The organism is Barnesiella intestinihominis YIT 11860 (assembly GCF_000296465.1).
GTDB lineage: Bacteria > Bacteroidota > Bacteroidia > Bacteroidales > Barnesiellaceae > Barnesiella > Barnesiella intestinihominis.
This window is the reverse complement of record NZ_JH815203.1, coordinates 1033124-1217791: the sequence shown is the minus strand read 5'-3', so window position 1 is coordinate 1217791 and position 184668 is coordinate 1033124. Positions and strand designations below refer to the sequence as shown.

Annotated in this window: 113 protein-coding genes, 2 tRNA genes, 2 rRNA genes, 2 pseudogenes and 2 riboswitches (1 of these 121 running past the window's edge); of the genes and pseudogenes, 76 read left to right on the top strand and 43 right to left on the bottom strand. The window is 44.1% G+C overall.

Annotated features, from left to right (window positions below; translation table 11 throughout):
• The 4 genes from HMPREF9448_RS04745 to HMPREF9448_RS04730 all read left to right on the top strand — a co-directional run.
• Positions 1 to 1290 (top strand): 23S ribosomal RNA (locus tag HMPREF9448_RS04745); the annotation flags it as partial.
• Positions 1291 to 1363: 73 nt separating this feature from the next.
• A 5S ribosomal RNA gene (gene rrf / locus HMPREF9448_RS04740) occupies positions 1364 to 1472 on the top strand.
• Positions 1473 to 1620: 148 nt separating this feature from the next.
• Entirely contained in the window at positions 1621 to 2310 is a 690-nt protein-coding gene (locus HMPREF9448_RS04735) for an HAD family hydrolase (protein ID WP_008861458.1), read from the top strand.
• A gap of 350 nt (positions 2311 to 2660) precedes the next feature.
• Positions 2661 to 2745 (top strand) — tRNA-Ser (locus tag HMPREF9448_RS04730).
• A gap of 277 nt (positions 2746 to 3022) precedes the next feature.
• On the opposite strand, the gene HMPREF9448_RS04725 is transcribed toward HMPREF9448_RS04730, so the two are convergent.
• Positions 3023 to 3892 (bottom strand): AraC family transcriptional regulator, encoded by an 870-nt coding sequence (locus tag HMPREF9448_RS04725; protein WP_008861457.1) that lies wholly within the window; start codon positions 3890 to 3892, stop codon positions 3023 to 3025.
• Positions 3893 to 4153: 261 nt separating this feature from the next.
• On the opposite strand from HMPREF9448_RS04725, the gene HMPREF9448_RS04720 reads away from it, so the two are divergent.
• The 6 genes from HMPREF9448_RS04720 to HMPREF9448_RS04695 all read left to right on the top strand — a co-directional run bounded on the left by HMPREF9448_RS04720 (position 4154) and on the right by HMPREF9448_RS04695 (position 15381).
• Positions 4154 to 5179 (top strand): glycoside hydrolase family 130 protein, encoded by a 1026-nt coding sequence (locus tag HMPREF9448_RS04720; RefSeq protein ID WP_008861456.1) that lies wholly within the window; start codon positions 4154 to 4156, stop codon positions 5177 to 5179.
• Positions 5180 to 5187: 8 nt separating this feature from the next.
• The gene (locus tag HMPREF9448_RS04715; RefSeq protein WP_008861455.1) at positions 5188 to 6828 is read left to right on the top strand and encodes a sodium:solute symporter; all 1641 of its coding nucleotides are present in this window, start codon (positions 5188 to 5190) and stop codon (positions 6826 to 6828) included.
• 32 nt (positions 6829 to 6860) lie between these two features.
• Complete coding sequence (locus HMPREF9448_RS04710; RefSeq protein ID WP_008861454.1) at positions 6861 to 8177, top strand: hypothetical protein; 1317 nt, start codon at positions 6861 to 6863, stop codon at positions 8175 to 8177.
• A gap of 395 nt (positions 8178 to 8572) precedes the next feature.
• Positions 8573 to 11713, top strand: a complete 3141-nt coding sequence (locus tag HMPREF9448_RS04705; protein ID WP_040295884.1) for a SusC/RagA family TonB-linked outer membrane protein — start codon at positions 8573 to 8575, stop codon at positions 11711 to 11713.
• Positions 11714 to 11725: 12 nt separating this feature from the next.
• A complete protein-coding gene (locus HMPREF9448_RS04700) occupies positions 11726 to 13333 on the top strand; it encodes a RagB/SusD family nutrient uptake outer membrane protein (protein ID WP_008861452.1) in 1608 nt (535 codons plus the stop codon).
• A gap of 56 nt (positions 13334 to 13389) precedes the next feature.
• Complete coding sequence (locus HMPREF9448_RS04695; protein ID WP_008861451.1) at positions 13390 to 15381, top strand: glycoside hydrolase; 1992 nt, start codon at positions 13390 to 13392, stop codon at positions 15379 to 15381.
• A gap of 135 nt (positions 15382 to 15516) precedes the next feature.
• Here the strand turns inward: HMPREF9448_RS04695 and HMPREF9448_RS04690 are convergent, their stop codons facing one another.
• From HMPREF9448_RS04690 to HMPREF9448_RS04660, 7 genes are all read right to left on the bottom strand, one after another.
• Complete coding sequence (locus tag HMPREF9448_RS04690; RefSeq protein ID WP_008861450.1) at positions 15517 to 16503, bottom strand: methylcobamide--CoM methyltransferase; 987 nt, start codon at positions 16501 to 16503, stop codon at positions 15517 to 15519.
• Positions 16478 to 17179, bottom strand: a complete 702-nt coding sequence (locus HMPREF9448_RS04685) for a vitamin B12 dependent-methionine synthase activation domain-containing protein (protein WP_008861449.1) — start codon at positions 17177 to 17179, stop codon at positions 16478 to 16480. The genes HMPREF9448_RS04690 and HMPREF9448_RS04685 overlap by 26 nt, the downstream gene beginning before the upstream one ends.
• A 5-nt stretch (positions 17180 to 17184) precedes the next feature.
• Entirely contained in the window at positions 17185 to 17823 is a 639-nt protein-coding gene (locus HMPREF9448_RS04680; RefSeq protein ID WP_008861448.1) for a corrinoid protein, read from the bottom strand.
• 13 nt (positions 17824 to 17836) lie between these two features.
• Positions 17837 to 20527 carry a hypothetical protein gene (locus HMPREF9448_RS04675; protein ID WP_008861447.1) on the bottom strand — a complete coding sequence of 897 codons (2691 nt, stop codon included), beginning with the start codon at positions 20525 to 20527 and terminating at the stop codon, positions 17837 to 17839.
• 137 nt (positions 20528 to 20664) lie between these two features.
• A complete protein-coding gene (locus HMPREF9448_RS04670) occupies positions 20665 to 21711 on the bottom strand; it encodes a uroporphyrinogen decarboxylase family protein (RefSeq protein WP_008861446.1) in 1047 nt (348 codons plus the stop codon).
• A 15-nt stretch (positions 21712 to 21726) separates the two neighbouring features.
• Positions 21727 to 22728: a uroporphyrinogen decarboxylase family protein gene (locus tag HMPREF9448_RS04665; RefSeq protein ID WP_008861445.1), complete on the bottom strand. Its 1002-nt coding sequence runs from the start codon at positions 22726 to 22728 to the stop codon at positions 21727 to 21729.
• 14 nt (positions 22729 to 22742) lie between these two features.
• Positions 22743 to 24911, bottom strand: coding sequence for a secretion protein (locus HMPREF9448_RS04660; protein ID WP_008861444.1), 2169 nt, complete (start codon positions 24909 to 24911; stop codon positions 22743 to 22745).
• A gap of 464 nt (positions 24912 to 25375) precedes the next feature.
• Between HMPREF9448_RS04660 and HMPREF9448_RS04655 the strand changes: the two genes are divergently transcribed.
• The 13 genes from HMPREF9448_RS04655 to HMPREF9448_RS04600 all read left to right on the top strand — a co-directional run bounded on the left by HMPREF9448_RS04655 (position 25376) and on the right by HMPREF9448_RS04600 (position 42227).
• The gene (locus tag HMPREF9448_RS04655) at positions 25376 to 30631 is read left to right on the top strand and encodes a choice-of-anchor J domain-containing protein (RefSeq protein ID WP_008861443.1); all 5256 of its coding nucleotides are present in this window, start codon (positions 25376 to 25378) and stop codon (positions 30629 to 30631) included.
• A gap of 139 nt (positions 30632 to 30770) precedes the next feature.
• Complete coding sequence (locus HMPREF9448_RS04650) at positions 30771 to 31925, top strand: sensor histidine kinase (RefSeq protein WP_008861442.1); 1155 nt, start codon at positions 30771 to 30773, stop codon at positions 31923 to 31925.
• Between the two features lie 159 nt (positions 31926 to 32084).
• Positions 32085 to 32672, top strand: a complete 588-nt coding sequence (locus tag HMPREF9448_RS04645) for a YceD family protein (RefSeq protein WP_040295882.1) — start codon at positions 32085 to 32087, stop codon at positions 32670 to 32672.
• Between the two features lie 12 nt (positions 32673 to 32684).
• A complete protein-coding gene (rpmF, locus tag HMPREF9448_RS14375; RefSeq protein WP_008861440.1) occupies positions 32685 to 32870 on the top strand; it encodes a 50S ribosomal protein L32 in 186 nt (61 codons plus the stop codon).
• Between the two features lie 74 nt (positions 32871 to 32944).
• Positions 32945 to 33937, top strand: coding sequence for a beta-ketoacyl-ACP synthase III (locus HMPREF9448_RS04640; protein ID WP_008861439.1), 993 nt, complete (start codon positions 32945 to 32947; stop codon positions 33935 to 33937).
• 157 nt (positions 33938 to 34094) lie between these two features.
• Positions 34095 to 34979 carry a GTPase Era gene (gene era / locus HMPREF9448_RS04635; protein ID WP_008861438.1) on the top strand — a complete coding sequence of 295 codons (885 nt, stop codon included), beginning with the start codon at positions 34095 to 34097 and terminating at the stop codon, positions 34977 to 34979.
• 48 nt (positions 34980 to 35027) lie between these two features.
• Positions 35028 to 36341 (top strand): ribosome biogenesis GTPase Der, encoded by a 1314-nt coding sequence (der, locus tag HMPREF9448_RS04630; protein WP_008861437.1) that lies wholly within the window; start codon positions 35028 to 35030, stop codon positions 36339 to 36341.
• A gap of 132 nt (positions 36342 to 36473) precedes the next feature.
• Positions 36474 to 37649, top strand: a complete 1176-nt coding sequence (locus HMPREF9448_RS04625) for a hypothetical protein (RefSeq protein ID WP_008861436.1) — start codon at positions 36474 to 36476, stop codon at positions 37647 to 37649.
• Positions 37643 to 38257, top strand: coding sequence for a M15 family metallopeptidase (locus HMPREF9448_RS04620; protein ID WP_008861435.1), 615 nt, complete (start codon positions 37643 to 37645; stop codon positions 38255 to 38257). Before HMPREF9448_RS04625 ends, HMPREF9448_RS04620 begins: the two co-directional genes overlap by 7 nt.
• On the top strand, positions 38257 to 39162 hold the full coding sequence (locus HMPREF9448_RS04615; RefSeq protein ID WP_008861434.1) for a S66 peptidase family protein: 906 nt from the start codon (positions 38257 to 38259) through the stop codon (positions 39160 to 39162). Before HMPREF9448_RS04620 ends, HMPREF9448_RS04615 begins: the two co-directional genes overlap by 1 nt.
• A 46-nt stretch (positions 39163 to 39208) precedes the next feature.
• Positions 39209 to 40198: a M28 family peptidase gene (locus HMPREF9448_RS04610; RefSeq protein WP_008861433.1), complete on the top strand. Its 990-nt coding sequence runs from the start codon at positions 39209 to 39211 to the stop codon at positions 40196 to 40198.
• Between the two features lie 16 nt (positions 40199 to 40214).
• Positions 40215 to 40640, top strand: a complete 426-nt coding sequence (locus tag HMPREF9448_RS04605) for a SufE family protein (RefSeq protein ID WP_008861432.1) — start codon at positions 40215 to 40217, stop codon at positions 40638 to 40640.
• A gap of 27 nt (positions 40641 to 40667) precedes the next feature.
• Positions 40668 to 42227, top strand: a complete 1560-nt coding sequence (locus tag HMPREF9448_RS04600) for a peptide MFS transporter (protein ID WP_008861431.1) — start codon at positions 40668 to 40670, stop codon at positions 42225 to 42227.
• Positions 42228 to 42399: 172 nt separating this feature from the next.
• Here the strand turns inward: HMPREF9448_RS04600 and HMPREF9448_RS04595 are convergent, their stop codons facing one another.
• The 3 genes from HMPREF9448_RS04595 to HMPREF9448_RS04585 all read right to left on the bottom strand — a co-directional run bounded on the left by HMPREF9448_RS04595 (position 42400) and on the right by HMPREF9448_RS04585 (position 45723).
• Positions 42400 to 42996, bottom strand: a complete 597-nt coding sequence (locus tag HMPREF9448_RS04595) for a ribonuclease HII (protein WP_040295880.1) — start codon at positions 42994 to 42996, stop codon at positions 42400 to 42402.
• A 1-nt stretch (position 42997) separates the two neighbouring features.
• A complete protein-coding gene (locus HMPREF9448_RS04590; protein ID WP_008861429.1) occupies positions 42998 to 44065 on the bottom strand; it encodes a DUF4831 family protein in 1068 nt (355 codons plus the stop codon).
• 128 nt (positions 44066 to 44193) lie between these two features.
• Positions 44194 to 45723 (bottom strand): bifunctional ADP-dependent NAD(P)H-hydrate dehydratase/NAD(P)H-hydrate epimerase, encoded by a 1530-nt coding sequence (locus HMPREF9448_RS04585; protein ID WP_008861428.1) that lies wholly within the window; start codon positions 45721 to 45723, stop codon positions 44194 to 44196.
• A 242-nt stretch (positions 45724 to 45965) separates the two neighbouring features.
• On the opposite strand from HMPREF9448_RS04585, the gene hpt reads away from it, so the two are divergent.
• Together hpt and HMPREF9448_RS04575 are read left to right on the top strand one after the other, a co-directional pair.
• Positions 45966 to 46505 (top strand): hypoxanthine phosphoribosyltransferase, encoded by a 540-nt coding sequence (gene hpt / locus HMPREF9448_RS04580; protein ID WP_008861427.1) that lies wholly within the window; start codon positions 45966 to 45968, stop codon positions 46503 to 46505.
• Between the two features lie 35 nt (positions 46506 to 46540).
• Positions 46541 to 47113: an adenylate kinase gene (locus HMPREF9448_RS04575; RefSeq protein ID WP_008861426.1), complete on the top strand. Its 573-nt coding sequence runs from the start codon at positions 46541 to 46543 to the stop codon at positions 47111 to 47113.
• Between the two features lie 567 nt (positions 47114 to 47680).
• Here HMPREF9448_RS04575 and HMPREF9448_RS04570 read toward each other — a convergent pair.
• On the bottom strand, positions 47681 to 49717 hold the full coding sequence (locus HMPREF9448_RS04570) for a leucine-rich repeat domain-containing protein (RefSeq protein WP_008861425.1): 2037 nt from the start codon (positions 49715 to 49717) through the stop codon (positions 47681 to 47683).
• Between the two features lie 312 nt (positions 49718 to 50029).
• Here HMPREF9448_RS04570 and obgE point away from each other — a divergent pair, with 312 nt between their 5' ends.
• Together obgE and pgeF are read left to right on the top strand one after the other, a co-directional pair.
• On the top strand, positions 50030 to 51163 hold the full coding sequence (gene obgE, locus HMPREF9448_RS04565) for a GTPase ObgE (protein ID WP_008861424.1): 1134 nt from the start codon (positions 50030 to 50032) through the stop codon (positions 51161 to 51163).
• Positions 51163 to 51969, top strand: a complete 807-nt coding sequence (gene pgeF / locus HMPREF9448_RS04560) for a peptidoglycan editing factor PgeF (protein ID WP_008861423.1) — start codon at positions 51163 to 51165, stop codon at positions 51967 to 51969. The genes obgE and pgeF overlap by 1 nt, the downstream gene beginning before the upstream one ends.
• Before the next feature lie 105 nt (positions 51970 to 52074).
• On the opposite strand, the gene HMPREF9448_RS14135 is transcribed toward pgeF, so the two are convergent.
• Positions 52075 to 53799, bottom strand: coding sequence for a DNA/RNA non-specific endonuclease (locus HMPREF9448_RS14135; protein WP_008861422.1), 1725 nt, complete (start codon positions 53797 to 53799; stop codon positions 52075 to 52077).
• Positions 53800 to 53974: 175 nt separating this feature from the next.
• Positions 53975 to 54862 carry an AraC family transcriptional regulator gene (locus tag HMPREF9448_RS04550; RefSeq protein WP_040295978.1) on the bottom strand — a complete coding sequence of 296 codons (888 nt, stop codon included), beginning with the start codon at positions 54860 to 54862 and terminating at the stop codon, positions 53975 to 53977.
• A 133-nt stretch (positions 54863 to 54995) separates the two neighbouring features.
• Here HMPREF9448_RS04550 and HMPREF9448_RS04545 point away from each other — a divergent pair, with 133 nt between their 5' ends.
• The 4 genes from HMPREF9448_RS04545 to rhaD are packed head-to-tail and all read left to right on the top strand — an operon-like array spanning position 54996 to position 59612.
• Positions 54996 to 56477, top strand: a complete 1482-nt coding sequence (locus HMPREF9448_RS04545; RefSeq protein WP_008861420.1) for a rhamnulokinase — start codon at positions 54996 to 54998, stop codon at positions 56475 to 56477.
• A gap of 17 nt (positions 56478 to 56494) precedes the next feature.
• Entirely contained in the window at positions 56495 to 57754 is a 1260-nt protein-coding gene (locus HMPREF9448_RS04540; RefSeq protein WP_008861419.1) for an L-rhamnose isomerase, read from the top strand.
• Positions 57755 to 57760: 6 nt separating this feature from the next.
• On the top strand, positions 57761 to 58798 hold the full coding sequence (gene rhaT / locus HMPREF9448_RS04535; protein ID WP_008861418.1) for an L-rhamnose/proton symporter RhaT: 1038 nt from the start codon (positions 57761 to 57763) through the stop codon (positions 58796 to 58798).
• Positions 58799 to 58811: 13 nt separating this feature from the next.
• Entirely contained in the window at positions 58812 to 59612 is an 801-nt protein-coding gene (gene rhaD / locus HMPREF9448_RS04530; protein WP_008861417.1) for a rhamnulose-1-phosphate aldolase, read from the top strand.
• A 512-nt stretch (positions 59613 to 60124) separates the two neighbouring features.
• Here the strand turns inward: rhaD and HMPREF9448_RS04525 are convergent.
• Positions 60125 to 60601, bottom strand: coding sequence for a DUF3575 domain-containing protein (locus tag HMPREF9448_RS04525; protein ID WP_008861416.1), 477 nt, complete (start codon positions 60599 to 60601; stop codon positions 60125 to 60127).
• Between the two features lie 343 nt (positions 60602 to 60944).
• On the opposite strand from HMPREF9448_RS04525, the gene HMPREF9448_RS14990 reads away from it, so the two are divergent.
• The 6 genes from HMPREF9448_RS14990 (at position 60945) to HMPREF9448_RS04500 (ending at position 79952) form a co-directional block, all read left to right on the top strand.
• Complete coding sequence (locus HMPREF9448_RS14990; RefSeq protein WP_083855842.1) at positions 60945 to 61061, top strand: DUF3575 domain-containing protein; 117 nt, start codon at positions 60945 to 60947, stop codon at positions 61059 to 61061.
• A 5-nt stretch (positions 61062 to 61066) separates the two neighbouring features.
• On the top strand, positions 61067 to 62398 hold the full coding sequence (locus HMPREF9448_RS04520; RefSeq protein ID WP_051008890.1) for a hypothetical protein: 1332 nt from the start codon (positions 61067 to 61069) through the stop codon (positions 62396 to 62398).
• Between the two features lie 25 nt (positions 62399 to 62423).
• A complete protein-coding gene (locus tag HMPREF9448_RS04515; protein ID WP_008861414.1) occupies positions 62424 to 64160 on the top strand; it encodes a hypothetical protein in 1737 nt (578 codons plus the stop codon).
• 99 nt (positions 64161 to 64259) lie between these two features.
• Positions 64260 to 65222: a FimB/Mfa2 family fimbrial subunit gene (locus HMPREF9448_RS04510; RefSeq protein WP_008861413.1), complete on the top strand. Its 963-nt coding sequence runs from the start codon at positions 64260 to 64262 to the stop codon at positions 65220 to 65222.
• Positions 65223 to 65277: 55 nt separating this feature from the next.
• A complete protein-coding gene (locus HMPREF9448_RS04505; protein WP_157260336.1) occupies positions 65278 to 66255 on the top strand; it encodes a hypothetical protein in 978 nt (325 codons plus the stop codon).
• Positions 66256 to 66272: 17 nt separating this feature from the next.
• Positions 66273 to 79952 carry a choice-of-anchor Q domain-containing protein gene (locus HMPREF9448_RS04500; protein ID WP_008861411.1) on the top strand — a complete coding sequence of 4560 codons (13680 nt, stop codon included), beginning with the start codon at positions 66273 to 66275 and terminating at the stop codon, positions 79950 to 79952.
• 154 nt (positions 79953 to 80106) lie between these two features.
• Here the strand turns inward: HMPREF9448_RS04500 and HMPREF9448_RS04495 are convergent, their stop codons facing one another.
• A complete protein-coding gene (locus tag HMPREF9448_RS04495; protein WP_040295879.1) occupies positions 80107 to 80871 on the bottom strand; it encodes a DeoR/GlpR family DNA-binding transcription regulator in 765 nt (254 codons plus the stop codon).
• A 229-nt stretch (positions 80872 to 81100) separates the two neighbouring features.
• On the opposite strand from HMPREF9448_RS04495, the gene HMPREF9448_RS04490 reads away from it, so the two are divergent.
• From HMPREF9448_RS04490 to HMPREF9448_RS04445, 10 genes are all read left to right on the top strand, one after another.
• Positions 81101 to 82669, top strand: coding sequence for a glycerol-3-phosphate dehydrogenase/oxidase (locus tag HMPREF9448_RS04490; RefSeq protein ID WP_008861409.1), 1569 nt, complete (start codon positions 81101 to 81103; stop codon positions 82667 to 82669).
• A gap of 22 nt (positions 82670 to 82691) precedes the next feature.
• A complete protein-coding gene (gene glpT, locus HMPREF9448_RS04485; RefSeq protein WP_008861408.1) occupies positions 82692 to 84017 on the top strand; it encodes a glycerol-3-phosphate transporter in 1326 nt (441 codons plus the stop codon).
• 98 nt (positions 84018 to 84115) lie between these two features.
• Positions 84116 to 87373, top strand: a complete 3258-nt coding sequence (locus HMPREF9448_RS04480; protein ID WP_008861407.1) for a SusC/RagA family TonB-linked outer membrane protein — start codon at positions 84116 to 84118, stop codon at positions 87371 to 87373.
• Between the two features lie 20 nt (positions 87374 to 87393).
• Positions 87394 to 89145 (top strand): RagB/SusD family nutrient uptake outer membrane protein, encoded by a 1752-nt coding sequence (locus HMPREF9448_RS04475; RefSeq protein ID WP_008861406.1) that lies wholly within the window; start codon positions 87394 to 87396, stop codon positions 89143 to 89145.
• A gap of 88 nt (positions 89146 to 89233) precedes the next feature.
• Positions 89234 to 91018 carry a T9SS type A sorting domain-containing protein gene (locus HMPREF9448_RS04470; protein WP_008861405.1) on the top strand — a complete coding sequence of 595 codons (1785 nt, stop codon included), beginning with the start codon at positions 89234 to 89236 and terminating at the stop codon, positions 91016 to 91018.
• 110 nt (positions 91019 to 91128) lie between these two features.
• Positions 91129 to 93606: a phosphodiester glycosidase family protein gene (locus tag HMPREF9448_RS04465; RefSeq protein WP_008861404.1), complete on the top strand. Its 2478-nt coding sequence runs from the start codon at positions 91129 to 91131 to the stop codon at positions 93604 to 93606.
• Positions 93591 to 96182 (top strand): endonuclease/exonuclease/phosphatase family protein, encoded by a 2592-nt coding sequence (locus HMPREF9448_RS14130; protein ID WP_008861403.1) that lies wholly within the window; start codon positions 93591 to 93593, stop codon positions 96180 to 96182. The genes HMPREF9448_RS04465 and HMPREF9448_RS14130 overlap by 16 nt, the downstream gene beginning before the upstream one ends.
• 12 nt (positions 96183 to 96194) lie before the next feature.
• Complete coding sequence (locus HMPREF9448_RS04455) at positions 96195 to 97199, top strand: phosphodiester glycosidase family protein (protein ID WP_008861402.1); 1005 nt, start codon at positions 96195 to 96197, stop codon at positions 97197 to 97199.
• Between the two features lie 143 nt (positions 97200 to 97342).
• Positions 97343 to 98056 carry a YjjG family noncanonical pyrimidine nucleotidase gene (locus HMPREF9448_RS04450; protein WP_008861401.1) on the top strand — a complete coding sequence of 238 codons (714 nt, stop codon included), beginning with the start codon at positions 97343 to 97345 and terminating at the stop codon, positions 98054 to 98056.
• A gap of 22 nt (positions 98057 to 98078) precedes the next feature.
• Positions 98079 to 99818: a hypothetical protein gene (locus HMPREF9448_RS04445; RefSeq protein WP_195342710.1), complete on the top strand. Its 1740-nt coding sequence runs from the start codon at positions 98079 to 98081 to the stop codon at positions 99816 to 99818.
• Between the two features lie 7 nt (positions 99819 to 99825).
• Here HMPREF9448_RS04445 and HMPREF9448_RS04440 read toward each other — a convergent pair whose 3' ends face one another.
• From HMPREF9448_RS04440 to HMPREF9448_RS04420, 5 genes are read right to left on the bottom strand one after another with little or no spacing between them, the layout of a single operon-like run.
• The gene (locus HMPREF9448_RS04440) at positions 99826 to 100446 is read right to left on the bottom strand and encodes a sugar O-acetyltransferase (RefSeq protein WP_008861399.1); all 621 of its coding nucleotides are present in this window, start codon (positions 100444 to 100446) and stop codon (positions 99826 to 99828) included.
• Positions 100447 to 100452: 6 nt separating this feature from the next.
• Positions 100453 to 101055: an IMPACT family protein gene (locus HMPREF9448_RS04435; protein WP_008861398.1), complete on the bottom strand. Its 603-nt coding sequence runs from the start codon at positions 101053 to 101055 to the stop codon at positions 100453 to 100455.
• 58 nt (positions 101056 to 101113) lie between these two features.
• The gene (cydB, locus tag HMPREF9448_RS04430; protein ID WP_008861397.1) at positions 101114 to 102265 is read right to left on the bottom strand and encodes a cytochrome d ubiquinol oxidase subunit II; all 1152 of its coding nucleotides are present in this window, start codon (positions 102263 to 102265) and stop codon (positions 101114 to 101116) included.
• A 6-nt stretch (positions 102266 to 102271) separates the two neighbouring features.
• On the bottom strand, positions 102272 to 103825 hold the full coding sequence (locus tag HMPREF9448_RS04425; RefSeq protein WP_008861396.1) for a cytochrome ubiquinol oxidase subunit I: 1554 nt from the start codon (positions 103823 to 103825) through the stop codon (positions 102272 to 102274).
• Between the two features lie 6 nt (positions 103826 to 103831).
• Positions 103832 to 104092 carry a DUF4492 domain-containing protein gene (locus HMPREF9448_RS04420; protein WP_008861395.1) on the bottom strand — a complete coding sequence of 87 codons (261 nt, stop codon included), beginning with the start codon at positions 104090 to 104092 and terminating at the stop codon, positions 103832 to 103834.
• 176 nt (positions 104093 to 104268) lie between these two features.
• Positions 104269 to 104467: riboswitch (cobalamin riboswitch) on the top strand.
• A gap of 106 nt (positions 104468 to 104573) precedes the next feature.
• Here HMPREF9448_RS04420 and HMPREF9448_RS04415 point away from each other — a divergent pair.
• The 7 genes from HMPREF9448_RS04415 to HMPREF9448_RS04385 all read left to right on the top strand — a co-directional run bounded on the left by HMPREF9448_RS04415 (position 104574) and on the right by HMPREF9448_RS04385 (position 117082).
• On the top strand, positions 104574 to 106574 hold the full coding sequence (locus HMPREF9448_RS04415) for a TonB-dependent receptor plug domain-containing protein (protein WP_008861394.1): 2001 nt from the start codon (positions 104574 to 104576) through the stop codon (positions 106572 to 106574).
• Positions 106574 to 107743 (top strand): YncE family protein, encoded by a 1170-nt coding sequence (locus tag HMPREF9448_RS04410; RefSeq protein ID WP_008861393.1) that lies wholly within the window; start codon positions 106574 to 106576, stop codon positions 107741 to 107743. The genes HMPREF9448_RS04415 and HMPREF9448_RS04410 overlap by 1 nt, the downstream gene beginning before the upstream one ends.
• A gap of 6 nt (positions 107744 to 107749) precedes the next feature.
• Positions 107750 to 108967, top strand: coding sequence for a hypothetical protein (locus tag HMPREF9448_RS04405; RefSeq protein WP_008861392.1), 1218 nt, complete (start codon positions 107750 to 107752; stop codon positions 108965 to 108967).
• Between the two features lie 38 nt (positions 108968 to 109005).
• A riboswitch (cobalamin riboswitch) is annotated at positions 109006 to 109206 on the top strand.
• 140 nt (positions 109207 to 109346) lie between these two features.
• Entirely contained in the window at positions 109347 to 113102 is a 3756-nt protein-coding gene (locus HMPREF9448_RS04400; RefSeq protein WP_008861391.1) for a leucine-rich repeat protein, read from the top strand.
• A 78-nt stretch (positions 113103 to 113180) separates the two neighbouring features.
• Positions 113181 to 115364, top strand: coding sequence for a DUF5074 domain-containing protein (locus HMPREF9448_RS14125; RefSeq protein WP_008861390.1), 2184 nt, complete (start codon positions 113181 to 113183; stop codon positions 115362 to 115364).
• A 28-nt stretch (positions 115365 to 115392) separates the two neighbouring features.
• A complete protein-coding gene (locus HMPREF9448_RS14120; RefSeq protein ID WP_008861389.1) occupies positions 115393 to 116361 on the top strand; it encodes a DUF4465 domain-containing protein in 969 nt (322 codons plus the stop codon).
• Between the two features lie 196 nt (positions 116362 to 116557).
• Positions 116558 to 117082, top strand: a complete 525-nt coding sequence (locus tag HMPREF9448_RS04385; protein ID WP_008861388.1) for a ferritin — start codon at positions 116558 to 116560, stop codon at positions 117080 to 117082.
• A 107-nt stretch (positions 117083 to 117189) separates the two neighbouring features.
• On the opposite strand, the gene HMPREF9448_RS04380 is transcribed toward HMPREF9448_RS04385, so the two are convergent.
• On the bottom strand, positions 117190 to 117834 hold the full coding sequence (locus HMPREF9448_RS04380) for a TetR/AcrR family transcriptional regulator (protein WP_008861387.1): 645 nt from the start codon (positions 117832 to 117834) through the stop codon (positions 117190 to 117192).
• A gap of 12 nt (positions 117835 to 117846) precedes the next feature.
• The gene (locus HMPREF9448_RS04375; protein ID WP_008861386.1) at positions 117847 to 122043 is read right to left on the bottom strand and encodes an acyl-CoA dehydratase activase-related protein; all 4197 of its coding nucleotides are present in this window, start codon (positions 122041 to 122043) and stop codon (positions 117847 to 117849) included.
• Between the two features lie 271 nt (positions 122044 to 122314).
• On the opposite strand from HMPREF9448_RS04375, the gene HMPREF9448_RS04370 reads away from it, so the two are divergent.
• From HMPREF9448_RS04370 to HMPREF9448_RS04340, 7 genes are all read left to right on the top strand, one after another.
• Positions 122315 to 122995 (top strand): zinc metallopeptidase, encoded by a 681-nt coding sequence (locus HMPREF9448_RS04370; RefSeq protein ID WP_008861385.1) that lies wholly within the window; start codon positions 122315 to 122317, stop codon positions 122993 to 122995.
• Between the two features lie 231 nt (positions 122996 to 123226).
• On the top strand, positions 123227 to 123775 hold the full coding sequence (locus HMPREF9448_RS04365) for a DUF3575 domain-containing protein (RefSeq protein WP_008861384.1): 549 nt from the start codon (positions 123227 to 123229) through the stop codon (positions 123773 to 123775).
• A gap of 19 nt (positions 123776 to 123794) precedes the next feature.
• Positions 123795 to 125822, top strand: a complete 2028-nt coding sequence (locus HMPREF9448_RS04360; RefSeq protein WP_008861383.1) for a carboxypeptidase-like regulatory domain-containing protein — start codon at positions 123795 to 123797, stop codon at positions 125820 to 125822.
• A gap of 3 nt (positions 125823 to 125825) precedes the next feature.
• Positions 125826 to 129200 carry a hypothetical protein gene (locus HMPREF9448_RS04355; RefSeq protein WP_040295877.1) on the top strand — a complete coding sequence of 1125 codons (3375 nt, stop codon included), beginning with the start codon at positions 125826 to 125828 and terminating at the stop codon, positions 129198 to 129200.
• Between the two features lie 419 nt (positions 129201 to 129619).
• Positions 129620 to 130978: a histidine--tRNA ligase gene (hisS, locus tag HMPREF9448_RS04350; protein ID WP_040295967.1), complete on the top strand. Its 1359-nt coding sequence runs from the start codon at positions 129620 to 129622 to the stop codon at positions 130976 to 130978.
• A 42-nt stretch (positions 130979 to 131020) separates the two neighbouring features.
• A complete protein-coding gene (locus tag HMPREF9448_RS04345; protein ID WP_008861380.1) occupies positions 131021 to 133744 on the top strand; it encodes a calcium-translocating P-type ATPase, PMCA-type in 2724 nt (907 codons plus the stop codon).
• 102 nt (positions 133745 to 133846) lie between these two features.
• Positions 133847 to 133920: transfer RNA gene (locus tag HMPREF9448_RS04340), tRNA-Met, on the top strand.
• A 633-nt stretch (positions 133921 to 134553) separates the two neighbouring features.
• Here the strand turns inward: HMPREF9448_RS04340 and HMPREF9448_RS04335 are convergent.
• Positions 134554 to 135216: a lipocalin-like domain-containing protein gene (locus tag HMPREF9448_RS04335; protein ID WP_008861379.1), complete on the bottom strand. Its 663-nt coding sequence runs from the start codon at positions 135214 to 135216 to the stop codon at positions 134554 to 134556.
• Positions 135217 to 135417: 201 nt separating this feature from the next.
• On the opposite strand from HMPREF9448_RS04335, the gene HMPREF9448_RS04330 reads away from it, so the two are divergent.
• Positions 135418 to 136200, top strand: a complete 783-nt coding sequence (locus HMPREF9448_RS04330; RefSeq protein ID WP_008861378.1) for an META domain-containing protein — start codon at positions 135418 to 135420, stop codon at positions 136198 to 136200.
• Between the two features lie 61 nt (positions 136201 to 136261).
• On the opposite strand, the gene HMPREF9448_RS04325 is transcribed toward HMPREF9448_RS04330, so the two are convergent.
• On the bottom strand, positions 136262 to 136672 hold the full coding sequence (locus HMPREF9448_RS04325) for a cupin domain-containing protein (protein WP_008861377.1): 411 nt from the start codon (positions 136670 to 136672) through the stop codon (positions 136262 to 136264).
• Between the two features lie 399 nt (positions 136673 to 137071).
• Here HMPREF9448_RS04325 and HMPREF9448_RS04320 point away from each other — a divergent pair, with 399 nt between their 5' ends.
• Both HMPREF9448_RS04320 and HMPREF9448_RS04315 read left to right on the top strand, forming a co-directional pair.
• A complete protein-coding gene (locus HMPREF9448_RS04320; protein WP_008861376.1) occupies positions 137072 to 139918 on the top strand; it encodes a TonB-dependent receptor in 2847 nt (948 codons plus the stop codon).
• 36 nt (positions 139919 to 139954) lie between these two features.
• The gene (locus HMPREF9448_RS04315) at positions 139955 to 141394 is read left to right on the top strand and encodes a hypothetical protein (RefSeq protein WP_008861375.1); all 1440 of its coding nucleotides are present in this window, start codon (positions 139955 to 139957) and stop codon (positions 141392 to 141394) included.
• A gap of 84 nt (positions 141395 to 141478) precedes the next feature.
• Here HMPREF9448_RS04315 and HMPREF9448_RS04310 read toward each other — a convergent pair whose 3' ends face one another.
• Complete coding sequence (locus tag HMPREF9448_RS04310) at positions 141479 to 142270, bottom strand: DeoR/GlpR family DNA-binding transcription regulator (protein ID WP_008861374.1); 792 nt, start codon at positions 142268 to 142270, stop codon at positions 141479 to 141481.
• Between the two features lie 377 nt (positions 142271 to 142647).
• Between HMPREF9448_RS04310 and HMPREF9448_RS04305 the strand changes: the two genes are divergently transcribed.
• From HMPREF9448_RS04305 to HMPREF9448_RS04250, 12 genes are all read left to right on the top strand, one after another.
• The gene (locus HMPREF9448_RS04305) at positions 142648 to 143787 is read left to right on the top strand and encodes an SIS domain-containing protein (RefSeq protein ID WP_008861372.1); all 1140 of its coding nucleotides are present in this window, start codon (positions 142648 to 142650) and stop codon (positions 143785 to 143787) included.
• A gap of 10 nt (positions 143788 to 143797) precedes the next feature.
• The gene (locus HMPREF9448_RS04300; RefSeq protein ID WP_008861371.1) at positions 143798 to 145039 is read left to right on the top strand and encodes a class II D-tagatose-bisphosphate aldolase non-catalytic subunit; all 1242 of its coding nucleotides are present in this window, start codon (positions 143798 to 143800) and stop codon (positions 145037 to 145039) included.
• Positions 145036 to 145989, top strand: a complete 954-nt coding sequence (locus HMPREF9448_RS04295) for a carbohydrate kinase family protein (RefSeq protein ID WP_008861370.1) — start codon at positions 145036 to 145038, stop codon at positions 145987 to 145989. The genes HMPREF9448_RS04300 and HMPREF9448_RS04295 overlap by 4 nt, the downstream gene beginning before the upstream one ends.
• A gap of 6 nt (positions 145990 to 145995) precedes the next feature.
• Positions 145996 to 146823: a class II fructose-bisphosphate aldolase gene (locus HMPREF9448_RS04290; RefSeq protein WP_008861369.1), complete on the top strand. Its 828-nt coding sequence runs from the start codon at positions 145996 to 145998 to the stop codon at positions 146821 to 146823.
• A 33-nt stretch (positions 146824 to 146856) separates the two neighbouring features.
• On the top strand, positions 146857 to 147921 hold the full coding sequence (locus HMPREF9448_RS04285) for an amidohydrolase family protein (RefSeq protein ID WP_008861368.1): 1065 nt from the start codon (positions 146857 to 146859) through the stop codon (positions 147919 to 147921).
• Between the two features lie 16 nt (positions 147922 to 147937).
• Positions 147938 to 149986, top strand: coding sequence for a glycoside hydrolase family 36 protein (locus HMPREF9448_RS04280; RefSeq protein WP_008861367.1), 2049 nt, complete (start codon positions 147938 to 147940; stop codon positions 149984 to 149986).
• 51 nt (positions 149987 to 150037) lie between these two features.
• Complete coding sequence (locus HMPREF9448_RS04275; RefSeq protein ID WP_008861366.1) at positions 150038 to 153253, top strand: SusC/RagA family TonB-linked outer membrane protein; 3216 nt, start codon at positions 150038 to 150040, stop codon at positions 153251 to 153253.
• A 26-nt stretch (positions 153254 to 153279) separates the two neighbouring features.
• The gene (locus HMPREF9448_RS04270; RefSeq protein WP_008861365.1) at positions 153280 to 154809 is read left to right on the top strand and encodes a RagB/SusD family nutrient uptake outer membrane protein; all 1530 of its coding nucleotides are present in this window, start codon (positions 153280 to 153282) and stop codon (positions 154807 to 154809) included.
• A 76-nt stretch (positions 154810 to 154885) separates the two neighbouring features.
• Positions 154886 to 156331 (top strand): DUF4832 domain-containing protein, encoded by a 1446-nt coding sequence (locus tag HMPREF9448_RS04265; RefSeq protein ID WP_008861364.1) that lies wholly within the window; start codon positions 154886 to 154888, stop codon positions 156329 to 156331.
• Between the two features lie 50 nt (positions 156332 to 156381).
• Positions 156382 to 158193, top strand: a complete 1812-nt coding sequence (locus tag HMPREF9448_RS04260; RefSeq protein WP_040295876.1) for a hypothetical protein — start codon at positions 156382 to 156384, stop codon at positions 158191 to 158193.
• A gap of 78 nt (positions 158194 to 158271) precedes the next feature.
• Positions 158272 to 159564 (top strand): DUF4832 domain-containing protein, encoded by a 1293-nt coding sequence (locus HMPREF9448_RS04255; RefSeq protein ID WP_008861362.1) that lies wholly within the window; start codon positions 158272 to 158274, stop codon positions 159562 to 159564.
• An 82-nt stretch (positions 159565 to 159646) separates the two neighbouring features.
• A complete protein-coding gene (locus tag HMPREF9448_RS04250) occupies positions 159647 to 163135 on the top strand; it encodes a fibronectin type III domain-containing protein (RefSeq protein ID WP_008861361.1) in 3489 nt (1162 codons plus the stop codon).
• Between the two features lie 141 nt (positions 163136 to 163276).
• On the opposite strand, the gene HMPREF9448_RS04245 is transcribed toward HMPREF9448_RS04250, so the two are convergent.
• The 17 genes and pseudogenes from HMPREF9448_RS04245 to HMPREF9448_RS04170 form a co-directional block, all read right to left on the bottom strand.
• Positions 163277 to 164110: a CotH kinase family protein gene (locus HMPREF9448_RS04245; RefSeq protein ID WP_008861360.1), complete on the bottom strand. Its 834-nt coding sequence runs from the start codon at positions 164108 to 164110 to the stop codon at positions 163277 to 163279.
• Between the two features lie 3 nt (positions 164111 to 164113).
• Positions 164114 to 164737, bottom strand: coding sequence for a CotH kinase family protein (locus HMPREF9448_RS04240; protein WP_008861359.1), 624 nt, complete (start codon positions 164735 to 164737; stop codon positions 164114 to 164116).
• Positions 164734 to 165225 carry a T9SS type A sorting domain-containing protein gene (locus HMPREF9448_RS04235; protein ID WP_008861358.1) on the bottom strand — a complete coding sequence of 164 codons (492 nt, stop codon included), beginning with the start codon at positions 165223 to 165225 and terminating at the stop codon, positions 164734 to 164736. The genes HMPREF9448_RS04240 and HMPREF9448_RS04235 overlap by 4 nt, the downstream gene beginning before the upstream one ends.
• 354 nt (positions 165226 to 165579) lie before the next feature.
• The gene (locus HMPREF9448_RS04230; RefSeq protein ID WP_008861357.1) at positions 165580 to 166242 is read right to left on the bottom strand and encodes a GDSL-type esterase/lipase family protein; all 663 of its coding nucleotides are present in this window, start codon (positions 166240 to 166242) and stop codon (positions 165580 to 165582) included.
• A 13-nt stretch (positions 166243 to 166255) separates the two neighbouring features.
• Positions 166256 to 167083, bottom strand: a complete 828-nt coding sequence (gene murQ / locus HMPREF9448_RS04225; RefSeq protein WP_008861356.1) for an N-acetylmuramic acid 6-phosphate etherase — start codon at positions 167081 to 167083, stop codon at positions 166256 to 166258.
• An 11-nt stretch (positions 167084 to 167094) separates the two neighbouring features.
• Positions 167095 to 167931 carry a BadF/BadG/BcrA/BcrD ATPase family protein gene (locus HMPREF9448_RS04220; RefSeq protein ID WP_008861355.1) on the bottom strand — a complete coding sequence of 279 codons (837 nt, stop codon included), beginning with the start codon at positions 167929 to 167931 and terminating at the stop codon, positions 167095 to 167097.
• Positions 167928 to 169100: an acyltransferase family protein gene (locus tag HMPREF9448_RS04215; RefSeq protein WP_008861354.1), complete on the bottom strand. Its 1173-nt coding sequence runs from the start codon at positions 169098 to 169100 to the stop codon at positions 167928 to 167930. Before HMPREF9448_RS04215 ends, HMPREF9448_RS04220 begins: the two co-directional genes overlap by 4 nt.
• On the bottom strand, positions 169084 to 171903 hold the full coding sequence (locus HMPREF9448_RS04210; RefSeq protein WP_008861353.1) for an FAD-binding and (Fe-S)-binding domain-containing protein: 2820 nt from the start codon (positions 171901 to 171903) through the stop codon (positions 169084 to 169086). The genes HMPREF9448_RS04215 and HMPREF9448_RS04210 overlap by 17 nt, the downstream gene beginning before the upstream one ends.
• A 25-nt stretch (positions 171904 to 171928) precedes the next feature.
• A complete protein-coding gene (locus HMPREF9448_RS04205) occupies positions 171929 to 173161 on the bottom strand; it encodes an exo-beta-N-acetylmuramidase NamZ family protein (RefSeq protein ID WP_008861352.1) in 1233 nt (410 codons plus the stop codon).
• A 17-nt stretch (positions 173162 to 173178) separates the two neighbouring features.
• Positions 173179 to 173973: pseudogene (locus tag HMPREF9448_RS14945) on the bottom strand (MFS transporter); the annotation flags it as partial.
• 567 nt (positions 173974 to 174540) lie between these two features.
• Positions 174541 to 175044 (bottom strand): annotated as a pseudogene (locus tag HMPREF9448_RS15030) (MFS transporter); the annotation flags it as partial.
• Positions 175045 to 175055: 11 nt separating this feature from the next.
• The gene (locus tag HMPREF9448_RS04195; protein WP_008861350.1) at positions 175056 to 176360 is read right to left on the bottom strand and encodes a SpoIID/LytB domain-containing protein; all 1305 of its coding nucleotides are present in this window, start codon (positions 176358 to 176360) and stop codon (positions 175056 to 175058) included.
• A 6-nt stretch (positions 176361 to 176366) separates the two neighbouring features.
• Positions 176367 to 177296: a DUF4922 domain-containing protein gene (locus tag HMPREF9448_RS04190; protein WP_040295962.1), complete on the bottom strand. Its 930-nt coding sequence runs from the start codon at positions 177294 to 177296 to the stop codon at positions 176367 to 176369.
• A 5-nt stretch (positions 177297 to 177301) separates the two neighbouring features.
• Positions 177302 to 178759, bottom strand: coding sequence for a glycosyltransferase family 2 protein (locus tag HMPREF9448_RS04185; RefSeq protein WP_008861348.1), 1458 nt, complete (start codon positions 178757 to 178759; stop codon positions 177302 to 177304).
• Positions 178760 to 178767: 8 nt separating this feature from the next.
• Positions 178768 to 180636 (bottom strand): outer membrane protein assembly factor BamB family protein, encoded by a 1869-nt coding sequence (locus HMPREF9448_RS04180; protein ID WP_008861347.1) that lies wholly within the window; start codon positions 180634 to 180636, stop codon positions 178768 to 178770.
• A 3-nt stretch (positions 180637 to 180639) separates the two neighbouring features.
• Positions 180640 to 183624: a golvesin C-terminal-like domain-containing protein gene (locus tag HMPREF9448_RS04175; protein WP_008861346.1), complete on the bottom strand. Its 2985-nt coding sequence runs from the start codon at positions 183622 to 183624 to the stop codon at positions 180640 to 180642.
• A gap of 273 nt (positions 183625 to 183897) precedes the next feature.
• Positions 183898 to 184668 carry the 3' portion of a hypothetical protein gene (locus HMPREF9448_RS04170; RefSeq protein ID WP_008861345.1) on the bottom strand. 69 nt of this gene lie beyond the right edge of the window, so 771 of the gene's 840 nt are visible here — the last part of the coding sequence; the start codon falls outside the window, past its right edge; it ends in the stop codon at positions 183898 to 183900.

Below are 184668 nucleotides of genomic sequence, written 5' to 3'. Positions count from 1 at the left end.
CAGGCTCCCAAGAAAATCCGCTAAGCATATTCTATATCCACCCGTACCCCAAACGGACACACGTAGTCGGGTAGAATATACCAAGGCGCTCGAAAGACTCACGGTTAAGGAACTAGGCAAATTGACCCTGTAACCTCGGGAAAAAGGGTCCCCAGTAAGATGGGGCGCAGAGAATAGGTCCAGGCAACTGTTTAACAAAAACACAGGGCTGTGCAAAATTTGAAGATGAAGTATACAGCCTGACACCTGCCCGGTGCCGGAAGGTTAAGAGGAGAGCTTATCGCAAGAGAAGGCTTGAATTGAAGCCCCGGTAAACGGCGGCCGTAACTATAACGGTCCTAAGGTAGCGAAATTCCTTGTCGGGTAAGTTCCGACCTGCACGAATGGTGTAATGATCTGGACACTGTCTCAACCGTGACTTCGGTGAAATTGTAGTATCGGTGAAGATGCCGATTACCCGCAACGGGACGAAAAGACCCCGTGAACCTTTACTGCAACTTAGCATTGCGTTTGGGCATTTGATGTGTAGGATAGTCCGGAGGCTACGAGTCGGCGACGCCAGTCGTCGAGGAGCCGCTGTTGAAATACGGACCTTCGAATGTTTGAGCGCTAACTCGCTGTAGCGAGGACACTGTTTGGTGGGTAGTTTGACTGGGGTGGTCGCCTCCAAAAGCGTAACGGAGGCTTCTAAAGGTACCCTCAGACCGATTGGTAACCGGTCGGAGAGTGTAATGGCACAAGGGTGCTTGACTGAGAGACCCACAAGTCGATCAGGTAGGAAACTAGAGCATAGTGATCCGGTGGTTCCGCATGGAAGGGCCATCGCTCAAAGGATAAAAGGTACTCCGGGGATAACAGGCTGATCCCTCCCAAGAGCTCATATCGACGGAGTGGTTTGGCACCTCGATGTCGGCTCGTCACATCCTGGGGCTGGAGAAGGTCCCAAGGGTTGGGCTGTTCGCCCATTAAAGTGGCACGCGAGCTGGGTTCAGAACGTCGTGAGACAGTTCGGTCTCTATCTGTTGTGGGCGCAGGAAATTTGCGGAGATCCGACACTAGTACGAGAGGACCGTGTTGGACAGACCCCTGGTGCATCGGTTGTTCCGCCAGGAGCACAGCCGAGTAGCTAAGTCTGGAAGGGATAAGCGCTGAAAGCATCTAAGTGCGAAGCCCACTCCAAGATAAGATTTCCATATAGGGACGTCAAAGACGATGACGTAGATAGGCCGCAGGTGTACAGGCAGCAATGTCACAGCCGAGCGGTACTAATAGCCCGAAACTTTCGGAAGTGCGAGACGTCGAGGGTAGATAAGGGAGGCAGAGATTGCGAAAGACTCTTTTTTTTCGTCAAGGATCGAGACATTCAGGCGGTTACAGCGCGGGGGATCCACCTCTACCCATTCCGAACAGAGAAGTTAAGCCCCGCCACGCCGATGGTACTGCGCAAGTGGGAGAGTAGGTAGCCGCCAACTTATAGGAGAGAGAGCCGGAGAGGGAGAACCCCTTCGGCTTTCTCTCTTTTTGTATATAGGACTCACAACCCCAGTCCTATCCAAAAGTCGGAGGGGCAGATGAAACGGTGGGAAAATTATCCGATTATTACGATTAAGAAAATGACCTATGAAAAAAACGATCGAATACATAGCTTTCGATGCCGACGACACGCTTTGGGAGAATGAATTGTATTTTCAAGAATTTGAAAAGGAATTTTGTAATCTCCTCAGTCCCTATCAGATGTCGTCATCTATATCGGAAGATTTATTTAAAGTGGAAATGAAAAATCTCCATATGTATGGCTATGGATTGAAAAGCATGATGCTTAGTATGATTGAGACAATTTGTAAAGTGACGGAAGGAGAAGGAAATATCGGTCTTGTAAACAAAATCATTGAATTAGGTCAAGAGCTTTTGCAAAGGCCGGTTACATTGCTGAATGGAGTAAAAGAGGTTTTATCGGCATTTCAAGGGAAATATAAATTGGTGTTAGCGACTAAGGGAGACCTGTTTGACCAACAAAGAAAAATTGCAAATTCCGGGTTGCAAGAATATTTTACCCATATAGAAATAATGAGCGATAAGAAAAAGGCAGACTATAAAAAGCTACTTGGTAAATTGGAATGTTCCCCTGAGAAATTTCTCATGATAGGAAATTCAATAAAATCCGATATCATTCCTGTATTGGAACTCGGAGGTTATGCCGCTCATGTACCCCATCATGTCACTTGGGCATACGAGCAATATGAGGGAAAGGTAGAATACAGGAACTTTATCCAATTAAATCATATCGAAGATATAACAAATTACCTTTGATGGTGATTTCGATTGAACCTTATTCTTGTACCAAAGCCTTTTTGAAGATAGCTTCGACTTCGTTGGGATAGATACCGCCCTCGTGCTCCTTTTCGTCTGCGATGTAAAACGTAGGAACGTAATAGTAATTGTTGGTATTTTCTAATCACTTCGTCTCTGTGTGCCACCTTCTCTATCGTACTAGATGAGCAGAGAAGGGTGACACATTTATTGAAATAGGAGCTATTTTGAGTATTTATGAGAGAAGTGTACTGTTAAGAGTGAGGTGTCGATAGAAAAAATATGAAATCTTTTTTATTTTTCGAATATAAGTCGTATCTTTGCACCGCTCAAATAGAGAAGTCGACTATGGAGAGATGGCAGAGTGGTCGATTGCGGCGGTCTTGAAAACCGTTGAACTGAGAGGTTCCGGGGGTTCGAATCCCTCTCTCTCCGCTAAATACTAAAATAAGTAGAAAGTCTCACAAGTCTAATATTTGTGAGACTTTTTTATTGCCTTTTGATCTATCTTATATCTTTCTTCAAGTGGAGATTATTCGTATATAGACATTAAATATTTTAATGAATGTTTGTGCTAGCCTTTCGGAAATAATATTTAATGCCGTGAATATCTCACTATTCTGATTCTCTTTTTATACTTATCTTTTTTAGAATTCATAAGTTGTGTATTTGTATAGACTTTTTTGATTAAGAATGTTATAGATCGATGTTATTAATATTTAATCATAATCTTTTGTATCGATTCCCTGTATTCCGAGGGCGTTTTTCCTTTATTTTTTTTAAAGATACGGTTGAAGTTTGAGATGTTGTTGAACCCGCATAGGAATGCGATTTCGCTAATGGAATTTGTCGTCTCGAATAACATTTTTGTGGCATTACTGATTCGTATGTCATTAATGTAATCTACAATATTTCGATTTGTCCTTTTCTTGAAAAAGTGGCTTAGAGCGGAATCACTCATAGAGACTAATTGGGCTATATCGCATAATTTGATGGGATTCATGTAGTTGTTGTTTATGTACTCGTTGATTTTCGCGATTCGCCGGCTTTTTGAATCTCTGAGTATGCTATCGTTGTCGAAGGTTCCACTGGCTAAAATTCTTTGGCGCGGATTGGTCGATAGGTCATAGAGTAGGGCAAAGAATTCGAGACAAACGTTGAATCCCGTCATTTGAGTCATGGCGATTATTCTTTTGACAATATCGGAATTTTTGTTTTCTGTGAATTGGATTCCTCTTTTCGATTTTTCCAACATATCTTTTATCGAGGAGAACATGCGTTTTTGAAGAATGGGGAATGTTAGGAGCTGTTCGTGAAATTGTATAGTGATGACATGGTTGCTCTCGACATTGTTGCCTTCCCATTTGTGTGGAACATTGGGACCAGTCAGTACTAAATCGACCTCTTCGAAAGGTTCGATGGAATCTCCTACAATGCGGCGTCCAAAATCCCATAGGACTAAGTTTAGTTCGAAATCGGAATGGAAATGTATGGGATAATCAAAATCGGCTTTTGGGTGATTGAGTATAATGAAGAGATCGTCTTCATTAATCGGGGTGATTTCGTGTTGTATATTTTTCATAATCGGAGCAATTTAATATATAGTACAAATATATAAAATAATTTGGGTGTTGTCAATAATATATATGATTATTATTTATAGTTTAATTTTGTAATTATTTGATTTATAGAAATATATTGTTTTATATAATAGTATTTTGATGTATTATGATAAAAAATTGCATAATATTATTCAATATAATATAGGTATTTGACTAAAATGTATTAAGTGTGATGTGAAATTTCGCTTAATTTTGTCGATGAAATAAATATATAAAATATTATGAAATTAAAGAAATACGAGGGTAATCCGATATTGTCGCCTAATCCTGAGAATTATTGGGAAAGTTTAGTTGTGTGTAATCCGGGGGTAATATATGATAATGGCGTTTTTCACATGCTTTATAGGGCGGCCGGAAATGATATAGAACATCTTGTATATATAGGCAAGGCAGAAAGTACAGACGGTATCCATTTTAAGCGTGTTTCGAAAGAGCCGGTTTTTTCACCGGGTAAAGATTCGTTTGATGCTGGTTCAAACGAGGATCCACGTATCGTGAAAATGGGGAGTGAGTTTTTCGTAACATATGCTTTTCGCCCGTATTTTGCTAGTCAATATTGGAAGAATGATTATGATCAGGTGGAAGCGCCGGAACATGATCCGAATGCTCCGAAGTGTTTGAGGGAGAATATCAGTAATACGGCGCTCGCCGTATCGCGAGATATGCTCCATTTTAAGAAAGTGGGGCGTTTGACAGAGCCTTCGTTGGATGATCGTGATGTGATTTTGTTCCCGGAGAAAATAAACGGGAAATATTGGATGCTTCATCGCCCGAAAGATTATGTGAATGCAAACGGTAATTATGGAACAGATTATCCTTCTATCTGGATAAAGAGTTCAGACGATTTGATGATGTGGAATACCGAGAGTAAATTATTGATGAAGGGTGAAGAGGATTGGGAGGTTAAAATCGGGGGGAATACTCCTCCTATTAAGACTGACGACGGGTGGTTTTTGCTTTATCATGGAGTAGATGCGAACTTTACCTATCGCGTTGGCGCCGCTCTTCTCGATTTGAATGATCCGACAAGGGTATTGTATAGAACAAAAGATTTTATTCTTGAACCGGAAACGTATGAAGAGACGCAGGGTTTATATCGTTGGGGGGTAGTTTTTCCGACAGGGGCCGTAGTTAAGGATAATATTTTGTATGTCTATTATGGTGCTTCTGATCAATGGGTGAACTTGGCTACGTGTGATTTTCAAGAATTGATCGATTTCGTGAAATCGAATAGCAGAAAAAAATAAGATACCCCATGGAACTGAATATATCAAATATCGATATAGTTGTCATACTTCTTTTTGTAGTGGGAATCATTTGGTGGGCTCTTAAAAACAGGAAGAATGAAAATGCCAGTGAGTATTTTTTAGCCGGAAAATCTCAAAATTGGTTTGTTGTTGGGTCCTCTTTGTTTGCCGCTAGTGTGAGCAGCTCGACACTTATGGGGCACTCTGGCGAGGGTTTTATAAGTGGTATTGCGGTATTTAATTATAATGTCGGGGCTATATTCGTAATAATTTTTGTGTCGTTATTCTTCCTTCCGTTTTATATTAAATCGGGTATATATACGATACCCGAGTATTTGGGAAGGCGTTTTGATAATCGTTCACGGAAGTATTTTTCGTTCATCACTATTATCGGCAATGTGTTTTTGGATGCCGGAGCTGCTTTGTATACAGGGGCTTTGATTCTGAAAATTATTTTTCCCGAGATAGATATGATGTGGATTATTATAGGAATGGCTTTGATGGCGGGTACTTATACAATTATAGGGGGATTGTCTTCTGCCATCAATGCCGATATGATACAATCCATAATATTGATTGCAGGGTCGGTGTTGCTGTCGATATTTTGTTTTAATTCGGTCGGAGGCTGGGAAAATTTTGTAGAACATTTCCATGATGGAGTTTGGTTAAATTTGATTCGTCCGAATTCGGATACTACGGTTCCCTGGTTTTCCATTTTTTTGTCTATTCCTATTTTGGGATTTTATTTTTGGGGAAATAATCAAGTCATAGTACAGCGAGTTATGTCGGCCAAGACTGTAAATGAGGGTCGATTGGGCTTTTTATTCGTGGCTTTTTTGTACGTGTTTACTTTGTTTATTTTCATAGCTCCGGGAATGGTGGGCAGAATGATCGATCTGTTCGGTGTGGGTGATACGTTGCCCAATGAAATTATAGATGGAAATACATTGCGGGCTCAATATGGAATCGATACGAATGAAGTATATCCTCGATTGATTTTGAAGTTGTTGCCTGTCGGTTTGATTGGTGTGATGATTGCCTGTATGGTTTCTGCTCTGACATCGACTCTGAGTGCGACATTAAGCTCTGTATCTACTTTGTTTACAATGGACTTTTATAAGTCGTGGAGGCCGGAATCCAGCCCCCGGCATTTGGTGCGCGTAGGTCAGTGGACTTCTTTTATTACTTTGGTCGTAGCTGTATTGTGGGCCCCGTTGATCGGTAAGTTTGCATCGTTAGTCGCCTATTATCAAGAGTTCTCTTCTTATCTGGCTCCTCCAATTGTCGGGACGTTTTTAGTCGGCCTGTTTTGGAAGGGTTCTACTCGCAACGGTGCATTTGCCGGTTTAATGTCGGGATTGGCTATGTCGGCATTAATCATGACTTATAAATTCGGATTCGGAGGCGTCGTACCGTTTCACTTTTTGTTGTGGGTTCCCATTTTGTTGATTTTGAGTGTCCTTGTGAATATTATCGTGAGCAAGTGCGATAGGAATAAAGAGACCGATGTCGAAACTTATACATGGAATAAATCCGTTTGGCAAGACGATACGAGGGAATTGAAAACAGTTCCCTGGTATAAAAATTTTAGATACATCAGTATTGCTTTGATTATAATTGCATTATTAGAGTATTGGTGGTTTTTCTAAGAAAAATTATTAACCCGTAAAAATAAATTATCATGAAAAAAATTTTCAATTTAGTTGCTGTGGGAATGGTATTAGCATCAGTGAATGTTAATGCGCAGACCTATGTGAATGAAATGACACAGGCCGATGTGGAGCGTGATTGTTATATCGAAGGTGGTAGTGCTTTGTTCAATGATGCAGCGGATGCCTATTATGGAGATGGTAGTTATGTACAAAAGTCATCGGCTTCTACTCCTACTGCATTTATATTTAATAGAGACATTTGGGGAAATAAAAATTTAACCGGATTCATAGTTAATGTGCTGGTCCCCAATGATCGTATGGATTTCGACCAGTTTATTAAAATCGAGTATTCAACCGATGAGCTGAATTATCAAGAGGTCCCCGACATGAAGGTTGAAAAATCTTATGATGCAGTTTTAGGAAATAACTATTGGATCGATGTTTGGTATCAAGGTGCTTTGCCTGAGGGAGTAAAAGAGATTAAAGTGACGATGGTTGCCAATGAAGAAGTGGCTAACTGGATTCCGTGCTATCGTCGTACAGAAATTTTTTATGAAGGCGGAGACTCGTATGAATATGTCAAACCTCCTTATTTAATGATTGTGCCGACCGAGTTTTCTGTCGACTTTGAAACCGAGAATTATAGCATCGATATGGCGGGTTCCCAAAATGCATCTTCTACGATCGAAGTGGTAGATAATCCTAAAAAAGATGCGGTCAATGGTAGCGACAAGGTGTTGAAGATTGTACAAGACCCAACCGACCCGAATTGGGGGTGGGACAACGCCGATTGGTTTGGTGTAGCCATCGGTTTGTTGTCTGGCGAAGAAGAGCAATTGACCGAGATTACCGAGACCGACGGTCGTTATTTGCATTTCAGTATTTTGAGAAATGAGAATTCTGTATTCGGAATGGAAACTTGGGGTGGTACATGTTCATATAAGAATCAAGAAATTCCATTTACCGGATCGGAAAATTGGCAGGAAGTAGTGATCGATTTAGAAGAATATATTGGGTCTACTTTCAAGCAATTCTATTTCTCTCCGAATGAAAAATTCGGAACCGACAATGTTGCGGTAGCAGAAACTACATACCTCGATAATATCTATATCTCCGATGTCGCTACATCTTCTGGCATAGCCGACAATGTCGTTTCGACATCGAAAGTCTGGGGTGGTAAAGGTGCGCTCTATGTGGAAGGCGAAGCCGGTGAAATGAGTGTATATTCGGTTTCTGGAATGGAAATAGGGAAATATGCGTTGAATGGGTTTTTGCAAATAGATATCGAACGGGGTATTTATTTGGTAAAGATCGGCGATACTACGTCTAAAATTGTAGTCTATTGATGAATTTTGAAAGGTGTACCAAAAAATTCTTTTTGGTACACCTTTCCTTTAAGATAATATAAAAATCGGCGGTAGTTTTTGGCTTGGAGGGAGTTATAGGCTATTTTATTTTTATGGAATGAGAATAAATGGTACTATGTGATAGATACTGTTTGTTTGGATAATATCTGTATATTCGACATTACTTGTAGTCGATGTTTTAAAACCATGCAAATTAGAGGATAATGTCGATGAATTTTCTTGGAGAGGCTGGCAGATATACTGTTTTGTAGCTTGTAAAGTCGGTGATACAGTCTTGAAGAATTTGGCATATTAAAGTTATTATATTGTTTTCGGGTGTGGGATATTAAAGAATTCAAGATGCCTTTATCCCCATATAAATTTAAAATCAAGGAATGATGAAATTATGGCAATTTTTATCTGTTATTTTGATATTGTCGATATCTCCTTTGGAAATATCGGGTCAAAATAATAGTGGTATTGTTTCCGGTAGTGTTTTTAATTCAGGACAAGAACCACTCGTGGGAGTGAGCGTCTTTGTCAAAGGAACAAATATAGGAACGATGACCGATGCAGATGGACGTTTTTCTGTAAAGGCAGAGGACGGACAAAGTCTGGAATTTCGTTATATCGGTTATGACACCAAAGTGGTGACCGTGAATGGTAAAACGATGTCGGTTACGATGTCGGAAAATCAAGTTATCTTAGATGATGTTGTAGTTATCGGGTACGGTACACAGAAAAAAAGCGATTTAACCGGTTCTCTCTCTTCTGTAAAGGGAGAAGATATCGTAAAAACAGGCGACACGAATATTACCCAGTCTCTACAAGGTAAAGCTCCGGGAGTTTATGTCACGTCCAATTCTGGAACTCCGGGGGCAGGAGCTACGATTCGTATTCGTGGTTATGGTTCTATTTCAACCGATTTAACCCCGTTGTATGTCGTGGACGGGCAACCTATGGAAGAGAGCAGTGTGAATACTATTAATCCTATCGATATTGAAAATGTTGAGGTATTGAAAGATGCTTCGGCCACTGCCATTTATGGTTCTCGTGGAGCCAATGGCGTTATTTTAATTACTACGAAGAAAGGTAAATCCGGTAAAACCAGTATCACGTTTGATGCGTCATTCGGTTGGTCAAATGCAATTAATCGAGTGCATATGATGAATAGCGATCAGTTGTATGGCTTTTTGGAAGAGGCGTATGAAAATGACGGAATGCGGATGCCTAGAAATATTACCCGACTTTATCATCTCGATGGAGAAGGCTTGGGCCCTGTCGACGAATATGGCGAGCCGACGGATATAAATGTCTATGATACCGATTGGTGGAATGAAACCACTCAAACAGCGTTTAAACACAGCTATAACTTATCGGTCAGTGGCGGTACGGATAAATTGACCAGCCATTTCAGCATAGGTTATTTGAATCAAGAGGGTATTGTAATGACATCGGATTATGAGCGTATTACATTGCGTGTGAACAACGAATACAAGTTTAATAAATGGATAACGATCGGTCAGACCTTAGGTGCAGCCTATGTCAAAAGTCATGATTTGAACACTCCGATTAATGAAATATTGTTACCGGATCCGTTTTCACCGATTTATGCCAAAAATGCAGATAAGCAGGATCCTAATTATGAATTTAATAAATATATGGGATCTCAATACAGCTATTATTCGAATCCTGTTGCAAAATTGAACCGACAGAAAAAGGAACATTTGAATCGTAATATCGACGGTACGGCCTACTTAAATATCAATTTGGGATTAAAGGGTCTGGACTTTAAGACTATGTTGGGTTTTGAGTTACCGGAATATACCTATACCGAGTTTAACCCGTTTTTTGATTTGAGGCCGAATGATACTCCATATAATATGTGTACGAATGTGGAGAGTAAATTTTTGTTGGAAAACAGTGTCGCCAATACGAGTTCTACGGAACTGAATTATACATTTCAAAATACGTTGAGTTATAATAATCAATTTGGGAAACATTCTATTTCGGCGGTGGCAGGTTTCACGTGGGAAGCCTATACCGGTCGTTCTTTTACGGCAGAGCGGTTGAATACGCCGAGTAATTCCGATGCTTTCCAAATCGTGGGAGCCGGGACGAAAGAGGGAACTTCTACGGGTAGCCGTTATGAAAACTATTTGATTTCTTATCTTGGGCGTATAAATTACAACTATGCAGACCGCTATTTGGCGACTGTCAGTGTCAGAGCCGACGGTTCCTCGAAATTTGCACCGGGCAACCGTTGGGGGACATTTCCGTCTTTTTCTTTGGGTTGGCGTATAGATCAGGAGGAGTTTTATAAAGATTGGAATCAGAATGTATTGAGTGCGGTTAAACTGCGTGGTGGTTGGGGACAAATCGGGAATCAAAACATTCCTTCGTTCGCTTATGCCGATGTCGTTTCTACTTATGATACATGGGTGTATGGGTTTAACAGCGGTTTGAATCTGTTGAAGGCTTATGCCTCTACATCTAAGGGAAATAAAGATATTAAGTGGGAAACAGTGGAGCAAGGTAATATAGGAGTCGACTTGGGTTTCTTTAAAAACTCATTGACGTTGTCGGCAGATGCTTACATTAAGACGACACGGGATATGTTAATGCAGAATCCGTTACCGGGAATGGCCGGTTATCCTACAACCCCGTGGGTGAATGCCGGTTCCGTAGAAAACCGGGGTTTGGAATTTTTGATCGGGTATCAAGGGAAGGTCGGCGACTTCCGTTATTCTGTGAGCGCAAACTTTACTTTCCAAAAAAATAAATTGGTTGAAACCGGAACGAACGATCCGATTTGGGGTACTGTCTCGAAGAACGAAATCGGAGAAGAATTCGGACGCTTTTATGGATATGTTTATGATGGCATTTTCCAGTCGAAAGAAGAGGTTCTCGCCCATGTAGGAGCCGATGGGAAGACTTTGCTTCAACCTCTTGCAGAACCCGGCGATGCTCGTTTCAGGAATCTTAATGGCGATAATACGCTGGATAGCAATGACCGGGATTATATAGGAAACCCCAACCCCGATGTGATTTATGGAGGAAATATCGAATTGGGATATAAAGGAATCGATTTTGCTCTTTATTTTCAAGGTGTTGCCGGTAATGATATTTGGGTAGGGACAAAAGCTCTTCTCAGGCAGACGAGTATAACGAATTTATTAGCCGAAACTTACACAGATGCGTGGCGGAATCCCGGTGATAAAACCGATGTATTCGGAATTACCAGAAAAGATGATAATGATAATTATAGAAATTCGTCATGGTATGTGCAGAACGGTAGCTTCTGTAAAATAAAAACTGTACAGATTGGCTATACATTCCCGAAGAAAATAGTCGAAGCTACGAAGGTGTTTAGTTCTTTGCGATTATATGTGAGCGGAGAAAATCTGTTTACATTTACAAAATTCAAATATATGGACCCGGAAGTCCCAAATGGCAATGCTTTGAATATGGGTATAGAGAATTTGGGGTATCCTAATCCTCGCACATTTACAGTAGGGGTCAATGTTCAATTTTAAACGATTACAGTTATGAAACTAAGGTGGAGAATACTATATATATTGTTAGGCTCGTTGTTCCTTCTTCCTTCATGTACAGATGAGGATTTGGATACGACTATGTACGGAGGTCGAGAAGACACGGAATTTTACAATAATCTCGAAGAGATCAATCAAGCATTGACGGCCTGCTATTTCTATATGAAGGATAGTTGGAACGATATGAGCTTGGAGTTGATGTTTATCAACGATTGTGCATCCGATGATTGCGAGAAGGGTGGCAGTGGCCTTACCGATAAGAGGAATATTTATCAGTTGGAAACATTCAATATATTTACGACGAACAGTAAAGTGAGCCAGTTTTGGAACATGGCGTATAGAGCTATTTACCAAATAAATACATTGTTGGACAAGAGCGAAATATTTCGTTTGGAGAATACTGATTTAACGGAAGACGATAAGACATTGCTTACGCGTTATGAAAATGAGGCTCGTTGGTTACGAGGCGTGTGGTATTTTAATCTGGCTTATTTGTGGGGTGATGTTCCTTTGTTTTTGCATGCCGAACAGCCTGCGGATATATATAAACCCCGGACACCGGTAGCCCAGATTTGGGAACAGGTTATAGCCGATTTTACTGCGGCTACGGCTTTGCCGAAACGGAGCGAGTATTCCGAGGAAGACACCGGGCGCGTTACGAGCGGCGCGGCTTATGCCATGTTGGGTAGGACATACTGGTATAATCGTGATTTTGAGAATGTTTATAAAATGCTCTATGTCCTGGTTGAAGGCGAGCAAAAAGGAGAATATGAATTGGATCCAGATTTTGCGACTCAATGGTTGAACCCAAATTCCAATTTGAGAGAGTCGATTTTTGAGATACAATATGTCACCAATGGAAAGAATTGGGATGAATCGACGGGGTGGAACGGAGTTTGGTTTATTCCCAGTAGCGATGGCGGTTATGGGTTTCATTTACCGACTCAACATTTGTTGGATGCTTTTGACCCGGAGGATCCGCGAATTACTTGGACATTTGTTCGTCAAGGCGACCAATTCGTCGGGAATGATTTTGTGACAGGAGATGCGAATTATCCCAGTCGTTTCTTTGACCGTAAACATTTTGTCCCCATGAGCGAGACTTTAAATGCGGCGTCTCCGGTCTATCCACAAGATGTAGAAATGACAGTTTATGTCATTCGTTATGCCGATGTTTTGTTGATGTATGCCGAGGCTTGTTTGGAAAAAGGTGATATCGTGGGTGCTAGAAAGTATTTGAATCAAGTGAGAAAACGAGCTCGCGAATCCAGTCCGTTGGATGCGAAACGAGTCATTCAAAAGTATGTGCCCGACACAAAGCCGACATCGTTACCGGACATAACTTCCGATAATGTGGCGGAAGTGCGATTGGCTATTTGGAACGAGCGTCGCTTTGAGTTCGCTTGTGAGGGAATCCGCCGTATGGATTTGATGCAACAGGAACGTTATGGAGAAATTATGACGGCTGTATATAGTAACGGCTATGCGACAGAAGATGTCGATAAGGGACGTTATTATACAAAGGAAAGAGAACTTTTCCCCATTCCTCAAAATGATATAGATTTAAGCCGAGGTGCATTGGTTCAAAATCCCGGATATTAAATCGTCTTTTTTAGGTGTAGTAAATATTTGATAATTAAGAAAGTAGATAATTGTATATGAAAAGATTGATATATTTGATTTTACTCTTGTTCGGATTGTCCGGTTGCAAGACAGAACAACAGGAGGTTCAGAATCCGATAGTTGTGGATACCGATTTTGTGTTGCAGGAAAACTATTATGGAGGGGCGATGCAATGGGAACCCAATGACCGGGATTCGATGACGGAGGCGCAGTGGGATCGTTTGTTTAGACGAGTCGAATTTATGAAACTGGGGTATATTCGTTGTTGCATAATGCCCTATTTCTACTGTTTCGGTTATGACGGGAACGACCCTATATTGCTTTGGGACATGGATTCGACGAAAGTCGATGCCCGTTGGTATGCTAATTCTCGTCGATTCATGAACGACTTGTATCGTCAGCTTCAATTTTGTAAGGATAACGACATCGATGTGTTGCTTGGAGAGTGGTGGAAGCCGATGAATCCGAATTGGAAACAGGCTGTCCCCGTCGATATGCCTAAGTATACGATAGAATTGGACGATTCCCGATATGCCGTTCAAGTAGCTGAATTGGTTGAATATTTGGTTAAAGAGAAGGGCATGACTTGTATCAAGCAATTTAACTTGGGGAATGAAGTAAATTTGGTGGCCAATGATCCTCGAACCGGTTATTCATGGGAAAAATGGAAAAAAGCCATTCTTAATCTACGCTCGGAACTGGATAAACGGGGATTGAATAATATTGAGATCGTGGGTCCGGACGGAGGTTATTGGGGGACTGATGTTTGGTTCAATAAGACATTGACCGAATTGGATAGTGTGGTTCCTGTCATCGATTATCATTGGTATATCAATAAAGATTGGACTTTTACGAATCGTGTGGAAGATGAGACACGAATGTTTCGTTTCTTTACACAAATGCAGGACAGCAGCAAAGTGAATATTTGGGGCGAAATGGGTATTCGTGACGGACATAATGAGGTGCTTGACCAGCATACGTTGATTCACCAGTGGTGGTATGGAACGTTCGTTGCCGATGCCTTGATTCAGACTTTGCGTTCCGGCTGGTCGGCTGCTGCGGCATGGGGTATGGATGATGCCATGCATTATAAGGACGACCTCGATGAACAGAAACGTTGGGGATTTTGGAATTCGATCGCAGAACAGAAAAATAAACCGGAAGAAGCGAATATACGTCTGTGGTTTTATACGTGGTCGTTGATGTCGCGTAATATCCCGAAAGGGTCGAAAATTTTGTATTCCAATTCTTATAGGACTCAGAATTTGAATGGTGTGGCCGCATTGACTCCGACAGGAGATTTGACATTTGCGATTACAAATACAGCCGATTTTGCGCAGCGTGTAACCGTACAGATTCCTACTGTCGTGAACGATCCGATAATCAATAAATATGTGTATTTCGAGGACGATTATCCGGTCGATACAGCAGGCTTTCCGGTTGTGAAAGAAGTCTTGAAAGATGTCAATCTTCAAAAGGGGATAGTTATCGATTTCCCCGCGAAAGGTTTTGTTTTGTTGACTACGATTGGAGGTAGCAAACCGGAAATTGTGAAAAATGATAAATATATGATGGATCCGATGGAAGGTGTCCAACGTATGTATGATCATTCCAATAATTTGGGATTAAACGGTTTCCCTAAATTCTATGACGAATGTAACACTGCTGCTCCCGATTTCCAGTTCTTCAAAGTTTTGGAAGATTGCGGGACTATTCACCCGTCGACCAATGAAGAACATGCTTATATAACTTATAAGTTCGACGGGTTTAATTATTTTGAAATCAAGGTGTCGGGAGTGGAAACCATAACCGACCGTTTCAAAGTGTACGTCTCGCCGGATAATTGCGAGTGGAGGGAGGTCGAATTGTCGTTTACCGAACCCGAAATGTCTGTTTGGCGTTTTGTCCATTCGACCATAACACCGAAAACAGAACTCGATAATTGCAATTATTTAAAGATTGAAATGCTGCCGAACGGTTATTTCTCCAATACTCGTATTCGTGAAGTGAAAATAGAAAAACGGTGAAATGTTAGTACGGGGAATATAAAGAGGGCATACTCATTGTGAGTATGCCCTCTTTCTGTTATTACAATCGCTTTGTTATAATGAAAAGGTTCGGTCTTTCATCGGATACAAAGTAAAAAGTACAGACGTTTACTTTTAATGTCGGTTACGAAAAATCTCGACAGCTTGATAAAATGCATTTATGTTTTCGAGGGAGACACCCGGAGGAACATCGCAACCCGTTGAGATAATAAAGTTGTCGAAATCGGTAGTAACATGCAGCAGTCTCTCCGTTTCGTCGTAGACTTGTTTCGGAGATGACGATTTGAAAATACCGACTGGATCAAGATTCCCCATAACAATGCGATCGGACGGTACTTGTTGAAGGGCGGAGACGATGTCGCATTGATTACCGAAGTGGAGAGCCCTTGCTCCTGAGTCGATCATGGATTGCGTACAGTGCCCTGTGTTTCCGCAGTTGTGCAATACGAAAAGGAAGTTTTCATCTTGTACGGCCTCGACGATCGGTTTTATATAATTAGTCGAGAATATTGTGGCATCGTCGTTGCTGAGTAACCCGGCGGCAGGCTCGGCCATGATGATACCATCGACTCCTGTTTCTTTCAGAGCTCGAATGTATTTGAGAATAAATTCTGAACATTTTGAGAGTAGTATTTTTGCTAAATCGGGTTCGACGTAAATAGCCATCATCATTTCTGACATATCGTAAAGTCGACCTGCCAAAGAATAAGGTCCGATACAACCTGCAAAGACCGGGCGGTCATTGATTCGTTCTGCCGCAAGTCTGTTTGCTTTCAGATATTCGGGAATACGGGCGGTATCGGTATCGGGAATGCGGAGATTTTCCACTTCGTTCCTGTCGTGAAGCAACCTTTCGGCAACACTGGGAACATCGTTTTCGGAGAAATGAAGTTTTGCCCCGAAAGCTTCGGCTTCGACGGTAAGGTCCATGATGACTGTCGCCGCATCGGAAGGAGTATTTTCTGACAAGGCGATAATGGCGTCGGCATGTGTCTGGCCGTCGGTAACGGCGGCTTTTACAGTTTTCTCGATGAGCTCGATTCCCGGGTGTGTCATAATGGGTATAGCATATCGTTTATTCCGATTGAGATTGAGTTTCATGATTAAATGATTTTTTAATTCGTTTCTTATAACAGTTGTCCAGTTCGCAGAATTGACAACCGTATTTGCGGGTATCGACATGAAGTCCAGAGCCTATCACTCCGCTGATAGATTTTATAGGATACATCAGGGCACTGCTATTGAGAGTGATTCCGCACACATTATCGGGTAAGAGTGAGAAGAGTAATTTCTGTTCATTCACATGCCACCCGCAATAACCCGGACTAAAACGGTTAGTATGGGGTATTCCCGGCAATTCTGTTTCCACGAACTTTTCCATAATGTCTCCTGTCGCTTCGGCAATGCAACTACCGAGGATATCCCAAATGAATAGTAGCAATGCATCGTCTGCATTCGATAGTTTATTGTGAAAATCTTGATATTCCATACCGGCAGTCGCAGCGAAAAAAACGAATCTTTCGGAGTTTTTCAACAGTGTGGCGATAGTCTGGTTAACGTGAAATATTTTTTGATTACAACATATACAATCCTTGTTTACATACCCGTCGAACATTCGAAAGTAAAAACGAAGTCTTACTATGTTGTTTGCAACGAGGAACAGGTTGTCGACTAAATCCCGAACATTTTTGTCGGGAGATACTGCTCCATACCCCATTTCTATATATACGGTTTCTTTTGTCAAGTTTAGTTCTTCGAACCGCAGTGAATGTTCCATTTCTCTTATTTGTTCAATAATTTTCGGGCGAGAGTTACAGCGGCATTGGCATTGTCGCTATATCCGTCGGCTCCGATTTCTTCGGCAAATTTCTCACTGAGTGGAGCGCCTCCAATCATGATTTTGACATCGTTTCTGATTCCGGCTTTTTCAAAAGCTTTGATAACTTCTTTCATATAAACCATTGTGGTAGTCAGAAGTGCCGACATACAGACAATGTTCGCTTTGTGTTCTTTGGCGGCTTCGACGAATTTTTCATCGGAAACATCGACACCGAGATTAATTACTTCGAACCCACAGCCTTCCAACATAGAGCTTACGAGGTTTTTCCCGATGTCATGCAGATCGCCTTTAACCGTTCCAATGACAACTTTCCCGAGAGAGATTGTATTTTTGTCATTTTCCATGTAAGGTTTAAGAAGTTCCAAAGCTCCTTTCATAGCCCGGGCACTCATCAACAGGTTGGGAACATAGGCTTTTCCGGCTTCGAATTGAGTCCCGATTTCTTCCATTCCTTTAATCAAATAATCGCTGATCAATGTTTGCGGGTCGATATTTTCTTGAAGCGCTTCTTGGGTTGTACTAACTGCCAGTTCGAGATTCCCTTTTACGATTGCATTATGTAAATCTGAAAGTTTTGCCATTTTCGCTGGATTATTAGAAGTTGATTATTTTATAAGAAGTATTGCCTATTTTAATGAGATGTACTCCATTCTCTGCCGGAATGGAGTAACTTCCGTTTACGTTTTCTGCAAAGTGCAGTAATTTACCGTCGACAGAGAAAAGATAGACAGGCATGTTTTTAACGCCTTCAATATAAATATATCCGTTTTCGGCGGTTACCGAGATGTCGTTGTTTGTTACATATTCGATTCCCGAAACTTCTTCGGCGCTAAATATAAAATTGTCGAAGAAAGAAGTGTCGAGAACGTTCAGCCGGTCTGAATAATTTAAATTGGGATAGATGTCGATGCTTGTAATGATTTGACCGACATGATTCGACAAGTTCAGGCCGTACCTAAACCATTCTCTTTTCTCGTTACAGGAAAAGTGCCCGACGGCTTTTTCTCCCGAAAGGAAATTGACGACTATCTTGATTTCGGATTGTCCTGTCGGGCGGTAATATGAGAAGAACAGGTTGTGGTTACTTTCGGGAACTTGTACAAATGGATATAAATTTAATTGTGCGGACAAGTCTTGATCGGCATCGTTTGTTAATATATTTATTTGACAGGCTTTATCGCTGGGATTGTTTTCTTGTATTTTGGGATTCGAAGCAATGGAAGACATTATGGAGGAATTGGCCGGAATAACTTTTACAAAAGAATTCAAATATTCGAAGTCGATGTCCAGAATTTGTCGGTATTGTTGGTCGTTGTTTGTTGTAATTTCTTGTAAATCGATAGGGGAATTTTCTGTATTGGATAGAAAGATGTTGTCAAAAATCAAAGATTCGGTGTCGAGAGTGGAAGTCGTCGCTGAATCTCTATAAGGATATATGATGATGTAATCCAGTGTTTTACCGATTAGAGGCGTTAGGTTCAGTTGTAATTCCCTCCATTCTCTGTGAGGAATTTCGAATTCGTAACCCAATAGCCTGTCTTCATTTTGAACATGTAAGGCAATGGCGATTTTTGCCGGTCTACTCCTGTACAACTGAATATTGAGCAGTGGAAAATCTTCACTGATTAGGATTTTATTGAGCGGAAATATAGTACTGAAACAATCTCGGGGATTGTATTCGTCGTTAATTAGAATTTCGGAGTATCCGGCATTGTCGCTGGTATTAGGGTCTCGTTTGCGGGGATTAGAACCTATGTAGGTTCTAATCCCTTTGTTATAGTCGCCGAGAAGCATATACCCGTCTTGCGATTCAAAGTCGATGGTTAGAGTAGACTGTGTGTCGGACGTATTTGTCTCTAACGGTTCCAAGGTAGTGATGAATATACCTTCTTCCATAGGAACTTCCACCGTGATTCCGGTAGAAAGATTTTGATCGGTTATTTTTTCATACGGAAGAGACAACGCAGCGCCATCTCCGCAGCTGTTGCGGTTGAACCGATAAATGTAAAGAGGTTTGGTACAATCGACCTTAAAGGTAATGGATTGTGTTTTGCTTTGAGCATCCATACGTCGATTGACTGCGACAAACGAGTAATCTTCGGAGCCGATACGGGCTCCGAGTATACGAATATCTTTGCGCCCTTCCAGTTCGGTCATTTTGAGAATTTTTGCTCCACGGGGAAAGTAACGGCACATCAGTTGCCATGTGTAGTACCAGGGACGTAAAGTCATACCGCCATAAGTTCCGGCATTGTTCCACATGCCGGCATTTTTATTCTGTTCCAGCCCGTCGAGAGCCCAAGCCAATCCCGATGCCATGCCCGAACGGGCAAGTTGTATGCCGTAGTCCCAAAAACCTAATGCATATTCGTAGGTGTCGATTCGACAATGAGCCGGAGCATCGGCAACAGGCCAGTCGATAAAAGGGACTCCGATGGGAGCCATTTCCGACACATGGACGGGTTTGTTGGAATTGTCGTATTTATAGACATTTGCGAGATAGTTTGCAAAAGTCGTTTCAATGGTGCGATTATATAATTGGTTGTAAGTATCGTCGGGCGTATCGTTCAGGTAGTTATGGAAATCATAGGCTGACAGTTGATCTGCGTTGTATTGTGCAGGTTTCCATATCCAGTCGTTCCATGAATCGGCTCCCGACAGAAAATTTGTGGGTAAGCCACGTTTCTCCAATTCGGCGTAAAGTTTTTTTATCATGGTACTCCAATCTTCGTAAGAGATACCTACTCCCAAAGGCTCGTTCGAGGGCGCATAACTGGTAATGATTTTGTCGTAACCTTTTGTTCTAAAAAGATACTCGATGAGGTCGGCTTGCAGTTGTGCGCATTCGTCGGTCGTGTAAAATTGTTTATAATCCTCTCCGTTATATCCGACACCCCAGAAACCACTCATAACTTTAATGTCGTGTTCCTTATAAAGGTCCATAATTTTGAAATAGGCCTGCATGTATTTGCTATCCCAATTATAAGTTCCGATGGGCAGATTATTCCCATCATCGTCTTTGTTGAACCAATCGCGGATTACCGGTAAGCGGACTAACGAAGGTTTGATGGCAAGGATCCGTTCTGTCGCGGTTTTCCATAAATCATCGGACCACGGCTTAAAGGTGTTACCGTCGCTTTCGCGGGCGAATCCCCATTGATTGTACCCGAAACCTTCCCACGGTGTTTGTAATTCTTCCTCAACAGTTGATTCGAATGCTTGTAAATTCGCAGGGACAATCAATGTTGCAATTACAAGGGTAAGTAAAATAAATTTTCGTTTCATGTTATCAAAAGTGTTATAATTTAGAAAACGCGTGCTTCAAATATTTGCGTGACTTATCTTGTTGTGATGAATTCAAATTTTGAGTCGGAGGAACTGGGATAATGGCTCCCAACCGCGATATAGATAAATCCTTTTTGTTATTTTTCTTTTCTTCGAATTTGTTTGACGGCATCGATCATTCCTCTGAATCCATCGACAGAGACATAAGAAGCGATGGAATTACCCGAACCTAATCCGTAACCCTTGCAAATGCGCCGGTATTCTGTGCCTTTTCTCAATACTTCGTCATATACGGATTGATAGGTTCCCAACGAAAGCAGATTTACATCGAAGCCTCCAAAAAGTCCTATTTGACCGTTATATCGTTTTATCCATTCGTCGAAAGGAGCGATCAGGTCTTCGTTGCTATGCTTTGCGTCAATTCCCAAAGTTATGATGTCGGGCATTATTTCGAATATGTTACCGCAACTATGCAGAAGAAATTTTTTTTCTGCATGATGTACCAAGTCTATTATACGCTTGGTTTGAGGAAGTATGTGGTTAATGATGGTTGTCGGTTCGAGCATGGTCGATGTGCGGTGTCCCAAGTCGTCGCCCATACGGAAAAAAATGAAGATGTCGCTGTATTCTTGTATCATTTTGGACCATAATTCGACGTATAAGTCACCGATACGAATAAAAAGGTCGCGGAACAAGTCGGGATCTATGTATTGCATGATACACAGATTCTCGTAACCTACCAAATCTTGGGCGGATTCGAAAATGCCATACCCGCATCCTCCATATGCTTTCATTCCTGTTGGCAAGACTTTTCTGATAGCGTCGAGTTTGGGTTTGTTCGCTTCCCAAAACAAATGGGGTATTTCGTCGAAGGGATAGCGCTCAAAATCTGATCGGGTTTGAATGGGGCCTAATTTTCCTCCCATAATTGCACCGTGCTCCGGGAAAACGTCGCAGATTGGAGCTTCGAAGTCAAAGGCATCGTAGGTATTATTTTTCCAAAACTCCGTTACTTTTTTGAAAAAGTATTCTGGTTCTGTTTCTCGGTAACCGATAAGTTCTTCTCCTGTAAATTTCTCTATAAATTCAATATCGATGTGATGTTCATATAGAGGGAGATACTTTGGCTTTTTGTTATAAAGGACATCGAGAATGTTGTTTGCATTCGGCTGAAACTGTTCCATGTTTTGAGAGAATTTTTAGTCGTTCCAATGGATTAAACCAGCTTTGATATTTTCCAGTGGCATATCGGGTCCGGCTTCGAATTGCCCGATGAGGCCACCATTTACCCATAGAGCTTCTTTCATTTTGTGTACGGCGTCGATTACATCTTCGACACTTCCTTCGGGGAGTATGTGCTGACGACATATTTCGCCCCAGTTTGTAATACGTCCGTTGCATTTTTCGGCGACTTTGTCTAATCCCATGCACCACACTTGACTATTGATGGCATCTACTCCTATCTCGATCAAGTCGTCGTATAGTTCCAAAATGTAGCCGTCGCTATGCATAAAAACGAATTTACCGGCAGTATGGACTTTGTCAAAAAACCGTTTGTATAAAGGTTTATATTGTTTTCTCCATGTTTCAGGCGAGATTAATAAAGAGCGTTGTGAGCCCCAGTCGTCTCCGAAAATTATTCCGTCGACTTCTAATTTGAGCCATTCGTCTAAATAGGTGTTATAAAAATCTTCGACAATTTCCATTAGTTTGAAATATTCCGGAGATTCAATCAACGTATCCATGAAAAGGTTTTCTGTACCACGAAGGTATTGCATACGTTCGAATAAGCTAATCCAACCGCCTAAGATAAATTTGTCTTTATGAGTGTCAATGAATGCTTTTGTCTTTTCAAATCCAGAGATGCCTGATAAAAATAATTTTTTGGGACTTTCATAGTTCCAAACTTTATTGAAATCGGCAAAAGGATATTCTTTTACTTCTCCGATAATACCTGCTTGGTGATTTACCCAAGTCGATCCCCAGCAATCGGTATAACTGCCGATTTGGTAGTGACGTGCGTCTTCGGTGGGGTCGTCGAACGGAGCGGAGAGAATATCGATTTCGCAGCGATTGATGATGTCGTCAAGCGCTTGTCCGTATTTTAGTTTTGCGGCGGGCAGTTGCCACAGGTTTACCGGAATCCATTCCGGATTGTCATGTCGAAGGGTTCGTATTACATTTTCTTTGGCTGTCATCATAGCGGAATGGGTAGTTATATATTACATTTAAATGTCTTGTCGCCGATTTGTATTAAATAATTGCCATTGTTGAAATAGATATTCTCATTATTGGTCGAGATGTTTTGTCGATATAGTAGTTTACCGGATAGATCGAAAATATTGACTTGCTCTCCGATTGCATTTTTGATTATGATTTGATTGGATACAACGGAACAGTCGATTTCGTTGTTTCTTAATTCGTTAATAGTTGTGGGATCGCCTTCGTTTTTGAATAGAAAATATTCGTTGTCGGCTATATCGGAGGTAGAGGCCGTTATAATGTTGTCTTTTTGAGACAAATATTTTCCGTTAGCCAAAGCCCGTATTGCAGCTTTTTCACCTTTGTCTATGTAGAGAAATTTTGAGGAGGTGTCGAGATTCGATGAAAGTTCCAAAGCGCCGGTAGCAGCATTGACCGATAGATATGAATTGTTTTCGTTGAAGGCGATATATCCGTCGTCGGTATGAGAAACATTAAAACCTGTACCGTTCGGATTCATCGTAATGTCATTGTTGCTGATCGTTAACCTAAGATTGTTGGCAACGTTTTCCAAATAGTATCGTCCGTTCCAATAGCTTCTTTCCCCCGAAACGGCAATACATACAATTTCGAATTTTTTGTTTTCCAACAGTTTGATGTGGAGTATATGTTCTCCGATTCCCAAATCGGTCAATACGATTTGGTCGATGTGTTCTCCGTTAGAGCCGTCAATGACTACGGCCGGATTGTCGTCTACCCAAATTTGGGCCGTTCCGAAATTTTCGTTTGCCGGGCGTTTCCAATATGTGACGGCAGCAACGTCTCCGTTAATTTTAAATTGAAGTTCACTGTTTGCAATTTCGCTTCTCCAACCTTTTCCTGTGCCGAAATCCCAAATAGAACCTCCCGCCGTCCAGACACCTGTTTGGACCGGGGTTATATCGGTTTCGCTCAAATAAAATGCATCTTCTAAAATGTTGCTATATAGCGGAGCTGGTAGTGATGCCATTCGATCGATGTTCGATGCTTTTTTCCCTTCAAGTAGTTCGGTCGCTATTAGGTCGGCGATTTTTTGATGTGCGGTTGTATTGGGGTATATGCCATCACCGCCGATGAGTGTAGAGGTTTGGTAATAGTCCAGCCATGTTTTTTCTCCTTTGATTATTTCGTCTTTTATGGCATCGTTGTAACTGACGATCGGAATTTGACAATGTTGAGCGATGGGATATTGACGTTCGATTTTTGAAATCCCAGCTTGCGTGCATAGCATTAGCGATATAACGGCTGGCTCACCCGGGTTTTTCCAACATTTCCGTATCAGGCTTTCGTAAGAATCCAGATAAATATCTTCGAGTTGGTCGTTGCAAGCATATTCGATTATAATCAAATCGGGGTTGAATCGTAATAGTTTCTCTTCGGCACGAATACACCCGAAATAGGAATTCGTAGAACCGATACCGATATTGATGAAATTGACGTCGATTTCAAAAGTCGATTCGAACCAAGCCTTTAATCGGGCTCCGTAACAATTGGTCTCCATCGGTTCGGCGTTGGCTCCGGCAGTCATCGAACCACCTATGACACCGATGGTAATGTCATTGCCGCTTTCAGCTTTTTCCAATAGCTTTTGAACCCGGTAATAGTTCGTTTTTTCGTTGTAATTCTTCGCTTGATAGCCATCTCCATAATATACTATATTTCTTAATAATTCTATGTCGGATTGGGCATCTAAATAGATAACGACCTGAGTCGCATCTTCCGGTATCAAGTTGTCTTTTAAAGTGCATCGATATAGTCCATGCCCTTTATCCGTTATTTCTGGATAACCGTTGTCCCAACCTTCCACATATTTGGTTTCTTCTCCGGCCGAATTTTTTACGGCCAAAGTGGGACGTAGTCCGGTCGGAGAATAGTAATCGACAATTATTTCATGAGCAATTTCATTTTCGGGCAGTTCATAAACTAAGAATGAGTAGTTTGATGGATCGTCGATTTTCAATCGATAGATGTCTCCGGCTCGTTGTGCCCAATCGTCGGTCGTTCCAGAAATCAATTTTGAGTTACCAATCCAAGTTATTTTATAGGTATCTTCGAATTCGTCATATATGCGTCCTGCGTATAGTAATTGGATACTGCATAGTAATAGAGATAATGTTAGGCATTTAAATATGTTCACTTTCATGATAGGTAGTATTAAGTTTTTGTTTTATCGTTTGTATGTTTTTTTATGCAAAATTAGAATGGGTATTTGAAATATTATGATATAATTGAGTTAAAGGGTGATATTTTTTTGAATAGTTTATTGCTTAATGATGAAGTAATATTTGATTTTCAAAATAGTATTGTATATGTTCTAAATAGAATTAATGGGTATAGATGGAAGATATGAAGTGTTTTTTCGTTTATTATTTTTATGATTGATGACCGATTTACAATGAAATTTTTTTATAATTTAAAATATTTGTGTTGCTTTATTTTGTAAAATTATATTACATAATACCTAAATATGGGTATTATATAGTATATATATTATATTTAATTTTGCATAAAATTTTGTGGAACTATTTATAGGCTAATCATTTATTGTGTAGCATTTGTAAGAGCTGTTTATTTTGGAATCAAAATATATAATTAAGTAGTGTTTTTATGAAGTTATCAAGTACTAAATTAAAGGTTTTTGGAGGTTGGATCGTTGTGCTTATGTGTATAATGGCTTTTTCTTCCAAAGTTTTAGGGTCGGAATCTATTCCGAAAGAACGTGAAAATTATCAATTTACAGAACGGAGTGTACCTCTTAAATCAGGTAAAGCGCAGGTTCGTAAATATAGAAAGCGCTCGTCTCGAAATCCAGTGGGAATTATTAATATCTCTAAGTTGCCGGCTCGTACTCGTGTTGCCAAAATTAATGCACAAAATTCACCGGCGAATTTGTTCGGCTTTTTGGCAGCTACTAATAGTTATGAAGAGAGGGATTATGGTATCTACTCGATTAATCCTAATACAGGAGATTATTCTAAACTGTATGACGTAGAGGAATATGGTGAAGGCGAAGGCGGTGGGACTTACGCTAATGGAAAATTCTATTTATCGGTTTTTGACGAGTTTTACTGGTCGGGTATCAATTCTGCAAAATTGGTAGTCGTAGATGTCGTGACGGGAGATAAACAAGTTATAGAAAAAGAGGCGGAATATCCTAATGCTGCGGTGAATATGACCTATGATCCGGTCAATGATGTCGTTTATTCAATTAATTATGATGAGGCCGGGGAGGCTTATACGTTGAGTAAATTGGACCTCCAAACATTGGATTTTACAGTTGTCGCTCCAATGGAAAATTCTTATCGGGGAATGTGTATCGATGGAGAAGGGCAAATGTATGTAATCGATGATTATGGCGATGTATATAAGTTTGATAAAGAGTCTGCCGTACAGGGGGAGAAAGTAGTGAGTACAGGTTTTTTCCCTGAATATTCTCAATCGTGTTGTTGGAGCCCTCTCGATCGTAAAATCTATTGGGCTGCTTGTAATTGGAGTGAGAGCGAGTTGATTGTAATAGATCCGGTCTCGAAAGAGTTTTATACGCAATTGGCTTTTGAAAATGGAGAGGAGTGGATTGGCTTGTACACGACAGATCCTTTTTCTGATCCTTCTGCTCCGGCTGCTGTTGAAAATTTGAGTATATCCTATGCGACTCCGGGTGCGACGACAGCCCGAATTTCGTGCGATCTTCCTACAAGGACTGCCGGTGGTAATGAACTGAAAGGATTGATAAATGTAGCCATAGTAGTCGATGGCGATACTGTCCAGATAAAGGAAAACCAAAGTCCCGGTGCGGAATTTTCTATATCTCTTGTATTAACGAATGGATTACATGTATTGAAAGTAATTTGTTTGAATAGTGGCGGAGAGGGGGTTGCAGCTTCGATAAAAACTTTTACCGGAGAAGATATGCCCCAAATTCCAACCGAAGTGACCGCTGTTGCCGAAGAATCTGGGAAGGTAACCCTTTCTTGGACATTACCCGAAGCCGGTATTAATGGAGGTTGGGTAAACTTGACAAAAGTTTCGTATGACATTCTTCGTAATGGAGAGTCGTTATCGACCGACATAAAAGAGACAACTTATATCGATAATCTTCCCGAGAATGAGTTAAAGTCTTACAAGTATACTGTAATCGTGAAGTTCGGCGGAGAAGAGTGTGGGTCGGTCGAGAGTAATTCGGTCGTTTTTGGGAAAGCCGTTTCGCTTCCTTATGAACAAACTTTCGAAGATGCATCGTCATTCGATTTGTTGAACATAATCGATAATAATGGCGATGGTGTGACTTGGCAATTCGATACGGGTCAATTTAGTGCGGGTTATACTTTCTCTGCCGATAATGCTGCTGATGATTATTTGGTATTGCCTAAAATGACTTTTAAAGCTTATAATGTTTATTCGCTTTCGTTCGATATTTGTTCAGGCTCGGGGTATAATGCAGAAATTATTGGTGTTAAAGTGGGAGCGGAGCCTTCCGTAGAAACGTTATCTACGATTGTTATGGAACCGACGGAAATTATGGCGGATGCGTCTTCTCCGAGACATATTGTACTTACCTACGTGCCAGAAGCGAACGGGCAAGGAAATTTTGCAATTCATTGTACAAGCGTTGCCGATCGTTTTGGAGTTAATGTAGATAATGTTCGTGTGGAAGAATTCGGAAGTATTTATGCTCCGAAAGGCGTAACCGATTTTGTGGTGACGGCAGATCAAACAGGATTACAGAAAGCTACAATGAGTTTTGTCGTTCCGAAAGAAAATTATCAAGGAGAACCTCTTTCGTCTGTTTCTAAAATTGAAATCTTGCGTAATGGGAAGTTAATAAAAACGTTTGAAAATCCGGTTTTGGGAGCGACATTAACGTATGAAGACGAACATTCGGACTTTGGGTTTAATACATATGGCATCGTGGCTTATAGTGGAGAAAATGCCGGTGTAAAAGTGGAACAAACGGTATTCTGCGGTATTTATTCTTTACCTTATATAGTAGCGCCGACTCAACAGGAGTTTTCTTTGTTTACGATCAAGGATAACAATAACGATGATAATACTTGGTACTACGATATAAGCGACGGTTCGTTGAAGTATGCTTATTGTTCGAATTCGGCCGATGATTATGTCGTAACGCCAGCCATCGAATTGGGAACCGCCCATATGATAGAGGTCGTGTTTGACGCTAAGGCCGGTGTAATGGGTTCTGAGAAATTGGAAGTGACTTATGGTAAATCGGATAAGCCGGAAGATCAACAAAAGGCTCAGACATTTGATTTGACGAACAAGGAATATCAAACTTTTACAGCTACCTTTGAAGTTACAGAGCATGGCCGTTATTATGTCGGATTCCATGCAATTTCCGATCCAGATCAATTTACCTTGAATATAAAAAATATAGAGGTGCGTAACGGTGCGTTGATGAAAGCTCCGGCCGCTGTTACAGAATTAAAGGCTACTCCCGCTGCACAAGGGGGGCTTTCGGCAACGCTGAGTTTCCGGTTGCCTACTCAAAGCTTGAACGGTGAAGAGCTGACCGGTACGGTCGATGTGACCGTGAAACGTGCCGACGGGTCTGTGGTCGCTGAATTTACGGGTAAACAACCCGGAGAAGTTCTTTCTTGTAATGATGAGAATGCGGTTCAGGGAAATAACGTTTATACTGTGGTGGCCAAGAATGAGTTCAGTGAAGGAGGAACAGCTACGGTAACGTGTTATTGCGGTATCGATGTTCCAAGCATTGTGTCGAACTTTACAGCTTTACCCTCTTCCGATAATTTGAAGGCCGAGTTATCGTGGAGTGTTCCTACGGTTGGTGTGCATAATGGTTATTTCCAACCATCTGATATTACGTATAAGATTTATGAGTATGTGGGTACGAGTTATAGGGAAGTGGGAACTACCACAGCCCTTTCTTATACGGCTACTCCGTCCTCTTCTAAACTCGATTCTTATACTTTCCTTGTCTCTGCTACTACTATCGGGGGCGAAGGCGAGGCTGCGTTAGATAATGTCGTATTGGGAATCCCTTATACGATGCCTTTCGAGGAAAACGGTGTGAATAATATGACAACAACTTATCCTTGGATTATGGGGGCATTGAGCGGACAAGCCGAGTGGGGATTGACGAATTATATCCGCAGTCTCGGTTTGGAGCCGGAAGATGGAGGAATGTTCGTTTGCCATTCTCAATCGGGTAAGGGAGAAGCTCGTTTACAAGTCCCCAAATTAAATTTGGGTGGTTTTAATGCTCCTACATTGACATTTTTATTATATCGTTACCAGAATGCTGCCGGAAAATTATCGGTGAAAGTGACTGCCGATGATAAAGCATATACCGAGGTTTATAGCGCCAATACAGCCTCTTTTCTTCCGGGTTGGACCGTATGCAAAGTAAATTTGGCTCAATATAAAGATTATCCGTGGATTGCAATTGTGTTTGATGGAGCTGTTTCTAATGGTAGTGATTATGTAATCATCGATAATATGGCAGTTGCTAATGAGTCGGAATTTGATGCGAAACTCGAAAGTATCAAAGGTGCTCGTCGTCCTGTCGTGGGTGAATCTGAAAATTATACGGTTGTCGTTAAAAATAACGGGAAGCAGTCGATAACTTATGATGTGAATCTTTATGTAGATGAGACTCTGGTTCAAACTCTTTCTCGGACGGAGGCTTTGGCGCAGGGAGAAACAGCCGATCATTTATTTACGGTTACTCCTACGGCTGAAATGATAGGTAAAGAAACTCCTATTAAAGCAGAGGTTATCGCAAAAGAGTCTGATGAGATCCCAGAAAATAATATATTGGAGGCAATAATAATCGCTTCTCAATCAGAGTTGCCTGTTATTACCGATTTAGTCGGGGAGAAAACAGAGAGGGCTCATGAATTGTCTTGGACAAAGCCCACATTGACCCCCGAGCCGGTAGTAGATGATTTCGAAGGTTACGAATCGTTTATTTATGAGAATATAGGTGATTATACAGTGGTAGATGGAGATGGATTGACCTCTGCCGGTATTTTATTTGTAGAATTTCCGAATATGGGTACACCGATGGCGTTTCAAGTCTGGGAACCTCTGGCCGAGGGTGTTGATGTGACTTCGAATAACTGGAAGCCTCATTCTGGTGAAAAATGTTTGGTTTCTTGGGCTGGTTTGAGTTATGACGGTCTGACGCCTCAAAATGACGACTACTTGATTTCTCCTGAAATTATAGGAGGAACAAACGTGTCGTTCTATGCTACGATTCCTACAACGGAATATACGCCGGAGACATTTGAAGTACTTTATTCGACGACAACGACCGATGTAGATGCCTTTGAATTGCTTGCTACGGAATCGGTTCTTAATGTAGGTTGGAAAGAATATTCTTATCAGTTACCAGAGAATGCCCGTTATTTTGCAATTCATTATATCAGTTCGAATAAGTTCGCTTTATTAGTTGATGATTTGTCGTATGTCCCGGTATCGGCGGTAAAAGATTTGTCGGTTGTAGGGTATCATGTTTATTGCAATGGACAGAAACTGACTCAAACTCCTATCGTTGAGACGAATTATTCTACTCCGTCTATTGAATATGGAGCTTATCATGTCACTGTTGTTTATGATAAAGGAGAATCGTTCCGCTCGAATACCGTTCGTTTGGGAACATCGGCAGTAGATGAGTTGAACCGAAATGACATCAGGGTTTATGGTATGAACGGTTGCATTATGTCTGAGGGGGTGACAGGAAGAAAAATATCTGTTTATGGCATTGATGGTCGTACGCTCTTTTATATAGAGTCAGAAAGTGATACAGAGAAAATTCCAATGGAAAGAGGCGTTTATCTTGTGAAGGTAGATAATCGAACAATCCGGGTTCAAGTCCGTTAGTCAGCACACTGCTGGTAAAAGTATGAGAAGAGAGGAGCTTTTGAATAACGAAAGGCTCCTCTTTTTTACATTAAGAAGCCGTTGAATAATATTCGAGTCGTGGAACCGTTTATATAATATGTAATACTGAGTGTATATTATGCAAAATATCTATGATGCCCGACAAAAAGGGAAACTGATTTTTTTGTTGATTTCTGTCTTGCTGGTTGGCGGGGTACTTTATGTCTCGAATGATCTTGTGGAAGACTTGTCTATCGAGGAGCGAAAGAAAATGGAAATATGGGCCGAAGCGACGCGTGAATTGGCCAGTGATAAGACAGAAATGAGCATGGAGTTGATATTGAAGGTGATACAGAGCAATACCTCCATACCGGCGATTATCGTCGATGATACCGGAGAAATAAATCAGTACCTTAATTTGAATTTGCCCGAAACGGATACGGAGAAATATTTACAAGAGAAACTGGAACAATTGAAAAGTAAATCCAATTTGATAGAGATCAATTTGGGAGACGGGGAGAAACAGTATCTCTATTATGACGATTCTATTTTGTTGAAGCGGCTATCTCTTTATCCGTACGTGCAGTTGGGTGTTATGGTCCTGTTCGTTTTAATCGTTTATTTTGCATTGATTAGTACGAAAAAGGCCGAGCAGAATAAGGTGTGGGTGGGACTATCGAAGGAGACTGCTCACCAATTGGGAACTCCTATTTCGTCGTTGATGGCATGGATGGATTTGTTGGAATCGTCGGGTGTGGATCCCTCGTTACTGTCGGATATGAATAAAGATGTAAATCGTCTGTCTGTCATAGCCGAACGCTTTTCCAAAATAGGCTCGAAGCCAGAAATGGAATTGATATATGTCAACGAAGTGCTTGAAAATGCAACAGAATATATGCGTCGCAGAGTTTCCGATAAAGTATTGATTACGACTCATCTCCCTTCTGATGCCGAGGGTGCGATGGTGTGTCTTTCTTTATTTGAATGGGTCATAGAGAATTTGTGCAAGAATGCAGTCGATGCGATGAATGGAGAAGGGCGTATAGATGTTTATATGACATCGGAGAAGCAACAGATTTATATCGATATAAAAGATACGGGCAAGGGGATTGCACGGAAAAATTTCAAAACGGTTTTTAATCCGGGGTATACGACCAAGAAACGGGGTTGGGGACTTGGACTTACTTTGGCAAAACGTATTATAGAGGATTATCATGCCGGACGCATTTATGTGAAAGATTCGGAAGTAGGAAAAGGTACGACATTCAGAATCGAATTGAAGCGAGTCGTTTAGTCGGGCTGGCAAATCTTTCTTTTTTTTTGAATGTTGTCGGGGCGAATCGATTATGGCTCCCCATTTGAAAAATTGTGAATGTGAAATAAAATCTACCGAAAAGATTGACTTGTAACGATTATTTTTTATACCTTTGCGGAGTTTTAACGACAAATAGCATTGGGACGATTTAGTGCTTATAAATTACCGCTCAAAAGTATGCCGATAGGTACTCAGGATTTTGAGTATGTATTGGATAATGAGTTCTTTAAGAATATCGAAGGTGAAGATGTTCAAAAAGGAAAGGTGAAGGTGAAATTGACAGTGAAGCGGACGGCGGCTTCTTTCGAACTGGATTTTGATTTGGAAGGAGTCATTCAAATTCCGTGCGATCGCTGTTTGGACGATATGGACCATGAGGTAAAAACCCAAGAAACGCTCTATGTGAAATTCGGTTCGGAATACAGCGAGGAGAGCGATAATGTGGTTGTTATTCCTGAAAGTGACGGAGAATTGAATATTGCATGGTTTTTATATGAGTTCATTGCACTGACAATACCTTTGAAGCATGTTCATCAAGCAGGGAAATGCAATAAATCGATGAGTGCTAAATTGCGTAAACATGCGGCGCGTTCTATGGACGATAGCGACGGAAGTGAAGATGCCGCATCATACGATGATGACGATGTTGTAGATGAAGTGCCCGGCGAAGGGGAGGAAACCGACCCGAGATGGGACGAATTAAAGAAAATAATAGATAATAATTAAAGTAATAGAAAAATGGCACATCCTAAAAGAAAACAATCGAAAACGAGAACAGCCAAAAGAAGAACTCATGATAAAGCTGTGGCTCCAACTTTGGCAGTTTGTCCTAACTGTGGTGCTTGGCATGTATACCATACTGTATGTGGAGAGTGTGGTTATTACAGAGGAAAATTGGCAATCGAAAAAGAAGCTGCTGTTTAAGCTCTTATCGATAAGTATGTATGGCCCTAAGCGATTTAGGGCATTTTTTCACACACTAAGCCGATTTTATTATTATGCAGAATGCAAAAATAACGGGAATTGCCTCGTATGTTCCCGATTATGTTTTGACAAACGACGAGTTGTCGCATATGGTCGATACCAACGACGAGTGGATTACTACTCGTGTAGGTATTAAAGAACGTAGAATTTTAAAAGGAGAAGGAACGGGATCTTCCGATTTGGGCGTAAAAGCAGTAGCCGAATTGTTGAAAAAAACAGGAGTAAAGCCCAGTGAAGTGGATTTACTCATTTGTGCTACGTCGAATCCCGATTATCGTTTCCCTTCTACGGCATCGATCGTATTGGAAAAATTGGGGATAAAAACAGCTTATGGGTATGATATACAAGCCGCTTGTGCAGGGTTTATCGTTGCTTTGCAAGCAGGAACTGCCTATATAAAGAGCGGACTGTATAAGCATGTGGTTGTTTTGGCGGCAGAAAAGATGTCGTCGATGGTTAACTATAAAGACCGTTCTACTTGTCCACTGTTCGGTGATGCTGCGGCTTGCGTTATGTTAGAACCTACCGACGAGGAAGTCGGAGTGAGGGATGCCGTGTTGCATACCGATGGTATGGGACTGCCTCATTTGTTGATGAAAGCCGGTGGTGCTGTTCATCCTACTTCGCACGAGACGGTAGATCATGATGAACATTTTGTTTATCAGGAAGGTCGGGCGGTATATAAGCATGCGGTAACCGATATGCTCACTTCTTCGGAAAGCGTGATGGCTCGCAATGGTTTGTCCGTAGATACGATCGATTATTTTATTCCTCATCAAGCAAATTTGCGTATTATAGAGGCTATTGCCGATCGTATAAAGCTGCCGGAAGAAAAATTATTGGTCAATATTCAAAAGTACGGGAATACGAGTGCATCGTCTATCCCCTTGTGTATGGCCGAATTTGAGCATAAATTCAAAAAAGGAGATAAACTTGTCCTCACGGCTTTTGGCGCAGGATTTACATGGGGAGCTCTTTATCTCATTTGGGGATACGACGCAAAATAAATTTGTCGAGATATAAGAAAGACGCATCTTTTAGCGAAAGAGATGCGTCTTTTCTTGTTTTCGAACAAAAGCGATTATAGGTTGTTTCGTCGGGTAGAATATTTTCACTATTTTTGTATTCAGAAGTTATTGACTTGTAACCGAATAAAACAGAATTATGCATAAGGCCGGATTTGTAAATATTGTCGGGAATCCCAATGTAGGTAAGTCTACGTTGATGAATTCACTGGTCGGAGAACGAATTTCGATTATTACGTCGAAGGCACAGACGACTCGTCATAGAATTATGGGAATAGTGAATACCGAGGATATGCAGATCGTCTATTCCGATACTCCGGGAGTTCTTGTCCCTAATTATAAGTTGCAGGAGTCGATGCTGAATTTTTCTCAGTCGGCATTACTCGATGCCGATATTTTGCTTTATGTGACCGATGTGGTGGAAGCTCCTGCGAAAAACCAATCATTCCTCGACAAGGTGGCTCGGGAGACGGTTCCTGTATTGGTAGTTATCAACAAGATCGATTTGCTGAAAGAGCAGAGCGATCTTGAAAAGTTGGTAGAGGAGTGGAAACAGTTGTTGCCGAATGCCGAAATTATACCGGTTTCGGCACAATATAAATTTAACCTCGACTATTTGTTGAAGCGTATTCAGGAATTACTACCTCCGTCACCTCCTTTTTTCGAGAAAGATGCTTTGACCGATAAGCCGGCTCGTTTCTTCGTAACGGAAATTATCCGCGAGAAAATATTGCAGACGTACGATAAAGAGATTCCGTATGCTTGTGAGGTGGCGGTAGAACAATTCCATGAAGAAGAGAACCATATTGATATTATGGCTGTTATCTATGTGGAGCGAGATTCTCAGAAAGGAATCGTTATCGGGAAAGGCGGTTCGGCTTTGAAGAAGGTAGGGACTTTGGCCCGGAAAGATATCGAAGTGTTTTTTGACAAAAAGGTTTTTCTCGAACTGTATGTAAAAGTGGAGAAAGATTGGCGTAGTCGGGAAAATAAATTGAAAGGTTTCGGGTATATACCTGAATAAAAGATTAAGAAATAAAGGCTGTGAGAGCCGTAAAAAGAAAGTGGAATTATGGGAAATATAGTAGCGATAGTAGGACGCCCGAATGTGGGAAAATCGACTCTTTTCAATCGTCTGACTCAAACTCGTAAAGCGATTGTCAACGAAGAAGCCGGTACGACACGGGATCGACAATACGGTAAGGTCGAGTGGTGCGGTCAGGAATTCTCTGTTATCGATACCGGAGGTTGGGTTGTTAACTCGGAAGATATTTTTGAGGAAGAGATTAACAAACAAGTGGCTTTGGCCATTGAGGAAGCCGATGTTATTTTGTTTATGGTCGATGTGAAAACCGGCGCGGTAGACCTCGACGACCATGTGGCAGCTATATTGCGCCGTTCGGATAAACCGGTGATTTTGGTAGCGAATAAAGCCGATTCGAACGAGTGGCAGTATAACGCCGCCGAATTTTATTCGTTCGGGCTGGGCGATCCTTTTTGTGTGTCGGCAGCCAGCGGTTCGGGAACGGGCGATTTGTTGGACGAGATATTGAAACGTTTTACCAAAAAATCGGAACCCGAGATAGAGGAAAACATTCCTCGTTTTGCGGTGGTGGGACGCCCCAATGCCGGAAAGTCTTCTATCATCAATGCGTTTATTGGCGAAGACCGGTATATTGTTACCGATATTGCCGGTACGACTCGCGATTCGATTTATACCCGATACGATAAATTCGGATTCAATTTTTATTTGGTAGATACGGCCGGTATTCGTAAGAAAGGGAAGGTTACCGAAGACCTCGAATATTATTCGGTGATTCGCTCCATACGAGCTATCGAAGCCTCTGATGTCTGTATTTTGATGATCGATGCTACAAGAGGTATCGAAGGACAGGATTTGAATATCTTTTCGTTGATACAGAAAAATAAAAAGGGTTTGGTGGTTTGTGTCAACAAGTGGGATTTGGTCGAAGATAAATCGAATAAGGCTATTCAAACTTTTGAAAATGCCATACGGGCACGTCTCGCCCCTTTTGTCGATTTTCCCATTGTCTATGCTTCGGCGTTGACTAAGCAACGTATCTATAAAGTTTTGGAGAACGCCGTGCAGGTTTATAAGAACCGGCATACCAAGATACCCACTTCGAAACTAAACGAAGTGTTGCTGAGTGCGATAGAAAATTATCCGCCTCCTGCACATAAAGGCAAGTATGTAAAAATAAAATATGTGACCATGTTGCGGGAGACTTACGTCCCCACGTTCGTGTTCTTTTGTAATTTGCCGCAATGGGTGAAAGACCCGTACAAACGGTATCTCGAAAACAAGATACGGGAGAATTGGAATTTCAGCGGTACACCCATCAATATTTTCATGCGAGAAAAATAAAACTGTTTATAGCTTTTGTCATTTGTCCCGAAGTCTCACAGATTTCGGGACAGATATTTTAAATACTATTGAAAGATTGCTATTTTTGTGAATAGTAGAGTCTTGATTTTAATTATTTAGAAGTTTTTATATATGGAGGATAAGGGAGAAAGTAAATTCCGGAATGTGATGGAGCGTTATTGGTATGCCCTTTTTATCATTGCTGTCGCATTGGCTGCCGCCGTAATAGGTTTTATTTGTGAGGCATGGAAAATGCAGGAGGGATTTTTGTACGATTTGTTAACGTCTATTATAAGTACGACTATTGCATTTTTCTTGTTTACGTTAACCTATCAGTTACTTACGAAAAGAACCTCTGCCCAGAGTATAGTCGAAGAGATAAACCCTCTTTTGGATCGTCAGCAACAACGAGTGAAGGAAGAGTTTCGAAATGAGGTCGATGATAGTATTGTTAAATCGTTGGGCGCTGAATTGGATATTATTCAGAAGTATGATTCCAAAGAAGTGATTGATGTCGTGAATAATTGTAGCGAGCGATTGCTAGGCAGTCTTTTAGCGAAGAATATGCAGGGGGTATTTTCGTCTATCTTAAAGAACCCTTCATACAGAGACGATATGGTATATGATATTCAAATTATTCCTAATCGAAAAGACGAACTCTACGATGAGGCTGGACGGTACATGAGATGTAAAGATGCTAGATTTTGCATATCGCAATCTTTGCGTTATAAGAAATATTTGAAGAAAGGAACGGAGAATAAGTTGACCAAATTTTCATGCTTTTTTGCTTTTAATGAGAATCCTTTCTTCCAGAAAGAGCAAGGCGAGGTTTTCTTTTTGAGAGAAGAATTGTCGTGTCTTTCTTTTATTGAGTCGTTGAATGTTGAAAATGCAGTTTCTTTATTGAACTATTCGGTAGAATTTTATTTGGGAAATGTTCCAATTTGCGTAAGAGACATAGAAGTGGAGCTCGTGAAGTTGGAAAATTCGGCAACAATAGGTATCAAACTTACCTCTGATATTCCCGACAAAGTATTATGTATCGATGGAGAGTATGTGTATTTCGATGCTAAGATAAGATGTTCTTATCCTACATTACGACGGGAATTCTACTTTAAAGTGCCCGAGCTCACACGCCATGCCGATGTGTCTATTTCTTTACCTTCCTCTAAGGAAGAGCTTCATTTAGTAAGTTTTACCGATAATTATCGGATAGAGTCGTATGGACATAACAGATACTCGTTTAGGCACGGAGAAAACAATAATGAGATTTTATTACCCAATAATGGATTTACAGCCGTATGGTGATCAACTATGAGGAATATTTCGAGCAGGCGGGGTTGGTCGATATTCAAACTGCCATTCCCGATGTGGTCGTAGATTTGAAATACGCTACGGCCGATAATTTTATGGGTGAAATTTTATATCCCGATTTGAGAAAAGCCTATCTATTGCCTCATATGATTTCACGGCTGGCCCGGGTACATGCCCGGTTACAGGAGTTAAAGCCGGGATATAGGTTGGTGATTTACGATGCCGCCCGTCCGTTAAGCATACAGCGCAGAATGTTTGAGCGAGTGCGAGGTACACCGCAAGAGCAGTATGTGGCTAATCCTTACAATGAGGGAGGCTTCCATAATTACGGCATGGCTGTCGATTTATCGATACTCGGTAGCGATGGCGTCGCATTGGATATGGGCAGTCCGTATGATTTTTTTGGAGAAGAAGCGCATACGGTCGATGACGATTATTTATTGAAGACAGGTAGGATAAGCGAGGCGGCTTATCACAATCGACGATTTTTGTATGCAGTCATGCGAGAACAAGAGCTTTATCCGCTTCCTAATGAATGGTGGCATTATCAACATTATGTACAGGAGTCGGATAAGAAACGATTTAAAATATTGGATTTTTGATGATGTACAGACCTCAATTTTTATGCCCCGGCGATAGCGTTTCCATTGTTTCGCCTGCGAGTATTATCAATCCCGATTATGTGAAAGGGGCGACCGGCGTTTTGGAAAGTTGGTCGCTCGGTGTGACTGTTTCTTCTCACTGTCTGGATCATTCGGGCGTTTATTCGGGGACGATAGATGAACGAATGAACGATTTCCGCCATGCGTTGTACGATCCTGCTGTGAAGGCTGTCTTGTGCAGCCGTGGCGGATATGGGGCTGTTCATTTGTTGGACGGATTGACCGATGATATTGCTCGGAATCCGAAGTGGATTATCGGATTCAGCGACATATCGGCTTTGCATGCTCTCTGTGTGAGCCGTGGGGTGATGTCGTTGCATGCTCCCATGTGCAAGCATTTGACTACCGAGCCGGCGGATAATCGTTGTACGCACTATTTACGGCAAATTTTATTCGGAGAAATTCCCGAATACAAGGAAAATCCTCACCCTTTGAACCGTTGCGGTGAGGGACGGGGAATGTTGGTGGGTGGAAATATGGCGGTTTTGTGCGGATTGATTTTTACTCCGTATGATATATTTTTGCCTGGAACGGTTTTGTTTATAGAAGATATAGCCGAGCCTCCTTACAAAATAGAACGCATGCTTTATAACTTGAAACTGTCCGGTCGTTTGGCTTCGTTGTCGGGATTGATCGTGGGTAGGTTTACCGAGTATACCGAGAACGAAGGTCTGGGTGGTACATTGTATGAGTTGATTCGTAAAATGGTCGATGAGTATGATTATCCGGTATGTTTCGATTTTCCGGTGGGACATGTCTCGGATAATTTGCCGATGATCGAGGGGGCAGATGTCGTGTTTTCTGTCGGTGAGCGGTCGGTGGATTTATCTTTTTGTATAAAATAGCCGGGATATTTGCGAGTTTTTATCAGAATGTTTATTTTTGAGCATGATGAAAACAGTAAACCGTAAGGTCGGGTATTTAATTTTAATTGTCGGGTTGGTCGCTTGTTCTGCAAAGTCGGTGAAAAATAGCGAGGAAAAGGATACGGATAGCGTGTCGATAGAGGTTCCTTCTTTTGATACGGATAGTGCTTATGCTTATATCGAACGTCAAGTGCAGTTCGGTTTCAGAGTGCCCAACACTCCGGCACATTTGGCAACGGCCGATTATTTATCTTCCGAGTTGGCTCGGCATGGCGCTGTCGTAGAAGTGCAGCAAGGAACGGTTACGGCTTATGACGGGACAGAGCTTTCTATACGGAATATCATAGGTTCGTTTTCTCCTGAAAAGAAAAATCGCATTTTATTGTTCGCTCATTGGGATTCTCGTCCATACGCCGATAACGACCCGGATAAGAGTAAACATCGTCAGCCTATCGCCGGAGCCGACGACGGTGCGAGCGGAGTGGGCGTATTGCTTGAAATAGCTCGTCAGATAGGGAAGAGACAGCCCGACACGGGTGTCGATATAGCCTTTTTCGATGCCGAGGATTACGGTGTTCCCTATTGGAGCGAGTCGAGTGACGAAAACACATGGGCATTGGGCACACAGTATTGGACACGTCGGCCTCATAAGCCGGGATATCGGGCCCGATTCGGGATCTTACTCGATATGGTGGGCGGAGCCGGGGCACAATTTCGACGAGAGTTATTTTCGAAGTATTATGCTTCCGGAATTGTGGCGCAAGTATGGGATACGGCGAAGCGATTGGGGTACGGAAACTATTTTATCGAGGAGGACGGCGGATATGTTACCGATGACCATTTGTATGTAAACCGTTATGGAATACCCAGTATCGATATTATTCCATGTCATCGAGATACAGAGACGGGATTTCCTCCTTATTGGCATACGGTGGACGATACAATGAGAAATATAGATCGGTCGACGTTGAAAGCCGTAGGCCAGACCGTGTTGACGGTTCTTTATGAAGAATGATTGAAAAATGAATAATATGAAAAGTATCGACGAAATACAAGACGAGATTATAGAGGAGTTTTCGGTATTCGACGATTGGATGGACAAATATGCATTGCTGATCGATTTGGGCAATGCCCTTCCTCCTTTGGACGAGAAATATAAGACTTCCGAAAATTTAATCGAAGGTTGCCAGAGTCGGGTGTGGTTGCAGGCCGATTATAGAGAGGGTTCCGTTTATTTTGAAGCGGAGAGCGATGCGATTATCGTGAAGGGGATAGTTTCGTTGTTGGTACGGGTTTTATCCGGCCATACTCCCGATGAGATCTTGAATGCTCATCTTTATTTTATCGACAGAATAGGGTTGAACGAACATTTATCGCCGACTCGCTCGAACGGGCTTGTGGCTATGGTTAAACAAATGCGCATGTATGCTTTGGCTTTTAAAGTGAAAAACAATTAATTCATTTAATACTTAAAATCTGTTATTATGTTTAAAGGACATCCTAAGGGGTTGATAGCGGCAGCTCTTGCGAACATGGGCGAGCGTTTCGGCTACTACATTATGAATGCTGTATTGGTATTGTTTCTCTGCTCTAAATTCGGACTAAGCGAGGAGACATCGGGTACTATATATTCATTCTTTTATGCGGGTATTTATTTGTTGGCTTTGGTGGGAGGCGCTATCGCCGACCGTACCCAGAATTACAAAGGAACGATTCGAACCGGGCTGATAATCATGGCAACGGGTTATGTGCTGTTGTCTATTCCGATTTTAGCAACGAGTACGAATATAGCTTGGTTGCTTCCGCTTACCTGTTTTGCATTGTTTATGATAGCTTTTGGCAATGGTTTGTTTAAGGGAAATTTGCAAGCTATTGTGGGGCAGTTGTATGACGATTTTGAGGCAGAGGCTGCAAAACAAGGTCCTGAGGCTTTGAAGATTGCGAAAAGCAAACGGGATAGCGGATTCCAAATTTTTTATGTATTTATTAATGTGGGTGGTTTGATTGCTCCTTTTATTGCGCCCCTTTTGCGAGAATGGTGGTTGGGAGCGAACGGAATGGCCTATAATGCCCAACTTCCGGCACTTTGCCACGAGTTCATTAACAATGGAACCCAAATGAGTCAGGCTGCATTGGATAACCTTAATGCCCTTATGACGGCAGCGGGCGGTAACGTGGCAGAACTGACGAGTGCTTGTCAAAACTATCTTCAAATTTTTAACGAGGGTATTCACTATTCGTTTATAGCGTCGGTTGTCGCTATGGTTATCTCTTTGATAATTTTTGTCGCTTACCAGAGACGTTTTCCTACTCCGGGCAAAAAGACCAAAGTGGAGTCCCAATCGTATACCGCCGAGGAGAAACGGGCAATGGCCAAAGAAATCAAACAACGTATGGCTGCCTTGTTCGCCGTTTTGGGTATCGTTATTTTCTTTTGGTTCTCGTTCCACCAAAATGGTATGTCTCTTTCTTTCTTTGCACGCGATTTTGTAGATTCGAGCGCAGTCGCTCCGGAGATTTGGCAGGCAATCAATCCTTTCTTCGTTATTACGCTTACCCCTATTGTTATGGCTTTGTTCGCTTGGTTGAGCCGTCGGGGAAAAGAAATATCGACACCCCGTAAGATTGCTATCGGTATGTTTATCGCCGGATTGGCATTCTTATTCTTGGTGATCTATTCAGCATTAAAAGGTTATCCTTCTGCCGACGATTTCAAACTTCTCCCGGTCGCTGAGCAAATGTCTCAGAAAGCACATTGGTGGGTACTTATCGTAACTTACTTCTTCTTGACGGTAGCCGAGTTGTTCATCTCGCCTCTCGGTTTGTCGTTTGTATCCAAAGTGGCTCCCAAACATTTGTTGGGACTTTGTCAGGGTTTGTGGTTAGGAGCGACTGCATTGGGCAATTTGTTGTTGTGGATTGGTCCTCTTATGTACAACGCTTGGCCCATTTGGCAATGCTGGGCAGTGTTCTTTGCCGTATGTTTGATATCGATGGGTGTAATGTTAGGTATGCTTAAATGGTTGGAGAGAGTGGCCGAATGATATTATGATATAGTAAAAATAATGCCGGGTCAAAATTTTTTTGATCCGGCATTATTTTTTGTGAACATACAAGGCCAGCAATAACTACTATCAATTTCTGCTTTACTTTATTCGCTTTTTCGATTCCGATTTCAATCGTTAGGATATTACTTACGAAGTAGTATTTGGTCACCTAAAATAAAGTGAGTTGCCTTTCAAGCAGTTGAAAGGACATGCGATGGTAGGGTGTAGGTCCATATTGGCGTATGGCGGCACGATGGGCTTTTGTGGGATATCCTTTGTTTCGATTCCAATCATACATGGGATATTGTTCATGCAATCGGTTCATATAGTCGTCTCGATATGTTTTCGCTAAAATGGAGGCTGCGGCAATGGCTTCGTATTTACCGTCTCCTTTTACGACGCAAGTATGGGGAATGTCGGGGTATGGTTTGAATCGGTTACCGTCGATTAAAAGATGCTGCGGTTGCGGATTCAGTTGTTCGATAGCCCGGTGCATGGCCAGAAACGAAGCATTGAGAATATTGATGCGGTCGATTTCTTCGGGGGTGACGATACCGATGGCCCATGCTACGGCTTCTTGTTCGATAATGGGACGCAGCTCGTAACGTTGTTTTTCGGATAACTGCTTTGAATCGTTTAATAATTCGTTTCGAAAGTGCGGCGGTAATATTACGGCGGCTGCATATACCGAACCTGCCAGACAGCCTCGTCCTGCTTCGTCGCAGCCGGCTTCTGCCAACCCGCTTTTCATGTATGGTAAAAGCATATTATTTGCCGATTTGCCGGATAGCTCCTGTTTGCGGATAGAATGTCGCACAAGAAGGGGCTTTTTTATCGGTGAATATAGAAGGATCCAATCCGAATACGACACCGAATTGTGCGATTGGTAAATTCTCTTTGAAAAGCGTTTTTTTACCGTCGGAAAGTATTACTTCTGCTTTCCCCGGAATAGCATACGCTACGGCGTTTTTGGGCATTTTTTTTATGTTCCCTTTGTTATCGAGGGGTAGCTCTCCTTCTTCGGTGATTTTCAGAGATAAATATACGGGGGCTCCGCTGAGATTTTCCGGCTTTACGATTCCATATAAATCCGAAATACGGAAAACGATGTCGTTTGTAACTTCTTCAACGGGGATATAATCGAAATGTTTGATGATTGTCTCGGTTTGCGTTGTCCCCATGAACAATGCCGTGAGAGCAGCCTCCTGTTCATCGAGTTGTTGTATGATAAGTTTGAACGATTCTCCGTCGGCCGGTAATTCATCGACTTCACCGGTTACCAAATTGAGGCGGCTCTCTCGGATACGGTATAATTGTTTGGCTGCTACTTCGGCCATTTTTACCGTTGAAGCCGACATGAGTAGTTCTTCGGAGTAGACTTTCGCATATTCGTTGTTGTCTAACGGCGATTCCTGTTTTTGTTTCGGTGCAGTGGAGACGATCGAATCGATGACCGGTTCGGTGTTGATGGATAGCAGAAGTCCGTTTTCATCTAAGACGATATATCCATTACCGCCCGGTTTGAATTGCATCAGATATTGTTCTTCGGGATCGGGTACTCCATAGGGTGTAACTTTGACGGAAGATAACGCCCATTCTTCGGAGTCTTGTGTAATGGCTCCCGGTATTCCCAAATATTTTTCGGCATATTGGTAATAAGGGCCGGCTTTGCGTGTCGTTTTTGTGGCAATCACTTCTACATCGAGATGTGTTTGCGGGAGAGAGTATATAAGTCCGTACTCGTTATGCTTTTCGGCGGTGAGTCTTTTTGTTTCTTGGGCAAATCCGATGTTCGTCGTAAGGAACAGTCCGAGAGTTAGAATAAAATATTTCATTTGATTCTCTTGATGATGTTATGAAATAAAATAATACGAGTCAGAAGCGAATCTAAAAATATTCGGTTATACCGAAGGCTTCCTATTTTCGCATCTCTTGCAAAGATATAAAATGTTTTGACATTCTATCATACCTGATAGGATTTTATCTGCTTGAAAGCCAGTCCGAGGTGATTGATAATATCGCTGGCTGTAATGTATTCTTCTCCCGACTCCCGGGCAGCTATGTCTCCGGCAACTCCGTGGAGGTACACGCCTATGATGGCGGCATCTTCGGGGGGGTATCCCTGTGCCAGTAAAGAGCCGATTATCCCTGTGAGCACGTCTCCACTGCCGGCTGTCGCCATTCCGGGATTCCCGGTCGAGTTGAAGTGTATGGTTCCGTCGGACAAAGCTATGGCGGTATTCGCCCCTTTCAAGACGACGATTATATCGTATTTCGTGGCTACGTGTGTGATACATTTCAGTCGAGAAGCATCGTCGGTCATGGGGCCGAACATGCGTTCGAGTTCGTGAATGTGCGGTGTGAGTATGGTATGGGACGGCAGATATCTTAAAAGGCTTTGTTCATGGGCAATGCAGTTCAAGGCATCGGCATCGAGCACGAGTGGCTGGCGTATTTCTTTGACTAAATGCATGAGCGCCGATACGGACGTTTCGTTACACCCCATTCCCGGTCCGATTGCAATTGCCGAGTAACGGGGGTGGACAGGAATTTCTTCGATATGGTTCTCTCCTTTGTCGGGAGAGAAAATCGCTTCGGGTACAGCTGTTTGCAGAATGAGATTGGCACATCGAGGCGAGTGTACCGAGACTAATCCGACTCCACTGTGTAACGCTGCTTTTGCCGATAATACGGCGGCGCCCATCATGGCGTATTGCCCGGCAGCCAATAACAGATGTCCGTAATCCCGTTTATCCGAAAACTTGGGTCGGGAATGTCGTATGTTACGAGCTATATCTTCTGCTGTCGTTAGGTAATAACAAGTTTCGGTTTCGGCGATGACGCGAGGGTGAAGGTGTATATCGAGTATTTTGGTTTCCCCTGTAAATTTTGCGTTTTCAGCGAAAAAGAAAGCCAATTTGGGCATTTGGAATGAGAGGGTTAACCGAGCTTTGACAATACGGTCTTCTGAGGCTTCGGGATTCCATTCGCCGAATAACCCGGACGGAATGTCGATGGAAATGACAAAAGCCCCCGATTCATTGATGTAGCGTACCAAAGATGCGAATCCTCCTGTCAAGGGTTCTTTCAACCCGGCCCCGAAGAGGCCGTCTATCACGCAGTCGCCGGAATTGACAACCGGCGGTGTGAATTGGTTGGTTATTTCAAAGAAATCGTTATGACCGGTTCTCCTCAGTCGTTCTCGATTCTGTTCACAATCTGCCGATAAACGATGGTTGGGCATTGTGTTGAAAAGATATACGACGGGTTTATATCCCCGGTCAATTAACAATCGGGCGGTGGCTAATGCATCTCCTCCATTGTTTCCCGGTCCGGCGAAAATATAGATACGTTGGGAAGGAGAAATCGTATTACATATTTCGGAAGTGAGAGCTTCGGCTGCTCGTTCCATTAAATCGATGGAAGATACCGGTTCATATTCTATGGTTAATCGATCGAGTAGTTTGGTTGACTGGGTCGTAAATATTTTCATCTCAATGGAGTCTTTTGATAAGGTCAAATATAGCGAAAGGTGAGTGCAAAGGCAAGCGGAAATTATATTTCCGACTTGACTTGTCGAACCGCATCTTATTTGCAAATATAGTGAGAAAAAAGGAAATGGTGTATTTTGCCGGGTCGAATGATGATCGGGGGGCGATTCTGTAAAAATATAGATTATCGTTTCCAAGTTTTTACGATTTATTATACCTTTGCGAAACATTCAGTATAACACCAATGAACACAAAAATTCAGATTAAAGACCGTTTTTTCACTCCGTATATTTCACGGGACGAAATAGCGGCGGCAGTGGGACGTATCGCTTCGAAAATGAATCAAGACCTGGCCGGTAAGAATCCACTTTTTTTATGTGTGTTGAACGGCGCATTTGTTTTTGCAGCCGATCTTTTTCGTGAAATGACTATCGATTCCGAAATATCGTTTATCCGAATGAAGTCATACGAGGGTATGCACTCGACCGGAGAGGTGAAGCAAATATATGGGTTACAGCAAGATATCACCGGTCGTACGGTAGTTGTGGTAGAAGACATTGTCGATACGGGTTTTACCATTCAACAGTTATTGCAGCAATTGAATTCTCATAATCCGAAAGAGATAAAGGTCGCCACGTTACTGTTTAAACCCGATTCCTTGAAATGTGATGTGAAGCCCGATTATGTAGCTCTTGAAATACCTCCTGCTTTTATAGTAGGGTATGGTCTCGATTACGATGAGCAGGGGCGTAATTTAAAGGATATTTATGTGGTATCGGAATAAGAAATAAGAGGTTTAATAGGTTAATATAAGGTAAAATGTTGAATGTAGTTATTTTTGGCGCTCCGGGTTCGGGAAAGGGAACTCAGAGCGAGAGAATCATCGAAGAATATGGGCTGTTTCATATTTCTACGGGAGATGTATTGCGTGAACAGATAGCCCGGGGTACTGAATTGGGAAAAACCGCCGATTCGTATATTTCTAAGGGGCAGTTGATTCCTGACGAGTTGATGGTGAATATTTTGGCGCATGTGCTCGATTCTCATGAGGAATCCAAGAAAGGGGTTATATTCGACGGTTTCCCTCGGACTATCGCTCAGGCCGAGGCCTTGACTCGGATGCTTGCCGAACGCAATGCCCAAGTAGATGTTGTCTTGGGGCTTGAAGTGGAGGAGAAAGAATTGATCGACCGTTTGTTGAAGCGGGGACAAGTATCGGGCCGTAGCGATGACAACTTGGAAACAATACAAAAGCGGCTCGATGTGTATCACAATCAGACAAAACCGTTGAAGGATTTTTATCAAAAAGAGAAAAAATATCGCGCTATACAGGGTATGGGTAGTGTCGATGATATTTTCAAATCTATTAAGTCGGTTATATCGGAATTATAATTTCTTGAAAGACCGATAAGATAAGAGCAAAGGGGTACAATTTTGTACCCCTTTGCTCTTGTTTTTTAATCATAGAAGACTCATAACGGCTATATTTTTTAGGAGCTATCTCTAAAAATCATATTTTTGCAACAGTTTTTCTATTGCAGAATAGAGATAAAGACATATTAAAGGCGTTTACAGACGTAATCTTCTACACGAAAATTCTCGCAAAATTTATCAATAAGGAAGATGGCGAAAGTGTAGGCGCCCACATGTGTGTAGTACATGCGTGAAAACGGTGTTGTATACATACAGCGTGGGTAGCTGCTTGGCTTGTTTCTTGTTGAGGGCAATGCGAGAAGCCAGCGTGTGGAATGAGCGATTGTCAGCTTCCCGCGTTTTTTAATGAGTCTTTGTTTTTGTGTTGTATTATGCTATACACAGGGGTGCTTGTATAGTTGTAAGATGCCTATGAAACCCATAGGAGAGCTTATCAAAGAAGAAAAGCTATAATAGATAGCATAAGGGGAATTAAAAAAGGGGAGGTTCATACCTCCCCTTTTCGGATAATCGCTAAAAGATTTATTATTTTACGATTTTGAAAGTTTTTATCGTGTCGCCCGATACGATACGAATAATATAGAGTCCGTTAGATTCGACATGAAGAGTCGCTGTTCCTTGTGCATGACTAATGCTGTTGATAAGGTTTCCAGTAGCATTAAACAGTTCGACCGTACAATCGGTTAAGTTTCCTAATACGACATTGAGCGTACCGTTGTTATTTGTAACAAAGCAGTCGTTACTTTCTATCTGGTCTACGCCGCTTTCGATTTTACCGACGAAGTGAAGGACGATTTTCTGATTCAAAGAACCTTCGGCATTTTTTACTATTCCGGCCGGTATGGTGACGTAATAGTCTACACCGTCTTCCATAGGAATGGGTTGTGGACCTTCCTGATATTCGTCGGCAGGGAATACATTTACTTTTTTACCACTGGCGAATGCCATCCAACCGCCTGCGTTTTCTACCGGTTCTCCGTATAGCTCTTGTCCTTTAACTACTTTTACCGAAGGAAATTGTTCTACAAGAGAGGCATTCTCGGGGAAAGTGATTTCAATAGTCCCGATCGATTCCATTTCGGCGTCGTTGGCCGGGTTGGTACTTTCTTGTAGGAAAATACCTGTATTTGATTCGATGATATTGTCGAATTGGTATCCCCACTCAGAGGATTCGTAGGCCGATTTAAATCCTTTCGGAACATAGACTTTCACTTGTGAGGCATCGATACCATTGAAAGGGTGGTCATAACCTTCGTAATAGTTCAGTGTGGCCGGTTCCGCTCCTAAACAATGTATTTCGGTAAGCGCAGTGCACCCATTGAAGGCATACGACTCAATGGTGCGAATCCCAGAGGGAATCGTTAACGATTGAAGTTTTGTAGATTGAGCGAATGTACCCTCATATACGTTTGTCATGTTTTCAGGGAGAACGACTGTTGTCAGCTGGGTTTTTGCAAAAGCCTGATTACCGAATAATACCAAAGATTCGGGAAAATTGATTTCGGTGAGAGAGGATTCGGAGAATGCGTTATCATCGAAAGCTCGCATCCCTTCGGGTACGATTACTTTTTGAAGAGTGGTATGAGCGAATGCTCCTTCTCCTACACCCAAGCAACCGTCGGCAATCGTGTATTCTGTGGCTGTCGCATTTAGAGGATACGCCAAGAGAATATTTCCCTCTGCCGAATACAAAACTCCGTTTATGGCTTGACAAGCGGTATTTCCGGTTTCTACTTCAAAAGCTGTGACACCGACATTCGAGAAAGCGGCATTTCCTATTTCGGTTACCCCAACAGGAATTCTTACAGACGAGAGCATTACATCGTTGAGGAAGGCATATTGTCCGATTGTTTTAAGACTTGCCGGAAGATTGATTTCCGTGAGTTTTGCACATTCGCGGAAAGCTCCTTCGTTCAGCGTTTCAACCCCTTCGCCCAATGTTACTTTGGATAAGTTCGGACAGAGTTGGAAGGCGTTGTTGCCGATTGTTTTACAACTTCCCGGAATCGTTATTTCGGCCATACCGGCTTTGTAAAAAGCACCGTTGCCGATAGATGTAAAATCGCTGGCGAAAGTAATGCTCGTCAATCCTTCGTCGCTGGCAAAACAGCTTTGAGGAATTTCAGTTACTCCGGCGGGAATGGCAAGGCTTTTCAGTTTACGGTTCGATGCCAAGGAGTATTCTCCTAATTTTGTAATGTTTTCCGACAAAACGATTTCTTCCAAATCATCGTTGTAATAGATGGCGTTGTTTTTTAGCTCGGTAACGGTATTGGGAAGTTCTATTTTCAGGATGCCCGATGTCCACCGAAAAGCGTACTCCTCGACCGAAGTGACGGTATAGTTTTTCCCCGCATTTTCGACCGTGGAAGGAATAATTACTTCGGTAAGTTTTACCTCACCGGGTTCATAATTTTCGTTTAATCCCGAGACACCTACCGAATTTTCTCCGGTTACGGTGTACTTAATTCTGTTCACTTCGAAAGTAGTAGCTTCTTCTGCTTTTGAAGTGAACCCGCAAAATGCCGCTATTGCGACAAAAAGAGTAACAATTTTCTTCATAATAATTCAAATTATCTAATAAGTATGCCGCAAAGATAATAATATTAATACAATCTGAAACTATTTTCGAACCCGGATAGTGAAAAAGTTCAAAAATAGAAATATTTATTATTCTTATAGAGCCGCGTATTATCGATGTTAACTATTTTATAATCTGTAAAAATCGATTCCCGCTATATTTCATTCCGTTTGGCTTGGGATTTTATAATTTCACTTATTATAGCTATTTTTGCAATATGTGTCCACTTAGGGTTGTTTGCATAATAACTATTTTTGTATCGTTTAATCCAAAAGAAAAATAATAAATCAATTATGGCAGAGTCGAATTTTGTAGACTACGTGAAAATACTTTGTCGTTCGGGTAAGGGCGGAGCCGGTGCTATGCATTTGTACCGGGCCAAATATGTACCTAAGGGTGGTCCTGACGGCGGTGACGGCGGTCGGGGAGGAAATGTTTATTTACGAGCCAATCGTAATTTGTGGACTCTGTTGCATCTGAAATACTCTCGTCACGTACTTGCCGGTAACGGTTCACCCGGCGGGGCGAACAGAAGTTTCGGTAAAGACGGTGAAGATAAGACCATAGAGGTTCCTTGTGGTACGGCGGTTTTCGATGCCAATACGGGTGAGTTTTTGTGTGAGGTTACACAAGACGGTGAGGAAGTAGTTCTTTTGAAAGGCGGCCGTGGCGGTTTGGGAAACTGGCATTTCAAATCGGCGACCAATCAGACCCCAAGATATGCCCAGCCCGGAGAACCGGCCGTGGAGCGCACTGTTATTTTGGAGTTGAAATTGCTTGCCGATATAGGATTGGTGGGATTTCCCAATGCGGGTAAATCGACATTGTTATCTACGATTTCAGCGGCTCGTCCTAAAATAGCCGATTATCCTTTTACTACTCTCGAACCGAATTTGGGTATCGTATCCTATCGAGATAATCGGTCGTTTGTCATGGCCGATATACCCGGAATTATAGAGGGAGCGAGCGAAGGAAAGGGGCTTGGATTGCGTTTCCTCAGGCATGTGGAACGCAATGCCGTATTGTTGTTTATGGTTCCAGCGGATACCGATAGTATTCGTAAAGAATATGATGTTTTGCTTCGCGAACTTACCGCTTTCAATCCCGATTTGCAGGATAAACAGCGGGTGCTTGCCGTGACCAAGTGCGATATGCTCGACGACGAGTTGATCGAGGCGATGAAGGACGATTTGCCTGATGTGCCTGTCGTATTTATCTCATCGGTGACGGGACAGGGTATTACCGAGTTGAAAGATGTGTTGTGGCGTGAGTTGAACGATGAGGAAAATCGCGTGATGACACTGACCCATCGTAATCTCGATGAGCGCCATCGGGTCGAGGAGGAAGATAACTTTGATACAGGTTTGGAACGTGACGAAAGTGGCGACGAGTCGGGCGACGATAATTTCGAGGAAGAAGACTGGTAATGGTTTTACACGAGAATAAGGATTGCAGGTGGTATTCGTTTCCTTCGTTCGATGCACTGCCGGGAGTCGTTACGTTCGTTACGACACGTAACGGAGTCGTTCACGGTGATGTGTATTCTACGGATAATATGGGTGAATACACCGGGGATAATCCCGATAGAGTTATCGCAAATCGACAGAGGATCTGTCGCTCGTTAGGTATCGATACGTTGATTTCTCCGCGCCAAATTCACGGAACGAAAGTTCTGTCTGTAACCGACGAGTTCATTCGGTTGTCTAAACCAGAACAAACAGCTTGTTTAGACGGTGTCGATGCTGTGATGACCGATTGTCCGAGCGTAGCGATAGCTGTGTCGACGGCCGATTGTGTCCCCGTTTTGCTTTACGATGCCGTTCATAGGGCTTGTGCTGCTGTTCATGCCGGGTGGCGAGGCATGGCCGGACATATCGTTCGACGGTCGATCGATGAGATGGTTAATATGTATGGTACGGTTCCGTCTGATCTGTATGTTGCGGTGGGGCCGTCGATCGGCCCCGACAATTTCGAAGTGGGCGATGAGGTGGTACAAACGTTTGACTCGGAGGGTTTCGATGTAAATCGTATAGCGCATCGTTATCCGTCGGGGCGTTTTCATATCGATTTGTGGGCGGCTGCTGTGGAGGAGTTGACGGCTTGTGGCGTCGATTTGTCCCGTATCGAAGTTGCGGGTATTTGTACACGAGCCCATGATTGGGAGTTTTTTTCGGCTCGCAGCTTGGGATTTCATTCCGGGCGTTTTTTGACGGGTATATATATTTGTCCATAAAAAAGGTTCTTGGAGAGAAAATCCAAGAACCTTGTCGACCGTGTTCATTTCGTTTAGACGGTCTGTTCCCCTTTTTTTGTGCTGTCAGTCTCAGCCGGGGTTATGTCAGAGAACCCAATCGGACGGCGTACATTGTTTTTTTACTTCTTTTGGTACGGAGGGGAAGAAGGTGAACCCGGTTTGTTGTTCTATATATTCTACCGATTTGCAATATTCTGTACTGAATGTTTGGGGATAGTCGTTGCGATGTTCCAACCAGAAACCAATGGCTTTCAGCTCGTCGGAGCCACATTGACCGACGGCTTTTCCCGAGTTCCCGGAACGAGTGCGCAATACCACTTTAAAATAGTGGGTAGGTACGGGACAGATTTTAGAAGCGGGATCGGCGTTGTTTCCATAATATCCGTCGTAAGTAGTCGTATATCCATTTCCAAAGTAACAACCGGTCACTACGTATAAAGTGTCTTGGCACATATTTTCTCGAATTTTCCCTTCGAGAGAAGCCCAAATCCCGCCGTTGAAATCTCCGTTTTGGGGTGTCATATTCGAGGCATAGAATGTTTGGCTGTTCAGTTCGTCGGTTGCCGTACGGTCGGCCGAAGGTATTTGATGCCCGCGTGAATAGTCTTTATAATAGCAGAATGTTTCTCCATAAACTTTGGCCTGATATAACATTTCGATGAGAGGGTCTGCCGCCCAAGCCTCGGTTCTTCCGCTGTTTCCCCGATAACATGAATGGAGCGGGTAGGCAACCCACAAAGCGGCGTGTTTCTCTTTATCGAACAGCATAGTATAGTTCCGCACCCTTTGACTGCCGAGCGTGCCGTAGTGAGTGATGACGTAGTCATCGTTTTCGTATGCAGGCAATTCTGCCAACGGATAAACGGTGTTATCGAAAACGATGATTTGCTCCGAGGGTTCTCCGTCGGTCAATCTTATGTCGTCTATGCGCATTTGTGTGGCGCCTGTGGCGGTGAGTCTGATACTAAGTGTGCCGGAACTGTTTTGAAGGGAAAACATGCTTGTCGTCAAAGCCCAACTGTTCGTCAGATTTCTGGAATAGTCTATTTCTACCCATGAAGTCCCGTTTCCTATTTCGACCTTCAAGTCGTCGTAATCGAATATCTTGTTTTCTGAACTACCGAATTGCAGGATAAAATCTTTTTCCTGAGCGATGTTAATGTTGTTTATGGAAACGAAGCTGCCGGCTTTGTTGAAGTAGATGTTGTTTTTTCCCGATGCGTAAGGGCGGTAGTCGGCAGGTGGGGCGTAATCCGATGTCCAGTCGCTTCTGACCGATACGCTCATTTGGTCGTATGTCTCGGCTCCGCTACCGGTTCCGTTCGCATTTTTCCAGCCGTCGAATTGGTCGAGATAAGGCCAGTATGTGTTTTTGACTGCGATCTCTTTGTCGAAATCGTTGTTATATATAATCGTCCGGTCGGGAGTGACGACAGCCGTGGCTCTCGATATGGACACTTCTTTGGAAATCGTTTTTTCTCCATTTGCGGGAATCGTCGAAATCGTGAGTTTACAAGTCTTTCCTTCGGGAGCCTCGGTAATGGATATGGAGGTATCTTCGCTTGTTCCTTCGGTTCTGTTTATTTTCAGTTCCGAATTATCCACTGTTGCTTTCCAGTTCGTATTTGTACTGACAGTTATGATATTCTTCGACGCGTCGGTTTCGTCGAAAGTGAGTGCATGAGGCGAAACGTTTAAATAGATTTCATCGGGAGTCGTTTCGGGAAGTACGGGTTCTTCCTGTTTTCCTTCTTCACAAGAATAGAGAGCCGTAAGAACCAACAAGGCATAGGCGAATGTCTTTTTCATAGATAAAAATATTATTTATGATTTGGAAACAAAAGTAACTTGGAAGAGGAGATGCAAAAGAGCAATGCGTCAAATTTTGAAGTCAAAGCGTCAAAATCATATAGGTAAAATGATAAGGAACGATTTCTTATTATTTACCCGAATGTCTATTGTTTAATGCGTAAAAATCTTATAATCAGAATCGTTGTCGTCGAAATTCCGATGGGGTCACTCCTTCCTTTTTGCGGAAAAAGGTCGAGAATTGTCCCACGCATTCGAAATTCAGTTCAAATGCGATTTCTGCAATGGAGAGATTGGACGAGGACAGTAATTCTTTGGCACGAGCCAGTTTCAGTTGTTGCTGGTATTGTCCGGGAGAAATTCCGCTATACCGTTTAAATTCCCGGCGAAATAGAGAATATCCTACACCTAATCGGGCTGCAATGGTTTCGGGAGACAAATTCCCGGTTTGTTCTTCCTTCATCATGATTCTGGCTCTGTTGATGATGTCGATCATGTGATCGTCGTTAAACGAGCGATTCAAATCTTTGTAGTACACACTTCCTAACAAATGTAAGACGATGCTCGATACGATTTGTTGAAATCCTGCTTTCTCGCGTTCGGCCTTGTCCATGATTTCGTGATAAAGGTCTATGATTTTATCGTCTGTTCCTATTTTGAACAGACAGTGCGACGGGGTGAAGAAGCCGCTTTTTACCCGATTGTCGATGTGGAATCCTCTGAACCCTACCCAATGTTCGTCCCAGCCGGTTCGGGCATCGGGGTAATATTTGTGCCATTCTCCCGGGAAGAGCAACAGCATGGTTCCGGCTTCTATGTGTGTCTTCGGACAGGACCGGCTGGAAAAATAGCCTTCTCCTCTCGTAATGTAAACCAATTGATATTCGTTGAGGGTGCGTTTGCCTTCGTTCTTGAAATTGTAGTTATCCGGGTGTTTCGACAACGGGTAGGCATGATTAGGCGAAACATATTGGTAACCTACCGTCGTAATGACGATACCCCATTCTTCGTCCCGAGCATTTACTCTCAGATATTTTAAAGCATCCGATTTTTTCTCTTCCATATTCATAGTAGCCCAAATATAGGATTTCTTTTCGGAATATCAAAATAGAAAGTTTTTGTATCAAAAACATCAGTCAAATCTATTTCTCCGATTCTATTTTTGCTTCGTAAATTATAAAATATCTTGTTTTTACATGAAAGACACTGCATGTATAGCCATAGATTTGGGAGCTACGAGCGGTCGTGTCATTTTGGCAAAAATGAAACACGGAAGGTTGGAGACGGAAATTCTCAACCGATTTCCCAATGTGATTAAAGAGATTGACGGACGTTGTTACTGGGATATTTATTCTCTGTTCGATTCTATCAAAGAAGGTCTGAACATGGCGGCTTCCCGACGGATTGCAATCGATTCTATCGGAGTCGACACATGGGGCGTCGATTTTGTCTGTGTTCGGCCCGACGGTTCGTTCGTTTCGTTGCCCCGTGCATATCGCGACCCATATACCGAGGGCGTTCCCGAACAATATTTCCGACATATTCCCCGGGAAGAGGTCTATCGTTTGACCGGTATACAGTTTATGAATTTCAATTCGCTGTTCCAACTTTATGCGATGCGTCTCGAAGGCAGTATCGATATAGACGGAGTACGCAGCATTTTGTTTATGCCGGATGCCATCTCTTATCTGCTCACCGGAAAAGAGGTGTGTGAATATACTATATTGTCGACCTCCCAATTGATGAATCCCGAAACTTGCCGGATAGAAGAACGGTTGTTGGAACCTTTACATATTCCGGTAGAAAAATTTCCTCCGGTCGTTATGCCGGGCCGGATAATCGGGAACTTGCGGGCCGATGTAGCGGCCGAAATCGGATTGTCCGCTATTCCCGTTGTAGCTGTTGCCGGTCACGATACGGCATCGGCGGTGGCGGCCGTGCCGGCATCGGGAAGGAATTTCGCTTATCTCAGCTCCGGCACTTGGTCGTTGATGGGCATAGAATCGGAAAAGCCGATTGTCACCGACGAGGCTTATCGAATGAATTTCACGAACGAGGGCGGTATCGACGGGACTACCCGTTTTCTGAAAAATATCACCGGATTGTGGCTTTTGGAACAGTGCCTGAAAGCGTGGAAAAATAAATCGGGTGTGACTTATTCCTATCCGCAAATCGTGGAAATGGGACAGTCCGTTGCCACGAACGAGAGTTATGTCGATCCCGATGATGCGACCTTTTCCAATCCCGTTTCCATGCCGGAGGCTATTGCGGATTATTGCAAGTCTCATCACATGGCCGTACCGCGAACGCATGCCGAGTATGTGCGGTGCATATTCGAGAGTCTTGCTTTGAAGTATCGCTTTGTTTTGACCCGCTTGCAGACGGTGGCATCTTTTCCCATCGAATGTCTGCATATTATCGGCGGCGGTTCGCAAAACGATTTGTTGAACCGTTTTACGGCAAATGCTATCGGACTTCCTGTGATTGCCGGGCCTTCCGAGGCGACGGCTTTGGGTAATGTGTTGGTACAGTTGCGGGCTTTGGGCGTGGTAGCCGATCGGGATTCCATGCGTCGATTGGCTGCCGGAGCGGTCTCGTTACAGCGTTATGAACCGTGCGATACCGAACTGTGGAACGAGAAATACGTGATTTTCAAGAAGAAATGTAATTTATTATAAATAGAAAGGAGAATATCATGAAGAATGAACAAGCCGTGAAGGCGGCTTTCGAGTATGCCGCCGAACGTTATGCCGCCATAGGCGTAGACGTGAACGAAGTGTTGAAAAAAATGCAGGGAATATCTTTGTCGCTGCATTGCTGGCAGACCGACGATGTTTCAGGATTTGAAAATCCCGACGGCGAATTGACCGGCGGAATACAGGCTACGGGAAATTATCCCGGTAAAGCTCGCAATATCGACGAAGTGCGTGCCGATTTGCTTAAAGTGAAATCTTTGTTGCCCGGTTCGCATCGCATCAATTTGCACGAGGTGTATGGCGATTTCGGCGGTAAGAAGGTCGATCGTGACGAGGTTACTCCCGATCACTTTACCAGTTGGATGCAATGGGCCAAAGAGAACGGATTGAAGCTCGATTTTAATTCCACTTCGTTTTCCCACCCTAAAAGCGGCATGCTTACACTTGCCAATCCCGACGATTCGATTCGTGAATTTTGGGTAGAACATACTCGTCGTTGCCGGTGGATCGCCGACGAGATGGGAAAATATCAGAACGATCCTTGTATCATGAATCTTTGGATTCACGACGGTTCCAAAGATACGACCGTCAACAGGCTCTATTATCGTCAGTTGTTGGAACAGTCTCTCGACCGTATTTTCGCTACCGAGTACCGGCACATGAAAGATTGTATCGAAGCCAAACTTTTCGGTATCGGAGCCGAGAGTTATACCGTGGGGTCGTATGATTTTTATTTGGGTTACGGCGTGAAGCACAATAAGATCGTGACTCTCGATACCGGTCACTTCCATTTGACCGAAAGTATCGCCGACAAGATTTCCTCGTTGCTGTTGTTTACGCCCGAAATCATGTTGCATGTGAGTCGTCCCATTCGTTGGGATTCCGACCACGTGACGATTATGAACGACGACACGCTCGACTTGGCTCATGAAGTGGTTCGTTGCGATGCCCTTTCGAGAGTGCACATCGGTCTCGATTATTTCGATGCTTCTATCAACCGTATCGGGGCTTATGTCATTGGGTCGCGGGCTACACAGAAGTGTTTCTTGCAAGCGTTGCTCGAACCGCTTGCCCTGTTGCGAAAATATGAGGCCGAAGGGCGTTTCTTCGAACGTCTCGCTTTGCTCGAAGAGTGCAAGAGCCTGCCGTGGAATGCTGTTTGGGATTATTTCTGCCTGACGAACGATGTGCCCGTGGGTGAAGATTATATCGCCGACATCGAGGCTTATGAGAAAAATGTGACTTCCAAACGCCAGTAACGAGCCATGAATATTCTCATAGGGTTATTGATTATTGCCGTAGGGAGTTTCGGCCAGTCGAGCTCTTATGTGCCTATCAAGAAAGTGAAATCTTGGAGCTGGGAGAGTTTCTGGCTCGTGCAGGGGATTTTCGCATGGTTGGTGTTCCCCTTGTTGGGTGCGTTTCTGGCGGTTCCGACGGGTCATAGTCTCGGGGAACTCTACTCCGAGGGTATTCCGTTCATGTCTGTCTTGTACGGTGTGCTGTGGGGAGTGGGCGGATTGACTTTCGGGTTGAGTATGCGCTATCTCGGTGTCGCCCTCGGACAGTCTATTTCGTTGGGTACTTGTGCGGCTTTCGGTACATTGCTTCCGGCTTTGTTTGCGGGAACGAATCTGTTTCGCGGCGAAGGTCTCGTCTTGTTGGCCGGGGTGTGCATTACGTTGGCCGGTATTGCGGTGATCGGTTATGCAGGTAGTTTGAAGGCTCGGAATATGAGCGATGAGGAGAAGCAGAAAGCTATACGCGATTTCGCTTTTACCAAAGGGATTTCGGTCGCCTTGCTCGCCGGTATGATGAGTGCCTGTTTCAGTCTCGGACTCGAAGCCGGAGCCGAAGTGCAGCAGACGGCATTGGCGTTGGGTGCGTCCGACTTGTTCGCCCTTAACCCGGTGATCCTGTTGGTTACATTAGGCGGTTTTTGCACCAATGCGGCGTATTGCCTGTGGCAGAATATCAAGAATCGTACCGGCAGGGAGTATTTCTCGGTATCGGTATCGACAGGAGTCAATAACTTATTGTTTTGCGCTTTGGCGGGTTTGCTTTGGTATTCTCAATTCTTCGGGTTGGGCATGGGAAAAAGTTTCTTCACCGGTTCGCCGGTCATGCTGGCTTTCTCGTGGAGCATATTGATGTCGCTGAATGTTATTTTCAGCAACGTGTGGGGAATTTTGTTAAAAGAGTGGAACGGGGTAGGACGGCGGACCGTAACCGTATTGATCGCCGGGTTGCTGATTCTTATCTTCTCGACGGTTTTCCCCAATTTGGTAAACAGTAATTTATAATGAAATAAAAGAGATGAAACTGATTAAAAACGATAAACTCGAATGCCAGATCGCCGATGTCGCCGAAGTGGCTGGTTATTTGTGGCAACGAGGGTGGGCCGAACGAAACGGCGGAAATATTTCGGTGAACGTTACGGATCTATTGACCGATGAAGAGAAGGCATTGCCTGCCATTTCCGAGCGATACCCGTTACCCAAAGTGATGAATGCATTGAAAGGGAATTTCTTTTTGGTGACAGGTACGAACCGGCGTATGCGTTATGTCGCTTCGCACCCGATGGAAAATATGGCGGTGATCCGTATTTCCGATACGGGAGATTGGTATGAAATTATCGCCGATAATCCGGTACGGCCTACATCGGAACTTCCTTCGCATCTCTCGATGCACGACTATTTGAAAGGCCGTGGCATCGACAATAAGGTCGTGTTGCATACCCACCCCACCGATTTGGTGGCGATGACCCATAACCGGGCGTTCTTACAGCCCGATGTACTGGGAAAACTGTTGTGGTCTATGATTCCCGAAACGCGGGTTATCGTACCCAAAGGTTTGGGTATCGTGCCTTATAAGTTGCCCGGTTCGCTCGAACTGGCCGATGCCACTATCCGGTTGCTCGACCGTTACGATGTGGTTATGTGGGAGAAGCATGGAGCATTGGCTGTCGGTGGCGATGTGATCGAGTGTTTCGATATGATCGATACGCTGTCTAAATCGGCGCAGATTTATTTGCAGGCTCGTGCGATGGGATTCGAGCCCGAAGGCCTGACCGACGAACAATCCGAGGAGCTTCGCAAAGCATTTCGTTTGGTTTGAAAATTTGATTTTATATCATCGGGGAAAGGCTCTTTTGTGTGGGTGTCTCCAACACCTCCCCTGTGTTTTGTTGTCAAACAAAATATAGGGGAAGTGTCACGTAGTGACGGAGGGGTTGAATGTCATCAAAAATCTACTCAGCAGTTTTTTACCCCTCTTCTTAGCAATTATCGTTCCTTCGGTGTCTCCCTTATATTGCTCTGCAATTCCCCGTAATGCTATGGGAGACGGCAGGGGAGAAGGTTGATACCTTTGAATACAGGAACAGGGTGGTGCGTCCCCCTTTCCTCCTACCTCGCAAATTTTCTACTGAATCTAAAAATGAGGGATATATCGAGTGGTTTCGATATATCCCTTTTGGTTAAGATCCCTCTGTTTTTGTAGGCAAATTTTTTTTTATTTTTAGAATATGTGAAGATCCCTATTTAACCCAATAAATGTAGATTGTATAATGATATTTGAATAGTTAAATAATATTTCTAAATGTAAATAAATAGATATATTTATTAGGTTTAAACCAACGTATTATACTTGTATCCTACACCGATACTTCCCTCGATACTCCACCGAGGTGTTAAAATCCATTGATAACCGTAAGATAACCCGGCTCCGTAAGTGTTGCCTTGATAACGATATTTTTTAACATCGGGAAAAATTCCGAAAGGAAGCGGAACTTGTCCGGCATTGAAATGGGTGTATAATACATGAAGCCCGAAGAAATGCCCGTTGAACTTTTGACAGAGCCAATAACGCACTTCGGGTTGTACGCGGATATGCTTCCATTTTCGGTTATCCCTGAAAGTGAATGGATTATAGTAGATATGAGTATTCAACGTCCAACGATCGTCCAATCCTATTTCCGCTCCCAACGTCGGTGTGGCGGTAGCCCAACCGAGGAGATTACTCTTTACCGCTATCTTTTGCGCCGTACCGGTCAAACAAATAGCCGATAATAATATTATTATAATTATATTTAGGATTCTCTTCATCTATTTGTCTAATTATGTGAGGATTAGTACAAAATATATTTTTTATAACTCAAATCGTTTTATTCGCCCCATATATTTTTTATCAATTATAATAACCTTCTAATTTTTAGGCAATAACAGATTTTGCATCATTTGTTATTGCCCCGCTTCCCCATTACTACCATTTGAAATACGGTGACAAAGTTACAATATTTTAGAATTATTACAATACAAATACGATGACTATATTTTATTTTAACAGATTGATTTTTATATTATTAATAAAAACTTTGAAATTTATTTGTATTGTAAGCCTTTACAAACAATAAAATTCATCGGGGAAAACACGCTAAAAATATAGCCGATTTATACGTTCGATTATTACCAGTGTCGTACTTGCGGGCGTAAAATAGGCGACGGCCATAAAGGCTATCTTGCTCCTACCGAAGCCGCGATTTCTATAATCTATATACTGAAATGAGAGCGATGAAAAGATATATAGTGTTTCTGCCGGTTTTTGTCTGGGCTATATTTTTTGCCGGGGCCGAGGTGAAGGTCGAGAATGCTTCGATACACCGTTCGGGAGATAGTATTCGGGTAAGTTTCAAAATTTTGGTTCCGTCGGGAACAGTTGCTTCCGATTATGTACAAAGGCTTATTCCCGTTATCGAGAACGGTGTGGATTCTTTGGCTCTCGACGAAATAGAGATTATAGGCAAGCGTAAACAAAAGTTACGCCGCCGGGAAGCCGTGCTTTCGGGGAAAACGTATGAAGTTCCTTTTTATCAGACCGTCGATGGCGGCGAGTTGCAATACGATTGCGTGCTGCCTTATGAAAAATGGATGGGTAGAGCCCCTGTCGATCTCAGCCTGTTATGTGAGCGCGAGGGGTGTTGCAAGGTCGAACCTTTGCCGGGCATCTTTCTTTGTTCCGATGTGAAACTGCGTCCTCCTTATGTCCCTTCGGTACAGCCGGTGGCATTGATACCGAGCGTGGCGGAACGGTTGGCCGAGGTCGAAAAGGTTTTGTTCCCGATGGCAGAGTACGAGCCCTATTCCGATTCGATGACCGTGTGGAGGGATCGGGGAGCATTGAAAGTCTATTTCCCTCTCGATAAGTCCGACTTGCGTCGCGATTACCGAAACAACGATGTGACGCTCGGTAGAATCGTCGATATATTGAGGCAGATCTATGCCGACGACCGTTCCGATGTCGGGAAGATATTGATTGTCGGGTTTGCTTCGCCCGAGGGTCCTCTCGGCCGGAATACCCGTTTGGCAGGCACTCGCGCCGAGGTCTTGAAGGAGTATGTAAACAGTTATCTCGAATTGCCGGATAGCCTCTACGAGGTAGCCAACGGGGGCGAGGCATGGGGCGAATTGCGCGATCGGGTGGAAGAAAGCACATTCGATTGCCGGGACGAGATGCTCGATATTATCGACCATACGGCCGATCTCGGCCGTCGGGAGTGGTTGTTGCGCCGGCTGGACGGTGGAGAGCCTTTCAAGGAGCTGTTGCGCTCGGTATTCTCCGACCAACGTAATTCGGGATACATGAGGGTTTATTATACTTCGGAGCCGGATTACAACGCTATAAAGATCAACCAAGCACAAGGTATGATTGCCGAGGGCGATTTCGACGGGGCTGTCTCTTTGCTTCGACCCATACGGGAAGACAAACGCTGTTTGAACACTCTCGCGACAGCCTATTATCGTTTGGGCGATAAAGCGACGGCATTGGACTTGTTCAAGCAGGCAGCCGCTATGGGTGACAAAGTAGCTATTCAAAACTTGGAAAATATAGAAAACGATTATTAATCTTTTAACAAAAACAATTACGAAGATGAAAACAATGAAAACAAAATGGACAAAAGCCGGGACTATGTTCCTTGCTGCTGCCGCAGTTCTGTCGTCTTGTTCCAACGAAGAGGTTATTCCGGGGGGAGAGACTCCTGTGGGGGAAAGAGATGCTGTCAAGACGAGTTTCTCGTTCGCTATTCCTTCGCCGGTATCCCGTGCTACCAGCGACGATGTTCAAGGCAACGACAATTTCTTGGGTATAGAAAGTTTGAGGTTAATGCCTTTTTCAAATTTGAGCGGCGATTATGTAGGAGCCAATTCGGTATTGGCCGGTGCTACCCAGTTGACAGGTGCTGAAATCACGAATGGTGAGGCCAAGAATTTTGTAAAAACGTTTACCGACGTAACTATTCCTTCCGGCGACATCGCTTTTCTTTTTTACGGTAAAGCCAAGCATGACGCTGCTTACAAAGGTGTTTTGGAGATGACACCCGATGCTTCGGTTACCTCTTTGACTCCTGCCGACATAGCGTTTACTTTGAAGAATATTACCGAAGGTACTTATACCGGTGGTTCCTATTCTACCGCAGCCGCTTTGATAGAGGCGTGGAAAACGAATGTTACGGATGCATTGGCTACTTATGTCGGTAGTTTGACAGATGGTGAGGAGAAGAATAAGGCAACAGAGTTGCAGAATGGTTACTTTTCGTTCAATAGCGCTTCTTTGGAAAATCTGAAATTGGCTTTACAGTATCTTTCGGACGGGTTGAACGAATTACATACGAAATACTCTACGCCAGCAGCCAATACGGCAAAGACATCGGTCGATAATATGGCGACAGAGTTGGCAAAAGATGCTTACAAAGATTTCCCCGCCAATCTTCCGAAAGGAGCGTATAAATTGGATAACGGTATTATCGTGTTCGATGAGAACGGCCCCGGCGGTTCGGGTATTGTTACGAGCGGTTCTTCGAAGGCATACAGCTATCCTTCTTCTTTGTATTATTGGACCAATGCCTATCCGGTAGCTTATTCGACTCTTCCGACATTTACTAATTGGAATAATGGTGTTTATAACGGAGCTCGTACGCCGATTACGGTAGCGACGACGAAGATTGCTTTGAACAAAACGATCAATTACGGTGTGGCACGTCTCGATGTGAAAGCTGCATTCAAATCGGCCGACGGTACAGTTCCGGCCGGTAAAAATACTAAGGTGACTTTGGCCAACCATAATTTTGTTGTAAAAGGTATATTGATTGGTGGTCTGCCCGATAAACTGGATTGGGAAATGCATCCTTCTGCTGCCGACACTTATTCCAAGATTGTATATGACAACAGAATGAATACCAATGATTACGAATTGACGAAAGCCGCTACTCCCGATTTTGCTGGTATGACTCCATTTATATACAGCTTATTGCCCGAGACGGCCGATTGTTCTACCGGTAATGCAGAAGATTTGGGACATACACCCAATATTGCTTTGGAGGTCTTGAATGACGGTCCTCAATTCTACGGTTTAGACGGCAATTTGGTTCCCGAAGGCGGAACGTTCTACTTGGTAGGAAAGCTGACTTATAAGAAGGACAACAGTAAGAGTGAAGTCGTTCGCGTATTCCAGCAGGATTACAATACGACGGCGAACTTGTCTATCAATTCGTTGGCAAAAGCCTACAATACGGTTCCCGACCTGATTAACCCGCGTTTGGAATTGGCATTGGCTGTCGATATAGACTGGAAAGCCGGTTTGGTTATCGATGTACCTATCGGCGATTGATTTCGAAAAAAATAGTTAAACTGTAAAATTTGTCTCCGGTGAATCGGGAGCGTTTCGATTCGCCGGAGATATTTCCTCAAAAAAATAAATATCGAGAAAATGAAAACAGGTGATTGGCAAAGATGGGTTGTCGGGGGAATCTTTTTCGCGTTGCTGCCGTTATCGAGCGGTTGCATCGACGACAACATGTCCGATTGCAACAATTTCACCGTCAGATATAGAATAGAACTGTCTACCCATACACAGGCATTTTCGGGTAGAATGGAGAATCTCAATATGCATTTTTATGACGGTAACAAATCGCTCGCTTATCATGAGTATGTAGAGCGGGAACGAATGCCGTCGAACAATATCTACGCTATTACCCTGCCTGCAAACGATTATCACCATTTTGCCATTGCCAATATTTCGCAGGCGAGTTGTGTGAAATGTTCCGACCTCGGTGTCGCGTCCGATCGTTATAAATTGTCTTATGAGTCGGCGGCCGATACGGTATCTTCGCATGTTTCGGAACTGTATGTCGGGAGGGAACGATTTACGATAGCGGACAGAAATCAGTTTATCGAGGTAGTTTTGACGCCTTGTATTTCCAAGACGAGGTTACACCTCAGTTATGGAACCGATCCCGTCGTCCCGGTAAAACGGGTAGAGGGATATGTCAATGAAACCGCAACCGGTTTTTTGTGTAACGACAGTCTTTATGAGTACGACCGCCCCGTTGTCGTACAGATGAATGAAGCGGGGAAAGATGAAAACGGACTGGCGCTTTTCGAAGCTGTTTCGTTCCCGTCGAGGAATGAGGCGAGAGCAGGAGCGAAGTCTTTGAATCGTAACCCATCGGAGGAAAATGCTATCTGGAATACCGATGTTTACGTTACCATAGGAGATAAAATAACACGAAATACGATCAATCTGACCGAGCCGCTTCCCGCCGGAGAGTGTATAGAAATATACGGTGTGGTGAGGGACGACGGCAGTATAGATATCGGTCACAATGTGCAGGCGACTGTGGCGGTGACTATCGACTGGAAGCCGGGAGGAGATATCGATGTGGATATATAATATTCCCGCATGCGGGCAGATTGTCGAATATAGGTTTAATCGAATAGGAGCTTTGATGTTGAAACAGAGATATGCGATAATGGCACTTTTGTTCGCTACATGGTTGCTCGGCGGCTGTGGAGGCGAGAACTCGTTGCAGCCCGGCAGTCCGTCGGAACCGCAGGAGACGGCGAGCGTGACGTTGAGTATATACACCGGCCGGGAAATTTCGAGAGCGGTGGGGCTTCCGGGAGACCCCGGGACATCGCCGGAGATGCCTGATGCCATCGAAAATATCAACCTGTTCATGTATGTAGAGCCTAAAAACGGCGCTGCCGCTTACATGGAACATTATTATATAGAGCTGCCCGAAAGCACGGCCTATTATGAGTTTCAAGCCATAGACGTGCCGAAGTGCACCGCCTCGTTTTATGCTATCGTCAATGCCGGCAGTCACTACGAATGGGATGCCCTGTCGACGGAAGACGAGGTGATGGCGTTGACGACGATCGCCACGCCTTCGCGCGATTTATATGCCGGTACTTTGCTTGACCTCGAATTGGTTCAAATGAAGCATTCGGGAGTTATCGATGCCGGGCTGGTGGCTTCTAAGGTCGATATTATGTACAATATAGGGACGGCTATATCCAATTACAATGCCAAGCCAGCCGGACAGAAAGAACATGGGGACTGTACGTCGGCGAAAGTCGTTTCATTGAAGTTGAAAAATGTACCCAAAGAGGGAAAATTCTTTGCCGTGAGGTCGAATGACCCCGTCGTCGATCACGTGGTCAGCCTTACCGGTAGTTCGGGACCGGGTCAATCGGCATGGATTAACGGGCGATACGACTGTTATCTCTACGATAGCGGTACGCTCGATATAGAGCTGGTCGTGCAGAGCGTATATGCAGACACTTATGTAAAGATGACTACTTATAACATACACGTCGATACCCCCGAGGACTTGGCGGTTGCGCCGTATTATTTGCTGCGGTTCGATGTGGTGGGATTTACGCAAACGGAATATAATTATCGATGGACAGCTTCGATATAGAAAAGGAATTATAGGTTATGTTGAACGGAAGAAATAGAGAAATTATTGATTTTGCAGGCCGTGTTTCCGATGTGTCGAAACGCATGGGATATTCGGCGGGATTGCTGCTATTGTTTCTGTTGTCGCTGACGAGCTTACCGGTAGAGGCTCAGTCGAATATCCAGCCGGCTCAACCGGCCTTCAATTTGCGACGCATATATGTTTCCCCCGAAGGAGCCGGTACGTTCGACGGTTCTTCGTGGGCGAATGCTGCTAAGGGTTCCGATTTGCAAATGATTCTTCGTTCTACCGATACATGGAATGCTATTAACTCTACATTGCAGATATGGATTGCGGCGGGTACTTATGTCCCGACCGAACCACTCCTTCCCGGCGATGAACAGAGTGCCTCGTTTGTCTTGAAAGGAAATCAGGTCGTTGTTTACGGCGGTTTTCGCGGGCAAGTGTTCGACGATTTAGGAGCTTTGGTCTATGAGGGGGAGAACAGTCTCGAAGAGAGAGAATACGGCAATGTCTATTCGGGCGACCGGCAGGAGCCGTGGGCGTTGAAGAACCAGACTATTTTATCGGGCGACCGATTGAGAAACGATGTAGTCGGTACGGATAACATGTTCTCTTCGCTCGACCCGACCCAGAATACCACCCGGACAGACAATCTCCATACGGTAGTTACTTTCGATCCGTCGAGTGTGGACGTGATGCTCGACGGGATAACTATTGTCGGGGGCTCTGCCGATGGAGACGGTAATTCGGGGCGCGGCGGAGGTGTATCGCTCGACGGTATCGGTTGCGGCATACAGCGATGCCTGTTCTATTTTAATTTTGCCTCGAAAGGAGGAGCCGTTTATATGCATAAGAATAGCGGTTCGGACTCCCAACCGTGTTTTGTCTATAACTCGGTGTTGGTATCCAATTCGGCATTCCGTCGCGACGGGTTCGGATATGGAGGCGGTATCTATTCCGAAGCAGGAGTCGTTTTCGACAATGTCGTTTACAATAATAACGGGGGCGGTATTTGTGTATACGATGAGACCTCGATTGTCAATAATACGATTGTCAACAACCAGTTGTATGGTATAGGTCGTCCGGCCGATACCGATGTGGCGGGTTCTTCGATCAGCGTATCCAACTCGGTTATATGGAGTATCAACCCGTTGAACCATGCGGGATTGAAGGGATTCGATGCTCTTGTCGACCGTGTCTCGAATTGTGCGATCGTCGATTGGGACGAAACGAAAGGCAACGATAATATTTCGTTGTTGCCTTATAATGACCATACGGGTTCTGTGCCCAATTTTATCAATCCTACGACTCAGATAGGGGCTATATTGGAGCCTGTGTATGCCGATTTGGGCGTTTCGTTTTTGTTGCGTCAAAATTCTGTGCTCCTGTCGAAAGCCGAGGGTTCTTGGATGACGACGTTGAACACGTATTACGGGACCGATGTTTCTTACGACATTGCCGGGAAGCCGAGGATAGTCAGTAAGACGCTGGATATAGGAGCTTATCAATATCAGCCGGTTTCGGGCAGAAATATATTGTATGTTCGTCAGCTTTCGCCCGACGAACCGCCTCTTGCCGACGGTGAAGTCCGGGACGGAAGTACATGGCGTTTGGCCGTGCAAGATGTGCAGATGGCGATCGATCAACTATATGCCCGGAATGTAGTGGGAGAGGTGTGGGTCGCCGGTGGAACGTATTACCCCACGGCAGCATTTACCGATGAGTCGGGTATAAGGGGCCGTACGGAAAGGCATCGTTCTTTCATCATGCGTAGCGGTATCTCGGTTTACGGAGGATTCCGGGGACAAACCGGCGACGAAGGGATAAACAACAGTACGACTCGTCCCCGCGACCCGGACCATCTCGATGTTCAATGGGCGTTTGCCAATCGTACGATATTCAGCGGAGATGTCGACCGGAACGACGATTCGCAGAAAGGTTGGCGTTGGAATGCCGGAGAGAAGAAATGGGAGCAATATTACGGGCGCAACTCCTACCATGTGGTATGGTTCGCTTCCGAGGGATTTAACGAAAGAACCACGAAGTACGAAGCCGTTACGGCAAAGCCGCTTCCCGTGGAGACGACTCTCGACGGTGTCGTGGTTACGGGCGGTTGCGCCGACTATGGCGAGCGCGGAGAATCGACCCGTATGGGCGGTGGAATCTATTTGACCGAGAACGGAGTCGTGTCGAATTGTATCATTTATCAAAACTTTGCCTTGACTCGCGGTGGCGGGGTGATGATGAATAACGGCGGAATGTTGGTGAACAGCATGGTCTTTCGCAATGCTTCGCCCGGAGTGCAGGTGCGCAACGGATTGGGCGGCGGCGTGTACATATTGGGGAACGGAACCGTTTTCAGAACGGTAATAACCAACAATACGGCTCGCGTGGGCGGCGGTGTGTATGTCGATGAGGCGGAGTATAACAATCCTGCATACGAAGAATCGTTAGACGATATGTACCGGGGCGTCTTGGTGAACACGCTCGTTTCCAACAATACCTCTTCGTCCGATGCGGGAGCGGTCTATTTCGATAAGTTGGGAGGGCTTTCTTCCTCTACGGTGGTTAAGAACTATTGTTCGGCGGTGGCTTCCGACCAAGAAGGGAATTCGGGCGGTATGATCGTCGATGGATATGGCATAGTCTATAATTCGGTTCTTTGGGGAAATGCGACCCTCGAACATACTCGGCAATTTTACGGAAAAAACGGAAAGACGGCCGAGTCGAATGTGCCGGCTTCGATACAGGTTTATAATACGGCGCTGCAAAATCTTTCCAATACGATTTGGGGCGTGAATACCGTGACTCAAAAAACGTATGCCTTGTCCGATCAAAATTCAAAAGGACGTTCTTCTATCGCTTATGATTCCAGTTTCCCCGATTTTACCAATGTGAGAGTCGGCAATGTCGACGTTATCAACAATGAGGCCGGCGTGTACCAGACGACAGCTGCCGATGTCGAAGGCACTCAAACGCTCGACAATGCGTTGCGAACTATTTATGACGTACAGCGTTGGGTTCCGTCCGAATTTTCTGCCCTACAAAGAAAAGGAGGCAGCCAATCCGAGGCTCCGTATGTCAGATATGCTCCGGTGAAAACACAGTTTTATGTCGCGATGACCGATATTCTCAGCAAAGCGTTCGTCGAGCCTCGTGTCTTAGGAGCTTTCGCTTCCGATCGTCCGTCTTTGCAATATAGCGTCATAGAAGATAACGGTGTAAAGAAACTGGTTATTTTTGTCGACCCGTCGGTCGATACGGATCTTTCGGGCGAGTCTTGGGAATCTCCGATTATATCGGGGAACTCGGCCATCGAATATTTGGCGGAACTCCCGGACACCGAATATCCCGGTTGCCCTCGTGAGATATGGGTGAAGGAGGGGACGATAAATCCGGTATGGAAAGCTATCGGCAGTGACCGTCGCACTTCGTCGGTCGTTTTGCGGGGAGGCGTTTCCTTGTATGGCGGTTTCAATTCCAAATTGAGAGGTACGGAAGGCTCTACGGTTCCCGGACGGACGTTTGTCCCGACAGGGAGCGATGTCGCCGAACCGATGCGTAATCCGGTGGATTTCCGTACGGTGTTCGACGGTACGTTGGCCGGAGGGAACCTTTATCATGTGGTAACTATGTCTGACGACGGAGAAGCCATTCTCGACGGGTTTCATATCGTCAACGGAAATGCATCGACCGGTTCTTCGGTTATCAAGACAGGGGGCGGTGTGCTGCACGAATATGGCACATTGTATATCCGCAATTGCATGATCGAGAATAATGTCGCAACGAACGGAGCCGGAATCGTTATGTTGGGTACGACGAAAAAATTGGTAATGACCAATACGGTGGTGAATAATAATACCAATACGGGATTGGCGAGCGAATCCTTTTATTCGGCGATAACCCTCGAAAACGATGCTCGTCTCAATCACTGCACGATTATACATAACAATGCCCCGGGCATCTGTGCGATGAATGGGCAGCTGAGGCTCTATAATTCGGTTTTGTGGGGAAATACTTCGACCGGGACTATCGCTCCCGAAGACATACAAATTACAGGAGAGGCCACTACGCTCGATATTCGCAACAATGCTATCCAGAATGCTCCGGAAGAATGGAATCTGTGGAGTGAGAACATACAGTTAAGCGTCGTTCAGGGCGATCCGTTATATCCGGCTTTTGTCAATCCGACCCGAAATGTCGGTGCAGTTTCGTCCGGATACGATACGCCGTTGGGCGGTCCCGCACGATTCGAACCGACTTGCGAATCACCGTTGGTGATTGCCGGTGACGAAAGTATAGTTGGTGATCCGGATTTGGCTCTTGATGCCGATATTACGGGGCATAATTTCGCTGTGGGTGGAGCCCCCGATATAGGAGCTTATGAGGCTACTTGTCTGAATCCTGTCGGTTCGGTTCTTTACGTGCGTAGCGGGCCTGCCGGTACGGCCTCTTCTCCTCAAACCTCTTATTTCGGTACGGGAGACGGTTCTTCGTGGGCGAACGCTATCAATGGAAATGCGTGGTATGGATTCGACGACGGTCTGCCTTATGATCAAATCGAATACGATAGCCGCGATGCTACCGACTATATTACCGGTTTGCAGTATGCTGTCAACGAGGCATACAAGACATCGTTGAAAAAAGACGGAAGCGGTCGGATCGCTTATGAGACATTGAATTATACAGATTATACATACAATCAAACGAACGGTCGTAGTGCATCGGTACAAATACCTGTCGGTGTCGATACGACGGCTTTGGTCGAAGTGTGGGTAGCCGAGGGCGAATATACCAGCCGGCGGGGATTCTTTATGCGGGATGCCGTGCAAGTGTACGGCGGATTTCCCAAGACCGGTACACCCGGGAAAGACGAGCGCAATCCCCGCGTCTACAATACGATTATACAGACGATGACTACCGCCGAGGCGAATGCTGTTACTTCGCTCGATGGGTATGCTCCTTATTTCGATATGGATGCCGGTGGATCGACGAGTCAGTTCTATGAATTGAACAGTCGATACGATAATGCGAATAAAGTTCGTAGGGTACTTACCCAGCCTTTCCCGTATTATGAGGACGGAGGTCGTTTGGAAGCGGGTTCGCAGGGACAGGCTTCGACCGAGACTAATAATGTGGCGTTGAATCCATTTGTTATCGAGACGATATGGGACGGATTTATAATACAAAACGGTCGAACTCGAATACGTCACGGAAAAGATGGCGGTGCAGGGGTAGCCTTGCGGAAAAATGGACGGCTCGAAAACTGTATTATCCGAAACAATTATAATGTAGCATCCCGTAGTCGTGGCGGAGGTGCATTTTGTAACGACGGAACATTTTCCAATTGTTCGTTTTTCAATAACGATATGCCGGCATTGGGGAGCGATTACGGAGAACAATACGGCGGGGGTGTTTACATGCGTTACGGTACGTTGTACAATTGCGTGTTTGCCGGTAATTCCGTATCTGGCGGTAATTCCAACGGTCAGGCCGTTTATATCGAAGTAGCCGATTTTTATAACAATACGATTGCCGACAACTCCGGTAGCGGTGCAGCCATTTATTGCGGTTATTGGTTTGCCGATGGTGCGGCCAATATTTACAATACCATTATTTATAATAATTCGGGCTCGTCTCAGGTGCAGGCTCATAGCAATGTAGTGTTGAGAACTTCGCATTGTTGTTATCCCTCGGGTTCTATATCGGGAGTCTCTGGTGCTAACTTGACGCAAGACAACATTATCAATCAAGTTCCGCAATTCGTGGATCGTTCGTCGGGAAATAAAGAAAATAACGACTATCGTTTACAGGGCACTTCACCCTGTATCAATGCCGGGAATAATAGTCCCGAAGGGATTACATTACCCGAAACCGATATGGATTATACCGATCGTTTCAAAGATTGTTCTATCGATATAGGGGCATACGAAATAGACCAAAGCGAGCCGATTATGCCCGCTATCAAGACTATCGACGGAGAACAGGTGGGAGTCATTTATGTGACGAAGGCGGCTAACGGTACGGTAGACGGTTCGTCGTGGGCGAATGCCGCTTGCGAAGCGAAATTACAAAAAGCTCTCAACTGGGCAGGTTATATTATTCACAATAAGGAGACGTACGCATCGGGTCGATATAGAGATATTACTCGCATTCAAGTGAGGATTGCGAAAGGCACTTATTATCCTACCGATGTCGTTCTTCCCGATCAGCCTCGTACCGCTTCGTTTATTATTCCGGCAGGGATAGAGGTGTATGGAGGGTTTGCGGGAATCTCTGACGACGAGACCGTGGACGGACGTAATATGCGTTTGAACAGGACTTTTTTCAACGGTATGATCGGCAGTTCGACAGAAGAAAGCGCCTATCGTGTCGTAACGTTCGGCATGAAGCAGCATAAAGACAACGCCACGATGCCTGCCGAGGGCGCAGCTTATTACGACGATCCCAACCCCGAAATAGCTTTGCTCAACGGTGTTTATATCGTTTATGGAAATGCCAATCACCCGTCTGACGAAGAGTGGCAGTCGGGTGGCGGTGTTAAGGTTACGTCGAACGGATTGTTGCAGAATTGTGCCGTTTTCAACTGTGCCGCTTCCGATAAGGGCGGAGGAGTTTACTTAGCTCCGGGCGGCCGGATTACCGGTTCGATAGTTTATAATAACGTGGGAGCCAATGGCGGAGGTATTTATGCCGACGACTCTTCGATGGTCGTAAATTGTACGGTAGTCGATAACACGACTGTAAACAATGGCTCCGGTGGTGGTATATCGATAGGCGTGAAGCCGATTATCATCAATTCTGTATTCTGGATGAACGATTCCGGTAACGGGAAAAATATATACGGAAACATGTCCCAGCAGGTCGATACGACCTTTACGGGCGTGCGGTATCAAAACTATATCTTTAATCATTGTGCGGTCGAAGGTATCAAAGTCGTGGGTTTCGGAAACATGGCGTTGACGAGTACGAATGAGAATACATCGACCATAGTGGGCTTGAATGCTCCCGGTTTTACCGACCCCGATAACCTCGATTTTACTTTGAAACGTGTATCGGCGTTGATTCGTGCCGGTATCGGAGCCGAGCAGCCGGGCTCTCCGCTCATGGAGGCATTGCATGTTTCTCGACTCGATTTGCTCGGAACGAATCGTTTTTATAAAGAGGATTCTTCTTTGCGGGATTATTTCGAGATAGGAGCTTTTGCTTATGACGGGATATTTGTTATCGACCCTGCGGGAGATACCGAAGCCGAAAAGGGGGCAGACGGAATCTACCGGTTGTATGTGTCGCAAACGGCACAGGGGTTGGCGAACGGCCGCAGTTGGCGAAACGCTTTGGGCGATATACAGCAAGCTCTCGATTATTTCGGGAATGATGCCAATTTCGAACACGATCCGAATAAGGATACTCGCCGGTGCGAGATATGGGTCTCGAAGGGAACGTATAACCCGAAAACTTCGGTGAAAGAGGATAATTGGGGAACTTCTTTTATTCTTAACAGATATTCATCGATATACGGAGGATTCCGGGGCAGTAACTTGCCTTATTACGAGAGTTGGATAGAATCGTTTAAAGTGGAACCCTCGAAGCGTGTCGATGCCACCGGTGTATGGAACAAAGGAGACTATTCCTATACATTGGGCGGCAATGGAGAGATTACCTTTTATCCAGAGGTAAAGGCATTGGAGGACGAACCCTCTTCGTGGTTCTTACATTTCACGACCGATGAGAAGTCACCGTCATCTCCTGTTGTGACGGTCAATGGCTTCCAACTCCCTCATGAGCTGGAATTGCCGGTCATCGCCACCGACAGCACTACCGAGTATATTTACGATTTGCGCTATCTGGCTATCGGAAATACCGATTGGGCGACAGCTCCGGTCATCGAGGCTGTTCGCGTCTCGGGATTACCGGCCGGTGTGAAGTTGTATAGCGCTACGATCGATAATCGCAAGAATTCCACAACGGTATCGACGGAAATTCTCGATACCGATATTCTTCATCAGACTTCTACGGGTGTTCCTTATGATGCCTCGGTGAGCTTGAATAATCTTTCGCAAGCGGAAAAATCGAATACATATTCTTCCAATGTCTCCGATTATTATGCTGCCGGAAATTCGGCAGGAGCATACGGTATGCATTATTGTCCAAGTTCTAATTGGGCATCTATTACAGTTTCGGGGAACGACGGTGTCGTATTAACAAACGAGAGGGAACGTGTTTTATGGTGGTATAATTATTTTAATCCATCATTAGGTGCTTATTTCCGTTTTCCACAGGCAGTGAAATACGAAAGAACAAACCCGAGTAATCGGTATTTGCATGCAACGATACATATTACCGATTTGAGTAAAGGGAACGAGGACGGCAGGTTGCGTATACAGTTATATTCGACAGCCGGTGTAAGAAAGTCTTTGCTTATAAATGGAAGAGTTAGTAATGGAGAGTACAACCTGACGGTGGATTTAAAGACCGGATTGGTATATAACGGCGCTTCCTCCGTAGAGATTAGTGATGAGGAAAATACATTGTCCGATGGCGATATGCTTTCGCTCGTCTCTGTTCATCCTTATTTCGGTGGAGAAGCTGCATATACCGTGGAAATTAGCGATATAACGATAGACAATAAGAATCAGTCGGGGAATACGGTTTCGGAGTTGGATATTAATATCGTTACGGAAGAAGAAACTCAGGCTATGCCTTCATCGGACCAGTATTACGAAGGGGAGGCATTTTTGAGCGAGCGACCTCGTCAAGATTGGAACGGGAACGGCTTGCTCGAAGATTTCGAGTACGCTAATGAAACGATTCTTTCGGGCGATATAGGCGGCGGTTCCGGTAATTCGCATGTGGCTTATTATGAAGACTCGGAGGCTACTCGCAGGGTTGTACTTGATGGAATAAAGATGGTAAAAGGTAACTCGTCGTGTATCGATCATGGAGGCGGGGCTTTATGTGCTTTGGCTCCGATTGCTTTGCGCAATTGCCAATTGTTGCTCAATACGGCCGATTTCGGGGGAGGAGCCGTGTATGCCAGCGATATAGAGATCTATGGTTCTATATTGGGCGGGAACGAGGCTTCCGGTAAATCGGGAGGTGCGGTTTATCTGCGGGAAGGTGGGAAGTCGCTCATCGTCAATACGGTGATTTACAACAATACGGCATCGACGGGCTCGGCCTATTATGCCGAATCCGGTTCGACATCGCAGTTAATCAACAATACGATCGTGCGTAATGCCTATGCCGAGAATGTGTCGGGCGATGTAACATCGGGTAGTACCGTTTATTCGGCTTCGACAGCCGGTAATAATCTTACCAATACGGTTATCTGGGGGAATGACGATGCCGAACGTATCAATGCAGATCATTGGGAAATTATTACTTCGGCAGCCGATGTCGATGAAGATGCAGGAAATTTCGAGGTCTTTCTGGATCGGGCTAATGAAGCGGTTATGGGGCCTCGGTTCGGATTTCCCAGCGATTATGCCGGAGCGGGAAATTATTTCGCTTCTGCCGATTTCTCTCTGCCTTCGCTCTCGACGCTGGTTAACCGGGGTACGAATGGCGGTACACGCCGACTGAATACGGTTATCGAAATGAATCCCGACGGCTCGGTGAAGAGTACGACAATTACGACGGAACCTGTCGTACTCGATGGTTCCGGCAAGGGATATTATGCCGTGCAGAAAGTGTCGGGACGCGAGAATGTGCCGGATACGCTGAACAGTAAATGGCGTATTACCAAAGAGCCCGATACATATCACATTATTAAGAAAGACGGTGTAGATATGATCGATGTGAAAGAGTGGAAAGAGGGGACGATCGATATAGGGGCTTATGAATATGAAACGGTATCGTTGACTCCTTTCGGCGGTAATATACTGTATGTGAAGAGTTCCGAAGCAGTTTCGGATAAAGAAAACAACGGAGAAACGTGGGAAAGGGCTACGTCTAACATTCATCAGGCTATTCAGGTACTGTTGCTCAGCCCCAATAAAAAAGATAAATATATCAAGATTGCTTCGGGCGACTATGTGCCGTTCCTGCAAGACGGGACAAGCGGTTATTCGTTCGTTTTGGAGAAACCCGATGTGGGAAATCTGGAATACTCGACCAAGAGTTTGACATTGAGGGGCGGATATCCCAACAACATCACGGGGACCGATGTCGCTATGGATAATTTGCGTGATCCTATATTGTACCCGACTTATATCAGAGGAAATCGAAACGATTCGAAACACCTCGTTTATATAGACGAGTCGATGGATACGGCCGGGGAAAACGGGGCGTTGGCTCCTGTAAACATAGAGGGCTTTACTTTTGTCGGTGGAAATGCGGCCGATGCGACAGGCGAGGGTTCGACCGGTGCGGCCGTGTATGCAGCCAATGGCAGTACGACGATTCGGAACAGCGTGTTTGTCGATAATACGGCTGCCGGAGAAAAAGGTGCGGCTGTGTATCTGAATAAAGGCAATATATATAATACCGTGCTTCATTCCAACAAGGCTTGGGGGCTTGCTTTGAACGGGACGGGCAACATTGTCAGCAACACGATAGCCGATAACTCCAAAGGCGGATTGTACGCACGTGGAGCGCTTGTCGCCGAACCTTTGCAGATCTATAACAATATATTTTGGAGGAATTATACTTCGGCTGTTCCTACTGTCGGAGATTTGAACAACCAGATAGATGTGCAGAATGCGACCCTGTACAGCAATGCGGTTCAGGTGGACGATGCGACGGCAGAGCAGCCGAATGCCGAGTATGTTTATTGGAATAGTTCCGCAGGTGTCGTATTGGGCGATAAGGCTGCCAATATCAATAAAACATTAAGTTCCGACAATGAGGATATGTCGTACGGTCCCCGTTTCGAAGCTCCCGATGAAGCGACTCCGTTGGATAAAAAGTATAACATACGTCCGGGGCGTAAACTGATCAATACGGGGTATCGATACATGACGGGCGACTCATATAATAAAGCGGAAAACGATAAATGGTACACCGATTTATTTGCGTATTATCCGTTCGGTTCGGTGGAAGAGCCTGTGGCTCCCGGCGATTCGCTGGCGAGAGTTATGTTCGTGGATGCCGGAGGCAATCGTCGTATAGCCGGTAACAGCATAGATATAGGTGCTTATGAGTACCAACGGTTGTTCTATCCTAATTTATATGTGAAGCTTAACGGATTCGGATTGGGTTCCAGTTGGGACGATGCTATGGGCGATTTACAGGAAGCCATTTATTCGGCGTACTATTCGGGAGACCCGGAAGAGAGCGGAACTTATGGTACGGTGTGGGTAGCCGGCGGAGACTACGTTTTGCCTACGACTTTACAGTGGATGGCAAATGTGAAAGTTTATGGCGGATTCCGGGGAACCAACGAAACGAAGCTGACTCAACGTCCCGGTTTGTTGGAAAAGAATGCACCGGAAAGTATCCTTTCGGTAGAGGCGGAAGGGGTTCCTGTCGTGCGTTCAGACAATGACCGTGCCGCCGGGACGATTGTGGAGAATTGGGCGGAATTGAATGGCTTTCATATTACGGGAAGCAAAAACAGCTCGGCGGTGATCGTCGCCGATTCGTTCGCCATCGTCAATAGTGTCATATATAATAATGTGAACCCCGACGGTGCTGTGGTGGAAACGGACGGGCTGCTCTACAATGTTTTGGTGCATGACAATACGGTGAAAGAAGGCAGCTCCGCTGTCGTATTGGACGAGCATGCGGCAGCCATTCATGTGACAGCCCCTGGCGAGGGAGCACAAATCGGCGGCACGGGAAAGATAATCAATACGATAAACGGAGAGGTGACCTCGGTGTCGGGGAATGCGTATAGTCCGCTTTATGTCGGGGATTATATTACCGATGATACACATTTGCGTTATCAGCTATCCGACCAGAAAGATGCAGTCTTGTTTGGAATAGGAGCTTTACAGGAAACAGGTGTAGACCATGAAGGAAATCCGGTGACGACTATCGGTGGATATACAGTGCCTAAGATCAGGAATGGTAAGGAATATACCGATATTATCGATCTGTCTACCGATTGCGATGTGCTGGGTAATGTGCGGCTGTTTACCGATAAGTTTCATGGGGAAGGTGAAGTAATTCGCCCGGATTACGGTTGTTTCGAAACTTGGAATACGACTCCGCAGAAGGTTGTCAACGTGAGCGATAATTATTATCCTCATGCGGGAAGCGTCGTCTATGTCGGCAAGGAAAGTGAAGTGCGGCTGACCGATGCCCTTACGAAAGATTTCGCACCGTCCTATTTGTTGCTTCATCATGCTGCGGGTTTGTGGACAGGAGAGCATGCCGTATCGCTTTATAATCTGGCCATAGAGCGTGATTTGAAACCGCTTATTAATGATACGACAGCTTCTTGGGATATGGTGAGTCTGCCATTCTCTCTTGAAGTCGGGAACGGTACGATGTTGAACGGCATTACGATAGACGGTTTGCCGGTAGAGGCTATACAGGCCGGAGATGAATCGGGGGACGACAAGAACCGTTTATATTTATACGAGTATGACGGGGCTAAGCGAGCCGAAGATTTGTATAGCGTAGTTGCTCCTCAGAATAGTAAATATTGGGCGTTTGAAAATAACCAGATGGGCGCGAATGTCGGTTATCTCATGGCGACTCCTTCTGCTTCGGATGCGGTGACTGTGCGTTTCTCGAAATCTTCATCGGCATTGCCTGTTTATGAAGAATCGGCAGAAGAAGGGAAAAGTATTTTGTTGAAACAGCATAATTTGAAGACTTTGGTCGGTGGCCGTCCTCATTTTACGTATAAAGAAAATATGGGTTGGAATCTTTTCGGTGTGCCTTATTTGTGCTCTTATACTACCGAAAGAATGAGTATCGACCATATACTCTATACTTATGACCCGGAGGCCAGCCGTTTTGTTTCGATAAATTCGTGGGAAGGAAACACGATTGCTCCTTTCTCGGCGGTATTCACGCAGACTGCTACGGTGAAGGAATCGGAGGAACTTCTGTTTGCCAAGCCTGTTATCCCGTTGAATACGTTGCCGACTCCTCACGGTGTACAGTTGAAAATTTCGGGGAGTAATTTATCGGCGGGTTGCGACTATGTATCGGTTATTGCCGATAATGTGTACGGAGAACCCATGAATTTCGACATGGGAAACGATGCGTTGAAAATGATGAGTTTCGACCCGAGGATTCCGCAGATTTATGTCTACAATGAAAAGGGAGTCCGATTTGCTCATACTCAAACGGCCGATATCGAAGGGGAAACTCCGGTGGGTATCTATACCGGCGAATCGGGAATTTATGAAATATCGTTGACCGAAGATTCGGAATATGATCGTTATGATGCTGTGGTTCTTACCGATAGATCGACGGGTCGGAAAGTGGACTTGAAACATGTGCCGTATAGTTTTACGGTAGATGATCGAGCGATGGAAACGGGACGTTTCTCTCTATCCTTTAAAACTCTTTCCGATGAAATGCAGCAGCCTACATTCTATTCTCTGGGAAAACGACAATTGCGAATCGTTAATTTGCAAGGTGGCGAAAGTATAGGTATTTACGATACGCTCGGGCGTCAGAGAGCGAGTCGCAAAGCCTATGGGGAAAGTGAGGAATTTGAACTCGAATCGGGAGTCTATATGATACGTATCGAAGGAAGTAGTTTAGTTAAGGGGAAAGTGGTAGTGAAATAGTTTTTGAGTTGGCGACACTTATCGTTGGTGAAGGGCCTGCTTGCGTCGTGTGAAGCAGGTCTTTTCTTTGTTAATATGGAATTTAAGATTCGGAGATAAACAAAAGGGGCGGGAATAACATTCCCGCCCCTTTTGTTTCCTTTCGATTTGAGGTTTATGCAATGATTAGTTCTATTCCTGCTTCCTCTATGCTTTTTGCTACCGATGGCGAAATACCCGAGTCGGTGATGATGACATCGACTTGGTCGAGTGTGCAGATTTTCCCGAATCCTCTTTTCCCGAATTTGGAAGAGTCGGCAAGGACGATCGTTCGTAGCGAGGCTGCGATCATACGTTGATTGAGCCGGGCTTCGTCTATGTTCGAGGTCGTCAGCCCGAAATCGAGGTCTATACCGTCTACTCCCATAAATAGTTTGGAACAAGTAAGATTGTCGAATGCCTGTGCGGCTAAATCGCCGATGACCGAGAAAGAACTTTTTCGCAATGTTCCGCCGAGCTGGATCACATGAATGTGCTCGAAACGGTTGAGCAAAGTAGAGACGTTGAGCGAAGCCGTGACGACTGTCAGGTTTAGATCGTCTGTAATTTCTTCGGCGAATGCATACACTGTGCTTCCCGAGGCGACGATAATCGAGTCGTTCGGATCGAGTAGACGAATGGCTGTATGGGCGATACGCCGTTTGGCATCGCTGTTTATTCGCTCTTTAATATGTATATTGATATCTGCCGTGTGAGGGTTTACCGGACTGGCGCTTCCATGTGTACGAAATAGCAATTTCTTTTCTTCCAGTAATTTCAAGTCTTTTCGTATCGTTACAGGTGTCACGTCCAATTCGCGGGCGATATCTAAAACTTTCACGAACCCTTGCGCATTGAGCTTGTCAAGAATGTGTTTGTGTCTTTCGGCTATACTAAGCATAATAATATTATAATATTTGTTCCATACAAATGTAAAATTTATTTGAATAATGCACAAATAATATTGAGAATTTATTTTGAAAACGAAATGAAATATTATTGAAAAGAAAACGAAACGAAAAATTTTTACATTTTTTCTTGGTTTATACTTGCTTTTTTATTTTCTTTGTCACATAAAAAGAAAGTAATCGCAAGATTTAATAAGAAATCAAAAATCGAAAGATAAGAAAATGAAACGTGAAGGCTTGATAAAACAGATGGCCGAAGAAAAGAGACCATGGGATTTATTGATAATAGGTGGCGGTGCTACGGGCTTGGGCGTGGCGGTGGATGCTTCGAGTCGGGGATACCGTGTCCTATTGGTAGAACAACACGATTTTGCAAAAGCGACTTCGAGTCGAAGCACGAAGCTGGTACATGGAGGGGTTCGCTATTTGCAACAAGGCGATGTATCTATGGTTGTGGAAGCGTTGCATGAGCGTGGTCGCTTATGGCGCAATGCCCCCCATTTGGTAAAGGATATGCGTTTCATTATCGGCAACTATCGTTGGTGGGAACGTCCTTTTTATACCATCGGGTTGTGTTGTTACGATTTGTTGGCCGGGCGATTGGGCTTGGGACGGTCTTTGCCTTTGTCCAAGAAACAGACCTTGAAGGAGCTGCCGGGACTGCTGCACGATCATTTGCGCGGAGGCGTGGTTTACCACGACGGGCAATTCGACGATTCGAGAATGGCGATTACATTGATGCAGAGTGCTCATGACCACGGTGCGATATGCATCAATTATATGAAAGTAACGTCTTTGATTAAGAATGATTCTGGGAAGATTTGCGGGGCGGTTTTGGAAGATACTCTCGAAGGCGGAACGTATGAAGTAAATGTAAAAGGGGTAGTGAACGCTACCGGTGTTTATGTGGACGATATCATGCAAATGGATAAGCCGGAGAGTCGCAAGAAAGTACGTCCCAGTCAGGGAGTGCATATTGTAGTCGATGCCGCTTTCTTGGGAGGAAATTCGGCTTTGATGATACCGAAGACAAGGGACGGACGAGTATTGTTCGGTGTACCGTGGCATGGAAAGGCCGTATTGGGAACTACCGATACGCCATTGAATGAAAATTCATTAGAACCGAAGCCTCTGGACGAGGAGATAGATTTTATTCTCGATCAGGCGGGGCAGTATCTGACTCGTAAACCGAAACGCAGCGATGTATTGTCTGTGTTCGCCGGATTGCGGCCGTTGGCTGCTCCTACGCATAGCGATTCCAAAAAGACCAAAGAAATTTCACGGAATCATAAAATATATGTTTCCGATTCGGGAATGCTTACGATAACCGGAGGGAAATGGACCACTTATCGTCAGATGGCCGAAGAAGCGGTGAATAAAGTGGCTGCTTTGATCGGTTTGGAACCGAGAGCCTGTGTGACTCGTAAAATGCAATTACATGGTTACCGGGAAGAAGTGGACCGTTCGGTTTGGGATTACGTGTACGGTAGCGATGCCGACCAAATCGCAGCATTGATAGAAAACGATGCCTCGTTGGGAGAGTTGCTTCATATCGGATATACTTTCCGGGTAGCTCATGTTATTTGGGCTGTGCGGGAGGAGATGGCTCAAACGGTGGAAGATGTATTGGCACGACGTGTTCGGGCGCTCTTTATGGATGCTCGGGCTGCTATGGAAATGGCTCCTCGTGTAGCGGCTATTATGGCTCGTGAAATGGGAAAAGATAAAAATTGGGAAACGGAACAAGTTAAAAATTTTACCAATCTGGCAAAAAATTATATTTTAGCCTGATTTTTTAGAGAGAGGATAGTGTATGTTGAAGTTATTCCAACCGGCTCCGGTTATCGATCCGCTTCCCAAAGAACGGGTGGACAAGGAGTATAAGAAGTTAAGATTACAGGTCTTTCTCGGTATATTTATCGGGTATGCAGGTTATTATCTGGTACGTAAAAATTTTTCGATTGCCATGCCTGCACTCGAACAGATGGGTTTCGATAAGGCCGATTTAGGTTGGGCTTTGTCTGCCGTTTCGATAGCTTATGGTATCAGTAAGTTCGTGATGGGTACAGTTTCCGACCATAGCAATGCTCGTGTGTTCATACCTTTGGGATTGATAGCTTCGGCAGTGATTATGACTGTTATGGGTCTTATCCCGTGGACGGTCAGTTCGCTTTCTATCATGCTTATGTTCTGCATCTTATTTGTAAATGGTTGGGTGCAAGGTATGGGTTGGCCTCCGTGTGGCCGGGTGATGGTTCACTGGTTTTCTGTCCGGGAACGAGGCGTAAAGATGTCTATATGGAATATCGCTCATAATGTCGGTGGAGCTCTTATGGCTCCTTTGGCGGTTTTCGGTATTACCATTTTCGGAGTCTGGGGCGGAGCTTTCTATTTCCCGGCTATGGTTGCCGTAATCATTGCTGTAATTGCCTATTTACTGGTGCGTGATACGCCTCAATCCTGTGGATTACCGCCTATCGAACTATATAAGCCGGAAGAGTGTACTCAGGCATATTCCGCCGAACAGGAAAAGGAACTCTCTACCAAAGAAATTCTGTTCGGGCATGTTTTCAATAATAAGCTTTTGTGGATTATCGCTTTTGCCAATGCGTTTATCTATTTTGTACGTTATGGTGTGTTAGATTGGGCGCCGATGTATCTCGAACAGGTGAAGCACATGGATTTGGCGAATAGCAGTTGGTCGTATTTTGCGTTCGAAATAGCCGGTATTTTCGGAACTATACTTTGCGGTTGGCTTTCCGATAAAGTTTTTAAAGGCCGTCGCGGTCCGGTGACTATTATTTATATGTTGCTGGTTATGCTGGCGGTTTATATTTATTGGAATAGTGCTTCGGCGATGGTAACCAACGTAGCTATGGCTGCGATAGGATTTCTCATTTACGGTCCGGTAATGTTGATAGGAGTCTCGGCTTTGGATTTGGTTCCTAAAAAAGCGGCTGGTACGGCTGCCGGTTTCACGGGGTTGTTCGGCTATTTGCTAGGATCGGCCGTGTTTGCCAATATCGGTATGGGATATATTTTCGAGCATTTCGGTTGGGACGGAGGTTTTATTCTGTTGCTATCCGCTTGTGCCGTAACTGTTGTGTTAATGTTGTTTTGTAAGGAGAATCGTTTGTAAATAGTTAAAAGATAGCTTGTTAAAGGAATGGATTTTTCATTCCTTATAATAATATATAGAAACTTCTAATTTAATAAGAACCATAAATCAAAAAAATTATGAATTTACTAACGAACACACTGCACAGGAGATGGTCTTGTTTACTCTTGATTATCGCCTTTATGTCTGGTTTCCAGATGTTCGCACAGTCCGTGGGAGCCAGCAATCAGTTGACTGGTAGGGTCTTAGATGAATATGACCAACCGATTATCGGGGCTGTTGTTAAAGTTTCGGGTACCTCTATCGGTCGTTCGACCGATGCCGACGGTGCTTTTACTATGAAAGACATACCTGCTAATGCAACGTTGGAGGTTTCGTATGTCGGTTATGAAAAACAAAGTATTCCTGTAAATGGAAAAAACTTTGTTCTGGTTAAATTAAAAGAAGCCAATCAATTACTGAATGAAGTGGTTGTGGTGGGGTATGGTACGCAGAAAAAAGTCAATTTGACCGGAGCTGTGGGAACCATCAGTGCCAAAGAAATCAATGCTCGTCCGGTAAGTAACGTTGCCATGGCGTTGCAGGGAGCCGATCCTTCGATGAATTTGAAGATGTCTTCCGGTCGTTCCAGCAGTGGATATGATTTGAATATTCGTGGTGAATCGTCTATATCGACATCAAACACACCGCTGATTATGGTCGATGGAGTAGTGACCGAGTTGAATATGGTCAATCCCAACGATATCGAGTCAGTTTCTATTTTGAAAGATGCTTCGGCAGCTTCTATTTACGGTGCGACGGCTTCGAAAGGTGTGATTTTGATTACCACTAAGACAGGCTCGGATGCTGCCGGAAAGGCCAGTATAAGTTTTAACGGGCGTTTCGGTTGGTCGCAAAACACGACATCGACCGATTATATGACTACGGGCTACGATCAGGTAAGTTTGGTCGATAAGGCCTATTATTCGCAATATGCGACCAATTTTACCAATTATACCGAAGAGGAAATGCAAATGCTGTATGAGCGTCGCAACGACAAGACTGAGCATCCCGATCGTCCGTGGATCGTTTTGCAGGACGACGGTTCATATCGCTATTATGCCAACTTCGACTGGTACAATTATCTGTTCCGTAAAACTCGTCCCCAGCAGGAATATAACCTTTCGGTGAGAGGCGGTAACGATAAGGTGAAATATTATGTGAGCGGTCGTTATAATCGCGAGGAGGGTATTTTCAATATCAACCCAGATACTTATGACACTTATTCTACAAGAGCGAAACTCGATGTGAAAATCAAGCCGTGGTTACGCTATTCGACTAATATGAACTTTTTCTCTTCTTCGTATAAATACAGCGGTTTGTCGACCATAGACAATACGTTGATGGAAGTGGATAAAACTTTGATGGCATCATGGCCTGCCAAGACTCCCGAAGGTAAGGCTATTTATGCCGAGACACATGCCAATACTACCATTAATGGAACCCCTCCCTATTTGGTGGACAATCGCGCGCGCCATGCTAACAATCAAAAGTATATAATTATAGGAAATCGTTTTGATATCGATATTTTCAAGGATTTGGTATTGACGGTAGATTATAGTTATAAGTATCGTGGGCGATTGAATAAAGTTCGGAACCATAATTTGCACTATTCCAATAAGCAGGGTGAGGAAAAAACAATTGTTACCGGTAACTTCAAGGATTATTATCGGGAAAATCATTATGAGACGAACGAGCACAATTTGAATGTGTATGGAACTTATACTCATACATGGAACAAGGCGCATAATTTTACGGCATTGGCTGGTTATCAATATCGAGGTGCACGAGATACTTATCTGAGGTTGGAACAGTTGAATCTGTTGAGTGAGAATTTGTCGAGTTTTGCCAATGCGACAGGGGATATAACCCGAAGTCAGACAATTTCGGAATGGCGTAACAGTGGCTTTTTCGGTCGGGTGAACTACGATTATAAGAACCGTTATCTGTTGGAAGTGAGTGCCCGTTACGATGGCACTTCCCGTTTCCGTAGCGATCACCGTTGGGTGTTCGTCCCTTCTGCTTCTGCCGGTTGGCGTATCAGCGAGGAGAATTTTTGGGAACCTATTAGAGACGTAGTGGATAATACGAAAATACGTCTTTCTTATGGTAAATTGGCCAATCAGCATGGTGTCGATGAGTATGCTTATTTAGAGGAGATCAATACAGGTGGAACTTTGAATTATACGCTCGATGGGACGAGCAAATTGCAATATGCTTATCCAAGCGATCCTAAGACCAGTTATCTTACATGGGAGACGATCGCTACATGGAATATAGGTTTGGATATGTCGTTCCTCAATAGCCGATTGAATTTTACGGGCGATTATTTTATTCGGGATACCGAGGGTATGTTGGCTAAGTCGTATGTGTTGCCGAGCGTTTTCGGTGCTAAGGAACCCAAAGAAAATTGTGCCGATTTGCGCACTAAGGGTTGGGAACTTTCATTGAATTGGAACGATTCGTTCGCTTTGATGGGGAAACGGTTTAATTATACGGTGTCTGCCTCTTTGGGCGATAACAAAACGGTCATTACGAAGTATAACAATCCTGAAAAATTGCTTATCGACTATTATGAAGGTATGGTTTTGGGTGAAATTTGGGGCTATCGGATAGATGGGTTGTTTGCCTCGGACGAGGAGGCTACCGAATATACATCGAAAATCAATCAAGATTTCGTAAATGCCCGTATTTTATCGGATAAAGTGGAACCTTATTATCGTGCCGGCGATTTGAAATTCCGTGATTTGGACAATAATAATGTGATCAATAAAGGTGATGATACAGTATATGATCCGGGTGATAGAGAGATTATCGGTAACGAGACACCTCGTTATAATTATAGTTTTCGTTTAGGGGCCGACTGGAATGGTTTCGATTTAGGTATCTTCTTCCAGGGGGTAGGTAAGAGAGATTGGTATCCAAGTCATCTCTCCACCGGCTTCTGGGGACCTTATGCTCGGGCATTCACGAGCTTTATTCCCGAGAACTTTATGGATCAATGCTGGTCCGAAGAGAATCCCGGTGGGTATTTACCTCGTTTCCGCGGTTATCAGACTTTCGCCGATAGTCAGTTGGGTGTAAATAATGACCGTTATTTGCAGGATGCATCGTATATCCGTTTGAAAAACTTGACGGTGGGTTATACATTGCCGGTTTTGAAAAAGGTTTTTACCAAACTGCGTGTCTATTTTACCGGTGAGAACCTTTGGTACTGGTCGCCGATGAAAAAATATACCAAGTATATCGATCCGGAAGCTGCCGGAGGAAACGGTAACACGGGTATGGCTTATAACTATTCGAGAAATTTCTCGGTGGGTGTGGACATTACATTTTAACGATTAAAAACAGAACAACAATGAAAAAGTATTTATATATATTCTGTACGTTGACCGGGGCTGCTTTGATGGGTTGTACCGATTTGGACTTGATCCCCGAGGATACGATGGCTCCCGAAAATTATTTTTCGAGCGAAGAGGAGCTGCGTCTGTGGACGAATTCCTATTATGGTATGCTTCCCGGAGCCGATGATTTGAATGACATCTGTGCCGACGATGTCATCAAAAATATCTTGGATAACGAGATTTTAGGTAATCGTACTCCCGGTACCGAAAAAGCATGGGATTGGGAGGATTTACGTGTCATAAATACGTATTTCCAATGGTGTAAAAATTGTGACGATGTAAACGCACGTAATCATTACGATGGTTTCTCCCATTTTATGCGCGCTTACTTCTATTTCACGAAAGTACAGCGTTACGGCGATGTGCCTTATTACGACGAAGTAATCGGGTCGAAGGATAATGAACTGTTGTATAAACCCCGTGATTCTCGTAAATATGTGATGCAAAAGGTAATGGAAGATCTGGACCAAGCGATATTTATGTTGCCTGAGACGAAGACTCCGTATGAAGTGAACAAATGGACGGCTTTGGCACTGAAATCCCGCGCTGCATTGTTCGAAGGAACGTTCCGTAAATATCACAATTTGGGCGATTGGGAGGAAATGCTGAAACAATCGGCTGCCGCTTCGTTGGAATTGATTCAAAAAGGAGGATTCTCGCTTTATAAGACAGGTTCTACTCCGTATCGCGATTTGTTCGCACGGCTCGATGCTCCTGCCGAGGAAATCATCTTGGGACGTCGTTACAGTACGGAGCTTTCAGTCTTGCATAATTCTCAGTGCAATTCGATGACGGGTAATCAACGGGTATCGTTCACCAAACGTTTCGTAGATCATTATTTGATGGCCGACGGTTCTCGTTACACCGATAAGCCCGGGCATGAAAAGAATGAGTTCGTAGCCGAAGTGACCGGTCGCGATCCCCGTTTGTCTCAGACGATTCTGACTCCCGGTTACGTACAGAAAGGTACGACGAAGGAGATGATCAATACCTTGTCGAAGTTTACTTTGACCGGTTATCAATACATCAAATATGTGATGGAGCCGCAATACGACCAATCCAACAAATCGCCGATGTATTTCCCGTTGTTCCGTTTGGCGGAAGTTTATCTGAATTATGCCGAAGCTAAGGCCGAATTGGGAACGTTGACGCAGGACGATTTGGATATTTCGGTCAATCTGTTACGTGATCGGGCAGGAATGGGAGATGCTCATATCGATATGGACGAGGCGAATGCCAATCCAGATCCTTATTTGATGGCCGATGTGACCGGTTATCCCAATGTGACGAAAAGTGCGATGACCGGTGTGATTTTGGAAATACGCCGCGAACGTACGGTAGAGCTTTGTCTCGAAGGTTTCCGTTTGTTCGATATGATTCGTTGGAAAGAGGGTAAACAGCTTACCAACGAGTATCATGGGGTCTATTTCCCCGGAGAAGGTAAGTACGACTTGAACGGAGACGGAAAAATGGAAACAGCTATTTACAAGGATCAGGCTCCGTCGGGTTTGGGATTGACCAAATATAAATTGGGTGTGGATTTCTTCCTGACCAACGACACCGAAGGATATATGTGGCCTCACAAAGATGTGAAACGGACTTGGAATGAGGAACGTGATTATCTGTGGCCGATACCGACCGACGAACGTTCACTGAATCATAGTTTGACTCAAAACCCGGGTTGGGAAGACGGCTTGTCTTATTAAGCTATTTTGGGGAGAATGGAGGTGACTATCTCTGTTCTCCTCACTAAAAATAAATATTTACCAATAATCTAATCTAAAAAAAGTGGTTATGAAAAGAAAATTGACTTCTTGCCTGCTTGTTGCAGGGTTTATGTTGGCGACAGCACCCAGTGCGTTTGCCACGACGTATTTTATAAAAGTTGACGGTTCTGACGATACGGACGGTTCGTCGTGGGAACAAGCGATTAGTTATGACTATTTTGCCGAGAATATGGAACAAGGAAACTTTGCCGATGGCGATGTCTTTTGTTTTGCCGGTGGAGTGTATAAATTGTCCTCTCCCGATTTCGACAAATATTTAGCTATTAATCGAAGTGTGACTCTTTTGGGCGGTTTTGACCCTGCCAGTACGGGTACGAATACAGATATTACGTATCCTTCTCCTTATGAAACTGTCATTTCAGGGGCTATCGAGAGCGATGTAGCAGCTGTTCCCGGTAACCGTACTCACTTGTGGTATATACAGAGACGTGAGGAAATAGACGGGGTAGATACGAAAACGAGATTGAATATTACCGTAAAAGGGTTCACATTCAAACACGCTTTCCGCAACTACGATAGTGCCAGTAATTATAAAGGGGCGGTGATGGTCTTCAATACCGATTTGGATATGCAATGGTGTAACTTTATTCAAAATGGAGCCGCCTTTATCGGAACATCTGGTTTGACGCTTATTGCTTCTGATGCAAATGTCTCTGATTGTGTTTTTTCAGAAAACTTTTCTAGTGAGAAGGGTACTGCCTTAGGCTTGTTTATAAGCTCGACTTATGCCGGAGATGAATATCTGACGCAAGCCGTGGTTCAACGCTGCCAGTTTACCGATAATTATTTTACGACCGACTATTATCCTGAATCGGAATATCAAGACGGCAAACCGGCTTATACCAATAAACTTCGCGGATCGGCGATCTTTTTGGGTAGCAGTGACGAGCGTGTCCGCCTCTATTTGGTGAACAGTTTGGTTGCCGATAACTATACCGAAGGATTCGGTGTTGTAATGGGCTATCCCGGAACGACGATGTATATGATTTCCAATACGATTGCTAATAAAGATTATACCGCTGAACAAGAAGCTCGTACGGTTGGTAGTAATAACAATGGCACTAAGGATGTCGGTCGCGGTTTGGGTGTGATGAGCTATGGTGGATACAATTATATGGCGAATAATTACGTTGTAAACGGTGTTTTGGGCGAAGCAGCTCCTTCGAATACAGCTATATTGTTGAGCCGTAATGGTGCGACTCGTCCGGGCACATGGAACAGTGGCGGTTATAATATTTCGGGTACGGCATGGTATTGTACCTCTTGGACTACCCCGAGAGATCGTACGCAAACTCCCGAAATTCAAAAGACGTCACTTTTGTATTTGAAAGATAACGATGCAGAAACATATACCTATGCCGATGTATTCGGAGAGACTACTTTCGGTGATAATGGAGGCAATACACAAACGCTGGTTCCGGCTACCCGTATGTCGAGTTTGACTCTCGATGAACTGAACGCTTTAAAAACCGAATGGAGCTTGCCGGAGAATATCGATTTGACCGTCGATCAACGCGGTTACAAACGCGCTGCTACTACTTGTGTGGGAGCTTATGACGGTGATGCTACATCGGGTATTACAGACCTGACGAATGTTAGCAAGGTTTCGGTAAGCACGTTGGGTAACGGTATATTCCAAGTGAATGGGGCAGATGCCGACGTGACGGTTTATAATTTGAGCGGTAATGTCGTGAAAGTTGTACCGGCCAATGAAGTAATCGATTTGTCCTCTGCTGCTAAGGGTGTTTATATTATGACCGTGAGCGGACAGGCATTCAAAGTGATTAAATAACATCTCAATTAAGTAGTTTTTTCATCTGGTATGCTGCCGGAGTTCTTTCCGGCAGCATATTTTCACATTCTCATTACCTTTTTTCTTAATAATAAGTTTGATGTCGTACTATGAAATTGAAAATTTATTTATGGCTGGTTTTATGGTTAACGGTATGCAATTCATATGCTTCCGTTACGTGGAAAGTTTGGAATACGGACTATCGGGTAGATACTACGTTTCATGCTAAAATAGGTCCCGGGACTACGCAGACATCATTGTTATTGACGGGACCCGATACGACATTGACGGTTTTTTATTTGACGGTAGATCTTACCGATCCTTATGTGGATATAAGGACAGTGTGCGCTACGGATCATTTAGCCGGTGCTCAAACTGTTACACAGATGGCGGAAAGTCATAGTGTGGAGGGCGAAAGTCTTTATTTTGCGGGAATCAACGGTGGTTTTTTTGCGATGTCGGGGACTGCGAACGACGGAAAAACCAGTATTGTCGGTAGGCCGCATCATGCGTCGGTTGCCGAAGGTGAAATTTATAGGACATCTACATCGGCGATATGCCGTCATTTTGGAATTACGTCCGATAAAGTACCGTACCTTAGCAATGCTTCGGTCGATTTTACCGGGACGATTACTACGGTTACCGATTCGTATGAGATATCGGGAGTAAATGTTAACGCCGGAAATAATAAAATTATTCTCTATACCGATAAAATGCCGGGGCAAGTGACGCAGGTGACAGGTAGTTCTTTCCCGATGTATTATGAGGTCGCATTGATGCCGAAAGCAGGAGAACGCTTAGTTCCCGGGAAGCCTTGTAAGATGACCGTGAAAGGAGCATGGGCGAGAGGGACCAATATGGCGATTCCCGACGGTGGGTACGTAATTAGCGGAAAAGGCTTGGCAGGGCCTTTTATTCAAAGTTTGAATGACGGGGACGAAGTAGAGGTGAATTTACCTATGTCGTTTGATGGCGAGACCGTTATGGTGGAACATCTGACTACCGGTAATCCTAAGATATTGGGAAACGGGGAGGTATTGAATACGGAAGGGGAGCGAGCTGATGCCATAGAGTGGCATCCCCGTACTTCAATCGGGTACAGTAAGGATAAGAAGAAATTGATTATGTTGGTCTGCGATGGTCGTACCGAAATTTCGCGAGGCGTTCGTACCCGGGAATTGGCCGACTTGATGCGATATGCCGGAGCCGATGAGGCACTGAATTTAGATGGAGGAGGTTCGAGCACATTGTATACCAGTATGTTGGGGGTAAGGAACTATCCCAGCTCCAAAGGTGTGCAGCGTAAGGTCGGCGATGGTGTATTCGTGGTTTCCACAGCACCTGCATCTTCGTTTGTCGGGGGAATAGATTTTGCGACACCTCCGCATGTCATATCCAAAGGAGAGGAATATAGTCCGACCGTTTACGGGTATAATGCCTATGGACTGTTGATAAATACGGAAATGTCTAATTATACGATTACTTGTGACGAACAGATAGGATATGTAAAAGCCAATGGTAAGACTTTTGTTGCCGACGGTATAGGTTTGGGTAAAATTTATGCTCGCACACCGGCCGGATATACTTGTGAAATGGAGGTCGTGGTGAAAGAGGATATAGATAATATTGTTTTCAGATTGGATTCGGTTGTGAGCGATTGTCATTATGAGTATCCGGTGGAAGTGTCGATGACGAAAAGTACCGGCGAGGTAGTGCCTCTTAATCCGAGTGTGCTTTCGTGGAGCAGTTCGGACGAGCATGTAGCTTTTGTGGAGAATGGCGTTTTGAAAGGCTTGCAAAACGGAATGGCCGAGATATGTGGCTCTATATCGGAGGTATCGGATACTCTGAAAGTGAAAGTGCAGGAGCCCTCGAAACATGTATTGAATATAAATGACGGAACTCCCGATTGGCTAAAAGTTTCTTTCACAACCTCGGCCGGGTTTAAAAATACGTCGGTAACTAATTCCGAGAAAGAGGGGTTACAAATATCGTTTTTATATAACAGTACTTCGGCGAAAACGATTTCTTTGGCAGGAGATATCCCTCTGTATAGTCTGCCCGATACATTACGGATTCATATAAATCCGGGAGAAGCGAAGGTTAAGACGTTTTCTTGCACATTGAGACTTCCGTCGAAAAAGACAGTCGCAGTCGATTTACCGATTCCCGAAGCGAATAAAGAGAATATATGCGATATAGCTTTCCCCGATGTTTTGGGCGATGTTTTCGATATAGCGAATTATCCATTGGTGCTCTCGCATTTTACATTGGGTATGGATATAAATACGTTGGGGCAAAATTATCGGATAGATATTCCGGCCGTGGAATTGGTTTATAATTATTATAATGAAAATGCTTCGGACGTTCAAACGGTAGAAGGTAAGTTTTTGGATTTGTCTGTATCGGGACGGACGATATTGCTGGGTAAGGCGGTTGATCGGGTCGAGTTGTATAATGTTTCGGGGTGTTTGGTCTCTTTGACCGAAAACAGCAATCATATATCGGCTCCGGGAATAGGTATGTATATAGTGAGGATAGTGACCGACGGCAAAGTGTTCTCGCAAAAAATATGGATAAACAGATAGTTATTTTGAATATGAAAAGCAGATTTTTATTATCGGTGGTATTCTTTGGCATGATAGCCGGGCTTTCGGCTTCGCCTGTGTATAGAATGGGGTCGTATAATATCCGAGGGGAGAATGCGGCCGATACGGGAGATAAAGATTGGAATGTGCGGAAAGAATATGTGGTCAGAAATATTGTGGAGCATGATTTCGATGTGGTGGGCTTGCAAGAGAACAGCATCAAGATGTTGCCTCAATTGGAGGAATTGTTGGGCGACGATTATGCGACTCATTCTTGGGGAGCGATTTCCGAGACAAGCGGTACGCATACGACAATCGTATACAAAGCCGGGAAGTTTACTTTGCTGGATAAGGGTCAGTATTTCTTGACATCGAACCCGGCGGCTCCGGATTTGTCATGGGATACGGCGGTACGCCGAAATACCGTGTGGGTGAAATTACAGGACAAGACGACCGGCGATGTATTTTTCTATTTCTCCACGCACCTCGACCATAAGGGCGTGCTTGCACGTGCCGAAGGGGCGCGGATCAATGTGCAGAAAATGCAGGAAATAGCAGACGGTTATCCCGCTATTATCGTGGGTGACTTCAATGCCTATTATGCGGAGAAAGCGATGTATAACACATTCAACGCTTATTTAGACGATAGTCGCAAGGTGACGCAGACGGCTCCGGTTGGACCGGGTACTACGTTTGCACAGTGGAATCCTGCCGTTACGGGAGGGGAACCCATAGACTATGTGTTTTGCGATCGGGTGAATGTGCTTTCTTACGAGACGATTACAGAAGACTTCGGGAGAGGGATTACGCCTTCCGATCATTTACCCATTTTGATTACTTGCACATTTAAAGATAATTTGGAGCGGGGCAAGTGGTATGTGAGCACGACTCCGTCGGCTGTTCCCGATGGTTCGAAAAACGCCCCGTTCAATAATTTGCAGGAGGCTATCGATGTCGCTTCGAAACACGATACTATTTTTATGACAGAAGGCGTTTTCTATCCGGTGGAAACATCGTCGCATGCAGGTCGGCAAGCGACGGTAAACGTGTATAAGAGCGTTCGTATTCATGGCGGATATGACGAGAGTTTCTCTTCGGTAGTCGGGAAAACGGAATTGTCGGGAGATTTGAACCGGAACGATGTGACCGATGAGTCGGGTCGTATTGCATCGGGTGCGGAGGATAATGTCTATCATATAATGACCGTTGCCGATTCTTGTTTTGTGGAACTCGACGGTTTGAAGTTGACCGGGGGATATGCCGATGTGACCGGCTTCAATAGCGGAGCCGCTATTTATTCGAAAGGAATAGACCTCATTTTGAAAGATGTGGAGTTGTGTGATAATTATGCTTTGGCGTATGGAGGTGCTATATATTCCGGGGGAAATTTGAATATAAATCGGACGATGTTTGCTCGAAATCAATCCGGTTCTCAGGGTGGAGCATTTTATTTGGCTTCTCCGGGTTGGCGGTCGCATATATCTGATTCCTATTTCGTGCAGAATCGAGCGACACAAGGTAGTTCGGGGTATTCGGACGGTGTGATTTTTTCCTTGTTGTCGGGGAATACGATAGCCGATAATGTCAGTAGTCGGAACGGGGTTTATACGCAGATGGGCGAGTCGGAGTATATGGTAAGTACATTTGTCAATAATACATTCGTCAATAATCGGTTGACTGCGAAAAGCAGTTCGCTTTCCGATAAAACCAATGGAGGTAGCGCTATTTATTTTAAGTCGGGGGCGGGAAGTTTGAATTTGGTGAATAATACGATTGTCGGCAATACCGATTCGTGTTATACGACGAGCGGCATTCCTTCGGCCAATTTCAACGGTTCTGCCGTACATGTGATTTCGGGAAAGGTGAGATTGGTAAATAACATAATCGCCGGTAATTTTTCTTCGGCTGCCGCTGCGGGGGAAGTCTATTTAGGAGAGTCGGCCTCCTTGCAAAACTCTACGTATAATTTGTATGGTGGAGCAGATAGAATGAATATTACGGCAAAATCTACCGATATGGTATGTCGCAATTATGACCGTTGTGTGCAGGATTTGCAGAAAGTGTTGGATAGTGAAATCGTCGATGGAAAATTATCTTTGCTGTTATCCGATAATGGAGGATTTGCACCTACTGTAAAAGTGAAGTCCGTTGCATGCGGAAATAATAACCTGAATGTATTGAGTGCTGCTGCTCTGAGGGAATCTACTTTCTATATCGACATAAACGATAATGGAGTTTATACGGATAATCTGGCTGTCGATGGGAGAGGCGTAATCCGCAATACTACCGGCTCTATGATAGGTGCTTATGAATATACAGGAGAGTCTGGAATGGAACCTAATGTACAACAGAATTCGATAAGAGTTTTTGTTTCGGAAGATAACCTTTATGTTATTTCTGATAGTTTTACAGTTGGATATACAATATATAACCTGTCGGGTAGTTTGCAAATGAAAGGAGAGGCGGTTTCGGGTCGACCTGTCGATGTGTCGATTTTGCCGGCCGGTGTTTATATGGTGGAAACCAACGATAGGTCGGGTGGTATAGAATTTACCAAAGTGTTGAAAAATAATTAATTGAAGTATATTATGATAAAGTTAGGCAGAGATTATTGGAGCAAACTTTTATTGATAGGTTTGATATTCGGTTTTGTAGCTTGCGGATCGAAAGACGAACCTTCGAAAGAGGGGGATAATACCCCTTCGTTCCCGGTTACGACCGATACGACTTCGATCTTGGTGAAGAAAATATTGAGTCGTACCGATTTGGTGGTGAAAGTAAATCGGGTGACGACAGAGGAGCGGTATCCGGGATTGGTATTTTCCGAGATTGATTTTCATACAGCTAAGGCTCGCCAGCATGCTTATGTGGCGGAAGTCGACGTGAATAAATTGACTATTGCGACGACTACACCGTTCGGTGAAGTGAATACCATGCCGACAAAAGTCAATACGATTCCCGAACAAACGAAGTATCTCGAAAATTCGGGACGTCGGGTGCATGTTGCCGTGAACGGTGGTTTTTGGGTGTATGAAAAAGACTCGAAAGGTGAAACGACTTTAATTAAACCGAAACATCTTTTTTGGAAAGACGGATATCCGTTGAGCGATTGGTGGCAAGATCCCAATCATGAATTTACGGTCTATATGACAAAGGACGGAAAGGTGGATATCGATATTGCCAGCAATGTTATCAAACATAAAGCCGATATTTATCAAGCATTGGGCGGTTTGGGCTGTTTGATTAAACGAGGTGTATTTAATGACGGGATCAGCAGTATAGGTACATATTTGTGCGATACACACCCCCGTACGGCAATAGGACTGTCGGAAGACAAACAAACGTTGTACGTCGTGGTGGTAGATGGCCGGCGAACGAATTATGCCGAGGGATTGGATATTTACGAATTGGCCGATTTTATGTGGGGAATAGGTAGCTATGATGCCGTGAATTATGACGGGGGAGGTTCCTCGATAATGGTTTTGCGGGACGAAGATGAAAAGGCGAAGGCTTCGTTTATTGTTCGTAATCGTCCTTCCGATGGTTCTCCCAGAGCTGTCGGGAATGGATTGGCTATCGTAGAGAAAGACTGAATGTGATACCGTATGAAAATATCGATTCATGTGAAGATTTTGAATATCTGTGTGTAGAGGTGTGAAAATAAATTTTGTGAGCCGAAACAAATTTTTTTGTTTCGGCTTTTGTTTGCGCTATCTTTGTGCCAAATAATAAGAGTATGTCTGAATTGCTATGTAAGGTTCTATTTATCGATTTGGACGATACAATATGGGATTTCAGGGCAAATTCTGTGTTGTCTTTGCGGCAAGTTTACGATGAGTTTGCTTTGAAAAAAGAGATTCCCGATTATGACCGGTTCAAGTCGTTGTATATGGCGACGAATCACGAATTGTGGGAGTTGTATCATCACAATCGGATAACGAAAGATTATTTGATAGTCGAGCGGTTTTCTCGTCCGCTTCGGCATGCAGGTAGTAAAATGTCCGAGGATAAGGAGTTTATCATGGCCTTGAACGATCGCTACCTCGATGTATTGTCTCAGCAGAAAACATTGGTTCCGGGAGCGGTCGAATTGTTGGATTATCTTACGGAAAGAGGCTATCCCTTGTACATATTGAGCAACGGTTTTGCCGAGGTTCAATCCCGTAAATTGGAGTCGGGTGGTATTTCTCATTATTTCAAGCGATTGATTCTTTCCGATGAAATAGGTATTACCAAACCCGACCGGCGTTTGTTCGACTATGCTTTGCAGATTGTGGGGGCAGCGGCTTCGGAAACATTGATTGTCGGCGATAATTACGATGCCGATATATTGGGAGCCATGAATGCCGGCTGGAAGACTATTTATTTTAACCGGGATAATCTCGTTATTCCCGGAGCCCGCCCCGATTATATCGCTACTTCCCTTTCTGAAATAAAACAAATTTTATGACCGATTGCCAGAATCCATAAAGATGAAATTCTTTCACTGTTTTTCAACGGATAAAACCACTTCGATGGAGTCTTTCGCCCGGCTCTTGATTGCGATACCTTTGGTCAGTTATGTGCTGGCCGTGCTATCTTTATGGGTAGGTTTGCAAATAAATAGTTTTATTTTTCCGATTGCTGTATGTATATCGGTTTTATGGGAGTGTTCCGATAAGAGAATCCGGGGATGCGTGAGGTGGACCACGATTGTTGCCGTGCTTGTCGTACTGTCGGTTACTCTTGGGTTATCCGCTTGTATTTACGATCGGTCGTTCGACGGTCAATGGTATCATGCTTGTACGATTCGGGAGTTGGTGAACGGGTGGAACCCGATCTATTCTTCTGCGTGTAACCCTAGTCTTATCGATGGATATACTGTTTTATGGGTAGAGCATTATCCGAGAGGAATCGAAACAATCGCAGCTACGATTGTTGCCTGTATGGGGAATCTGGATGCCGGTAAAGTATTGAATTTATGGTTCGTATTTTCTTCCATAGTATATATCTATTTATTCTTATGTTATTGTTTGCCGACGATGAATAAATATTTACGCATATGGATTGCTTTGGTGGTTGCTCTCAATCCGGTCGTGATTAATCAGATGTGTACCTATTATATAGATTGGACCCTTTATACGCTTTTGGTTATTTTTCTTATTAACATGTATCTCTTTTTTGTGAAAGGGATACAAAGGGCTTTGCATATCGACTTATTGTTATTGTTCTTTATTCCGACGATAAAATTCAATATTTTCTTTTGGATCGTGTTGTGGGGAGGAATCTGTTTCTTTGCATTGTTGAGAAAAAGCCGTTATAAACATTCCTTTCGATTGACTGCGGTATGTGCGGTCGTTGTTTTGTCAGGGATTGGTGTTGGTGCATACAATCCCTATCTGACTAATTGGAAAGAGCACGGTTCTCCTGTTTATCCTCTTTCGGGGAATGGTAAAGTCGATATTATGGATTGTCAGGTATTGCCAGCGATACGAGGGAAATCTAATGCCGAGGCGGCTTTAATATCGGTGGCTTCTAATCCTTCCGACGATATGCTGTCCGAAGACATACATGTGTTTGGGATTTCTAAAATCGACATATTATCATCGGTCGCGTCTGATGTTCGAATCGGAGGATTCGGTATATTCTTTTTCGAAGCGATTTTGTTGTCTATCGTTTTGTTCGTTTGTACGGGGCATATTCGTCGTATACGTTGGTATCTGTCGGTTCTTGTCGGTTTGCTCGTTTCATTGGTTATTCTTCCGTCGGGGTGGTGGGCTCGATATGTCGCCTTTTTCTATCTATTCCCGTTCGTTATGCTGTTTTATGCCGAACGGTTCGGGTTGAAAACCCGTTTCTCCCGTGGACTGCATATACTGATTCTTTCGTTGCTTTCTGCCGACATTTTTATCTGTTTGTCTGGCTTAGTGGTTAAGAATATCGTATATAAGGAAACGATAGATTATGTGTTGGAAAAGATGGAATCTTCGCCGGGAGAGGCGAAGCTGTATACCCGGAACTACTCGTTTCTCGATAAATTGGAACGGCGTTCGATTCCTTATAAATTATTCCCCGATACGGAAATGAAAGACAAGCTCGATATTCCTTGTCCTATTTATATGAATAGGACGGATTTCGATTTTGAAACCGACCAGCCGTGGATATTATCGCTCCGTCCTTCGTTTCAATTAAAGTGGAGCGATAATAATCGGTACGAGGGGCAAGACGAATGAGTTTCCGTCATGCGGGTTTAACTTGTTTTTTGGCTTTTTTTTCTTCCCAACTGAATGACCGGAGCTTGTCTTTCTCGGTTATGGCGCGTATAACCCGACAAGGATTTCCTCCGGCGATGACGTTGGACGGAATATCGTTTGTAACGACACTCCCGGCAGCGATGATACTGTTGTCTCCTATGGTCACGCCCGGCGTGATGGTAACTCCTCCGCAGATCCATACGTTATTCCCGACCGTAATAGGCCATGCGTATTCGAGCCATTCGTTTCGTCGCTCGACATCGGAGGGGTGACCTGCCGTATAGAAGCTCACGTTGGGGGCGATGAACACGTTGTCGCCTATGGTGATGGGAGCCTCGTCGAGCATAACGCAATTGTAGTTGGCAAAGAAATTTTTGCCCAAGTGAATGTTATGCCCATAGTCGCAAAAGAAAGGCGATATGATGATGAATTTTTCGGGTGTAGTACCGATGATTTCCCGAATGAGTTTTTCTCTTTTTTCTAATTGAGAGGGTCTCAGATGATTGAGCTCAAAAATTTTATCTCGGGTAGATAGCAATTGTTCGATTAGTTCGGGGATTGCGGCATCATACAATTCCCCCTTTTCCATTTTCTCTTTTTCTGTCATATTTGTTTATTCTTCATTTATAAAATGAACTCCGTCTACTTTGGATAAACGTTTTTTTAAATTGTCCATCAGCGAACGGCGTATGCGTAGGGTCATCTCGCAATCCATATCGAATATTTGAGACACGATGGTGGGGCCTTCTTCCTTGACGATACGCATAACTTCGTTCATCAGAGGGTATTCGAATCCGAAATGTACCTCGTCCTCGACTTGCCGTTCGATTATTTCGTTCGCGGCAATGGCTTCGGAGGCGGCTTCGCGATAGGCGACGATTAGTCCGCTCGTGCCTAATTTTATTCCGCCGAAGTATCGGACGACGACAATGAGAATATCGGTTAGTCCCGCCGAATTGATTTGTCCGAGGATAGGTTTTCCGGCCGTTCCCGAAGGTTCTCCGTTATCGTTCGAGCGAAAATCGGTTCGTTGGGGCCCGAGCATATACGCCCAGCAGACATGACGAGCATCGTAATACTCCTTTTGATATTTTTCGAGTTGCTTTTTGACGTCTTCCACCGATGAAACCGGTATGGCGAATGCAAGGAATTTACTCATCTTTTCTTTATAAATTCCTTCCGATGTGCGCGATATGGTGAGGTAGGTATCGTCCATAAAAAAAGAGCTTACTTTAATGAACAAAAGTAAGCTCTTTTCTGCGAATACGCAAGTGTCAATATTTGTGTTCGTTGCTTTCCATTTCTTGGGCAGTGATAGGCTTGGCATCCATAGCTCGCCAGACGTAAACGATATAGGCGAGAACAAATGGGATAAGTAACGATACTATACTCATGGTTTTCAAGGTGAATAGGCTGGAAGAACTGTTGTAAATCGTCAGTGAACTTTGTATGTCTACGGACGAGGGATAATAAGCCGTATGGTTATATCCGGCAATGAAAAACAGACTGAGAACTACTAAGACCGTTCCTATGCCCGAAAACCAGATTCCTTTTGTGAAATGTTGACCGAAAACGGAATGGATAAGGGCGTATAACACCAAAACGACTCCTGCCGAAAACAGAATAGCCACCCACGGCATTTCCACGAGATTGAAGAAATATTTGTAGGGACGAACGGCGATAATGCCCGAATCGGTAGCTACTTCATAGCCGTCGGCCAACAGGGTCGCTGTAACGAACGACAGGAAGAGAATAACGAATAAAACGCCGTTGAATAATACTTGTTTCCGGGATTTCTCGAAAATGCTGTCGTTCTTGATATTGTTCATGAAATATAAGGCTCCTTGCGTACGGGCAAGAAATAGAACAGTAAATCCGAGCAAGAGATTACGGACATCGAGAATAGCTTCCAACCCGTGCCAATCGTTTGTCCAACTGCTGATAACCGGAGAGCCTATGGTTGTCAAGTTCCCTTTGTCGACGATAAAGTCCGATCCTGTGAAAAACGAGCCTACGGCTATACCTAATAATACGGGACCGACGATACCATTGATTAAAAGAAAGGTGTCGTAGGTCTTTTTCCCGAGGAAATTCCCGCTCTTTGAACGGTATTCGTATGATACGGCTTGTATGATAAAGCTGAACAGTATGGCCATCCATAACCAATAGGCTCCGCCGAAACTGGTCGAATAAAATAGAGGAAACGAAGCGAAGAACGCTCCTCCGAATACGACGAGGGTGGTGAATGTAAATTCCCATTTGCGGCCTAAGGAGTTCACCATCATGCTTTTCTCTGTTTCGGTTTTACCCATGACTGCCAATAGGGATTGACCGCCTTGTACGAACAACAGGAATACCAGTAACGCACCTAACAGCGATATAAGAAACCACCAGTAGTTCTGGTAAAATAATTCATTCAGTTCCATAGTTTTTTATTTTTGTTCGGTTCCTTTTTTTATTTGTTTCAACATGATGCCTACTTCGGCGATCAACAATACGGTAAACAGTACGGCAAACATCCAGAATGTCGTTTGCACCGAGGCCACTTCGATGTTAGAGATCGCTGCGAAGGTAGGCATGATATCTTGTATCACCCACGGTTGGCGTCCCATTTCCGCTACGATCCAGCCTGACTCCAAGCAGACATATCCGAGAGGAATCGTTAGAACGGCAATCCATAGCACCCATTTCAACTTTTGCAATTTCTCTTTATAGGATAACACCAAAATGAAAATAAAGAACAAGAGGAAATAGCCTCCTAAAATAATCATGATGTGGAACGAATAGAATACGAACGGCACATGTGGAATGAGCTGTTCTACCGAGTCGATATATCCGTAACCGAAATATTCATAGTTTGCCTCTAACCTTGTTTTGGCTTCGTTCATGGCCTCTGTGTCGTTGTCCTTTCGGGCGGTGTTGAAGTCGGCGAGAGCTGCGATGGCTAAACGGCCTCGCTCCATCTTTTCTTGGGCGGAAAGAGCGATGATTTCCTCTCCTTTCAGATTTTTGTCGACGTAACCTCCGTTAATAATATCGTTGATTCCGGGAACGAATCCGTCGATTTCCCGGGTCGCCAAGATGGATAACAGTTTGGGTATGGGTATGTCGAAAAGAAATTCTTTCTCGTCGTTGTCGTATTTCTTGTCGGGATTGAGTATCCCGAAAGCGATGAGTTCTTGTCCGTTTTTACCGTTGTAAACTCCTTCCATAGCCGCCAGTTTCATAGGCTGCTTGTCTGCGACCTGATAAGCGGAACCGTCGCCTGTGTAGGCTACGACGAGCGTGCCTATCAATCCTACCCATGCTCCCACACGAATGCTGTTACGGGCTAAGAAATTCTCCCGGTTTTTAATCAGATACCAAGCGCTTACCCCCACTACGAATATACCGCCCAATACCCAGCCGGACGAGACGGCATGGAAAAATTTGTTGACAGCGACGGGTGAGAGTACCAGTGCCCAGAAATCGTCCATAACGTTTCGTGCAGTTTCCGGGTCGAATTTCATACCCACAGGGTATTGCATCCATGAATTGGCCACCAATATCCAAAGAGCCGATATGGTAGCGCCTATTGCCGTGAGCCATGTAGAGGCCAAATGGAATCTTTTGCTGACTTTGTTCCAGCCGAAAAACATGACTGCGATGAAAGTTGCTTCCATAAAAAAGGCCATGATTCCTTCTATGGCAAGGGGAGCTCCGAAAATATCGCCTACGAACCAGCTATAATTCGACCAGTTCGTGCCGAACTGAAATTCGAGGATAATCCCCGTTGCTACTCCGATTGCAAAATTGACCCCGAAAAGGGTCATCCAATACTTGGTAATCGTTTTCCACCGTTCGTCGCCGGTACGGTAATAAATGGTTTCCATTATACCCACGATTACTCCCAGTCCCAATGTAAGGGGAACAAATAGCCAGTGGTAAATGGCGGTGAGTGCGAATTGTGCTCTCGACCAATCTACAAGGGAAAAAAGATCGTTCATGGTTACTTATGATTGTTGATTTTTAGGATTATTCGGAGTAATGAGATTCTCGATGACTTGGTTGGCTCTTTCCTCGTCGGTATCGTATTTCTGTTGCAAGATATTGGGGAAAAAGAATAACCGCAAGATAAAAAACATGATGAACAACTTGATGAGGATAATTGCCCAAAGAGTTTTACCTAAGGTCATGCTTCGAAATCCTTCCATATAAAATCGCCAGATTTTCAGAGGGATACTATTGTTTTTCAAAATCTTGTTTTCCTCCATGCGTATTATCTTCAACGAATATGTTCACAATATTCGGTAAAATTTATGATTAATACAAATTTGTACACATTATTTTTCGGATAAAATAAATTTCTATTTTTTTGAAGTAACGATTGGATTGTATGTTTGGTTTGGAATATTTTTAATAAAAAATAGAAAGGAGTCGATAATTTATGTTACCTTTGCAACGCATTGGTTTCAAAGCCCCGGTCGGGGTGTAGAATGAAAAGGGAATCGGGTGTGAATCCCGAACAGTCCCGCTGCTGTGAACTCCAAAAAAGGTTCCGAGAATACTGAAAGCCACTGATTATGACGATTGGGAAGGCCTCGGTTACCGGAGTAAGTCAGAAGACCTGCCATGCTGTTTGTCATTAGCTTTCGTGGGGTAGAGCTTGTGAATCTGCGGAGTAAATATAAAGCCGCTTGTTTGCATGGATTTTTAGGCATTATACCCGAAGGCTGTTTATGAAAGGATAGGCCGATGAAGACTTTTTATCGATGTGTGTGGGGTATGATGGTGTCGCTGCTTTGTGGTGTGGGACAAGCGAATGCCGATTCTTCTTCTCTTGACTCGATACAGACATTGGGAGAGGTAATGGTTACCGCCAACCGGTATAACGAAGTGATTCCTTCGCAGAAGCTCACCGGAAAGGAACTGAAAGCGTTGAATAGTTTTTCGGTCGCCGATGCCATACGTTATTTTTCCGGTTTGCAAATTAAGGACTACGGTGGCGTGGGAGGATTGAAAACTGTCAACATTCGCAGCATGGGTACAAACCACATGGGTGTTTATTATAATGGAATTCAGTTGGGAAATGCTCAGAACGGACAAGTGGATTTGGGCAAGTTTTCGCTTGAAAATATAGAGGAAATATCGTTGTATAACGGTCAAAAAAGCGAGATATTCCAGTCTGCTCGGGAGTTCGGTTCGGCGGGCTCTATCTATTTGACGACACGTCGCCCTAAATTTAAACCGGGAGAAAAATCGCATTTGAAAGCATCTGTGAAGGCCGGGTCATTCGATTTGCTGAATCCTTCGGTTTTGTTTGAATATAAACTTAGCGAGACGGTCAGCATGACATTCAATAGCGAGTGGATCAATTCGAGCGGGAAATATAAATTCCGTTACCGGCGGGTGACTCCTTCGGGAGAGACGGCATACGATACCACGGCTACCCGTAAAAACGGAGACATCGATGCCGTTCGGTTCGAAGGAGGATTGCAAGGTTACTTGCCCAACGGTTATTGGAAAGCCTATGTTTATCATTATAGTTCCGAGCGGGGGATTCCGGGGGCTATCGTCAATAACGTGTGGCGCAACGGAGAGCGTTTGTGGGACCGGAATTCTTTCGTGCAGGGTGTCTATCAACAGGATATTACCCGCAAATATGGGATTAAGGTGAATGCCAAGTATGCTTTCGATTATACCCATTATATGAATAACGACGATAAGCTGATGCGGGTCGACAACCAGTATAAACAACGAGAGGTTTATGTCTCGGTAGCCAATAAGTATTCGATATTCAGAAATTGGGATGTCTCGGTGGCATACGACATGCAGTGGAACGGTTTGTCGGAGTACATGTCTGCCGACCGGTACACGCACTGGATTTCGGCGGCAACGGCTTTTTCTCTTGCCGACCGTTTGAAAATGCAGGCCAGTGTTTTGGCGACTTTGGTCGATGAGAAAGCATCGGGACAAGTAAAAGCGCCTAATAAAAGTAAAGTGACTCCGGCGGTATTTCTTTCTTATCAACCGTTTAAAAAATATAATTGGGTGTTTCGCGCTTTTTATAAACAGATATATCGCATGCCCACCTTCAATGACTTGTACTATGCCGATATGGGTAACTCGGTGTTGAAGCCCGAGAGCGCTACGCAATACAATGTGGGATTTACTTATGCTGTCGCTCCGAAAACGGGTTTCCTTTCGGGGTTTCATGCAGGGGCCGACGTTTATTATAACCTCGTTTCCGACAAGATTATCGCCTATCCCAAAGGACAGCAGTTCCGGTGGACTATGCTCAATCTCGGTAAAGTCGATATCCGGGGTGTCGACGTTCAGGCTACGGCGACTTTCCGTTTGCCGTATGAAATAAGTTTAATGACGAAGGTGCAATACACCTATCAAGAGGCGATAGATATAACCAGTCCTCGGGATAACTATTACCGCGACCAGATTCCGTATATACCCTGGCATAGCGGATCGGCCATATTGAATTTGAGCTATGACGATTGGAGTTTGAATTATAGTTTCGTATATGTAGGGGAACGGTACAATCAGCAAGAAAATATCGAATATAATTATGTGCAGCCGTGGTACACGAGCGATATATCTTTGGTGAAATCGTTTCGGATAAAATCGGTGAACCTGAAAGTGACGGCCGAGGTTAATAATGTGTTTGATCAGGCATACGACGTCGTTCTTAATTATCCTATGCCCATGCGTAACTATCGTTTTGGAATTGCCATTGAATTGTAATGAGATCGGTTGTCGCACATATTGTTTCGTGTATCCTGCTGGTGGGAATATCGTTGATGACTTCCTGTCGGGAAGACGAGGTCATTATCTTGGCGGAATATGAACGATTGCCGCTCGGAGACAACAGCCGGTCTGATTATGCCGGACTTTATTTGTTGAACGAGGGGAATATGGGTTCGAATAAATGTTCGCTCGATTTCGTCGATTTCGAAAACGGCTATTATGTCCGTAACTTGTATGCCGAGAAGAATCCTAACGTGGTAAAGGAGTTGGGTGACGTGGGTAACGATGTCCAGATATATGGTTCCAAGATGTATGCGGTTATCAACTGTTCGCATAAAGTCGAAGTCCTCGATGCTCGTTCTTGTCAGCGATTGGGACAAGTGGACATACCTAATTGCCGGTATATCGCCTTCGATAAAGGTTTTGCTTATGTTTCGGCTTATGTAGGTCCGGTAGGGATAGACCCGAATGCTCAGCTCGGAGCTGTCTTTCAAGTCGATACCGCTACTCTCGAAATTACGGCCGAAGTAACGGTGGGTTATCAACCCGATGAGTTGGTCATTCAAGACGGCCTTATTTATGTGGCTAATTCAGGCGGTTATCGTAAACCGAATTATGATAATACGGTTTCGGTGATCGATATCGAAACAATGACACAGATACGAAAGATTCCCGTAGGAATTAACTTGCATCGTATCCGGGCGGATAAATACGGGAAATTATGGGTTTCATCTCGGGGTGATTATGAGAAGATTCCTTCCCGTCTTTTCGTTCTGGAAAAAGATAAGCGTACAAACCGCATGGAGGTGAGAGATACTTTGAATGTCTCTTGCAGCGAGATGGATATTTGCGGCGATTCGCTTTATCTGTATAGCGTGGAGTGGAGTAATATTTCGCAAGAAAATAATGTTACTTACGGTATTATCGATGTTCGTACCGGGGAATTGATTTCAAATAGTTTTATTAAGGACGGTACGGAAACCGATATAGAAATCCCTTATGGATTGAAAGTAAATCCCGAGACCGGAGACGTTTATGTAACGGATGCCAAGAATTACGTGTCGAGCGGAAATCTGCATTGTTATGGACGGGACGGGATAAGAAAATGGAGCGTTCGTACCGGGGATATTCCGGCGCACATGGCTTTTTTGTATAAAAATAAATAAACCGATATGAAGAAAGTGTGGTATGTTTTGTCGATGGCTTTGATTTTGCTGATAGCCTCTTGTCAGTCCGATAATCCTTCTATGATTACATTAGGGCTTGACGATACGTATGTAGTGGAACGCATGAAGGGCTTGACGTTACACCCGGGTTTTACCGGAGAACGATACGAATGGGCTCTTTCTTACGAGTCCGATTCGGTATCTGTCACCGATTCGATTGTGGCGACGACACGCGATTATACGTTTGTAGCAAGTGAAACGGGAACATATCGGTTGCGATTCCAGATTTATGATGCGGCTAATCCCATAACCCATCTTATGCGTATTGTCGTTCGCAAAGAAGAGGTAGCTTATAGCCCTTACATAACTAAGGTTTATGAATATCGCCCTGCACCGGGACAGTTCGTCAATGAGCTTCCGAGATATACCGAGGGAGATACCGAAGAATCTATGCGGCAGAAAGTCGAAGATTGTTTGGCATACGACGCCCGTACGATGGTCACGTTGGGAGGCTACGGCGGATATATTGTCGTCGGTTTCGACCATACGATTGTCAATCGGCCGGGAGAATACGATTTCAAAATATTGGGTAACGCATTTTATGCCAATGACAATCCTCGTCCCGATGCCCCGTTGGGAGGTAGTAGCGAACCCGGGATAGTGATGGTCTCGGTCGATAGGAACGGGAATGGCGTTCCCGATGACGAATGGTACGAGTTGGCCGGTAGCGAATATTATAAAAAGGAGACTTTGAAGAATTATGAAATAACCTACTATCGACCCGATGAAAACAAGGAGCCGGTGACTTGTTCCAATCCGAATATCACGGATTCTACGTATGTCCGGTGGACCGACAATTATGGAAATACAGGATATATATCGCAACTCACTTTCCATAAGCAACCGTATTATCCACAATGGATTTCGGAAAGTTCGATAACTTTCAAAGGGAGCAGGCTTGCCGATAACGCTATCGACGAGAGTGGAAACGGGAGTTATTATGTCCTTTACGCATACGATTGGGGTTATGCGGATAATCACCCCAACAGTAGCGAAAAGTCCAATTTTAAAATCGATTGGGCGGTGGATAGCGAAGGTAATCCGGTCGATTTACCGGGTGTCGATTTCATAAAAATTTATACGGGAGTGAACCAATTCAACGGTTGGTTGGGCGAATGTTCGACCGAAGTAATGGGTGTTACCGATTTACATATAGAAGAATGACTATGAAAAAATAGAAAGAAACGAGAGGAAAATAACTTAAAAAATATAGTGCACACAGGTTCGGCTACTTGAAAAAGGTTCGCCGATTAAAAGGGAATCGGGTGTAAGTCCCGAACAGTCCCGCTGCTGTAAGCTCCATAAAAAGGTCCCGAGAATACTGAAAGCCACTGATTATGACGATTGGGAAGGCCTCGGTTACCGGAGTAAGTCAGAAGACCTGCCGTGTGTATTGTCCGAAAAGCTTGCGAGGTATGAGCTGTGACAAAAAAATGCCGGGAAGTCCGGGAAAGTTTTGGAAGCATATAAGTGGTGTATCTTGCAAGTATTGAATGAGAAAGAACTATTTGTTTTTTATTTAATACTTAAAAGTTTAACAAAGATGAGAAAGATTTATGCTTTGATGGTATTGCTGTTTGCGGTTTTACAATTACCTGCACAAGTCCTTGTGCAAGGTCGTCCGCACCCTACGGCAAAGCCGCAGATGGTATCGCCGAGGGCGATTGCCGATGGAACTTTCACGATGGACATGATCGAAAACTGGTCTGGCGAAGGAGCTAACCGCGCCGCGTTCGTCGTACAATGGAATGCCGAGGGTGAAACCTCGGCGTTGGTTTGGGGATTCCGTTGGGACGGTGAAGCTACCGGCGAAACGATGGCGCGTGCAATCGCCGCTTCCGACCCTCGTTTTTTCATTATGACCGAAACAGGAACGGCGTATGGTAGCACTGTATCGGGTTTTGGGTACGATGTTAACAAAAGTGGCGATTTTTCCATTACTAAGGACGGAGTAACACTTTCCCCTAATGAGAATGGGATAATCTTTTCTTCGTCGTATGGATATGACGGTTGGACCTGTACCGATCCCGAGGACTATTGGCAATCGGGCTGGTATCAAGGGTATTGGTCTTATTGGTTGAAATCGAGTGATAGCGATGCTTGGGGATACTCCGGGACCGGAATTACGGGTCGTAAGTTGACCGACGGTTGTTGGGACGGTTGGAATTTTGCGGTAAACATGTCGTCTCAACCGTGGAAACCTCTTGCGCCGGCTCCTAAAAACGGGCCGACAGCTCCTTCTGTGAAAGTCCAACCCGAAGATGTGACGGTTTCTCCGGGAGAATCGGTAACTTTTGCCCCTGAGTTCAAAGGTGATAGTTTGTATTTCCAGTGGTACAAAGACGAAGTAGCTATACAAGATGCCGAAGCGTCGTCTTATTCGATCGTTTCGTCGGAAACTTCCGATGCTGGGCGTTATTATTGTGTGGTGAGCAACATGCTCGATACGATTTCTACCGATACGGTTACGCTCGTTGTCGGCGATAAATCGGTAATAGCCGCTCCGGGAGAGGAACCGGGAACTGCCCTCGTGGTGTATGACGATTCGTATGCCTCTTTTTCGGGGATTTTGACGATCCCCCAAACTATCCTGATAGAGGGAGAATCTTACACAGTAGTCGGTATCGACGATATGGCTTTTATGGGGTGTGCTAAATTGACTTCGGTTACTTTTCCTTCGACTTTGAAAACAATCGGCGAAGGGGCATTTTACGGATGCAGCCGTTTGACATCTGTGGAGTTGCCTGAGCAAACGGTTTCGATCGGTAATGAGGCTTTCGGCGATTGTCCTCTTTTGGCAACCCTCTCTTTGGGTGAAGGATTGAAGAGTATAGGTCGCTCGGCCTTTGAGAATTGTATCGCTTTGACCGGTGTAAGTATGCCGGCAGATATGGAATCGATAGGGGCTTTGGCTTTCAAGGGCTGTACGAAGTTGGCTTCGGCTGCTCTGGGGAACTCTTTGACTTTATTGGGCGATTCGGCTTTCTATGGCTGTTCGGCTTTGCAATCGGTGGAATTGCCGGTTACGGTATCCTCGGTGGGTACTCGTACATTTGCCGGTTGTTCTGCTTTGAATGCTGTCGGATTAGGAAATGTTTCGGCTATTGGCGAAGCCGCGTTTAACGGCTGTTCCGCTTTGACTGAAATTGCGATACCGAATGGGGTCGAAACGCTCGGCAATTATGCTTTTTACGGTTGCAGTTCTTTGGCGACGGTGACTTTGGGTACACAGGAGCGTTCATCTTCTTCCTTGAAAACAATCGGCGATTATGCTTTTGCCGAGACTGCTGTGAAATCGGTCGTATTACCCGACGGTGTGAGTACTCTTGGTAACTATGCCTTTAACAAGTGTGCTTCTTTGGCCACCGTTTCGTTGGGAAATAGTTTGACCGCTATCGGTAATTATGCTTTCAGCGATTGTAAGAAGTTGGAATCCGTAACATTCGGAAGTGCTCTCGAAACTATTGGAGAACGTGCGTTTGCCAGTGCGAAAATTTCTTCTCTTGTTTTGCCTGCTACGGTGAGAACGATAGGTGATTGGGCTTTTTATAATAATCCTTTAACGGCCATAACTTTTAACGATGGCTTGCAGTCGATCGGCAGCAGGGCTTTCTATGGTGTATCGGTTCAAACGTTGAATATTCCTAATAGCGTGACCGAATTGGGCGGCTATGCATTTAGCGGTTGCAAGTCGTTGGAAACAGTGACTATCGGGACAGGTGTGACGAAAATAAGTGACTATACGTTTAATACATGTTCTGCGTTAACGCAGATATCTTGTCCGTCAGTAACAGAGATTGGAAAAAATGCGTTTAGTGGTTGTTCATCGTTGTCCGATATTCCTTTGAACGATAAGATTACTTCGCTCGGTAATTATGTGTTTTCGGGTTGCTCTGCGATAGAGTCGCTTGTTATTCCGAATAGTGTGACCTCGATTGGTAGTTATGCCTTTGAGAAATGCACGAAGTTGACATCGGCGACTTTGGGTACAGGTATAAGCTCTATTCCCGATTATATGTTTAGCAGCTGTTCCGCTTTGACGTCGGTAGTTCTGCCGGAGAATATTACTGGGATCGGCAAATATGCTTTCCAAAGTACGGCCTTTACCGAGTTACCGCTGACAGCAAGCATTACCGAGATAAAAGATTATGCTTTCAAAAGCTGTACGAAATTAACGTCGGTAGCTATTCCCGATCGGGTTACTAAACTGGGAACTTATGTGTTCCAAAGCTGTACGGGATTGGAATCTGCAAAAATAGGGGGTGGCGTTACTTCTGTGCCGAATTATATGTTCCACGGCTGTACGAATCTGGTTAATGTAGAACTTTCGGAAAAAGTGACTTCTATCGGCAATTCTGCTTTTTATAATTGTAAGGGCTTGAAATCATTGCCGGTTACCGAATCGATAACTTCTATCGGGACGAATGCATTTTACGGTTGTACAAGTCTTACTTCGGTAAATCTTTCCGATAAAGTAACCTCTTTGGGAGCTTCGGTATTCTATGGCTGTTCCAGTTTGACAGAAGCTGTTTTGGGAACGGGGATAACTACGTTGGGATCGAGTTTGTTCCGCAATGATGCTAAGTTAAAAAAAGTAGTTGCCAATGGCAAAATAGCTTCGGTTTCCACTTATACGTTTAATGGTTGTTCTTCTTTGGAACGTATCTATATTAACAATACACCGCCGACCGGTGCAAGTTCCAATACATTTACCAAAGTGCCGACAACCTGCCGGATTTATGTCCCTGCCCAAACTTGTCAATTCTATGCCCAGACCACCTATTGGAAGGATTTCGTAATCATGCCGTGGTTAGATGAATTGGAAATAGTATCGACTACTCCGTCGATGAGTTTCGATGGCGGGGAAGCGTTGGACGTTAAACCCGATACGAAAACTTTCGTGATAGAGTTTAATAGGACTGTCGTTAATACCGATAGCGTTTCGGCCATGTTGATACGTAGCGGATTTCCTGTCGAAGATCAGGAGTTGACCGTGTCGTACTCCGGTAACGAAGTGACCGTAATTCGTGAAGGAGAAGATTTGCCGAACGATCCTTATTACTACTTGGTATTGACAACGTCGGATAAACAGTTTAACATATTGTTCAAGGTAACGACGGCTACCGGTATCGATGAACCGGCTGTCGAAAAGGAGGTGCGTTTGCGTGAATATTATTCGGTGGACGGGAAACTTTTGCCTCGACCCGTACAAGGTATCAATATTGTGAAAACTGTATATGAGGACGGTTCGATCGAAGTTTCGAAAGTTTATGTAAAACCAGAAGATTGTAGGCGATAAGTCTATGATTGTGAAATAGTAAAACGAAGATGTCCCCGGAGTTTCGGCTCCGGGACATCTTTCCAAAAAAATAGAAAGATGAGAAAATATTTACTTCTTTTTTTAGCTTTTTTCGGCAGTTGGTCCATGTCGGTTCGTGCCGTTTCCTTTTCGGATATAAATTATTGGATAGGAGAAGGGAATGTCGAAGTCATGTTAGTCATCGCTTGGAACGACGGGAAAACGCCCGAAACGTTGGCGTGGGGCTATAAAGGGGAGGAGGAAACTACAATCGTGGAAATGTTGAACGATGTGGTGAAAACGGACCCTCGTTTGTTTTCTCTGATGCGCCGGCAAGGTGGTTACACGGTCGATGGATTGGGGTTCGACCTGAATGGAGAGAATACCATTGCATTGGTTGTCGGCGGCGATACGACCTATCCTAAGTATAATGCTACGGGGCAGTTTACAGCGACTCCGAACAATTACAAAAAATGGGAGTGTGTCGACAAAGAGGACCATTGGAATTCGCCTTCGGTCTCGGAAGATGGAGCATGGCATTGTTTGGCTCGAAGCGAAAGCGGAAACGAGGCTGAGACCGAAATCAATAAAATGCCGATACAAAATCGATATACCTATATATTTTATTACGATAAACCCGGTAGCGATACACCGGATTATGCCAATGCCGTAGCGGTAGAACCATATATACAGGAAACTGTCGATTATTTGCAAGGGATATTTTTTGTCAATGAAGATTGGTATGGCTGGGATAACGGAACCATTAATTTCCTGACGAATGATGGCCGAATGTTTTACCGGGTATTCCGTCGGGAGAATCCCGATGAGAAGTTGGGTGTCACAACGCAGTTCGGAACGATTTACGGTGAAAAATTCTTTTTGATTTCCAAACAGGCGAAGTCGACCGAAGAAGAATCGACAGGGGGGCGACTGGTCGTGGCCGATGCCTTGTCGTTGGAAAAGATAGCGGCTTTTGATCAAATAGGCGGCGGTGACGGCCGTTCCTTTTTGGGTGTAGATGAGAAGACGGGATATATAGGAAGTTCATCGGGAATTTTTGTTTTCGATATTGAAAACATGAAGGTCGGCGATGTGATAGAAGGGACCTCGAATGACGAAGGTCTTTATTCGGGTCAGATAGGTTCTATGGTCCGAGCCGGTAAATATGTCTTTGCTGCGAAACAATCGGAGGGAGTATTGGTGATCGATGCCGAAAACCACACCTTACAAACTACTATCGAACTTCCGTCTATCGCGACACTTGTGTTGGGGCGAGATGGAAATATTTGGGCTGCCGATGGGAATGCGTTGGTTAGAATAAATCCGGTTTCGTTCGAAACTTGGACTCGGTCGTTACCTTCCGGTTGTCGGGTCGCCGATACATGGGGGGCATGGAATGCCGGGAGTTTATGCGCAGCATATAAATCTAACCTTCTTTATTTTGCCGATGAAAGTAAAAATAAAGTCGTACGCTATAATATAGATACCGATGAATTGAATGCATCATTTTTTACTTTGCCCGATCAAGACGGGGAGTATGTGCAGATGTTCTATGGTGCGGGTTTGAGAGTGGATCCTCAGACCGATAATGTCGTGGTAACTTCTACGGAATCGGGTTATCTGTCCCATTACATGAACAATTGGATTCACATAGTGGACGGGACGAATGGCGAGTTGTTGAATACGTTACTTCCTGAGAAATACTATTGGTTCCCGGCTATGCCGGTATTCCCCGATAATGAATATCCGGTTATCTCTATTTCCGATAATTTGTCGGTGGGTAGTTTTCCTGTAAAAATTTCGCTATTAGAGAGTGTTTCCGATGCCGATAATCTTTCTGCGGCGATCGTTTCGACAGTCAAGGTAGAAGACCCCTCTATTCTTTCTGCCCGAATCGAGGGATATGATTTGATTCTTTCCGGCGAGAAATTGGGCGATACGAGTTTCACGTTAGCGGTCAATTCGAATGGACGGGTAGAGACAAAAATGGTTTCGGTACATGTAACCGAAGTTAGTGGAATCGAGGAGGCAGAAAGTTTGAAAATCGTAGCTTCTCCTAATCCTGTCAGGGATATTCTGACGGTGAGAGCTTGTGTTGGCGCAGAATTGACCGTATTCGATCTTCGAGGTGTAGCTGTTTATCGCGATACGATGGTCGAGTCGGAGTCTCGTTTGAATGTATCTTCTTTACCGGCAGGTATTTATGTGTTGTCGGTGTGTGCAAACGATAGAACTGAGTATATTCGAATAATCAAACAATAAATATTAACTAATTAAATTTTTTTTTGACATGAGAAAAATATTACTTGTTTTTGCCGTTTGTGTATGCAGTGCGGTTTTTGCGGAAAACATCGTTTTAGATTTGTCGAATCCGGGAGACTTCCCTATCGAGTATGATGAGACTGGGTTGTGGGCAGATGTTTTTAATAATGATGCGATTGTTTATTCACAAGAATTTATGTTTTCGCACGCTTCTCCTTATTCCAATTATTCAAATGGATTCTTTGCCAGCAAGGTAACTGCCATATCGGCATCGGCAGGTACCGATGATCAATGGGGCTGTATGGCTAAGGGAGGCTTTGCCGGTGAGGGAACTCCCTATTTAGGGGCATATTGGGATGCCTATACCGAATCGACCTCCGATGCGAAGACTTGCGAGGTATACACTTCCGCTCCATATTATGCCGTAGGGTGTTATGTATGCAACAACCCTTATGTCTATTATGCTATTGAGAAGGGGAATCCATATTCGACTAAATTCGAGCAGGGAGATTGGTTTAAATTAGTTGCTCACGGTATCGATGAGCAAGGCACAGAGACAGGAACCGTGGAATATTATTTGGCCGATTTCCGTTCTGAGAATGCCGACGACTGGAAATTGAACGATACTTGGGAATGGGTCGATTTGAGTGAATTGGGACAGATTGCTTCAATTTACTTTACGATGGAGTCGAGCGATGTGGGTGATTATGGCATCAATACACCGACGTATTTTTGTCTCGATAAACTTACCGTTTCGACCGAGCCTTCGTCGGTTGAAGAAAGTGTGGTTGCTCAGGTGAAAGTTTATTACGACCGTTCTAACGGGACTGTTCGTGTAGAGTCGGCTCAGCTGGTCGAAGCTGCTGTTTATAACATGAGCGGTACTCTCGTGATGAAACAACTCGTAGAAGGATCGGGTGCTATTGACATGTCTGCTTATCCCGCTGGCGTTTATGTAGTGCGTTGCGGCGGATATAGTATTAAGATTGTTAAATGAACTCTGAGAAGAAGTATATGATAAATTATTAGTTAAGTCCCTACTGCCATAGGGTATTACGCCTCCGGCGAAGTGATTCGACGGGGGCGTGTTTTTATAGAAATAAGAGCCCGGTTATATAAAAAAATATTAAAATTAGATTTGTTCTAATTTTATATTATATTTTTGTAAAACAATAAATAAAAACAATAGAATTATGCTTAGCAAGAAAATGGAAGAGGCTCTTAATGCCCAAGTGAATGCCGAGTTTTGGTCGGCTTATTTATATCTTTCGATGTCCAACCATTTTGCAGCGGCTGGGAATCAGGGTTTTGCTAATTGGTTTTCTATACAGTTCCAAGAGGAACAAGCTCATGCTACTATATTTATGAAATATGTGCTCTCGTGTGGTGGTAAAGTAACGTTGGCTCCTATTGCCGGTGTGAAGACCGAATGGAAATCGCCTCTCGAAGCTTTTGAAGATACGTTGGCTCATGAGAGAAAAGTAACCGCCCTGATTCATGACCTTTGTGTACTTGCCGATGAGGAAAAAGATTTCGGTACTGCCAATATGCTGAAATGGTTTGTCGACGAGCAAATTGAAGAAGAGGCTAATGCTCAGGAATTAATTGATAGCCTGAAAATGATTAAAGATAACGGTTTCGGGTTGTATATGCTCGACAAAGAGTTGAAAGCTCGTGTTTATACGACTCCTGCCCCGTTGGCTACATCGGCCGAATAGCTTGGTTTTGTATTATACGAAAGAAGGGACGCCACAATGCGCCCCTTCTTTTTTTATGTACAAAGAGGGTGCATCATTCATTATGACACCCCCTTTCGTTTTGTCTTTTACGGTTTCAAAAGATAGGTGATTTGCGAGATAATGTGTTGTTTCCATTCTTGTAGAAAGGCATTGAATGTATCTTTGTCTTCATTGAAAAAGAGTTTCATGGTAAGGTTCTTACTGAGGAAAGGGAAAGCCAGTTGGCTGTAAAGTGTCATGAATATAAAGGGGAGGGGTACTTTCTTAAAGTTTCCGCTTTCCATTTCTTTTTCAAGAAATTCTCCGATGTGTTTCAAATATTGATCGAGGTTTAAACTATAAAAAGTTTCTATTAAATGGTTGGCGTCGCGTTGAATTTCGCCTATGATGAATTTGGGGAGCAAAGGATTTGTCGAGAAAATGGATACATAGACGTCGATAACATCTTCTAATTTTTCAGAGAACGATTGCTGAGTCGAAAAAATAGTATCGATATGAGGTAAAAATTTTGCAACGATCGAGGCGAAAACTGCTTGAAACATTTTATCTTTTGTCCTGAAATAATAATGTAGGGTGGGACGGTTGATCCCTACGACCGCTGCAATATCGCTCATCGATGTTTGCTCGAATCCTTTTTTTATAAATTCTTGCTTTGCCGCCTCGATAATACGCGATTCTATATTTTCGGTTTGCTCTGTCTTCTGGTGAGCGATGGTTGAAGTTGAATTCATAGTCGTTTGTTTTTAGGCACTTAAATTGTGTGTGAAAAGTAATAATCGGTTCGTTACGTTTACGCTGCTCACCCCACTGTCAAAATCCAAAGATAATAAATTTAATTCAGGATACAGCATACGCAGCTTCTTTTCTATCCCTTTCGATACGATGTGGTTGGCGATGCAGCCGAACGGTTGTAACGATATGACGTTGTTTATACCCTGTTTGGTGAACGCTATGATTTCGGCCGGTAGTAGCCAGCCTTCGCCGAATTGAGCTGCACCCGAGACAATATTTTTCGTCTCTTCCGCTTCTTCATAGATGTCGGTAAAGGGGGTGAAATACCGGAATGTGGATGCCGTTCTGTTAAACAGGGCTATCCGTTTGTCGATGTATCGGTAGAATAAGTCGGATAGGAAATGAGGTATACGTTTCTTTTCTAAGAGTAGTTTTTCCTTGTTCTCGCGGTTCACGAATCCTTGCATAAAGAACGGCAATAAAATGGGAGGGGCCACCTCTATACCTTGTTCGCACAAGAAGCGTACGACGTGTTGATGAGCATAGGAATTGAATTTTAGGAATATTTCTCCCACTACACCGATTTTGGGACAGGTTTTGTCCATACAGATATCGTTGAATTCTCGGGCTGCAAGGTGGATATATTCCACTAACTTGTGAGGCTCGTTTTCGAGAATGGGACGCTCGGCGAGGTTTAAATATTTGTCTCTCAATCGGGCCGCGGCTCCCCGTTCTTTTTCCCGGACTACCGAGGCATGATAAAATTTAGAAAGCGTATCGGTGTAGAGCAGGGCATTGAGTGCGACGGGCAATATCTTTTGCCATTTCAGTTCGAAGCCTTCTTGTTCGTTGGAAACTTTTCGCCCTAATCCCAACGTGACTACGGGAACATTTCCGAATCCGGCATCGAGCATGGCTCGTTTAATAAGAGCCAAGTAATTGGTCGCACGGCATTGTCCTCCGGTTTGAGTAATGGCTACGGCCGTGTTGTCGAGATCGTATTTCCCCGATTCCAAAGCGTTGATAATATCGCCCACAATGAGTGTGGCCGGATAGCAAACCTCGTTGTTGGCGTACTTCAAACCGGTTTCGGCCGAGGAGGCATCGCTCGGTGGCAATACCTCTATGTCGTACCCCGACAATTTGAAAATCGGCTTTAACAGAGGTGTGATGTATTCCGACATAAAAGGGGCTATGATTTTTCGGTTTCGATCTTTTTTGCGAAAGACTTCTGTTGTACGGAATTTCTCTGTCGTTCCGCGTAGCGGCGTTTGTTTCAGGCTTTCGACCAAAGAACGCACTCTTAGTTTCAGAGAACCTATGTTATTTACATCGTCTATTTTTAGAAGCGTGAAGGGTTTCCCGTTACGATGTAGAATATCTCTTACTTCGTCGAGAAGAAAGGCGTCGGGTCCGCAGCCGAAAGAGGTCATTTGTACGAATTGAATATCGTTCCCTTGCCGGGCTGTCCATTCTGCGGCTTTCAGGATTCGGTTCATATAGGCCCATTGTTTGATGAGATAAATGTCTTGGGTCTCTATCTCGGAGTTGTCTCTAACTATGTCGTCCGAGATGACGTTTACTCCCAGATTGGCTATCATTTCGGAAAGTTTATGCTGTATGAGCGGGTCGGTGTGATAAGGGCGTCCGGCAAGCAAGATAACCGGTTCTTCTTTTCTGCGGCTTTCCCTGACAATGTTTTCGGCTTTTTGGCGTATGTCTGACGAATATTGTTTTTGGGCGTTCAACGCATATTTCACAGCCTGCTCGGCATCTCTTTTCGATATGCCCCAAGAACTTAGGTAATTCGTGCATTGTTTGGTGAGTAAGCCGGTGTCGGCAAAAGTGATGGCCGGAGAGTCTACCGGAATGTCCGGCGACATGGAACTGCGTATGACATCGGAGTACCCGGTGACGATGGGGCAGTTGTAGCTGTTGTTCATTTTCTTGTCGCTTTCGTGCTCGTAGACAACGTATGGCAGGAAGATGCGTTCCACCTTCTTGTGAATCAGGTTTTGAATGTGGCTGTGCACTAATTTGGCCGGGAAACAGATGTTGTCCGACATGACCGAGTTGAGAGCTTTCTCATAACTGACGAAAGTTGAAATATCGGACAGTACGACCCGAATACCGCAGCGAGTAAAGAGAGCATGCCAAAAGGGATAGTTCTCGTACATGTTAAGGACACGGGGTATACCTATGGTTCTGTTGCCTGTTTCCGAAGTTTCCCGGTCGAACAACAAAGCATATTTGTCGGTATATATGTTCTGTCCGGGTTTTTCGCTTTCCCCCCGATTGGTGAAAATTCGTTCGCATTTGTTTCCCGAGAAGAACGTATTACCGTTGGGGAAGGTATAGCGGCATACGAAACATTTGTTTTCACAGCCGTTGCATTGAATTTGTCGGCTGGTATATCCGGTAGTTTCGAGCTGTTGGTTTATCGTGCGCGAATTCGATTTTTGAGAAGCGGCCAGTAGAGCGCAACCGTATGCTCCCATCAATTCGGGTAAATTACTTCGTACGACTTTTTTACCGGTTTCCAATTCGAATGCACGGACGATCGCATCGTTATGCATCGTTCCTCCTTGAACGACAATCGTTCCTCCTAACTCTTTGCCGTCCTTTAACTTCAAGACTTTGTACAAACAGTTTTTTACGACCGAATAGGACAACCCTGCGGCTATATCTGCTACTGTCGCTCCTTCCCGCAAAACCTGTTTAATTTTTGAATTCATAAAGACGGTGCAGCGTGTGCCCAAGTCGCAAGGGTGCAAAGCCATACAGGCGGAACGGGCAAAATCGGACACGTTGTATTTCAATGTGCGGGCGAAGGTTTCGATGAATGAACCGCATCCCGACGAGCAGGCTTCGTTCAGTTCCATGCGAGTGATAGCTCCTTGTTTGACGAAAATAGCCTTCATGTCTTGTCCGCCGATGTCGAGAATGAAAGAGACATCGGGAGCCATTTGTCGGGCGGCCCGGTAATGGGCCATAGTTTCTATCATGCTTCCGTCGAGGCCGAAAGCCGCTTTTATCAATTCTTCTCCATATCCGGTCGAACAGGAGCCTGTTATGTTTAATACCGTCCCGTTTTTATCGCATTGCGTTTTTAATTCGGTCAATCCTTTTCGAACGGCTTCTATCGGATTCCCCAAATTGGGGGCGTAGTGCGAGAAAAGGATAGCGCCGTCGGGGGTTGTCACGACTATTTTTGTGGTAGTCGATCCTGAGTCGATTCCCAGTACGGCTTCTTGTATCCCTTGAACAAGAGGGGCAGAGGGCCAGTTATAATGTGCTTTTTCTTTCTTCCAGTTGTCATAATCCGTTTCGGAATCGAATAGCGGAGGTAGGCTGTTTTTTGTTGTGATATTGGTGCTTCGGGATATGAGATTTTCCAATGTCGATAAAGAAACTGCTTTTTCTTCCGTGGCACATAGGGCACAGCCTAATGCGGGAAGAAGGTTCCCGCTGGCAGGAAGAATAAAGTCGCTCTCTTGCAAATGCAGATAATCGGCGAATGCTTTTCGTAAGGCCGGAATGAAGGTCAAGGGACCACCGCATAACAGAATAGGCGGGTGGAATGTCCAGCCTCGCGATAATGTTACGATGGTTTGTACTGCAACGGCATGGAAAATGGAGGCGGCGATGTCGCCCAACGGGACGTTCCTGCTGACTAGATTTTGAATGTCGGTTTTGGAGAAGACTCCGCAGCGGGCAGCTATCGGGTGTATATGCTCTGCTTGCAAAGCCAATCGGCTCAGTTCTTCGATGTCTACTCCCAACAGTACGGCCATTTGGTCGATAAACGCACCTGTACCACCGGCACAATTCCCGTTCATGCGAAGGTCGATATGGTTCCCTTGAAAGAGAACGACTTTGGCATCTTCTCCGCCGATGTCGATCAAAGCCGAAGCAGATGGATATAGTTGCTGGGCGTACCGGGTGGCGGCTACGACCTCTTGTATAAATTCGGTTCGTAGCTGTTCTGCTGTTCCCATGCCTACCGAGCCGGTAACTGCGATAGAGGTTTCGATGTTGCCCAGTTCTTGACGGGCTTCCCGAAAATAGGCGGAAAGAAGATCGTTCACTTGGGCGTTATGTCTTTCATAACGAGAGAAAACGGTTTGCCCGGATTCATCGATAATGACTATTTTGGCTGTTGTAGAGCCTACATCGAGTCCTGTTTTGTACTGTTTTTCCCCTTGCATGTGAATGATAAATTAAGTTTAACTATATAGTTTGTCTTATATGTCTGACTGTATTGTCAGACGCAAATGTATAAATAAATTTTGAAAGAGATAATTTATTAAACTTTTTTATGTTTTCCGGATTCGAGTCTTTTCTTTATCTCGGAGTTTTTGTTCTGATATTCCTTGTTTAACACTCTTTTGTTATAATAACTTTTGCATTAACACATCTATTCCCTTATTTCCTATATATTTGCGCAATCTGTGAATTTGATATTAAAAAAAGAAGATTATGGTTTACGTATTATTTATAGTCATTGCATTAGTTAGCTTTGCGGTACAACGTACATTGCAAAGTAAATTCGAACGTTATTCTAAAATTCCCATTCCTTATGGCCTTACAGGACGGGATATTGCCATGCGTATGTTGCAGGAGAATGGAATAAACGATGTTTCTGTAACGCAGGTCGATGGGCATTTGACCGATCATTATAATCCGGCCACACATACGGTAAACCTCAGCCGTGATGTTTACTACGGCAACAGTGTCGCAGCGGCTGCCGTGGCTGCGCATGAATGTGGACATGCTGTACAACATGCCCGTTCTTATTCTTTCCTGAATTTGCGCTCGGCTCTTGTGCCGTTCGTGAGCTTCGCTTCAAATTGGGTACAATGGATTTTATTGATAGGGATTCTCACGATACAGGCTTATCCGGCTATTATGCTATTGGGTATAATTTTATTTGCTGCGACGACTTTGTTTAGTTTTATTACTCTGCCGGTGGAAATTAATGCCAGTCAAAGGGCGTTGGCTTGGTTGAACGGAGCCGGGGTGACCGATGCGAGTACTCACGACAAGGCCAAAGACGCATTGAAATGGGCTGCATATACTTATGTAGTGGCAGCGTTGGGGTCGTTAGCGACATTGGTGTACTACATTATTATTTTTGCAGGAGGGCGACGGGACAGTTAAGAGAGTATTGTTTCTATAATATTAAAAAATAAAGGCTGTTATTCATGTGAATAATAGCCTTTTTTCATATAAATGAGGGATAAAAATATAAGCTTATTTTGCATATATGAATGAATTATATATTTTTGTTCCGTTTTTTGAGAGTTATTTAATACTTGGGTAAGAAACGGTTTTAAAACTTCGAGTGAAGCTTTTTGAAAAGGGGGATCGGCTTCCGGTTAGTTAATAAGTATGAAAAAGGTTTTTAATAAATGCTTTATTATTTTGGGAGTGATCCTGAATATTCAAATGGTCAATGCACAACGTGTCGCTCTTAAAAGTAATCTCATCGATTGGGCTACATTATCGCCTAATTTGGCGGTAGAAATGAGGTTGAATCAAAGATTGACTCTCGATATAAGTGCTGCGGCTAATCCGTTTTCGTTTACGATTGCCGATATGAAAGCCACGCATTTCCGTTTTCAGCCGGAGTTGCGGTATTGGTTTAATAGGCCTATGGCTCGGCATTTCATGGGAATAAGTTTGTTGGGTGGACTTTATAATGTGAAATTTAAAGAACATCTTTATGAGGGCGATATTTGGGCCGCCGGTCTTACTTATGGCTACGCTTTTGTCCTTAGTCGTCATTGGAATATGGAAGCTACGTTGGGTATCGGTATGGCGAAGTTACGGGCTTTCGATTATCGGGAAGGAGAGGAAAAACCGGCAACACCCAATCTTTCCAAATGGTCGCCTGTCCCTATTCGGCTGGGACTATCTTTCTCTTATATATTTAAGTGATTTTAATTGATAGATTGTTATGTTGAATCTCAATAAATTTTGTTCCTTGTTCATAGGGCTTATTTTGAGTGTCGTTTGCGCTTTGCCTTTGTCTGCGCGTGATATAAATGTACGGGGAACGGTGACCAATATCGAGGGGGAACCGCTATTTCGGGTGAGTATCTATAATGCCGGAACCAATAAACTTATCGGCTCGACGAATGAAGATGGAAAATATTTGGTGAAAATCGATTCGGAAGGAGAGTTATTGTTTACATCGTTGGGATATGAAGAATGTAAAGCTGCCGTCCGTGGGGAATTGACGGTCGATGTCGTGCTTCGTCATTCGGCAGTGGCTCTCGAAGAAGTAGTTGTTTCTGCCAAGAGAATTACCGACAATGTGGTTCCCGAACCCACCGATATTGAAGTGAAAGGAAATTATTTTCATATCCGCACTCGTGTGAAAATTCCCAAAGAGCTTTTTTCTACGAATGCCCGTATGATTATACAACCGGGTGTTTACAATGTCACTCGGGAACAGATGATTTTTCTCGAACCTTTGGTTTTCGATGGGAAAGAGTATGCCATTACTCAGGAACGTATGTACGATTATGATTCGGGTCAAGACCCTTTGTCGCGATATGTTCAAGTGAAAAGTTCTTCTTCCCGCAAGGACGATTTGGTCGGGTATAGTGACTCGACCTATGTAGAAAATGTAAATGACGATTTCCGTTGCGATATGATGGTCTCGATGGAAAATTACAATCGGGTGCTCTATCGCGATACGTTTGTTATTGCCCGGGGTGTTGTGAACCCGTTGCGTTTCCTCGAATACGAGATTCCCGGTAGTGCGGTAAAGAACGAAAATTTTTTCCCGCAGCCAGAGATGCAACTGCGGGATACGAAGGGCGATGTGAATCTTACATTCAGAGTGAACAAGAGCGATTTGAATCTCACCGATGGGGATAACCGAGAGGAATTGAATCGGCTTATTTCCCGATTGCATCAGGTAGAGAACGATCCGAATGCTCGGTTAAAAAGTTTTTCTATTGCAGGAACGGCATCGCCGGAGGGGAACTATGAGAGAAACAAACAGTTGGCGCAGAAACGTATGGCATCGGCAATGTCGCTCATCGTTAAAGAGTTGAACGAGTCTACCCGGAGGCAAATAGATATGCATACGACAGCATCGGTCGAGACTTGGGACCGGGTGGTCGATTTGCTTCGGGCGGATAACAAAATCCGAGAGGCCGATGCTATACAGGAAATAATCGATAAATATCCCGATAATCCGAACCGGCAGTCGAGAAATGTCGTATCGTTGCCTTTTTATCGCCCTTTGATAACTTCCCGGTATTTGCCTCGGTTGCGTCGAGTAAGTTATGAGCTGTTATTTTCGCAATACCGTTATCTCACAGACGAAGAAATCGAAGCGCTCTATCGTAGCGATAGTGCATCTTTGTCTCGTAATGAATTTTGGCGGCTGTACAATCTCGCCGATTCGATTGCCGAGCGTGAGGCGATATGCCGCCGGGCATTGGAGGTCTATCCCAAATTTTTGGTTGCGGCTACCGATTTGGCAGCTATTCTTATTGATAAGGGAGTGCCGGATTCAGAGCTGCTTTTACCTTATCTCGAAATGCCGGAATTGCCCGATGAAACAAGATTGAACCAAGTGGTCGCTTGGTTGTCTGCCGGGCGTTATGCCCAAGCCGACTCTTTGGCATTCGATTTACCGGATACAGGTATTTATCATAAAGCGAAAGTCTATGCCGCCGCGCTGAATGGCCGTTACAACGAGGTGATGCAGGAAATATCGGCGGAATCGCCTTTTAACGAAGTGCTTATGCTTTTGGCTATCAAGTCGAACGAACAAGCATGGGAAAAAGCGAAGCTGCTCGGAAATTCGGCCAAAGAGGAGTATATCAAGGCCGTGGCGGCTAATCGTGTCGACGAGGTGGTTCTCGCTTTGTCCTATTTGGAGAGTGCGTTCAAGAAGGATCCGTCGTTACGAGATGTCGCCAGTGTCGATGGCGATGTATTGGATTTGTTACAACAGGAAGATTAAAGTATGAAAATGAGATATATTATGCGCGGTTTTACTTCGGTGGTTCGACTGCCGCTATTTTTAATCGTCGTTTTTACGATTAGTGCGGCTGCGCAGGAACAACCGGAGAATAATCAGTTTAATGGGTTGGATTATACCTTGCAAAAGCCCGCCAAAAATGAAAGGTATGCTAAAAAGAAATTTGGCGACCATCTTTTTATTTCAGGGGAGGCAGGCCTGATTCTCGATCGTTCGGCCGGTTCTTTGTTCGCTACTCCCGGTTTGGGGCTTCGTGCAGGATTGACGGTAGGCGATTGGTTTTCTCCGGTGCACGGTATGCGTGTGGGGTTAAATGCGGGGTTACATAACGGGCTCGCAGGGGTGAATCCCTATTTTGTCGGTTTGTCTGCCGATTATTTGATGAATATTACTTCTTTGCTGCATAAAGATAATCCCGTTCGAATGTTCGAGTTAATCGGTGTCGCCGGTGGTGAATATCAGTTACTATATCGTACCGGCAATTGGTCGCATGCCGGCGGATTTCGATTGGGTATGCAGACAAGGTTTAATTTTTCTCCGTTGACCTTTTTCTATCTTGAACCCCGTATTGGAATTTATTCCGACGGAATAGACGGGATAAAGACTTGGATGCGTTACGACTGGGAGGCTTCGTTGATGGCCGGCTTAGGTTATCGTTTACTATCGGATCCGGTGCGTCGTAAAGCTCCTTTTTTCGGAGCCGATCAAGGTTTTTTCGTTTCTGCGGGAGGCGGTATGGCGACTACATTGACGAGTGGTTCTGGGCTCCTTCTTGATCCCGGGGCTACGGCTATGCTGTCGATTGGAAATCAATTTACTTCTGTTTCTTCTTTGAGATTATCTGGATTGATGCGTTATTTGAAGACCGACGAATTGTATAATAAGTCTTCTTTCGGCTTGCAACTCGATTATCTGTTTAATCTCCATGCTTTGTTCGGTGGATATGATCCGAGCCGGTTGTTCGAGATGTCGGGGGTATTGGGTGCGGGTTTTCATTCGGTAGCCGTAGACGATAAATTGCATACTCGGTGGAGCGCGGGGACAGGTTTGCACGGAGAGTTTCGCCTATCGGATCATTGGGCTGTATTTGTGGAACCTCGTGTCGATGTGTTTTCGAACGAATCTTGGAAAGACGGGTTGAGTGCTGTCGATCCGCTACCGGCTGTTTTGGCCGGATTTACATATCGTCCTGTATCGCCGTCGTTCAATCGGTCGGCGAGGGAAGAGGATGCTTTTGATTTTCCTCGTCGTATAGGAGATCTTTATTTAACGATGGGAGCCGGATTTGCAGGGGCGATGAAATTTTCGCTTTCCAATCCTTTGCCCAATAAGGGTTTCCGTATTTTCGGCGGTATAGGTACGTGGTGGAATCCTGTTTCGGGAGCTCGCTTATTGTTAAATTATTCGTCTCTCGATACCGAGTTCTCTCCATACAGGACATTGGCTGTCGGTGGCCAACTCGATTACTTGTTGAATTTTTCCACGCTTTTTTATGGGTATGATAGCAATCGGTTTTTTAATTTGAATGGGGTTGCCGGGTTTAATTACGACTATGTCTCTTCCGAGGGTTATTTCCAACATGGATTCGGAGCGGGTATAGGCTTGCAGGGGACATTCCGTCTCAACGATATGTTCGATTTATTTGTCGAGCCTCGATTGAATGTGAGTCAAAATAACCGTTGGGAACGAAACTTGTTCTCTTCGGTCGATGTCGTGCCGACTGTTACGGCGGGGCTTTCCTACAATCTTTATGCTTACGGAATGAAACACGGATCATTTGAGAAAACCGTAGAATTTCGTAACGAGAATTTTGTCGACCACATGTTTTACGGTTTAAATATAGGAGCAGCAGGTATTCTGCATAAGGGGTTGCGCACTAATCCTTTGGATCGAATCGGGCCGATGGCTTCTCTTTATTTGGGCAAATGGTTTACGGCCGCGTCGGGCGTGCGTTTGACGGCAGGCGGAGGCGCGTATGGCGATTCCCAACCCGGTTATCGCAAGTTCGGTCTTGTACAACTCGATTATTTGTGGAATATCAATTCGACGTTGTATGGGTATAATCCTTCTCGGATATTCCATGCGACATTGGGTGTTGGAGCCGTACTATCCTATGCGACCAGCTATAATTCGGGATTTTATCCCGGTATGGGTTTGAGTTTGCAAGGATTGTGGAATGTAGGTTCGGGTATCGGATTGTTTGTCGAACCCCAAGTGAGGGCTTTCGGGAAAAAATATTCTCGTGAGAGCTTCGCCGGTTTGCCTGTCGACATGTTGACTTCTCTAAATGTCGGTCTGCAATATCAGCTCGATCGATATGACTATAAGGCCAATCATGCCGCTTATGACTTGTCCGATAAATATTTCTTGTCATTGGCCTATACGGGACGGGTATTGAGACGGTCTGGCGATGATTTTGCGGGAGGTCATGGATTGGCTGTTTCTGTCGGCAAGTGGTACACTCCTTTGTCGGCTTGGCGGTTGGGCTTGGATTATGGATATTACGGTGCGGCGCCACGTTATATGTCGCTGGCTTTGTCGGCCGACTATATGTTTAATCTGTCGGCTTTTACGGTCGGATATAATTCCGACAGGTTGTTTGACCTCATTGCGTTAGGCGGAGTGTATGCCGGAGTCGGAAATAGCCAAAAGAAAAATGAATTTGTTTATGGCGTCAGAGCAGGAGTACAAGGACGGTTCAATGTATCTTCGGGCATCGATTTGTTTATCGAGCCTCAGCTTCTTGCATCTCGTGTTTCTCGTAATGACAATGGCTTGGGCTTCGACCCGGAGGCTCGTTTGATGGTTGGCCTCAATTATAAATTGGGCGGGAATACAGTTGCGGGAGGAAAACGAACTTTCGATAAGAGAAATTATTTTTCCGTTTCGGTAGGTCCGTCGTTGTTCAGTGAAACGATTTTGGTGGACCGTTATCGGAAAGTTTCGGTAGGGGCAGACCTTTCTTTCGGTAGATGGTTTACATCGGCATCGGGTATGGAAATAGGCTTGGGATATGATTTTATTGCACCCCATACGTCGAAAACTCTTTGCTTGGGGACGGCTCATGTCGATTATCTGTTGAATCTTACATCGCTTCTTGAACCCGATCCCGATCGTCGTTTCCATCTGATAGCCTCGTTGGGAACCGGTATAGGGTGGAGTAATTATAACAGTGATGGAGGTATCGGTTGGGTGGTCGAGGGAGGTTTGCAATTCCGGTGGAATGTTTCCCGTTCGTTCGATCTTTTTGCGGAACCCTCGATGACGTTGTGGGACGATAAGTTATATGACTACATACCCAATACACATCATTTCATCGGAGTCGGCCGCATTTCATTAGGAACAGCTTATCGTTTTTAGTCATCGACTTGAAAAGTTGAAAATATTTTCTTAATATTAAGAAGCTGTTTTAAATTTATTCCGAGACAGATTGAGGCCTATGTTGAAGCAGATTGGAGTCCGAGATATGCAGTCAATAGCGGGCTATTGACAAAAATCAAGGGATTCAAGATGCGAAACTGGGGCTCAATATGGCCGGAACATACCTGCTTGCAATGATAATATTATTTCTCAATAAATTTAAAACAGCTTCTAAGAATTTAGAACTGAAAATGTGGTGAAAAGAAAAATGTTATACCTTTGCATGAAAAGCGAAGATAGGCTGTATTTCGGGAGAATCCGATAAATTTGTTTCTGTCTTTGGTTTACGCTATTTTTGTAGTTCATTTATATCGGGGTTTTCCCCGTAGAAATTTTATAGAATAAGATTATCAAATATGATGGCAAAACCTTGTATCCCGAAGGGTACGCGAGATTTCTCTGTGGAAGAGATGGCGAAGCGTAATTATATATTCAATACGATAAAGCATGTTTTCGGCCTTTATGGATTCCGTCAAATCGAGACTCCGGCGATGGAGACTTTACAGATCTTGATGGGAAAGTATGGAGAAGAGGGGGATAAACTTTTGTTTAAAGTCCTTAATTCGGGAGACTTTCTTTCCGATGTTACCGAGACCGATTTAGAGGAGCGTAATCTCAACCGCTTGTCTTGCCGGTTATGTGAGAAAGGGTTACGATATGATTTGACGGTTCCTTTCGCCCGTTTCGTCGTGATGCACCGTAATGAACTGACGTTTCCATTCAAACGTTATCAGATACAGCCCGTGTGGCGAGCCGACCGTCCGCAAAAGGGACGCTATCGTGAATTTTACCAATGCGATGCCGATGTCGTAGGTTCCGATTCATTATTGAACGAGGTGGAACTCATTCAAATGATAGACGAGGTTTTCGCCCGTTTCGGAATACGGGTCGCTATTAAATTGAACAATCGGAAGATATTGAGCGGGATAGCCGAGTGGATAGGTGCTCCCGATAAGATAGTCGATATTACGGTCGCTATCGATAAGCTCGATAAGATAGGATTGGATAAGGTGAATGACGAATTACGGGAAAAGGGTTTGTCCGAAGATGCCATCGCCCGATTGCAACCAGTGATTCTGTTGCAGGGAAGCAACGAAGAAAAGTTACAAGTGCTGCGTAGAGAATTATCTGCCTCGGAAGTGGGATTGAAAGGTATAGACGAGTTGGAATATATTTTACGAAAACTATCCGCTTCGTCTCTGCGAGCATCGCTTGAAATCGATTTGACTTTGGCTCGCGGACTGAATTATTATACGGGAGCTATTCTCGAAGTAAAGGCTCTCGATGTGCAAATTGGAAGCATTACAGGGGGAGGCCGTTATGATAATTTGACGGGAGTGTTCGGCTTGACGGGAGTTTCCGGTGTCGGTATTTCTTTCGGGGCCGATCGTATTTTCGATGTACTCAATCAACTCGATTTATACCCGAAGGAGTCGATGGAATCGACACAAGTTCTGTTCGTTAATTTCGGAGAGCGGGAATGCGAGGTTTGTCTGTCTCATTTAGCCCGGTTAAGAGCTGCCGGTATACGGGCCGAAATTTATCCCGAAGCCGCTAAGATGAAGAAGCAGATGGGATATGCCGATTCCACAGGCGTGGAGTATGTCGCTTTGGTCGGTGAAAATGAAATTGCAGCAGAAAAAATCACTTTGAAAAATATGACTACGGGCGAACAGTCCCTGTTTACCATCGATGAGGTGATAGCTCTGTTCGCATAGCGGTTTCTTTATAAAATAGGTATCAATAGAATAATAGAATAGATGAAATCTGAGGTAGAATATTCCGGGCTTAGCGAATCGGAAGTATTGGCCAGTCGGGAACGGTATGGAGAAAATATATTGACTCCTCCGGCTCGTACGCCTATGTGGAAATTGTTTTTGGAAAAGTTTTCCGATCCGATTATTCGAATCCTTTTAATCGCATTACTGCTTTCTGTCGCTGTTGCGGTTTATCATATCGCTACGGGCGAGGCCGGCATGTCGGCGTTGTTCGAACCGGCAGGTATCGTTTTGGCTATATTGTTGGCGACGGTTGTCGGCTTTCTTTTCGAAATGAGTGCGGCTAAGAAATTCGATATTCTCAATCAGGTAAACGACGATCTTCCTGTCAAGGTCATACGAGGCGGACATATGTTGGAGATACCCAAACGGGAGATTGTCGTGGGCGACATCGTTATGTTGAATGCCGGAGATGAAATACCTGCCGATGGAATTTTATTGAGTGCTGTATCGGTGCAGGTGAATGAATCTTCTTTAACCGGAGAGCCGATGGCGACTAAAACGACGATAGAAGCCGATTTCGATAAAGAAGCCACATACCCTTCCAATGCCGTGATGAACGGCTCTACGATGTTGGGTGGATACGGTGTCATGCAAGTGACGCAAGTGGGCGATGCGACCGAATATGGTAAGGTATATACCGGTTCTCAGATAGAAAATAATACGCAAACGCCCCTCGATAAGCAGCTAAATACGTTGGCTTCGTTTATTACAAAAGCGAGCTACATTATCGCTGCCGTTATTTTTATAGCTCGAACGGTTATTTACCTGACAGAGCACCCCGTTATCGATTGGTTATTGTTCGGAAGCTATCTGTTATCGACGGCGATGATAGCTGTTACGGTTATCGTCGTGGCTGTCCCCGAAGGATTGCCGATGAGTGTCACGCTCAGTTTGGCGATGAGTATGAAGCGTATGCTGGCGAATAATAATCTGGTTCGTAAAATGCATGCTTGCGAAACGATGGGTGCGGCTTCGGTGATTTGTACCGATAAGACCGGAACTCTCACGCAAAACCAGATGAGAGTGCATGAGGCGGCTTTCGATTATATTCCTGAGTCGGGAGTGGAGGACATTATTTTTGAGAGTATAGCGGCAAACTCGACCGCTCATTTAGATGAGGCTGCCGGCAGTGTGAAAGTGTTGGGCAATCCTACCGAGGGAGCTTTGCTGCTTTGGTTGGCCGACCGGGGAGTCGATTATGCAGCGTTGCGTCGTCATGCAGAGGTGATCGAACAGTTGACATTTTCTACCGAACGTAAGTATATGGCTACGGTAGTTCAGTCTCCGTTATTGAATCACCGGGTGCTTTATGTGAAAGGTGCTCCCGAATATGTGATGAATTTCTGTTCAGATCGGGTTACTTCGTCGGGAAATGTTCCTATGACCGATAGCCGTCCGATGCTGGAAGAAAAGCTGTTGCAATACCAAAATCAAGCCATGCGTACTTTGGGGTTTGCCTATGCTTTGGTCGAGCCCGATGAGGTGTGTTTCATCGCCGGACACTTGGCTCCCCATATCAAATTGACTTTCTTAGGTATCACAGCCATTGCCGACCCGGTTCGTAAGGAAGTGCCTGCGGCAGTTTCCGACTGTTTGAATGCGGGGATAAAAGTGAAGATCGTAACAGGCGATACCCCGGCCACAGCTCGTGAAATAGCTCGCCAGATTTCGTTGTGGACACCCGAAGACGGAGATCGTAATATAATTATAGGTCCCGAATTCGCGGCTCTCGACGATAAAACTTTGTTGGAACGTATCCCCGATTTGAAAGTTATCGCTCGGGCTCGTCCAATGGATAAGGAGCGACTTGTACGTTTGTTGCAATCGCAAGATGAGGTCGTTGCCGTTACCGGAGACGGAACGAACGATGCCCCGGCACTCAATGCTGCGCAGGTGGGGCTTTCGATGGGCGACGGGACATCTGTCGCCAAAGAAGCGAGCGACATTACGATTATCGACAATTCATTCGGTAGTATTACCAAAGCGGTGCTTTGGGGACGCTCGCTGTATCGTAACATACAGAAGTTCATTCTTTTCCAGATGACTATCAATGTGGCCGCATGTTTGATTGTCCTTATCGGTGCTTTTTTAGGAACAGAGTCGCCGTTGACAGTCACTCAGATGCTTTGGGTAAATCTCATTATGGATACCTTCGCTGCTTTGGCATTGGCTTCCTTGCCGCCCGACGAGCGGGTTATGCGGGACAAGCCGCGTCATTTGAACGATAATATCGTTACCCGGCCTATGGCAGGAGGTATCATCGGGACTGGAATTGCTTTTGTGTTGCTCTTGTTCGGGCTGTTGCAATATTTCAAACATGTCGATATTACATCGCTCGCTCAGTTCGATCTGTCGCTTTTCTTTACCCATTTCTTTAACTTTGCGCCAGTTCCCGGAGGGCTTACCCGATATGAACTTACCCTTTTCTTTTCCATATTCGTGTTTTTACAATTTTGGAATATGTTCAATGCGAAGGCTTTTGGAAATGTACAATCCGCTTTTGATCGTTTGGCTTCATGCAAAGGATTTCTGTGGGTCACCCTCATTATTCTAGCCGGGCAGATTTTGATAGTCAGCTTGGGTGGAGCATTGTTCAGTGTGACTCCTTTACAACCGATGGACTGGGTGTATATTTTTGTGGCAACCTCGGCCGTTTTATGGATTGGAGAGATATATCGGTTGATACGGCGATGGATTGCATGAATTGGTGAGTAAAAAAAGTAAGCCAATTTTTTGTGTAGTATAAAATAATCCCTTATCTTTGCACCGCATTTGACAATTGGTCGTGCGATACATAAACATGTTGGCGAGATAGCTCAGTTGGTTAGAGCGCATGATTCATAATCATGAGGTCCCGGGATCATGCCCCGGTCTCGCTACAAAAAGAGTGATGAATTTCATCGCTCTTTTATTTTCATCAAAATGTATTACGTCTATATTCTTTATTCTGTCTCAGTCGATAATTAGTGGAGATTGTCCTTGTATATTCTACTCCCTCTCCTCAGAAACTATCGTTCTTCGGTATCTCCCCTATTTTTGCGCTACAAAAACACAGTGGAGGAGTATGAATTCAACTCTCCCTCTGCTCATCGCAGGTGAGATAGGGGGAGTGTAGGGCGAGGGGGTTAAATATCTGATATAAACGGACTGATTAAGGTGGTGCTTTTCAACCCCTCCGTCACTACGTGCCACCTTCTCTATATGGCTAACGCAACACCCCGTAATGCTACGGGACACGGCAAGGGAGAAGAACAAACATGATATATAGGAAAGTATTAACCTCCTCCTCTGTGTTTTGCATGCAAAATATAGGGGAGGTGGCACGTAGTGACGGAGGGGTTGAATATCTTCAAAAATCTATTCGGCTGCTTTTTTACCGTTTGCTGAGGAGTTCGTAATATGGTTGCTGACAAGAGATTCATTATTAAAATACAAGTCTATCCCCACGAATTTTTTACGGAATTCTTTATCCTCGCACCTATGTAGGCTATATTCATGATATGGCTACACGCCTATTCTGGTTTAATCGGGGATATATTCAACACTTCTTTTACATGATAGACTCCGGCATATTCGGCGGCAAATCCTTCGTTCGATTTCCCGGTATCGATAACTTTTAGTTCGGCATATACCGGAGTATATGGCTCGGAATTGTTGCCGATAGTTTTTTCATATTCCTCTTTCAGTGTTCCCGAATCATCGATGATCCAATATGAGGTGGTGTCGCCTTCTGCGATAAAAGAGCGTACTTCATGTCCGATGACTAATTTCCCTTTTACTGTAAACGTAATAGATGTAGCTGGTTGTATCGGAGTCGCTGGAATGATACTTTTGGGACGTGTATATGTTTTAACCAAATCACCTTTTTTCAAAATCAGACTGTCTTCCGATAGTTTGAAAATTTTTAAAGTATCAGAGAATGAGATTGTTTGGTGATTACCGATGCTTTCTCCCGATAGAATGAGCCGGTTGTCCTCTTGCGTCCAAGATTTATATTGAAGGGTGGCCATATTGATGGACGTTGCTTCTCCGTTTTCTTTCAGACTGAATCCTTGTATCGTATTTGTAGTACCCGGTACTGGTTCAATCCAATCTCCGGTTAAAGTAGTTTTGTCGTGACAGGCTGCACATAAAACAGAGATTGCAATGAAAGGAATAAAATTTTTCTTTTTCATGATAAATCCGTAGTTTAAATGAATATTTAGTAAAGGTAGCAAAAATGTATGATGGATATTGTAAATACTATCGAGGAAAGGGAGACTTTTGAAGGGAAATAGCGTATTTAAAAAATTTTAATATATAAAGACGCAGTATTATATTCTTTTCTCCAATTATTTATTGAAGTCGCATATATAGTAGATTTAAAAAATAGAAATATGAATGCAAAAAAGATGTACTTGTCGGTATTTTTGGGAGTTTTATTATTGTCTTCTTGTAAAACGGCGAGAGATATGGTATCGGAAAATGATATTTGTGGTGAATGGAACGTGGTAGAAATTCAGGGTGAACCGGTTCGAGCTCAATCGAACCCCTTTATCGGATTCGATACGAAGAAAGGGAGAGTATATGGATATAGCGGTTGTAACCGTATAATGGGGAGTCTGGATCTTTCCAGAGACAATAAAATAGAATTGGGTCATATGGCATCCACTCTCATGGCTTGTCCCGATATGGAATTGGAAGGAAAACTTATCGAAGTGTTGTCTACGGTAAAGAACGTTAAACGCGCGGGTAAAAATAAAATTGCCCTGTATGCTTCGGATAAAGAACCTGTCATGTTATTGAGTAAGAGGTTTTCGGTAGTTCCTTTATCTGAATTGGAAGGAGAATGGAATATTGTTAAAGTGTATGGAGATACTTTATCTACCGATTTGGAAGTGCGACCGGGTGTCAAGTTCGATATTGCTGACGGTCGAATAAGTGGAAACTCGGGTTGTAATCGTATAACAGGGGAATTACGGAGTGATGAGACCGTAGAAAATTCTATCTCTTTCCACGGTGTGGCTGCAACTCGTATGATGTGTCCCGATATGGAGACAGAGAAAAACATACTTTCAGCTTTGAATAATGTGAGGACTTATGGCATACTCGAAAATGGGAATTTGGTATTTTTTACTGCTGGCGGTGCAGCGGTATTGGAATTGAAGCGGAATAAATAACTTTAACTATGATGTGAGAGGAGGCTGTTCTTGAATAACATAGAACAGCCTCCTTGTTTTACTACCATTTTGTTTTTTGTTGGGTGATTTCACCGTCCTCCATAGTACATTGTTCGAGACTACCTTCTTTTGCCTGAATGCAGATGTAGAGCATTTTTTCGGTTGATGTGCATCGTATGGAACGATTGCAGGCTGTGGCTACACGGACGATCGATCCCTCGGCAATAGGGAAAGCCGTATCGTTTACTTGAAAGTCGCCGGCGCCACTGAGAATAATATAAATTTCTTCGTTTTGTTTATGGCTGTGAAAGAAAGGTGCGGCTTGGCCGGGCTCTATTGTCCCGAATGAAATTTCGCAACCGGTTGTACCGACAGTGTCTTTGAGGAATTGTTTACCATTGAACTCGGCGAGTTTTCCGACAGATGTGTGGGTAAACTTTTCTCCTGAATTGATTTTTGTGATTTTGTCCATCGTTTTTTCGTTTTAAGTTTACTTCGATTATCGTTAATAACTTTTGTTTTTCAATACAAAGATGGATTTTTGCGAAGCAATTTGCAAGAAGAAACATCGATATTAGTAACTTACATAAATGTAATCATTGCAGGAAATCAGTCATGTAGAAGTTGTTAAATAAATTGAATTTTTTTATGCAGGCTCCGTAGAAAACGCTACATGTAGGTCGAACGATAGATAGTTTTTTCTCTGTGGGTCTATTGGGTTGAGATACAATATTGCATATCGTACTGAAATATATTTGCAAAATTCGGTATACGATAATGTAATACATGTTATATATCGATTCATATTGCTGTCATGTTTTCGTATTCTTTTGCTTTTACTTTTGCAGCGGAAAGAAAAAGGTAAAAATATATGTATAAAAGCGGATTACTGGCGGTTGTTTTAGGTTTTGTTTTTTCGATTCATGCATTGGGGATAACAGCTTCGGCAGGAAGTTTGATTACCGGAGAAGTCAGAGATAAGAAAAGTGGAGAGGCAATTATAGGGGCCACCGTACAAATAGAGAATAGTTCGGTAGCGACAGCTACCGATTTGGACGGAAAGTTTAGTTTGAAAAATATTCCCATAGGAAAGCAGACGATTGTTTGCCGATATTTATCCTATAAGACGGTTCGGGTTCCGGTGAATGTGAAGCAGGGAGAGTCTATCGCGGGTCTTGAAATTGAGATGGAGGAAGACGGGGTCGCCTTGAATGAAGTCGTGGTTTCTACCTATCGCAGGAACGATACGGAGATGTCTTTGTTGGAAGGAATGAAAGCGCAAGTACAGGTAGCGAGTGGTATATCTTCGCAACAGATTGCCAAAACACTCGATCGTGATGCATCGGAAGTGGTGAAACGAGTACCGGGTATATCGGTAATAGACGATCGGTTTGTTGTGGTACGTGGATTGTCACAACGGTATAATAATGTGTGGATCAATGGGAACAGTTCTCCGAGCTTAGAATCTGATAGCCGAGCTTTCTCATTCGATATGTTGCCCAGCTCTCAAATCGAGAATATGATTATTTATAAGTCTCCGGCTCCCGAAATTCCGGCCGATTTTGCCGGTGGATTTATTCGTATCTCTACCAAGAGTTTACCTTTACGTAACTCCATTCAGATTGGTTATACGACAGGATTCAATACCAATACTCAATTTGTAAAAACGCGTCTGAATCCTGGCAATACTACCGATTGGTTGGGGTTCGATTTGAACAAGAGACCTTTGCCGAATGGCATGCCTTCGCACATGGACGTTACCGGCAGCAATCCGGCGGAAGTTACGCGGCTTACACGCTCGTTTAATAACGATTGGCGAGTGAAAAGTTATTATCCGATTCCCGACCAACGTTTATCTCTGACGATTAATCGGCGGTTCGAAACCGAGGGCGGGACAGATATAGGTATGACTACCTATATCAATTATAGTAATACTTATAAAACGATACAGAATATCACGAATGCCCGTTTCGGTATTTATTCTTCTGATGCCGATAAGCCGGTGTATCTCAATGATTATGTCGATAACCAGTATTCCAACGATGTGCGATTGGGTGCAATGCACAATTGGGCATTTATATTTGACGGAAAAAATAAATTGGAATTCCGAAACTTGTTTAATATGTTGGGTAAAAACCGATTGACCGAACGCTCGGGAGAAAGAAATGTGAGCGGTTTGACCTATCGGGAAGAGACGGAGATGTTGTACCAATCGCGTCTGAGCTATTTGGGACAGCTGACCGGTAATCATTTTTTAGATGAGAAGAAGCTCCATTCTCTGGCGTGGAACATGGGATATAGTTATGCTTATAGAACCGAACCCGACCGCCGGATAGTCGTTAATCAGGCGGGAATGAGTGATGGAGTAGACGTGTCGCAGTTAAAAGTAGGCAATGAGAGCATCAAACGTTATTTCCAATCTTTGTCCGACCATGTCTTTTCGGGTAGTGTGGACTACAAGGGAACAGTTCCTATGGGCGAGATACTCTCTACGGTGAAAGGCGGATTGATATCCGAGTATCGTACCCGTAATTATGCACCTCGCGAATTTATCTATCGGTACGAGAATCTCTCTCTTGAAGAACGTGCATATTACCTGTATCTGCCTTATGAAGAAATGATGAGCGAGGATTGGTTGAGTGCCGATAAAGTCTTTATAGACGAGATTACCGATAAGAAAAATGCTTATGAGGCATACAACATATATGGAGCGGGATATGGCGCGATAGAATTGCCGATGGGTAAATTCAATGTTTATGCCGGTTTGAGGCTTGAATACAATCGGTTGAGAATGAAATGGGATAAATCTCAGTCGGCATCGCAAGTGTTGATGACGAGCCGCAATTATACCGATCTCGATTTATTGCCTTCGGTCAATGCTACGTACAATTTTGATGAGCGCAATTTGCTTCGTCTGGCTTATGGACGTTCTTTGAATCGGGCAGAGTTTCGAGAGGTTTCGCCGGCTGTATATTACGATTTCGACCTTTTTAATGAAATAGGCGGGAACGAGAATTTGAAGACGTGTAAGATAGACAACCTCGATTTCCGGTACGAGTTTTACCCGCAACGGGGAGAAGTCATCAGCTTAGGTATTTTCTACAAATATTTCAAGAACCCCATAGAATGGACCTTTATAGATATGGGAGGATCACTGCGATATAATTATGAGAACGCACTTTCGGCACAGAGTTTCGGTGCGGAGATTGAAATTCGCAAGTCTCTCGACTTCTTAGGAATGAGAGGATTAAGTCTTTTACTCAATGCTACTTTGATAAAGAGTAGAGTACGTTTCGACGAATCGGGTATTGTTAGAACCGAAGATAGGGAAATGCAAGGGCAGTCGCCTTATATCGTCAATGCCGGACTTTATTATCAGAATGAAAGGTGGGGATTGATGTCGTCGTTGCTTTACAATCGTTTGGGAAAGCGCATCATCGGCATCGGAAAGTCCAACAGTACTACGAACGATGTGAGCGTGAATATCCCCGATACCTATGAGCTGCCGCGTAATAGTCTCGATTTCACGGTGTCTAAGAAGTTCGGTAAGCTCGTCGAGTTGAAAGCCGGAGTGAAAGATATCATCGGTGAAAAAGTAGTATATAAGCAGTATCCGCAATTTTATGATGCCGAAGGAAAGTTACAGAAACGCGAACAGACTACGAAGTCGTATAAACCGGGACGTTCGGTGAGCGTAGGTATCACATTCAGTTTTTAATCCTTTTCTATAATACTAATCAAACAGAAAAATCAAATGAAAAAACTATTCAAAACAATTGCTTTTGTATGCTTGGCGACAATGGCGGTAGTAAGTTGTGACGAGAACAATGATAATCCCATTCCGAGTGGAGAGACTTTCGATTTGGGAGACGGTTCGAATGCTTACGAGATTTCGTCCAATATGACTTTGACCTATCCGAACACCTATAATTTGAGAGGGTTCGTTTATGTTACCGAAGGGGCTACACTCACTATCGAGCCGGGTGTAGTTATTAAAGGAGAGAAAGAGTCTAAGGCTACGTTGATTGTGGAGCGCGGAGGCAAACTCATTGCCGAGGGTACAAGCGAACGACCCATTGTATTTACATCGGCGCAGGATCCGGGTAAACGTAAGCCCGGTGACTGGGGCGGTATTATCCTTTTGGGTAAAGCCAAAAACAACATGGGAGAACAGACTATCGAAGGCGGTGTCAGAAGTAAACATGGAGGTAACGACGATACCGATAACTCCGGTGTATTGAAATATGTGCGTTGCGAATTTGCCGGTATCGAATATTCGACTGATAATGAAATCAATGCCATTACGTTTGGTTCGGTGGGTAGCGGAACGACAGTCGATTATGTACAAGTTTCTTACTCGGGAGACGATTCTTACGAATGGTTCGGCGGTTCGGTAAATTGTAAACACTTGGTAGCGTTGGGAACTTGGGACGACGACTTCGATACGGATAACGGATTTTCTGGTAAATTGCAGTTTTTGGCTGCTTTGCGGAATCCGAAGATTGGGGATAAATCGGCATCCAACGGCTTCGAATCCGATAATTGTGCCGACGCTGCGACCGTTGAACCTTATACTTCCTGCGTGTTTGCAAACGTATCGATGTTCGGTCCGGTACTCGATCCGACGAATTATACTAATGAGGCTGGCGTAAATGGAAGTCTTACTGATGCTCGTTTTCAGGCTGCTATGCATTTGCGCCGCAATACACAGTTGAGAGTGTTTAATTCTGTATTTGCCGGATTCCCCATTGGATTAATCATCGAGAATGATAAAAACTCAAAGACTCAGACTCATGCCACCGAGGGGAAATTGGTCGTTTCGAATTGTGTGTTCGCCGGTATGGTTAAGAATTATCAAGATGCACAATATTGGGCGAATGGTACACAGTTCGATCCTTCGGATAACGGAGCTTTTGCAGATAGCTATTTCAATAGAGAAGGAGGCAAGAATATCGCTTATACGGCTATTGACGATTTGAAACTGCAAGGAGACCCTCAGAATTTGACATCGTTCTGCATGGTTCCTTCTCAGGACAGTCCGTTAATAAGTCTGTCCGCCGATTGGAGCCATTCTCTGGTTTCTTCCGGTTTTGAACAAGTGGCCTATATAGGTGCGTTCGGACCCACAGAGACCGCTGCTAATAATTGGACGACCGGTTGGACAAATATGGATCCGCAGAATACGGTCTATTGATAAAAGATTATCGATCTAATACTATTATGAGGATATTCCCGTTTATAAGGAGTATCCTCTTTTATTAATCATATATATTTATTTTTATGAATCAGGCTCGGTTTCGTATAGTTTCACCCCCATTTTTTTGATTTGTGTTTTAATGTCCAGCGGCATATTGTTGTCGGTGACGATTGCACTCAATTTAGAAACGGGGGCGATAAAGGCAAAACTTTTTTTATTGACTTTTGATGAATCGAAAATGGCGATAGTTTCTTTTACCATTGTAATCATCGTTTGATTGATATTTGCTTCTTCTATGTTGGGAGTAGAAACTCCTCGTTCCAAATTAAAACTGTCCACACCCAGAAATAATTTGTCGCAATAAAATATTTTGAGCGTGTTCTCGGCTATGGGACCGACCGTAGAGAGACTTGAATCTCTTAAATGACCGCCCAGTAAAATGACATTGAACCGTTTGTATTTACTTAATTCTATGGCTATGTCTATGGCATTTGTAATGATGGTTAATTGTTTGAACGAGTGCAGGTTTTTAGCAATTTCCATCGTTGTACTGCCCGAATCGAGAATGATGGTTTCGTTTTCTTGTATCAGTGTAGCCGCCATGCGCCCGATACTTCGTTTTTCTCGATAATGAAATCTTTTTTTCTCAGTCGTAGCTTGTTCTTCTGCAATGTTTAATTTCGGTAAACGTATTGCTCCCCCTCTGACTCGTATCAATAAATTCCTGTTTTCAAGCTCTTCTAAATCTTTTCTGATAGTAACTTCCGATATATTAAACATTTGGCTAAGGGAAGATACCAATATTTTGGGACTGCTTTTTAGAAGTTGTAGGATTTGCGCTCGGCGCTCTTTGGCTGAATAGTATGTTTCCATTGTTGCGTAGTTTAATGATAAGGTTTTGGGATAAAAATATTTCGAATCGAAAGTGCTTGTGCTTAATTTTAAACTTATACCAAATTATTTTATTACTAAGGTAGATTGTTTTTTTAGAATACACCATAATTTAATAAATATTATATCGGCAAATCTTTGTTTTATAATGTATTTTAACAATCGAAACATTTCGAAATATTTTTATTTTTATATAAATTATTGATAATCTTTTGTTTATAGATTTTTATAAAGTATTATTTAGATATTTGTTGATATAATATTTCGAATCGAAAGTTCCGCTTGTCTATATTTGTAATAGAGAAATAGGACAAGAAGAGTGATAATAGAGTTCTCAATTTATTTTAACACAGTACTTTATGGATTTAAGCGATCATAAAACGGCTACATATTGTGAAATTATGCAGCAACCCGATGTTTGGTTGAAGGCGTATGATTTGGTTTGCAGAAATGAAGCCGCGATACAAACTTTCATTTCGAACAACCATATCGGAAAGGATGCCGAAATTATCTTGGCGGGTGCTGGAACGTCGGCCTTTATCGGAAATGCATTAGCTGGGATTTTTGTGGAAAAAGGCTATTCTCAATGTCGAGCCGTAGCGACGACCGATATTATTACTTATCCCGAAAGTTGTTTACCTACCGGGAAACCTGTCGTCCTCATTTCTTTTGCCCGTTCGGGAAACAGCCCTGAGAGTTTAGCGGCCGTACATATTGCCGATAAATATTGTAAGAAAGTATTTCATATTATCATAACCTGTAATGAAACGGGCGATTTAGCGAGAGAGAGTTCTCGGGATAATGTGTTGCTGGTGTTACTTCCACCGGAAACAAACGACAAAGGATTGGCTATGACCAGCAGTTTTACGACTATGGCGTTGGTCTCTATTTTGATTTTCAATATAGAGCAGTTGCCGGAGCAAAAAAGTAAAATAGAGGCGATAGTAACTTTTGCACGGGATATTTTGAAGAACGGTGAAAAATCGCTTTCCGAGATTGCTGCGCGAAAATTCGGTAGGGCTGTATTTTTAGGCTCCGGCGCATTGAAGGGAATAGCGGAAGAGTGTCATTTGAAATTACAAGAGCTGACCGATGGATTGGTCGTTTGCAAGTTCGATTCGTTTCTTGGATTCCGTCATGGCCCCAAAGCTGTAATCAATAAAGATACCGTGCTCGTATATCTTTGTTCAGATGATGAAAAAGTGTTTCATTACGAGCGTGATCTGATACGCCAAATTAACGAAAATAATAAAGTCGTAGCTCAAATAGCGGTCTCGCCTTCGGGGATAGTCATACCGGGGGTGAATCTCGATTGTGTCGTTGCAGCGACAAATCCCGGAGAATTGCAAAAAAATGAATATGCCTGTATCCCCTATGTTTTGGTGGGGCAATTGTTAGGCTATTTCAAATCGGAGAATTTGGGATTGAATCCCGATGAACCTTCGGTTTCGGGAAATATATCCCGTGTAGTGGAAGGTGTGAAAATCTATGACCTTTAAATCGAACGACATGAAAACGACACAACCGAAAACTGAATATATCCTGAGGAGGATTGCCGAACTGAAAGAAACGCAACATATATCCCGCACGTTGTTGGCCGTGTGCCCCAATTCGATGGCGGTCATTAAAGCGGCATTCCGTTCGGCTAAGCGAAATAATGCGCCTATAAAATTTGCGGCGACACTTAATCAAGTCGATTGCGACGGAGGATATACCGGAATGACTCAATCGGTTTTTACCGATGTGTTGCGTATGGAGTCTCGGGCAGTCGATTACACGGGGCCCTATATCGTGGCCGTGGATCACGGAGGACCGTGGTTGAAAGATATACAGTCCATTGAGAAATGGGATACCGATAGAGCTATGGCTGCGGTTAAGAAATCGTTCGAAGCTGCGGTTGCTGCCGGTTACGATTTGATACATGTCGATCCGACTGTCGATATTCATGTTCCCAAAGGGGAAATCATAGATATACATCTGGTGGCTAAACGTACGGTGGAGTTGATTGAACATACCGAAACATTCCGCCGGTCTAACGGTTTTCCTCCGGTTTCGTATGAAGTGGGGACAGAAGAAGTTCATGGCGGTTTGGCCGATGAGAGTGTGTTCGATACGTTTATCGTCGAGTTGAAAGCCGGATTGAAGGCTTGCGGTTTGGCCGATGTATGGCCTTGCTTCATTGTCGGTAAAGTGGGAACCGATTTGCATACGGTTACTTTCGATAAGGAGGTAGCGCGTAAATTGACCGCTAAGGTGGCGAAGTTCGGGAGCTACATCAAGGGGCACTATACCGACGGGGTTTTGAATCCCGAAGATTATCCGTCGTGTGGAATGGGAGCTGCCAATGTAGGGCCTGAGTTTACAATCAGTGAATATGATGCGTTGATGGAACTCGAAGGAATAGAGAAGCGACTTCATGCGGAGGGAAGAGTCGCTGTTTGTTCCGATATGAAAAATGTGCTTTGGAAACTTGTCGATGAATCGAATCGTTGGCGCAAATGGTTGCTCGAATCGGAAAAAGGCCATCATTTCAATGAGCTTTCCGAAGAGAGAAAATTATGGTTAGTGCGGACAAGTTGCCGTTATATCTGGCAAAAACCGGAGGCGATAGTAGCTCGCAATCAACTTTATGAAAACTTGAATCGGAATGGTTATGAGTCCGAAGATATTGTTTTGATGCGCATCGAACACGATATGGATAAGTATTTCAATGCGTTCAATTTGGTAAACCTTAATGATTATCTGCTATGAAACCGTACGATATTTTGGCTATCGGGGAGTTGAATGTCGATTTGATTCTGAATAATATCGACGGAGAGCCCGAAGTCGGGAAAGAGAAATTTGCTGGGGATATGATTCTTACGTTGGGAAGCTCTACTGCTATTTTTGCCGCCAATGCCGCAGCGTTGGGTGCAAAAGTGGGCTTTGTAGGAATGATAGGGCAAGACACTCTCGGTAATCTGATAAGAGAGAGCCTCGAAGCCAAAGGAGTGGATACCTCCATGTTGATAGAAACCGATGAACACTCTTCGGGGGCGACGATTGTACTGAATTATGGCGAAGACCGTGCTATGGTAACTTATCAGGGTGCGATGGCGGTCATGTCGTTTGCCGATATAGACAAATCGGTATTTGAGAAATGTCGTCATATCCATATATCTTCCATATTCCTACAACCGGCGTTAAAAGCCGATTTGGAAAAAATACTCGATTACGCTCGTGTACAAGGCGTGACGACTTCGCTCGATACGCAATGGGACCCGACAGAAATCTGGGATTTCGATTATACCCGCATTTTACCGTTGGTTTCGGTGTTTTTGCCGAATGAAAAAGAACTTATGTTATTGACCTCTTCCGAAACGATCGATGAAGCTGTCGGGAAAATAAAACCTTATGTCAATACAGCAATTATAAAAATGGGGAGTAAAGGATCTCTGTTGGTTCGTCGGGGAGAAGAACCGGCATTTCTGCCTTCGTTCTTGAATACGGAAGTCGTGGATGCAATCGGCGCCGGCGATAGTTTCAATGCCGGGTGTATTTCGCGATTTGTCAAAGGCGAGACTTTGGAAGATTGTCAGCGATTCGGGAATCTCACAGGCGCCATCAACACGACTGCGGCAGGAGGAACGGGAGCTTTTGCCGATAAAAAGACCATCGAGGAGATAGCACGGAATAGGTTTAATCAGCACATCACATTATAACAGAATATGAAAGTTCAGGAAAAACTTAAACAGTTTCAGCTTGAAAGGAAAGCCATTCTGGCGACCAATTTTTACAACTACGAGACCTTGAAAGGCATACTCGAAGCCGCATCGCGAGTGCAGGCGCCTGTTATGTTACAATTGACGAAGAGCTCGATCGATTATATGGGATTGAAGCGGGCGGTTGTATTGGCGCGTCAGGGACTCGAAGACTACCGGCTTGACGGTTGCATACACTTGGATCATGGAGGTTCTGTCGAGTTGGTGCAACGTTGCCTCGATGCCGGATTCGAGTCGGTAATGATCGATGCCAGCGAAAAGAGTATGGAGGAGAATATCGAAACGACTTGTAAGGTCGTAGAGATGGCTCGACCGTACGGGGCTAATGTGGAGGCCGAATTGGGCTATGTGCCTAAGTTGGGACAAATGCAAGATTCGTCCGGTTTTACGACTGTGGAAGATGCCGTTCGGTTCGTCCGGGCTACACAGGTGGATGCTTTGGCTGTGGCTATTGGGTCGGCTCATGGATTTTATAAATCGACACCTCGTCTCGATATCGACCGTTTGGCCGAGATACATGCCGCAACCGATGTGGTTTTGGTTTTGCACGGGAGTTCGGGTATTCCTCACGATATGGTTCGGGAGGCTATTCGCAACGGTATAGCCAAAGTCAATTTGGCGACAGAGATAAAAGACACGTTTATGCGGGCATTGAAACAAACCTTGCAGAATAGCGATGAAATCGATTTGCGAAAAGTATTCCCTAAGGCGACCGATTCTGTGGTAGAACTATTGTGCGATAAATATAAAATGGTGGGAAGCGCCGCCGAATGACGATAAGAATTATTACGAACTTAATCTTGGTATATGAAACACTGTTATCTGTTTTTAGTCGCTTTGCTTTTTGTTTCGACCGGGTATGGACAGGAGAATATACTGTTGGAAGAGTATATGCCGAAATCTATTTATAAAATACCCGAAACGAAGGTCGAGAAAGCGAAATATCCGGTTATCGATGCACACTCTCACGATTACCCTTCTTCACTCGAAGAGGTTGCTCAGTGGGTGAAAACTATGGATAGGAAAGGCATCGAGAAAACAGTTGTATTGACTGGATATACCGGGGCTTCTTTCGATTCCATCGTAGAAGTTTATGCTCCTTATAAGGACCGGTTCGATTTGTGGTGTGGCCTCGACCTGTCGGATTACGGAAAGTCTTCGTTTGTAAAAACAGCCGTTGAGGAATTGAAGCGTTGCCACAAAATGGGAGCTAAGGGTGTCGGAGAGGTAACCGATAAAGGATTGGGCGTATATGTCGCATTTCAGACGAATATGGCCGAAGGAATCCATTTGAACGACCCTTTGATGTCGCCGATTTATGAAACTTGTGCAGAGTTGGGGATGCCATTGAATATCCATGTAGCAGAGCCTTATTGGATGTATCTGCCCGATGATAAATATAACGATGGGCTAATGAATGGGAAGAAATGGAAAATCGATATGTCCATACCCGGCATGCAATCCCACGAACAGTTGATTGCGCAATTTTCAGAGGCCGTTAAGAATCACCCGAACACGTTGTTTGTCGCCTGCCATTTCATCAATTGCAGTTATGATCTTTCTATCGTGGGGAGGTTACTCGACGAGTATTCCAATTTATATGTCGATATGTCGGCCCGTTTCGGAGAGACGGCAAGTATTCCTCGCTACATGAAGAAATTTTATACTCGTTACGCCGATCGCATTTTATATGGGACCGATAACGGTATGTCTGCCGAAATGTATGAAACGACATTTCGGATTCTCGAAACCGACGACGAACACTTTTATGTTCCCGATTATTACTATCACTGGTATTATTCGGGTTTTGACCTTCCCGATGAAGTCTTGCGAAAAATCTACCGGGAAAATTTCATTCGAATTATGAAATAATTTAAGAAAAGAAACCATGAAACACATCGATAAATACACGATTATTTCAATACTGTCCTCGTTTTTACTGTTTTCTTGCAGCGAAGGTCTCGAAATAAAAAGCGGTTCGATGATTCTGTCTGTGGATAAGGATATGCACATGACGGTCGAGTTAACCGGAAATGATGCTCCTTTGACCGAAAAAAGCCAGACTGAATATATAGAGCTGGAAGAGGGGACGGTATCTGATTTTAAATTAAAAAGCCGGGATACCCGGGTAGTTGGGGATACTACTGTCTATACGTTGATTGGAGAGGCTTCGATGCCTTTCGGTGGTACTATCAAAAAAATACAAACGATTAGTGTGGATCGTCGTTTCCCCGGTATGGCCGTTACCGAAGTAAAATATGTGAATGAATCGTCTCGCGATTTGCATGTAGTGAAGTGGGTAAACCATGCGTTCCGGGTGATCGATAACGAAGATACTCCGGCGTTCTGGTCTTTTCAAGGTCAGTCTACCATAGAACGAGCCGATTGGATTCTCCCAGTCGACTCTACCTTCTATCAACGTAACTATATGGGAATGAACGATTCGGATTACGGTGGAGGTATTCCTGTAACTTGTTTGTGGCGTAGAGATCAAGGTATTGCCGTGGGACATGTAGAACTTTCTCCCCGGTTGGTCTCGTTTCCGGTGAAGAAATCGAAATACGATAACTATGCAGAGGTTGCGGTCGAAAGTGCGGGAGAATCGGTCGTGGCATTTACACAGGGCGATACGATTTCTACGGTGCGGACATTCGTATCGGTATATGAAGGAGATTGCTTTGCTCCGCTTCGACAGTTTTCAGAATATATGCAGGTTTCCGGGTTGGTAATGCCCGAATCGGAACCGGCCGCATTCGAGCCCATGTGGTGTGCGTGGGGATATGAACGAGAAGCCACTTTTGCCGAAATCTTAGGGACTTTGCCTAAGGTGAAAGAATTGGGCATCAAATGGGCGACTGTCGATGACGGTTACCAAATTGCCGAAGGAGACTGGGAGCTCGATACCAAACGTTTCCCCGGTGGCGATAGGGATATGGTCGATTTGGTGAAAAAGATGAAGGCCTATGGTTTGAAAGTTCAACTTTGGTGGGCTCCGCTGGCTGCCGACCCGGGTACGAAAGTACTGAAAGAAAATCCCGATTTTATTACGCTTTCCAAGCAACAGACCCCGCATTATATTACTTGGTGGGACAGTTATTACCTTTCCCCTGTCGATTCGGGCGTGGTGTCGTATAGTCGAGATCTGGTGGATCGATTTATGAAAAAATACGACTTCGACGGATTGAAACTCGATGGTCAGCATTTGAATAGCGTGCATCCCGATTATAATTGGAAGCATCACCCCGAATGTCCCCAATATTCTTATGAGCAGTTACCCGGATTCTTCAAGATGATATATGACGAATCTCGGTCAATCAATCCGCATGCGGTTATTCAAAACTGTCCCTGCGGCTGCTGTATGTCTTTTTATAATTTGCCTTATACCAACCAAACGGTAGCCTCCGACCCGACCAGTAGCTGGCAAGTACGTTTGAAAGGATATGTCTATAAAGCATTGGTTCCTCGAACGGCCTATTTCGGCGATCATGTCGAATTGAGCGATAATGGCGATGACTTTGCTTCGTCGTTCGGTATTGGAGCCGTATTGGGAACCAAATTTACTTGGCCCAAGAATAATCCTAAGGTAAAAGCCGATTATCGATTGACTCCTGAGAAGGAGGTTATCTGGAAGAAATGGTTCTCGCTGTATAACGAGAAGATGCTTTCGACAGGAGAATATGTAAATGGCTTGTATGATATAGGCTATTCTCGTCCCGAAGCTCATGTCATTCGTAAGGACGGCACGTTGTATTACGCTTTTTATGCTTCGTCGTTCGATGGTGATATCCTTGTGAAAGGTCTGGAAGAAGGTAAAAAGTATGAACTGTATGATTACTTCAATGAAGTTTCGTTGGGTGAGGTTGAGGGTCCTGAGGCTCGATTGCATTGCAAGTTTGAGAGAGCGCTTTTGTTCCAAGCGAACGAAGTGAAAAAGTGAAAGTCCAAATTTCTCTATATAATTTTTTTAACAAACTAAAAATCTCGATCTATGAATCTATTACAGAAAGTAGAACGGAATCATGGAAAACACAGTATGAAATTTCGGTTTTGTACGCGATTTTTCGTCTCCTTGATTCTTATGTGCGGATATTTGGGAGCAATGGCTCAGAATATACAAATATCCGGTGTTGTGAAAGATGTTGTTGGAGATCCGTTAATCGGTGTCAGTGTTCTTGTGAAAGGAGGAACAAAAGGAACCTCTACCGATTATAACGGCTTTTACACCATCTCGGCCCCAGCCGATGGAACGCTTGTTTTTTCATATGTGGGTATGGATACCCAAGAGGTGAAAATAGGCGGTTCGAAAAAATTAGATGTGACTATGACCGAAAATGGAAATTACATCGACGAAGTAGTCGTTATCGGTTATGGTACGGTAAAGAAACGTGATTTGACAGGATCTGTTTCTTCGGTGAAGAGCGATGATCTTAATCTTGCGGTAGCGCCTTCTGTTGCTCATGCCTTGCAAGGAAAAGCTGCCGGTTTGGTGATTTCTCAGAATAGTGCCCAGCCGGGTGGTGGATTGGATATCCGTGTACGTGGAGAGGGTTCTATCAATGGTTCTAAAACTCCTTTATACGTAGTGGACGGTTTTCCCATAACAGAATTGGAACAACCATCGACGACGAATGAAAGAATGGTTGCTGGGACACAGAGCGTATTGAATTTTATCAATCCGGCCGATATCGAATCTATCGAAGTTCTGAAAGATGCTTCGGCTACGGCCATCTATGGTTCCCGTGCTGCTAACGGTGTGGTTTTAATTACGACCAAGCGAGGAAAAGAGGGCCGGACGGTTGTCTCTTATTCGGGGTCTTATTCTATTCAGCAATACACCGATAATTACGATGTCTATAATCTGAAAGAGTGGATGAACGCCATGAATACTGCAACTTGGGATTTGTGGATGTATGAGAATAACGTTTATCCCTATGGAGATCGTACCTTGCAGGAGGCAATCGATTCTCCCAAAAACGGTGTGGCTTATAAACTGTCGTTTACCGATAAACAGATTGCAGCTGCCGGTGAAGGAACCGATTGGCTCGATTTGATTACCCGTAACGGTAGCGTGCAACAACACAATGTGAGTGTGCAAGGCGGTAGCAAAAATACCAATTTTATGATGTCATTGAATTACTATGATAATCGTGGTATTATTGAAAATTCGGGAATGAAACGTTATTCGGCAAAAATTAACGTGGATCAGGTTATCAATAAATATTTCAAAACCGGTGTCAACATTACAGCTTCTCGTATAGCTAACGATAATACGCAGCTCGGAGCCGAAGAATATGAAAAATCGGGTATGATTCGGGCTGCCGTACAGATGAATCCGAATATTCCGGCGCAAGATGAAGATGGCAATTATCCTGTCAATCCGCAGTTACCGACCCAGCCGAATCCGGCCTCATTGTTGTTGAATACGGATAAGGGATTGATGGATCGTATCTTGGCAAATGCGTATGTGACTTATGAACCGATCAAAGATTTGGTATTCAAGTTCAGTATGGGTATGGATAGGGCTCATCAAAGTCGTAAGACTTATATGCCTAAGGAGACTCTTTTTGGCGGTCTTTCCGACGGTATCGCTACGATTAGTGAAAACGATAGTGAGAAATATCTGATCGAGACGACCGGTAGCTATATGAAAGAGTTCAACCGTAATCACCGTATTAATGCGGTAGTGGGTTGGTCGGCCGAGTTTAATAAGGACTATTATGTAAGTGCCGGCAACAATGGATTTATCACCGATGCATTCTTATGGAACAGTCTTCAATCCGGGGAAGGTACGAAACAAGTGGCTTCCGGTGGTAGTGAGAATAAGATTTATTCGGCGTTCGCCCGTGTAGGATATACGTTCATGGATCGTTATTTGTTGACCGCTACTTTCCGTGCCGATGGAGCCAGCGTATTTGCCCGTAATCACAAGTGGGGCTATTTTCCGTCCGTGGCATTGGCTTGGAATATGGCCGAAGAGCCGTTTATGGAACCTGCCCGCTCGGTAGTATCGATGTTGAAACCTCGTGTCAGCTATGGTACGGTAGGAAATGCGACAGGTGTAACCAATAATGCTTTTGCAGCTTATTATGCACAGTTGGCATATAATAAACAGGATAATAGCCAACAAACAGGTGTATTTTTAGGGCGTTTGGAAAATCCCGATTTGAAATGGGAAACAACCAAAGAGTTCAACGTCGGTTTGGATTTTGCTTTGTTCGATGGACGTATTGGCGGTACGTTCGAATTTTTTGAACGTCGGATAACGGATTTGTTGACAGATAAACCTTTAAATACATATCATGACCTGACTTTCGTTTCGGCTAATATCGGTACGACAGGAGGACGGGGATTTGAATTTACCTTGAATACGAAAAATATCGTGACAAAAGATTTCTCTTGGTTCTCCGATATTACTTTCTCTCGTGTGAAAAACTGGTGGGTAGAGCATACGACCGATTGGAAACCTTCGGTATACGAAGGGGATAATGATCCTATTCGGGCCATTTATTCTCGTAAGGCCATCGGTATTATGCAAGAGGGAGACGAGGCTCCTGCTGCGCAACCTGATTTGAAACCGGGTCAGTTGATTATTGAGGACTTGAACGGTTATTTGCGTGACCCTGAGACTGGCGATCCCGTAGTTCGTAACGGACGTTTTGTTTTGACCGGGAAACCAGATGGTATTATCGACGATGCCGATAACCGTTTATTAGGCTCTTCGGATCCCGGGTTTACAATTGGTTTCAACAATACTTTCCGGTACAAAGGCTTCGACTTGAATTTCAATTTCTACGGCTCTTTCGACCGGGTGATGATGGATCCCACCCGTATGGCTTATGGCGTTTCTGCTTGGGGAATGGCACAGTATGGTTATAACGGATTGCGTTGTCTCGACGATCGCTGGATGCCCGATAATCCTTCGACTAAAAATCCCAGTTCTTTTTTCTCGGGTTCGACCTATGGATACGGAGACTGGTTCTATGAAGATGCTTGGTATATCCGCTTACAAAATATAACGTTGGGATATACGGTTCCTTCTACTGCTACTACACGGAAAATTTTCCAGAATATGCGTTTCCATGTCGATGTAAATAACGTATTCGTTATTACTCCTTATGGAGGTCTCGATCCTGAAACCGATTCTTATGCGGCGGCTTATCCCAATGCCCGCACGTTTACGGTCGGTGTAGATATTAAATTTTAGTAGACAACAATATAATACGGAATACAATGAAAAAGATTTTTCGAAAATTTACACTGTTGTTGCTGTTGGTTCCTATGCTGAATAGTTGCGAGTTGGATCCAATCGATTATAGCGATATAAATCCGTCTATCTTTCCTCAATCGAAAGAAGATTTGGAGGCAATGGTTCTTTCGTGTTACTATCCTCTGCGTGGTAGCTGGTGGGACGGTATCAATACGACTTCCGAAAGGGGGCAAATGTTTGTGAACGATGCTTGCACCGAAATTCTGGCGGGAAAGTTTGGCGCTCAGAAGTATTGCCATGAACTTTCTTTCAATACGGAAACTACCGATGTAACCTATTTTTATTATACTCGTGACGAGCCTTACGGTTTTATCGGTAAGATAAGTCGTTGTACTACGGTAATGAATATGATAGAAAAGAGCGAATTATCTCGCGAGGAAAAAGATCGTTATATCGCCGAGGTACGTTGTGCTCGTGGTTATCTGTCATACATTTTGTACGATATGTTCGGTCCGCTGGTAATTGCACCGGTAGAAGTTCTTGATGAGCCGTTGAATGAAGCTCCGCTTCCTCGTTTGTCTCGTGAGGAGATGGTTAAGTTTATCGAAGACGATTTGAAATTCGCTGCCGATAATTTGCCTTATCCGAAAGATACCGAGTATGGAAAATTTAGTAAAGGTTTGGCCAATATGTTGTTAATTCGTCTATATCTGCATGAAACTCCCGAAGACCAATCTTATTATAACAAGGTAGAGACTATTGCCCGAGAGATGATGACGGCCGATTATGGCTATGCGATGGTCGACGATTACCCGTCCTTGTTCGAATTGGCGGGACAGTCTAAATGCACGTCGGAATACATTTATATAATACCTTGTGCTATTGATGGTCCCAGTCAGAACCAGTGGCACATGATGGCTATGCCGCCGGATATCGATGGTCTCGTTCAAGGTTGGGCGACGGTACAAAGCACGTGGTATTTTTATGATTCGTTCGAGCCTAACGATACGCGTAAAACCTATTTGATTCCTGAATATACGACAGGAGACGGTGAGATTCGTAATCGGGAAAATCCCGATCAATATCTCGATTTGGGGCCTCTTCCCCAAAAGTATGAGATCGATCCTGCGGTTCCCGGTAGTGGCGGATATTCCGATTTGGATATAGTCGTATATCGTTATCCCGATGTATTGCTTTCGTTGGCCGAAGCTATCGTGATGAAACCGGGCGGCAGTGTGACGCAAGAGGCTGTCGACTTGATGAATGATGTTCGTGGCCGGGCTAAACTCGATGATAAAAAGTTATCCGATTTTCCCTCGAAAGAGTCATTTATCGATCAGTTGTTGATAGAAAGGGCTCATGAATTTTGGTGTGAAAGCGGTCAATACAGAGCCGATTTGATTCGTTTCGACAAACTGTTGGATAGGGTATTGGAATTGAATGCCGACCAAGCCCCTTATGCTTCGAAATATAAATATGTTTATCCATTACCTCCGTCGGTTATTGTCGATGGTAAAGGAAAGGTAATTCAAAATCCCGGATATACTATTTAAGAGATGGGGATCGGTGTCCCTCAAACGAGGGACACCGGTTTCTCTGACATTAATTCAATAATTAAATGAAAGAGCTATGAATATGATATTTAAATTATTCAGTGCCGGTGCATTGATGTTTTTGGGAGTGGCATGTACTTCTTGTGAGAAGGAAAATGAGAACAATAAGGAATCGAATATTCCTATGGAGCAGGTTTCTTATAAGGCTTCCAATGAAATAATCGTTAATCCCGAACGAGGTTTTTATAAAGCGACTTCTTGTGAAATGGGAATTTCGGGAGCGTTGAGTGTATCTACGTTGAAAAATTATCGTGCGAATGGATATTCTTTGATATTCAGGTATTTCTATTTGAAAAATTTTAGAGATAAAGCTCTTACTGACGAAGCTCTTCAATTTTTCGATAAAGATATGGCGGCTATGCGGGAGGCCGGTGTAAAGTGTGTGTTACGTTTTGCTTATACTAGTTTGGAGACTGAGCCTGATGCACCGCTGTCTATTATTCAAACACATATCGACCAATTGAAACCCTATTTGGCAAAGAACGCCGATGTAATAGCCGTTTGGCAAGCGGGGTTTATAGGTTCTTGGGGAGAGTGGTATTATACGACCAATAACTTGAATACACCGTCGGCTCGTAAGGCTGTCCTCGATAAATTGCTTGAAGCATTGCCGGAGGGACGTGTTGTTCAAGTGCGCACGCCTCAATATAAGCAGGAATATCTCCGATTGAACGGGAAGCCTATCACGGCATTGACTGCGGCAAATGCTTATACCAATGGAATTGCAGCGCGTATTGGCCACCACAATGACTGTTTCATGGCCAGTGAGACCGATTATGGAACGTACCAAAATGTGACCGAAGATAAAAAATATTTAGGTCAGGATGGTCTTTATTTGCCTATGGGTGGAGAGACTTGTCCTCCCGATGGGGTTTCTCCTGCCGATTGTAGTAAGGCTCAGGAAGAAATGCGTAACCTTCGTTGGTCTTATTTGAACAGCGATTATTATAAAGGCGTGAACGATCGTTGGATCGCTCAGGGCTGTATGGATAAAATTAAACGGGAGATGGGATATCGTTTTGTCCTTACTTCGGGCGGATATACGACTAATGTGACTCCGGGTCATTTACTGAAAGTCGTTTTGCGGGTGAAAAATGAAGGATATGCCGCTCCGTTTAATCCTCGGGCGGTAGAGTTGGTTTTGAGAAATGTATCGGACCAGACTACTTATGTTTTGCCTCTCGATGTCGACCCTCGTAAATGGAAACCCGATATGGAGAGCACTATCGAAATAGAAGCCGGATTGCCGACCGATATGCCGATTGGAGATTATGATATTTATCTGAATTTGCCGGATCCTATGGAAACATTGAGGGATAATCCCGATTATTCGATACAATTGGCGAATGAAGGCGTTTGGGAAGCTGAAACCGGATATAACAGTCTTTTAATGAGAATTAATGTAACTTCTGATGAGAAGACCGATATCTATAATGGAGATTCAGTATTTACGAAAAAATGAGTGATTCGTAAATGAAGTGATATAATTTATTAACCAAAAAGATTACTGTGATGAAAAAAACAATGAAGTATTTTATGTTTTTACTGGTAAGTACAATGGTTGTATTTACTTCTTGTAAAGACGATGATGAACCTAATGGAGGTGGCGGTACTGCTGGGAACTCTGCTATTTCAGAACTGGCGGTAACTCCGAATGCCGATGTAAAATATGGCGATGAGGTGACTTTGACGGCTAAATTTGCCGATGAAAAAGGTTTGCGTCAATATATGATTTCGGTAAGTAATGCCAATGGGGCGTTTTATGAAACGACAAAAATGCTTACCGGAAAAACGTATGACATGAATGAAAAGATAGCTCTTCCGTTACCTAAAAATGCAGTAGCCGGGGATTTGACTATTTCGGTTACGGTGAAAAATTCCAGCAATGAGTTGAGTACAGAAGAAGTTGGCATTAAAGGTGTGACGCTTCCGACATTTGATGCTCTTTATCTGGCCTTAGATAACAATTTGGTCTATACGATGGAAAAGGACGGAAATGTATTTTCCGTGGAAGATTTTATTCCGGCCGGTGCTACGGGCAAGATTTATGCCAATAGCAATAAAACCGGTATGTCGTGGGGTATGGAAGGAGACGAGATTATAGCTCTTGGAAAAGACAATATCGTATTCGGTGGCGAGGAAGAAGCCTATTTTAAAATTTCGTTTAATGCAGTTAGTTTCGAATTGACTTTGGGTAATGCTCAAAATTGGTCGCCGATTAGCGAATCGCTTTATATCTTCGGTACGATTTCCGGTCACTGGGACGATAACGATGCTCCCGACAATGGTATTTGGATAGAACGTTCGAAAACGAAGATGCAGGGATATCAAAATGGTAATCGCAAATATTGGGCATGGACTCCGCCGTCGGACGGTACGGGTAGCGTAGAAACCGATATGTGGGGTGCTATCGTTGCCGGACAATTTTATTTCAAAGAGGGAGGAAAAGATAATTTCTTGACATTCGCCAATCGTCAATTGACTTTGGGAGCAGAGGACAAGGCTGCCAGCTTCTCGATTACTTTGGGCGGAGCTTTCTCGATGAAAGTGTTTAAAGAAGGTGAAGAATATACCAAAGTAGAGTTGAGCGACGGTACTCGCACATTGGCTTATACCAACGAAGGTATTTATATTAACGGAGCATTGGCTCCTTCTGCCATATCTTTCTGTGGCTCTTCGTTGGCGTTGATCGATGGAGAGTACTTCTCGTACGAGGGATTGGCTCAGTTGACGAAAGACCAAACCGTAACGGCCGAGGGAGTCGATTTGTCTATGGCTTATTGTGATCACGACGTGTTTACCGGGGCCGGTAATCCTACTTGGAAGATGATTGCCCCGACAGGCGAATACTTGATACGTCTTGATGCTTTCTCGGGGACGGTTTACGTCATGAATAACGTGGGTTATCCCGATGTAATTTATATGGACGGCTGGTGTTGGAATAGATTTATGGGTATTGAACGTGGCTCTTGGAATGAAAAGACTCGTTTAACGTTGTATCGCACTTCGCCGACGGCGAATACCTATCAGGCGATAGCTACCGTTTTGCCGTGGGGTGGTGACGTTTCGTTCTGGGCAGCTCCTTATACGGCAGAGGAATATGGTAAATACTGTATTTCTGCGAAATATTTTGACGGGGTGACTCCTGCTGGCGATAGTGGTTTGTTATTACCTGTTCCGACAGAAGAAACTTACTATAAAATAGTTGTCGATTTGAAAGACGGATTTACTATCGACAAAGAAAATCTGGACGGTAATTATTACACGATTGTTCCGGCAAACGGTAAGAAATTTACGGTCACATTTACTCCTACAACATTATAATTACATAGCTTTTTCATTCTTTTATTGCGGAGCGGCAATCCCGCCGCTCCGCTTTTATTTTCTTAAATTCGATATATCATGATGAAAAAAATTATACATCTCTTTTTCCCGGTTATTATGCTTTCTCTTTTTTCTTGTCACGATACAGAAGCGAAACATGAAATGGAAGAACCGGATTTCGACGGCTTCGTAAAGATATCGTTGCAGTCGCAAATTACAGGAGTACAACCGATGACGGGTATCGTTTTGTGGGCAGATAACGCCAAGCGGAATACCGATGCCATCAGCCTTGAATATTCGTATATGCAATATACGGATATAGTGAAAGAAAAAGGCGTGTATGACTGGACTCCTCTCGAACAAATTCTCGATGCTGTCGCATCCCGAAAGCATCAAGCCATTATCCGATTTTGGTATACCTATCCGGGATATGAAAGCGCTGTGCCTCAATATATCCGCGAGTTGCCCGATTATGAAGAAACCGTGGCGTTGAGTGAGGGAAAACGGACCGGATTTCCCGACTGGCGGCATCCCGAGTTACAACGGTTCCACAAAGAGTTTTATCAGAAGTTTGCAGAACGGTATGACAATGATCCGCGTTTGGCATTCCTTCAAACCGGTTTCGGCTTATGGGCTGAGTACCATATATACGATGGGCCGAGAATTATGGGACAGACATTTCCCTCCAAAGAATTTCAAGCCGAGTTTTTCAGGTTTATGAGCGAAACATTCAAGAGTACACCGTGGAGCGTTTCTATCGATGCCGCAAGTTCGGAATATACTCCTTTGGAAGCCGATGCTTCATTGAGAAATCTAAAATTCGGTGTGTTCGACGACTCGTTTATGCACGAGACGCACGACGAGTATAACGGCAAAAATTGGAAGATTTTGGGAGAAAAACGATATCAGACTTCGCCCGCAGGAGGTGAGTTCGGCTATTATACGAAATATGATCAGGAACATGTATTGGATTATCCCGACGGTATACATGGCCGGAATTTCGAAGGTGAGTCCAAACGGTTTCACATAACTTATATGATCGGGAATAACCAGCCTTCGTACCAGACAATGAATAGAATCAAACAAGCGAGTATGCTGTGCGGCTATCGTTATGAAATAACAGATGTGAGAGTGAAAGAGGACTCTACTTGTGTACAGATAAAGAATTCGGGAGTGGCTCCCATTTATTACGATGCCTACGTCGCAGTCAATGGAGTTCGTTCCGAGTCCAGCTTGAAAGACTTACAGCCGGGTCAGAGCCGTTGGGTAGGGATACCGGCCGGTAGTACCGATATGGAGATAACCATAGAATGCGATCGTTTGGTAAGCGGACAAAAAATCGAATTTGACGCCGATGTAAAAGGCGAATAATGAGGGTGAATGCCGGATAATGGCAATAACCGTTTATGCTTGCCGAGAGTTATACTTACTATTAATCCTTAATTTAATCCAAATGAAAAAGTTTTTATTGTTATCATTATTTTTGTCAGCTCTGTATGTGAGGGCGGCGGTTGTTCCGGTTTCGGGAACGGAAACTATTGCCGACGCTGTCTCTTCGGCAGTGGCAGGCGATATCATCGAGTTGTCCGAAGCTGTTACCTATGTAGGAAATGTCACGATAGATAAGTCCCTTACTCTACGTGCTGCCGAGGGGTTGGAGTCGGCTCCGATCATTCAAGGAAAGCTTTCGATAAAAGACGGGGCTACCATTCGGGGAATCGTTTTTGATGGAGCCTCCGAAGTTGCCGATGCGATTCGAATCGATGATACGGTCACCGGAGCTCCGGTGGTTATATCCGGTTGTACGGTACGTAATTATACCAATCGTTTTGTCTATGTTTCTTTGTCCGGTAAAATAGAATCGTTGACGATCGACGATTGTATGTTTATAGGGGCGGACAACAGTACGACAAACAAAGCGATTTATGCTTCTAGCGCTCATACGCAGGTCGAAACTCTTTCCGTTACTAATTCTACATTCCTTAATTTTAATACAGGGAGCAATTATTTCTTCCGTATAAATTGTGGCGAAGAACTAGTCTTGATGCCGGTTGTATTGATCGACCATTGTACTTTCTATAACTGCTATGACCGTCGTGGCGTATATCTGTATAATGCAGGCCGTTCGACGATAAAAAATTGTATTTCGGCATTTTCGGAAAGAAGAGACGATACCAAGAGCTTTACGGCCTACGGAGATGAAAGCATTGTAAAGAACGTTATCTCCTATAACGTGGATTTGTATGGAAGTGCACCGAAAGAGAATATTATATCCAAGAATCCTCTGTTTGTAGATGCAGAGAATGGAAACTTCCAACTGTACAAAGATTCTCCGGCTGTGGGAGCCGGTGATGACGGTAGCGATTTGGGCGACCCGCGCTGGGGCGTTTCTACTGAAAACGCACCGGTAGGCGAATTGCCTTATGAGTGTTTCAAAAAACCATACAGTATGTTCCCGACAACCCATTCGGTGCGTATTCTTTGGCAGACGTTGGATGCTAATCCGTCTGGTACGGTTTATTATGGGAAAACACCCGATTTAGGACAAAAGGTCACAGCCGAGACTGGTTGGAATGTGGACGGCGAGGGATTTGTGCACGTCATCGAATTGACGGGACTCGAACCTTTTACAGAATATTATTATCAGGTGGGGGACGAAAGTCGTCGTTATGAAACAATTTGTACGGCGAAAACAGCCCCAGAGAAAGGAACCGATTTCCGTTTGATTGCGTTCAGCGATGTACATGATAACGATGAAAAGATTTGGCAGAACTCGGCTCCGATTATGTTGGGTGTCGATCCCGATATGTGGATTACTATCGGCGATTTGGTAAATAAAGGCGATATGCGCACTTGGAACTCGGCATTTTTTATTCCCGGAGAATCCATGCTTACAGCGAAGACTCTTACTTCCGTTATCGGTAATCATGAAACGATGGATAAATCCGATGAAAACGGCCCTACTACTTATTACGATTATTTTTCTGTCCCATCTCATGGATATATCGATACCGATGAACGGATAGACCCGAGAGGAGAGTCCTATTTCGCTATGGACTACGGCGATGTGAAAATTATCGGTTGTAACTGGAATGAAGGTAAAGACGATCCTTCGTTTGCCACTGGTTCGAAACAGTTGACTTGGTTGGACGAGCAATTAACGAATGCCGATTCGAAATGGATATTTATTTTTGCGCATGTCAATGTCTATTCAACCAGTTATCATGGGCAGTGGTCGGCCAGCCAAAAGGAATATATAGCGCCGTTGTTGGAGAAACACGCATTGGCGGGTAAGCATATTCTTGTCTTTGGTGGTGACGAACATAATTTCGAGCATCTATATAAGGCGGGCGTGCACTATCTTCGTCCGGGTGCGATGAACGGGAGCAACCGGGATCAATATAACATGGTAGATAAACCGTATAGTTTGATGTTTAATAAGATTGCCGGATTCTCTACGATCGATGTGTCGGAGAATGGCGAAAAGGTCAAATTGATTGCTTGCGACAGAGACGGGAATGAATTTTATTCGTATGAATTTACTCGTTCGGGAGGTTTAAAGCCGAGTTTATATATTACGGAACCGAACGGAAATAACGACCCGGTGACCGATAGTTTTAAAATCAAATGGACCTGTTTCGATCCTCAGGGTACGGCAAAAATCAATTTGTATTATTCTTTGGACAGTGTTAACGGAACTTCTATTGTAACAGGGTTATCCAGCGATATACAGGCAATAGACTCGTACGATTGGAATGTACGCAATTTACAACCGAAAGGAGATTATTGGATTTATGGAACTATCGACGATGGAGTGAATGCTCCCGTAAGGGCTTATGCCAAAGGTAAGGTGTCGGTTGTATGGGATACTACGCCTCCTCCTGCACCGAGTGAATTTACAGGAAATTTTGTCGATGGGAGAATTACGCTTTCTTGGAAAAATCCGGTTTATGAGATACCGGTGAACATTACGGTGGACGATTTCGAGAATGGAATAACTTCGGTCGAAGGTGTAGGCGATAGCGGTGGTAGAGGGTCTCTTGAAGAGGTAGACGGTTATGAGGGAAAGGCTCTCCAAATGACTTATGATATCGACAAGGCTTGGGGTGAATATGCGGCGGTTCTCGTTTTTGAAAAGGCACGAGATTTTTCTGATTCTCCTTATTTGGAGTTTTGGTATAAGGGAGATGGGTCGAGCCGGACATTGCGTCTTATTGTAAAAGAAGATAACGACTTGGACGGTAATGCCGATGACTGGTGGTATAACGAAACATTGCCGTTGAATTCGACCGAATGGAAAAAAGCGAAAATAGATATTCGCACTTTCCAAGCGTTCGATTGGCATCCGAATACGAGTAAGAAATGTGATGCTTTGCGAGTGATCTCGTTGGATTTCGTCGTTCCCAGTAGTGCACCGTGCAGCGGTGGAGTGTTGGCTCTCGATGATATTGCTATGACAGGACTTATTAACCCGGCTCCCGATTTTGAGGCGACGACTATTGTCCGCCGTAATGACCGGTTCGCTGCTGATGAAACGGACGGCGAGATCGTTTATGATGGAGAGGGCGAGTGCTATACGGATTCCGAGTTAGAAAAAGCGACTTACTATTATGCTGCTTTTTCTCACGATGATTTGAAAAACTATTCGGCATTTACCGAGGCGGCTACTTGGAAATATACGGTGACGACGGGTGTTGACGGTAATAAGAGAGTAGATTTTACGGTTGCTCCCAATCCAGTTCGCGAATATGTAACCGTAACTTTTCCCGGAGATAGCGTATCGGAACTCTCGGTCATAAATTCACAAGGGGAAATTGTTATGAGAGAAAAACTTAAAGAATCGGTTACTTCTTTGCCTGTTGAGGGGTTGTCCCCCGGAATTTATTTGGTTTCCGTGAAATCGTCGGGGCAGATATATAATCGGAAAATTGTCGTGGAGTAGTGTTAATAAAAAATGAAGTCCGGCAGAAAAATCGAGAATCGGTTTCTGCCGGACTTTTTTATTTTGAATGATGTAATGAAGTTTTTCCCAACTTTTAAATCGTTATAATGATAGTCTTGGTTAGAGATGTAATTACGAAAATCAACGGTATAGACCGAAGTTGGGGTCTTCATTACAATAGTTTATACGCTGTTGAATCCACGCTTTAAGCTTATCGAAGTTTTCTCGGAAGTCGAAAGAGCTTTCGCTTAATCTCCAATCCACGCTGTAATCGGCAGGCCAAAGCACTCCGTTCTCTTTGGCCGAAGGTTCTATGAGGGTAGCGTATTCTTCCATATAGGCTTTCAATTCGGGATAACCATCTTTGACAAAAGCATTCCACTTTTGTTGATATAGCGTGCGTATCTCTTCATTGCTCAGCAAGGCTTTGATGAAAGTGTAGCCGCCACAGTCTCCGTTGTTGTCGACCATAGGAGTATTGGCAGGAGCACCTTCTCTTCCGTCGAATGTAAATGCCCAGTCGAAGTCCCATACCGGGCCGAATTTGTAGACTCCATCGAGTGAATCTTTATAAAGTTTGAAACTCTTGGGATGCCTCATTTCATGATTGGAAGATAGAGAATTGACCATGAAGAAATTAACGACCGATTCAATGTCGATATATTCTTTTAAACTACCTGTCGAGGGAGTTGTCATCACGGCGGTGAGCATGGCTGAGAAATCGTTCTTCCATGTATCGAAATATTCATCGGCCGTGAGTCCGAGGGCAGGAGCTATTTCGGTTAGATCAGGATCGGAGATCATTACGGGTAGAGTGCCTTGGTTATTGTTTCCGTTCTGAACTGCGGTATGAGAATAGAGATCGTAAGCGAATTTGTAATCTTCGTCGTAGTTCGAGTCTATTTCGAATAACATTCCTTTTTCTTCATCGATATCGACGCTGCCACTGCCGATTCCTGTTTTTTCGGTGAGCATATACTAGCCTTTGCAGATGCCGTTGAAATAGACTTTTACCGGTATACAGTGGTTGGCAAAAGGCATTTCGAGGTAATTGGCAAGCCAAAGAGCTACGGTATTGCGCATAAGAGAGCAGTCGATGTAGTTGGCGATCAACGCGAATGATTTTGCTTTCTTCATGCCGCAGACCGCTGTTTTCTTATCCATTTTGAAACGATAGGGTTTCTTTTTCATATTCCACGTGGAGTTACCTCGACCGCGAAATATAACTTCTTGTTCGGGCAGGTCGTCGTACATTCCGTTCCCGTCCATGCGCAGTATGGCCGGATGTTCGTCACTCTTGCTGCCGGTAAGTTCCGTCCACTCGGGGTGATCGGTTAGATTCACGTGAAATTCGGGAATCCCTGTGGAACGGATTACAACGCTGTCGATAGCTTCTATATCGATAGTGGTCGTATTACCTTTGGCATCGGTCACTAGCATTTTGTCGTAACCCGAGGAGGGTGATCCCTGATAGGTTATTTCTTGTACGTTGTTGAACGTATTGAATTGCTTGTCGTTGCGGAACACGTGGAAATGCTCGTGTTGAGCCATTGCAGAACCGCTTATGAGAACGGCTGCGGTGAGAAGTAGAACTTTTTTCATTTTGCAACCGCTATTTTAAGTGTGTTTTTATTATAAGTCAATACATATATGCCTTTGGGCAGTTCGGAGATAGAGAGCTCGTAATCGCCCTCGGCACGGCTATTTTTAACTATTCGCCCGTCGATGGAACAAAGAGTGACCGTGGAACCCTCGGGTAAGTTACTGAGAATGATTCTGTCGGAGTTGAGTATGCAATTTGTTCCGCTTGCGGTCGGCGATTCTATTCCGGTCCACACGTCGTCGCTGCCTGCACTTGTAGAGAATGTCCAGTTTTTTATGTCGATGACAGGCAGGACTATGTCGCCTTTGGTGCAAGTGATTACTAGATTCCCTTCGGCAACCGCTGTTTTCATATCGTCTTCGATGGTTACTTTCATTTCGGAGCCATCTGATTGGTTGACGATAATGCTCTTGTAAGAGGCTGCCGGAAGATGATGTGGTATTGTGGCAAAGAGACCCAAAAGAAGAGGTATTACAATCTTTTTCATGGTAAATTAAATTTGTTTAATAAATTTAGTTACAAAGCTACATGTTTTAATCATGTTAATCAAGAGATTTTTTTGAATTTATATTCAAAAAAAACAATATATTATGTCTTGGTTTATCGAATAGTTCTGTAAATTTTTTATTGAATGCAGAGTTATCCCGTAGCCGATGTTGAAACTGACTTTGTCCCGATATTACTATCGGTTAGTATATTCAAAATAACCTCTGTGTTTCTCCATTTGAGGGAATGGAAGTGTTGACGATTATGGTCGAAGGATAGAGATTAAGGTAGTTGGAAAAAAATAAAAAATGAAATCCGGCAGAAAAATCAAGAAAAGACTTCTGCCGGATTTTTGTTATTGCAAATAAGGTAATAAAACGTCTTTCCAGACTAGATAACCATCTCCGAGCAGATGCAGTCCGTCATTCGTATATTGAGGATCGAGTACGGTCGTTCCCGGAGTCGTCAGATGTGGAAACAGATCGATATATGTATATTTCTCTATCGGGGCAAGCTCTTCTAATTGCTGGTTTATTTCAATAATTTGGGGCGTTTTTCCCATAATCGTTTTGAATCGTTCGAAAGAGTCGTTCGTGGGTAACAAACTTTGTATGTAAAGTCGTGTGGAAGGGGTCTCTTTCTTAATCTTTCGAATGATTTGGGTTATGTTCTTAACGATGCTGTCGGTTGATAAATGATGCGCGATGTCATTGATACCGATCATCAGGAATATTTTTGCCGGTTTCCCTTTGATAATCGGGTCGAGACGATCGTAAACCCCCATCGAAACGTCCGAACTTATTCCTCTGTTTTTGATATTGGGGTTATTGAATAACTCGTGCCATTCGCAACCGTTCGTGATACTGTTTCCTAAAAATACAATATCGTCGCTGTCGATAGGTAACTTCTCGAATAATGTGGAGCGTTGGTAATAAAACTGATTATATTGGTATGCTTCTTGTGCCGACAGGCTCATTAAGCATATCGATAGCCCTAAAAGGATAAAAAACTGTTTCATAAATTCGATGTGTTTATGAGTTTGGATTTTCTGCGTGGTAGGCATCGACTGCTTTTTTCACAGAGCCGTGCAGAAGCAATAATCGTTTGGCTTGGTCATAGTCCATACCCAGTTCTTCCGACACCATGCGCGTACCCCTGTCTACTAGTTTTTGGTTGGAGAGCTGCATATTTACCATACGGTTACCTTTGACCCGTCCCAATTGTATCATGACAGATGTTGTTATCATGTTGAGAATCATTTTTTGCCCAGTTCCCGATTTCATGCGGGAACTCCCCGTAACGTATTCAGGTCCGACAATCATTTCGATCGCTACGTCGGCCTCTTTCGATATGGGGGAATCGGGGTTACTCGATATGGAACCGGTGAGAATACCGTGCTCTCTTGCCGCATGTAAAGCTCCGATAACATAAGGGGTTGTACCCGATGCCGCGATTCCTATTACCGTGTCTTTTTCGTTGATGTTATGCTCTTTCAGTTCTTCCCAGCCGCGGTTCATGTCGTCTTCGGCGTTTTCGACCGGATTGCGTAAAGCTGTATCGCCGCCGGCGATTAGTCCGATGACCAATGTCGGGGGCATACCGAATGTCGGGGGAATTTCGGAAGCGTCGAGTACTCCGAGACGTCCGCTGGTTCCGGCTCCCATATAGAAAATGCGTCCGCCTTGTTTCATGCGGGGAACGATTTGAGATACCAATTTTTCTATTTGAGGAATCGCTTTTTTCACGGCCAAAGCGACTTTCTGGTCTTCGGTATTGATATCTTGCAATATTTCCAATACCGATTTTTTTTCGAGGTTGTCGTAAAGAGACGGTTGTTCGGTTATTTTTACGAATGCCATAATATGCGTTTTTATAAAGTTGAATGAAATTCGACGAGTCCTTCCATAGGACTTTTTATGATTGTTCCCAATTCTATTTGCAGGGCAAGGGCTGCTTCTTCCAAAACTTCTTTGTAATAGTATGCGATAGACCCGATGAAATGTACTTTTACATTTTTGTAGTCATATTGCATGACATTACGGGTGAAGAAGTTTTTGAATCCGTTCAGAACGATTCTGTGGATACAAGGCTCTTCGATATTTTCGATGAGGAACGGCGATACCGATGCCAAAAAACGATTGGGGAAAGGCTTCTTGTATACGTTATCCAAAATTTCTTTTGGCGTGAGATTGAAGCGGTTGAAAAATTTTTCTTTTAGTTCGGGAGTCAGTTGGTTTTTCAAACAGTCGCCGACCAATAATTTTCCCAAAACAGCGCCGCTGCCTTCGTCGCCCAAGATATATCCCAATGGGGATATGTTGTTTACGATCTCTTTGCCATCGTAATAACAAGAGTTCGATCCGGTCCCCATGATACAGGCGATACCCGCTTTATGTCCGCAAAGGCTGCGAGCAGCTGCTAACAAGTCGCTCCCGACTTCGATAGTTACCGGTATGTGCCTATAAATGGCATTGTGGACAATCTCATTCTTTTCTGGAAAGGCACAACCTGCCCCATAGAAATAAACGGCATCTATTTTCACTCCGTCCAAATGGGGCATGAGTTTATCTTTTACCACTTGGCTTATTTCCTCTTCTGTCTGAAAAAACGGATTGGTTCCCTCCGTTGTGATTCTTTTAACCTGTTTTCCGTGGTTTACTACGCACCAATCGGTTTTGGTAGAACCACTGTCTGCAATAATAATCATATCTTTATATATATTTTCTTTTTATACAAAACATACCCTATAATCCAGTTTACACCGATAAATAAAAGGGCGAATATAAGCGATGCAAAAGTTTCGTCTTTGAATAGAGGAACGAGCCATTCGTTGTAAATCATTCCTTTCAAAGTCATACTCGCTCCTCCGTAAGTAACGTAAATACTACCGATGAGGATGCTTAACACAGCTCCCAATACGTACATGAATAAGGGATTGATACCGAATGCTTCGAAAAATCGGCTCCATTTTTTGTATCCTTTGATGTCTATGATCCAGATGAGCAAAGCCAATGAGCTGGCTGCTAATCCGCATGTGGTGAGAACAAATGTAGGAGACCATATTTTTTTGCTGATAGGACAACCGTATTCGAGAAGTAATCCGGCAAAAGTGAGTATCGTTCCTGCAATGAAAAGATTCTGCATGCGTACGGCGTTATCTTTTGTGCGCATGATGAGTCCCCCGCAAAATATGCCGACGAGTACGTGGCATATCGACGGTATCGTACTGAGCAACCCCTCGGGGTCGAGAGCCAGCCCGTTATCGTGATACATGTGGTTGCTTCCTAAAATAGCTCTGTCGACTACCGAGATGATGTTATCTTCGGAAAATTCGAACCCTTTTCCTGTTATCAGTATGACGAAGTAGGCAATCAACGTGACCGATACGATGTGGGGTATATATTTATGTTTGACAATCAAGGCGATAAATGCGGCTACTCCGTAGCAAATCGCTAAACGGGGCATAACTCCCAATATACGGATATGGTCGAAATTCCACATAGAGCGGCCCAATCGTTCGAAAAAGGATAGAGACTCTTCTCCCAGTTGATGATAGGTACGCATGGTTAATCCGAACCAAGCGATAGCCAATCCGATAGCGAAGATAACAATCGTGCGGCGTATGATTTTCCACGCTACCGCTCCCGATAGCCGGAAGTCGAATTTTCTCAACGACATATAAGTCGATATTCCCATGATGAACATGAAGAACGGAAAAACGAGGTCGGTGGGAGTCAGACCTATCCATTCGGCATGGCCGAGCGGTGCATAGATATATCCCCACGAACCGGGATTATTTACCATAATCATTCCGGCGATGGTGATACCTCTCAGTATATCGAGAGAAAGAAGCCTTTTATTAGGCGGGTTGTTCATGGCATTTATTTTTTGAAGTTGTACATTTATCTACTAAATAGACGATAGAAATATAAGGTATTCCTGCATTGGTCGTCAGTCCTATTTCGCAAGTGCGGCTATTGGAATAACCGGTTTTTACTCCTGCTTTTTCTATTTGAGGTTTTAGCTTTCTGAGAGCATAGGCGTTGACCTCGGGATAAGTGAATCCCCTGTCACCGGCGAAACCGCAACAACCTACTTCTTCGGGAACAATTACTTTTGTAGAGCATAAATGAGCCAAATCGACGAGCATGTTTCCCAAATTTATTTTTCTCATCGAGCAAGTGATATGAACGGCGATTGGTTCGTCGATAGGAGAAAAAACGAGTTTGTCTTTCAGGAAAGTATATATGAACTCTACCGGTTCATATAGTTTTACTTGGGTCATGACCTCGCGCATACGGTGCAGACAGGGACTTTGGTCGCAGAGTACAGGATATTTCCCTCCGTTGCTAGCCTTGTATAGCGCAGCTTCCAATTCGGCCGATTTTCGGTCGGCAATGTCCATCATACCTTTACTTTCCCAGATTGTTCCGCAACAGAGATTCTTCATGTTTTCGGGAAAGATGACTTCATATCCGGCTTTTTGCAGCAAGGCGACAGTCTTGTCGATCAGAGGCGTTTGGTCGGGTGAATCTTTCGCCGTACCCATAGTTTGATTGATACAGCTTGGGAAATAGACCACTTTCAGAGATTCTTCGTGCTGTTGTATTCGATGAGGATAATAGGGTTTGGGCATAGATGGTGTCCACAATGGAACACCTATTTGGTGAAGACCTTGCCCAATAGAGCTCATGACTTTATCGCCCAACATATTGTGGGCCATGTTCGCCAAGTAAAGAACAGGTCTGAGAGCCGATTTCGTTTCGGCAAAATGATTGGCGACGAAATCGCCGGTTTTGTATCCAATGCTTTTTTCGGGTAAATTCGCTTGTCTGATATCGTGCGTTAAATCGCCTACATTGATTCCCATCGGGCAAGACATGGAACAAAGTCCGTCTCCCGCACAGGTTGCGTTTCCTAAATATTTGTATTGTTTCTGCAATGTTTTCAGCCGTTCCGAACTTTCCGTATCGGATAGTTTTTTGAGCCGGGAAATTTCCCGTTGAATGACGATACGTTGACGGGAAGAAAGAGAGAATCCACAAGTCAGGCAATTCACTTCACAGAATCCGCACTCTATGCACTTGTCTACGTGAGCGTTTGTCAGAGGCATAGGTTTGAAGTGTTTTAAATGGCAATGTGGGTCTTCGTTGAAAATGACACCGGGATTGAGTAATCCTTTCGGGTCGAACAACTCTTTGACGGCTTTCATGAATCCATAGGCCCTTTCTCCCCATTCGTATTTGACGAATGGAGCCATGTTCCGTCCGGTTCCGTGTTCTGCTTTCAGCGAACCGTCGTACTTGTCCACTACCAATGTTTTTACTTCGTCCATCAGTTTTTCATATCGGGCGACTTGTTCGGGAGAGTCGAACGACTGGCTGATGATAAAGTGGAAGTTTCCCTCTAACGCATGTCCGTAAATACAAGCGTCGTGATATTCATTCGTTACCAATAACTCTTGTAAATCGGCGGTCGCTTCGGGTAGCTCTTTCAATGGAAATGCAACGTCTTCGATCAAAACGGTCGTACCCGGCCGGCGAGTTCCTCCCACCGATGGGAAAATACCCGAACGGATAGCCCAGTATTTCGAATATTCTTCGGGCTTGTCCGTAAAGTGAATAGGAGTAACGGTTTTGAATGGAGAAAGTATCTTTTTTATTTCTTCGATATTGGCTTGTAGTTCTTCGGGAGTATCGGCTTTCGTTTCGGTCAAAACTGCTGTAAGACCCGTTCCAGTCGTGTCGTTGACCGAAGCCAAAGACTTTTTGTCGAGCAGCTCTGCACTGAATACGGGACCGGGTTTCATGGCAACGACCGCTCGACAGGCATCCTTTATGTTCGAGAAGTAAAGCATGGCACTCGCCGAATAGGGATAGTCATGCTCGGTTTTCATCGTAACTTCCGATAAGAAAGCGAGCGTACCCTCTGACCCCACCATGAGGTGGGCGATAATATCGAATGGGTCGTCATATATCACAAAAGGTAATAAATTCAACCCGGTGACATTTTTGATGGAATATTTTTTGCGGATACGGTCACTCAGTTCGTTGTCGTTTCGTATTTCGTCTCTTATCTCGATGATTTTGTTCAGGAACGGGGTGTGGTTTTTCTCGAATGTCATTCGACTTTCCGGGTCGCCGGTGTTCAACCGAGTACCGTCGGCAAGCACGATTTTCGCCGAAAGCAATTCTTTGTCGCTGTTGGCGTGTGTACCGCAGTTCATACCGGATGCATTGTTCATGACGATTCCGCCCACCATAGCCGATTTTACCGATGCAGGATCGGGTGCGAATTTACGACCGTGGGGTTTTAATATTTCATTGACACGTGCCCCGATAATACCGGGTTGGAGTGTAATGCGTTCGAAATCTTCCGAGATGGAATATTTTTCCCAATTTTTCCCGGCTACGATAAGTATAGAATCGCTTATGCTTTGACCTGAGAGTGAAGTTCCTGCCGCTCGAAATGTGACAGGCAGTGTATATTTGTCGGCCAAAGCGAGGAGCCGGGAAACTTCATTTTCGTCTTTTGCCCGAATGACTATTTTCGGGATTAGTCGATAGAATCCGGCATCGGTTCCCCAAGCCAACAAACGAAGCTCGTCGGTATATATCCGGTCTTTCGGGATAAATTTCCCGATTTCTTTCAGATAAGCGTTATACTTTTGTTCTTTCATCTCGGTACGTTAAACAATCTGTTCTTTATTTATAGAGATAATATTTTCGAGATAGTTTTTTGAAATCTTCGACGTCTTTATACCAATAGTCCTTGATGTCGTCGAAATGGTAATTTTTTGAAAATCTTTCTCTTATTTGGTTACTTCCGCATACTTTGTCGAACATGTCGAATCGGCTTTCATTTTCTTTGCAAAATGCGGGTTTATCGGGATACAAAGCGGCCAATTCTTGCATGATGTAGAATTGGACTTCGGAAAGTCGAGCTTTTTTATAATCCAAAATATGTACTTGTACTCCTTGTAAATGTTCCCCTTTTCCGAAAGCGTAGAAAGGCTTCAAATGCATGGGGCGGAATTTAATACCCGGCAGGTTCAAATTATTCATGCGGTCGGCGAGCTTATCGGCATCTATCCATTCTGCTGCGAACATTTGGAACGGTATGGTATATCCCACTCCGATGGAGAGGTAGGGCAGCTCTCCCACGATTCCCGACAGGGGGTAGAAGTATGCCGAATGGGGATGCGGAATATGTGGTGAGGAGGGTATCCATTGCAAACCTGTTTTAGTATAGTCCATGCTTCGTTTCCAATGCTTCATGGGGACGACTGTAAGTTTGCAGTCTTTGGCAAGCATGTGTTCTCCCACCAACATTCGGGCAAGCTCTCCGCAAGTAAGTCCGTAAATGTATGGTATTTTGAATTGGCTTACGAAAGAGATGTAACCGTCTTCCACGAGATTCCCTTCCACTTTCTCTCCTCCGATGGGGTTGGGCCGGTCGAGTACGATAAATTCGATTCCGTTTTCAGCGGCCGCTTCCATAGCCACGCCCATAGTACTGATGTAAGTAAAGGAGCGACAACCTATATCTTGTATGTCGTAGACAAGCACATCGATACCTTGTAACATTTCGGGTGTCGGTTTTCTGGTTTTCCCATATAGCGAATATACCGGTAATCCGGTCGATGGGTCTGTGGAATTTTCTACCTTATCGCCGGCATGCACGTCGCCGCGCACGCCGTGTTCGGGCCCGTACAGGGCCACCAAATTGACGTTAGGAGCTTCGAACAGAATATCGATAGTAGATTTCAACGAATTATCAACCCCTGTCGGGTTGGTAATCAAGCCTACTCTTTTCCTTTCCAATATTTTGAAATTATCTTTTTTCAGAACTTCGATACCCGTCATTGTTTTTTGTGCGCTCAGTCCTCCTGTAAGACTTGTAATCAAACACAAAATTATATACTTTTTTAATTTCATAGACTTTATTTTTTATATTATTTTGTTTCTGTCTCTTTTTCTTCTGTCTCTTTTTTCCCGTAATTGGGATCTATTTTTATGAATGCACATACTGCAATAGTCGCTGCACAACAGATCATTACCCAATAGAAGAAGTGTTTATATCCTATGAGTTCTTGCAGCCAGCCGGCAGCCATGCCGGGTAACATCATACCTAAGGCCATGAATGCCGTGCAAATGGCATAGTGGGCCGTTTTATGTTCCCCGTCGGAGAAGTAAATCAAATACAGCATATAAGCTGTGAATCCAAATCCATAACCGAATTGTTCGATAAAAACGCAGAGGTTGATGACGAACAGGCTATCGGGTTGGTAATAGCTGAGGTAAACGAATGTAGCGCAGGTGAGGGAAATACTCCAAGCCATAGGCCAAAGCCATTTTTTGAGTCCACCTTTTGCCGCTACGATTCCACCGATGATTCCACCGATCGTCAAGCCTAAAATCCCGATAGTACCATATACTAAACCGACTTGTCCCGTTGTCAGTCCTAATCCCCCTAATTCTTTGGGGTCGAGCAAGAAGGGATTGATAAGTTTTACCAACTGAGCTTCGGGCAATCGGTATAGTAGCATGAACAAAACAGCCACCCATACTTGTTTTTTCTGGAAGAATGTGACGAACGTGGCAAAGAACTCTTTGAAGATGTTCGAGGCGGTTGCTTCACATACGGCTTTGTCTGATTTCGGTTTAGGTAAAATGTACTTGTGATACAAGCATATAGCGATAAAGAATCCGGCGAGGACAAAGAATGTGATCGACCATGCCAGCGAGATATTTCCCGATGTGGATTCGAACGAAGCATTCGATGCTTCTTTTAATTTCGGGTCTATTTGTACCGCGATATAAGCCGGCTTATCCCAATTCTCTTCGGTGAATTCCAAACGGTCGCCTTGCGTGAGATAGATACTTTGGTCTCCGTTTTTGTGCACTGTATTTAAAACGACCTTTTCTCCTTTTCCGGGCTTTTGGGAGAGGCAAACTTTTATAACGCCTATATTCCCGGTGAGCTTGTGTTCGGTTCTTTCTCTTTTTTCACCGAATGTCTCTTTGATAAAGGTGTTTATTTTTTCGCCTATTCCGCTACTGTTTTCATCTTTTGTTTGCGATGGGTTTTTCGCCTCTGCGAGGACAAATCCGTTCGTAATGTTTTGGCATTTTACCCATGCGTTGATAGAGTCTACTGCATGGGGATCGGCAGTTGTCCCTATTTCGAGGGTGGAAGGCGATGCGACGAAGTGCATTTCTTCGTTGTTTGCGTCGATGATGTAGTCGGTCGAGGGAAGGACTATTTCGTTGGCATATTCCGGTCCGGCCTTTATTTCGAGGTTCAACGGAGTGAGGCCCGTATTCGATTCGAGCAATCCGGCGAGAATCACCAGCAAACCTTGTCCGGCTATGGTCGCGACTCTGTAAAAGGTGCTGCGGATACCTACGTACATCGCTTGGTCGTGGGTATCGAGAGCCAACATATAAAATCCGTCGGCTGCTATGTCGTGGGTGGCAGAACTGAATGCGACCAACCAGAAAATGGCGAGTGTTATTTGAAAGAAATGCGGAGCAGGAATGGTGAATGCGATACCTGCCAGTCCGGCGCCTACCAACATCTGCATAGTGACTACCCACCATCGTTTGGTTTTCAGCAAATCGATGAACGGACTCCAAAACGGTTTGATTACCCACGGCAGATAAAGCCAACTGGTATATAGCGCTATGTCGGTGTTCGATATGCCTAATCTTTTATACATGATGACCGATATGGTCATAACGGCTACATAGGGTAATCCCTGTGCAAAGTAAAGAGTAGGGATCCACGCCCAAGGTGATGTTTTCTTTTGAGGGTTCATGGTGTGTATTTTTAATATAGTTTTTCTATGTTCGCACCTACGAAATAGTGTAGCAGTATTTCGCGATAAGGATAGCCATGTTCGCCCATGACGGCGGCTCCGATCTGGCAGAGTCCTACGCCATGTCCCCAGCCGGCTCCGTGTATGACGAACCGTTGGGGTATTCCGTTCTGTATATCTTCTCGCTCTACGACGAAAGCCGAGCTGTATAAATGGGACGGAGATAGTACACGGCGAATTTCCAGCTCTTTCCCGATAATGAGGGTTTGTTTGCTACCTTGTATCTGTAACCGTACCAATCTGCCCGACGTTCCTCGTTCTATGGGTTTTAGGTCGATGATTTCACCGAAATCGATTCCGGATTTTTTATGAATGAGATGAGCCAGTTCGCTTTGGGAGTAAACAACGGACCATCGATAGAAATCGGTCGTTTCCTGATCGTAATTGTTGAGAACCTGCGAGAGTATCTTTTTGTCGGTCGTATTACAGAAGGCTGTGGGGGAGGTGTATATCCATTGCCGGGCGATGTCTTCGTTCTTCAAGTCGGGAAAATCTTTTTCATTTTTGTCGTCCCGTAGAGCCGTCAGGTAGGGGGGATTTATGTTTTCCCAGCAAGAGGAAAATTCTTCCACGACGCCTCCGCAGCATTTTGAAAAGCGGGCATCGCATATTTCGTCATCGTATGTGAGAACTTCTCCGTGCGTAGCTTGTATGGCTTGTGCGACAACTTCGGTACAGGCCCGAGTGATGCCTTGATAGCGTTGACAATGATCGTCGGCACATACGTCGAAGTTGATATGGTCTTCCCGGTCATACCAGTGAATCAGTTCTTTGTCGGTACGAATCAACGAGTCGGGTTTCTTTCCGGCTAACTCTTTGTTTTTTCTTATTTGGGCCAACAACCAACTCCGAGAAATGACGGCGTGCGATTTCAATAGTTCGAGCGAGGCGGTCGCACTCATTTCGGAAGATATGACACTAAGTAGATAGTCTTCTACGCTCAAAGCGTTTATAGTTGTGATAAGTCCGTTTTCCACTATCAGGTTCAGATTACCTTTGAAAGTTTGGTCTTCTTTCCTTTCCCAATGAAATTTTACTCCGATAGTCACCTCTTTGAGACAAAACGAATAGTCTTCTTTTTCGGGAGTGAAAACGATTCGGGTGTAGCGGTTTCCGTTCCAGAAGATCTGTTTCCCGTCCGTATGAGCCTCATGCTCTCCTGAGACCGGAACGCCATTTGCCAGATACGTCCCGTTGAAGACGAAACGTATTTGTCGTTCTGACATGATTCCTACGGTAACTTGTGGCTCTTTCATGAATGTTTATTTAAGTTTTTCTATTATTTCGTACATCTTTTCCCGGTCGAGGCAGACTTCTGAAAGTATTTTTTCGAGATGTTCAGCGTCGATTTTCCTAAAATCTTTTTCGAGTGGGGTGATGAACACACCTCCCATATCGACCGAGGCGGGGCTGAGCAAGATATTTTCGTCGCCTTCGGCGAAATAACACGACGGTCGATGCTGGGCTCTCGGGAAAATACAAGAGCTCCATTTACCATCTTCATACCATGTGAGTATGTTCATCATGGGTTCCGGTTCGCCCTCTTTTAGTTCAAGTGCGTTATAGAGCTTCACAAAGAGCTTTTCGGCGGTTTCTTCCGATTCCGCTTCGATAAGGAAGAAGGGACAGATATAATCCTCGACTTGACTTAGACGAGCCGATTTTTCGGTTCGTATGGGAATGCGCCTATACTTTTTCAACTCCTTTTCGAGAGGTAGAAATCCTTTGTTCCCAGCTTGGAAATGAGCATGATCTGGGGCCGATGCTCCGCATTTGGGACCGTTATAGAATAGTACGTAATGTTCGGCGGCCTGTGCCAAGCGAAGCATGTCGCCAAATCTCTTTTCGATAAGTTGCGGTAGGTGCTCGTTTACCGGAATGGTAAAGTGTTCCGGGAATATGGGGAAAGGATTAATCAACCATGTATAGCTGCCATCGGGTAATCCTTCTTGCACTTCCGGACGGTTTTCGGCACACAAAAAACATTTGCGCTCTTTCAGCGATTGAGTGTCCACTTTGGCTGCCGAAGATACGATACGGGCCGGGTTGAATTGTATCTTGACCGTACAACCTTCCACCGTTAGTTCTTTAACCTGTACCGCTTCCAATGCTTTGTAATTGTCACGCGCCGATTCCCATACGGAGAGTTGGTCGGTCAGTAATTGTTTGGCTTGTTCCGATGTAACTTTCATTTGCATTATTTTTTGTTCATGGCGATGCGGGCTTGTAATTCCCATGTGCGAATACGATCTTTATATAAATTGTTGGCGTTCATCTTTTCGATACTCAGTGAAGCGTCGGAGTTGTCGTCCCAACGGCGACACAAATAAACTACTTCGTAAACGCGCCCTATTTGGTAATGGCGCGAGATGTTCAAACCGAGGGCATAGTCTTCGCCATAACTCGTATTGGGAACCTTCACTTGACGGAGCAGTGGCGTGTAGAAGGCTCTGGGTGCGCCTAATCCGTTAATGCGGAGTGCATTGTTCCGTCCGTTCTCGGGAGTCCACTCTTTGTGGTCGATGATACCCGGAGCAATCATGTTCATATTGAAATCGGTCATCATGTAAGTTCCTACGACCATACCGCAGTTTTGGGCATAGAATGCATCGATCATGGTTTGCAGGGTATTTTCGTTGTTGTATACATCGTCGCTGTCTAATTGTACGGCAAATTTCCCGCATTTGGAATGATGTACGCCCATGTTCCAGCAACCGCCTATACCTAAGTCATTTCGTTCGGGAATAAGATGGATTACTCTTTCGTCGCCGGCAAAGCGATCGATAGCCTCCGAGGTTCCATCGGTCGAGTGGTTGTCGATAATAATCAGATTGAATTTGAAGTTCGTTTTTTGTTTCAAGACCGAGTCGATGGCATCGGCAATGGTGCGTACACGGTTCCGTACGGGAATGATTACCGAAGCCTCGTATTCGAAATTGTCGGCGTTGAATTCGATCTTTTCGAATACCGGTTCGAGATAACCGCCTATTTCTTTCAAGTGTTCGGTACATGCGGCTTCCATTTCTATTTGTACGCCCCGATTTTTGGGATTTACATAATCGAATATTTTCTCTCCGCTTTTTCGGGTATCGTTTTCGACTTCGGAATAGAGATATTCGTTAATGTGTACTAACGATGTTTTTTGAGATAATTTCAGACGGAGGTCGTATAATCCGGCAAATTGGAAATCGGTTTTCATGCGGGCAGCTGCATCTTTGAGTGCTTCGGCGTTGAATAACAGCAGGGAACCGAAATTAAAATCGTCTCGCAAACTGCCGAACTGATAGTCGATGACCGGGGCTTTCTTTTGTTCACCGTCGATTACATGGTAGGAATCGGCATATACCATACCGGCTTGGCTGTCTTCGGCGATGTGAACCATACGTTCGAGTGCGAAGTATCCTAACTCTAATGTGGTGTGTTTCGTATAAAGCAATGTGAAATCGGCATCGCTGTACGCTGCCAAAAGTTTCATAGTGGTCGAGGCATTGAGCGACGGAATGTCCAGTATTTCACAACCTTCTATTTGCTCTTTGCTTTTTTCCGAAGATAGCAAATATATGTTCTTCACATACTCGCAGTTGCGTAATCCTTTGATGGTTTCGGTAACTTGAACTTTACCAGAAAAAGGTATGAAACAGTTTATTGTTTTCATAGGGAAAATTATTTGTGTTTGTTTATTTTATAATCGATTACCAACAATCCTATTTCACCGCCGGTGGCAGTAAACAGGCATTTGTTTTTAGAGAGCGGTACGAGTGTACTGATGAGCGAATTACCCACTTTGTGTTTCCAGAGTACTTTGCCTGTGTGGGCATCCAACCCGAACATCAATCCGTTTTTGGTACTGCCGAAAACAACACCCTCTTTTTCAACCGGCATGGACGGGGCGTGCTCATATCCGAATCCGACATTCGAAGCCCATATTTTTTCAGGGAAGTCGGTAGTGGTAGAGTAACATACGACACTGTCGTTCATGGTTTTACTGTAAATTCTCCGTTTGTCTTCCGACAGGCCGACGGTCTCACGTACCATCGATTCTTTGGTTCTCCATACGGTTTTTCCGGTAGAAGCATCGATAGCTGTCAATACTCTTTCGGGGTCGGCGATGAATACTTTCCCATTTGCCGCCACGGGCCAAACGGCCGCTGCCGAATAGAATCTACCCGGTTTCCCTTCGTGCCATTTCCAAACTTCTTTTCCTGTTTTCTTATCGAGGGCATAGAGGTTTTTATCCCATGCTCCGAATATCACGAGATTGTCGTAAACGAGGGGTTTGGTTTCTATGTAGCCTTCTACGCCGTCGTAACTCCAAACGACAGTTCCCGATTTAATGTCGATTGCGCGAAATTTGTGGTCGCTGCCTCCGATGTAGGCGATTCCGTTTCGTATGGTAACTGCTCCCAATACGGGTGCTTCGGTGTTTATTTTCCACAACAGTCGGCCGTCGGATGCATTCAGACCGTATATATTCATGTCGGCAGAGCCGAATACGACGACGTTTTTATCGGCGGCAGGTGTCCCTATGATACGCATATCCGATTTGAAACTCCACTGTTTTCGGCCGTCGGTGGCCGAATAACAGGAAATGGCCCCGGAGTCATCGCCTACGTAAACTTTTTTATCCCAATAGGCAGGTGAGGAGAATATTTCATATCCGCTTCTGACGAGCCATTGCTCCGAAACTTGCGGGAACTCTTTGTTAACCGAGTAATCAGGACGAGGATAACCGGCATTGCTTTTGGGATAATTCATTCCGGTCATGGAGTATGCTCCTTTACGGGTAGGAACATTACCTATTTTATGCTCGTAAATGAAAATAGAATCAGGGGTGACTTCACACAGGGAGTATCCGCCTGTTTTCTCTTTGGCTCGTAGGTTCGACCGGCACAGAATACCGGGGATACCATCGTATTCCAGTTGCATATATTTGTGGTAATGTCCGCCCATGACGAGGCGGATATTGTAGGGGCGTATGGCATCGGTAACGTCGTACCAGTTATCTACATCGCCCGGTTGTAGGGGGTAGTGAGTGATAAAGATTACGGGCTTTTCTTTACCGGCTTTGTCCAATTCCGTTTTGATCCAGTCGATGTCCTGAGGCGCCACGTGACCATCGGCCATTCGTATGATAGGGCCTGAATTTACTCCCATGAATAAGATACCGTCATGTTCGAATTTGAATCTTTCGCTTCCGAATACCCTTGCGAAATCGGTTACTCCCGATTCACTCCATTTCGTTTCATGATTACCGGGAATGATATGGTATTCGACATTCAGTCGGTCGAGTAGCGATTTGACCACTTCCATCGATTGGCGATCTCCTATATTGGTGATGTCGCCCGATACAATGGCAAATTCAATGCCCGGAGTATCGTTGATTTGGTTTACCGACCGGGCTAAATCGTTGTAAGGGATAGAATCTCCGGCGGTAATGTGTATATCGGTGAGAAATGCGAATTTGAAGTTTGCGGCTCTACTACCGATAATGACAAGCAATAAAAGCGAGAGAGAAAGATAAATTCTTTTCATAACTTATTGATGGGTTATTGTTTGGTCGAAAGATGATAGAATGGCATTCATCAGCTCATTCCTTTGTTTTTCCGTTTTGATGGTTTCGAACGGGTATCCTAAAATGCATGTGTTATAACGCTGTCCCCGATAGAAGATTCCGGCGCCGATGTTGTTTTCTCCGTATCGTTGTATGGTATAACTTCCTTTTCCGAAAGGTTCTATCCCGTCGGGCGATTCTACCGCATAACAATTTTCGTTGAGCGTATTGTGGTATTCGACATGGAGTGTGTCGAATGCAGGGAACGGTGAAGCTGCGGGTTTCACCTGTCCGCTGACCGAGGCTTGTCCTGTTCTCCAAGTATAGTGCAAAATTTCATTGGCAAATCGTTTGTCGGATTCATTCACATCTCCGTTGTCCCATAAATCGGTAGCGACGTAGGCTCCTGAGACGAAGATGTTTCCTCCGTTTTCACAATAGTCGGCAATGATAGTTTGCAGGGATTCGGGGAATGTTTTAAATGCTCTGTCGGTGACGCCTCTGCCTATTTTCACTTGTTTTTCTTTTCCGAGAATGAGGTCAACGATACGATAATCGTTCAAGGCGACGAGTTGGTCGGTCACAGCTTCGTCGCTTGCCGATAGGAAAGAATATCCGGCATTCGTTATGGCTCGGCCGTGTATATACGGATAGTCGAATGTGTTCCCGGCGATGACGCGGGTTTCATAGTCGGCACGACTGGCTCCAAATCCGGGAGCATCATCGTCTATCCACGGGATATTTCGTCGAAACTCATATTGTTCGCCGATGAAACTGATGTCGTAGAGGTAAGGCACTCCGAAGTCCTTGCGTGTGTCGAAGCCTGCCATGAGGGTGTCTATTTCGAAACTGTCGGGTGCACTTATCCGGTCGAAGCCGTTAATAACCATGACCGTGCCTTTTTCTTGCGAGCAGCGACAAAGCGACACCGTTTCGGAGGGGAAACTTTCTCCTCCCGAATTTACGGCTGTGACTTTGAAGCTATAAATCGAATCGGGTATTATACTTTTCGTGTATGAAGTGTCCGATACGAGTGTGCCACTGTCGAACACTCCGTTTCCGATTCGGGTGTAGACGATATATTTTTCGGGAGTGGCTGTCGGTTCCAACGGATCTTCGACGGCACGCCATGTCAGTTTTATTTCGTGCGTCCCGATGAACTCCGTTCTCAGATGATTTACCGGCAAGGGTTGTACCTGATATTCATAGTCGTTTTGTTCGGCGATAAATTTTAGAATACCCTTGTATATAGCTCTGGAAACCAAAAATCTGAATCGTGGGTCGAGCCCGTAACGCATGTCGGCGAAATTTTGGTGAGACAGCAATTCGAGGAGCATGGTAGGGACTTCGGGTACACGGGCTTCGAAATAGGATTTGTTCCACATGCCTCGGCGGTTCCACTCCGGTTCATAAGTCTCTCGTATGTCGTCGGCGATTTGTGTCAATACGACATCGGTGAGATAACGAGAAACTTGTCTGGGAGTATTTTTCCCATAGGTCTTTTTCCCTTTTCCGGTAAAATAAATTCCTAAGCTCCCGATTATCGAGTCGTTTTTGGTTGTGCCCGCATCGGAATGGAAAGCGAAAGCGAGGTCTAAGGGAACGTTCAATCCTGAACTGTCGGGCAGTATGTCCGAACCTCCTGCCAGATAATTGACCCATTCTCCCCGGCATTTGTAATCGTCGGTATAGTCGTTTTTCCCTTGACTGGGGGAATAGACTTTTTCGGGGAATCCCGCCCATTGTAGCCAATAGCGGGCGGCTTCGGTGAAACGGGGATAACCGCTTGTCGTATAGGAATAGTTTATAGATGAATTTCCCGGATTCTCGTCGATGTGCGAATCGTCTACTCGTCGGGCGATATTGCCATATCCGCCTCCTATTTTCACCGCATCGGCCGTGACTGTTTTTCCATTTTTTCGGGAAAGATTGCTGAGTTCTACATGGGCGTTTTCACCTTTGGCGAAATCGAAATGTCCTAAATATATCCATGTGCCGCCGCCCATACTTTGATTGACTTTGAACTGTGTTTTTCCGCCTTTGTGATATACGGTGTATAAAGCGTCGTCGGTACTGTTTTTGACTGTGCGGTAGGCGATATAAACTGCATATTTCCCGGTTTGGGGTATCGGAGCATACCAATGGGCCTGTATCTCTTTCCGAGGATCGGTCGTGGTTTTTGTTTGTCTGAAACTTCCGTCGTCGAACGGGTTTCGAGTGCCGGTATAGACCGAGACTGTATGGGCGAATCCTGTGCCGCCGTTCTCCCATTTTACCTTTTCGGTCCCTGTTTCGAAATAGGTATCGGCATTGTCGTTGTCTGCAATGAGTTCGTGCCGGTTTGTATCTCGTTCACGAGGAGAAAATACATAGGCTCCTGCATTTTGAAGCATGGGGGTTAGGAACGGCATGACGAAACTTTGGGTGTACAGATCCTCCACGGTTTCGAAAATTCGGGCACGTTGCCATTCCCATCGGTTCAAGGATTGTTCGAAATAGTATCCGTGACTTTGCCATAGAGCGATATGTCTGTTGAGTAAACCTTTTGTAGGAAGGTAGTGACATTTTATCGGGCTGACGATCGGTCGCTCGCAATGAATTTCGAATCTTTTGCGGTTGTCGGCGAAAGGAATCAATTCGCTTATTTCATAGCCACTGGTAAGAATGAAAAGTTTTTTCTTTTTCAAGTCCGGTGGTAAAATAGAACGTATGGTGTCATAGGCTCGTTTAACGAGTTCCTTTCTGAATGGAAGATAAGAAAATTCATCGTTCATTTGAACGACAAGTTTGTTGCCCTTTTCTAAAAGAAGCGTATCTAATTTTATTTCACCGATGGCTAAGTGTTCGGGTTTTAGAGAAACAAGTGCTTCTTCGACAGTCGTTCTTAGGCCTCTATGTGTTTGTGAATGGATTGATAGTGAGCCTAATAAGAAAATTATAAATGATAAAATATATCGGTTCTCTTTCATGTTTTTCGAATGGATAAACTTCGGTTCCTGTTTTTTTGTCAATCTATTTTCTCTTTGTTAGAACTTTTTACAGCATTATTTTAGGTGCTAAAAGTTCATGAGTAGATACCTTTCTATTATGGTTCATACAAATATAATATATGTTTTTGATTCGAGAACATATATTTAGTATTTTTTAATATGAATTCATCTCTCTTTTTTACAAGAAAAAAATATGCAGAATCTGTCGATACGATCCTGCATATGAGTATAAATCGAAATAATGAGATATCTTTACCCGTAGATCGAGTGATATTCGATGAGTCCCTGCATAGGGCTTTTTTCCGTTTTTTCTATATTCAATCCGAAATCCTTAGCTACCAAATCGAGAATATCGGCGTAGGTATAGGCCAAATTACCCATGAAATAAACCGGATATGATTTATAGTCATATTGGATAATGTTTCTCTGGAAGAATCTCATCAACTCTTCATAGACTAAATTGAACGCATATTTGTTGTCCAGATGGTCTTTCAAGAAATAGGAGAAAGTAGAAAGCGAACGGTTGGGGAAAGGGTGGTTATATATGGAATCCATAATCTCGTCCGGAGTAACTTTGAATTTTTCATGAAAAGCATCGCAGAGATCCTTTGGAGTAAGGTTCTTTAAATAGTCACTTAAAAAGCGTCGTCCCATAGCAGCCCCACTGCCTTCGTCTCCTAAGATATATCCGGCGGAACGTACGTTTTTAATGATACGTTCTCCGTCGTATAGACAAGAATTCGAACCGGTCCCCAAGATACAGGCTATTCCCGGTTTGTCGATTAGCAAACCTCTGGCGGCAGCCAATAAATCGCTTTCCGCCGAAATGGGTGTTTTGAACTGTGCTACTAACGAGGCTTCGAGAATGTTTTTCTTATCCAGATTGGCACATCCGGCGCCATAAAAATAGACCCGTTCCCATCGTTTCTTAAAAAAAGTTTCCGGTAAATTGAGACGGATACTGTGGCTTATTTCCCTTCTCGTTTGGAAAAAGGGATTTATTCCTTCCGTAAAACTTCTTTC

What these genes read in the sequence shown, in the direction of transcription:
- HMPREF9448_RS04735 (WP_008861458.1), top strand. Translation starts at nt 1,621, where the DNA reads ATGAAAAAAACGATCGAATACATAGCTTTCGATGCCGACGACACGCTT.
- HMPREF9448_RS04725 (WP_008861457.1), bottom strand. Translation starts at nt 3,892, where the DNA reads ATGAAAAATATACAACACGAAATCACCCCGATTAATGAAGACGATCTC.
- HMPREF9448_RS04720 (WP_008861456.1), top strand. Translation starts at nt 4,154, where the DNA reads ATGAAATTAAAGAAATACGAGGGTAATCCGATATTGTCGCCTAATCCT.
- HMPREF9448_RS04715 (WP_008861455.1), top strand. Translation starts at nt 5,188, where the DNA reads ATGGAACTGAATATATCAAATATCGATATAGTTGTCATACTTCTTTTT.
- HMPREF9448_RS04710 (WP_008861454.1), top strand. Translation starts at nt 6,861, where the DNA reads ATGAAAAAAATTTTCAATTTAGTTGCTGTGGGAATGGTATTAGCATCA.
- HMPREF9448_RS04705 (WP_040295884.1), top strand. Translation starts at nt 8,573, where the DNA reads ATGATGAAATTATGGCAATTTTTATCTGTTATTTTGATATTGTCGATA.
- HMPREF9448_RS04700 (WP_008861452.1), top strand. Translation starts at nt 11,726, where the DNA reads ATGAAACTAAGGTGGAGAATACTATATATATTGTTAGGCTCGTTGTTC.
- HMPREF9448_RS04695 (WP_008861451.1), top strand. Translation starts at nt 13,390, where the DNA reads ATGAAAAGATTGATATATTTGATTTTACTCTTGTTCGGATTGTCCGGT.
- HMPREF9448_RS04690 (WP_008861450.1), bottom strand. Translation starts at nt 16,503, where the DNA reads ATGAAACTCAATCTCAATCGGAATAAACGATATGCTATACCCATTATG.
- HMPREF9448_RS04685 (WP_008861449.1), bottom strand. Translation starts at nt 17,179, where the DNA reads ATGGAACATTCACTGCGGTTCGAAGAACTAAACTTGACAAAAGAAACC.
- HMPREF9448_RS04680 (WP_008861448.1), bottom strand. Translation starts at nt 17,823, where the DNA reads ATGGCAAAACTTTCAGATTTACATAATGCAATCGTAAAAGGGAATCTC.
- HMPREF9448_RS04675 (WP_008861447.1), bottom strand. Translation starts at nt 20,527, where the DNA reads ATGAAACGAAAATTTATTTTACTTACCCTTGTAATTGCAACATTGATT.
- HMPREF9448_RS04670 (WP_008861446.1), bottom strand. Translation starts at nt 21,711, where the DNA reads ATGGAACAGTTTCAGCCGAATGCAAACAACATTCTCGATGTCCTTTAT.
- HMPREF9448_RS04665 (WP_008861445.1), bottom strand. Translation starts at nt 22,728, where the DNA reads ATGATGACAGCCAAAGAAAATGTAATACGAACCCTTCGACATGACAAT.
- HMPREF9448_RS04660 (WP_008861444.1), bottom strand. Translation starts at nt 24,911, where the DNA reads ATGAAAGTGAACATATTTAAATGCCTAACATTATCTCTATTACTATGC.
- HMPREF9448_RS04655 (WP_008861443.1), top strand. Translation starts at nt 25,376, where the DNA reads ATGAAGTTATCAAGTACTAAATTAAAGGTTTTTGGAGGTTGGATCGTT.
- HMPREF9448_RS04650 (WP_008861442.1), top strand. Translation starts at nt 30,771, where the DNA reads ATGCAAAATATCTATGATGCCCGACAAAAAGGGAAACTGATTTTTTTG.
- rpmF (WP_008861440.1), top strand. Translation starts at nt 32,685, where the DNA reads ATGGCACATCCTAAAAGAAAACAATCGAAAACGAGAACAGCCAAAAGA.
- HMPREF9448_RS04640 (WP_008861439.1), top strand. Translation starts at nt 32,945, where the DNA reads ATGCAGAATGCAAAAATAACGGGAATTGCCTCGTATGTTCCCGATTAT.
- era (WP_008861438.1), top strand. Translation starts at nt 34,095, where the DNA reads ATGCATAAGGCCGGATTTGTAAATATTGTCGGGAATCCCAATGTAGGT.
- der (WP_008861437.1), top strand. Translation starts at nt 35,028, where the DNA reads ATGGGAAATATAGTAGCGATAGTAGGACGCCCGAATGTGGGAAAATCG.
- HMPREF9448_RS04625 (WP_008861436.1), top strand. Translation starts at nt 36,474, where the DNA reads ATGGAGGATAAGGGAGAAAGTAAATTCCGGAATGTGATGGAGCGTTAT.
- HMPREF9448_RS04620 (WP_008861435.1), top strand. Translation starts at nt 37,643, where the DNA reads ATGGTGATCAACTATGAGGAATATTTCGAGCAGGCGGGGTTGGTCGAT.
- HMPREF9448_RS04615 (WP_008861434.1), top strand. Translation starts at nt 38,257, where the DNA reads ATGATGTACAGACCTCAATTTTTATGCCCCGGCGATAGCGTTTCCATT.
- HMPREF9448_RS04610 (WP_008861433.1), top strand. Translation starts at nt 39,209, where the DNA reads ATGAAAACAGTAAACCGTAAGGTCGGGTATTTAATTTTAATTGTCGGG.
- HMPREF9448_RS04605 (WP_008861432.1), top strand. Translation starts at nt 40,215, where the DNA reads ATGAAAAGTATCGACGAAATACAAGACGAGATTATAGAGGAGTTTTCG.
- HMPREF9448_RS04600 (WP_008861431.1), top strand. Translation starts at nt 40,668, where the DNA reads ATGTTTAAAGGACATCCTAAGGGGTTGATAGCGGCAGCTCTTGCGAAC.
- HMPREF9448_RS04595 (WP_040295880.1), bottom strand. Translation starts at nt 42,996, where the DNA reads ATGCTTTTACCATACATGAAAAGCGGGTTGGCAGAAGCCGGCTGCGAC.
- HMPREF9448_RS04590 (WP_008861429.1), bottom strand. Translation starts at nt 44,065, where the DNA reads ATGAAATATTTTATTCTAACTCTCGGACTGTTCCTTACGACGAACATC.
- HMPREF9448_RS04585 (WP_008861428.1), bottom strand. Translation starts at nt 45,723, where the DNA reads ATGAAAATATTTACGACCCAGTCAACCAAACTACTCGATCGATTAACC.
- hpt (WP_008861427.1), top strand. Translation starts at nt 45,966, where the DNA reads ATGAACACAAAAATTCAGATTAAAGACCGTTTTTTCACTCCGTATATT.
- HMPREF9448_RS04575 (WP_008861426.1), top strand. Translation starts at nt 46,541, where the DNA reads ATGTTGAATGTAGTTATTTTTGGCGCTCCGGGTTCGGGAAAGGGAACT.
- HMPREF9448_RS04570 (WP_008861425.1), bottom strand. Translation starts at nt 49,717, where the DNA reads ATGAAGAAAATTGTTACTCTTTTTGTCGCAATAGCGGCATTTTGCGGG.
- obgE (WP_008861424.1), top strand. Translation starts at nt 50,030, where the DNA reads ATGGCAGAGTCGAATTTTGTAGACTACGTGAAAATACTTTGTCGTTCG.
- pgeF (WP_008861423.1), top strand. Translation starts at nt 51,163, where the DNA reads ATGGTTTTACACGAGAATAAGGATTGCAGGTGGTATTCGTTTCCTTCG.
- HMPREF9448_RS14135 (WP_008861422.1), bottom strand. Translation starts at nt 53,799, where the DNA reads ATGAAAAAGACATTCGCCTATGCCTTGTTGGTTCTTACGGCTCTCTAT.
- HMPREF9448_RS04550 (WP_040295978.1), bottom strand. Translation starts at nt 54,862, where the DNA reads ATGGAAGAGAAAAAATCGGATGCTTTAAAATATCTGAGAGTAAATGCT.
- HMPREF9448_RS04545 (WP_008861420.1), top strand. Translation starts at nt 54,996, where the DNA reads ATGAAAGACACTGCATGTATAGCCATAGATTTGGGAGCTACGAGCGGT.
- HMPREF9448_RS04540 (WP_008861419.1), top strand. Translation starts at nt 56,495, where the DNA reads ATGAAGAATGAACAAGCCGTGAAGGCGGCTTTCGAGTATGCCGCCGAA.
- rhaT (WP_008861418.1), top strand. Translation starts at nt 57,761, where the DNA reads ATGAATATTCTCATAGGGTTATTGATTATTGCCGTAGGGAGTTTCGGC.
- rhaD (WP_008861417.1), top strand. Translation starts at nt 58,812, where the DNA reads ATGAAACTGATTAAAAACGATAAACTCGAATGCCAGATCGCCGATGTC.
- HMPREF9448_RS04525 (WP_008861416.1), bottom strand. Translation starts at nt 60,601, where the DNA reads ATGAAGAGAATCCTAAATATAATTATAATAATATTATTATCGGCTATT.
- HMPREF9448_RS04520 (WP_051008890.1), top strand. Translation starts at nt 61,067, where the DNA reads ATGAAAAGATATATAGTGTTTCTGCCGGTTTTTGTCTGGGCTATATTT.
- HMPREF9448_RS04515 (WP_008861414.1), top strand. Translation starts at nt 62,424, where the DNA reads ATGAAAACAATGAAAACAAAATGGACAAAAGCCGGGACTATGTTCCTT.
- HMPREF9448_RS04510 (WP_008861413.1), top strand. Translation starts at nt 64,260, where the DNA reads ATGAAAACAGGTGATTGGCAAAGATGGGTTGTCGGGGGAATCTTTTTC.
- HMPREF9448_RS04505 (WP_157260336.1), top strand. Translation starts at nt 65,278, where the DNA reads ATGTTGAAACAGAGATATGCGATAATGGCACTTTTGTTCGCTACATGG.
- HMPREF9448_RS04500 (WP_008861411.1), top strand. Translation starts at nt 66,273, where the DNA reads ATGTTGAACGGAAGAAATAGAGAAATTATTGATTTTGCAGGCCGTGTT.
- HMPREF9448_RS04495 (WP_040295879.1), bottom strand. Translation starts at nt 80,871, where the DNA reads ATGCTTAGTATAGCCGAAAGACACAAACACATTCTTGACAAGCTCAAT.
- HMPREF9448_RS04490 (WP_008861409.1), top strand. Translation starts at nt 81,101, where the DNA reads ATGAAACGTGAAGGCTTGATAAAACAGATGGCCGAAGAAAAGAGACCA.
- glpT (WP_008861408.1), top strand. Translation starts at nt 82,692, where the DNA reads ATGTTGAAGTTATTCCAACCGGCTCCGGTTATCGATCCGCTTCCCAAA.
- HMPREF9448_RS04480 (WP_008861407.1), top strand. Translation starts at nt 84,116, where the DNA reads ATGAATTTACTAACGAACACACTGCACAGGAGATGGTCTTGTTTACTC.
- HMPREF9448_RS04475 (WP_008861406.1), top strand. Translation starts at nt 87,394, where the DNA reads ATGAAAAAGTATTTATATATATTCTGTACGTTGACCGGGGCTGCTTTG.
- HMPREF9448_RS04470 (WP_008861405.1), top strand. Translation starts at nt 89,234, where the DNA reads ATGAAAAGAAAATTGACTTCTTGCCTGCTTGTTGCAGGGTTTATGTTG.
- HMPREF9448_RS04465 (WP_008861404.1), top strand. Translation starts at nt 91,129, where the DNA reads ATGAAATTGAAAATTTATTTATGGCTGGTTTTATGGTTAACGGTATGC.
- HMPREF9448_RS14130 (WP_008861403.1), top strand. Translation starts at nt 93,591, where the DNA reads ATGGATAAACAGATAGTTATTTTGAATATGAAAAGCAGATTTTTATTA.
- HMPREF9448_RS04455 (WP_008861402.1), top strand. Translation starts at nt 96,195, where the DNA reads ATGATAAAGTTAGGCAGAGATTATTGGAGCAAACTTTTATTGATAGGT.
- HMPREF9448_RS04450 (WP_008861401.1), top strand. Translation starts at nt 97,343, where the DNA reads ATGTCTGAATTGCTATGTAAGGTTCTATTTATCGATTTGGACGATACA.
- HMPREF9448_RS04445 (WP_195342710.1), top strand. Translation starts at nt 98,079, where the DNA reads ATGAAATTCTTTCACTGTTTTTCAACGGATAAAACCACTTCGATGGAG.
- HMPREF9448_RS04440 (WP_008861399.1), bottom strand. Translation starts at nt 100,446, where the DNA reads ATGACAGAAAAAGAGAAAATGGAAAAGGGGGAATTGTATGATGCCGCA.
- HMPREF9448_RS04435 (WP_008861398.1), bottom strand. Translation starts at nt 101,055, where the DNA reads ATGGACGATACCTACCTCACCATATCGCGCACATCGGAAGGAATTTAT.
- cydB (WP_008861397.1), bottom strand. Translation starts at nt 102,265, where the DNA reads ATGGAACTGAATGAATTATTTTACCAGAACTACTGGTGGTTTCTTATA.
- HMPREF9448_RS04425 (WP_008861396.1), bottom strand. Translation starts at nt 103,825, where the DNA reads ATGAACGATCTTTTTTCCCTTGTAGATTGGTCGAGAGCACAATTCGCA.
- HMPREF9448_RS04420 (WP_008861395.1), bottom strand. Translation starts at nt 104,092, where the DNA reads ATGGAGGAAAACAAGATTTTGAAAAACAATAGTATCCCTCTGAAAATC.
- HMPREF9448_RS04415 (WP_008861394.1), top strand. Translation starts at nt 104,574, where the DNA reads ATGAAGACTTTTTATCGATGTGTGTGGGGTATGATGGTGTCGCTGCTT.
- HMPREF9448_RS04410 (WP_008861393.1), top strand. Translation starts at nt 106,574, where the DNA reads ATGAGATCGGTTGTCGCACATATTGTTTCGTGTATCCTGCTGGTGGGA.
- HMPREF9448_RS04405 (WP_008861392.1), top strand. Translation starts at nt 107,750, where the DNA reads ATGAAGAAAGTGTGGTATGTTTTGTCGATGGCTTTGATTTTGCTGATA.
- HMPREF9448_RS04400 (WP_008861391.1), top strand. Translation starts at nt 109,347, where the DNA reads ATGAGAAAGATTTATGCTTTGATGGTATTGCTGTTTGCGGTTTTACAA.
- HMPREF9448_RS14125 (WP_008861390.1), top strand. Translation starts at nt 113,181, where the DNA reads ATGAGAAAATATTTACTTCTTTTTTTAGCTTTTTTCGGCAGTTGGTCC.
- HMPREF9448_RS14120 (WP_008861389.1), top strand. Translation starts at nt 115,393, where the DNA reads ATGAGAAAAATATTACTTGTTTTTGCCGTTTGTGTATGCAGTGCGGTT.
- HMPREF9448_RS04385 (WP_008861388.1), top strand. Translation starts at nt 116,558, where the DNA reads ATGCTTAGCAAGAAAATGGAAGAGGCTCTTAATGCCCAAGTGAATGCC.
- HMPREF9448_RS04380 (WP_008861387.1), bottom strand. Translation starts at nt 117,834, where the DNA reads ATGAATTCAACTTCAACCATCGCTCACCAGAAGACAGAGCAAACCGAA.
- HMPREF9448_RS04375 (WP_008861386.1), bottom strand. Translation starts at nt 122,043, where the DNA reads ATGCAAGGGGAAAAACAGTACAAAACAGGACTCGATGTAGGCTCTACA.
- HMPREF9448_RS04370 (WP_008861385.1), top strand. Translation starts at nt 122,315, where the DNA reads ATGGTTTACGTATTATTTATAGTCATTGCATTAGTTAGCTTTGCGGTA.
- HMPREF9448_RS04365 (WP_008861384.1), top strand. Translation starts at nt 123,227, where the DNA reads ATGAAAAAGGTTTTTAATAAATGCTTTATTATTTTGGGAGTGATCCTG.
- HMPREF9448_RS04360 (WP_008861383.1), top strand. Translation starts at nt 123,795, where the DNA reads ATGTTGAATCTCAATAAATTTTGTTCCTTGTTCATAGGGCTTATTTTG.
- HMPREF9448_RS04355 (WP_040295877.1), top strand. Translation starts at nt 125,826, where the DNA reads ATGAAAATGAGATATATTATGCGCGGTTTTACTTCGGTGGTTCGACTG.
- hisS (WP_040295967.1), top strand. Translation starts at nt 129,620, where the DNA reads ATGGCAAAACCTTGTATCCCGAAGGGTACGCGAGATTTCTCTGTGGAA.
- HMPREF9448_RS04345 (WP_008861380.1), top strand. Translation starts at nt 131,021, where the DNA reads ATGAAATCTGAGGTAGAATATTCCGGGCTTAGCGAATCGGAAGTATTG.
- HMPREF9448_RS04335 (WP_008861379.1), bottom strand. Translation starts at nt 135,216, where the DNA reads ATGAAAAAGAAAAATTTTATTCCTTTCATTGCAATCTCTGTTTTATGT.
- HMPREF9448_RS04330 (WP_008861378.1), top strand. Translation starts at nt 135,418, where the DNA reads ATGAATGCAAAAAAGATGTACTTGTCGGTATTTTTGGGAGTTTTATTA.
- HMPREF9448_RS04325 (WP_008861377.1), bottom strand. Translation starts at nt 136,672, where the DNA reads ATGGACAAAATCACAAAAATCAATTCAGGAGAAAAGTTTACCCACACA.
- HMPREF9448_RS04320 (WP_008861376.1), top strand. Translation starts at nt 137,072, where the DNA reads ATGTATAAAAGCGGATTACTGGCGGTTGTTTTAGGTTTTGTTTTTTCG.
- HMPREF9448_RS04315 (WP_008861375.1), top strand. Translation starts at nt 139,955, where the DNA reads ATGAAAAAACTATTCAAAACAATTGCTTTTGTATGCTTGGCGACAATG.
- HMPREF9448_RS04310 (WP_008861374.1), bottom strand. Translation starts at nt 142,270, where the DNA reads ATGGAAACATACTATTCAGCCAAAGAGCGCCGAGCGCAAATCCTACAA.
- HMPREF9448_RS04305 (WP_008861372.1), top strand. Translation starts at nt 142,648, where the DNA reads ATGGATTTAAGCGATCATAAAACGGCTACATATTGTGAAATTATGCAG.
- HMPREF9448_RS04300 (WP_008861371.1), top strand. Translation starts at nt 143,798, where the DNA reads ATGAAAACGACACAACCGAAAACTGAATATATCCTGAGGAGGATTGCC.
- HMPREF9448_RS04295 (WP_008861370.1), top strand. Translation starts at nt 145,036, where the DNA reads ATGAAACCGTACGATATTTTGGCTATCGGGGAGTTGAATGTCGATTTG.
- HMPREF9448_RS04290 (WP_008861369.1), top strand. Translation starts at nt 145,996, where the DNA reads ATGAAAGTTCAGGAAAAACTTAAACAGTTTCAGCTTGAAAGGAAAGCC.
- HMPREF9448_RS04285 (WP_008861368.1), top strand. Translation starts at nt 146,857, where the DNA reads ATGAAACACTGTTATCTGTTTTTAGTCGCTTTGCTTTTTGTTTCGACC.
- HMPREF9448_RS04280 (WP_008861367.1), top strand. Translation starts at nt 147,938, where the DNA reads ATGAAACACATCGATAAATACACGATTATTTCAATACTGTCCTCGTTT.
- HMPREF9448_RS04275 (WP_008861366.1), top strand. Translation starts at nt 150,038, where the DNA reads ATGAATCTATTACAGAAAGTAGAACGGAATCATGGAAAACACAGTATG.
- HMPREF9448_RS04270 (WP_008861365.1), top strand. Translation starts at nt 153,280, where the DNA reads ATGAAAAAGATTTTTCGAAAATTTACACTGTTGTTGCTGTTGGTTCCT.
- HMPREF9448_RS04265 (WP_008861364.1), top strand. Translation starts at nt 154,886, where the DNA reads ATGAATATGATATTTAAATTATTCAGTGCCGGTGCATTGATGTTTTTG.
- HMPREF9448_RS04260 (WP_040295876.1), top strand. Translation starts at nt 156,382, where the DNA reads ATGAAAAAAACAATGAAGTATTTTATGTTTTTACTGGTAAGTACAATG.
- HMPREF9448_RS04255 (WP_008861362.1), top strand. Translation starts at nt 158,272, where the DNA reads ATGATGAAAAAAATTATACATCTCTTTTTCCCGGTTATTATGCTTTCT.
- HMPREF9448_RS04250 (WP_008861361.1), top strand. Translation starts at nt 159,647, where the DNA reads ATGAAAAAGTTTTTATTGTTATCATTATTTTTGTCAGCTCTGTATGTG.
- HMPREF9448_RS04245 (WP_008861360.1), bottom strand. Translation starts at nt 164,110, where the DNA reads ATGCTCACCGAAAAAACAGGAATCGGCAGTGGCAGCGTCGATATCGAT.
- HMPREF9448_RS04240 (WP_008861359.1), bottom strand. Translation starts at nt 164,737, where the DNA reads ATGAAAAAAGTTCTACTTCTCACCGCAGCCGTTCTCATAAGCGGTTCT.
- HMPREF9448_RS04235 (WP_008861358.1), bottom strand. Translation starts at nt 165,225, where the DNA reads ATGAAAAAGATTGTAATACCTCTTCTTTTGGGTCTCTTTGCCACAATA.
- HMPREF9448_RS04230 (WP_008861357.1), bottom strand. Translation starts at nt 166,242, where the DNA reads ATGAAACAGTTTTTTATCCTTTTAGGGCTATCGATATGCTTAATGAGC.
- murQ (WP_008861356.1), bottom strand. Translation starts at nt 167,083, where the DNA reads ATGGCATTCGTAAAAATAACCGAACAACCGTCTCTTTACGACAACCTC.
- HMPREF9448_RS04220 (WP_008861355.1), bottom strand. Translation starts at nt 167,931, where the DNA reads ATGATTATTATTGCAGACAGTGGTTCTACCAAAACCGATTGGTGCGTA.
- HMPREF9448_RS04215 (WP_008861354.1), bottom strand. Translation starts at nt 169,100, where the DNA reads ATGAACAACCCGCCTAATAAAAGGCTTCTTTCTCTCGATATACTGAGA.
- HMPREF9448_RS04210 (WP_008861353.1), bottom strand. Translation starts at nt 171,903, where the DNA reads ATGAAAGAACAAAAGTATAACGCTTATCTGAAAGAAATCGGGAAATTT.
- HMPREF9448_RS04205 (WP_008861352.1), bottom strand. Translation starts at nt 173,161, where the DNA reads ATGAAATTAAAAAAGTATATAATTTTGTGTTTGATTACAAGTCTTACA.
- HMPREF9448_RS04195 (WP_008861350.1), bottom strand. Translation starts at nt 176,360, where the DNA reads ATGAAAGAGCCACAAGTTACCGTAGGAATCATGTCAGAACGACAAATA.
- HMPREF9448_RS04190 (WP_040295962.1), bottom strand. Translation starts at nt 177,296, where the DNA reads ATGAAAGTTACATCGGAACAAGCCAAACAATTACTGACCGACCAACTC.
- HMPREF9448_RS04185 (WP_008861348.1), bottom strand. Translation starts at nt 178,759, where the DNA reads ATGAAAACAATAAACTGTTTCATACCTTTTTCTGGTAAAGTTCAAGTT.
- HMPREF9448_RS04180 (WP_008861347.1), bottom strand. Translation starts at nt 180,636, where the DNA reads ATGAAAAGAATTTATCTTTCTCTCTCGCTTTTATTGCTTGTCATTATC.
- HMPREF9448_RS04175 (WP_008861346.1), bottom strand. Translation starts at nt 183,624, where the DNA reads ATGAAAGAGAACCGATATATTTTATCATTTATAATTTTCTTATTAGGC.